The organism is Pseudomonas sp. FDAARGOS_761, assembly GCF_013343155.1.
Classification (GTDB): domain Bacteria; phylum Pseudomonadota; class Gammaproteobacteria; order Pseudomonadales; family Pseudomonadaceae; genus Pseudomonas; species Pseudomonas aeruginosa.
In genome coordinates this window covers 4,254,620-4,478,525 of the sequence record NZ_CP054572.1, presented here as the reverse complement: position 1 = coordinate 4,478,525, position 223,906 = coordinate 4,254,620, and the positions used below count along the sequence as shown (strand labels likewise).

At 66.8% G+C, this 223,906-nt stretch carries 209 protein-coding genes and 1 tRNA gene (2 of these 210 cut by a window edge); 121 read left to right on the top strand and 89 right to left on the bottom strand.

Annotated features, from left to right (window positions below; genetic code table 11):
* Positions 1-809 carry the end of a helix-turn-helix transcriptional regulator gene (locus FOC67_RS20815; RefSeq protein ID WP_009313401.1) on the top strand. The gene continues 1,912 nt to the left of window position 1, outside the view, so 809 of the gene's 2,721 nt are visible here — the last part of the coding sequence; its start codon lies off the left edge, out of view; the stop codon is at positions 807-809.
* 31 nt (positions 810-840) lie between these two features.
* Here the strand turns inward: FOC67_RS20815 and copA1 are convergent, their stop codons facing one another.
* Positions 841-3,219, bottom strand: coding sequence for a copper-translocating P-type ATPase CopA1 (gene copA1, locus FOC67_RS20810; RefSeq protein WP_009313402.1), 2,379 nt, complete (start codon positions 3,217-3,219; stop codon positions 841-843).
* 503 nt (positions 3,220-3,722) lie between these two features.
* On the opposite strand from copA1, the gene FOC67_RS20805 reads away from it, so the two are divergent.
* The gene (locus FOC67_RS20805) at positions 3,723-5,114 is read left to right on the top strand and encodes a PhoH family protein (protein WP_003093038.1); all 1,392 of its coding nucleotides are present in this window, start codon (positions 3,723-3,725) and stop codon (positions 5,112-5,114) included.
* A gap of 116 nt (positions 5,115-5,230) precedes the next feature.
* Positions 5,231-6,007: a CHAD domain-containing protein gene (locus tag FOC67_RS20800; protein WP_003110790.1), complete on the top strand. Its 777-nt coding sequence runs from the start codon at positions 5,231-5,233 to the stop codon at positions 6,005-6,007.
* A 9-nt stretch (positions 6,008-6,016) separates the two neighbouring features.
* Here FOC67_RS20800 and FOC67_RS20795 read toward each other — a convergent pair whose 3' ends face one another.
* Entirely contained in the window at positions 6,017-6,199 is a 183-nt protein-coding gene (locus tag FOC67_RS20795) for a hypothetical protein (RefSeq protein WP_003110789.1), read from the bottom strand.
* Between the two features lie 162 nt (positions 6,200-6,361).
* The gene (locus FOC67_RS20790; protein WP_003093032.1) at positions 6,362-6,790 is read right to left on the bottom strand and encodes an arsenate reductase ArsC; all 429 of its coding nucleotides are present in this window, start codon (positions 6,788-6,790) and stop codon (positions 6,362-6,364) included.
* A 217-nt stretch (positions 6,791-7,007) separates the two neighbouring features.
* Between FOC67_RS20790 and moaC the strand changes: the two genes are divergently transcribed.
* From moaC to FOC67_RS20740, 10 genes are all read left to right on the top strand, one after another.
* The gene (moaC, locus tag FOC67_RS20785) at positions 7,008-7,490 is read left to right on the top strand and encodes a cyclic pyranopterin monophosphate synthase MoaC (protein ID WP_003093030.1); all 483 of its coding nucleotides are present in this window, start codon (positions 7,008-7,010) and stop codon (positions 7,488-7,490) included.
* Positions 7,487-7,738, top strand: a complete 252-nt coding sequence (gene moaD, locus FOC67_RS20780; protein ID WP_003110788.1) for a molybdopterin converting factor subunit 1 — start codon at positions 7,487-7,489, stop codon at positions 7,736-7,738. The genes moaC and moaD overlap by 4 nt, the downstream gene beginning before the upstream one ends.
* Before the next feature lie 4 nt (positions 7,739-7,742).
* On the top strand, positions 7,743-8,195 hold the full coding sequence (gene moaE, locus FOC67_RS20775) for a molybdopterin synthase catalytic subunit MoaE (RefSeq protein WP_003093025.1): 453 nt from the start codon (positions 7,743-7,745) through the stop codon (positions 8,193-8,195).
* Positions 8,196-8,296: 101 nt separating this feature from the next.
* A complete protein-coding gene (gene moaB / locus FOC67_RS20770; RefSeq protein ID WP_009313403.1) occupies positions 8,297-8,854 on the top strand; it encodes a molybdenum cofactor biosynthesis protein B in 558 nt (185 codons plus the stop codon).
* Positions 8,851-10,074, top strand: coding sequence for a gephyrin-like molybdotransferase Glp (gene glp, locus FOC67_RS20765; RefSeq protein WP_003114306.1), 1,224 nt, complete (start codon positions 8,851-8,853; stop codon positions 10,072-10,074). The genes moaB and glp overlap by 4 nt, the downstream gene beginning before the upstream one ends.
* 114 nt (positions 10,075-10,188) lie before the next feature.
* Positions 10,189-11,184 carry a peptidase U32 family protein gene (locus FOC67_RS20760; protein WP_003093020.1) on the top strand — a complete coding sequence of 332 codons (996 nt, stop codon included), beginning with the start codon at positions 10,189-10,191 and terminating at the stop codon, positions 11,182-11,184.
* 11 nt (positions 11,185-11,195) lie between these two features.
* The gene (locus tag FOC67_RS20755) at positions 11,196-12,086 is read left to right on the top strand and encodes a U32 family peptidase (protein WP_003110916.1); all 891 of its coding nucleotides are present in this window, start codon (positions 11,196-11,198) and stop codon (positions 12,084-12,086) included.
* Positions 12,080-12,592 (top strand): phosphatidic acid-binding protein, encoded by a 513-nt coding sequence (locus tag FOC67_RS20750; protein ID WP_009313406.1) that lies wholly within the window; start codon positions 12,080-12,082, stop codon positions 12,590-12,592. The genes FOC67_RS20755 and FOC67_RS20750 overlap by 7 nt, the downstream gene beginning before the upstream one ends.
* 233 nt (positions 12,593-12,825) lie before the next feature.
* Positions 12,826-14,388, top strand: a complete 1,563-nt coding sequence (locus FOC67_RS20745) for an alkaline phosphatase (RefSeq protein ID WP_009313407.1) — start codon at positions 12,826-12,828, stop codon at positions 14,386-14,388.
* A gap of 36 nt (positions 14,389-14,424) precedes the next feature.
* Complete coding sequence (locus FOC67_RS20740) at positions 14,425-16,767, top strand: ExeM/NucH family extracellular endonuclease (RefSeq protein ID WP_009313408.1); 2,343 nt, start codon at positions 14,425-14,427, stop codon at positions 16,765-16,767.
* A gap of 321 nt (positions 16,768-17,088) precedes the next feature.
* Here the strand turns inward: FOC67_RS20740 and tsiT are convergent, their stop codons facing one another.
* From tsiT to FOC67_RS20710, 6 genes are all read right to left on the bottom strand, one after another.
* Positions 17,089-17,808, bottom strand: coding sequence for a type VI secretion system immunity protein TsiT (gene tsiT / locus FOC67_RS20735; RefSeq protein ID WP_009313409.1), 720 nt, complete (start codon positions 17,806-17,808; stop codon positions 17,089-17,091).
* Positions 17,805-18,590: a type VI secretion system effector protein TseT gene (tseT, locus tag FOC67_RS20730; protein WP_003104240.1), complete on the bottom strand. Its 786-nt coding sequence runs from the start codon at positions 18,588-18,590 to the stop codon at positions 17,805-17,807. The genes tsiT and tseT overlap by 4 nt, the downstream gene beginning before the upstream one ends.
* A complete protein-coding gene (locus FOC67_RS20725) occupies positions 18,587-18,970 on the bottom strand; it encodes a hypothetical protein (RefSeq protein ID WP_003132626.1) in 384 nt (127 codons plus the stop codon). The genes tseT and FOC67_RS20725 overlap by 4 nt, the downstream gene beginning before the upstream one ends.
* On the bottom strand, positions 18,963-19,490 hold the full coding sequence (locus FOC67_RS20720; RefSeq protein WP_003093008.1) for a DUF4123 domain-containing protein: 528 nt from the start codon (positions 19,488-19,490) through the stop codon (positions 18,963-18,965). Before FOC67_RS20720 ends, FOC67_RS20725 begins: the two co-directional genes overlap by 8 nt.
* On the bottom strand, positions 19,487-19,882 hold the full coding sequence (locus FOC67_RS20715) for a PAAR domain-containing protein (protein ID WP_003093006.1): 396 nt from the start codon (positions 19,880-19,882) through the stop codon (positions 19,487-19,489). Before FOC67_RS20715 ends, FOC67_RS20720 begins: the two co-directional genes overlap by 4 nt.
* A gap of 384 nt (positions 19,883-20,266) precedes the next feature.
* On the bottom strand, positions 20,267-21,850 hold the full coding sequence (locus tag FOC67_RS20710; RefSeq protein WP_003093004.1) for a peptide chain release factor 3: 1,584 nt from the start codon (positions 21,848-21,850) through the stop codon (positions 20,267-20,269).
* Positions 21,851-22,070: 220 nt separating this feature from the next.
* On the opposite strand from FOC67_RS20710, the gene ivy reads away from it, so the two are divergent.
* Positions 22,071-22,532: a lysozyme inhibitor Ivy gene (gene ivy / locus FOC67_RS20705; protein WP_003093002.1), complete on the top strand. Its 462-nt coding sequence runs from the start codon at positions 22,071-22,073 to the stop codon at positions 22,530-22,532.
* Between the two features lie 95 nt (positions 22,533-22,627).
* Here the strand turns inward: ivy and fecA are convergent, their stop codons facing one another.
* From fecA to mdrR1, 4 genes are all read right to left on the bottom strand, one after another.
* Positions 22,628-24,982, bottom strand: a complete 2,355-nt coding sequence (gene fecA, locus FOC67_RS20700) for a TonB-dependent Fe(3+) dicitrate receptor FecA (protein ID WP_009313410.1) — start codon at positions 24,980-24,982, stop codon at positions 22,628-22,630.
* Between the two features lie 94 nt (positions 24,983-25,076).
* Entirely contained in the window at positions 25,077-26,030 is a 954-nt protein-coding gene (locus FOC67_RS20695) for a FecR domain-containing protein (protein WP_009313412.1), read from the bottom strand.
* Complete coding sequence (locus FOC67_RS20690; RefSeq protein WP_003092999.1) at positions 26,027-26,536, bottom strand: sigma-70 family RNA polymerase sigma factor; 510 nt, start codon at positions 26,534-26,536, stop codon at positions 26,027-26,029. The genes FOC67_RS20695 and FOC67_RS20690 overlap by 4 nt, the downstream gene beginning before the upstream one ends.
* 100 nt (positions 26,537-26,636) lie before the next feature.
* Entirely contained in the window at positions 26,637-27,518 is an 882-nt protein-coding gene (gene mdrR1, locus FOC67_RS20685) for a transcriptional regulator MdrR1 (protein WP_003132628.1), read from the bottom strand.
* Between the two features lie 125 nt (positions 27,519-27,643).
* Here mdrR1 and FOC67_RS20680 point away from each other — a divergent pair, with 125 nt between their 5' ends.
* Complete coding sequence (locus tag FOC67_RS20680) at positions 27,644-28,546, top strand: DMT family transporter (RefSeq protein WP_003092997.1); 903 nt, start codon at positions 27,644-27,646, stop codon at positions 28,544-28,546.
* A 17-nt stretch (positions 28,547-28,563) separates the two neighbouring features.
* Here the strand turns inward: FOC67_RS20680 and FOC67_RS20675 are convergent, their stop codons facing one another.
* Complete coding sequence (locus FOC67_RS20675) at positions 28,564-29,541, bottom strand: D-glycerate dehydrogenase (RefSeq protein WP_003137762.1); 978 nt, start codon at positions 29,539-29,541, stop codon at positions 28,564-28,566.
* A gap of 94 nt (positions 29,542-29,635) precedes the next feature.
* On the bottom strand, positions 29,636-30,589 hold the full coding sequence (locus FOC67_RS20670) for a LysR family transcriptional regulator (protein ID WP_003092994.1): 954 nt from the start codon (positions 30,587-30,589) through the stop codon (positions 29,636-29,638).
* A 245-nt stretch (positions 30,590-30,834) separates the two neighbouring features.
* On the opposite strand from FOC67_RS20670, the gene FOC67_RS20665 reads away from it, so the two are divergent.
* Genes FOC67_RS20665 through FOC67_RS20650 form a run of 4 tightly spaced genes read left to right on the top strand, consistent with a single transcriptional unit; the run spans position 30,835 to position 35,652 of the window.
* Positions 30,835-32,325 (top strand): efflux transporter outer membrane subunit, encoded by a 1,491-nt coding sequence (locus FOC67_RS20665; RefSeq protein ID WP_031627515.1) that lies wholly within the window; start codon positions 30,835-30,837, stop codon positions 32,323-32,325.
* Complete coding sequence (locus tag FOC67_RS20660) at positions 32,322-34,517, top strand: FUSC family protein (protein ID WP_003092992.1); 2,196 nt, start codon at positions 32,322-32,324, stop codon at positions 34,515-34,517. The genes FOC67_RS20665 and FOC67_RS20660 overlap by 4 nt, the downstream gene beginning before the upstream one ends.
* Positions 34,507-34,707: a DUF1656 domain-containing protein gene (locus FOC67_RS20655; protein WP_003111589.1), complete on the top strand. Its 201-nt coding sequence runs from the start codon at positions 34,507-34,509 to the stop codon at positions 34,705-34,707. The genes FOC67_RS20660 and FOC67_RS20655 overlap by 11 nt, the downstream gene beginning before the upstream one ends.
* Before the next feature lie 36 nt (positions 34,708-34,743).
* Positions 34,744-35,652: an HlyD family secretion protein gene (locus tag FOC67_RS20650; RefSeq protein ID WP_009313419.1), complete on the top strand. Its 909-nt coding sequence runs from the start codon at positions 34,744-34,746 to the stop codon at positions 35,650-35,652.
* Between the two features lie 127 nt (positions 35,653-35,779).
* Here the strand turns inward: FOC67_RS20650 and FOC67_RS20645 are convergent, their stop codons facing one another.
* Genes FOC67_RS20645 through FOC67_RS20630 form a run of 4 tightly spaced genes read right to left on the bottom strand, consistent with a single transcriptional unit; the run spans position 35,780 to position 39,275 of the window.
* The gene (locus tag FOC67_RS20645; RefSeq protein ID WP_009313420.1) at positions 35,780-36,943 is read right to left on the bottom strand and encodes a betaine/proline/choline family ABC transporter ATP-binding protein; all 1,164 of its coding nucleotides are present in this window, start codon (positions 36,941-36,943) and stop codon (positions 35,780-35,782) included.
* Between the two features lie 12 nt (positions 36,944-36,955).
* Positions 36,956-37,618: an ABC transporter permease gene (locus tag FOC67_RS20640; RefSeq protein WP_009313421.1), complete on the bottom strand. Its 663-nt coding sequence runs from the start codon at positions 37,616-37,618 to the stop codon at positions 36,956-36,958.
* Complete coding sequence (locus FOC67_RS20635; protein ID WP_003092983.1) at positions 37,618-38,553, bottom strand: glycine betaine ABC transporter substrate-binding protein; 936 nt, start codon at positions 38,551-38,553, stop codon at positions 37,618-37,620. Before FOC67_RS20635 ends, FOC67_RS20640 begins: the two co-directional genes overlap by 1 nt.
* Entirely contained in the window at positions 38,553-39,275 is a 723-nt protein-coding gene (locus FOC67_RS20630; RefSeq protein WP_003092982.1) for an ABC transporter permease, read from the bottom strand. The genes FOC67_RS20635 and FOC67_RS20630 overlap by 1 nt, the downstream gene beginning before the upstream one ends.
* Positions 39,276-39,716: 441 nt before the next feature.
* On the opposite strand from FOC67_RS20630, the gene FOC67_RS20625 reads away from it, so the two are divergent.
* Positions 39,717-40,991, top strand: a complete 1,275-nt coding sequence (locus FOC67_RS20625; RefSeq protein WP_003092979.1) for a sodium:proton antiporter — start codon at positions 39,717-39,719, stop codon at positions 40,989-40,991.
* Positions 40,992-41,049: 58 nt separating this feature from the next.
* Here the strand turns inward: FOC67_RS20625 and FOC67_RS20620 are convergent, their stop codons facing one another.
* The 10 genes from FOC67_RS20620 to narX form a co-directional block, all read right to left on the bottom strand.
* Complete coding sequence (locus tag FOC67_RS20620; protein ID WP_009313422.1) at positions 41,050-41,295, bottom strand: YgjV family protein; 246 nt, start codon at positions 41,293-41,295, stop codon at positions 41,050-41,052.
* Between the two features lie 29 nt (positions 41,296-41,324).
* Positions 41,325-42,224, bottom strand: coding sequence for a TIGR01459 family HAD-type hydrolase (locus FOC67_RS20615; protein WP_134251047.1), 900 nt, complete (start codon positions 42,222-42,224; stop codon positions 41,325-41,327).
* Positions 42,225-42,328: 104 nt separating this feature from the next.
* Positions 42,329-42,985 (bottom strand): tyrosine phosphatase TpbA, encoded by a 657-nt coding sequence (gene tpbA, locus FOC67_RS20610; RefSeq protein ID WP_009313424.1) that lies wholly within the window; start codon positions 42,983-42,985, stop codon positions 42,329-42,331.
* A gap of 94 nt (positions 42,986-43,079) precedes the next feature.
* Positions 43,080-43,466, bottom strand: coding sequence for a hypothetical protein (locus FOC67_RS20605; RefSeq protein WP_009313425.1), 387 nt, complete (start codon positions 43,464-43,466; stop codon positions 43,080-43,082).
* Positions 43,467-43,486: 20 nt separating this feature from the next.
* The gene (locus tag FOC67_RS20600; protein WP_009313426.1) at positions 43,487-44,317 is read right to left on the bottom strand and encodes an SDR family oxidoreductase; all 831 of its coding nucleotides are present in this window, start codon (positions 44,315-44,317) and stop codon (positions 43,487-43,489) included.
* A gap of 87 nt (positions 44,318-44,404) precedes the next feature.
* Positions 44,405-45,154 carry a class I SAM-dependent methyltransferase gene (locus FOC67_RS20595; protein ID WP_003092974.1) on the bottom strand — a complete coding sequence of 250 codons (750 nt, stop codon included), beginning with the start codon at positions 45,152-45,154 and terminating at the stop codon, positions 44,405-44,407.
* A 15-nt stretch (positions 45,155-45,169) separates the two neighbouring features.
* On the bottom strand, positions 45,170-45,634 hold the full coding sequence (locus tag FOC67_RS20590; RefSeq protein WP_003092973.1) for a hypothetical protein: 465 nt from the start codon (positions 45,632-45,634) through the stop codon (positions 45,170-45,172).
* 160 nt (positions 45,635-45,794) lie between these two features.
* Positions 45,795-46,190, bottom strand: a complete 396-nt coding sequence (gene anvM, locus FOC67_RS20585) for an anaerobic/virulence modulator AnvM (protein WP_003092971.1) — start codon at positions 46,188-46,190, stop codon at positions 45,795-45,797.
* 84 nt (positions 46,191-46,274) lie between these two features.
* Positions 46,275-46,934, bottom strand: a complete 660-nt coding sequence (gene narL, locus FOC67_RS20580) for a two-component system response regulator NarL (protein WP_009313427.1) — start codon at positions 46,932-46,934, stop codon at positions 46,275-46,277.
* Positions 46,931-48,799, bottom strand: coding sequence for a two-component system sensor histidine kinase NarX (narX, locus tag FOC67_RS20575; RefSeq protein ID WP_003092966.1), 1,869 nt, complete (start codon positions 48,797-48,799; stop codon positions 46,931-46,933). Before narX ends, narL begins: the two co-directional genes overlap by 4 nt.
* Positions 48,800-48,973: 174 nt before the next feature.
* Between narX and FOC67_RS20570 the strand changes: the two genes are divergently transcribed.
* The 8 genes from FOC67_RS20570 to moaA all read left to right on the top strand — a co-directional run bounded on the left by FOC67_RS20570 (position 48,974) and on the right by moaA (position 60,453).
* Positions 48,974-50,269, top strand: a complete 1,296-nt coding sequence (locus FOC67_RS20570) for a NarK/NasA family nitrate transporter (RefSeq protein ID WP_003105298.1) — start codon at positions 48,974-48,976, stop codon at positions 50,267-50,269.
* 12 nt (positions 50,270-50,281) lie between these two features.
* The gene (gene narK2, locus FOC67_RS20565; RefSeq protein WP_009313428.1) at positions 50,282-51,688 is read left to right on the top strand and encodes a nitrate/nitrite transporter NarK2; all 1,407 of its coding nucleotides are present in this window, start codon (positions 50,282-50,284) and stop codon (positions 51,686-51,688) included.
* A 75-nt stretch (positions 51,689-51,763) separates the two neighbouring features.
* On the top strand, positions 51,764-55,549 hold the full coding sequence (locus FOC67_RS20560) for a nitrate reductase subunit alpha (protein WP_003092960.1): 3,786 nt from the start codon (positions 51,764-51,766) through the stop codon (positions 55,547-55,549).
* Positions 55,550-55,560: 11 nt separating this feature from the next.
* Positions 55,561-57,102, top strand: coding sequence for a nitrate reductase subunit beta (gene narH / locus FOC67_RS20555; protein ID WP_003092958.1), 1,542 nt, complete (start codon positions 55,561-55,563; stop codon positions 57,100-57,102).
* 5 nt (positions 57,103-57,107) lie between these two features.
* Positions 57,108-57,848: a nitrate reductase molybdenum cofactor assembly chaperone gene (gene narJ, locus FOC67_RS20550; RefSeq protein WP_003092956.1), complete on the top strand. Its 741-nt coding sequence runs from the start codon at positions 57,108-57,110 to the stop codon at positions 57,846-57,848.
* Between the two features lie 2 nt (positions 57,849-57,850).
* Positions 57,851-58,534, top strand: a complete 684-nt coding sequence (gene narI / locus FOC67_RS20545; RefSeq protein ID WP_003092953.1) for a respiratory nitrate reductase subunit gamma — start codon at positions 57,851-57,853, stop codon at positions 58,532-58,534.
* 54 nt (positions 58,535-58,588) lie between these two features.
* A complete protein-coding gene (locus FOC67_RS20540) occupies positions 58,589-59,407 on the top strand; it encodes a peptidylprolyl isomerase (protein WP_003159377.1) in 819 nt (272 codons plus the stop codon).
* A gap of 56 nt (positions 59,408-59,463) precedes the next feature.
* Complete coding sequence (moaA, locus tag FOC67_RS20535; protein WP_003092949.1) at positions 59,464-60,453, top strand: GTP 3',8-cyclase MoaA; 990 nt, start codon at positions 59,464-59,466, stop codon at positions 60,451-60,453.
* 6 nt (positions 60,454-60,459) lie between these two features.
* On the opposite strand, the gene FOC67_RS20530 is transcribed toward moaA, so the two are convergent.
* Both FOC67_RS20530 and FOC67_RS20525 read right to left on the bottom strand, forming a co-directional pair.
* On the bottom strand, positions 60,460-60,984 hold the full coding sequence (locus FOC67_RS20530; protein WP_003092946.1) for a molybdopterin-dependent oxidoreductase: 525 nt from the start codon (positions 60,982-60,984) through the stop codon (positions 60,460-60,462).
* The gene (locus FOC67_RS20525; protein ID WP_003129557.1) at positions 60,981-62,984 is read right to left on the bottom strand and encodes a TonB-dependent siderophore receptor; all 2,004 of its coding nucleotides are present in this window, start codon (positions 62,982-62,984) and stop codon (positions 60,981-60,983) included. Before FOC67_RS20525 ends, FOC67_RS20530 begins: the two co-directional genes overlap by 4 nt.
* 443 nt (positions 62,985-63,427) lie before the next feature.
* Between FOC67_RS20525 and FOC67_RS20520 the strand changes: the two genes are divergently transcribed.
* Positions 63,428-64,219 (top strand): ABC transporter substrate-binding protein, encoded by a 792-nt coding sequence (locus tag FOC67_RS20520; protein ID WP_003118292.1) that lies wholly within the window; start codon positions 63,428-63,430, stop codon positions 64,217-64,219.
* Positions 64,220-64,242: 23 nt separating this feature from the next.
* On the opposite strand, the gene dauR is transcribed toward FOC67_RS20520, so the two are convergent.
* The 4 genes from dauR to rhlB all read right to left on the bottom strand — a co-directional run bounded on the left by dauR (position 64,243) and on the right by rhlB (position 68,719).
* Positions 64,243-64,875 (bottom strand): transcriptional regulator DauR, encoded by a 633-nt coding sequence (gene dauR, locus FOC67_RS20515; RefSeq protein ID WP_009313430.1) that lies wholly within the window; start codon positions 64,873-64,875, stop codon positions 64,243-64,245.
* A 62-nt stretch (positions 64,876-64,937) separates the two neighbouring features.
* Positions 64,938-66,065 (bottom strand): FAD-dependent catabolic D-arginine dehydrogenase DauA, encoded by a 1,128-nt coding sequence (gene dauA / locus FOC67_RS20510; RefSeq protein ID WP_003122058.1) that lies wholly within the window; start codon positions 66,063-66,065, stop codon positions 64,938-64,940.
* 22 nt (positions 66,066-66,087) lie between these two features.
* Positions 66,088-67,035 (bottom strand): NAD(P)H-dependent anabolic L-arginine dehydrogenase DauB, encoded by a 948-nt coding sequence (gene dauB, locus FOC67_RS20505; RefSeq protein ID WP_009313431.1) that lies wholly within the window; start codon positions 67,033-67,035, stop codon positions 66,088-66,090.
* 160 nt (positions 67,036-67,195) lie between these two features.
* Positions 67,196-68,719, bottom strand: coding sequence for an ATP-dependent RNA helicase RhlB (gene rhlB, locus FOC67_RS20500; RefSeq protein ID WP_031627518.1), 1,524 nt, complete (start codon positions 68,717-68,719; stop codon positions 67,196-67,198).
* 283 nt (positions 68,720-69,002) lie between these two features.
* On the opposite strand from rhlB, the gene FOC67_RS20495 reads away from it, so the two are divergent.
* Positions 69,003-70,901 (top strand): acyl-CoA synthetase, encoded by a 1,899-nt coding sequence (locus FOC67_RS20495; RefSeq protein WP_003129568.1) that lies wholly within the window; start codon positions 69,003-69,005, stop codon positions 70,899-70,901.
* A gap of 15 nt (positions 70,902-70,916) precedes the next feature.
* On the opposite strand, the gene FOC67_RS20490 is transcribed toward FOC67_RS20495, so the two are convergent.
* Positions 70,917-71,564, bottom strand: a complete 648-nt coding sequence (locus tag FOC67_RS20490; protein WP_004355695.1) for an alpha/beta hydrolase — start codon at positions 71,562-71,564, stop codon at positions 70,917-70,919.
* Between the two features lie 296 nt (positions 71,565-71,860).
* Here FOC67_RS20490 and FOC67_RS20485 point away from each other — a divergent pair, with 296 nt between their 5' ends.
* From FOC67_RS20485 to FOC67_RS20445, 9 genes are all read left to right on the top strand, one after another.
* Positions 71,861-72,886, top strand: coding sequence for an amino acid ABC transporter substrate-binding protein (locus FOC67_RS20485; RefSeq protein WP_003092927.1), 1,026 nt, complete (start codon positions 71,861-71,863; stop codon positions 72,884-72,886).
* A gap of 113 nt (positions 72,887-72,999) precedes the next feature.
* Positions 73,000-73,716, top strand: coding sequence for a phosphatidylcholine synthase (pcsA, locus tag FOC67_RS20480; protein WP_003129573.1), 717 nt, complete (start codon positions 73,000-73,002; stop codon positions 73,714-73,716).
* A gap of 70 nt (positions 73,717-73,786) precedes the next feature.
* Positions 73,787-74,269 carry a nuclear transport factor 2 family protein gene (locus FOC67_RS20475; protein WP_003092923.1) on the top strand — a complete coding sequence of 161 codons (483 nt, stop codon included), beginning with the start codon at positions 73,787-73,789 and terminating at the stop codon, positions 74,267-74,269.
* A 66-nt stretch (positions 74,270-74,335) separates the two neighbouring features.
* Complete coding sequence (locus FOC67_RS20470; RefSeq protein WP_003092922.1) at positions 74,336-75,037, top strand: glutathione S-transferase C-terminal domain-containing protein; 702 nt, start codon at positions 74,336-74,338, stop codon at positions 75,035-75,037.
* Positions 75,030-75,344, top strand: a complete 315-nt coding sequence (locus FOC67_RS20465; protein ID WP_003119275.1) for a GIY-YIG nuclease family protein — start codon at positions 75,030-75,032, stop codon at positions 75,342-75,344. Before FOC67_RS20470 ends, FOC67_RS20465 begins: the two co-directional genes overlap by 8 nt.
* 28 nt (positions 75,345-75,372) lie before the next feature.
* Complete coding sequence (locus FOC67_RS20460) at positions 75,373-76,062, top strand: CatB-related O-acetyltransferase (RefSeq protein WP_003105028.1); 690 nt, start codon at positions 75,373-75,375, stop codon at positions 76,060-76,062.
* Positions 76,063-76,182: 120 nt separating this feature from the next.
* Positions 76,183-77,118: a glutathione S-transferase family protein gene (locus FOC67_RS20455; RefSeq protein ID WP_003092916.1), complete on the top strand. Its 936-nt coding sequence runs from the start codon at positions 76,183-76,185 to the stop codon at positions 77,116-77,118.
* 3 nt (positions 77,119-77,121) lie between these two features.
* Positions 77,122-77,874 carry a VIT1/CCC1 transporter family protein gene (locus FOC67_RS20450; RefSeq protein WP_003105033.1) on the top strand — a complete coding sequence of 251 codons (753 nt, stop codon included), beginning with the start codon at positions 77,122-77,124 and terminating at the stop codon, positions 77,872-77,874.
* Between the two features lie 88 nt (positions 77,875-77,962).
* Complete coding sequence (locus FOC67_RS20445) at positions 77,963-78,874, top strand: hypothetical protein (protein WP_009313433.1); 912 nt, start codon at positions 77,963-77,965, stop codon at positions 78,872-78,874.
* 42 nt (positions 78,875-78,916) lie between these two features.
* Here the strand turns inward: FOC67_RS20445 and yejK are convergent, their stop codons facing one another.
* From yejK to FOC67_RS20430, 3 genes are all read right to left on the bottom strand, one after another.
* Complete coding sequence (gene yejK / locus FOC67_RS20440; protein WP_003092908.1) at positions 78,917-79,921, bottom strand: nucleoid-associated protein YejK; 1,005 nt, start codon at positions 79,919-79,921, stop codon at positions 78,917-78,919.
* A gap of 92 nt (positions 79,922-80,013) precedes the next feature.
* A complete protein-coding gene (locus FOC67_RS20435) occupies positions 80,014-81,369 on the bottom strand; it encodes a TAXI family TRAP transporter solute-binding subunit (RefSeq protein ID WP_009313436.1) in 1,356 nt (451 codons plus the stop codon).
* A 73-nt stretch (positions 81,370-81,442) separates the two neighbouring features.
* A complete protein-coding gene (locus FOC67_RS20430) occupies positions 81,443-81,913 on the bottom strand; it encodes a hypothetical protein (protein WP_009313437.1) in 471 nt (156 codons plus the stop codon).
* Between the two features lie 103 nt (positions 81,914-82,016).
* Between FOC67_RS20430 and FOC67_RS20425 the strand changes: the two genes are divergently transcribed.
* Entirely contained in the window at positions 82,017-82,559 is a 543-nt protein-coding gene (locus tag FOC67_RS20425; RefSeq protein ID WP_009313438.1) for a hydrolase, read from the top strand.
* Here the strand turns inward: FOC67_RS20425 and FOC67_RS20420 are convergent.
* Entirely contained in the window at positions 82,549-83,445 is an 897-nt protein-coding gene (locus FOC67_RS20420; protein ID WP_003100573.1) for a LysR substrate-binding domain-containing protein, read from the bottom strand. The genes FOC67_RS20425 and FOC67_RS20420 overlap by 11 nt on opposite strands.
* 123 nt (positions 83,446-83,568) lie before the next feature.
* On the opposite strand from FOC67_RS20420, the gene FOC67_RS20415 reads away from it, so the two are divergent.
* A complete protein-coding gene (locus tag FOC67_RS20415) occupies positions 83,569-84,180 on the top strand; it encodes a glutathione S-transferase (protein ID WP_003118301.1) in 612 nt (203 codons plus the stop codon).
* A 152-nt stretch (positions 84,181-84,332) separates the two neighbouring features.
* Here the strand turns inward: FOC67_RS20415 and FOC67_RS20410 are convergent, their stop codons facing one another.
* Positions 84,333-85,325 carry a zinc-dependent alcohol dehydrogenase family protein gene (locus FOC67_RS20410; RefSeq protein ID WP_009313439.1) on the bottom strand — a complete coding sequence of 331 codons (993 nt, stop codon included), beginning with the start codon at positions 85,323-85,325 and terminating at the stop codon, positions 84,333-84,335.
* Between the two features lie 65 nt (positions 85,326-85,390).
* Positions 85,391-85,693 carry a helix-turn-helix transcriptional regulator gene (locus tag FOC67_RS20405; protein WP_003092893.1) on the bottom strand — a complete coding sequence of 101 codons (303 nt, stop codon included), beginning with the start codon at positions 85,691-85,693 and terminating at the stop codon, positions 85,391-85,393.
* 201 nt (positions 85,694-85,894) lie between these two features.
* Between FOC67_RS20405 and FOC67_RS20400 the strand changes: the two genes are divergently transcribed.
* Positions 85,895-86,380, top strand: coding sequence for a DUF2165 family protein (locus tag FOC67_RS20400; RefSeq protein ID WP_009313440.1), 486 nt, complete (start codon positions 85,895-85,897; stop codon positions 86,378-86,380).
* A gap of 291 nt (positions 86,381-86,671) precedes the next feature.
* On the opposite strand, the gene FOC67_RS20395 is transcribed toward FOC67_RS20400, so the two are convergent.
* The 6 genes from FOC67_RS20395 to FOC67_RS20370 form a co-directional block, all read right to left on the bottom strand.
* Complete coding sequence (locus tag FOC67_RS20395; protein WP_003111148.1) at positions 86,672-87,022, bottom strand: CesT family type III secretion system chaperone; 351 nt, start codon at positions 87,020-87,022, stop codon at positions 86,672-86,674.
* A 187-nt stretch (positions 87,023-87,209) separates the two neighbouring features.
* Positions 87,210-88,220 (bottom strand): 23S rRNA (adenine(1618)-N(6))-methyltransferase RlmF, encoded by a 1,011-nt coding sequence (gene rlmF / locus FOC67_RS20390; protein WP_009313441.1) that lies wholly within the window; start codon positions 88,218-88,220, stop codon positions 87,210-87,212.
* Positions 88,221-88,311: 91 nt separating this feature from the next.
* Positions 88,312-90,144: an SLC13 family permease gene (locus tag FOC67_RS20385; protein WP_003092885.1), complete on the bottom strand. Its 1,833-nt coding sequence runs from the start codon at positions 90,142-90,144 to the stop codon at positions 88,312-88,314.
* A gap of 118 nt (positions 90,145-90,262) precedes the next feature.
* Positions 90,263-91,057 (bottom strand): ABC transporter ATP-binding protein, encoded by a 795-nt coding sequence (locus FOC67_RS20380; protein ID WP_003159390.1) that lies wholly within the window; start codon positions 91,055-91,057, stop codon positions 90,263-90,265.
* A gap of 2 nt (positions 91,058-91,059) precedes the next feature.
* Complete coding sequence (locus tag FOC67_RS20375; protein ID WP_003092881.1) at positions 91,060-91,950, bottom strand: ABC transporter permease; 891 nt, start codon at positions 91,948-91,950, stop codon at positions 91,060-91,062.
* Between the two features lie 83 nt (positions 91,951-92,033).
* Complete coding sequence (locus tag FOC67_RS20370; RefSeq protein ID WP_003100588.1) at positions 92,034-93,011, bottom strand: ABC transporter substrate-binding protein; 978 nt, start codon at positions 93,009-93,011, stop codon at positions 92,034-92,036.
* Positions 93,012-93,416: 405 nt separating this feature from the next.
* Between FOC67_RS20370 and FOC67_RS20365 the strand changes: the two genes are divergently transcribed.
* Genes FOC67_RS20365 through FOC67_RS20355 form a run of 3 tightly spaced genes read left to right on the top strand, consistent with a single transcriptional unit; the run spans position 93,417 to position 100,726 of the window.
* Positions 93,417-100,034, top strand: a complete 6,618-nt coding sequence (locus tag FOC67_RS20365; protein WP_256679245.1) for an FG-GAP-like repeat-containing protein — start codon at positions 93,417-93,419, stop codon at positions 100,032-100,034.
* Positions 100,035-100,041: 7 nt separating this feature from the next.
* Positions 100,042-100,341 (top strand): hypothetical protein, encoded by a 300-nt coding sequence (locus FOC67_RS20360; protein WP_123794452.1) that lies wholly within the window; start codon positions 100,042-100,044, stop codon positions 100,339-100,341.
* Positions 100,342-100,375: 34 nt separating this feature from the next.
* Complete coding sequence (locus FOC67_RS20355) at positions 100,376-100,726, top strand: hypothetical protein (protein WP_003129589.1); 351 nt, start codon at positions 100,376-100,378, stop codon at positions 100,724-100,726.
* Positions 100,727-100,772: 46 nt separating this feature from the next.
* On the opposite strand, the gene FOC67_RS20350 is transcribed toward FOC67_RS20355, so the two are convergent.
* The 4 genes from FOC67_RS20350 to FOC67_RS20335 all read right to left on the bottom strand — a co-directional run bounded on the left by FOC67_RS20350 (position 100,773) and on the right by FOC67_RS20335 (position 106,038).
* Complete coding sequence (locus FOC67_RS20350) at positions 100,773-103,625, bottom strand: valine--tRNA ligase (protein ID WP_009313444.1); 2,853 nt, start codon at positions 103,623-103,625, stop codon at positions 100,773-100,775.
* A 120-nt stretch (positions 103,626-103,745) separates the two neighbouring features.
* Positions 103,746-104,114, bottom strand: coding sequence for a hypothetical protein (locus FOC67_RS20345; protein ID WP_009313445.1), 369 nt, complete (start codon positions 104,112-104,114; stop codon positions 103,746-103,748).
* Positions 104,115-104,125: 11 nt separating this feature from the next.
* Positions 104,126-104,554, bottom strand: a complete 429-nt coding sequence (holC, locus tag FOC67_RS20340) for a DNA polymerase III subunit chi (protein WP_009313446.1) — start codon at positions 104,552-104,554, stop codon at positions 104,126-104,128.
* A complete protein-coding gene (locus FOC67_RS20335) occupies positions 104,551-106,038 on the bottom strand; it encodes a leucyl aminopeptidase (protein ID WP_009313447.1) in 1,488 nt (495 codons plus the stop codon). Before FOC67_RS20335 ends, holC begins: the two co-directional genes overlap by 4 nt.
* Before the next feature lie 336 nt (positions 106,039-106,374).
* On the opposite strand from FOC67_RS20335, the gene FOC67_RS20330 reads away from it, so the two are divergent.
* From FOC67_RS20330 to lptG, 4 genes are all read left to right on the top strand, one after another.
* Positions 106,375-107,187 (top strand): helix-turn-helix domain-containing protein, encoded by an 813-nt coding sequence (locus FOC67_RS20330; protein ID WP_003129596.1) that lies wholly within the window; start codon positions 106,375-106,377, stop codon positions 107,185-107,187.
* A gap of 83 nt (positions 107,188-107,270) precedes the next feature.
* On the top strand, positions 107,271-108,194 hold the full coding sequence (locus FOC67_RS20325; RefSeq protein WP_003092865.1) for an alpha/beta hydrolase: 924 nt from the start codon (positions 107,271-107,273) through the stop codon (positions 108,192-108,194).
* A gap of 191 nt (positions 108,195-108,385) precedes the next feature.
* Positions 108,386-109,504 (top strand): LPS export ABC transporter permease LptF, encoded by a 1,119-nt coding sequence (lptF, locus tag FOC67_RS20320; RefSeq protein ID WP_003092864.1) that lies wholly within the window; start codon positions 108,386-108,388, stop codon positions 109,502-109,504.
* Positions 109,497-110,564 (top strand): LPS export ABC transporter permease LptG, encoded by a 1,068-nt coding sequence (lptG, locus tag FOC67_RS20315; protein WP_003092863.1) that lies wholly within the window; start codon positions 109,497-109,499, stop codon positions 110,562-110,564. The genes lptF and lptG overlap by 8 nt, the downstream gene beginning before the upstream one ends.
* Positions 110,565-110,695: 131 nt before the next feature.
* On the opposite strand, the gene FOC67_RS20310 is transcribed toward lptG, so the two are convergent.
* Positions 110,696-111,193, bottom strand: a complete 498-nt coding sequence (locus tag FOC67_RS20310) for an RDD family protein (RefSeq protein ID WP_003092862.1) — start codon at positions 111,191-111,193, stop codon at positions 110,696-110,698.
* A gap of 129 nt (positions 111,194-111,322) precedes the next feature.
* Here FOC67_RS20310 and FOC67_RS20305 point away from each other — a divergent pair, with 129 nt between their 5' ends.
* Positions 111,323-112,903 carry an EAL domain-containing protein gene (locus tag FOC67_RS20305; protein ID WP_003092861.1) on the top strand — a complete coding sequence of 527 codons (1,581 nt, stop codon included), beginning with the start codon at positions 111,323-111,325 and terminating at the stop codon, positions 112,901-112,903.
* A gap of 324 nt (positions 112,904-113,227) precedes the next feature.
* On the opposite strand, the gene FOC67_RS20300 is transcribed toward FOC67_RS20305, so the two are convergent.
* Positions 113,228-113,314, bottom strand: a tRNA-Leu gene (locus tag FOC67_RS20300).
* A 102-nt stretch (positions 113,315-113,416) separates the two neighbouring features.
* On the opposite strand from FOC67_RS20300, the gene queA reads away from it, so the two are divergent.
* From queA to FOC67_RS20270, 6 genes are all read left to right on the top strand, one after another.
* Positions 113,417-114,460 (top strand): tRNA preQ1(34) S-adenosylmethionine ribosyltransferase-isomerase QueA, encoded by a 1,044-nt coding sequence (queA, locus tag FOC67_RS20295; protein ID WP_003100606.1) that lies wholly within the window; start codon positions 113,417-113,419, stop codon positions 114,458-114,460.
* A gap of 12 nt (positions 114,461-114,472) precedes the next feature.
* A complete protein-coding gene (tgt, locus tag FOC67_RS20290) occupies positions 114,473-115,591 on the top strand; it encodes a tRNA guanosine(34) transglycosylase Tgt (protein WP_079391352.1) in 1,119 nt (372 codons plus the stop codon).
* Positions 115,592-115,634: 43 nt separating this feature from the next.
* A complete protein-coding gene (yajC, locus tag FOC67_RS20285; RefSeq protein WP_003092856.1) occupies positions 115,635-115,973 on the top strand; it encodes a preprotein translocase subunit YajC in 339 nt (112 codons plus the stop codon).
* Between the two features lie 59 nt (positions 115,974-116,032).
* The gene (secD, locus tag FOC67_RS20280; protein WP_009313449.1) at positions 116,033-117,895 is read left to right on the top strand and encodes a protein translocase subunit SecD; all 1,863 of its coding nucleotides are present in this window, start codon (positions 116,033-116,035) and stop codon (positions 117,893-117,895) included.
* 10 nt (positions 117,896-117,905) lie between these two features.
* A complete protein-coding gene (gene secF / locus FOC67_RS20275; protein ID WP_003092852.1) occupies positions 117,906-118,826 on the top strand; it encodes a protein translocase subunit SecF in 921 nt (306 codons plus the stop codon).
* Between the two features lie 183 nt (positions 118,827-119,009).
* Entirely contained in the window at positions 119,010-119,558 is a 549-nt protein-coding gene (locus FOC67_RS20270) for a glycine zipper 2TM domain-containing protein (RefSeq protein ID WP_003092848.1), read from the top strand.
* Positions 119,559-119,662: 104 nt separating this feature from the next.
* Here FOC67_RS20270 and suhB read toward each other — a convergent pair whose 3' ends face one another.
* Complete coding sequence (gene suhB / locus FOC67_RS20265; RefSeq protein ID WP_003092845.1) at positions 119,663-120,478, bottom strand: inositol-phosphate phosphatase; 816 nt, start codon at positions 120,476-120,478, stop codon at positions 119,663-119,665.
* Positions 120,479-120,629: 151 nt separating this feature from the next.
* Here suhB and trmJ point away from each other — a divergent pair, with 151 nt between their 5' ends.
* From trmJ to FOC67_RS20155, 22 genes are all read left to right on the top strand, one after another.
* Positions 120,630-121,403: a tRNA (cytosine(32)/uridine(32)-2'-O)-methyltransferase TrmJ gene (trmJ, locus tag FOC67_RS20260; RefSeq protein ID WP_003092842.1), complete on the top strand. Its 774-nt coding sequence runs from the start codon at positions 120,630-120,632 to the stop codon at positions 121,401-121,403.
* Positions 121,403-122,179, top strand: a complete 777-nt coding sequence (gene cysE, locus FOC67_RS20255) for a serine O-acetyltransferase (protein ID WP_009313450.1) — start codon at positions 121,403-121,405, stop codon at positions 122,177-122,179. Before trmJ ends, cysE begins: the two co-directional genes overlap by 1 nt.
* A 144-nt stretch (positions 122,180-122,323) precedes the next feature.
* Positions 122,324-122,815, top strand: a complete 492-nt coding sequence (gene iscR, locus FOC67_RS20250) for a Fe-S cluster assembly transcriptional regulator IscR (protein ID WP_003092836.1) — start codon at positions 122,324-122,326, stop codon at positions 122,813-122,815.
* 29 nt (positions 122,816-122,844) lie between these two features.
* Positions 122,845-124,059 carry an IscS subfamily cysteine desulfurase gene (locus tag FOC67_RS20245; RefSeq protein WP_003092832.1) on the top strand — a complete coding sequence of 405 codons (1,215 nt, stop codon included), beginning with the start codon at positions 122,845-122,847 and terminating at the stop codon, positions 124,057-124,059.
* Positions 124,060-124,094: 35 nt separating this feature from the next.
* A complete protein-coding gene (gene iscU / locus FOC67_RS20240) occupies positions 124,095-124,481 on the top strand; it encodes a Fe-S cluster assembly scaffold IscU (RefSeq protein ID WP_003092829.1) in 387 nt (128 codons plus the stop codon).
* 27 nt (positions 124,482-124,508) lie between these two features.
* Positions 124,509-124,832 (top strand): iron-sulfur cluster assembly protein IscA, encoded by a 324-nt coding sequence (gene iscA / locus FOC67_RS20235; protein ID WP_003100617.1) that lies wholly within the window; start codon positions 124,509-124,511, stop codon positions 124,830-124,832.
* Positions 124,833-124,839: 7 nt separating this feature from the next.
* Entirely contained in the window at positions 124,840-125,361 is a 522-nt protein-coding gene (hscB, locus tag FOC67_RS20230) for a co-chaperone HscB (RefSeq protein WP_003092824.1), read from the top strand.
* 42 nt (positions 125,362-125,403) lie between these two features.
* A complete protein-coding gene (gene hscA, locus FOC67_RS20225) occupies positions 125,404-127,263 on the top strand; it encodes a Fe-S protein assembly chaperone HscA (protein ID WP_003092822.1) in 1,860 nt (619 codons plus the stop codon).
* A 6-nt stretch (positions 127,264-127,269) separates the two neighbouring features.
* On the top strand, positions 127,270-127,608 hold the full coding sequence (gene fdx / locus FOC67_RS20220; RefSeq protein WP_003092818.1) for an ISC system 2Fe-2S type ferredoxin: 339 nt from the start codon (positions 127,270-127,272) through the stop codon (positions 127,606-127,608).
* A 25-nt stretch (positions 127,609-127,633) separates the two neighbouring features.
* Complete coding sequence (gene iscX, locus FOC67_RS20215) at positions 127,634-127,834, top strand: Fe-S cluster assembly protein IscX (RefSeq protein WP_003092814.1); 201 nt, start codon at positions 127,634-127,636, stop codon at positions 127,832-127,834.
* Positions 127,835-128,077: 243 nt separating this feature from the next.
* Positions 128,078-128,509 carry a nucleoside-diphosphate kinase gene (ndk, locus tag FOC67_RS20210; protein ID WP_003092811.1) on the top strand — a complete coding sequence of 144 codons (432 nt, stop codon included), beginning with the start codon at positions 128,078-128,080 and terminating at the stop codon, positions 128,507-128,509.
* 24 nt (positions 128,510-128,533) lie between these two features.
* On the top strand, positions 128,534-129,673 hold the full coding sequence (gene rlmN / locus FOC67_RS20205) for a 23S rRNA (adenine(2503)-C(2))-methyltransferase RlmN (RefSeq protein ID WP_003092809.1): 1,140 nt from the start codon (positions 128,534-128,536) through the stop codon (positions 129,671-129,673).
* A gap of 17 nt (positions 129,674-129,690) precedes the next feature.
* Positions 129,691-130,449, top strand: coding sequence for a type 4a pilus biogenesis protein PilF (gene pilF / locus FOC67_RS20200; RefSeq protein ID WP_003092804.1), 759 nt, complete (start codon positions 129,691-129,693; stop codon positions 130,447-130,449).
* Complete coding sequence (locus FOC67_RS20195) at positions 130,446-131,477, top strand: RodZ domain-containing protein (protein WP_009313453.1); 1,032 nt, start codon at positions 130,446-130,448, stop codon at positions 131,475-131,477. Before pilF ends, FOC67_RS20195 begins: the two co-directional genes overlap by 4 nt.
* Entirely contained in the window at positions 131,474-132,589 is a 1,116-nt protein-coding gene (gene ispG, locus FOC67_RS20190; RefSeq protein WP_003092800.1) for a flavodoxin-dependent (E)-4-hydroxy-3-methylbut-2-enyl-diphosphate synthase, read from the top strand. Before FOC67_RS20195 ends, ispG begins: the two co-directional genes overlap by 4 nt.
* Before the next feature lie 18 nt (positions 132,590-132,607).
* Positions 132,608-133,897 carry a histidine--tRNA ligase gene (gene hisS, locus FOC67_RS20185; protein ID WP_009313454.1) on the top strand — a complete coding sequence of 430 codons (1,290 nt, stop codon included), beginning with the start codon at positions 132,608-132,610 and terminating at the stop codon, positions 133,895-133,897.
* Positions 133,898-133,923: 26 nt separating this feature from the next.
* A complete protein-coding gene (locus FOC67_RS20180) occupies positions 133,924-134,568 on the top strand; it encodes a YfgM family protein (RefSeq protein WP_003137855.1) in 645 nt (214 codons plus the stop codon).
* A gap of 1 nt (position 134,569) precedes the next feature.
* On the top strand, positions 134,570-135,712 hold the full coding sequence (gene bamB, locus FOC67_RS20175) for an outer membrane protein assembly factor BamB (RefSeq protein WP_003092789.1): 1,143 nt from the start codon (positions 134,570-134,572) through the stop codon (positions 135,710-135,712).
* A gap of 77 nt (positions 135,713-135,789) precedes the next feature.
* Positions 135,790-137,271, top strand: coding sequence for a ribosome biogenesis GTPase Der (gene der, locus FOC67_RS20170; RefSeq protein ID WP_003092786.1), 1,482 nt, complete (start codon positions 135,790-135,792; stop codon positions 137,269-137,271).
* Between the two features lie 296 nt (positions 137,272-137,567).
* Positions 137,568-138,716 (top strand): pyridoxal phosphate-dependent aminotransferase, encoded by a 1,149-nt coding sequence (locus FOC67_RS20165; RefSeq protein ID WP_003092784.1) that lies wholly within the window; start codon positions 137,568-137,570, stop codon positions 138,714-138,716.
* Positions 138,704-139,498 carry an amidohydrolase gene (locus FOC67_RS20160; protein WP_009313455.1) on the top strand — a complete coding sequence of 265 codons (795 nt, stop codon included), beginning with the start codon at positions 138,704-138,706 and terminating at the stop codon, positions 139,496-139,498. Before FOC67_RS20165 ends, FOC67_RS20160 begins: the two co-directional genes overlap by 13 nt.
* A gap of 133 nt (positions 139,499-139,631) precedes the next feature.
* Positions 139,632-140,219, top strand: coding sequence for a YidB family protein (locus tag FOC67_RS20155; protein WP_009313456.1), 588 nt, complete (start codon positions 139,632-139,634; stop codon positions 140,217-140,219).
* An 87-nt stretch (positions 140,220-140,306) separates the two neighbouring features.
* On the opposite strand, the gene FOC67_RS20150 is transcribed toward FOC67_RS20155, so the two are convergent.
* Positions 140,307-141,257, bottom strand: a complete 951-nt coding sequence (locus FOC67_RS20150) for an aldo/keto reductase (protein WP_003107361.1) — start codon at positions 141,255-141,257, stop codon at positions 140,307-140,309.
* A gap of 180 nt (positions 141,258-141,437) precedes the next feature.
* Between FOC67_RS20150 and FOC67_RS20145 the strand changes: the two genes are divergently transcribed.
* Together FOC67_RS20145 and FOC67_RS20140 are read left to right on the top strand one after the other, a co-directional pair.
* On the top strand, positions 141,438-141,893 hold the full coding sequence (locus tag FOC67_RS20145) for a hypothetical protein (protein WP_003107363.1): 456 nt from the start codon (positions 141,438-141,440) through the stop codon (positions 141,891-141,893).
* 53 nt (positions 141,894-141,946) lie between these two features.
* Positions 141,947-142,279 (top strand): DUF5629 family protein, encoded by a 333-nt coding sequence (locus FOC67_RS20140; protein ID WP_003092770.1) that lies wholly within the window; start codon positions 141,947-141,949, stop codon positions 142,277-142,279.
* Positions 142,280-142,348: 69 nt separating this feature from the next.
* On the opposite strand, the gene leuA is transcribed toward FOC67_RS20140, so the two are convergent.
* Positions 142,349-144,019 (bottom strand): 2-isopropylmalate synthase, encoded by a 1,671-nt coding sequence (gene leuA, locus FOC67_RS20135; protein WP_003092766.1) that lies wholly within the window; start codon positions 144,017-144,019, stop codon positions 142,349-142,351.
* A 479-nt stretch (positions 144,020-144,498) separates the two neighbouring features.
* Here leuA and FOC67_RS20130 point away from each other — a divergent pair, with 479 nt between their 5' ends.
* From FOC67_RS20130 to FOC67_RS20120, 3 genes are all read left to right on the top strand, one after another.
* Positions 144,499-144,960, top strand: coding sequence for a DUF2946 domain-containing protein (locus FOC67_RS20130; RefSeq protein WP_003092760.1), 462 nt, complete (start codon positions 144,499-144,501; stop codon positions 144,958-144,960).
* Between the two features lie 120 nt (positions 144,961-145,080).
* The gene (locus FOC67_RS20125) at positions 145,081-147,252 is read left to right on the top strand and encodes a TonB-dependent copper receptor (RefSeq protein ID WP_083842281.1); all 2,172 of its coding nucleotides are present in this window, start codon (positions 145,081-145,083) and stop codon (positions 147,250-147,252) included.
* Positions 147,253-147,316: 64 nt separating this feature from the next.
* A complete protein-coding gene (locus FOC67_RS20120) occupies positions 147,317-148,732 on the top strand; it encodes a PepSY domain-containing protein (RefSeq protein ID WP_003092750.1) in 1,416 nt (471 codons plus the stop codon).
* 17 nt (positions 148,733-148,749) lie between these two features.
* Here the strand turns inward: FOC67_RS20120 and FOC67_RS20115 are convergent, their stop codons facing one another.
* Entirely contained in the window at positions 148,750-149,145 is a 396-nt protein-coding gene (locus FOC67_RS20115; RefSeq protein ID WP_003092748.1) for a DUF4345 domain-containing protein, read from the bottom strand.
* 85 nt (positions 149,146-149,230) lie between these two features.
* Positions 149,231-150,079, bottom strand: a complete 849-nt coding sequence (locus FOC67_RS20110) for a M23 family metallopeptidase (RefSeq protein WP_003092745.1) — start codon at positions 150,077-150,079, stop codon at positions 149,231-149,233.
* A gap of 171 nt (positions 150,080-150,250) precedes the next feature.
* Between FOC67_RS20110 and FOC67_RS20105 the strand changes: the two genes are divergently transcribed.
* From FOC67_RS20105 to FOC67_RS20095, 3 genes are all read left to right on the top strand, one after another.
* Positions 150,251-150,640: a DUF2946 family protein gene (locus tag FOC67_RS20105; protein ID WP_003119299.1), complete on the top strand. Its 390-nt coding sequence runs from the start codon at positions 150,251-150,253 to the stop codon at positions 150,638-150,640.
* 129 nt (positions 150,641-150,769) lie between these two features.
* On the top strand, positions 150,770-151,246 hold the full coding sequence (locus FOC67_RS20100) for a copper chaperone PCu(A)C (protein WP_003109794.1): 477 nt from the start codon (positions 150,770-150,772) through the stop codon (positions 151,244-151,246).
* 56 nt (positions 151,247-151,302) lie between these two features.
* Positions 151,303-151,875, top strand: coding sequence for a putative natural product biosynthesis protein (locus FOC67_RS20095; protein ID WP_003122107.1), 573 nt, complete (start codon positions 151,303-151,305; stop codon positions 151,873-151,875).
* Positions 151,876-151,909: 34 nt separating this feature from the next.
* On the opposite strand, the gene FOC67_RS20090 is transcribed toward FOC67_RS20095, so the two are convergent.
* Positions 151,910-152,539 carry a cysteine hydrolase family protein gene (locus FOC67_RS20090; protein ID WP_003119300.1) on the bottom strand — a complete coding sequence of 210 codons (630 nt, stop codon included), beginning with the start codon at positions 152,537-152,539 and terminating at the stop codon, positions 151,910-151,912.
* Positions 152,540-152,659: 120 nt separating this feature from the next.
* Here FOC67_RS20090 and FOC67_RS20085 point away from each other — a divergent pair, with 120 nt between their 5' ends.
* The gene (locus FOC67_RS20085; RefSeq protein ID WP_003137870.1) at positions 152,660-153,613 is read left to right on the top strand and encodes a GlxA family transcriptional regulator; all 954 of its coding nucleotides are present in this window, start codon (positions 152,660-152,662) and stop codon (positions 153,611-153,613) included.
* On the opposite strand, the gene FOC67_RS20080 is transcribed toward FOC67_RS20085, so the two are convergent.
* The 7 genes from FOC67_RS20080 to FOC67_RS20050 form a co-directional block, all read right to left on the bottom strand.
* Positions 153,610-154,371 carry a M15 family metallopeptidase gene (locus tag FOC67_RS20080; RefSeq protein WP_009313463.1) on the bottom strand — a complete coding sequence of 254 codons (762 nt, stop codon included), beginning with the start codon at positions 154,369-154,371 and terminating at the stop codon, positions 153,610-153,612. The two genes, FOC67_RS20085 and FOC67_RS20080, sit on opposite strands and share 4 nt — an antisense overlap.
* Before the next feature lie 4 nt (positions 154,372-154,375).
* A complete protein-coding gene (locus FOC67_RS20075) occupies positions 154,376-155,656 on the bottom strand; it encodes a TRAP transporter large permease (protein WP_003092733.1) in 1,281 nt (426 codons plus the stop codon).
* Positions 155,653-156,147, bottom strand: coding sequence for a TRAP transporter small permease (locus FOC67_RS20070; protein WP_003143145.1), 495 nt, complete (start codon positions 156,145-156,147; stop codon positions 155,653-155,655). Before FOC67_RS20070 ends, FOC67_RS20075 begins: the two co-directional genes overlap by 4 nt.
* Positions 156,148-156,220: 73 nt before the next feature.
* Positions 156,221-157,261, bottom strand: coding sequence for a TRAP transporter substrate-binding protein DctP (dctP, locus tag FOC67_RS20065; RefSeq protein ID WP_009313467.1), 1,041 nt, complete (start codon positions 157,259-157,261; stop codon positions 156,221-156,223).
* Positions 157,262-157,412: 151 nt separating this feature from the next.
* Positions 157,413-158,348: a LysR family transcriptional regulator gene (locus FOC67_RS20060; protein ID WP_003092728.1), complete on the bottom strand. Its 936-nt coding sequence runs from the start codon at positions 158,346-158,348 to the stop codon at positions 157,413-157,415.
* A gap of 6 nt (positions 158,349-158,354) precedes the next feature.
* Complete coding sequence (gene xseA, locus FOC67_RS20055; RefSeq protein WP_009313469.1) at positions 158,355-159,734, bottom strand: exodeoxyribonuclease VII large subunit; 1,380 nt, start codon at positions 159,732-159,734, stop codon at positions 158,355-158,357.
* Positions 159,735-159,770: 36 nt separating this feature from the next.
* On the bottom strand, positions 159,771-160,679 hold the full coding sequence (locus FOC67_RS20050) for a LysR family transcriptional regulator (protein ID WP_003137872.1): 909 nt from the start codon (positions 160,677-160,679) through the stop codon (positions 159,771-159,773).
* A 107-nt stretch (positions 160,680-160,786) separates the two neighbouring features.
* On the opposite strand from FOC67_RS20050, the gene FOC67_RS20045 reads away from it, so the two are divergent.
* The gene (locus FOC67_RS20045) at positions 160,787-161,569 is read left to right on the top strand and encodes a sulfite exporter TauE/SafE family protein (RefSeq protein WP_003105892.1); all 783 of its coding nucleotides are present in this window, start codon (positions 160,787-160,789) and stop codon (positions 161,567-161,569) included.
* On the opposite strand, the gene FOC67_RS20040 is transcribed toward FOC67_RS20045, so the two are convergent.
* From FOC67_RS20040 to FOC67_RS20025, 4 genes are all read right to left on the bottom strand, one after another.
* On the bottom strand, positions 161,554-162,696 hold the full coding sequence (locus FOC67_RS20040) for a class II histone deacetylase (RefSeq protein WP_009313474.1): 1,143 nt from the start codon (positions 162,694-162,696) through the stop codon (positions 161,554-161,556). The genes FOC67_RS20045 and FOC67_RS20040 overlap by 16 nt on opposite strands.
* A gap of 29 nt (positions 162,697-162,725) precedes the next feature.
* On the bottom strand, positions 162,726-163,883 hold the full coding sequence (locus tag FOC67_RS20035; protein ID WP_009313476.1) for an MFS transporter: 1,158 nt from the start codon (positions 163,881-163,883) through the stop codon (positions 162,726-162,728).
* Positions 163,884-163,895: 12 nt separating this feature from the next.
* Complete coding sequence (locus tag FOC67_RS20030) at positions 163,896-164,792, bottom strand: transporter (RefSeq protein WP_009313478.1); 897 nt, start codon at positions 164,790-164,792, stop codon at positions 163,896-163,898.
* 134 nt (positions 164,793-164,926) lie between these two features.
* The gene (locus tag FOC67_RS20025; RefSeq protein ID WP_009313480.1) at positions 164,927-165,904 is read right to left on the bottom strand and encodes a LuxR C-terminal-related transcriptional regulator; all 978 of its coding nucleotides are present in this window, start codon (positions 165,902-165,904) and stop codon (positions 164,927-164,929) included.
* A gap of 263 nt (positions 165,905-166,167) precedes the next feature.
* On the opposite strand from FOC67_RS20025, the gene guaB reads away from it, so the two are divergent.
* Entirely contained in the window at positions 166,168-167,637 is a 1,470-nt protein-coding gene (gene guaB, locus FOC67_RS20020) for an IMP dehydrogenase (protein WP_003092702.1), read from the top strand.
* Positions 167,638-167,716: 79 nt separating this feature from the next.
* Entirely contained in the window at positions 167,717-169,294 is a 1,578-nt protein-coding gene (gene guaA, locus FOC67_RS20015; protein ID WP_003105901.1) for a glutamine-hydrolyzing GMP synthase, read from the top strand.
* Between the two features lie 162 nt (positions 169,295-169,456).
* Here the strand turns inward: guaA and FOC67_RS20010 are convergent, their stop codons facing one another.
* Entirely contained in the window at positions 169,457-170,926 is a 1,470-nt protein-coding gene (locus tag FOC67_RS20010) for an AAA family ATPase (RefSeq protein WP_025982364.1), read from the bottom strand.
* Between the two features lie 770 nt (positions 170,927-171,696).
* Here FOC67_RS20010 and FOC67_RS20005 point away from each other — a divergent pair.
* Both FOC67_RS20005 and FOC67_RS20000 read left to right on the top strand, forming a co-directional pair.
* A complete protein-coding gene (locus tag FOC67_RS20005; protein ID WP_009313489.1) occupies positions 171,697-172,659 on the top strand; it encodes an SDR family NAD(P)-dependent oxidoreductase in 963 nt (320 codons plus the stop codon).
* Positions 172,660-172,729: 70 nt separating this feature from the next.
* Positions 172,730-173,878 carry an MFS transporter gene (locus tag FOC67_RS20000; RefSeq protein WP_009313491.1) on the top strand — a complete coding sequence of 383 codons (1,149 nt, stop codon included), beginning with the start codon at positions 172,730-172,732 and terminating at the stop codon, positions 173,876-173,878.
* 51 nt (positions 173,879-173,929) lie between these two features.
* Here FOC67_RS20000 and FOC67_RS19995 read toward each other — a convergent pair whose 3' ends face one another.
* Entirely contained in the window at positions 173,930-174,844 is a 915-nt protein-coding gene (locus tag FOC67_RS19995; protein ID WP_009313493.1) for an AraC family transcriptional regulator, read from the bottom strand.
* A 190-nt stretch (positions 174,845-175,034) separates the two neighbouring features.
* Here FOC67_RS19995 and FOC67_RS19990 point away from each other — a divergent pair, with 190 nt between their 5' ends.
* From FOC67_RS19990 to tadA, 3 genes are all read left to right on the top strand, one after another.
* Positions 175,035-176,030, top strand: a complete 996-nt coding sequence (locus FOC67_RS19990) for an NADP-dependent oxidoreductase (protein WP_003137908.1) — start codon at positions 175,035-175,037, stop codon at positions 176,028-176,030.
* A gap of 163 nt (positions 176,031-176,193) precedes the next feature.
* Positions 176,194-177,585 (top strand): multicopper oxidase family protein, encoded by a 1,392-nt coding sequence (locus FOC67_RS19985; protein WP_003137910.1) that lies wholly within the window; start codon positions 176,194-176,196, stop codon positions 177,583-177,585.
* Positions 177,576-178,124 (top strand): tRNA adenosine(34) deaminase TadA, encoded by a 549-nt coding sequence (gene tadA, locus FOC67_RS19980; protein WP_003092697.1) that lies wholly within the window; start codon positions 177,576-177,578, stop codon positions 178,122-178,124. Before FOC67_RS19985 ends, tadA begins: the two co-directional genes overlap by 10 nt.
* 86 nt (positions 178,125-178,210) lie before the next feature.
* Here tadA and FOC67_RS19975 read toward each other — a convergent pair whose 3' ends face one another.
* Entirely contained in the window at positions 178,211-178,450 is a 240-nt protein-coding gene (locus tag FOC67_RS19975; RefSeq protein WP_152934617.1) for a hypothetical protein, read from the bottom strand.
* Between the two features lie 62 nt (positions 178,451-178,512).
* On the opposite strand from FOC67_RS19975, the gene FOC67_RS19970 reads away from it, so the two are divergent.
* Together FOC67_RS19970 and FOC67_RS19965 are read left to right on the top strand one after the other, a co-directional pair.
* Positions 178,513-179,769 (top strand): amino acid permease, encoded by a 1,257-nt coding sequence (locus FOC67_RS19970; protein WP_003109809.1) that lies wholly within the window; start codon positions 178,513-178,515, stop codon positions 179,767-179,769.
* 125 nt (positions 179,770-179,894) lie between these two features.
* Positions 179,895-180,479, top strand: coding sequence for a DUF2239 family protein (locus tag FOC67_RS19965; protein WP_009877513.1), 585 nt, complete (start codon positions 179,895-179,897; stop codon positions 180,477-180,479).
* Positions 180,480-180,492: 13 nt separating this feature from the next.
* Here the strand turns inward: FOC67_RS19965 and mltF are convergent, their stop codons facing one another.
* Positions 180,493-181,965, bottom strand: a complete 1,473-nt coding sequence (mltF, locus tag FOC67_RS19960; protein WP_003104806.1) for a membrane-bound lytic murein transglycosylase MltF — start codon at positions 181,963-181,965, stop codon at positions 180,493-180,495.
* Between the two features lie 286 nt (positions 181,966-182,251).
* Between mltF and purL the strand changes: the two genes are divergently transcribed.
* The 3 genes from purL (at position 182,252) to FOC67_RS19945 (ending at position 186,930) form a co-directional block, all read left to right on the top strand.
* Entirely contained in the window at positions 182,252-186,148 is a 3,897-nt protein-coding gene (gene purL, locus FOC67_RS19955; protein ID WP_003137917.1) for a phosphoribosylformylglycinamidine synthase, read from the top strand.
* A 6-nt stretch (positions 186,149-186,154) separates the two neighbouring features.
* A complete protein-coding gene (locus FOC67_RS19950; RefSeq protein WP_003113822.1) occupies positions 186,155-186,433 on the top strand; it encodes a CDGSH iron-sulfur domain-containing protein in 279 nt (92 codons plus the stop codon).
* 179 nt (positions 186,434-186,612) lie between these two features.
* On the top strand, positions 186,613-186,930 hold the full coding sequence (locus FOC67_RS19945) for a YqfO family protein (protein ID WP_003092679.1): 318 nt from the start codon (positions 186,613-186,615) through the stop codon (positions 186,928-186,930).
* Positions 186,931-187,131: 201 nt separating this feature from the next.
* Here FOC67_RS19945 and nagE read toward each other — a convergent pair whose 3' ends face one another.
* From nagE to FOC67_RS19910, 7 genes are all read right to left on the bottom strand, one after another.
* Positions 187,132-188,844, bottom strand: a complete 1,713-nt coding sequence (gene nagE, locus FOC67_RS19940; RefSeq protein WP_003112082.1) for an N-acetylglucosamine-specific PTS transporter subunit IIBC — start codon at positions 188,842-188,844, stop codon at positions 187,132-187,134.
* 24 nt (positions 188,845-188,868) lie between these two features.
* On the bottom strand, positions 188,869-191,397 hold the full coding sequence (gene ptsP, locus FOC67_RS19935; protein ID WP_009313498.1) for a phosphoenolpyruvate--protein phosphotransferase: 2,529 nt from the start codon (positions 191,395-191,397) through the stop codon (positions 188,869-188,871).
* Between the two features lie 16 nt (positions 191,398-191,413).
* Positions 191,414-192,436: an SIS domain-containing protein gene (locus FOC67_RS19930; protein ID WP_003119309.1), complete on the bottom strand. Its 1,023-nt coding sequence runs from the start codon at positions 192,434-192,436 to the stop codon at positions 191,414-191,416.
* Positions 192,433-193,524 (bottom strand): N-acetylglucosamine-6-phosphate deacetylase, encoded by a 1,092-nt coding sequence (gene nagA, locus FOC67_RS19925; RefSeq protein WP_003104817.1) that lies wholly within the window; start codon positions 193,522-193,524, stop codon positions 192,433-192,435. Before nagA ends, FOC67_RS19930 begins: the two co-directional genes overlap by 4 nt.
* Before the next feature lie 16 nt (positions 193,525-193,540).
* Positions 193,541-194,284: a GntR family transcriptional regulator gene (locus FOC67_RS19920; protein ID WP_003092669.1), complete on the bottom strand. Its 744-nt coding sequence runs from the start codon at positions 194,282-194,284 to the stop codon at positions 193,541-193,543.
* A gap of 242 nt (positions 194,285-194,526) precedes the next feature.
* Positions 194,527-195,027 carry a murein L,D-transpeptidase family protein gene (locus tag FOC67_RS19915; RefSeq protein WP_003092667.1) on the bottom strand — a complete coding sequence of 167 codons (501 nt, stop codon included), beginning with the start codon at positions 195,025-195,027 and terminating at the stop codon, positions 194,527-194,529.
* Positions 195,028-195,089: 62 nt separating this feature from the next.
* Entirely contained in the window at positions 195,090-195,644 is a 555-nt protein-coding gene (locus FOC67_RS19910) for an NUDIX hydrolase (protein ID WP_003092665.1), read from the bottom strand.
* A gap of 140 nt (positions 195,645-195,784) precedes the next feature.
* On the opposite strand from FOC67_RS19910, the gene FOC67_RS19905 reads away from it, so the two are divergent.
* From FOC67_RS19905 to FOC67_RS19885, 5 genes are read left to right on the top strand one after another with little or no spacing between them, the layout of a single operon-like run.
* The gene (locus FOC67_RS19905) at positions 195,785-196,396 is read left to right on the top strand and encodes a CoA pyrophosphatase (protein ID WP_003092664.1); all 612 of its coding nucleotides are present in this window, start codon (positions 195,785-195,787) and stop codon (positions 196,394-196,396) included.
* A 37-nt stretch (positions 196,397-196,433) separates the two neighbouring features.
* Complete coding sequence (locus FOC67_RS19900) at positions 196,434-196,958, top strand: gamma carbonic anhydrase family protein (RefSeq protein ID WP_009313499.1); 525 nt, start codon at positions 196,434-196,436, stop codon at positions 196,956-196,958.
* Positions 196,955-197,149, top strand: coding sequence for a DUF1289 domain-containing protein (locus FOC67_RS19895; RefSeq protein ID WP_003092660.1), 195 nt, complete (start codon positions 196,955-196,957; stop codon positions 197,147-197,149). The genes FOC67_RS19900 and FOC67_RS19895 overlap by 4 nt, the downstream gene beginning before the upstream one ends.
* A 37-nt stretch (positions 197,150-197,186) precedes the next feature.
* Positions 197,187-198,368: a formate-dependent phosphoribosylglycinamide formyltransferase gene (purT, locus tag FOC67_RS19890; RefSeq protein WP_003092658.1), complete on the top strand. Its 1,182-nt coding sequence runs from the start codon at positions 197,187-197,189 to the stop codon at positions 198,366-198,368.
* Position 198,369: 1 nt separating this feature from the next.
* On the top strand, positions 198,370-199,119 hold the full coding sequence (locus tag FOC67_RS19885; protein WP_003137927.1) for an SGNH/GDSL hydrolase family protein: 750 nt from the start codon (positions 198,370-198,372) through the stop codon (positions 199,117-199,119).
* A gap of 7 nt (positions 199,120-199,126) precedes the next feature.
* On the opposite strand, the gene FOC67_RS19880 is transcribed toward FOC67_RS19885, so the two are convergent.
* From FOC67_RS19880 to FOC67_RS19870, 3 genes are all read right to left on the bottom strand, one after another.
* A complete protein-coding gene (locus tag FOC67_RS19880; RefSeq protein ID WP_003092654.1) occupies positions 199,127-200,440 on the bottom strand; it encodes an MFS transporter in 1,314 nt (437 codons plus the stop codon).
* 303 nt (positions 200,441-200,743) lie between these two features.
* The gene (locus FOC67_RS19875) at positions 200,744-202,036 is read right to left on the bottom strand and encodes an HlyC/CorC family transporter (RefSeq protein ID WP_003453700.1); all 1,293 of its coding nucleotides are present in this window, start codon (positions 202,034-202,036) and stop codon (positions 200,744-200,746) included.
* Between the two features lie 12 nt (positions 202,037-202,048).
* Entirely contained in the window at positions 202,049-202,849 is an 801-nt protein-coding gene (locus FOC67_RS19870; RefSeq protein ID WP_003092649.1) for an inner membrane protein YpjD, read from the bottom strand.
* A 300-nt stretch (positions 202,850-203,149) separates the two neighbouring features.
* Between FOC67_RS19870 and ffh the strand changes: the two genes are divergently transcribed.
* The 6 genes from ffh to FOC67_RS19840 all read left to right on the top strand — a co-directional run bounded on the left by ffh (position 203,150) and on the right by FOC67_RS19840 (position 207,261).
* Positions 203,150-204,523, top strand: coding sequence for a signal recognition particle protein (gene ffh / locus FOC67_RS19865; RefSeq protein ID WP_003092645.1), 1,374 nt, complete (start codon positions 203,150-203,152; stop codon positions 204,521-204,523).
* Positions 204,524-204,732: 209 nt separating this feature from the next.
* The gene (rpsP, locus tag FOC67_RS19860) at positions 204,733-204,984 is read left to right on the top strand and encodes a 30S ribosomal protein S16 (protein WP_003109644.1); all 252 of its coding nucleotides are present in this window, start codon (positions 204,733-204,735) and stop codon (positions 204,982-204,984) included.
* Between the two features lie 15 nt (positions 204,985-204,999).
* On the top strand, positions 205,000-205,527 hold the full coding sequence (rimM, locus tag FOC67_RS19855; protein WP_003092640.1) for a ribosome maturation factor RimM: 528 nt from the start codon (positions 205,000-205,002) through the stop codon (positions 205,525-205,527).
* A 6-nt stretch (positions 205,528-205,533) separates the two neighbouring features.
* Positions 205,534-206,292, top strand: a complete 759-nt coding sequence (trmD, locus tag FOC67_RS19850; protein ID WP_003119312.1) for a tRNA (guanosine(37)-N1)-methyltransferase TrmD — start codon at positions 205,534-205,536, stop codon at positions 206,290-206,292.
* A 41-nt stretch (positions 206,293-206,333) separates the two neighbouring features.
* On the top strand, positions 206,334-206,684 hold the full coding sequence (rplS, locus tag FOC67_RS19845; protein ID WP_003092637.1) for a 50S ribosomal protein L19: 351 nt from the start codon (positions 206,334-206,336) through the stop codon (positions 206,682-206,684).
* 151 nt (positions 206,685-206,835) lie between these two features.
* The gene (locus FOC67_RS19840; RefSeq protein WP_003092635.1) at positions 206,836-207,261 is read left to right on the top strand and encodes an acyl-CoA thioesterase; all 426 of its coding nucleotides are present in this window, start codon (positions 206,836-206,838) and stop codon (positions 207,259-207,261) included.
* Between the two features lie 69 nt (positions 207,262-207,330).
* On the opposite strand, the gene FOC67_RS19835 is transcribed toward FOC67_RS19840, so the two are convergent.
* Positions 207,331-208,017, bottom strand: coding sequence for a hypothetical protein (locus tag FOC67_RS19835; protein WP_003092633.1), 687 nt, complete (start codon positions 208,015-208,017; stop codon positions 207,331-207,333).
* 113 nt (positions 208,018-208,130) lie between these two features.
* Positions 208,131-209,966, bottom strand: coding sequence for a sodium:proton antiporter (locus FOC67_RS19830; protein ID WP_009313502.1), 1,836 nt, complete (start codon positions 209,964-209,966; stop codon positions 208,131-208,133).
* Positions 209,967-210,180: 214 nt separating this feature from the next.
* On the opposite strand from FOC67_RS19830, the gene xerD reads away from it, so the two are divergent.
* From xerD to thrC, 4 genes are all read left to right on the top strand, one after another.
* Positions 210,181-211,077, top strand: a complete 897-nt coding sequence (gene xerD / locus FOC67_RS19825) for a site-specific tyrosine recombinase XerD (protein WP_003092629.1) — start codon at positions 210,181-210,183, stop codon at positions 211,075-211,077.
* A 126-nt stretch (positions 211,078-211,203) separates the two neighbouring features.
* Positions 211,204-211,932 (top strand): bifunctional protein-disulfide isomerase/oxidoreductase DsbC, encoded by a 729-nt coding sequence (gene dsbC / locus FOC67_RS19820; RefSeq protein ID WP_003117459.1) that lies wholly within the window; start codon positions 211,204-211,206, stop codon positions 211,930-211,932.
* Positions 211,933-212,145: 213 nt separating this feature from the next.
* Positions 212,146-213,450: a homoserine dehydrogenase gene (locus tag FOC67_RS19815; protein ID WP_003109642.1), complete on the top strand. Its 1,305-nt coding sequence runs from the start codon at positions 212,146-212,148 to the stop codon at positions 213,448-213,450.
* 52 nt (positions 213,451-213,502) lie between these two features.
* Positions 213,503-214,912 (top strand): threonine synthase, encoded by a 1,410-nt coding sequence (gene thrC, locus FOC67_RS19810; protein WP_003092622.1) that lies wholly within the window; start codon positions 213,503-213,505, stop codon positions 214,910-214,912.
* Between the two features lie 53 nt (positions 214,913-214,965).
* Here thrC and FOC67_RS19805 read toward each other — a convergent pair whose 3' ends face one another.
* Positions 214,966-216,171 (bottom strand): alpha/beta hydrolase, encoded by a 1,206-nt coding sequence (locus tag FOC67_RS19805; RefSeq protein WP_003129865.1) that lies wholly within the window; start codon positions 216,169-216,171, stop codon positions 214,966-214,968.
* A 112-nt stretch (positions 216,172-216,283) separates the two neighbouring features.
* On the opposite strand from FOC67_RS19805, the gene FOC67_RS19800 reads away from it, so the two are divergent.
* Positions 216,284-216,568: a DUF3509 domain-containing protein gene (locus FOC67_RS19800; protein ID WP_003092618.1), complete on the top strand. Its 285-nt coding sequence runs from the start codon at positions 216,284-216,286 to the stop codon at positions 216,566-216,568.
* Between the two features lie 185 nt (positions 216,569-216,753).
* On the opposite strand, the gene FOC67_RS19795 is transcribed toward FOC67_RS19800, so the two are convergent.
* Complete coding sequence (locus tag FOC67_RS19795; RefSeq protein WP_003129868.1) at positions 216,754-217,983, bottom strand: CaiB/BaiF CoA-transferase family protein; 1,230 nt, start codon at positions 217,981-217,983, stop codon at positions 216,754-216,756.
* Between the two features lie 304 nt (positions 217,984-218,287).
* Here FOC67_RS19795 and FOC67_RS19790 point away from each other — a divergent pair, with 304 nt between their 5' ends.
* From FOC67_RS19790 to FOC67_RS19770, 5 genes are all read left to right on the top strand, one after another.
* Positions 218,288-218,908 carry a YjfI family protein gene (locus tag FOC67_RS19790; protein WP_003092612.1) on the top strand — a complete coding sequence of 207 codons (621 nt, stop codon included), beginning with the start codon at positions 218,288-218,290 and terminating at the stop codon, positions 218,906-218,908.
* 14 nt (positions 218,909-218,922) lie between these two features.
* Entirely contained in the window at positions 218,923-219,618 is a 696-nt protein-coding gene (locus tag FOC67_RS19785) for a PspA/IM30 family protein (RefSeq protein ID WP_003092609.1), read from the top strand.
* Between the two features lie 55 nt (positions 219,619-219,673).
* Complete coding sequence (locus FOC67_RS19780) at positions 219,674-220,315, top strand: OB-fold-containig protein (RefSeq protein ID WP_003092607.1); 642 nt, start codon at positions 219,674-219,676, stop codon at positions 220,313-220,315.
* 35 nt (positions 220,316-220,350) lie between these two features.
* Positions 220,351-222,417: a flotillin family protein gene (locus FOC67_RS19775; protein WP_003092604.1), complete on the top strand. Its 2,067-nt coding sequence runs from the start codon at positions 220,351-220,353 to the stop codon at positions 222,415-222,417.
* A 149-nt stretch (positions 222,418-222,566) separates the two neighbouring features.
* A protein-coding gene (locus tag FOC67_RS19770; RefSeq protein ID WP_009313507.1) for a DNA repair ATPase crosses the window boundary here: on the top strand, positions 222,567-223,906 show its 5' portion. It continues 3,898 nt past the right edge of the window; only the first 1,340 of its 5,238 coding nucleotides appear in the window; it begins with the start codon at positions 222,567-222,569; its stop codon lies off the right edge, out of view.

Here is a 223,906-nt window from a genome sequence, read left to right as displayed (position 1 = left end):
TCCTGGCCAGCCTGGAAGGGCGCCTGGGCAACTACGCGGCGGCGTTCGCCCGGCTTGGCGACGTCGAGCGGCTGATGCATGCCTGGGATATCCCGCCGATCTACTACCTGGCGGCGATCACCCTGATCAAGTGCGAACTCTGGCTGGCCCAGGGCCAGACCGAACTGGCCGGCGTCTGGCTACAGCGCCTGGGCGGCACCTACGGCGGGCAGGCGGCCACGCCGCCGGAATGCAGTCCGCTGCTGCCGCTGCATGTGGAGTTGCTCCAGGCCGGCCTGGAGCGCCGCGAAGGACGCCCGGAGGAGGCCGCCCGGCGTCTGGATCGGCTGGCCCGCTCGACGCGGGAGAACGGCGCATTGCTGCCGGCTCGCCTGGCCCTCGGCCAACTGGCCGCGCTGCACCTGGAGCAGGGCCGCGAGCGCGAGGCGCTGGCGACCCTGCAACAAGCCATGGAGGGCGCAGTCGGCGGAGCCTTGCTGCCGCTCCACGAATTGCTCGTGCAGCAGCCGGAATGGTTGCGCGAACAGTTGCAGCGCTTCCCTGCCTGTCCCGGCGCCCAGCGCATGCGCGCGCTGTTGCCGGAGCCGCCCGCCGAGCCCGCGGGCAGTGCGGGCGAGGTGCTCAGCGGGCGCGAACTGGCGGTGCTGGAGCTGATCGCCCAGGGGTTGTCCAACCAGGAGATCAGCGAGCGGCTGTTCATCTCGCTGCATACGGTGAAGAGCCACGCCCGCCATATCAACGACAAGCTCGGCGTCGAGCGCCGCACCCAGGCGGTGGCGCGGGCCAAGCACATGGGGTTGTTGCGCTAGGCGCGCCACCCCATGTGCCTGGCGTGCTGGCTCAGGGCTTCCAGCGTCGCAGGAGCAGGGCGTTGCCGACTACGCTGACGCTGGAGAAGGCCATCGCCGCGCCCGCCACCATCGGGTTGAGCAGGCCGAAGGCCGCCAGCGGGATGCCGATCACGTTGTAGATGAAGGCCCAGAACAGGTTCTGGCGGATCTTCGCGTAGGTCCGCCGCGAGATGTCCAGCGCCGCCGGCACCAGGCGCGGGTCGCCGCGCATCAGGGTGATGCCGGCGGCGTGCATGGCCACGTCGGTGCCGCCACCCATGGCGATGCCGACGTCTGCGGCGGCCAGCGCCGGGGCGTCGTTGATGCCGTCGCCGACCATCGCCACCACCCGGCCCCGGCCTTTCAGCTCGGCGACCGTGGCGGCCTTGTCCGCCGGCAGCACTTCCGCGTGTACGTCGTCGATGCCCAGGGCCTTGGCCACCACCGCCGCGCTGCCGCGGTTGTCGCCGGTGATCAGGTGGCTGTGGATATCCCGTTCGCGCAGGGCCTCCACCGCTTCGGCGGCGCCGTCCTTGAGGCTGTCGCCGAAGGCGAACAGGCCGAGCACGCGTTTCTCCGGAGCCAGTTCCAGCAGCCAGGACAGGGTGCGGCCCTCGGCCTCCCAGTCCGCGGCGGCACTCGCCAGCGCGCCGGGCTTGAGTTCCTGCTCGTCGAGCAGGCGGCGGTTGCCCAGGGCCAGCCGGCGACCCTCGACCTCGCCCTGGATGCCGCGACCGCTGAGGGCCTGGCTGGCGTTCACCGGCGGAACCTCCAGGTCGCGCTCGGCGCAGCGCTCGAGCACGGCCTTGGCCAGCGGGTGCTCGCTGCCGCGTTGCAGGGCGCCGGCGAGCCTGAGCAGCTGCTCCTGATCGTCGCCGCCGAGGTGGATGATCTGCGGTCGCCCGGAGGTCAGGGTGCCGGTCTTGTCGAAGGCCACGCTGGTGACCGCATGGGCGACTTCCAGGGACTCGGCGTCCTTGATCAGGATGCCGTGGCGTGCGGCCACGCCGGTGCCGGCCATGATCGCGGTCGGGGTAGCCAGGCCGAGGGCGCAGGGGCAGGCGATCACCAGCACCGCCACGGCGTTCACCAGGGCCTGCTCCAGGCCGACCCCGGCGACCAGCCAGGCGCCGAGGGTGACCAGCGCGATGAGGATCACCACCGGGACGAAGACCTGGCTGACCTTGTCCACCAGCTTCTGGATCGGCGCCTTGGCGGCCTGGGCGTCTTCCACCAGGCGGATGATCTTCGCCAGCACCGTTTCCCCGCCGAGCGCGGTGGTGCGCAGGAGCAGGCGGCCTTCGCCGTTGATCGCGCCGCCGGTGACCTTGTCGCCGGGAGTCTTGGGCACCGGCAGGCTCTCGCCGGTGATCAGCGCCTCGTCGGCGTGGCTGCTGCCGTCGAGCACCTCGCCGTCCACCGGGAAGCGTTCGCCGGGACGCACCACCACCTCGTCGCCGAGGCGCAACTCGGCGATCGCCACCTCTTCCTCGCGACCGTCGCGCAGGCGCACCGCGCGCTCCGGGCGCAACGCCTCGAGGGCGCGGATGGCGCTGGCGGTCTGGCGCTTGGCGCGGCTTTCCAGGTACTTGCCGAGGAGGATCAGGGCGATCACCACGGTCGAGGCTTCGAAGTAGAGGTGCGGCATGTGGCCGGGCGGTGCGGTCAGCCAGAGGTAGACGCTGAGGCCGTAGCCGGCGCTGGTGCCGAGGGCGACCAGCAGGTCCATGTTGCCGGCACCGGCTTTCACCGCGCGCCAGGCGGAGACATAGAAGCGCGCGCCGATGACGAACTGCACCGGGGTCGCCAGGAGGAACTGCGCCCACGGCGGCAGCATCCAGTGCAGGCCGGCCCATTCCACCAGCATCGGCAGCACCAGCGGCAACGCCAGCAACAGCGCGGCGATCACCCACCAGCGTTCGCGGCGCAGGCGGCGCTCGGCATCGTCCTGGCGTGGTTGCCCCGCGTCGAGCAGGCGGGCCTTGTAGCCGGCCTGTTCCACCGCCTGCAGCAAGGCCTGGCTGTCCACGGCGCCGAGCAGCTCGAGGTGGGCGCGCTCGCTGGCCAGGTTGACGCTGACCTCGCGTACGCCGGGCACCTTCTTCAGCGCCCGCTCGACCCGGCCGACGCAACTGGCGCAGGTCATGCCCTCGATGGACAGTTCCAGGCTGCGCGCCGGAACCTGGTAGCCGGCCTGCTCGACCGCCGCCACCAGGGCCGGCAGGCTGTCCGCCGGGGCCTGTACGCGGGCCTGCTCGCTGGCCAGGTTGACCGAGGCGGCCGCGACCCCGGGCACTTTCTTCAGGGCTCGTTCGACACGGCCGGCGCAGGACGCGCAAGTCATGCCGCTGACCGGCAGATCGAGCTCGGTTAGCGTGGCGCTGTTCATGAGTCCTCCTTGGAATGGACAGAAGTGGCACCGCAGGCGCCCTGGGAGGCGCCGGTGAGATCTGTCGCCAGGTTCAGCCTTGACATCGTGTCAAGGTCAAGCCCCGGATTCATACAGGAAGGCGGCGCAGGACGCAGTGGCGGCTTTATGTCGCAGGAGCAGGGGGGAGGGGGAATGGCGCTGGAAAACCGTTGCGGCACGGAAAAGCACAGGGTTTTCACAGGGGTGGGACCGATAACACTAGACCTCGCGAAGGGCTGCGCCAAGGTATTTCGTCGCTTGCGGAAAAAAAACCTGCTGATGACGAAAAGTACTTTTTACCGTCATATTTTTTGCGGTATTTGTGGAACCGTAGACCGCCGAACCCTGCAGCACAGGTGGCGGCCCCGGCCCTCACCTCTGCTGTCAGGCTCTCCCCACCGGAAGAGAGAAGGCGGCTCGCCCCCCGGCGGAGCGCCGACCCGGCATTCCGTCGCCAGGCCCTTAGCAGAAGGTGATCGCGTATGGATGACCACGGACGTTCCCGCCCCACCCAGCCCACCCTGTACGTCCTCGATACCAATGTCCTGATCCACGATCCGAATGCCCTGTTGAACTTCCAGGAACACCGCGTCGCGATCCCGATGACGGTGCTCGAAGAGCTGGACAAGCTGAAGACCGGAAAGCACACCATCGCCGCCGAGTGCCGCCAGGCCATCCGCCTGATCGACCAGGTACTCGGCGAGGCCACGCCCGAGCAGGTCGAGGGAGGGGTACCGATCCAGCGTGGCAAGAACGGCCCCAGCGGCAGCCTGTCGATCCTCATGAGCAAGCGTGCCGAGCCCATCACCTGGCTGCCGGAGCACCTCAACGACAACAAGATCATCAACCAGTTGGTCGAGCTGAAGAGCCGCCACAGCGGCGTGCGCGTGGTGCTGGTGACCAAGGACATCAACATGCGCCTGAAGGCGCGCGCCTGCGGGGTGGACGCGGAGGACTACCACACCGACCAGCTGATCGACGACGTGGCCCTGCTGTCGCGCGGCTACCATTCCCTCGCCGGCTCTTTCTGGGACCGCGTGAGCAAGGTCGAGACCCGCCAGGACCACGGCCGTACCTGGCATCGCGTGCAGCTCACCGACAACCTGCCGGCGGTGCACATCAACGAGTTCATCGTCGACGAACAGGGCTTCGTCGGCTGGATCAAGGGCATCCAGCAGGACGAGCTGACCATCCTCGACCTGCACCAGGAGCCGCTCCTGCACCAGGAAGCCTGGGGCCTGCGGCCACGCGACGTGTACCAGTCGCTGGCGCTGTACGCGCTGCTCGACCCGGACATCCACCTGGTCAACCTGTCCGGTGCCGCCGGTTCCGGCAAGACCATCCTGGCGCTCGCCGCGGCCATCGAGCAGACCATGGTCAGCAAGCGCTACCGGCGCATCATCGCCACCCGCAGCGTGCAGGGCCTGGACGAGGACATCGGTTTCCTGCCCGGCACCGAGGCGGAAAAGATGGAGCCCTGGCTCGGCGCCATCACCGACAACCTCGAAGCGCTGCACATGGACGACGAATGCACCCATGGCAGCGTCGACTACATCCTCAGCAAGGTGCCGTTGCAGTTCAAGTCGCTGAACTACATCCGCGGGCGCAGCTTCCAGCAGAGCCTGATCCTCATCGACGAATGCCAGAACCTCACGCCGCACCAGATGAAGACCATCATCACCCGCGCCGGCAGCGGTTCGAAGGTGATCTGCCTGGGCAACCTGGCGCAGATCGACACGCCCTACCTGTCCGCCACCAGCTCCGGCCTGACCTACCTCACCGAACGCTTCAAGGACTTCCCCCACGGCGTGCACGTGACCCTGCAAGGGGTGCCGCGCTCGGTGCTGGCGGAGTACGCCGAGGCGCATATGTAACCACGCGGCGTCGCAGGCGTTGCGCTGCGCCCGGCCTCGAGCCGGGCGCAGCGGCTGGCGTTCACGGATCTGCAACATGTCCTAGACTTCGGGCCCCAGTTCCGGGAGTCCGCCGTATGGCTTTCGCCGCATCCGTGATTCGCACCGTTTCCGGCCTCGAAGTCGAGGTCATGCATGCCTATGCCAGGATCGTCGAGGGCACCGACCCGGAAGCGCTGCACGATCTGCGCGTCGCCGCCAGGCGCCTGCGCAGCCTGTTGAAACCGTTGCGCCTGGGGGCTCTGGCCGAGGACCTGGATCGCGCGGCGAAAGCCCTCGGGCAGGCCACCAATCCGATCCGCGACATGGAAGTGATGGCGGCCGAGCTGGAGCGCCATGGCCTGCTGATTCCGGCTTCGCTGCGCAGGCAGGCGGTGCTCCGCTGGTATCGGCAGGCAGGGAGCAGTCCACAGATCAAGGATTTGCTGGACGCACTGGACGCCTGGCCGGACGGTGTCCGGCGGGCGATGACGGAAGGTCGCCTCGACGATCTCGAGGCGGAGGCGAGCAAGCGAATCAGGCACCAGTTGCGCAAGCTGCTGGCGGCGCTCGACGATCCCGGACACGATCTTCACGACATCCGCCTGTTGGTAAAGCGCGCACGTTATTCGCAGGAGGCCTACCCGGACCTCTGCCCTCTGCCGGGAAAGGTGCTCGACACGCTGAAAACGCTACAGACCATGCTGGGGGATTGGCACGACCACCAGCAATGGTGCCTCAGGGCCGAAGAGCAGGCCGACCTGCGCCCCCTGAGCGCGGAATGGCGCAGGTCCGAGGCCGCCGCCCTGGACCGGGCCGAGGAATCCGTTCGGCGCCTTGCCAGGTTGCTGGGGAAAGCCATCGGCCGCACCTGAGCGGGTCGGCTACCTGGCCTGGCGGATTATCCGGGGCTTGGGCGAACCGGGCAGCGCGTGGGGGGCTTCGATCCGCTCGCGCAGTTTGCGCAGATATTCCCGACCTTCCCGTTCGGTATGGAAGGGGATGCGATAGGCGCCGACCTGGACGATCCATCCGCCCTTGGTCGAAGGGTGCATTCGCAGTTGCATGGGGCACCTCCCTGTGGGCCCTGTCCAGCGCTCCCGGCGCGGTATAGGTATTGACCAACGCTAGTCGAGCTTTCTCGACGCCGTCATCAAACCTTCATCTACCTTTCAGGACTGGCAGGTCGCCGGGAGGCACGGCGACTGGGGCGTCGCTGGTGGCGCGGCTCAGGAGCGTTCCCCATGGGGGCGGTTCTTCACTGCCAGGAACAGCCGGACCCGGTCGTTCAGCTCCTGCAGGACATGGCTGAATCCTTCCAGGCCTTCCTGGAGGGTCGGGTCGCTGCAGCTCCAGGCGAGGGTCTGGGCGGAGTGCGGCAACTGTGCGAGTTCGTCGGTGTCTTTGTCGCAGAGGTCGATGAGATAGTCGAAGGACTCCCCGGCGAAGGTCTCCAGCGGCTTGCTACTCAACCCTTGGGTCGGGATGCCGGCGTGTTCGAGCACGCTCAGGGTGCGCGGGTCGACGCCAGCGGGGCGCACGCCGGCGCTGAACGCGGCGAAATGTTCGCCGTCGGTGTGCCGCAGGATGGCCTCGGCGATCAGGGAGCGGGCGTCATTGGCGATACAGACGAAGAGTACGCGCAGTCGGTCCGTCATCTTTCCGTTCTCCGGAGCGGGAAGCCTGTTGCGATCTTAGTCCGATCGTCACGGACCGGCAGGGCTGTCAGGAAAATTTCACCGGGTGGTCATTCGCCAACGAGGGCATACCTCTTTCTGTATACAATCATTCCCCTTCAGAATCCGGCCAAACCATCCCCGCTCGCGTCCCAGGGCTTACAATGACTGGCCAGTACCTTCCATCAGGAGCACCCACGTGCTGACCCATCTCGATTCCCAGGGCCGCGCCAACATGGTCGACGTCACGGAAAAGGCCGTGACCTCCCGTGAAGCCACGGCCGAGGCCGTGGTGCGCATGCGCCCGGAAACCCTGCAACTGATCCAGGACGGCGGCCATCCCAAGGGCGACGTCTTCGCCGTGGCGCGGATCGCCGGCATCCAGGCGGCCAAGCGCACCCACGAACTGATCCCGCTGTGCCATCCGCTGCTGCTCACCAGCGTCAAGCTCGAACTGCAGGCCGAGGCGCCGGACGCCGTGCGCATCCGCGCGCGTTGCCGGCTGGCCGGGCAGACCGGCGTGGAGATGGAGGCGCTCACCGCCGCCAGCGTCGCGGCCCTGACCATCTACGACATGTGCAAGGCGGTGGACCGCGGGATGGTCATCGAGCAGGTCCAGTTGCTGGAGAAGCTCGGCGGCAAGAGCGGCCACTACCGCAAAGAGGAGGAAGGGCAGGCATGATCCGCGTGCAGTATTTCGCCCGTTACCGAGAAGCCCTCGGCGTCGACGGCGAGCAGTTGAACTGGGACGCCGGGCTGGCGACCCTCGGCGCCTTGCGCCAGCTCCTGGTGGAGCGCGGCGGGGCCTGGGAGCGTACCCTCGGCGAGCAGAACCTGATGTGCGCGCGCAATCAGGAACTGTGCGGCCTCGACGAGCCGTTGCAGGACGGCGACGAAGTCGCCTTCTTCCCCACCGTCACCGGAGGTTGAACCCATGGCCATCCGCGTCCAGCAGGCCGCTTTCGATCCGGGGCAGGAGCTTAACGCCCTGCATGCGCAGAACGTCGGCATCGGCGCGGTGGTCGGCTTCGTCGGCTACGTGCGCGACTTCAACGACGGTCGCGAGGTCGGCGGGATGTTCCTCGAACATTATCCGGGCATGACCGAGAAGGCCCTCGGCAAGATCGCCGCCGAGGCCGGGCAGCGCTGGCCGCTGCTGCGCCTGGAGATCCTCCACCGCATCGGCCGCCTGGAGCCGGGCGAGCCGATCGTCTTCGTCGGTTGCGCCAGCGCCCACCGGCAGGCGGCGTTCGACGCCTGCAACTTCGTCATGGACTACCTGAAGACCCGCGCGCCGTTCTGGAAGAAGGAAGACACCGCCGAAGGCCCGCGCTGGGTCGAAGGCCGCTGCAGCGACCAGGCCGCCGCGCAGCGCTGGGAGGAGTGACGGCTACCTCCTCGCGCCGCCGGCTTACCTCTTCGGAGGAATAGCCAGCCGGGGGCCCGCGGTTCAGGCTGAGGCATCGCCCGTTCCGAGGACTCCCTTCCATGAGCCACCTGGCCACCTCCACCTTCCAGCCGCTGAACATCGCCATCCTCACCGTCAGCGACACCCGTACCCTGGAAACCGATACTTCCGGCCAGACCCTCGCCGACGCGCTGCTGGCCGCCGGTCATCGCCTGCACCAGCGGAGCCTGAAGACCGATGACATCTACCAGATCCGCGCGGTGGTCTCGGCCTGGATCGCCGACCCCGAGGTACAGGTCGGCCTGATCACCGGCGGCACCGGTTTCACCGCGCGGGACAACACCCCGCAGGCGGTCGGGCCGCTGTTCGAGCGCGATGTCGAGGGCTTCGGCGAACTGTTCCGCCAGGTCTCGCAGCGCGAGATCGGCACTTCCACCATCCAGTCGCGGGCGCTGGCCGGGCTCAGCAACGGTACCCTGGTGTGCTGCCTGCCCGGCTCGCCGGGTGCCTGTCGCACCGCCTGGAACGAGATTCTCCTGGCGCAACTGGACAGCCGCACCCGCCCGTGCAATTTCGTCCCGCACCTGAAGACCCCGCCAGCCTTGGCGCCGGTGGCCGGCTGCGGGTGCCGCTCGTGAGCGCTTGCGCCTGCGATGGCGGCCAACTGCGCCCGCTCGACGAGGCGCTGGCCGAACTGCTGGCGCGCGCGCCGCGCCCGCCAGCCTGCGAGAGCCTGGCCCTGGAGCGGGCGCTGGGACGAGTGCTCGGCGAGGACCTGCTGGCGCCGATGGACCTGCCGCATTGGGACAACAGTGCGATGGACGGCTACGCCTTGTGCTCCGCCGACCTGCCGCGCAGCGGCGGCAGCCTGACGGTCGGCGCGCGGATCGCCGCCGGCGACACCCGCGGCATGAGCCTGCCGCTGGGCCAGGCGGCGCGGATCTTCACCGGCGCGCCGCTGCCGACCGGCGCCGACTGCGTGGTGCCGCAGGAACTCTGCGTGGTCGACGGCGAGCGCGTGCAGTTGCCGCCGGTGAGCGCCGGCCAGCATGTGCGCCGGCGCGGCGAGGAGTTGCGCCGCGGCGCGCCGGTGCTGCGTGCCGGACAGCGCTTGCGCCCGCAGGAACTCGGCCTGCTGGCGAGTCTCGGCGTCGCCACGGTCTCGGTGCGTCGGCGCTTGCGCATCGGCCTGCTGAGCAGCGGCGACGAATTGCGCGAGCCCGGCCAGACACTGTTGGCCGGGCAGATCTACAACGCCAACCGTTACTGCATCGGCGCCTTGCTGCGCGGTCTCGGCTTCGAGGTGCACGACGAGGAAGTGCTCGCCGACGAACTGGTGGCCAGCCGCGATGCGCTCAGCCTGGCGGCCTCCGAATGGGACGCGCTGGTCACCAGCGGCGGGGTCTCGGTAGGCGAGGAAGACCACCTCAAGCGCGCCATCGCCGAGCTTGGCGAGGTCAACCTGTGGCGCCTGGCGATCCAGCCGGGCAAGCCGTTCGCCTTCGGCTCCGTGGCCGGCAAGCCCTGGCTGGGGCTGCCCGGCAACCCTGCGGCGGCGCTGGTCACTGCATTGCTGGTGGCGCGTCCGTTCCTGCTTCGCCAGCAGGGACTGTTCGACGTAGTGCCGCGGCCGCTGGCGCTGCCGGCGGCCTTCGACTGGCCGCAACCGCGGGCGCGTCGCCAGTACCTGCGGGCGCGGCTCGATGAACGGGGGCGGGTGGAAATCCACCCGCAGCAGGGCTCGGCGATGCTGCTTGCCGCCAGTTGGGCGGACGGGCTGGCGGTGATCGAGCGCGGCGCCACCCTGGGCGTGGGTGATGCGATCGACTTTCTGCCGTTCTCCGCACTGATGGCCTGAGGCCTTCTTGATCCCGGTCAAGCGCCGACCGGGAGCGTCTTTCTAGAGTGTGGCGCCTGTGCCCCGGGGTTGCCCACTGCCGCGGAGCGCGTTTTTCGCCAGAGGAGCAACCCCATGCAACTGGTCTGTCCGGCGGGCAGCCTGCCCGCCTTGAAGTCGGCCCTGCGACAGGGCGCCGATGCCATCTACGTCGGTTTCCGCGACGACACCAATGCCCGCCATTTCGCCGGCCTCAACCTTGACGAACGCCAGTTGCAGGAAGGCCTGCGGCGAGTCCACGAGGCCGGGCGGCAGCTCTACGTAGCGGTCAACACCTATTCCAGCGCTCAGGGCTGGGAGCGCTGGCAGCGCGCGGTGGACCAGGCCGCCGACCTCGGCGTCGATGCGTTGATCGCCGCCGACGTGGCGGTGCTCGGCTATGCCGCGAAGCGTCATCCGCGGCTCAACCTGCATCTGTCGGTGCAGGGCTCGGCAACCAATGCCGCGGCCCTGGCCCTCTATCACGAACGCTACGGCATCCGTCGCGCGGTCCTGCCCCGCGTGCTATCGCTGGCGCAGGTACGCCAGGTGGCGGCCGGCAGTCCGGTGCCGGTGGAGGTGTTCGCCTTCGGCAGCCTGTGCATCATGGCCGAGGGCCGCTGCCACCTGTCCTCCTACGTCACCGGCGAGTCGCCGAACCTCTGCGGCGTCTGTTCGCCGGCCAGGGCGGTGCGCTGGAGCGAGGAGCCGGAGGGATTGACCTCGCGCCTCAACGAAGTACTCATCGACCGCTACGCCGCCGGCGAGGCGGCCGGCTACCCGACCCTCTGCAAGGGCCGTTTCCTGGTCAATGGCCAGCGCTTCCATGCGCTGGAGGAACCGACCAGCCTGAACACCCTGGACCTGGTCCCGCAACTGGCGGAAATCGGCGTGGCGGCGGTGAAGATCGAAGGCCGCCAGCGCAGCCCGGCCTACGTCGAGCAGGTCACCCGGGTCTGGCGCCAGGCGCTGGACAGCTACGCCAGCGCGCCGGGCGCCTATAGCGTGCAGCCGCAATGGCAGCGCGCGCTGGCCGGACTTTCCGAAGGGCACCAGACCACCCTGGGCGCCTATCACCGTTCCTGGCAGTGAGGACCGCCGCGATGAAACTGAGCCTGGGACCGCTGCTGTTCTACTGGGACAAGCGGCAGATATTCGATTTCTACGCCGAGATGGCCGGCCAGCCGCTCGACGTCATCTACCTCGGCGAGACCGTCTGCGCCAAGCGCCGGGCGCTGTCCCTGAACGATTGGCAGGCGCTGGCCCGCGAGCTGGCGCAGGCGACCCGTGCCGAGCTGGTGCTCTCCGGGCTGGCGCTGATCGAGGCCGCTTCGGAGCTGTCCAGCCTGCGCCGGCTATGCGAGAACGGCGAACTCCGGGTCGAGGCCAACGACATGGCCGCCGTCTATTACCTCAGCCAGCGCGGCGTGCCCTTTGTCGGCGGTCCGGCGCTGAACCTCTACAACGGTCATGCCCTGGCCGAACTGTATTCCTGGGGCATGCGCCGCTGGATTCCGCCGGTGGAAGTCTCCGGCAAGCTGCTGCGCGGGGTGCTCGACCAGGCTGCGCAGCTGGGCCTGGAGCAATTGCAGACCGAGGTCTTCGCCTACGGTCACCTGCCGCTGGCCTACTCGGCGCGCTGCTTCACCGCGCGGGCGGAGAACCGGCCCAAGGACGACTGCCAGTTCTGCTGCCAGCAGTATCCCGAAGGTATCCCGCTGCTCAGCCAGGAGGGCGAGGCGCTGTTCACCCTCAACGGCATCCAGACCATGTCCGGCAAGGTCAGCAACCTGCTGGCCGACTACCGCTCGCTGGAACATAGCGGCGCCGACCTGCTACGCCTGAGCCCTCGGGCGCAGGGCATGGCCGAGGTGATCGCGGCCTTCGACCGGGTACGCAAGGGCGCCGCTCCGCCACTCGCGGTGGAAGGCTGCAACGGCTACTGGCACGGCCGGCCGGGGATGCTGCGGGCAGAGGAGGCGGGGCTATGCTGAACCGCCAACGCCTGCTCCTCGGCGTCGCCGGACGCCTGTTGCCGCTGGCGGCGAAGGTTCCGCGCGGGCTCCAGCACCTGGTCCTGCAACGGGTCGCCAACCGGCTGTTCGCCCAGCCGCTGGAGGAGGGCGCCTTCGACCTGCTGGAAGGTCGCTGGCTGCGCCTGGAAGTCAGGGACCTCGGCGTCGGCTGGTGCGTCACCCGGGTGCCCGGCGGCCTGCGCCTGGTCGAACGGCCACGGGCCAGCGTGACCATCCGTGGCGACTGGCGCGACTTCCTGCTGCTGGCCAGCCGGCATGAGGACCCGGATACCCTGTTCTTCCGCCGCCGCCTGGTGATCGAGGGTGACACCGAGCTGGGCCTGGCGGTCAAGAACCTCCTCGACAGCCTCGACCCGGAGCACCTGCCGCCCTGGTTGTGGAACGCCGTGGAACGGGCCGGGCGGGCCGTGCAGGAGGAGCGCGGCGAGGCGCCCCAGGCGGTCCAGGGTGCGCGGGGCGGCTGAGGTCGGTGGAAAGGGGCGTATAGCGACGCCAATGTCGCTGGGCGCGCCCCTCCGATTGGGTGTATTCCCTGAAGCCTGAAATTCACTGAGGCTCTTTTCAGCAAGGCAACGCCCGGAATACCCGTACCGGGCGTTCCCCCTGACCAAAACGGATAGCCTGTCTGTCCCCGTAACGCCCCTGTCAACTTGCCCCGGTAAACCGGACCTTCGTGAAGCCTGCGGAGAACTCCGGTATGAGTGGGATGGACCTCAAGCGCCGCCGCGTCGTGCAAGGCCTGGGCGCTGGACTGCTGTTGCCGGCGCTGGGCGCGCCGGCGGTGATCGCCTCGCCCAAGGCGCGGCCGAAGCTGACCGATGGCGTGCAATCCGGCGACGTGCAGGGCGACCGCGCGCTGGTCTGGAGCCGCACCGACCGCCCGGCGCGGATGATCGTCGAATGGGACACCCGTAGCGTCTTCAGCGAGCCGCGCCGGCTGGTCTCGCCGGTCACCGACGAGCGCCTCGACTACACCGCGCGTATCGACCTGCGTGGCCTGCCAGCCGACCAGTCGATCTTCTACCGGGTGCGCTTCGAGGATGCCCGCGACGGCAGCCTGAGCAAGCCCTGGTTCGGCCACCTGCGCAGTGCGCCGAGCGAGGCGCGCAATATCCGTTTCGTCTGGAGCGGCGACACCTGCGGGCAAGGTTTCGGGATCAATCCGGATATCGGCGGCATGCGTATCTACGAAGCCATGCGCCGGCGCCAGCCGGATTTCTTCCTGCACAGCGGCGATACCATCTATGCCGATGGGCCGATCCCCGAACGCATCGAGACCGAGAGCGGGCGCATCTGGCGCAACCGGGTGACCGAGGCCAAGAGCAAGGTCGCCGAGACCCTCGACGAGTTCCGCGGCAACTACCGCTACAACCTGCTCGACGACAACCTGCGCCGCTTCAACGCCGAGGTGCCGCAGATCTGGCAATGGGACGACCACGAGACCACCAACAACTGGTCCTCCAGCAAGCAGCTCGACGAGCGCTACCAGGTGAAGGACATCGACGTGCTGGCGGCCCGCGCGCGCCAGGCGTTCCTCGAATACGCGCCGCTGCGCTTCCAGCGCCAGGGGCGCGACGGGCGGATCTACCGCAAGGTCGCCTACGGCCCTTTGCTCGACGTGTTCGTCCTCGACATGCGCAGCTACCGCGGCGGCAACAGCGCCAACCTGCAGGCGCGGCGCAGCGCCGCCACCGATTTCCTCGGCCGTGAACAGTTGCAATGGCTCAAGCGTGAGTTGCGCGGTTCGCGCGCGCAGTGGAAGGTGATCGCCGCCGACATGCCGATCGGCCTCTGCGTGCCCGATGGTAAGGACGCCCAGGGTCGCGACCGCTGGGAGGCCATCGCCAACGGCAACGACGGTGCCGCCATCGGCCGCGAGCTGGAGATCGCCGACCTGCTGCGCTTCGTCCAGCGCGCCGGGGTGCGCAACACCGTCTGGCTGACCGCCGACGTGCATTACTGCGCAGCCCACCACTACAGCCCGGAGCGCGCCGCGTTCAAGGACTTCGCGCCGTTCTGGGAGTTCGTCGCCGGGCCTCTCAATGCCGGTAGTTTCGGACCCAACGCGCTGGATGGCACGTTCGGCCCGCAGGTGATGTTCCAGAAGGCCCCGCTGGTCCAGAACAGCTCCCCTTTCGCCGGCTACCAGTTCTTCGGCGAGGTGGAGATCGATGCGCAAAGCCGCGCGCTCACCGTCACCCTGCGCGACCTCGACGGCGAGCCGGTGTTTTCCCAGGAACTGCAGCCCGACGGCGCTTGAGCCGCGGCGACCCCATTCCGATAAAGGAGTATCCCGATGCACCCCTTGCGTAACGCCGCCCTGCTGGGCGGCCTGGCCCTGCTGGGCCTGCCGGTGGCCAACGCCGCCGAGCTGATCATCTCCGAGTATGTCGAAGGCAGCGGCAACAACAAGGCGCTGGAGTTCTACAACAGCGGCAGCCAGGTCCTCGACCTCTCCGCCTACCGCGTCGAGTTCTATTTCAACGGCGCCAGCGCGGCGGGCCGCAGCATCGACCTGAGCGGCAGCCTGGCGCCGGGCAAGACCTTCGTCCTCGCCAACGGCGTGGCCGACCCGGCGTTGCTGGCGCTGGCCAGCCAGCGGGTGGAAGGCAGCTGGTTCAATGGCAACGACGCGGTGCTGCTGCGCCGGCGCAGCGGCGAGATCCTCGACAGCCTCGGCCAGGTCGGCTTCAACCCCGGCACGACCTGGGGCAGCGGCGATGTGCAGACCCTCGACCGGAGCCTGGTGCGCAAGGCCGACATCCGCGACGGCGACAGCGATCCCAGCGACGCCTTCGACCCGGCGGCGCAATGGCTGGGCTACCCGCGCGACACCTTCGCCAACCTCGGCCAGCATGGCGCTGGTGAGCCCGGCGGCGGCGAGGAGGCCGGCCTGCGACCGATCCACGAGGTGCAGGGCGCCGGCGCTGAAAGTCCGCTGGTGAACCAGCGGGTCGCCATCGAGGGCGTGGTGGTCGGCGACTTCCAGAACGCCAGCGAGCTGAAGGGCTTCTACGTGCAGCAGGAAGATGCCACGGTGGACGGCGACCCGGCGACCTCCGAAGGCATCTTCGTCTACGACGGCGGCAACGGCAGCGACGTCAAGCTCGGCGACCGCGTCCGGGTGACCGGCCAGGTCCGCGAGTTCAACGGCCTCACCGAACTGGTCGGGCCGCTGCAGGTCAGCGTCCTGGCGAGCGGCGTGGCCTTGCCGACGCCGGCCGGCATCAGCCTGCCGCTGGCCAGCGCCGATGCGCTGGAGCGCTACGAAGGCATGCGCGTGCAGCTCCGCCAGACGCTGACCGTCAACGAGGTCTACAACCTCGGCCGCTACGGCGAGGTCCTGCTGTCCTCCGGCGGCCGCCAGATGACTCCGACCAACGTGGTGGCTCCCGGCGAACAGGCCAAGGCCATGCAGGCGCGCAACGACCTCGACCGGATTCTCCTCGACGACGGCCGCAGCGGGCAGAACCCCGACCCGATCCGCTACCCGGCGCCGGAACTGAGCGCCTACAACAGCCTGCGCGTCGGCGATCGCACCAGCGCCATCGACGGCGTGCTCGACTACTCGGCCGGCAGCTACCGTATCCAGCCGTTGCAGACGCCGACCTTCGAGGCGGCCAATCCGCGTCCGGCCCAGCCGGCGGTGGAAGGGCGCCTGCGGGTGGCCAGCTTCAACGTGCTCAACTACTTCAACGGCGATGGCAAGGGCGGCGGTTTCCCCACCTCGCGCGGAGCCAACACGGCCGAGGAGTTCCAGCGGCAGAAAGCGAAGATCGTCGCGGCGATCCTCGCCTCGAAGGCGGACATCGTCGGCCTGATGGAGATCGAGAACGACGGCTACGGCGAGTTCAGCGCCATCGCCGACCTGGTCAACGGCCTCAACGCCAGCCTGCCCCAGGGCCAGCGCTATGCCTTCGTCAACCCGAACCGGGCGAAGCTGGGCAGCGACGAAATTGCCGTGGGGCTGATCTATCGCGGCGACAAGGTCCGCACCTATCGATCCGCGGCGGTGCTCGACAGTTCGGTGAACCCGGAGTTCGACGATACCCGTAACCGTCCGACCCTGGCCCAGACCTTCCAGGAGATCAATGGCGGCGAACGCCTGACCATCGCGGTGAACCACCTGAAGTCGAAGGGCTCGGCCTGCGACGGCGACCCGGACACCGGCGACGGCCAGGGCAACTGCAACCTGACCCGGGCGCGCGCCGCCCAGGCCCTGGTGGACTGGCTGGCGGGCGATCCGACGGGCGCCAAGGAACCTGACCGCCTGATCATCGGCGACCTCAATTCCTATGCCAAGGAAGACCCGGTGAACGTCATCCGCGGCGCCGGCTACACCGACCTGGTGGCGCGTCAGGCGGGCGCAGGAAAGGGCTACTCCTACGTGTTCTCCGGGCAGTCCGGCTACCTCGACCACGCCCTCGCCAACGCCAGCCTGGCGCGCCAGGTACGCGGCGCGGTGGAGTGGCACATCAACGCCGACGAGCCCCGGGTGCTGGACTACAACGTCGAGTTCAAGACCCCTCGGCAGCAGGACAGCCTGTACAACGCCGAGCCGTACCGGGCCTCCGACCACGACCCGGTGGTGATCGGTATCGACCTGCGCCGGGTGGCGATGAAGAAGCACCGCAGGTAGGCAGCGGATAGCGCCCGTGGCGTTGGTCGCCATGCAGAAAGGCCACCCGAGGGTGGCCTTTCTGCATGGCACATGGGCCTGGTAGGGCGAATAACCGCTTGCGGTTATCCGCCGTTGTGGTGGGATCTCGGCGGATAACACCGGTGGCGTTATTCGCCCCACGGAACGGAGCCCCCTTCAGGGTGGCCTTCCAGTGTGGCACGTGGGCCTGTAGGGCGAATAACCGCTTGCGGTTATCCGCCGTTGCGGCGGGATACCGGCGGATAACGCCGGTGGCGTATTCGCCCCACGGAACGGAGGCCCCTCCAGGTTCGTACGTCGTCAGCCGCGCAGCGGCGGCAGGTAGCCCAGTTCCATCAGCTTGATGTCCGCTTCGCCGACGCGCTCGAAATGTTCGCGACGGGTTTCGTCCATCGGTTCGCGGCCGTTCAGCAGCAGGGTGCCACGGCCGGGAATGTCGACCAGCTCCGTAGCCGCCGGGAAGTCCGTGGCCCTTAGCGGATGCGGGCAGAAGCCGATCCAGCCGATGCTGCGGCGGTCCGGGAAGGTCCGCTGGTGTACGAAGTACGCATGCGGAGCGAGCATGCCCCAGGTCGCTTCGGGCCAGATTTCCAGCGCCGCGAGGAAGATCGCGACGAAGGAGGAAGCCGGTGCGTCGAACACCTGCAGCAGGCTGCCGGCATCTTCCAACTGGAGCCTGGACGAGACGGCCCTGCCGCTGGCCTCGTAGTCCAGCGACAACCCGCCCTTGAGCGGATCCTCCTCGCCGTTCCATAGCACCAGTTCCACCGCCCGGGTGCGCCGGTCACGCGACAGGGCCTTGGCGAGATCCTGGCGGTGCTCGGTGACGTTGTGGCTGAGGGCGTCGCGCAGGGAGTCGCCGCACAGGTACCAGTTCTCCAGCACCGGATGGAGGGGCGCGAGGGCATCGAGGAAGCGCTCTATCCGTTGCAGGTGCTGGTCGTCGTCCAGTTCGAGGAGCCGTGCCGGATCGAAGTACAGCTCGAATATGTAGCGCCTGAAAGCCTTGGCGTCCGTCATGCGCAATACCCCGGGTTCTCTTCGCAAAACCTTTTCATCTCTTCCTGTTCCTTCGCGCGGGTTTCCTGGTAGTCGTCGTGCTCGTCCGTTCCCGGCATCGGATTCCAGAATGCCTTCAGGTTGGCCAGTCCCATGCGCAGGTACTCTGCGGCGCAGTACTCGTAGACGATCCGCTGCAGGAAGTGCCATTCGACGAACACCGGCGGGGTCGGTCGGGCCTTGTCGCTGTGGACCTCGGCCTTCTGCAGCAGGTCCGACTTCACCTTGGCCCGCGCCCAGGGCCTGGGCACGCCGAGCAGCGGGACGAACAGGAAGGCGTAGTTGGCCTTCGCCTCCAGCAGGGTGCAGCGCGGCTCGTCGAAGCCGTCCCACCAGGTGCCGCTCCAGAACCATTCGTGGGGAAACGGGAAATTGGTCACCCACTGCTGGTAGCGCGCGGACAGGTCCGACATGCTGTGGCCCTTGCCGTTATTGGCGATGGCCATTTCGCCCCGGGACGGCGGGCACTCCACGCAGTCCTTGTCGCGGCCCTGGCTCTTGCTGCAATCGCGCTCGGCTTCCCGGGTCCGGTCGCGGCTCAGCGTGCCGGTCTCGGTCCTGGGCAGGGTCTGCGGCACCGGCATCGGACGCGGTACCGGCCTGGGCAGCGCGCCGGGGGCCGGTCGCGGCAGCGGGCGCGGCGCCGGCATCGGCAAGTGCGGCCGGGGCGGCGCGGGTAGTTCGAAGGGCAGCCGCGGACCCATGCGGGGCAGCGGTCGGAAAAGCGCGCCTATGCCGCTCATGCCGGTCTCCCCGAGGTTTCGTACGCGCGCCATTTCTGGCTGGCCAGGCGAAACTCGACGATCCGTTCGTAGTCCTGGAAGCGTTGTTCCGGGCTGTCAGCCAGCGGCCGGCGCATGTGCGCGAGAAACGCCGGCGTGTCCTGGAAGCCGGGGAAGGCCAGGCCGTGCAGGAGAAAGCGTTCGATCGTCCCGGGCTCTTCGATACCCAGTTCCAGCGCCGTCGCGCGCAGCTCGCCGAGTTGCCGGATGGCGGGCAGCAGGCCGCGTCGTTCGAGCCAGGCGGGAGCCTCCCGGCGTACCTCCAGCAGGACCCGCTCGATGACTTCGTCGTCGCGGACCCGTTGCAGGCGATCCAGTTGGCCGGCATCCAGTTCAAGCATCGGCGGTCCGCTCCGTTTCCCGGTCATAGACGAGATAGCCGCCCTGCAGGGGCTGCCAGACCTGCCAACGCTCCAGCGGCGCCATCACTTGCGTCCATTGCCGCGCGGTCATGACCTGCTCCAGCGCCCGGCGCACTTCCGGGCTGTAGTAGCGCAACAGCGCCCGGCGGCCGTCGGGCATGCGGGTGAAGAGCAGCCCGGCGAAGTGTTTCGCGAGGTTTTCGAAGGACGCCCGGCTCCACAGCCAGGAGGTCATGGGCGAGCGGCGGTCCCAGTCGCGCAGCCAGCCGAGGAATTCGCCCGATGACGAAAGCGAGGCGCTGTCCATGAATTCGATCAGGACCGGCCCGGCATGGGCGATTTCGTCCAGCTCGCTCCCGGCCAGCAGCCAGCGCGAGCGGATTTCCCCCGCGGCCTTTTCCAGGCGGGTGTCCAGGGTCAGGTAGCGGGCGCCGTCCGCCAGGGCGAACAGACGGCTGTCCGGCGTAGGCGCCGCGAGCGCCGGCTGGAGCCGGCTCACGGTGCGCCGCCGAGGCTTTCCAGGGGCACCAGGGCCTGGTTGCGGCGTGCCGCCAGCAGCAGGCATTGCAGGCACAGCTTCGGTGGGGCGAGGGCGAGAGCGGGTGCGCCGCCGCCGCTGTTGCCGATCAGCACCGTGCCCGCGCCGCCGACCACCAGGTTGCCGTGGGTGCCGACGCTACCTACCACGGTGGCGGGCTTGCCGTTGATCAGTACGTTGGCGATGACGTTGGCGCTGAGGGTGGCGCCGCAGGCGGTGGCGTCGCCCTGGCGGGCGGCGGACCGATGGTCGAAGAAGACGTCGGGCGAGCCGCCGACGATCGGGTTGCTGCCGTGGCCCGGCAGCGGACACGCGGTCGGATCGCCCAGGCGCGCAGCGGGTTTGCCGCTCATGCTCAAGTCCCTATGAGATAAACCCTGGCACTCTGCCGTGCCACTCGGGGGCGGACAACCTATCTGAACTGCTCAGGAGGCACCTTCGGAAACGGCTTGGGCAACCGCGTCCTTGCCTGGTTGCGCTTGAAGGGATTTCCTACCTGGAAGTCTCGTCACCCGCCTGCGAAAGGCGCAGGCGTACGGAGCGATGGCGCGATGGGGAGGGGAGCCTGGGAGGAGGGAAGGAGGCGTTTCGCGCAGCGTCGCGTTCGCTTTGCCTGCGCAGGGGCTGTCCGCCGATACCGCGCTGGAGCGACGGATAGCCGCGATAGGGTTATCCGCCCTGCGCCGAGACCGCCGGGGGAGGAGACAGGGAGGCTGTTCCTGGCTCCTCCCGTGCGATCAGTGATGCTCGCGCGTCGCGCGGAAGCGGATGTCCGGCCAGCGTTCTTCCATCAGGCTGAGGTTGACGCGGGTCGGCGCCAGGTAGGTGAGGTGCCCGCCGCCGTCCACGGAGAGGTTCTCGAAGGCCTTGTCCTTGAACTCCTTGAGCTTCTTCTCGTCGTCGCACTCGATCCAGCGTGCCGACCAGACGTTGATCGCCTCGTAGGCGCACTCGACCTTGTATTCCTCCTTCAGGCGGCTGGCGACCACGTCGAACTGCAGCACGCCCACCGCACCGAGGATGATGTCGTTGTTGCGCTCGGGGAAGAACACCTGGGTCGCACCTTCCTCGGCCAGTTCCTGCAGGCCCTGGCGCAACTGCTTGGACTTCAGCGGGTCTTTCAGGCGCACGCGGCGGAACAGTTCCGGGGCGAAGTGCGGGATGCCGGTGAAACCGAAGTTCTCGCCTTCGCTGAAGGTGTCGCCGATCTGGATGGTGCCGTGGTTGTGCAGGCCGATGATGTCGCCGGCATAGGCCTCTTCCAGTTGCTCGCGCTCGGAGGAGAAGAAGGTCAGCGCGTCGGCGATCTTCACGTCCTTGCCCAGGCGCACGTGGCGCATCTTCATGCCTTTCTCGTACTTGCCCGAGCAGATGCGCATGAAGGCGATGCGGTCGCGGTGCTTGGGATCCATGTTCGCCTGGATCTTGAACACGAAGCCGGAGAACTTCTCCTCGGTCGGCTCCACGCTGCGTTCGTGGGTGGCGCGCGACAGCGGCTGCGGCGCCCAGTCGACGATGCAGTCGAGGACCTGGTCGACGCCGAAGTTGCCCAGCGCGGTGCCGAAGAACACCGGGGTCATCTCGCCCTTGAGGAAGGCGTCCTTGTCGAATTCGTGGCAGGCGCCCTGCACCAGCTCCAGCTCTTCGACGAAATTGTCGTAGAGATCGCCGAGGTGGGCACGGGCTTCGTCGGAGTCGAGCTTTTCGATGACCTTGGTCTCGATGCGCTCGTGGCCGTGGCCCGGGACGTAGACGATGATCCTGTCGTCGGCCAGGTGGTAGACGCCCTTGAAGTCCTTGTAGCAGCCGATCGGCCAGGTGATCGGCGCGGCCTTGATCTTCAGCACCGCCTCGATCTCGTCGAGCAGCTCGATGGGGTCGCGGATGTCGCGGTCGAGCTTGTTGATGAAGCTGACGATGGGCGTGTCACGCAGCCGGCAGACTTCCATCAGGGCGATGGTCCGCGGTTCGACGCCCTTGCCGCCGTCGAGCACCATCAGCGCCGAGTCCACCGCGGTCAGGGTGCGGTAGGTGTCTTCGGAGAAGTCTTCGTGGCCGGGGGTGTCGAGCAGGTTGATCATGTGCTCGCGGTAGGGGAACTGCATCACCGAGGTGGTGATGGAGATGCCGCGCTGCTTTTCCATCTCCATCCAGTCGGACGTGGCGTGGCGGTCGGACTTGCGCGACTTCACGGTACCGGCGACGGCGATCGCCTTGCCCATCAGCAGGAGCTTCTCGGTGATGGTGGTCTTACCGGCGTCGGGGTGGGAAATGATCGCGAAGGTACGGCGCTTCGCGACTTCGGCGGCCTGAGTGGTCATGGATGCGTGCCTGCTGGAATCCGTTGGCGTGGGCGCGGGACGGCCCGGAAAAACGCGGGATTATAGCGGTAAAACGCGGCGCGTCGGGATGCCTGTCATCCGGCGATCGATGGAATTGCCGGTGGACAGCGAACTTGTCGCAGTCGTGCCGTTCCAAGCAGCCAGCGGCGGCCACCGCCGGATAGACTGCTTTCATTTCACCCGATCGAAGGAAATCACCATGAACGGAGTATCCAGACTGCTCTCCCTGGCGTTGCTGGGCGCGGCGCTGCACTGGGCGCCGGCGCAGGCCGAGGAGCAGCCGCGGCTGTTCGAACTGCTCGGCCAGCCCGGCTACAAGGCCACCTGGCATGCCATGTTCAAGGGCGAGAGCGACGTGCCGAAATGGGTTTCCGACGCCAGCGGCCCGAGTTCCCCGTCCACCAGCCTGAGCCTGGAGGGCCAGCCCTACGTCCTGGCCAACAGTTGCAAACCCCACGATTGCGGCAACAACCGCCTGCTGGTGGCGTTCCGTGGCGACAAGAGTGCCGCCTACGGGCTGCAGGTGAGCCTGCCGGACGAGCCCGCCGAAGTCATGCAGACGCCGAGCAAGTACGCCACCTATCGCTGGTACGGCGAACCCTCCAGGCAGGTCCGCGAGCTGCTGATGAAACAGTTGGAGAGCGATCCGAACTGGAAGTGACGCCGGGCCTGAGGGGGACCAGGCCCGGCGGCGGGAAGGGCGGATGATCGCTGGCGATCGTCCGCCGTTGCGCCATGCGCTCCCGCGGTCTTCCTTCAGAAACCGACCGAGGCCTGTACGTACAGGGTGCGCGGCTGGCCGACGTAGAGGCCCTTGTTGTTGTCGTCGAACGAGCGGGTGTAGTAGCGGCGATCGAACAGGTTCTTCACCCCCAGGCCGAGCTTGAGGTCGTTCAGTTGCGGGCCGAAGTCGTAGGTGCCGCGCGCGCTCCAGACCATCCAGCCGGCGATCCGCCCGGTGCTGCCGTCGGCGCTTTCGCTCTCGGTGTTGGCGTTGTCGGCGTACTGGCTGGTCTGGAAGCTGCCGTCGAGGTTGTAGCTCCAGGCACCGGTGCGGTAGTTGGCGCCAAGGGTGCCCTTGTGCTTCGAGGAGAACGGCACCTGGTTGCCCTTGTTCGGCCCGTCCTCGCGAATGCTCGCGTCGACGTAGGCGTAGCTGGCATAGACGTCGAAGCCGGAGAGCAGCGGGTCGAGATCGGCCAGGTCGTAGGCGATCGCCGCCTCGATGCCCTTGTGCCGGGTCTTGCCGCGGGCGGTCACGCTGTCGGTCTGCTGGTTGCTCTCGTACTGGTTGTCGAAGTTGATCAGGAAGGCGCCCAGTTCGGCGCGCAGGATGCCGTCGTCGTAGCGGCTGCCGAGTTCCCAGGTGCGGGCCTTCTCCGGCTCGATGTCGCCGCTCTGCACTGCCTTGCCCATCTGGCTGTACTGCACGGTGCCGAACGAGCCCTCGGTGTTGGCGTAGAGGTTCCAGCTCGGCGTGAGGTGGTAGATCACGTTGAGCGCCGGCAGCGAGGCGTTGTAGCGGCCGCTGTCCTTGCTGTTCTTCAGCAGGTTCTTCTGTTCGGAGTCGATCTTCTCGTAGCGGATGCCAGGGGTGATGGTCCAGTTGCCGATGTCGATGCGATCGTCGATGTAGAACGCGTTGGCTTCGGTGCTGCCGCGGGTGTCGCGGTCGTTGCGGCTGCCGGTGCTGGGTAGCTGGCCGCTGTCGGCGCGGGTCCAGTAGCGCAGCTCGTGGCTGGCTTCGTTGACGTAGCGGTGGCCGATGCCCACTTCGTGGCGACTTTCGCCCAGCTCGAAGCCCTGGCTGAAGCGGGTTTCCAGGCCTCGCACCCAGTATTCGCGCGGCGACAGGGTGAGGTTGCGGCCCTGGTCGAGGTAGCCGCTGCGCAGGGTCTTGGTGAAGAAGCCGGTGACGTTGAGCTTCTGGCTGGCGTTGGGGGTGTATTCGTAGCTGGCGCTGGCCAGGGTACGGCGGCCCCAGAACTTGTCGTAGGGACGGGTCGACTGGTACGGATCGTCGCGGTAGGCCGCGGTGCTGAGGCCGCCGGGCATGTCGGCCTCGCCGTCGTAGTACTGGGTCATCGCCGAAAACGCGTGTTCGTCGCTGGGCTGGAAGCGGCCCTTGAGAATCAGGTCGTCGATCCGCGTATCGCTGTGCTCGCGCCAATCGCCGCCGCGGGTGCCGGAGTAGAGCAGGGCGCCGCCGAGGCCGTTGGCGCCGGTGCCGCCGATCAGCACGTTGTGGGTGGTCTTCAGGCCGTCCTGGCTGGAGCTGGGGCTGAGTTCGCTGTGCACGTCGAGCTTGGTGGCGAAGTCCTCGGGGATCGCACGGGTCACGAAGTTGACGATGCCACCGACGTTCTGCGGCCCGTAGCGCACCGCGCCGCCGCCGCGGACCACGTCCACCGCGTCCATGTTGCCGATGGACACCGGCGCCAGCGACAACTGTGGCTGGCCGTAGGGAGCGAAGGGCACCGGGATGCCGTCCATCAGCACCGTCGAGCGCGACGCCAGGCGCGGGTTGAGGCCGCGAATGCCGAAGTTCAATGCCAGGTCGTGGCTGCCGGTGCCGTTGTTGAGCGGCGCGCTGACCCCGGGAATGCGCTCCAGCACTTCGCGGGTGCTGGCCGCGCCTTGGGCCTGGAACTGCTCGCGGCGGACCACGTCGCGCGCACCGGGATGCTCGAAGACGTCGGCGGCGCTGGCGTCGGCCAGCCAGTCGCCGACCACGGTGAGCGCCTGCAGGTTGGCCGGGTCTTCCACCGGCAGCGCCTCCAGGGTATAGGCGCCGTCGCCGCGGGCGCGCGCCTCCAGGCCGGAGCCGGCGAGCAGGGCGGCCAGGGCTTCCTCCAGGGTGTACTCGCCGTCCAGCGCCTGGCTGCGTCGCGCGGCGGTCTGTTCCGGGCTGAAGGCGATCAGCACGCCGGCCTGGCGGCCTAGGTGGTTCAGCGCCTGCTCCAGCGGCTCGGCAGGCAGGCGGTAGTACTGGCGGGCATCGGTGCGGATCTCGGCGGCGCAGGCGCTGCCGGCGGAAACCAGGACGGGACCGCCGAGGCAGGCGAGGAGCAGGGCGCGGCTGAGCGGCGACAGGGCGCGTGACGGGGACATGAGGGACACTCCAGTGGATCTTTCGAGGTTGGCTTTCCTCCTCTGTCACGCGAGGTGGGGAAAAAGGCTCAGGTACGCGGAAATATCTTTCCGCTCATTCGCGCGGGTGCACGCCGACCCAGTAGCGGGTGACGCGCCGTACCTCCACAGGCAGCACCGCCGGCAGGGTGGCGAGGATCCGCTCGCTATCGTCCAGCGGATAGCTGCCGGAAATCCGCAGGCCGCCGATGCGCGGGTCGCAGCCCAGCCGGCCGGGGCGGTAGCGCGCGACTTCGGCGAGGAATTCGTCCAGGCGCATGCCGGCGGCCACCAGCATGCCGTCGGTCCAGGCGCCGCTGCCGACCGGCAACGGCTGCGGAACGCCGAGTCGCTCGCGGTCGAAGTCCAGCTGCCGGCCGCTGGGCAGCAGCAGGCCTTGGCCGGCGTGGTTCTCCACCTGCACCGCGCCTTCGTGGACGGCGACGCGGGTGCGTCCGGCGAACTGGCGCACGTCGAACCGGGTGCCCACCGGTCGCAGCCGGCCTTCCGCGCTGTACACGTGCAGCGGGCGCGGGTCCTGGCCGGTGCTGAGCTGGATTTCCCCGCGCAGCAGGAGCAGGCGCCGTTCGCCGGCATCGAAGCGTACATCCACCGCCGTGTCGCTGTTCAGCTCGAGGCGACTGCCGTCGGCCAGGGCCAGGCGCCGGCGTTCGCCGACGCCGGTGGCATAGTCGGCGCTCCAGCGCTGCAGGCTGCCGCTCTCGCGCAGGCCCCAGGCGCTGCCGCCGGCGGCCAGGACCAGCAGCAGGGTCTTCAGCGCGCGCCGGCGTTGCGGCGAATGCGGTGCGTTGATGGCGGCCAGGGCCAGTGGCGTGCCTATCCCGGCCAGGCGCTGGTTGACCGCCTCGATGTGGCGCCAGGCCTGCTCGTGTTCCGGGGCCGCCTGGCGCCAGCGCTGCCAGGCCTGGCGCAGGCGTTCGTCGTCGGCGCCGCCCTGCAGCTCGACCAGCCAGCGCACGGCCTGTTCGGCCACCTGCGGCGGCACCTTGGGTGCGGCGGGCAGGCTCATGGCAGCTCGGCGAAGTAGCAGCGTTGCGCAGCCTTGAGCATGTAGCGCTTGACGCTGCTCAGGGAGATGCCCAGCTGCGTGGCGATCTCGGCGTAGCCCAGGCCGTCGAGCTGGGCCAGCAGGAAGGTCTCCTTGGCCAGCGGCGGCAGACCGTCGAGCAGGCGGTCCAGCTCGACCAGGGTCTCCAGGACGATGGCGCGGGTCTCTTCGCTGGGGACTTCCCGCTCGGGGAGGCTGGCCAGGGCTTCCAGGTAGGCGCGCTCGACGTCCTGGCGGCGGTAGTGGTTGCACAGCACGCGGCGGGCGATGGTGGTGAGGAAGGCGCGCGGTTCGTCGATGCGCGCGGCCTGGCGCGAAACCAGGACCTTGACGAAGGTGTCCTGGGCCAGGTCGGCGGCGTTCTGCGGGCAGCCGAGGCGGCGCCGCAGCCAGCCCGTGAGCCAGTGGTGGTGGTCGCTGTAGAGGGTATGCAACGCGGCCGCGTGGGCGAGGTCGGCGCTCGACACCTGGACATTCCCGGAGCAGAAGGATTAACGAATGATAATAGTTATCATTTTATGCTGCGGGAATGCCTGCCTACAACCGCAGGCTGTCGGCGCCTGGCTTTCAGGAGGCTTTCAGGGCGGCGCGGTACTGCCCCGGGGTGGCGCCATGGGCTTCGCGGAAGCGCCGGTTGAAATGGCTCGGACTGGCGAAGCCGCAGGCCAGCGAGACCTCCTGGAGCGACTGCGCGGAGTACGCCAGCAGGTCGCGGGCCCGCGCCAGGCGTCGTTCCAGCACGTAGCGGTGCGGCGGCAGGCCGAAGGAGACGCGGAACATGCGCGCGAAGTGGTACTCGGAGAGCGCCGCCAGCTCCGCCAGCGACCCCAGTTCCAGCGGCTGCTCCAGGTGGCTTTCGATGTAGTCGGCCAGGCGCCGCCGCACGTGCGCGGCCAGCCCGCCCTGCCAGCGTACGTCGGTACGCCTGCCGCACCCGGTGAGCAGCAGGTGGTCCACCGCCTGGTGGGCGAGGCTGGTGCATAGCAGGCGCTCGCCGGGTTCGTTCCAGTCCTGTCGTTCCAGGGTCCGGCACAGGGCGGCCAGCGGCTCGTCTTGGATGTAGGTGCGCTCCTCCAGTTGCAGGCTGCGTGGTTCGCAATCGAGGGTGCGTACCGCCGCGCCGGCCAGGCGTTCCGGGCTGATGTACAGGTGCATGAAGCCCAGGCCGCGTGTCACCGCCCAGTCGGAGTGGTGTTCGGCCGGCATCACGCAGAAGCGGTCGGGGCCGCCATAGAGCCCGGGACGATCGCGGCGGAAGGTCTGCCAGCCGCCCTGCAGGTAGAGCGACAGGGTGTGATGGCCGGGGTCGCTGTAGCCGAGGATCTCCGCTTCGTCGCGGTACCAATGGGCGAGCGCCAGGCCGTCGCTGAGCGTGCTGCTGCGCAGCAGGCGCGCATTGGAGGTCCGGTCGAGGGTGCGGAATACCTGGAAATCGCTGGGTTGGTGCATGCCGGCCATGCTACCCGCGCCCGGACGCTGCCGCGAGAGGCGGCGGATGAAAAGCGCAAGAATGGACAATGGTCGCGCCCGGCTTCGCCCGCAGACTGACGGCATCCTGTCGTTGCGGAGTCGCCATGAATCTTTCGCTGTACCTGCTCACCGTGCTCATCTGGGGCACCACCTGGATCGCCATCAAACTGCAGATGGGCCCGGTGGCGATCACCCTGTCGATCGCCTACCGCTTCGCCCTGGCGGCGCTGGTGCTGTTCGCCGTGCTGCTGCTCGGCCGCCGCCTGCAAAGGCTCGACGCACGGGGCCAACGCCTGTGCATGGCCCAGGGCGTATGCCTGTTCTGCCTGAATTTCATCTGCTTCTATACCGCCAGCCAGTGGATTCCCAGCGGCCTGGTGGCCGTGGTGTTCTCCACCGCCACCCTGTGGAATGCGCTGAACGCCCGCCTGTGGTTCGGCCAGCGCATCGCGTCGAACGTGATGGCCGGTGGCGGTCTCGGCCTGCTCGGCCTGGGGCTGCTGTTCTGGCCGGAACTGGTGGGTCACCAGGCCACCCCGGAAACCTTCTACGGCCTCGGCCTGGCCCTGCTCGGCACGCTGTGCTTCTCCACCGGCAACATGCTTTCCAGCCTGCAACAGAAGGCCGGCATCCGCCCGCTCACCGGCAATGCCTGGAGCATGCTCTACGGCACCCTGATCCTCCTGGCGCTGTGCCTGTTCCAGGGCGTGCCGCTGAATTTCGACTGGAGCGCGCGCTACGTCGGCTCGCTGCTGTACCTGGCGATCCCCGGCTCGGTGATCGGCTTCACCGCCTACCTGACCCTGGTCGGGCGCATGGGCCCGGATCGCGCCGCCTACTGCACCGTGCTGTTCCCGGTGGTGGCGCTGAACATCTCGGCCTTCGCCGAGGGCTACCGCTGGACCGCACCGGCGCTGGCCGGGCTGGTCCTGGTGATGCTCGGCAACGTCTTGGTGTTCCGCAAGCCGAAGGCGCCGGCGCTGGCCGGGCCGGCGCGCTCGACCTAGCGGAGAGGGAGGCGCGCTCAGCCGCGTCGCCACACCTGTGGATTGACCAGGTCCAGCGGCCGCTCGCCGCGCAGGGCCGCCTCGAAGTTCTGCAGCGCCCGCTCGGCCATGGCCCGGCGGGTCTCGTGGGTGGCCGAGCCGATGTGCGGCAGGGTCACCACGTTGTCCAGGGCGAACAGCGGCGATTCGGCCAGCGGTTCCTTCTCGTAGACATCCAGGCCGGCGCCGAGGATGCGTTTCTCCCGCAGGGCGGCGACCAGCGCGGCCTCGTCGACCACCTGGCCGCGGGCGACGTTGACCAGGATCGCCGAGGGCTTCATCAGGCCCAGTTCGCGCGCGCCGATCAACCGCCGGGTCTGCGCTCCCAGCGGCACCACCACGCAGACGAAGTCGGCCTCGCCGAGCAGTTCGTCGAAGCCGAGGAAGCGCGCGCCGAGTTCCTGTTCCAGTTCCGGCTTGCGGTTGTTGCCGTGGTAGAGCACCTGCATGCCGAAGCCGAAACGGCCGCGCCGGGCGATGGCCGCGCCGATCCGGCCGAGGCCGAGGATGCCGAGTTTCTTGCCATGCACATCGGTGCCGAACTGCGGGGCGTCGACGGTGCGCTTCCAGTTCCCGGCCTTGACCCAGGCGTCCAGCTCGGCGACCCGTCGCGCGGCGCTGATCAGCAGGGCGAAGCCGAGGTCGGCGGTGGTCTCGGTGAGGACGTCGGGCGTGTTGGTGAGAGCGATGCCGCGGCGGTTCAGGTAGTCCAGGTCATAGTTGTCGTAGCCGACCGAGACGCTGGAGATGACTTCCAGCTGCTTCGCCTGTTCCAGTTGCCTGGCGCCGAGCGGCCGGCCGACGCCGATCATGCCGTGGGTATCGGGCAGGGCGGCGGCGTACTGGGCGTCGATGTCGCCCTGTTTCGGTTCGAGCACGCGGACGTTGAACTGGCGTTGCAGGCGTTCGAGATGCTCGGGGGCGAGGCGACTGAAGACGAAGACGTTCTTTTTCATGACGGGACTCTGCAAGCGGGAGCGAAAGCGCCGACCATACCACCGCCATCGAAGCGGCGGGCAGGGGCCCGCCACTGGGCGGGCGATTATCGGCTCAGGAGGGTCTTCCGAGTTCCAGGCCCAGCTCCACCAGCGCCGCTTCGTCGCGCTGGAGCAGGCCGGGCAGGCTTTCCTTGAGGTATTCCACCCAGGTCTTGATCTTCGCGTCGAGATACTGCCGCGAAGGGTACAGCGCATAGACGTTGAGCTGTTGCAGGCGGTGTTGCGGCAGGACCCGCACCAGGGTGCCCTTGCCCAGGTCCTCGATGGCCGAATACACCGGCAGGATGCCGATGCCCAGCCCGGAGCGGATCGCCTCGGTCATGGCGTCGCCGACATTGACCTGGAACGGCGAGGCGCCGATGGAGACCATTTCCTGGCCGTTGGGACCGTCGAACAGCCAGCGATCCAGCGGCACCACGGGGCTGACCAGGCGCAGGCAGTCGTGGCTGGCCAGCTCCGAAGGCTCGCTCGGCGTGCCGTTCAGGCGCAGGTACTCCGGCGAGGCGCAAAGAATGCTGTAGGTCTCGCCGATGCGCTGGGAAATGAAGCCGGAATCGGGTAGCTCGGAGGCCACCACGATGGCCACGTCGAAGCCCTCGTCGAGCAGGTCCGGCACGCGGTTGGCCATGGTCAGGTCGAAGGTCACGTCGCGGTACTGCTGGCGGTAGCCGGCGATGGCGCGGATCACGTAGTGCTGGCCGATGCCGGTCATCGAATGCAGCTTCAGCTTGCCGGCGGGGCGGGCATGGGCGTCGCTGGCTTCGGCCTCGGCTTCCTCGACGTAGGCGAGGATCTGCTCGCAGCGCAGCAGGTAGCGCTGGCCGGCCTCGGTGAGGGCGATGCGACGAGTGGTACGGTTGAGCAGGCGGGTGCGCAGGTGCGTCTCGAGGTTGGCCACCGCCCGCGAGACATAGGCGGTGGTGGTGTTGAGCTGCTGGGACGCCGCGGTGAAGCTGCCGGTTTCCGCCACGCAGACGAAGGCTCGCATGTTTTGCAGGGTGTCCATCGACGGGGCCTCCTAGGCACGCGCAGAAGTGTGTCAGATTGTTGCGAGGGCGGATTATTTCACATTACGCAATAAACAATCGCACTTGAGCCAGCTTATCAGCAGCCGCCAGCCTCTTAAAATTCATCGGCCCCCGAGCGCACGAACGCTCGAGCGGGTTGAACGGCGCCCGTACCGTTCAAATTCCGTGCTTCGCCCCTCCAGGATCAGACAACGTGCCGCGTGCTCTCAGGAAGGAACTGACCTTGGTCGGCTCCTTCGTCGGTTTTCTCGTCGTTTTCTCCGCAATATCCGGTTGTGTCAGTACAGGCGATATCGCCCCCCAGGCCGCCACGCTCGACGCCAACGCCCTGGCCACCGACCATGCGATCCAGGCTGCCGCCCGCGAGGCCGGCTGGCCGCAGGCGCAGTGGTGGAAGGTGTATGCCGATCCGCAGCTGGACGCCTGGATCGAGAAGGCGCTGGACGGCAATCCAGGCCTGGCGGTAGCCCATGCGCGGGTACGCCAGGCGAAGTCCATGGCCGGGCTGGTGGAGTCCATCGAGTCGCCGCAGATCGAGGGCAAGGGCTCGCTGGTCCGCCACCGCTGGCCGGACGACTATTTCTACGGCCCCGGCGACCTGGCGCGGACCACTTCCTGGAACAACTCCACCGAGATCGGCCTGAACTACAAGCTCGATCTCTGGGGGCGCGACCGCAGCGACAGCGAGCGCGCCGTCGACCTGGCCCACATGGCCGCCGCCGAGGCGCGCCAGGCGCAGCTCGAGCTGGAGGGCAACATCGTGCGCGCCTACGTCCAGCTCTCGTTGCAGTACGCCGAGATGGACATCGCCAAGGCCATGCTGCAACAGCAGCGCGACATCCTCGCCCTGGCCCAGCGTCGCCTGCGCGGCGGCATCGGCACGCATTTCGAGGTCAGCCAGGCGGAAGTGCCGCTGCCCGAGTCCGAGCGCCGCATCGAGGTGATCGACGAAGAAATCCAGCTCACCCGCAACCTGCTCGCCGCCCTGGCCGGCAAGGGCCCGGGCGAGGGCCGCACGATCCGCCGGCCAAGCCTGAACCTGGCGGCGCAGCCGAGCCTGCCCAGCGCCTTGCCGGCCGAACTGCTCGGTCGCCGCCCGGATGTGGTCGCCCGCCGCTGGCAGGTCGCCGCCCTGGCCAAGGGCGTGGACGTGGCGCGCGCCGACTTCTACCCCAACGTCGACCTGATGGCCTCGGTCGGCTTCAGTGCCGTCGGCGGCGGCATGCTGGAGTTCTTCCGCAGCGCCAAGTACACCTACAGCGCCGGCCCGGCGGTGACCCTGCCGATCTTCGACGGCGGCCGCCTGCGTTCGCAGTTGGGCGAGGCGGCGGCCGGCTACGACGCGGCGGTGGAGCAATACAACCAGACCCTGGTGGATGCGCTGAAGAACATTTCCGACCAGTTGATCCGCCTGCATTCGGTGGACATCCAGAAGGACTTCGCCGCGCAATCGGTGGCTTCCGCGCAGAAGACCTACGATATCGCCACCCTGGCCTACCAGCGCGGCCTCACCGATTACCTCAACGTGCTCAACGCGCAGACCCGGCTGTTCCAGCAGCAACTGGTCCAGGAGCAGGTGCAGGCCGCCCGGCTGGCCGCCCACGCCAGCCTGCTCACCGCCCTCGGCGGCGGCGTCGGGGCCGGCGCCGATACGCCGGCGCAGCGGAAGCTGGCGCCGGAGAACGTCCCGGTCAGAGCGGTATCTTCGCGATGAGTGGCCGCTCCGCTGGTTTCGCCCTGCCCAGCCGCGACGAGTGGCGGCGCGCGCTGGCCGAGTGGGCGCGCAGCGACGGGGCGACCTGGATCTACGTGTTCAAGGTGCTCTGCGCGGCCTTCCTGACCCTCTGGCTGGCGATGCGCCTGGAGTTGCCGCAACCGAGCACGGCGACCATCACCGTGTTCATCGTCATGCAGCCGCAGAGCGGCCAGGTGTTCGCCAAGAGCTTCTACCGCATCCTCGGCACCCTGGTCGGCCTCAGCGTGATGGTCACCCTGATCGCCCTGTTCGCCCAGGAGCGGGTGCTGTTCCTGCTCAGCTCGGCGATCTGGATCGGCCTCTGCACCGCCGGGGCCGCCCGCTACCGTGACTTCCGCTCCTACGCCTGCGTGCTCGCCGGCTACACCGCGACGCTGATCGGCATCCCCGCCACCAGCCATCCGGAAGGCGCCTTCATGCAGGCGATCTGGCGGGTCCTGGAAATCAGCCTGGCGATTCTCTGCTCGGGCGTGGTCAGCGCGGTGATCATGCCGCAGACCACCAGCGCGGCGATGCGCAATGCGCTGTACGTGCGCTTCGGCCTGTTCGCCGCGTTCGTCCTCGACAGCCTGCGCGGGGTCGGCGGGCGCGAGCGCTTCGAAAGCAGCAACGTGGCCTTCGCCGCCCAGGCCGTGGGCCTGGAGACGATGCGCGCGGCGAGCGCCTTCGAGGATCCGCACATGCGCCTGCGCAATGGCCGGCTGATTCGCCTGAGCAGCGAGTTCATGGCCATGAATACCCGTTTCCACGCCCTCCACCAACTGCTCGAACGCCTGCGCGCGCAGGGCTCCACCCAGGTGCTGGAAGCGTTCGAACCGTGCCTGGAGGAAATCACCGGGCTGCTCGAGGAGATCCGTGGCCGCGCCGTCACCGACCATGACGCCGAGCGCTTCGCCCAGCGCCTCGCCGACTGCCGCGAACGCCTGATGGCGCGCATCCGCCAGGCGCGCGGAGAACTGCTGGCGCGGGAGCCGGGTGAAGAGGCGCGGCTGGACTTCAATACCGCCGCCGAGCTGCTCTACCGTTTCGCCGAGGAAATGCACGACTACGCCCTGACCCATGCCTCGCTGGCCGCCCACCGCCACGAGCGCGAGCAGTGGAAGGACGCCTTCACCGCCAAGGCCAACGCGGTGGCGGCGGCAGTGGCGGGGATGCGTACCGGGTTGATGATCCTGCTGTTCGGCTGTTTCTGGATCTACAGCACCTGGCCCAGCGGCGGCACCTTCGCCCTCAATGCGGTGGCGGTCTCGGCGTTGGCCTCGGCGGCGCCGAACCCGAAGAAGGTCGCCATGCAGATGGCCATCGGCACCATGGCGGCGGCGCTGCTCGGCTTCAGCGAGATGTTCTTCGTCTACCCGCACATCGACGGTTTCCCGCTGCTGTGCCTGGTGCTGGCGCCGGTGTTCGCCCTCGGCGCGTTCATCTCCTCGCGGCCGCAGTGGGCCGGCTACGGTCTCGGCCTGCTGGTGTTCTTCTGCTTCGGTTCGGTGCCGGCGAACCTGACCGTCTACGACCCGGCCCACGTGATCAACGAGTACATCGCCCTGATCCTCTCGATGCTGCTCTCGGCCGCGGCCGCCGCGGTCATTCTGCCGCCCAACAGCGCCTGGCTGTGGAAGCGCCTCGAGCGCGACCTGCGGATGCGCGTGGTGTTCGCCATCAGCGGCAGGAGCAGGGGGCTTGGCTCGGCCTTCGAAAGCGGCACCCGCGACCTGCTGAACCAGGCCTATGGCGTCGCTGCCGGGCGCCCGGACGTGCAGCGCGGCCTGCTGCGCTGGATGTTCCTGGTGCTCGAGGTCGGCCACGCGATCATCGAGCTGCGTCGCGAGCAGGAGCGCCTGCCGGACGAACCCTGCTACGCCGAGGCCATGCCCTGGCGCCAGGCGATCCGCGCCATGGGGCGGGCTCTGATCCGACTGTTCGTGCGCCCTGGCGCGGAGAACCTGGAGCGCGCCCTGGCGGCCGTCGACCAGGCCATCCACGCGGCCAGGCACACCGACGAACCCTGCGCGCCGCACTTCGACAGCTCGCCGCTACGGCGGGTGCGCAGCTACCTGCACTTCATCCGTTCTTCCCTGCTCGCGCCGACCTCGCCACTGACCGAACTGGCCGGCCGGACGAGCGGCCAAGGTACCGTCCATGCCTCGTGAAATCGCCATCCATGGGGTCTACATGCCGACCCTGACGCTGTTGTTCGTGATCGCCGCGGCGCTCACCTGGGGGCTCGACCGGATCTTCGCCTCGCTCGGCCTGTATCGCTTCACCTGGCACCCGGCGCTGTTCCGGGTCAGCCTGTTCGCCTGCCTGTACGGCGGCCTGTCCCTGACCATCTACCGCTGAGGCGGTAGCGCACCTCTTCGTTATCGTGAGCCAACCATGACCTTGAAATCCGTAATCAGCCTGCTGGCGACCCTGCTGATCCTGCTGGTCGCCGTATTCATCGGGCGGACCCTGTGGGTCAACTACATGGACACCCCCTGGACCCGCGACGGTCGCGTGCGCGCCGACGTGATCAATGTCGCCGCCGACGTTTCCGGGATCGTCGTCGACGTCCCGGTGCGCGACAACCAGTTGGTGAAGAAAGGCGACCTGCTGATGCAGATCGACCCCGACCACTACCGTATTGCGGTGAAGCAGGCCGAATCGCTGGTTGCCTCGCGCAAGGCGACCCTGGAGATGCGCCAGCTGAACGCCCGGCGGCGCGCGGAAATGGATGAGATGGTGGTCTCCCGAGAAAGCCGCGACGACGCCCACAACACCGCCGCCGCGGCGATGGCCGACTACGAGCAGGCCAAGGCCCAGCTCGACGCCGCGCGCCTGAACCTGGAGCGCACCCGGGTGGTGGCGCAGGTCGACGGCTACGTCACCAACCTCAACGTGCACCGTGGCGACTACGCGCGGGTCGGCGAGGCGAAGATGGCGGTGATCGACAAGAACTCCTACTGGGTCTACGGCTACTTCGAGGAAACCAAGCTGCCGTACATCCGCGAAGGCGACCCGGTGGACATGCAACTGATGAGCGGCGAACACCTCAAGGGCCACGTGGAAAGCATCGCCCGCGGCATCTACGACCGCGACAACCCGGAAAGCCGCGAGCTGACCGCCGACGTCAACCCCACTTTCAACTGGGTGCGCCTGGCCCAGCGCGTGCCGGTGCGGGTACACATCGACGAAGTGCCGGACGGCGTGCTGCTCTCGGCGGGGATCACCTGCACGGTGATCGTCAAGCCACAAGGGCGCGACGACCAGGCCTCGGCGGCGCACGCGCCGGGGCGGGCCGGTTGAGTGAAAGAGGCATGGAGAAGCCCGGCGGATGCCGGGCTTTTTCGTTTCGGCGGGGCGGAAGAGGGCGCCACTCGCCAGGAATACGCTGCGGTTGGCGGCTGCCGGCGGTGAATATCCACCCGGCGGCCTACGCTCCGACCTGTTCGGCCGGCGACACGATCAGGCCCTTGCCGCCGCGCGAGCGGCCGGAGCTGAGGTAGTCGGCGATGGATTCCTGGGTGACCTCGCCGAGGAACTGCTGGTCCGGGTCGAGCACCGGCAGCCAGGAGCTGTTGAACTCGTACATCCGCGACAACAGGATGCGCAGGTGCTCGTCGTGGCTGGCGGTGACCCGGAACGGGGTGATGAACGGCGCGCAGGTGCCCTCCTGGCGGCGCAGGTCCTTGCGTCGCACGTAGCCCAGGCCCTTGCCCTGGTCATCCACCACGATCAGGTAGCGCCGGTCGTTCTCGTCCATCAGTTCCAGCGCCTCGGCCACCGGGGTCTGCGGCCGGGCGGTGACCAGGCTGCTGTCGGCGGCGTCCTCGGCGCGCACCAGGAGCAGGCGCTTGAGCGTGCTGTCCTGGCCGGTGAAGGCGCTGACGAACTCGTCCGCCGGGTGCGCCAGCAGGGTATCCGGGTGGTCGTACTGGAGCAGCCGGCCGCTCTTGAATACCGCCACCTTGTCGCCCAGCTTGATGGCTTCGTCGATGTCGTGGCTGACCATGATCACGGTCATGCCGAGCTTGCGCTGCATCTCGAAGAACTCGTTCTGGATCGACTCGCGGTTGATCGGATCGACCGCGCCGAACGGCTCGTCCATCAGCAGCAGCGGCGCGTCCGCCGCCAGCGCGCGGATCACCCCGACGCGCTGCTGCTGGCCGCCGGAGAGTTCGCGCGGGTAGCGTTGCAGGTACTGCTTGGGCTCCAGCTTGACCATGCTCATCAGCTCGCGGGCCTTCTCCTTGCAGCGCGCCTTGTCCCAGCCGAGCAGGCGCGGCACGACCATGATGTTTTCCTCGATGGTCATGTTCGGGAACAGGCCGATCTGCTGGATCACGTAGCCGATGTGGCGGCGCAGGGTGACTTCGTCGAGGTCCGCGGTGTCCTGGCCGTCGATCAGCACGCGGCCGGAGGTCGGCGGGATGATCCGGTTGATCATCTTCAGGGTGGTGGTCTTGCCGCAGCCGGAGGGGCCGAGGAAGACGCAGATCTCGCCTTTCTCCACGGTCAGGCTGACGGAATCGACGGCGCGGAACTCCTTGCCGTTCTTCTGGGTGAAGGTCTTGCTGAGCTTGTCCAGTTCGATCATGTTCGGCTCCTGTCAGTGCGCGCTGGCGCGCAGTCCCTTGGGGGTGAGGATGCGTTGCAGCCATTGCAGCAGCAGGTCGGCGACGATGGCCAGGAGGCTGACCAGTACCGCGCCGACCACCAGCATCGGCATGTTGCTCTGGCTGATGGAAGTGAGGATCAGCACGCCCAGGCCGCCGGCGCCGATCACCGCGGCGATGGTCATCACGCCGATGTTCATCACCACGGCGGTGCGTACGCCGGCGAGGATCACCGGCACCGCGAGGGGAATGTCGACCATCCGCAGGCGTTGCCAGAAGGTCATGCCGATGCCCTTGCCGGCCTCGCGGATGCCCGCTTCGACGCCGGTCAGGGCGAGGTAGGTGTTGCGCAGGATCGGCAGCAGCGAATAGAGGAACACCGCGGTGATCGCCGGCAGCGGCCCGAGGCCCTGGCCGAATACCGAGTAGACCGGCATCAGCAGGCCGAACAGGGCGATCGAGGGGATGGTCAGCATCACCGTGGCGGCGCCCTGCAGCGGGCCGGCCAGCCACGTGAAGCGGGTCATCAGCACGCCCAGCGGCACGCCGACGAGGATCGCCAGGCCCACGGCGACCAGTACCAGCAGCAGGTGCTGGAGGGTGAGCTGGCCGATCTGGGACCAGTCGAGATGGGAAAGCACGCTGAAGAAGTCCATTACTGGCTACCTCCCTGGCCGGCCTGGCCGTCGTCGAGCAGGCGGTGTTCGCGGAGGAAGTCGGCGGCGACCTTCTGTGGCGTCTGCTGCTCGATATCGACCCGCGCGTTGAGCGCCTGCATGGTGGCGTCGTCGAGCCGCTCGATGATCGGATCGAACAGCGTGGCGAACTCCGGATGGCGCTGCATGACCTCCTTACGCACCACCGGGGCGGCGTTGTAGAAGGGGAAGTACTGCTTGTCGTCCTTCAGCACGCGCAGCTTGAAATCCTTCAGGCGGCCGTCGGTGGTGTAGACGAGGCCGAGGAACACCTGGCGGTTCTTCAGCGCGGTGTAGACCAGCCCGGCGTCCATCTGGCGGATGTCGTTGCGGGTGAAGTGCAGGCCGTACAGCTCGCTCATGGGGCCGAGGCCGTCGGGGCGGCCGGCGAACTCCGGGTCCATGGCGAACAGGTGGGTGCTCCCGGGCTCGGCCTCCTGCTGTTCGGCGAGCACCCGCGCGAGATCGCTGACGCTCTGGATGCCCAGGCGCTCGGCCTGTTCCTCGGGCATGGCCAGGGCATAGGTGTTGTTGAAGCGGGTCGGCTTCAGCCAGACCAGGCCCTGGGCTTCGTCGAGTTGCTTGACCCGGCGGTAGGAAGCCGCGGCGTCGAGCTTCTCGTCGATGTGGTTGTAGACGATCAGCGACGAGCCGGTGTACTCCCAGACGATATCCAACTGGCCGCTTTCCTGGGCGGCGCGGGCCAGGGTGCTGCCCAGGCCGGTGGTGACCGTCACGTCGTAGCCGCGCTTCTGCAGGAACTGCGCGGTGATGGCGGTGAGGATGCGCTGCTCGGTGAAGGTCTTGCCGCCGATGCGCAGGGTTTCCGCCTGCGCCAGGCCGGCGGCGAGCAGGCCGGCGCAGGCCAGGCAGAGTGAGCGGATCAGTCGGTTCATCAGGCCTCCTTGGCGGTCAGGCCGCGTTCCAGGAACATGCGGCTGAACAGCACCACCAGGGCGTCCAGCAGCAGGGCGAGGAGCGCCGTGCAGGCGGCGCCGAGCAGCAGTTGCTGGTGGTTGTTCAGGTAGATGCCGGGGAAGATCAGGCTGCCCAGGCTGTTGGCGCCGATCAGGAACGCCAGCGGCGCGGAGCCGACGTTCAGCGCCAGGGCCACGCGCACGCCGCCGACGATGATCGGCACCGCGTTCGGCAGTTCCACCCGCAGCAGCACCTGGTTGGGCGTCATGCCGATGCCGGTGGCGGCTTCCTTCAGCGCCGGCGAGACATTGCGCAGGCCCTCGTAGGTGTTGCGCACGATCGGCAGCAGCGAGGCGAGGAACAGGGCGAGGATCGCCGGGCCGTTGCCGATGCCGATGATCGCCAGGGCGATGGCCAGCACCGCCAGCGGCGGGATGGTGTTGCCGACGTTGAACACCTGCATCAGGCGTTCGGCCTGGGCCTGCATGCCGGGACGGCTGAGCAGGATGCCGGCCGGCACGCCGACCAGCAGGGCGGCCGCCATCGAACTGAAGACCAGCACCAGGTGGGCCTGCAAGTAGAACAGCAGGTCCTCGCGGTAGTGGAGGATGGTCGCGGGGGTGATCCAGTGGATCAGCAAGGCCAGTACGGCGGCTGCGGCGCAGAGGCCGAGCAGGGCCTTGCCACAGGTTTTCACCATGGTCGGGACTCCCTTCGGAATGAGCGTTGGCTACGCTGTCGGGCGCTTCGTCGAAGCGCGGAAACAGGCCGGAAATCAAAGGCTTCGGATGGGCACCGAATTGCCGACCCTGAAAGGGTTGACCGTTCGTCGTTCGCGGAGGTTCAACGAAACGGCCATGCTTGTGCCATGACCGGGCCTGGGCAAGCGGCCGCAGCCGCCGTCTCGCCTGGGCTGGCGGCGAACGAAGAAATTTTCCCGGGGGAGCGGGCGAGAAGGGCGTTGCCGCGTCGGCGGCGCGCCATGCACCGTATCGGTGCGCTCGACGCCCAGGGCTTTTCTGCGGTTATGATGCGGGTTCCGAAATTTTCTCGGGCTTTTCCAGACATTCGCACCCCACGGTTCACGGATCGGCCTTTTGGGGTAGGTGTTTTACCTTCTGCTAAGGGAGTACCCCGCGTCATGCTCGATCTCGTCGCGGCATTCATTGCCTTGACCACCTTGCTCACCTACGTCAACTACCGCTTCATCCGCCTGCCGCCGACCATCGGCGTGATGGCCACGGCGCTGGTGTTCTCGCTGATCGTCCAGGGTCTGTCGGAACTGGGCTATCCGATCCTCGAGGTGGAGATGCAGGAAATCATCCGCCGCATCGACTTCTCCGAAGTGCTGATGACCTGGTTCCTGCCCGCGCTGCTGTTCGCCGGCGCACTGCACGTCGACCTCTCCGACCTGCGCAGCTACAAGTGGCCGATCGGCCTGCTGGCCACCGCCGGGGTGCTGATCGCCACCTTCGTCATCGGTGGCCTGGCCTACTACACCTTCCCGCTGTTCGGCTGGCAGGTGGATTTCATCTACTGCCTGCTGTTCGGCGCGCTGATCTCGCCGACCGACCCCATCGCCGTGCTCGGCATCCTCAAGTCCGCCGGCGCGCCGAAACCGCTGGCGACCACCATCGTCGGCGAGTCGCTGTTCAACGACGGCACCGCGGTGGTGGTGTTCGCCATCATCCTCGGCATCCTCCAGCTCGGCGAGGCGCCCACGGTCAGCGCCACGGCGATCCTCTTCGTCCAGGAAGCCATCGGCGGCGTGCTTTTCGGCGCGGTGCTCGGCTACGGCGTGTTCGTGATGATGCGCGGCATCGACCAGTACCAGGTGGAGGTCATGCTGACCCTCGCCCTGGTCATCGGCGGCGCCGCGCTGGCCGCGCGCCTGCACGTATCGGCGCCGATCGCGATGGTGGTGGCCGGGCTGATCATCGGCAACCACGGACGCCACTACGCGATGTCGGACGAGACCCGGCGCTACGTGGACAAGTTCTGGGAGCTGATCGACGAGATCCTCAACGCCCTGCTGTTCGCCCTGATCGGCCTGGAGCTGCTGCTGTTGCCGTTCTCCTGGCTGCACGTGGCGGCGGCCTTCGCCCTCGGCGGCGCGGTGCTGGTCTCGCGCCTGCTCACGGTGGGTCCGGCGATCCTGGTCCTGCGCCGTTTCCGTGGCGCCAACCGGCAGGTACCGGCGGGCACCATCCGCATCCTGGTCTGGGGCGGGCTGCGCGGCGGCGTCTCGGTGGCGCTGGCGCTGTCCCTGCCGCTGGGGCCGGAGCGCGACCTGATCCTCAGCCTGACCTACATCGTGGTGCTGGTATCGATCCTGCTCCAGGGGCTTTCCATCGGCCCGCTGGTGCGTCGTATCTACGCCGGCCAGCCGCTGGAGAAAAGCGAGGGGGCGCACTGAGCGCAGCCTTCGCAAGGCGAGCGCCCGCCGTCATGGCGGGCGTTTTCGTTGGCGGCCATCAGGCGCTGTCCTGTGGCGCTTCGTTGCGATAGGTGCCGCGCAGGTTCATCGCCGCCAGGCAGACCTGCAGCAGGATCAGCGCATAGGCCTGGGCGTACAGGCCCCAGGCGATCCACAGCAGGTTGCTGGCGAGGAACACCCAGAAGCCGACCTTGCGTCGTCGCCGATGCGCCGACGCCACCAGCCAGGCGGCCACCACCGTGACCAGCATGGCGGGCCATTGCAGGTAGTCCAGCCAGTGCATGCGTGCATCCTTTTTCCGACCTTTGAGGGTCAGACCAGCCCTGGCGCGGCAAAGTGCGGTCGGATCGGATAGCCGTGCAGCAGCGACCTGACCCGCTCCTCGTCGAGCGCTCCGTTGAACTCGGCGCCCAGGGCTTCGCGGTGGATGCCGGTGGCGCCCAGCCAGAGCGTATCGATGCGCGCGGCGAGGGCGCCGGGGACGTCGGTCACCAGCGAGTCGCCGACGAACAGGATGTGCCGCGCGCCGCGCGCTTCCAGTTGCCGCTGGGCGATGCGGAAGGCCGCCGGGTCGGGCTTGCCGTACCAACTGACCTGGCCGCCTTCCTCGCTGAACAGCTCGGCGAGCATGCCCGCGCCGTATACCGTGCGGCCGCCGGAAACCACCACGCGGTCCGGGTTGGCGCAGAGGAACGGCAGGTCGGTGGCACCACGCAGGGGCGCGAAGCGCTGTTCCAGTTCATCCTGGGGAAAGCTGCCGACGCCGACGATCAGCGCCGCCTGGGCGATGTCGTCGACGAAGCGCTCGCGGATTTCCGCCGGCCAGCTCTGCTGGGCCAGGCCGACGCCGGCCAGGTAGATGCCGCCACGCCGGTATTCGGCGGTTTGCAGCAGGGCGTCGATGGTCAACTGGCCGGAGGTGGTGATGCCGGCGAACCAGTCGCGCTGGATGCCCAGGCGCTCGAGCCCGGCGCTCATTTCCACCACGCTGCTGGACGAGTTGCTGAGGAACCAGACCGGGCGGCCTTCGGCGTGCCGCCGGGCGAGCCAGGCGAGGGCGCCGGGGAACGCCTCGGCGCCGTCCATCACTACGCCCCAGAGATCGAGAAGGAAGCCGTCATAGTCGGCGCAGAGCGCTTCCAGTTGCGCATGGTCGAGCAGGCGGGTGCTGGTGGCGGCGCTGAAGCGCGGGGAGGTCGGGGCATCGCTCATGGGAGTCTCGTCGCGGCTGTCGAAGTGGGCCGCCGCGTGCGGCGGCGAGCCCCAAGGGTGCCAAACTTGCGTGACGGGACCAAGCCTTTCGGCCCTGCGCGTGTTTACGGCCGGTCGAGCGCCTGGGCCATCCACTCGCGCACATGGCAGACGGCGAAGCGCGACGGGCTGCATTCGCCGTTGGCCATCGCCAGGCGCAGGCCGTCGACGTCGGCGCCGCGCACATAGGCGCTGGCGTCGCGCATGTCGTCCTCGTCGCCGAACCCGCCGCGCTGCATTTCCTCCAGCGCGGCCTGCTTGTCCCAGCCCTGCACGACGATGCGGTACATGGCGGCGAACAGTCCGGTGCGGTTGTTGCCGTGCTTGCAGTGCATCAGTACCGGGCCTTCGCGCTCGGCGGCCTGCAACTGGCGGAGGACGCTGAGCACCTCGGCGTCGTCGACCCGGTCGGCGTGGGTCGGCAGGCTGAGCACCCGCACCGGAGCCTGGCCCAGCCAGGCGCGGTCGTCGTCCTTGATGAAGCTGACCACCGTCTTCACCTGCAGGCGTTGCAGCAGCGCGACGCTCTGTGCGTTGGGCAGCGCGCTGCGATAGAGGGTGGGGCTCATGCGGTAGAGGTTGATCGACGGGTCGACCGCTTGCGCCCAGGCTGGCGAACGCGTGGCGGCAGTCTCGGCGGCATGCAGCGGGCCGCCGAGCAGGAAGGCGCCGAGCACGGCGGCTAGGAGCAGGCGGAGCCAGGCGAGCGGTGAACGGTGCATGTCGGCCTCGTGCGGTGGGTGGCCAACACTAGGCGAGGGCGGGTCAAGCCGAGCTGAAGAGAATGTGAAGAATTCGTTGAGGCAGCCTCACCTGTCAGCGCAGGAAGAATCCATAGACCCTGCCGGAGAAGAACACCAGCAACAGCGCCGGATAGCACAGGTAGTGCAGCACCACGATGAGCAGTGCCGCCGGGCTGGGATCGCCTTTCAGCGAGGCGAGGCCGACCAGTAGCAGGTAAAGGATCCCGAGCACTCCGCCATACAGGGCGACCAGGCGCAAGCGCTCGCCCCAGGTCGGCCAGCGCCGCTGCGCGCGGGCGAACCACCAGGCCAGGCCGCCGGCGACCAGCGCGGCGATCAGCAGGCTGGCCGGCAGGCCGCCGAAGCGGACCACCCCGCGCAGCAGCACGTTGAGCAGGATCGCCGCGGCGATCCCGGCCAGGGCGTAGTAACGGATGGGTACGGCAAGGCGGTCGCCCATGGCGGTATCTCCTGGCGGTTTCAGAGGCGCGTGTCGAGGCCGAAGCGCTTCTTCAGCAGCCGCTCCAGCAGGCCGCGCGGTAGCCAGCGGGCCAGCGCCGGCAGGGCCCGGCTGCCATTGCCGATGCGCACCAACGGCGGGCGCGGACGGCGCTGCACGGCGGCGAGCAACTGGCGGGCGAAGTCTTCGGCGGGCGTGGGATTGTCTTGGGATGCCGCGGCGCGCGCCTGGATCTGCCGGCGCAACGGCCACCAGGGCGAGCGTTCGTCGACCACGCTGTCCATCTCGCGGCTGGCGCTGGCGCCGAAGTTCGAGGCGATGGCGCCCGGCTGCACTTCCAGCACCTCGACGCCGAACGGTGCCAGTTCCAGGCGCAGGGCATCGCTCAGCGCATGCACCGCGGCCTTGGAGGCGCAGTAGGCGCCGGCGAAGGGCGTGACCAGCACGCCGGAGACGCTGCCGACGTTCACCACCAGGCCGGACTTGCGCCTCAGTAGCGGGAACAGTGCGCGGGTCACGCCGACCACGGCGAACACGTTGGTCTCGAACTGCCGGCGCATGGCGTCGACGCCGCCGTCCAGCAGCGGACCCATGGCGCCGTAGCCGGCGTTGTTGACCAGGACGTCGAGGCCGGCGGCTTCGACTTCCAGCTCCTCGGCCAGACGGGCCAGCGCGGCGGCGTCGTTGACGTCCAGTTGCACCGCCTGGAAGCCGGCCTCGGCCAGGGCGCGCACGTCGTCTTCCTTGCGTGCGCTGGCCCAGACCCGGTAGCCGGCGCGCTGGAAGGCGTCGGCGAGGGCGCGGCCGATGCCGCTGGAGCAGCCGGTGACGAAGGCGACGGGTTGGCTCATGGGGCGGCGTTCCTTGGCTGGGAGTTGGAAGGAGGGCGGCCTACCGTACTGGATTCGCCGGCCGCGGAAAACCGCCCGAAGGCTCGGTCAGGCGTCCTTGCGCGCGATCCGCAGCGCCAGCGGCATGCGAACCCTGCGTGTCGAGGTCGGCTCGCCCCAGAGCGCGGCGACCCGTTGCAGGGCCTGGCGCACGAAAGCGTTGCCCTGCGCCTCGCGGCACAGGCGGCTGGCCGACCAGGTGGCCATGTAGTCGAACAACCGGGCCAGGCTCCATTGTTGCTCGATGACGAAGGCCGGCGCGGGGAGTTCGCCCAGCGGCAGCTCGACATCCCGGTAGGCGTTCCACAGCAGGCGGTTCTGTTGCGCCCAGTACGGGCCGATCGGGCGCAGGTATTCCTCGTCGATGGCGGCATCGATCTGCGCGTCGATGCTGAACCAGCCGTAGCCCCAGGCGGCGAACACGCCGCCGGGACGCAGCACGCGCAGCAGCTCGCGGTTGAAGCGCGAGTGGTCGAACCAGTGCCAGGCCTGGGCTACGCAGACCAGGTCGAAGGCGGCGTCGGGATAGTCGGTGGCTTCGGCGTCCTGCACGCTGTAGCGGATACCCGGATGGACAACGGCGTGTTCGATCTGCTGCGCGCTGGTGTCGCTGGCGAGGACTTCGCCGAAGTGCTGCGCCAGGCCGAGCGCGGCCTGGCCGGTACCGGTGGCGCAGTCCCAGGCGCGCCGGCGCTGGCCGCAGAGCCCGGCGAGATGGCGGTAGAGCGCATCGGGATAACGCGGGCGGGCGCTGGCGTAGGCAGCGGAGCCCTGGTCGAACAGACGGCGGGTTTCCATCGGGTCCTCCCTCGGTCAGTTGCCGAAACGCCCGTCCAGGCGTTCGGCGCGGAATTCCAGGGTGCTGGCGCGATAGCCCGGACGCAGCGGCGGCAGCGGCAGGCAGTCGTGCCAGCTGTCGCCGCCGAGCAGGGCGTTCGGCGCCCGGTAGCGCGGGCTGTCGAAGCTGGTGTCGGCCAGGTTGACGCTGTCGCCGGGGCGGTAGGCGGCGATCCTCCAGCGTAGCTCCAGCAACGGACGGTCGCTGCCGTTCTTCAGCTCGACCGCCAGCGGCCGGTCCACCGGACAGCGTTCCGGCGCATAGCTCAGGCGCAGTTCCTGGCGTTGCAGGTGGCGGCTTTCGTCGTTGTCCTGCCAGATCACCCAGGCCGCCACCAGGCCCAGCCCGGCGAGAGCCGCCAGGGACACCGGCAGGGCCTTGGCCGGGTATCGGACGAGGAGGATGACCCAGGTGAGAACCAGCAGCGCACCGATCAGCATTGAAATGTCCTTTCTTCGAAGCCGAGGGGACATCCTAGCGCACTGCTGCGTATCGCAGGCGGTACGGGCACGCTTACGCGGCGGAGGCGCCGCGATATGCGCGAGGGAGGCCGAAAGGCGGGCGGCAGGCTGGGGATAGCCGCCGCCCCCGGCCGCGCCGTCATTCGCAGCGGCGCTTGCCGCCCGGCGTCAGCAGACGCTCCAGCTCGACGAACAGGCGCTCGGCGTCCTGCGCCTCGCAGTCCTCGCCGTAGCGCTTCTTCAGGCCGTGTTCGCTGAGGGTCAGGTGCAGGGTCGGGACTACCTCGTGGCGCGCCAGGCAGCCTTTCACGCAATGCAGCGGGCAACCGTCGAGGGCCAGGATCGGTCGCCCGGAGCGGGCCCGGCGGACCAGCAGCGGGACGTCGCCGCCGACTCCGGCGATGCAGGACATCTCCGCCAGCCGGGCGCGATCCAGGCGCAGCGCGAGATCGTTGGCCAGTTGCGCCACGTTGGAGCAGCCGGAGCAGGCGTAGACCAGGGGAAGGGGATCGTCGGGGCTGCGTTCGAACATCATGACGGGCGCCTCGTGGAAGGAAGCCGCCAGTATCGACGCAGCGCCGCGGTGGATTTCTTGACCGGAATCAAGCCCGCGCGCGGCTTACACCAGGTCGTTCTCCACCGCCCACACCGCCGCCTCGACCCGCGAACGCATGCCGAGCTTGTGCAGCACCCGCTTGACATGGACCTTCACCGTGCCTTCGGTGATGTCCAGCTTTCGCGCGATCATCTTGTTGCTGTAGCCGTGGGCGATCTGGCGGAGGATCTGCCGTTCGCGCTCGGTCAGCTCGTCGAGGCTCTTCGAGCGGTCGTCGCCCCGCAGGGCCTGGGCGAGGATCTGGGTCAACTGCGGGCTCAGGGTCATCTGTCCGGTGGCGGCCTGGCGGATGTGCTCGAGCAGGCGCTCCGGCTCCATGTCCTTGAGCAGGTAGCCGTCGGCGCCGGCGCGCAGGACGTTGACCACGTCGCCCTTGTCGTCGGACACGGTGAACACCACGATGCGTGCGTCGACTCCGGCCTCGCGCAACGCGCGCAGGGTGTCCAGGCCGTTCATGCCCTTCATGTTCAGGTCCAGCAGGATCATGTCCGGGTCCAGCTCGGCGGCCAGGTGCAGGGCTTCCTCGCCGCTGCCGGCCTCGCCGACCACGCTGAGGTCGTCTTCCAGTTCGAGCAACTGGGCGACGCCCTTGCGCATCATCGGATGGTCGTCCACCAGCAGCAGGCGAACCGGTTCGTCGGCGGTGGCTGGCATGTCCGTCATGGGGTCGGCTCCTTGGCGGCGGAGGGTTGCAGGGCGGTCGGCACGAAGCTGAAGAGCACTCGCGTGCCGTGGGGCGCGCGCGCTTCGAAGCGCAACTGGCTGCCGAGGGTCTGGCCGCGCTCCTGCATGATGGTAAGCCCATAGTGGCCGCTGCGGTTCTGCTGCGGATCAAAGCCGACGCCATCGTCCTCGACGGCGATGCTCACCTGGCCGTCGGCCTGGCTGCTCAGGCGCACCCAGGCCCGTTGCGCCTGCGAATGGCGAACCACGTTGGAGAGCGCCTCGCGGACGATCTGCAGGACGTGGATTTCCTCGTTGGGGCTCAGCGGCACGTGTTGCAGGCGGTTGTCCAGTTCGATCGCCACCTCGCCGCGCTCGCCGAACTCGGCCACGGCGTTCCCCAGCGCGGCTTCCAGGCTCGGCTCGTCGAGGCTGAGGCGGAAGGTGGTGAGCAGTTCGCGCAGTTGCCGGTAGGCGCCGTTGAGGCCTTCGCGCAGTTCGTCGAGGGTGTCCTCGATCTTCTCCGCCGGCGCCTCGCGCTTGAGCAGGGTGCCCAGGCGGCTGACCTGGATCTTCAGGTAGGACAGCGACTGTGCCAGCGAGTCGTGCAGTTCACGGGCGATGGTGCCGCGCTCGGCGAACAGGGCCAGGCGGCTTTCCTGTTCCTGTTGCAGGGACAGGGCGAAGGTGCGGGCGATGTTGTCGCAGAAGGTCTCGATCAGTTGCTGCTGCCAGTTCTCCAGGCGGCCGCTGCGGCTTTCGATGAACAGTTCGCCGAAACGGTGGCCGGCGATGGACAGGGGCTGCATCAGCAATGGCTGGGCCAGGGACGAGGGTTGGTCGCAGGCGCTGGCCTGCTCGCGGCAGCTACCGCAGTCGCCCTGCAGGCAGAAGTCCGCCGGGCGCTCGGTGGTGGTCAGCGAACTGTAGGCGCGCTCGACCCCGTCCTTGTTCAGGCAGAGGGTCACGCGGCCGGCGTCTAGCACTTTCTCCAACTGGTTCAGCAGCGGTTGCAGGGTGCGGCTGTCGTAGGGGTTCTCGCCCAGCCGGCGGGCGCTGGCGTAGAGCAGTTCGAGGCGCTGGTGGCTCTGCGAGAGGGCGCGGGTCTTGTCCTCCACGCGCTCTTCCAGGTCGCCGTAGATGCTCTTCAGCTCGCCGGCCATCTGGTTGAAGCGCTCGCCCAGTTGCGCCAGTTCGTCCTCGCCGCTGTAGGTGACCCGCGCGTCCAGCTCGCCGCGGCCCAGGCGGCGGGCGGTGCTGGTGAGTTCGCGCAGCGGGCCGATGACGTGGTAGCTGAGGTCGTAGAGGGTGACGAACACCACCAGCAGGCTGAGGAACAGGCACAGGCCCTGCACCGTGCTGAGCAGTTGCGAGCGGCGCTCGGCCTTGGCCTGGAGGATGCCGACGAAACGGTCGATGTCGCCGACGTAGGCGTCCAGCACGGCGCGTCCGGGCAGCGCGCGCGGGTCCAGGCGCGCCAGGCCCTCGCGCAGCTCCTGGTGCAGCTGGCGGATCGGGTCGTCGGCGTCCTGGCGTTGCAGCAGGCGGCGGATGTCGCCGCTGTCGAGGCGTTCGCCGAGGGTCCCGAGCAGCGCCTGGCGGCCTTCCAGGCTGGGCTCCAGGGCGACCCGGTAGGTGAGCATGCGCAACGAGCCGGCGTGGTTGATCACCGCGGCGTCCTGGTGCGTGTAGTCGGCGAAGAGCAGGGCGCTGAACATCCCGATCAGCGCCAGCGATACCAGCAGGGTGAGGTAGCAGCCGAAGCGGACTACCAGGGAGCGGCGCAGGATCGGCTTTCCGGCCCTGTCACTACCTCCAAAGAATCTGTCCCGCTGGTCAGCGTCCGGCGCGGTCGCCTTGTTCATGTGAAAAGCCTTTTAAAACAGTGGGTTGCGCAATAATTCAGACCATACCTCTTTCGAGGTAGGGGCGCGCATCTAGGCACGGAACGGCCGGTATTTCATTGATTCCTATCAAATTTGCATAGGAACACCTTCCCTAGGCTCTCGCTGAACGCTGTCCGTGCAGAGAGTTTAGCCATGGCTTCCCTACGTCAGAAACAGTACTCCGTCCTCGGCATGAGTACCTTGTCCTTCGCGGTGAATTTCGCCGTGTGGACGATGTTTTCGATCATCGGCATCCGCATCAAGGACGAGCTTGGCCTGAGCGAATCCCAGTTCGGCCTGATGGTCGCCCTGCCGATCCTCACCGGCTCCCTGGTGCGCCTGCCGCTGGGCCTGATCACCGACCGCTTCGGCGGCCGCATCGTGTTCTTCATCCACATGCTGCTGGTGGCCATCCCGATCTACGGCCTGGCCTTCGCCAGCCAGTACTGGCACTACCTGGTGCTCGGCCTGTTCGTCGGCCTGGCCGGCGGCTCCTTCGCGGTCGGCATCGCCTACACCTCGGCCTGGTTCGAGAAGGAGCGCCAGGGCACCGCGATGGGCATCTTCGGCGCCGGCAACGCCGGCGCGGCGATCACCAACCTGGTGGCGCCGATGATCGTGGTCGCCTTCGGCTGGCGCATGGTGCCGCAGGTCTACTCGGTGGCCATGCTGGTCACCGCCGTGCTGTTCTGGCTGTTCACCTGGACCGATCCGGCGCACCTCAAGGGTGCCGCCGAGGCCAGCCAGCGGCCGACCCTGGCCAAGCAACTGGCGCCGCTCGCCGAGCTGCGCGTCTGGCGCTTCGGCCTGTACTACTTCTTCGTCTTCGGCGGCTTCGTCGCCCTGGCCCTGTGGCTGCCGAAGTACTACATCGCCGAATACGGCCTGGACCTGAAGACCGCATCCTTCATCACCATGCTGTTCACCTTGCCGTCCGGCCTGATCCGCGCCCTCGGCGGCTGGTTCAGCGACCACTACGGCGCGCGCTCGGTGAACTGGGGCGTGTTCTGGGTCTGCCTGGTGTGCCTGTTCTTCCTCTCCTACCCGCAGACCACCATGACCATCCACGGCATCCAGGGCGACCTCAGCCTGGGCATCGGCCTGAACGTCTGGCTGTTCACCTTCCTGGTGTTCGTCGTCGGCATCGCCCAGGGCTTCGGCAAGGCCAGCGTGTACCGGATCATCCACGACTACTACCCGAGCAACATGGGCACCGTCGGCGGCATGGTCGGGGTGATCGGCGGCCTCGGCGGCTTCTGCCTGCCGATCCTGTTCGGCTACGCCGCCGACCACATCGGCGTGCGCTCCTCCTGCTTCATGTTGCTGTTCGGCCTGACCGTGGTCTGCATGGTCTGGATGCACTACGCGATCAAGCAGCAACGCCGCATCGACGGCCAGGCCGCCTCGGCCGACGTCGACCTTCCTCCCACCCTTCCCACCCACTCCTGAGGTAATGCCGTCATGGGCATGATCGCCAATACCCAACTGAAAGCCGCACGGGGACCGCTGCTGCTCGACTGGCGCCCCGAGGACCCCGAGTTCTGGGCGCGCAACGGCAAGCGCATCGCCAGCCGCAACCTGTGGATCTCGATCCCCGCGCTGCTGCTCGCCTTCGCCGTGTGGATGATCTGGAGCACGGTGACCGTGCGCCTGAACAGCGCCGGCTTCGCCTTCAGCAACGACCAGTTGTTCCTGCTCGCGGCGCTGCCGTCGATCTCCGGCGCCACCCTGCGGGTGTTCTATTCGTTCATGGTGCCGATCTTCGGCGGTCGTCGCTGGACCGCCCTGAGCACCGCCTCGATGCTGATCCCGTGCATCTGGCTGGGCTTCGCCGTGCAGGACCCGAGCACCCCGTACTGGGTGTTCGCCCTGATCGCGCTGCTCTGCGGCTTCGGCGGCGGCAACTTCGCCTCGAGCATGTCCAACATCAGCTTCTTCTATCCGAAGAGCCAGCAGGGCACCGCCCTCGGCCTGAATGCCGGGCTCGGCAACCTCGGCGTCTCGGTGATGCAGTTCGCCGTGCCGCTGGCGGTGGCCGGCGGCCTGTTCGGCGCCTTCGGCGGCGAGCCGCAGCAGCTCGGCGACGGCGGTCGCCTGTGGCTGCAGAACGCCGGCTGGATCTGGGTGCCGTTCATCGCCGTGGTATCGGTCGCGGCCTGGTTCGGGATGAACGACATCGCCGACGCCAAGGCCTCGTTCCGCGACCAGGCGGTGATCTTCAAGCGCAAGCACAACTGGCTGATGTGCTGGCTGTACGTGGCCACCTTCGGCTCGTTCATAGGCTTCTCGGCCGGCTTCGCGATGCTCAGCAAGACCCAGTTCCCCGACATCAACCCGCTGCAATACGCCTTCCTCGGTCCGCTGGTGGGCGCCCTCAGCCGGCCCCTGGGCGGCTGGCTGGCGGACAAGTTCGGCGGCGCGCGGATCACCCTGTGGAACTACACACTGATGATCGGCGGGGTGTTCGCGGTGATCGCCTTCCTGCCGGGCGACGGCGGCCAGGGCAACTTCTTCGGTTTCCTTGGCGCCTTCATCCTGCTGTTCTTCTTCGCCGGCATCGGCAACGGTTCCACCTTCCGCATGATCCCGGTGATCTTCCGCAACGAGTGGGCCCGGCGGGTGCGCGACGGCCAGGCCGACGAAGCCGGCGCGGCGCGCAACGCGAGCATGGAGTCGGCCGCGGTGATCGGCTTCTCCGCCGCCATCGGCGCCTTCGGCGGGTTCTTCATCCCGAAGGCGTTCGGCACCTCGCTGCACATGACCGGCAGCGCCGAGGGCGCCCTCTACGTGTTCATCGCCTACTACCTGAGCTGCATCGTCGCCACCTGGTGGTGGTACGCGCGCAAGGGTGCGGAGAGTCCCTGTTGAGTCCGTCGGCAGCAGCCCGCGGCAACCCCTGATTAGCGTTGTAACGCCCGGCACAGACCGGGTGAGGAGATCAAGATGAGTCACCTGCTCGACCGCCTGCAGTTCTTCAAGAAGAAGCAGGGCGAATTCGCCGATGGCCACGGCGAGACCAGCAACGAGAGCCGCGCCTGGGAAGGTGCCTACCGGCAGCGCTGGCAGCACGACAAGATCGTGCGCTCCACCCACGGGGTGAACTGCACCGGCTCCTGCTCCTGGAAGATCTACGTGAAGAACGGCCTGATCACCTGGGAAACCCAGCAGACCGACTACCCACGCACCCGTCCGGACCTGCCCAACCACGAGCCGCGCGGCTGCCCGCGCGGGGCCAGCTATTCCTGGTACATCTACAGCGCCAACCGCCTGAAGTACCCGAAGGTGCGCAAGCCGTTGCTCAAGCTCTGGCGCGAGGCGCGGGCGCAGCACGGCGACCCGGTGAACGCCTGGGCCAGCATCGTCGAGGACGCCGCCAAGGCGAAGAGCTACAAGAGCCAGCGCGGCCTGGGCGGCTTCGTCCGTTCCAGCTGGGACGAGGTCACCGAGATCATCGCCGCGGCCAACGTCTACACCGCCAAGACCTACGGTCCGGACCGGGTGATCGGCTTCTCGCCGATCCCGGCCATGTCGATGGTCAGCTACGCCGCCGGCGCCCGCTACCTGTCGCTGATCGGCGGGGTCTGCCTGAGCTTCTACGACTGGTACTGCGACCTGCCGCCGGCCAGCCCGCAGATCTGGGGCGAGCAGACCGACGTGCCGGAGTCGGCCGACTGGTACAACTCCAGCTACATCATCGCCTGGGGCTCCAACGTGCCGCAGACGCGGACCCCGGACGCGCACTTCTTCACCGAGGTGCGCTACAAGGGCACCAAGACCGTCTCCATCACCCCGGACTATTCCGAGGTGGCCAAGCTCACCGACCTCTGGCTCAACCCCAAGCAGGGCACCGACGCCGCGCTGGGCATGGCCTTCGGTCACGTGATCCTGAAGGAATTCCACCTCGACCGGCCGAGCGCCTACTTCGTCGACTACTGCCGCCAGTACACCGACATGCCGATGCTGGTGTTGCTGGAAGAACACGCCGGCGGCGCGTTCAAGCCGACCCGCTACCTGCGCGCCGCCGACCTGGCGGACAACCTCGGCCAGGACAACAACCCCGAGTGGAAGACCATCGCCTACGACGAGCGCAGCGGCGGGCTGGTCTCGCCCACCGGCGCCATCGGCTATCGCTGGGGCGAGTCAGGCAAGTGGAACATCGCCGAGCTGGACGGCAGGAGCGGTGACCAGACGCGCCTGCAACTGTCGCTGCTCGATGGCCCGGAACATGCCTGCGAGGTGGCCTTCCCGTATTTCGCCGGGCAGGAGCACCCGCACTTCAAGGGCGTCGCTAACGACGAGGTACTGCTGCGCCGGGTGCCGTTCCGCGAGATCGTCGCGGCGGACGGCAAGCGCCTGCGGGTGGCCACCGTCTACGACCTGCAGATGGCCAACTACAGCATCGACCGCGGCCTGGGCGGCGACAACGTGGCGACCTCCTACGAGGACGCCGACACGCCCTATACCCCGGCCTGGCAGGAGCGCATCACCGGCGTTCCGGCGGCGCGCGCGACGCAGGTCGCCCGCGAGTTCGCCGACAGCGCCGACAAGACCCGCGGCAAGGCGATGGTGATCATCGGCGCGGCGATGAACCACTGGTACCACATGGACATGAACTACCGCGCGGTCATCAACATGCTGATGATGTGCGGCTGCATCGGCCAGAGCGGCGGCGGCTGGGCGCACTATGTCGGCCAGGAGAAGCTGCGCCCGCAGACCGGCTGGGCGCCGCTGGCCTTCGGCCTGGACTGGAGCCGGCCGCCGCGGCAGATGAACGGCACCAGCTTCTTCTACCTGCACAGCTCGCAATGGCGCCACGAGAAGCTGTCGATGCACGAGGTGCTGTCGCCGCTGGCCGACGCCAGCCGCTTCGCCGAACACGCCCTGGACTACAACATCCAGGCCGAACGCCTCGGCTGGCTGCCGTCGGCGCCGCAACTGAACCGCAACCCGCTGCGCATCGCCGCCGAGGCCGAGGCCGCCGGCCTGCCGGTCGCCGACTACGTGGTGCGCGAACTGAAGAGCGGCGGCCTGCGCTTCGCCAGCGAATCGCCGGACGATCCGCAGAACTTCCCGCGCAACATGTTCATCTGGCGCTCCAACCTGCTGGGCTCCTCCGGCAAGGGCCACGAGTACATGCTCAAGTACCTGCTCGGGGCGAAGAACGGGGTGATGAACGATGACCTCGGCAAGGCCGGCGGTCCGCGTCCCACCGAGGTCGACTGGGTCGACGACGGTGCCGAGGGCAAGCTCGACCTGGTCACCACCCTGGACTTCCGCATGTCCTCCACCTGCATGTACTCGGACATCGTCCTGCCGACCGCTACCTGGTACGAGAAGGACGACCTCAACACCTCCGACATGCACCCCTTCATCCATCCGCTGTCGGCGGCCACCGATCCGGCCTGGGAAGCCAAGAGCGACTGGGAGATCTACAAGGCCATCGCCAAGAAGTTCTCCGCCGTCGCCGAAGGCCACCTCGGCGTGGAGCAGGACCTGGTCACGGTGCCGCTGCTGCACGACACCCCCACCGAGCTGGCGCAGCCGTTCGGCGGCGACGGCCATGACTGGAAGAAGGGCGAGTGCGAGCCGATGCCGGGACGCAACCTGCCGACGCTGCACCTGGTCGAGCGCGACTACCCGAACGTCTACCGCAAGTTCACCTCGCTCGGTCCGCTGCTGGACAAGCTGGGCAACGGCGGCAAGGGCATCGGCTGGAACACCGAGAAGGAAGTGAAGCTGGTCGGCGACCTCAACCATCGCGTCGTCGAGAGCGGCGTCAGCCAGGGCCGGCCGCGCATCGACAGCGCCATCGACGCCGCCGAGGTGGTCCTCGCCCTGGCTCCGGAAACCAACGGCCAGGTCGCGGTCAAGGCCTGGGAAGCGCTGTCGAAGATCACCGGCCGCGAGCATGCCCACCTGGCGCTGCCCAAGGAAGACGAGAAGATCCGCTTCCGCGACATCCAGGTGCAGCCGCGCAAGATCATCTCCAGCCCGACCTGGTCCGGCCTCGAGGACGAGCACGTCAGCTACAACGCCGGCTACACCAACGTCCACGAGCTGATCCCGTGGCGCACCATCACCGGTCGCCAGCAGTTCTACCAGGACCACCCGTGGATGCAGGCGTTCGGCGAAGGCTTCGTCAGCTACCGGCCGCCGGTCAACACCCGGACCACCGAGAAGCTGTTGAACAGGAAGCCCAACGGCAACCCGGAGATCACCCTGAACTGGATCACCCCGCACCAGAAATGGGGCATCCACTCCACCTACAGCGACAACCTGCTGATGCTCACCCTGTCGCGCGGCGGTCCGATCATCTGGCTCAGCGAGCACGACGCGGCCAAGGCCGGGATCGTCGATAACGACTGGGTCGAGGTGTTCAACGCCAACGGCGCGGCGACCTGCCGCGCGGTGGTCAGCCAACGGGTCAAGGACGGCATGGTGATGATGTACCACGCCCAGGAACGCATCGTGAACGTACCCGGCAGCGAGACCACCGGCACCCGTGGCGGCCACCACAACTCGGTGACCCGCGTGGTGCTCAAGCCGACCCACATGATCGGCGGCTACGCCCAGCAGGCCTGGGGCTTCAACTACTACGGCACGGTCGGCTGCAACCGCGACGAGTTCGTCGTGGTGCGCAAGATGAGCAAGGTCGACTGGCTGGACGAACCCCGCCACGGCGGACTCGGCGGCGACGCCCTGCCGCAACCGCTGCCCCAGGACATTTGAGGAGAGACGCCATGAAAATTCGTTCGCAAGTCGGCATGGTGCTGAACCTCGACAAATGCATCGGTTGCCACACCTGCTCGATCACCTGCAAGAACGTCTGGACCAGCCGCGAAGGCATGGAGTACGCCTGGTTCAACAACGTCGAGACCAAGCCCGGGATCGGCTACCCGAAGGAATGGGAAAACCAGGAGAAGTGGAAGGGCGGCTGGGTGCGCGCGGCGGACGGTTCGATCCGCCCGCGCATCGGCGGCAAGTTCCGCGTGCTGGCGAACATCTTCGCCAACCCGGACCTGCCCGAGATCGACGACTACTACGAACCGTTCGACTTCGACTACCAGCACCTGCATACCGCGCCCAAGGCCGAACACCAGCCGGTGGCGCGCCCGCGCTCGCTGGTCTCCGGGCAGCGCATGGAGAAGATCGAGTGGGGCCCGAACTGGGAGGAGATCCTCGGCACCGAGTTCGCCAAGCGGCGCAAGGACAAGAACTTCGACCAGGTCCAGGCGGACATCTACGGTGAGTACGAGAACACCTTCATGATGTACCTGCCGCGCCTCTGCGAGCACTGCCTGAACCCGGCGTGCGTGGCGTCCTGCCCGAGCGGGGCGATCTACAAGCGCGAGGAGGACGGCATCGTCCTGATCGACCAGGACAAGTGCCGCGGCTGGCGGATGTGCATCTCCGGCTGCCCGTACAAGAAGATCTACTTCAACTGGAAGAGCGGCAAGTCCGAGAAGTGCATCTTCTGCTACCCGCGCATCGAGGCCGGCCAGCCCACCGTCTGCTCGGAGACCTGCGTCGGGCGCATCCGCTACCTCGGCGTGCTGCTCTACGACGCCGACCGCATCCACGAAGTGGCCAGTTGCGAGAACGAGCGCGAGCTGTACGAGAAGCAACTGGAGATCTTCCTCGATCCGTTCGACCCGGCGGTGATCGCCCAGGCGCGCAAGGACGGGGTGGCCGACAGCGTCATCGAGGCGGCGCAGAAGTCGCCGGTGTACAAGCTGGCGATGGACTGGAAGCTGGCCCTGCCGCTGCACCCGGAATACCGCACGCTGCCGATGGTCTGGTACGTGCCGCCGCTGTCGCCGATCCAGAACGCCGCCGCCGAGGGGCACATCGGCAGCGACGGGGTGATCCCGGACGTCGAGTCGCTGCGCATCCCCGTGCAGTACCTGGCCAACCTGCTCACCGCCGGCGACACCGCGCCGGTGCTGCTGGCGCTCAAGCGCCTGCTGGCGATGCGCGCCTACAAGCGCGCCGAGCACGTCGAAGGCCGCCAGGACCTGGAGGTACTGGCCAAGGTCGGGTTGAGCGTGGAGCAGGTGGAGGAGATGTACCGCTACCTGGCCATCGCCAACTACGAGGATCGCTTCGTGATCCCCAGCGCGCACCGCGAGGAAGCGCTTTCCGATGCCTTCGCCGAGCGTTCCGGCTGCGGCTTCAGCTTCGGCAACGGCTGTTCCGGCGGCAGCAACTCCGCCGTCAACCTGTTCGGCGGCAAGCCGACCAACCGCCGCGACGTGATCCAGGTCGTGCAGATCCAGGAGTGAGCGCCATGAACGATCACAGCCAACTGTTCCGCCTGCTCGCCCTGCTGCTCGACTATCCACGCGCCGAGCTGCGCGAGGAGAGCCTCGGCCTGCATGCGCTGATCCGCACCTGCGAACTGCCGGAAGCGCTGCGCGACGGCCTCGCGGCGCTGCTCAACGAGCTCTGCCAGGGCGACCTGCTGGACGTCCAGGCGCGCTACGACGGTCTCTTCGAGCGCGGCCGCTCGGTCTCGCTGCTGCTCTTCGAGCACGTCCACGGCGAGAGCCGCGACCGTGGCCAGGCGATGGTCGACCTGCTCGACCGCTATACCGGGGCTGGCCTGCAGATCGACGTACCGGAGCTGCCGGACTACCTGCCGCTGTACCTCGAATACCTGTCGCTGCTGCCGTTCGCGGCGGCCAGCGAAGGGCTCGCCGAAGTGGCGCACATCCTCGGCCTGCTGGCGCTGCGCTTGGAGGAACGTGGCAGCGCCTACGCGGCGATTTTCGAGGCGTTGCTGGAGCTCGGCGGCGAGCGCCCGGACCTCGGCGCGTTGCGTCGCGACCAGGCCCAGGAACAGCGCGACGACAGCCTGGAGGCCATCGACCGGGCCTGGGAGGAAACCCCGGTGAGCTTCACCGACCCTGCCGGCGGTTGCCCGTCGAGCAGCGGCCGCCGTCCGACGGCGTCCACCGAACAACCATTGCAATGGGTCGCCCAGCCGGTACCGCAGATGCAGTACCGCGCGGCCCGCGAAGGAGTCTGAGCATGTCGACCAATCTTCTGTTCTTCGGGATCTATCCCTATGTCGCGCTGCTGATCTGCCTGGTCGGCAGCTGGGCGCGCTTCGACCTCTCGCAGTACACCTGGAAGGCCGGTTCCAGCCAGATGCTCAGCAAGAAGGGCATGCGGGTATACAGCAACCTGTTCCACGTCGGCGTGCTGTTCATCCTCGCCGGCCACTTCGTCGGCCTGCTGACCCCGGCCTCGGTCTACCACCACCTGATCAGCACCGAGAACAAGCAACTGCTGGCGATGGTCTCCGGCGGCTTCTTCGGCGTGCTCTGCTTCATCGGCCTGAGCGGACTGATCCTGCGCCGCCTGACCGACGCGCGGGTGCGCGCCACCGGCAACGCCTCCGACCTGATGATCCTGCTGGTGCTCTACGCCCAGCTGATCCTCGGCCTCTCCACCATCGTCGCCTCGACCCATCACATGGATGGCTCGGTGATGGTGATGCTCGCCGACTGGGCCCAGGCCATCGTCACCCTGCGTCCGCTGGCGGCGGCCGAGGCCATCGCGCCGGTGGGCCTGGTCTACAAGCTGCACGTCGGCCTGGGCCTGACCCTGTTCGTGCTGTTCCCCTTCACCCGCCTGGTGCACATCGTCAGCGCGCCGGTGTGGTACCTGGGCCGGCGCTACCAGATCGTGCGTCAGAAACGTCCTGCCTGAACCCTGGGCGGCCGGCGCATCCGGCGCCGGCCCGCCGAACCGAGGTGATCGATCATGAGTTGCTCCCACTACGAAGAACGCGTCGAGAAGGTCGAACTGCCGCAACTGAAGGTCAACGGCGTGGCCATCGGCGAAGACCTGCTGGCCCGCGAGCTGCAATACCACCCGGCGGACAGCTACGCGCTGGCGCTGGAGGCCGCCTGCCGTGCGCTGATCGTCCGCCAGTTGCTCCTGCAACGGGCCGACGCGCTGGGCATCGAGGCCCGCTGCGAAGACGGCGAGACGCCGGAGGAAGCGCGCATCCGCCAATTGCTGGAGGAAGAGGTGCAGGTCCCGGAAGCCGACGAAGACGCCTGCCGGACCTGGTACGCGGCCAATCCGGGGCGCCTGCTCGGCCCCTGGCGCCTGCAATTGCGCCATGTGCTGCTGGCCTGCGCGCCGGACGACCTGGAAGGCCGCGAGACGGCGCGCAAGCAGGCCGCGGAGCTGCTCGACGAGTTGCGCGGGCATCCCGAGCGCTTCGTCGACCTGGCCCGGCGTTTCTCCGCCTGTCCGTCGAAGGAGGCGGGCGGCGACCTCGGCTGGATCGAGCCGGGGCAGACCGTCCCCGAATTCGAGAAGCGCCTGCTGCGCCGCGCGCCCGGGCTGCTCGAGCATCCGCTGGAAAGCCGCTATGGCCTGCATGTGGTGGAACTGCTGGGGCGCGAGGGCGGCGAGCCGCTCGACTTCGACGCGGCCCGCGCGCAAATCGCCGCGCACCTGCAAGCGCAAGTGTTGCAGCGGGCCGTGGGGCAGTACATCGGCGTGCTGGCGGGAGACGCCTGCATCGAGGGCTTCGCCTTCGAGGGCGCGGATGGGGCGCTGGTGCAATAGGTTTCGGCGCCGTTGTTTCCCTCTTCCTCCCGCACATCAATCGGAGTACCCAGGACATGACCGACTGGATCGATGGCCAAGGCCGACAGATCGACTACCTGCGCCTGTCGGTCACCGACCGTTGCGACTTCCGCTGTGTCTACTGCATGGCCGAGGACATGCGCTTCCTGCCGCGCCAGCAGGTGCTGACCCTGGAGGAGATCGAGCGGGTCGCCCGGCTGTTCGTCGCCGGCGGCGTGCGCAAGCTGCGCCTGACCGGCGGCGAGCCGCTGGTGCGGCCCGGCATCGTCGGCCTGTGCGAGCGCCTGGCGGCACTGCCGGGGCTGCGCGAACTGTGCATGACCAGCAATGGCTCGCAACTGGTGCGCTACGCCCGGCCGTTGTACGACGCCGGCCTGTCGCGTCTCAACATCAGCCTCGACACCCTCGATCCGCTGCGCTTCCGGGCGATCACCCGCAACGGCGAGCTGGACAAGGTGCTGGCCGGCATCGACGCCGCCCAGGCCGCCGGTTTCCGCCGGATCAAGCTGAACGCGGTGGTGATGAAGGGGCGCAACGCCGATGAGGTGCCGGCGCTGGTGGACTTCGCCATCGCCCGCGGCCTGGATATCAGCTTCATCGAGGAGATGCCGCTTGGCCAGGTCGGCCGCGAACGTGGCGAGAGCTTCTGCTCCAGCGACGAAGTACGCGCGCTGATCGCCCAGCGCCATGCCTTGCTCGACAGCGCCGAGCAGAGCGGCGGGCCGGCGCGCTACGTGCGCCTGGTCGAGCATCCGCAGACACGCATCGGCTTCATCTCGCCGCACTCGCACAACTTCTGCGCCACCTGCAACCGCCTGCGCCTGACCGTCGAGGGCCGCCTGCTGCTGTGCCTCGGCCACGAGCATTCGCTCGACCTGCGCGCGCTGCTGCGCCGCCACCCGCTGCACGACGGGCCGTTGCTGGAAGCGATCGGCGAGGCGCTCCAGCGCAAGCCGGCGCGCCATGAATTCAGCGCCGCCGGCGAGGTGCAGGTGCTGCGCTTCATGAACATGAGCGGCGGCTGAGGCGACTCAGGGCGTAGCCAGCGGGCCTCGTGGCAGGCGCACCACCTCGAGGCCGTCGAGCCACTTGACGTGGCGCGGGCCGCTGCGCAGATCGCCTGTCGAGACCAGCGCCAGCGGGCCTTCGCCAGGATCCAGGGCGAGGCCGTTCTTCTGGTAGGCCACCAGGATCTCGTCGCCGGCCTCGCTGTTGTACAGCTCGCCCCAGGAAAACACCACGGCATAACCGTCCCTGGAACTGCGTGCGACCACATAGCTGCGCCGCGCGTCCTGGTGGCCGGGCATGTCCAGCCCGGCCTGGTCCAGCACGTCGCTCAGGCGCACCCCCCGGTACTCGCGCTCGGCGCCGACCTGGGCGCCGGACTGGCAGACCATCGCCAGCTTGCCGCTGTCTTGCGCCGGTAGCTGGCGTAGCGCGGTGAGGTCGAGGCGCAGCTCGCGCTGCACCGCGCCGTACACGTGCAGCGAGGCGTCCGCGGCGACGCCGAGGGCGGGCAGGGCCGTGCACAGGGCGGCCAGTGCGAGGCGTTTCAATAGCGGTATTTCATGCCGAGCCATAGGGTGCGTCCTTCTTCGATGAATCCTTCGTTGTAGGCGTATCGGCGATCCGCCAGGTTGTTCAGCGCCAGGCTCAGGGCCAGTTCGCGGCTGGCCTGGTATTCGCCATGCAGGTTGAGCAGCGCGAAGCCGGCGGCGCGCCGGCTGCCGCCGGTATCGCTGTAGGTCCGGGAACGGGCTTCGCCGCTGAGCACCAGGTGCAGCGGCTCCAGGGCTTGCCAGTCGGCCCAGGCGAACAGTTTGTGGCGCGGCAGGCCGGTGACCACGCCGGCCTCGCTGCTGCGCCAGTCGCTGTCGATCCAGCTGTAGTTGGCGCCCAGCTCCAGGCGCTGCGCAGGCCTGCCGCGCAGGCCCAGGTCGAGGCCCTGGTAGACGATCTCGCCGACATTGCGGTTCTGCGCCAGGTTCGGCCCGAGGTCGGTGGCCTGGATGGCATCGCGCACCCGGTTGTGGAACAGCGCGAGGTCCAGCGTGGTGTCCTGGCCGAAGGCGCGGCGGTAGCGCAGTTCGACCAGGCGCGCGCGCTCCGGGTCGAGGTCGGGGTTGACCAGCACGGTCTGGCCGACGGCGGGGCGGAAGGTGGTGTAGCGGTCCTTGAGGGTGGCGAAGCGGCTACGGTCGGCCAGGTTCAGCTGGACTTCGCTGGCTTCGTCGAGCGGATGCACCAGGCTCCATTGCCAGTTGAACGCCTCGGCGTCGTTGTCCGGGTATTCCTTCTCGCTGGTCCGGCCCTGGCGGTCGGTCTTGTACTCCCGTGCCTCCAGGCTTTCCCGCCAGTCGTAGCTGACCCCGAAGATCATCCGCGTGGCCGCGTCGAGGGCCCACTGGTATTCGCTGGAGAGCGACCAGGTGCGGTCTTCGAAGCGCCCCCAGGGTCCGCGGTCCTGGCGTTCGCGGTGGACGTCCTGCTTCCAGTGCAGGGCGAAGGCCAGGCTGTCGTCCTCGCGCAGGCCCTGGCTGAGTTCCACCCCGGCGCCGTCGGACCAGTCGTCGTACTGGCTGCGACTGCCCTTGCGGGCCTCCAGGTCGGCGCGACTGTTGTACTGCTCCAGGGTGTTCTGGAAGGTGTCGCGGTAGAGGCGCGTACGCAGGCGCGTGCGTTCGCCGAGCTGGGTGCTGGAGTTGAAGTACAGGCCTTCCTTGTTCCAGTCCGGCCAGCGCCAGTAGCGGCTCTGGAACGACGGATCGCTGCCGGCGTAGGGTGGCGACTGCTTGTCGCCGTCCTGCTTGAAGTAGGTCAGCACGTATTCGTCGCTGGCATTGGGCGTCAGGCCCAGCTTCAGGGTGCCGCGGGCGTCGCGGCTGGCCGAGTTGGCGCGTTCGCCGTGGCTACCCAGGTCGTCGCTGTCGCGCAGGCCGCCGGGGAGGGCGCGGGCGTCGCGGTCGAGCCAGGCGCCGCTGGCCTGGAAGAAGCCCTGGCGGCCCTTGCCGCCGAGGGAGAAATCCGCCGCCCGGCCGACCCGCCCTGCGTCGCGCGCCCAGCCCTGGCTGAGGCCGAAGCCGGCCTCGAAGGGGCGGGTCGGGCGACGGGTCGCCAGGTTGATCGCCCCGCCGAGCATGTTCGGCCCCTGCAACAGCGAGGCGTAGCCCTTGGACACTTCGATGCCGGCCAGGTCCGAGGTGAGGAAGCGGCCGAGGTCGATGTTGCCGTCGTAGGGCACGTAGACCGGCACGCCGTCGATGAACAGCGGCACCTGGCGCGAGTCGAAGCCGCGTACGCTGACCTGGCGTTCGTTGCGGTTGCCGCCGCCTTGCAGGTAGACGCCGGGGAGGGTGTTCAGCGCCTCGCCGACGTCGCGGCGGTCGAAGCGCTGGAAGTCTTCGCGGGCGACGCTGTCCGGCGGGCTGAGGGAATTGCCCCAGGTGCTGACTTCCATGTCGGGAAGCGCGATCGGCGTCTCCGCCTGGGCAGTGGCAGCGCCCAGCAGGGACAGTGCCAGGCTGGGGACCAGCCGGTTGGAAAGAAGGTTTTGCATGGTAGCGGCGATCTCGTTATGTATTTTTTTACATAACGATCTATGAAATATTCATCAGGGTAAATACCCATTAAGAGCAATTCGGAATTATTTATCTATATAGCGAATTCGGAAGGGCGGCGGCGGGACGAAAAAATCCCCGCGGCATGAGCGTGACGCGGGGATCCAGGCGTAAATAGAGCCTTAACCGTGATAGCTGAAATGGAGCAAGGGGTGATGTCTGCGTAGCGGAACACCTCGCGGGTGGCTGTGTATGGCTCAAGACTAAGTCCCGCGGGCCGGCGGGCCTATTCCTCGAAGGAGGTAAGGAGGGGTAGCGGAGGAGGGACAGCGATTGACGATGTATACTTTTTGGTCCAGATTGGACGAAAAGTATAAAGGCGGATCACCGTCTGTTTCCCGCCCGGGCCGCGGGCGCACCTTCGTCACCCCTGGAGTCGTCCATGATCAAGTCGCTGAACACCAAGAACCTGCTGGGAGGCCTGCTGCTCGGCGTGCTCGCCAGCGGATCCGCCGTCGCCGCCGATGGCAACCTGCGAATCGGCATCGAGGCCGCCTACCCGCCGTTTTCCTTCAAGACCGCCGAAGGCGAACTGGCCGGCTTCGACTACGACATCGGCAACGCGCTGTGCGCGCAGATGCAGGTGAAGTGCCAGTGGATCGAGCAGGAGTACGACGGCCTGATTCCCTCGCTGAAAGTTCGCAAGATAGACGCCGCGCTGTCCTCCATCACCATCACCGAGGAACGGCGGCGCTCGGTGGACTTCACCCACAAGTACTACTTCACGCCGGGCCGCCTGGTGATGAAGGAAGGCGCCCAGCTCGACGACAGCTTCAGCCAGTTGGCCGGCAAGCGCATCGGCGTGCAGCGCGGCGCTACCGCCGACCGCTTCGCCAGTGCGGTGCTGGCCAAGGCCGGTGCCGAAGTGGTGCGCTACACCAGCCAGGACGAGATCTACCTGGACCTGGTGGCCGGCCGCCTCGACGCCACCTTCGCCGACTCCATCCCGTTGCAGACCGGCTTCCTCGATACCCCGCGCGGCAAGGGCTACGCCTTCGTCGGGCCGGAGTTCAAGGACCCGAAATACTTCGGCGAGGGCGCCGGGATCGCGGTGCGCAAGGGGGACGCCGAGCTGGTCGGCAAGCTCAACGCGGCGATCGACGCGATTCGTGCCGACGGGACCTACAAGCGCATCGAGGGCAAGTACTTCAAGAGCGACATCTACGGCGACTGACCGCTCGCCGGCGGCGGCTGCCGTCAGTCGCCGCCTTCCTTCAGCTCCTTGAGGTGCTTGTAGACCGTCGCCCGGCCCATGTTCAGCACGTTGGCCACATAGTTGGCGGCGCTCTTGCCCTTGAACGCGCCCTCGGCGTGCAGGGCCAGGACCAGTTCGCGCTTGTGCTCGCGGGTGAGCAGGTTCAAGCCGAGCTGGCGCTGCCGCAGCCAGCCGTGCAGGAAGGTGTTGATGCGCTCCTGCCAGTCGTCGCGGAACAGCGCGTCCGGTTGCGGGATCAGCTTGCTCGGCGAGAGGAACAGGTCGAGCGCCGCCTTGGCGCTCTCGAACAGGCTGATATTCAGGTTGATGCACAGCACCGCCAGCGGCTGGCCGGTGGCGTCGCGCAGCACGGTGCTGACCGAGCGGATCTTCTGCCCGTCCCAGTTGAGCTTCTCGTAGGGACCGATGTTGCGCTCGTCGCTATCGCCTTCGAGCATGTCTTCCAGCGCCGAGTCGTCGCCGACCTCGCGCTTGGACAGGTTGTTGGCGATGTAGTCGACCCGCTGGCTGCGCAGGTCGTGCAGGACCACTTCGGCGTGGGGGAAGAACAGGGTGGCGATGCCGTCGGCGATCGCCCGGTAGTTCTCCAGGCTGGGGTCTTGGCTCGGGCTCATGCGCAGGAACTCTCGTGGGACGGTGGGCGAGGCGAGTGTGCCGCAAACCCGCCGCCGGGTCATCAGGGAGACAGGCGGCGCGGCGACAGCATCGCCTCGTCCAGGCCGTGCTCGCGCAGGTGCGCCGGCAGCGGCTGGTGGCGGATCAGCGCGGCGCTGGCCTCGCCCATCGCCGCCGAGGTCTGGATACCGTAGCCGCCCTGGGCGGCGACCCAGAAGAAGCCTTCCGCATCGGCGGCGTAGCCGGCCACCAGGTCGCCGTCGGCAACGAACGAGCGCAGCCCTGCCCAGGTGTGTTCCGGGCGGCGAATGGTGAGGGTGGTGGCTTCTTCGATCAGGTACATGCCGGTGGCGATGTCCAGTTGCTCGGGCTGTACGTCGTGGGCCTCGACCGGATCGGCGTTGGCCGGCGAGCCGAGCAACATGCCGGCGTCCGGCTTCAGGTAGAAGGATTCGTCGAGGCTGACCAGCATCGGCCAGTCGTGGCAGTCGATGCCCGGCGGCGGGGCGAAGATGAAGGCCGAGCGGCGCTTGGGCTGCAGGCCCAGAGGGCGGACGCCGGCCAGCCCGGCGATGGCGTCGCACCAGGCGCCTGCGGCGTTGACCAGCACCGCGGCGCGGTAGCTGCCGGCGTCGCAGCGGACTTCCCAGGCGCCGTCGACCCGGCGGATCTCCAGCGCTTCGTGGTTGCACAGGACCTGCCCCTGGTTGCGGCGGATGCCGCGCAGGTAGCCCTGGTGCAGGGCGTCGGTATCGATGTCGGCGCCGGTGGGGTCGTAGGTGGCGCCGAAGACCTTGTCGCGACGCAGCACCGGCACGATCGAGCAGGCCTGTTCCGCGTCCAGCAGGCGCATCTGCGGCACCAGCGCCTTGCCGCTTTCGTATTGACGGCGGAGTTCTTCCGGATCGTCGCTGAAGTCGACCACCATTTCCGGACGCGGGCTGAGCAGCGGATGCTCGCAGAAGCCGGCCGGCGGGTTGTCGAAGAAGGCCCGGCTGGCGGCGGTGAGCGCGCGCACCTGGGGTGTGCCGTAGGCCACCGTGTAGTGCGCGGCGGAGCGGCCGGTGGAGTGGTAGCCGGGCTGCGCCTCGCGCTCCAGCACCACGACCCGGCCGTGGGCCGACAGCCAGTAGCCGGTGGATGCGCCGGCGATGCCGGCACCGATGACGAGGTAATCCGCTTCGATCATGCTGCTCTCCTGCATCGCGCGATCAGCCTGCCTGGCGCAGGCGGTAGAGGGCGTTGGCCAGGGCTACGTCTTCCAGGCCCAGGCCGATCGAGCGGAAGAACGCCGGGCGCCGGTATTCCGGACGTGGCGCCTGGCCGCCGAGCAGCTCGGCGAGGTCGCCGCGGATCGCCTCGGGGCTCCAGCCATGCTGTTCGGCGGCGATCAGCATCTCGCCGGCGGAGCCTGGGGTGGTGTGCCGGTAGTCGCAATAGACGTCCATGGCCGCCAGGCTTTCCGCCGGTACCTCATGGGCGCGGGGCGCGTTGGTGCTGATCGAGGTGACCAGCGCCGGGCGCTCGAGTTGGCGCGGGTCGATCACCGCTCGGGCCGAGGAAGTGCAGAGCAGGATCACATCGGCTTCGTCCAGCGCTTCCTCCAGACTGCCGGCGGCTTCGGCGCGCGGGTCGATGGCGCGCAGGCTTTGCAGGCGGCGCTCGTCCAGGCTCGGCGAATGGACTCGCACGCCCTGCCAGTCACGCAGGCCCTTCACGTATTGCAGGTGGGCATGGGCCACCGGTCCGCTGCCGATCAGAGCCAGGCGGCCGGCTTCGGCCGGAGCCAGGGCATCCACCGCCACCGCGGTGGTGGCGGCGGTGCGCGCGGTGGTCAGCCGGGCGGCATCGCAGAGCAGCAAGGGCTGGCCGGTCTGCATCGACATCAGCAGGGTCCAGGCGGTGACCAACGGGCCCTGTTCGCGGACGATGTAGGGCGAAGTCTTGACCCCGTAGACCTGTTCCTGGGCGAGCACGCCGAGGTAGTTGATGAAGTCGCCGCGACCGGCGGGGAACTCCACCAGTTGCTGGGCCGGCTGGAGCGCCTGGCCGGCGGCCAGGTCGAGGAACAACTGGCGCATGGCCTGGAGGACGTCGATACGGGCGAGCAGTTGCTCGGCTTCGGCCTGCTGGACGATCAGGGGAGTGGCGGCGCTCATGCGATCTCCGGAATGGATGTAAACAATTTGTCCATTCTGGACTTTAAGGTATTGCCGGGCAAGCGCCGACCCGTCTCGATGACCGACGGCGGCACCTGCGTGTCGCAGAAACGAAAAAGGCGAAGCCGGATGGCTTCGCCTTTTTTCTCCACGCCTGCGTTCAGTGCTTGCGCGGTACCGGCTTGAGCAGTTCGGCCGGCGGCATCTCGCAGGTGATCTTGCGGCCCAGCAGTTCTTCGATCGGCGGCAGGGCGAAGGCATCGTCCTCGCCAGCGAAGCTGATCGAGGTACCCGAGGCGCCGGCGCGGCCGGTACGACCGATACGGTGCACGTAGTCGTCCGGGTCTTCCGGCAGGGTGAAGTTGATCACATGGCTGATGCCGTCGATGTGGATGCCGCGGCCGGCCACGTCGGTTGCCACCAGGACGCGGATCTTGCCTTCGCGGAAGCCTTCCAGGGTGCGGATGCGCTTGTGCTGCGGCACGTCGCCGGACATCTGGGCGGCGCTGATGCCGTCCTTGGTCAGGCGTTCCTCGATGCGGCGGACTTCGTCCTTGCGGTTGGCGAAGACCATCACCCGTTCCCAGTTGTTCTGCGCCACCAGGTTGTACAGCAGCTTGTACTTGTCGCTGCCGGCCACGGCGTAGACATGCTGCTCGACGGTATCGCTGGCGACGTTCTCCGGCTCGATCTCGACGATCGCCGGATCGACGGTCCACTGCTTGGCGAGGTTCATCACGTCGTCGGTGAAGGTCGCCGAGAACAGCAGGGTCTGGCGTTCGCCCTTGTGCGGGGTCTGCCGGATGATCTGCCGGACCTGCGGGATGAAGCCCATGTCGAGCATGCGGTCGGCTTCGTCGAGGACCATCACCTCGACCATGTCCAGGTGCACCTCGCCGCGCTGGTTGAAGTCCAGCAGACGGCCGGGGGTGGCTACCAGGATGTCGCAGAAGCGCGCTTCCAGCTGCTTGAGTTGCTTGTCGAAGTCCATGCCGCCGACGAAGGTCATCACGTTCAGCCCGGTGTACTTGGTCAGCGCCGCGGCGTCCTTGGCGATCTGTACCACCAGTTCGCGGGTCGGGGCGATGATCAGCGCGCGCGGCTCGCCCATGTAGCGCTCTTTCGGCGGCGGGGTCTGCAGCAACTGGGTGATGATCGAGATGAGGAACGCGGCGGTCTTGCCGGTGCCGGTCTGTGCGCGGCCGATGGCGTCCTGGCCGCGCAGGGTGAAGCCCAGTACCTGCGCCTGGATCGGGGTGCAGTAGGGGAAGCCGAGGTCATGGATGGCGTGCATCAGGCTCGGGGCGAGGTTGAAGTCGTGGAAGCGGGTCTTGCCTTCCTGCGGTTCGACCACGAAGTCTTCCAGCTTCCAGTTGTCCACCGGCTTCGGCTTGCGTTCGCGGCGCGGCTTGTCGCTGCGCGGCTTGGCGTCCCGGCCTTCTTTGGCGGCGGGTTTGGCGGGCTTTTCGCCTTTCTCGGTCTTTTCAACGGCGCGCGGGGCGCCGGACTCGTTGTCGGCGCGCGGGGCGCGCGGTTTGCGTGGGCGTTTCTCGGTCGGCTTTTCGCCGGTGGGGGCGGTACCTTTCGCGGTAGCGCCGGCAGGGCCTTGCGGGACCGGGGAGGAACCGCTCTGCGGCTGGGTTCCGTCGGCCTTGCCGAAGATTTTCTTGAGTGCTTTGAGCACGGCGATCTCGTAGTGGTTAAGGAATGAACGGGCGCCAGTGTAAAGCATGTTGCCAGCGGGGAGAAATCCATGCTTGGCCGGCGCCTTCCAGGCCTGGCCGGACGGGGCCTGGAGGGGGCTGCGCGAAGCTCCCGGGGCAGCCTCCGGGAGGGCTCGTGCGCGCGACCGGCGGCGCGCTACAAAAAGACAACGGTAGGGCGGCGACGGGGGTGGCATCTTCGGGACGGTGCCGGAGCGATCCGGCGAGTGTCCGCCCACTCACCAACGGAAGAACAAGAAAACCATGAATCCGTCCCCATCGATCGCCGGGCTGAGCGATATCGAAGCCCTGGAACGCGTGCCGCTGGAACAGCGCGACCTGCCATCCAGCACCTACGAACTGTTGCAACGCTCGGCCCAGCGCCACGGCCAGCGTATCGCCCTGAGCTGCCTGCTGCATGGCAGCGCCGCCGAAGAACCGTTGCGGATCAGCTATGCCGAGCTGTTCGCCCGCGTCACCCAGACCGCCAACGCCTTGCACCGGCTGGGCCTGGAAAGCCACCAGGCGGTGTCCTTCCTGCTGCCCAACCTGCCGCAGACCCACTACGTGATCTGGGGCGGCGAGGCCGCCGGGATCGTCAATGCGATCAACCCGCTGCTGGAGCCGGAGCACATCGCCGAGCTGATCCGCGCCTCCAACACCCGGGTGCTGGTGACCCTGGCGCCGTTCCCCGGCACCGACCTGTGGCAGAAGGTCGCCGGCCTGCGCGCGCAGCTGCCGGAGCTGTACGCGATCGTCGTGGTCGATCCGGCCAACCTGTTGCCGGCGCCGCAGCGCGAGGCGCTCAAGGCCCAGCGCGGGCCGCTGCCGGAGGGCGTGCTGGACTTCGATACGCTGATCGCCGACTGCCCGGCAGACCGCCTGGAGAGCGGACGGGCGATCCATCCGGACGACGTCGCTTCCTATTTCCACACCGGCGGCACCACCGGCACGCCGAAGCTGGCGCCGCACAGCCACTTCAACGAGGTGGCGATGGCCGAGATCATGGGCCTGAACGCCGACTACGGGGTGGACGACGTGCTGCTCTGCGGCCTGCCGCTGTTCCACGTCAACGGCGTGATGGTTACCGGCCTGGCGCCCTTCCATCGCGGCGCCCAGGTGCTCCTGGCCGGGCCCCAGGGCTACCGCAATCCGACCCTGATCCAGGACTTCTGGAAGCTGGTGGAGCGCTACCGGGTCACCAGCTTCAGTGGCGTGCCGACCATCTACGCGGCGTTGCTGCAGGTCCCCAGCGATGGCCGCGACCTGTCCAGCCTGCGTTTCGCCCTGTGCGGCGCGGCGCCGATGCCGGTGGAGCTGATCCGCCAGTTCGAGGCGCGTACCGGGCTCAAGGTGATCGAAGGCTACGGCCTCACCGAAGGTACCTGCGGCACCAGTTGCAACCCGCGTGGCGGCGAGCGCCGGCCGGGTTCGATCGGCCTGCGCCTGCCGTACTGCCAGGTGAAGGTCGCGGTGCTCGACGGCGAGGGCAATTACCTGCGCGATGCCGCGCCGAACGAGGTGGGCAACCTCTGCCTGAAGGGCCCGACGGTGTTCAAGGGCTACCTGCAACAGGACCGGAACCGCGATATCTGGATCGGCGATGGCTGGTTCAATACCGGCGACCTCGGTCGTATCGACGAGGACGGCTACATCTGGCTCACCGGGCGCAGCAAGGACCTGATCATTCGCGGTGGCCACAACATCGACCCACAGATGATCGAAGAGGCGCTGCACCGGCATCCGGCCGTGGCCCTGGCGGCGGCGGTGGGCAAGCCGGACGCCAAGGCCGGCGAGCTGCCGGTGGCGTATATCCAGCTCAAGCCCGGCGCCAGCGCCAGCGAGGAAGAGCTGCTGGAACACGCCAGCCGCCACGTACCGGAGCGCGCGGCGGTGCCCAAGGATGTCTGGCTGATCGAGAGCATGCCGGTCACCGCGGTGGGCAAGACCTTCAAGCCAGCGCTGCGCCTGGACGCGATCCGCCGGGTGCTGGAGGAGGAAAGCCGGAGGATCGCCGAGGATATCCGCGTGGAGGTGGTCGCCGACGAGCGCCACGGCCAGCTCGCCCACCTGCACGTTCCCGCGCTCGACGAAAGACGCCGGGCGGCGCTGGAAGAGCTGCTCGGCGGCTACGCGCTGAACTACCGGCTGCACGCCGTCTGAGAGAAGCTGCGCGCGTCAGAGGCGCTTGCGCAGCCAGGCGCCGATGTCGTGGATTTCCTCCAGGGACACCTCGTGGCCCATCGGGTAGTCGTGCCAGTCCACCTCCACGCCCTGCGCCTGCAAGGCGTCATGGGCCGCGCGGCCGAGCGCCGGGTCGACCACGTCGTCCTGGCTGCCATGCAGGTGCAGGACCGGAATCCGCTTGTGGCGCTCGTCCAGCGCCAGGTCGTCGAAGGTCGGCGCGTAGGTGGATAGCGCCAGCACCCCGCCGAGCGGCTGGGCGTAGCGGCGGAAGGCGGTATGCAGGACCACCGCGCCGCCCTGGGAGAAACCGGCGAGGATGATCCGCTCGGCGGCGATGCCCTTGGCGCGCTGTTCATCGATGAGGGCGATGACCTGGTCGGCGGAGGCGTTCAACTGGTCTTCGTCGATCGCCCGCGCCGGACTGAAGGCAAGGATGTCGTACCAGCTCGGCATGACCCAACCGCCATTGACCGTCACCGCCTGGCTCGGCGCCTGGGGGAGGATGAAGCGGGTGCTCGGCAGGACCACCTGCAGGGCTTCGGCCACCGGCTTGAAGTCGGTACGGTCGGCGCCCAGGCCGTGCAGCCAGATGATGCAGGCGTCGGCATTCGGGGCATCGAGGATCAGGGGTTCGCTCATAACGGCTCCAGGCAGGGGGCATATGCGTTCGGAATGGGAGGACCATTCGACAACAGGCGCTTTCCCGCTCGCAAGTCGGCCAGATTGTCGCAGATCATGCATTCGCCAATTTCCCGCGGATGCGCTTTGCTAAGGGAAGTGCGCCGGGCACGCCGTTCGTCGCCCGCCGCCGTCGCACCGCCGGCTGCCCCTGCCGGTGCCGCGGCGCTTGCGGTTACAGTGCGGCGACCGGCCCGGGAAGCGACCGGCGCGGGGCCGGCGGTTCACCCAGGGGCGGCGAAGGGAGTGGCGAACAGATGACAATAATGAAAGGTACCTGGCTGCTGCTGGCCGCCGTCTGCCTCGGCGCCAGCGCCACGGCCGAGGCCGGTGCGACGCTGGATGCGGTGAAGCGCAAGGGCTACGTGCAGTGCGGCGTCAGCGACGGCCTGCCGGGGTTCTCCTACGCCGACGCCAAGGGCCGTTTCAAGGGGCTCGACGTCGACATCTGCCGGGCGCTGGCCGCCGCGCTGTTCGGCGACGCCGAGAAGGTGCGCTTCACCCCGCTGTCCGCCACCGAGCGGTTTTCGGCGTTGCAGTCCGGCACGGTCGACCTGCTGTCGCGCAACACCTCATGGACCAGCTCGCGGGATACCGCGCTGGGCATCCACTTCACCGGCGTCACCTATTTCGACGGCCAGGGCTTCCTGGTCAATCGCAAGCTCGGCGTGTCCAGCGCCCGCGAACTGAAGGACGCGACGGTGTGCATCCAGTCCGGCACCACCAACGAGCTGAACGTGGCGGACTACTTCCGGGCCCACGGCATCCGCTACAAGGCGGTGCTCGACGACAGCTACGAGAAGAGCGCCCGTGCCCTGGAGGCGGGGCAGTGCGACGTGCTCAGCTCCGACCAGTCGCAGCTCTACGCCCAGCGCCTGAAGCTGGCCAAGCCGGACCAGTACGTGGTGCTGCCGGAAGTGATCTCCAAGGAGCCGCTCGGCCCGGCCGTGCGGCAGGGCGACGAAGCCTGGTTCAACATCGTCCGCTGGACCCTGTACGGCCTGCTCAACGCGGAGGAGCTGGGGGTCACCTCGAGCAACGTCGAGCGCCAGGCCAGGGACAGCCGCAACCCGGACGTCGCCCGCCTGCTCGGCAGCGAGGGCGACGCCGGCAAGGACTTGCAACTGCCGCGCGACTGGGTGGTGCAGATGGTGCGCCAGGTCGGCAACTATGGCGAGATCTTCGCCCGCAACGTCGGCGACGGCAGCCCGCTGAAGATGCCGCGCGGCCTCAACGCGCAATGGAATCTCGGCGGCCTGCACTATGCGCCGCCGATCCGCTGACCGGCGGGGGGCTGGCTGAACTCTCGCCAGCACCGACAATCCGATAACAGACAGACGCACCGGTGCCGGTGCACTATAGAGCGACGCGTCATGCCGAACACCGAACAAGAGAATTGCCCGTGAACCTATCGATGACTCCCATCAACAAAGCCAAGGCCTGGGGCGTCCACGCCGTCACCGCCAGCGGCGTGATCCTGGCCTTGCTGGCCCTGCTCGCGCTGGTCGACAACAAACCCCAGGCCTGCCTGCTCTGGCTTGGCCTGGCCCTACTGGTGGACGGCCTCGACGGCACCCTGGCGCGCAAGTACGAAGTCAAGGAAATGCTGCCGCATTTCGACGGCTCGGTGCTCGACCTGGTGATCGACTACCTGACCTACGTGTTCATCCCGGCCATCTTCATCTACCGCTACATCCCCCTGCCGGAGCATTTCGAACTGCTGGCGGTGGGCGTGATTCTGGTTTCGTCGCTGTTCTGCTTCTGCAACGTCAACATGAAGAGCACCGACAACTACTTCGTTGGCTTCCCGGCCGCCTGGAACGTGGTGGCGGTGTACTTCTACGTGCTCGACCTGCACCCCTGGGTCAACCTCGTCACGGTGCTGGTGCTGGCCGCCCTGACCCTGACCCGGATGAAGTTCCTCCACCCGTTCCGCGTGCGCCAGTTCATGCCGTTGAACATCGCGGTGACCTTCGTCTGGCTGATCAGCAGCGGTCTGCTGATCGTCCAGCAGCCGGCCGATCTGCCGATCCTGCTCGGCCTGTGGTTCGCCGCCTCGGCCTATTTCGTCGGTATCTGCCTCTGGCGCAGCGCCCGCGAGTGGTTCGGCTGAAACGACCCGGCGCGACGGCGTTCCCGCCTGGGGACGCCTGGCAAGTCCCTCTCATCGCAAGGAACCCCGCATGGCCCACCCCAACGCCGAACTGATCGAGCGCTTCTACCAGGCCTTCCAGCGCCTCGACGGCGAGGCCATGGCGGCCTGCTACGCCCCCCAGGCGACCTTCCACGACCCGGCCTTCGGCGAACTGCGTGGGCGCGAGGTGGGCGACATGTGGCGCCTGCTGACCAGCCGGGCGCGGGACTTCCGCCTGGACTACGCGAACGTCCGCGCCGACCAGAACGAGGGGCGTGCGCAATGGGTGGCCCACTACCTGTTCACCCAGACCGGGCGCAGGGTGGAGAATCGCATCGAGGCCCGTTTCCGCTTCGCCGACGGTTTGATCGTCGAGCATCGCGACCAGTTCGACCTGTGGCGCTGGAGCCGCCAGGCGCTTGGCGCCAAGGGCCTGCTGCTGGGCTGGGCGCCGCCGGTGCAGCGGGCGATCCGCGGGCAGGCGCGCAAGGGCCTAGCCGCCTACCAGGCTGCCCATCCGGCGGCCGGCTGAGGCTGTCGGTGGCCGAAGCGCGGATAATCTCCTAAGCTCGCCGCGGACAACCCGCAGGACGCCGCGATGATCACGCTCTTCCAGTTCCCCGCCGCATTCAACGTACCCAATGCCAGTCCCTACTGCCTGAAACTGGAAACCTGGTTGCGCCTGGCCGGCCTGGAGTACCAGGTGAAGGTCGTCAGCGACCCGCGCAAGGCGCCCAAGGGCAAGCTGCCCTACGTGCGTATCGAGGGCGAGGCGATCGGTGACAGCGAGATCGTCATCCGTACCCTCGGCGAGCGCTACGGGGTCACTCTCGACGCAGGCCTGGATGCCCGGGGCAAGGGCTGGGCACGGGCGATCACGCGCCTGTGCGACGAACACCTGTACTACCTGATGCTGTATTTCCGCTGGTTCGACGAGGACAGCTGGCGCGTGCTCAAGCCGGTGTTCTTCGGCTCGCTGCCATTCGGCGTGCGCGACGCGGTGGCCTGGGCCATGCGCCGCAAGGTCCGCGCTACCCTCAGGGCGCAGGGACTCGGGGTCCACGGCAGGGACGAACTGCTGGCCTTCGCCCGCGACGACCTCGATGCCCTCGACGGCCTGCTCGGCCAGGTCCCGTACTACGGCGGCGAACATCCGTGCAGCGCCGATGCCGCCGCTTACGGTATCCTCGCCAACCTCATCGAGGCGACCCTGGATACCCCGCTCAGCCATGTGGCGCGAGGCTATCCGCGCCTGGTGGCGTATTGCGAGCGGATGCGGGAGCGGGTCTGGAGTGAGTGAGGCGACGGCCGCCACGGCGGCGATCGGGAAGTGTTGGTCGGTCTACCTGGTGAGGGCGGAAAACGGCGCGTTGTACTGCGGCATCAGCGACGATCCGCTGCGCCGCTTCGACACTCATTGCAGCGGCAAGGGCGCGCGGTTCTTCCATTCCAGCCCCGCCCGCGCGCTGGTCTACGTCGAGGCCTGCGCCAGCAAGGGCGACGCCCTGCGCCGCGAGCGGGCGATCAAGGCCCTGAGCAAGCGCGCCAAGGAGCGCCTGTTGGTCGGCGTACCGGTGTTGCGCGAGGTCGGCGAGCCGGCAATCTAGGACGTTCATCTGCGGTCATGGGGTATTCGTGGGTTACCTGAAGAATCATTGGTGGAAACGCTGGATCCGCCGCCGCGGCTGCAAGCTGGCCGGCGGCCCGGCCAGTGTCGGCAAGCGCACCACGCTGGTGCTCGAGGAGCGGGTCGAACTCGGCCACCTGCGCATCGTCCCGCCGAGGCTGGAGATCGGCGCCTACAGCTATGTGCGCAGCGGCACCGACCTGTCCCTGGTGGCGTCCATCGGGCGTTTCTGCTCGATCGGCTCGGACTGTTTCATCGGCCAGGAAAAGCACACCCATCCCAGCGACTGGGTGAGCAGCCACCCCTTCCAGCACACCGGCACCGCGCTGCGCTACGAGCCGGCGCTGAGCTACGCGGAAATCGGCCACGACGTCTGGATCGGGCACAGCGCGATGGTGATGGAAGGTGTCAAGGTCGGGACTGGGGCGATCATCGCCACGCGCGCCGTGGTCACTCGCGACGTGCCGCCCTATGCCATCGTCGCCGGGACTCCGGCGCAGGTGATCCGCTACCGGCATCCGCCGGAGATCATCGAGGGCCTGCTCGCCTCACGCTGGTGGGAGCTGGATAGCGCCTTCCTCACCGGCCTGCCGCTGGACCGACCCCGGGAGTTCCTCGCCGCCCTGGAGGCGCGCGAGGCGCCGCGTGCGGCGTACCGGCGGATGACCATCACCCGCCAGGGGTGCCGGCTGGATTGAGCGCGCCCATCGCCAGGCCCATCGGGCCAGGCGATGGGGCGCCCTTCATGTCCCGGATTGTCATAGGCGTGTTTTCTCAGCCGCGCTAAGCTGGTGCCTCACATCCGCCCGGAGGCGCCCATGTCAGAGCTGATCCTGCATCACTATCCCACTTCGCCCTTCGCCGAGAAGGCGCGCCTGCTGCTCGGTTTCAAGCAACTGTCCTGGCGTTCGGTGATGATTCCGCCGGTGATGCCCAAGCCGGACCTGGTGGCGCTGACCGGCGGCTATCGGAAGACCCCGGTGTTGCAGGTCGGCGCCGATGTGTATTGCGATACCGCGTTGATCGCCCGTCGCCTGGAGCAGGAAAAGGCGGTTCCGGCGCTGTTTCCCGAAGGCCAGGAGATGGTCGCCGCGAGCTTCGCCCAGTGGGCCGACGCGGTGCTGTTCCAGCACGCGGTAAGCCTGGCGTTCGCCCCGGAGTCCATCGCCGTGCGTTTCGGCAAGCTGCCGCCGGAATTCCTCAAGGCCTTCATGGCCGATCGCAGCCAGCTATTCAGCGGCGGCAGCGCCGGCCGCCTGCCGCTGGAACAGGCGCGCCACCAGTGGCCGGCATTCATGGCGCGACTGGAGCGCCAGTTGTCGCGCGAGGACGGCGATTTCCTGTTCGGCGAAGCGTCCGTCGCCGACTTCGCCGTGGCGCACTGCCTGTGGTTCCTCAAGGGCACGCCGGTCACCGCGCCGCTGGTCGACGATTACCCGCAGGTGCAGGCCTGGTTGGGACGGGTGCTCGGCTTCGGCCATGGCGCGCCAGCCGAGATGAGTGCGGAGGAAGCCCTGGAGGTGGCTCGCGGCAGCCAGCCCGCGGCATTGCCGGACGAATCCTTCAGCGACCCCAACGGTTTCCTGCCCGGCCAGGCGGTCGCCATCGCCGCCACCGACTACGGTGTCGACGCGGTACAGGGCGAACTGCTCTTCGCCGGCAGCGAGGAACTCATCCTGCGCCGCGAAGACCCGCGGGCGGGTACCGTGCATGTGCATTTCCCGCGCCTGGGCTTTCGCATCGAGGCGCGTTGAGGCATGCCGGCGGAGACCCCGCCGCTGCGGCCGGACGCCGATCCGCCGCAGTGCGCGTTGCCCGAGGCGAGGCCGGACCGCGACGCCGGCACCAAGCTGCGCGCCGCAGTGCTCGGTGCCAACGATGGCCTGGTGTCGAACCTGTGCCTGGTGATGGGCGTGGCGGGTGCGAGCATGGCGCATTCGTCCATCGTCCTCACCGGGATGGCCGGACTGGTGTCCGGGGCCTGTTCGATGGCCCTCGGCGAGTGGCTGTCGGTGACCAACGCCCGCGAGATGGCGAGCAAGCGCATCGCCGAGGAAGAACGCCTGCTCAGGCTCTGCCCGAACACCGAGACCCAGGAACTGATCGATATCTTCACTGCCAAGGGGCTGAGCGAGGTGTCCGCCCGGCGCGTGGCCCTGCAACTGATGAACGACGGTCGTGGCGCGTTGGACACCTTGTCCCGCGAGGCCCTCGGCATCGATCCGACGGAGTTGGGCGGCAACCCGTGGAACGCGGCGGGCACGTCGTTCCTGCTGTTTTCCCTTGGCGCCCTGGTGCCGGTGGCGCCGTTCCTGTTCCTCGACGGTGCCGCGGCGCTGGTCGCAAGCCTGCTGTCCAGCCTGCTTGCGCTGCTGTTCAGCGGCGCGGTCACCGCCCGTTTCACCGGGCGGCCGCTGGCGTTCTCGGCGTTGCGCCAGGTGCTGGTCGGTACCCTTGCCGCGGCCTTCACCTATGGGTTGGGCACCGCGCTCGGCGTGGGCCTGGGCTGAAAGTCCTTCGCCTGCGGGGGACTCCGTTTTACACTGCGACACCCGGCCGGCGTGGCCGGGAACAGGAAAAACCGACCAGGGAGTGGCCATGAACGCCTACGACATCGAAATCGTCAACGACGCCGCGCACGCCGGCGAAGCCAACCACGGCTGGTGCTTCGGCCTGCCGCCGGGCATCCGTCCGGAGCAGTGGCCGCTGGATCCGGACACCGGCTATCCGCTGATGCACGGCTTCACCCTGCTGCTGCCGGAGGACTACCGGATGCATGGCCCGGAGATCGTCGCGCTGAGCTTCTTCTCCCTCGCCCCGGACCAGAACGACGGTGGACCGACCAGCGTCGACGGCATTCGCGAGATGCTCATCGATCCGCCCGCGCAACCGCCGGCCGAAGCGGAACTGCGGCCGTTCTGGGAGGCCGGGCGCAATAGCCATCCGCGTCTGCACCGGATGGAGGACATCCTCGGCGGTGCCTATGCGTTGATCCTGCTCGACGCCGCTGAATTCAGCGGCGCGCCCTGCCAGCCGCCGGCGCTGCCGGCGGGCAACCCGCTGCTGGCGCAGACCGAGCCGCCGCAGTGGCTGGAGGCTGGTTCGGCGGCTAGCTTCGTGCCGGACTGGGCGGAGGACGACTACTACCTGCTGCGCGCCCTCGGTGGCCGCCCGGCGGCCGGCCACCAGCAGCGCTACCCGCTGCGCTGGACGGCGCGGGCGCAAGACCCCAACGCCGGGGTGGTGCCCAGCGAATACGGCGACGGCGGCTACCAGCTGCCGCACTACTGGCAGGACGGCAAGATCGAGCGCGACAACTACCGCGAGCATCCCTGGGTGGAAGGGCACCTGCCGAACCATATCGGCGGCACCATGCGTCCGGTGCAGGGTGTGCCGGAGATGAGTCCCTTCTACGTAGAGTTCGAGGAATACCTGGGCGGCTACAACTTCGGCGGCGGCAACGCCCAGCTCGATTTCCGCGACATGCGCTTCGACTGGGCCTGCGGCTGAGGAGGGAAAGGGAGCGCCGGCGGCGCTCCGGGGCGGCGCGGGTCAGTCCTTGCGCCGCTTGAGCTGGTCCTTCAACTGGGTCGGCAACTGGCGGATGATCAGCATGTCGCGCTCTTCGTCGTATTCCACCTTGGAGCCCAGCAGGTGCGCCTCGAAGCTGATCGACAGGCCTTCGGCGCGGCCGGTGAAGCGGCGGAACTGGTTGAGGGTGCGCTTGTCCGCCGGGATTTCCGGCGACAGGCCGTAGTCCTTGTTACGGATGTAGTCGTAGAACGCCCGCGGTTGCTGGTCGTCCATCAGTTCCGAAAGCGCGTCGAGGGTCATCGGCTCGCCGATGCGCGCCTGCGAGGTGGCGTAGTCGACCAGCGTCTCGGTCTTCTCGCGGGCCTGTTCCTCGGCCATGTCCTCGCTTTCCACGAAATCGCTGAAGGCTTTCAGCAGGGTGCGCGTCTCGCTCGGCGAATCCACCCCTTCCTGGCAGCCGATGAAGTCGCGGAAATAGTCGGAGACCTTCTTCCCGCCCTTGCCCTTGATGAACGAGATGTACTGCTTCGACTGCTTGTTGTTGCGCCATTCGGAAATGTTGATCCGCGCGGCCAGGTGCAACTGGCCGAGGTCCAGGTGGCGCGACGGGGTGACCTCCAGCGACTCGTTCACCGCCACGCCTTCGCTGTGGTGCAGCAGGGCGATCGCCAGGTAGTCGGTCATGCCTTGCTGGTAGTGGGCGAACAGGACGTGGCCGCCGGTGGAGAGATTGGACTCCTCCATCAGCTTTTGCAGGTGCTCGACCGCTTCGCGGCTGAAGCCGACGAAGTCGCGGTCGCCCTCCAGGTACTCGCCGAGCCAGCCGCTGAACGGGTAGGCCCCGGACTCGCCCTGGAAGAAGCCCCAGGCCTTGTTCTTGGCGTTGTAGCTTTCGTTGAGGTCGGCCAGCAGGTTCTCGATGGCCTGGGAGTCGCCCAGCTCGGCGTCGCGCGCGTGGAGCACGGCCGGGGTGCCGTCGGGCTTCTTCTCGATCAGGTGGACGATGGCGTGATGGATCGGCATGTCAGGTTCGACCTTTCAGGTAATCGGCGGCGCCGCGCAGGTTTCCGCGATGCTGCGGGACACGCCGCTGGCGCGCCCGCGGATCGGCCAGTTTACCCGAGGTTGCCGGCTTCTGCCTGCGTCGCCTGGCGTTCCTGCAGACCGTGCAGGCGCTTGATCACGAAGTTCAGGTGCAGGTGCAGCTCGTACAGCTCGTGGTAGTAGGAGAGCGGCACCTCCACGGTGTTCAGCTCGCTCTCCAGTTTCTCCAGCCGCTCGATCTCGCTTCTCAGTTGCTCGGCGTCGGTGCCGCTGTCGAGCTTGCGGTCGATGTCGCGGATGTAGCGGTACCAGCGGTAGATGCGCGCGCGGATGCGCCAGCGATACAGCGGGCCGATGGACTTCATCAGCGGGATGAGGATGGCGATGAACGGGATCAGCAGGATGATGTAGCGGTCCGCCAGGGAGGCGATGCGGAACGGCAGGTAGCGCTGCAGCAGCGGCAGGCCGCTCTTGTAGTAGCGCTCGGCGTCCTCGTGCAGGCGCAGGGTGCGCGGCTCGGCGCTGGGGAAGGCGCCGGGCTTGTCGAGCAGGCTGCCGTCCTTCATCACCTCGCGCGCGGCTTCCAGTACCAGCGGGATCAACGCCGGGTGGAAGCGCTCGTTGATCACCAGGGTGGCCACCGGCGACAGGGTGCTGATGTTTCGTTCCGGCACGTTGCGCGGCAGGTTGAGCAGGCCTTCGCCGACCTCGACCCGCTTGAGGAACGGCAGGCGCGCCTCGTAGGCGGCGCTGCGGCGGAAGTTGACCAGGCGAAGCTGGTCGTTGTCGGCCAATTTCTGGATCGCCGGGTTCTCCGCCGGCCCGACGATGAACGCCGCGTCCAGCTTGCCGGCCAGCAGGTCGTCGACCACCGCGTTGCCGCCGCGGGCTTCCCAGGTGATCGGATAGTGTCCCGGGGCGATGTCGTTGGCCTGCAGGATCGCCTCGGTGGCGGCGCGGGTGCCGCTGCCGTCGCTGCCGATGGCCAGGCGCAGGTGCAGCAGGTCGCTGAGCTGGTCGATGTGCACGTTGCTGCGGTGGAACAGCCAGAGCGGCTCCTGGTAGACCGCGCCGAGGGTCTGCAACTGGCGCGCCTGCCCGGCTTCGAGCTGGCGCTCCTGGCCGCTCTGGACCAGGGCGATGTCGACCTCGCCGGTGCCGAGCAGGCGCTCCAGGTTGTCGCGCGAGCCGGCGCTGGGCACCAGCTTCAGTTCGAAGCCCTGCTCCTTGAGGTTTTCCCGGAGCTTGCCGGCGAACACGGCGTAGCCGCCGCCCTCGGCGCCGGTGGCCATGGTCGCGCTCATCGGCGGCGGCGGGGCGACGAAATAGAACACCGCGGCGACCAGGGCGGCGATCACCGGGATCAGCCAGAGGTTGGCGCGGATCAGGATGGCGAGGTCCTTGAGCAGGTGCTTGATGCGATTCATGAGCGGTCCTTGTGCTGCTCTCCAGAAGGGTATGACGGATGCGGGCGGGCGCACTCCTCAGCGTAGCCGAGGGTCACCGGCGGTCCGTGCGGAACTGCCGGCAGAGCACCCGGTGGCGATGCCGGAAGATGCGGGTGAGGAACCAGCGTACCAGCCCGGCGGCGAATAGCGGGCGTACGGTCAACTGGTCGACCAGCAGGCATTCCCCGGCCTCGCCCGGTGCCGGCAGGATGCGTCGCTCGTGGCGCCAGAGCCGCATGCCGGTCATCGGCGACTGTTCGATGAAGCCGCGGCCGGGCGTCAGCTCCAGCAGGGTCAGTTGCGAAGTGCCCAGCGGCAGCAAGCCGAACAGGCGCATGTGGCTGCGGAACAGCGGGCGCCGGGGCACCACCTCCAGGTCTTCGAGGCTGTGGATACCGGGCGGTACGCTCATGCTCAGCAACGGGCGTATCTCGCGGAGTATCCCGTCCACCGAGGTGATCCACCGCCAGAGCTGTTCGGGGCTGGCCTGCAGGCGCGATTCGAAATGCAGGCTGATATTCATCGCAGGCTCCTGCTAGGGTTGTGGGAGGACGCGCTGTCCATGGCGCCCGTGCCGTGCAAGCCTAAGCCAGACGAACCGAGACGTCGAACCGAAGGAGGACGCCATGCTGATCCGCGCCGCAACCTCGACCCTGCTGGTGGTCGATATCCAGGAACGCCTGCTGCCGGCCATCGACGACGGCCCGGCGCTGGTCGAGTACAGCCAGTGGTTGTTGCGCGTGGCCCGCGCACTGGGCGTGCCGGTGCTGGCCAGCGAGCAGTACAGCAAGGGCCTGGGGCCGACGGTGGCGCCCCTGCGCGATGAGCTGGACGCCACGCAGATCCTCGAGAAGCTGGACTTCTCGGCCGCCGCCGACGGCGCCCTGCTGCGCGCGCCCGGCGGCGACCGCCGGCAGTTCGTGGTTTGCGGCAGCGAGGCGCACGTCTGCGTGCTGCAGACCGTGCTCGACCTGCTTGGCCGTGGTCGCGAAGTGTTCGTCGTGGAGGAGGCGATCGGCTCGCGGCGGCCGAGCGACAAGGCGCTGGCCGTGGAGCGGATGCGCCAGGCCGGGGCGATGATCGTGTCGCGGGAGATGGTCGCCTTCGAATGGATGGAACGCGCCGGCAGCGACCGCTTCCGCGAGATCAGCCGCAACTTCATTCGCTGAGCGGCGGTTGCTCGGCCTGGTAGCGCCGGGCCTCCTCGCGCAGCCAGTCGGCGAAGGCCTGGTGGCGGTCGCTCGGCGGCTCGCGCTGCGGCCAGACCAGCCAGTAGGGATAGGGGTAGGGCACGCGGATGTCGCCCAGTTGCACCAGGCGGCCCTCGGCGAGGGCGCCGGCGACCAGGCTGCGACGCTCCAGGGCGATGCCCTGGCCCAGGCGCACGGCTTCCAGCAGCAGGTTCGAGTCGTTGATCAGCAGTCCGTGCTGCGGTTCCGCCACGCCGGCACGCTGGCACCAGAGTGCCCAGGATTCGGTGGAGCGCAGGGTAGGGCAGGCGACGATCTCGCTCGGCGTGCGCGGCAGGCGGCCGCCGTTGAAGTCGGGCGCGGCGACCATCAGCAACTCGTCGTCGAACAGGCGTTCCCGACCGACCCCTTCCCAGTCGCCCTTGCCGATGCGTACGCCGAGGTCGGCCAGGCCCTGGCGCAGGTTCTGCACGTCGAGACTGGCCACCAGCCGCACGCGACAGTGCGGATGGCGCTCGCGAAAGCGCGGCAGGCGCGGCAGCAGCCAGTTCAGGCCGAAGGACGGCATCACCGTGACCACCAGCTCGCCCTCCCGCGGACGCGCCCGCACCACCCGCGTGGCGTCGGCGATCTCGCCCAGAGAGGCGCGTACCTGCAGGGCGTAGAACCGGCCGTTCTCACTCAGGCGCAGGCCGCGCCCCTCGCGGACGAACAGGGCCAGGCCGAGGAGGTTTTCCAGCAGCTTGATCTGCTGGCTGATCGCCGAGTGGGTGACGTGCAGCTCGCTGGCGGCCTGGCTGATGCTGCCGAGCCGGGCGACCGCTTCGAAGCTGCGCAGCGCGGTGAGGGGAGGGAGGTCGCTCATGTAAGTTTTTCTAAAGGGTTCGCTGAATTTATCTCGATATTTTTCGCGTTGTGCAACGACTAGAGTGATTTTCCCAGGCGTCGCCCTCTTAGCGGCGCTTAATCATCGACAAAGGATGCCGCGATGCAACTGATCGGTATGCTGGATTCGCCTTTTGTGCGCCGGGTCGCCATCGCTCTGCGCCTGCTGGACCTGCCCTACGAGCACCGGCCGCTGTCGGTGTTCCGCAATTTCGAGGCGTTCAGCCTGTTCAACCCGATGGTCAAGGCGCCCACGCTGGTGCTGGACGATGGCACCGTGCTGATGGACTCCAGCCTGATCCTCGATTACCTGGAGTGCCTGGCCGGCCGCGAACGCAGTCTGCTGCCGCAACGGCCGCAGGCCCGTGCACGGGCGCTGAGTCTGATCGGTGCGGCGCTGGTGGCCTGCGAGAAATCCGTGCAGATCTACTACGAACTGAACCTGCGTCCCGAGGAGCGCCGCCACGGCCCCTGGCTGGAGCGGGTGGAGGGGCAGTTGCTGGCGGCCTACGACTGGCTGGAGGCAGCGCTGCGCCAGGAGCCGCTGGCACGCGACGGCGGCATCGAGCTGGTCGGGGTGACCGTCGCGGTGGCCTGGCGCTTCAGCCAACTGGTGGTCGCGGAGCGGGTCGCCGCCAGCGAATACCCGGAACTGGCAAGCTATTCGGATTATGCGGAGGGGTTGCCGGTGTTCCTCGAGACGCCGCCGGTCTGAGCCCGCGAGGGGCCAGGCTGGCGCCCCTCGAACGGCTCGTTTCCGCCTGCGCCAGGCCCCGGTTCGTCGGCTGGCCGCCCCGACCTGGGCGCTGCCGGTACCGGGCACATGCCGGGGCGGGCCGCGATCGGGGCCCGTTCCGCGCCGTGGCGTCAGCGGGCGAACGCCTGTGCGGGATCGACCGACGGCTCGACCACGATCGCGATTTTTCCCCGGATGCCATTGTCGCGACTCTCCAGGCGGGCGTGGGCGAGGGGGATGTCGGCAAGCGAATAGACGGCGCCGACATGCGGGCGCAACCGGCCGCGCTCGACCAGGGCGCTCAACTCGTCGAGCTTGCCGCGGTTCTGCCGGGTGAAGACGAAGTGATAGCTCGCGTTCCGGCCCCAGGCCTGGAGGAGGTTCTGCGGCTGGGCGAGGTCGACGATGCTGACCACGCGGCCGAGCTGCGCGAGCACCTCGGGGCTGCGCGACAGGGTGTCGCCGCCGATGCTGTCGAACACCACGTCGACGCCGCGGCCTCCGGTTTCCCGCAGGATGGCCTCGACGTAGTCCTGCTTCTGGTAGTCGATGAGCACATCGGCGCCCATCTGGCGGGCGAACTCGAAGTTGACCTCGCGCACTGTGGTGAAGACCCGGGCTCCCATGGCCTTCGCCAACTGGATCGCGACATGCCCGACGCCGCCGGCGCCGCCGTGCACCAGGATGCTTTCGCCGACCCTCAGCGCCGCGCGTGCGACCAGCGCTTCCCAGGCCGTGCCGCCGACCAGGCTGAGGCTCGCCGCCTCCAGGTGGCTCAGCGCGGCGGGCTTCCTGCCGATGATGCCTTCCGCTGCCAGGTGGTACTCGGCATAGCTGCCCTGGCCTTCGAAGATCTGCGGGGTGTACCAGACCTCGTCTCCCGGTGCGACGGCGGTCACTCCCGGCCCTACCGCTTCGACGACGCCGGACACGTCATGCCCGGTGATGGCCGGAAGCGCTACCAGGTCGGGGTAGTCGCCGCGACGGACCTGGTAGTCCAGCGGATTGATCGAGGTCGCATGGACCCGCACCAATACCTGTCCCGCCTGCGGCACCGGTTTGGGCACCTCGCGCAGCTCGAAGGATTCCGGACCGCCAAACGCCTTGAGTATCAACGCTTTCATTGCATATCCTCGTTTCGGTAAAAAGGGATATCGGGAATTTTCGATATATTGTGGCGTAGAAAGAACTACAGTTCCGCGCCGATCAGCTCGACGAGGGCACGGATATTCGCTTCGTTGCGCTTGTAGTAGGTCCATTGGCCGATCCGCCTGACTTCGACCAGGCCCGCCCGTTGCAGGATCGCCAGGTAATCGGACACGGTCGACTGCGACAGGCCGACGCCCTCCTGGATACTGCTGACGCAGACGCCCACGGTGTCGACGTCGCCCTCGTCCTGCGGAGGAAAGTTCTTCGCCGGGTCCTTCAGGCCTTTCAGGATTTCCAGGCGTGTCCGGTTCGACAGGGCTTTGAATGTTTCGAGCAGGTCCATGGCGGCGAGGATATCGGGAATTTCCGATTTGTCAATCCGGGACGACGGAGACCTGCCGTCGCTGTTGACCTCAAGTTGGGTTCAGGTCCTAGAGTGCCATCCGGCGTTCCCGCCGTTCCTCCCGATCAGCGCAGGCCCTGCGCTCGTTGGCGCCGGAAGGGCGCCGAGCGACGACCGCCCGTACTCTGCAAAGGACCCGGAATGGACACCCAGACTTCATTGATGATCTTCCAGCTCACCTGCTGCCTCGGCTTCGCCCTGTGGCTGAGCCTCGCCCTGATCAACAACCTGCAGGCCTTCGCCAGCTCGGTGGGGGCGATCGGCGTGACCATGTCGATGGCTCCCCTGGCCCAGCCGCCCGCGATCGACATGCCCTTGCTGGCGCGGGCGGTGCGCTCGCCGCTCATGCACCGCCTGGCCTTGTCGATCATCGTCGCGCTGCAGGTCGCTGCCGTCGTCACGGCCTGGGCCGGCTGTTACGAACTGCTGTTCGGCGCCGGCCTGGAGACGGCCCGGCCCTGGCTCAACCTGGCCCTGAGCGCGGCCCTCGGCTTCCTCTTCGGCATGCTGCTGGGCGGGCTCTGGTTCGGCTACTGGATCCGCCAGGAGGGATTGCAACTGACCCACCTGCTGCTGGTGGTCTGGGTGCTGGCGAACTTCTTCGTGCTCAACGTCCGCTGGAGCTGACGGGGACTGCCGGTACGAGGGAGCAGGGCGCGAGGACGGCGACGGTGGAGCGAGCCGGACGCCCGTCGATGGCGCGAAGTCGCATCTCGCTCCTGCCACCCGCTCCCTCGGCTCCCCTCTGTTCGCACGCGCTGCATGGGCTGACGCAGCTGGAACTGCCCCCAGGCAGTGGCAGCCGGCTGCCTCGAGGGCAGGTGCTCCGGCTGGCTCGGCATGGTCACTGGAGTTCAGCCCCGAGGTTCTTCGAGGAAAGCAGAACCTGCGGCATCGGCTCCTTTCGCCCGACTGGGCTCAGCGCAGCTCTTCGGCGGCGGCGACCAGTTGTTCGAGTTGATGGTGGATCTGGGCCCTGTCCAGCAACTGCAAGGGCTGGCGGTTCCAGAGCAGCCGTTCGCCGCTTTCGGGGTCGCGGCCCAGGATCGGCTTGCAAGGGTCCTGGCTGAACAGGTTCTGCTCGCTGGCCGTAGCGTCTCCTTGTCCTTCCAGGCGGGTGAACATCAACAGGTGATCGGTCGGATGTTCTGCCAGATGGCAGAGATGCGGGCCCACCTGCAGGCTGAGTACGCTCTCCTCGTCATTGGGCGTCGGGAGATCGAGAGCGAGAAAGAGCTGGTGGATGGCGGCGCGGTAGAGTGGATTCATGGCGTGTTCCGAGTTACTGGAGGCAGCCATTAGAGCAGTGCCAGCCCGGAGAAACTGTTAATCGGGGTTCTCTTTTTTTAGGTTTTGCCGCTGCCGATTCCAGTGGAAAAACGGCGGCCGATCCTGATAGGCGATGGGGTGTCCGTTTTTGGGCTCGGCAGCGGAGCCGGGTGGAGAGGCGTGCCGGCTATTCGCCCAGTGGTTCCAGGAGGGCTGCTGTCCAGCGCTCCTTGCGCCAGGCCCGGCGCTGCTTCTTGTCGAGGTAGGTCCAGGCGACGAAGCGGCTCTGCTTCTGTCCCTGCGCCATGTCCACCACGCGGATATCGCTGGCGCCCAGCGTCTTCAGGCGCTCCTGGAGGTTCGGCAGGTTGCTCGCCTTGGACACCAGGGTGGTGAACCAGAACACCTGCGTGGCGAACGCCCGGCTTTCCTCGGCCATGCCGGCCAGGAAGGCCGCTTCGCCGCCCTCGCAGTACAGCTCGGCGCCCTGGCCGCCAAAGTTCAGTAGCGGCAGGGTACGGGTCGGGTCGAGCTTGCCGAGGTTCTTCCACTTGCGCCGGCTGCCGCGCGTGGCTTCGTCCAGCGAGGCGTGGAAGGGCGGGTTGCAGAGGGTCATGTCGAAGCGCTCGTCGACGCCGATCAGGCCCTGGAATATCTGCCTGCGATCAGGCTGCCGGCGCAACTCGATGGCAGCGGCGAAGCGTGGGTTGGCGGCGAGGATCGCAGCGGCCGAGGCCAGCGATTGCGGGTCGATGTCGGCGCCGACGAAGCGCCAGCCGTATTCGTGGTGGCCGAGCAGCGGGTAGATGCAGTTGGCTCCGGTTCCGACGTCCAGCGCACGCAGGCCGGGACCGCGTGGAATCAGGCCATCGTGGCTGGCGCCGAGCAGGTCGGCCAGGTAGTGCAGGTAGTCGGCGCGACCGGGGATGGGTGGGCACAGGTAGCCATCGGGGATATCCCACTCGCGTACGTCGTAGAACTGTTGCAGCAGCGCGCGGTTGAAGGCCTTCACCGCCGCCGGATCGGCGAAGTCGATGCTCTGCCTGCCGTACGGATTGAGGATGACGAAGCGCTCCAGTTCCGGGCTACCAGCGATCAGGCGCGGGAAGTCGTAGCGTCCCAGATGGCGATTGCGCGGGTGCAGCGGGCTGGCGCTCTTGCGCTCGGCGTCGGGACGCGGGCTGGTCGGGCGGGGCATGTTCTCGGTTTCCGTGACGGCGAGGCGGGCATTATTCACATCCGCCGGAGGCTGGCCAGTGTTTCTGCCGAGCGGCGCGCTCCTGGCCCGGTCACAATGGAAACAGCCACGGAATCACCAGCACGCAGACGAACATCACCAGCAGGGTAAATGGCACGCCGATCCGGACGAAGTCGCCGAAGCGGTATTGGCCAGGGCCCAGCACCAGGGTGTTCACCGGCGAGGAAATCGGCGTCATGAAGGCTGCCGAGGCCGCCACCGCCACCACCATGGCGAAGGGGTAGGGCGAGGCGCCGATCTGGTTGGCGGTGGCGATGGCGATCGGCGCCATCAGCACCGCGGTAGCGGTGTTGGAGATGAACAGGCCGATGGCCGCGGTGAGCAGGAACAGGCTGGCCAGCAGCACGCGCGGGCCGGCGTCGCCGAGGGCGTCGACCAGCAGCGAGACCACCAGGTCGATACCGCCGGTCTTCTGCAGGGCCAGGGCGAAGGGCAGCATGCCGACGATCAGGACCAGGCTTTGCCAATGGATGGCGCGGTAGGCGCCGTCCATGTCGATGCAACGGAACAGGCCCATCAACAGGCAGCCGACCAGCGCCGCGACCACGTTGGGCACCACCCCGCTGACCATCAGCGCCACCATCACGGCCAGGCTGAGCAGGGCGTGCGGCGCCTTGCTCAGGGCCGGCGCCACCTCGTCGATCTCCGCCGGCAGGCTGAGCACCAGGAAATCGCGGTTGCGTCCCTGCAACTGGCGGATCGCCTTCCAGGCGCCGATCACCAGCAGGGTATCGCCCAGGCGCAGCTTCTCTTCCAGCATGCCGTCGGTGAGCGCTTCGTGGTCGCGACGCAGGCCGACCACGTTGAGCCCGTACTGCGAACGGAAGCCCAGCTCCAGGACGCTCTTGCCGAGCAGGGTGGAGTCCGGCGGCAGAGTCACCTCGGCCATGCCGACCTCCCGCGACTGGTCGATGAAGTAGCTGGCGCGGAACGGCAGGCGCACCAGGTTCAGCTCGGCGCAGCGCCGGTCCATGTCCTCCGGAGGGGCGAAGACGTCCAGCAGCAACACGTCGCCCGCCTTCAGCTCGGTGCTGCCGCCGACCTTGACCACCTCGCTGTGGAACTTGCGTACCCGCTCCAGGCCGACCACGTTGGCGCCCAGGCGGGTGCGCAGTTGCAGTTCTTCCAGGGTGCTGCCGATCAACGGCGAGCCGAGCTGGACCTGCAGGCGCCGTTCGCGGCCGGCCAGGCGATAGTCGCGGATCAGGTCGCGCAGGGTCCGCCGTGCCTTCGGCGCGCCGACTTCCGCCGGGCTGGCGGCGTTCAGCCAGTTGCGCGTGAGCAGCATGTAGGCCACGCCGATGGCGAGCACCATGAGGCCTATCGGGGTGAAGGCGAAGAAGCCGAAGCCGGCATGACCCTCGCGCGCCAGCTCGCTGTTGACCACCATGTTCGGTGGCGTGGCGACCAGGGTCATCATGCCGCTGATCAGTCCGGCGAAGGCCAGCGGCATCATCAGCCGGCCCGGAGGGATCTTCAGCTTGGCGGCGATGCTCAGGACCACCGGGATGAAGATCGCCACCACCCCGGTGGAACTCATCACCGAGCCCAACCCGGCCACCGCCAGCATCAGCAGTACCAGCAGGCGCGCTTCGCTGCTGCCGGCGCGGGCGATCAGCCAGTCGCCGACCTGGTAGGCCACCCCGGTACGCACCAGGCCTTCGCCGATCACGAACAGCGCGGCGATCAGTATCACGCTGGGATCGCTGAAGCCGGCCAGGGCTTCGTTGAGGGTAAGGGTTCCGCTGACGCTGAAGGCCATGATCACCAGTAGGGCGATCACGTCCAGGCGCAGGCGGTTGTGGATGAAGAGGGCGACGGTGGTGGCGAGCAGGCCGACCACCCAGAGCAGTTCGAGGTTCATGCGGGCATCTGAGCGGGAGGATGCCTGCGAGTGTGGCAGACGGACGCGGATCGCGCCTTGATCTGCTGCAGGTCGACTGCGCCTCCCCGCTTCGCCGCGGAGAGGCGCAGCGGCCCTGTCAGCCGAGGAGGAGGGCGTCGTCGGCGAGCTTCTCGCCGCGCACCTTCTCGAACATCGCCAGCAGGTCCGGTACGTCGAGGCCCTTGCGTTGCTCGCCGGAGACGTCCAGCACTACCTGGCCCTGGTGCAGCATCACCGTGCGCTCGCCCACGTCCAGCGCCTGGCGCATGCTGTGGGTGACCATCATGGTGGTGAGTTTCTTCTCGGCGACGATCCGTGCGGTGAGATGCAGGACGAAGTCGGCGGTGCGCGGGTCGAGCGCCGCGGTGTGTTCGTCGAGCAACAGGATGCGCGACGGCTGCAGCGCCGCCATCAGCAGGCTGACGGCCTGGCGCTGGCCGCCGGAGAGCAGGCCGATGCGGTCGCCGAGGCGGTTCTCCAGGCCGAGGCCGAGGGTCGCCAGGCTTTCCCGGAAACCGTCGCGCATCGATGCCTGCACCGCCCTGCCGAGGCCGCGACCGGTACCGCGACGCTGCGCCAGGGCCATGTTCTCCTCGATGGTGAGGTCCTCGCAGGTACCCGCCATGGGGTCCTGGAACACTCGCGCGACGCGGTTGGCGCGGGCCCAGACCGGCTTGCGGGTGACGTCTTCGTCGTCGATCAGGATCTGTCCGCTGTCGATCGGCAGGTCGCCGGATACCGCGTTGAGGAAGGTCGACTTGCCGGCGCCGTTGGAGCCGATCACGGTGACGAACTGGCCGGCTGGGATGTCCAGCGACAGGCCACGCAGGGCGCGGGTCTCGATGGGGGTGCCGGGGTTGAAGGTGATCTTCAGGTTCTTCGCGCTGAGCATGGTCAGGCTCCCTTCTTGCCGAGCAGGCGTTTCTTCATCATCGGAATCACCAGGGCGACGGTGACCAGCACCGCGGTGACCAGGTTCAGGTCCTGGGCCTGCAGGCCGATGAAGTCGCTGTTCAGCGCCAGGGCGATGAAGAAGCGGTAGACGATGGCACCGAGGATCACCGCGAGGGTCGCCAGGATCAGCCGGCGCGAGGGCAGGATGCTCTCGCCGACGATCACCGCGGCCAGGCCGATGACGATGGTGCCGATACCCATGGAGATATCGGCGCCGCCCTGGGTCTGCGCGAACAGCGCGCCGGCCAGCGCCACCAGCGCGTTGGAGATGGCCATGCCGAGCAGGATCATGCCGCCGGTGTTGACCCCCTGGGCACGGGCCATCCGCGGGTTGGAGCCGGTGGCGCGGATCGCCAGGCCTTTCTGGGTGGTGAAGAACCAGTCCAGCAGCAGCTTCGCGGCGATCACGATGAACACCAGCAGCAGCGGGCGGAACACATAGTCGCTGAGCCATTCCGGCTGCAGCAGGGTGAACAATGTCGGCTCGGCGATCAGCGGTACGTTGGGCTTGCCCATGATGCGCAGGTTGATCGAGTAGAGCGCGATCATCATCAGGATGCTGGCGAGCAGGTCCATGATCTTCAGCTTGACGTTGAGCAGGCCGGTGGCCAGCCCGGCCAGTGCGCCGGCGGCGGTGGCCGCCAGGGTCGCGCTGTACGGGTCCCAGCCAAGGGCGATGAGGGTCGCGCAGACCGCGCCGCCGAGCGGGAAGCTGCCGTCCACCGTGAGGTCGGGGAAGCGCAGCAGGCGGAAGGAGATGAACACGCCGAGTGCCACGAGGCTGAAGATCAGGCCGATCTCCAGGGCACCGAACAGGGAAAACAGAGACATGACTTCGTAACCGAGTGCGTGAAGGCAGGATTATCGTGCCGTCCGGCCACGGGCGGGACGCCCGCGGCCGGCGGCCGCTTTTTTTACTTGATGACTTCCGCGGCCGACTTGAGCAGTTCGTCGGACAGGGTCACGCCCTGCTTCTGCGCGGCCCCGGGATTGACGAACAGCTGCAGGTTGTCGCTGGTCTCCGGCTTGATCTCGCCCGGCTTCTCGCCCTTGAGGATGCGCACCACCATGCGGCCGGTCTGCTTGCCCATCTCCTTGTAGTTGATGCCGAGGGCGGCGATGGCGCCGCGCTTGACGCTGTCGGTGTCGGAGGCGATCAGCGGGATCTTCGCGTCGTTGCCGACCTTGACCAGCGCCTCGTAGGCGGACACCACGTTGTTGTCGGTGTTGGTGTAGATCGCGTCGACCTTGCCGACCAGGCTGCGCGCCGCCGAGCTGACGTCCACCGAACGCGGGGCCGAGGCTTCGACCAGGCTCAGGCCCATCTTCGGCAGCAGCTCCTTCAGCTCCTTGACCACCACCACGGAGTTGGCTTCGCCCGGGTTGTAGACCATGCCGATGCGCTTGGCGCCCGGCACCACTTTCTTGATCAGCTCGATCTGCTTGTCCAGCGCGAGCATGTCGGAAACCCCGGTGACGTTGGTGCCGGAGGCTTCCCAGCTCGGCGTCAGGTGCGCGCCGACCGGGTCGGTGACGGTGCTGAAGACGATCGGGATGCTCTTGGTCGCGGCCACCAGTGCCTGGGCCGACGGAGTGGCGATGCCGACGATCACGTCGGGCTTGTCGCCGATGAACTTGCGGGCGATCTGCGCGGCGGTGCCGGTGTTGCCCTGGGCGCTCTGGTACTGCCACTTGAGGTTCTTGCCGTCTTCGTAGCCGGCCTCCTGGAGGGCCTCCTTGACCCCGTCGCGAGCGGCGTCCAGCGCCGGGTGCTCGACGATGGCGGTCACGGCCACCGACTTCTGCTCGTCGGCGTTGGCGCCGAAGGACAGGGCCATGCCAAGGGCCAGGGCACTGAGGGGCAACCATTTATTCTTATAGGCCTGCATCATGCGGCGATCTCCTGATTGTATTGGCGCGCTGTAGCGAATTGTTCTGATTGGGCGGTGCGGGTACAGCGTGGCCGAAACATCGCATTTTTCGCGCAAGTCGTCAGCAGGTTTGATGTTTTTTCTTGCGGCGGGATTACCGCTGGGGGGCGGGCAAGGGGGAGTGCCTGCCCTTTGCGAAAATTCGATGAGGCCCCGCGTGGCCTCCGAACAGAAGGTCATCGGTTTCGAGCCCAACCAAAGATATGTGGCCAATTGATGGCCTTGTGGTAAACGTCTCCCGAGTTGCAAGGACGCGTACCGCACCGCCTGCCTGGGAGCGGTGCTTTGCGCCCGGTCTGCGTGCCTGCCATGGGGGTGGGCTCTGGGGGATGCATGGTGGGGCGTTGGAGTGCGTGGATCGTCGCCGTGGCGATCTGTCTCATGGTCGGGGACGCGACCGCCGCTGGCTGGCGTTCGGCAAACTTCCGTGTCTATAGCGGCGACTACAACGGCGACGGTCAGCCGGACCTCTACCTGAAGGCGGTCACTTCGGTGGTCGTGGTGGGGGGCGAAGTGGCTACGCCGATTCCGCTCCTGCCACCGTTGAAGAATGTCGTCCTGCTGCGCAATGGTGCCAGCTACAGCGCCCTCTACGATCCACCGGCGGCGGATCTGAACGCCGTGGCCTGGACGGCGGCGCCCTACCAGAGCTTCATCGGCGACCTGAATCGCGATGGCATCCTCGACCTGGTCCTGCAGCCGAACGATTCCAGCGACTCGCTGCTGATCGTCAGCGGCAACCCTTCCGCGCACGGCGTACTGCAGGTAGCCAGCGGTACCGGGCTGGGCACCGAGATCGGCTACGACGCCGGCGCTCGTTTCGCCCTTGGCGATTGGCTGGGCAACGGCGGTACCAGCATTCGAGTCAGCCATCCGACCCAGGGGCAGAGCACGTTGTTCATCGATGCCGGTGGACAACTGGTGGCTCGCTACCTGAGCGTACCCACTCCGCTTCCCGGCGTGGTACTGGGCAAGGCAGCGGAAGCCTTCACCGCGTTGAACCTGCTGGCTCCCCAGGCAGGTGTGAGAGGCGACGGTGGGTTGGACTACCGTTATCCCCTCGAGCTGCCGCCAGGCATTGCTGGGCTGCAACCCGAGCTGGCACTGGTCCAGGGCGGTGGGGGCGGCGTGCTGGGCGAAGGTTGGAGCCTGGCTGGGCTGTCGTCGATCGAGCGTTGTCCGGCGAGCATCGCCCAGGATGGGCAGAACCGCCAGGTCGGCCTGTTGGAGTCGGATCGCCTATGCCTGGATGGCATGCGCCTGCAGTTGCTGTCCGGCGAGTACTTCAAGCCGGGCAGCGTCTATCGTACCGAGATCGACAGCTTCTCCCGAGTCCAGGCCACCGGCAGCGCCGCCTCGCTCGGTTTCGAAGTACGCACTCGGGACGGTCGGATTCTGACCTATGGCGGCGCGGCTGCGATTAAGGCGCAAGGAGCGGCGGTTCCCTATCAATGGGGCATCAGTTCGGCGACGGACCGCTTCGGTAATGCCATCGAATACCGCTACCTGGCCGCCAACAGTCTGGTCCCCGGCGAAATACTCTATGCCGGTAACCGGGTTTCCTTCGAGTACGCAGGCGCCTTGCGCAGCGTGCCGCGCTATTTCGCCGGTGGCTATACCAGTTCCACCCATGTACTGACCGCGATCACCGTGCGGGGACCTGCCGCGCAGCAGTTGTTTCGCACCGAACTTGCCTACGAGCGCACCCAGGGCGACGCCAGCAAGGTGCGTTTGAAGCAGGTGCAACGGTGCGCCTGGGGGAGCGCCGGCAAGGAGTGTCTGAGTCCGGTTGCCTTCGACTACCTGGCGGGCGTCTATGGTTATACCGGGACGGCTGAGTCCGCTGGCTTGGACAAGTTCGACTATGTGCTGATCAGCCAGGCCAGCTTCGTCACCGCCGATCTGAATGGCGACGGCCGCCACGCCCTGGTCAACGCCACCATGGGCAAGCTGAAGGCGGTGACCTACGACGGCGGCAGCCTGGTCGAGCGGCTATTGTACGACGCCGATAATACGCCGTTGTTTTCCCTGACGCGGATGGATTTCAACGGCGACGGCAAGGACGAGATCCTCTTCCTGCGCATGAGGAAGGACCCGAATTCCGCGAACGCCGACATGCAGTGGATGCTGTATACGGCCAATGGCGTGGTTGCCCTGGGCGATACCTGGACCGCCCCGCCGGCCGGCCCCAACGGCATCGTCTATTCCCTGGCCGGCGGTTCCACCGGCTTCGCCACCTACGCGCCGCTGGTGGCTGATCTGGACCAGAACGGCTCGCTTGACCTGTTCCTGCCCATCAATGGCAGTTGGGTGGCTTACCTCAATCGTTCCGGAGCCATCCCCTCCTTCGCTCGTAGTGCCCTGCTCAGCGGCTTCAAGACCATCGACTATGGCTGGTTCTCCTACTGGGGCAGTGATCCCGGCGGCGGCGTGCGCCTGGCCAGCGGCAAGGCCGGCAAGCTGTCTGCAGGTATCTGGCGCAGTGGCAGCGGCATGGCGCCGGCGGCGATGGTCGACCTTGGCATCGAGCTGGCGCGGGCGCTGACTGCCGATGTCAATGGCGATGGGCAGATGGACTACCTGGTACCCAACGCCTCCGGCAAGGTCGATCTGTTGCTGAATACCGGCGGCCCCCTGTCGGCGGGTTTGTTCCAGCGCCTGGGGACTTCGTTGTCGGCTGCCCAGTTGCTGCCAGAGTACAGGTTTCGCGCCTCGCTCCAGGACTACGCGGCCAAGGCCGTCGACTACGATGGAGACGGCCGCGAGGAAATCCTCTATCCCCGCGCTTCCGGCACTTTCGGTCTGCTCCGCTTTACCGGCAACGGCTTCGAGGAACTGGACTCCGGGGTTCCGCTGAGCCGCCGTTTGGCAACCTCGACGACGCAACTGGACAAGAGTTGCCAGGATGCCCTGGCGGTCTGGAAGCGGATCATGGACACCGCGCCGGATGCCGCCGGGCGCGAGTCGGCGAGTTGGCTGTACTACCAGACCGCCGCCAACTGCGGCTTCAGCCCGGAAGGCCTGCTGGTAGACCCCTACGAGATGTTCGTCGCGGACGTCAACGGCGACGGTTTCCAGGATGTGCTGGTCGGCGGCAGCCTGGTCGTCGAGCCGCTCAGGCGCAGCATCCGTTGGCGGGCGTTCCTGCACAACCGACGCTCGCCGGAACTGCTCAGTCGGATCGACGCCGGCAGCGGCAACAGCCTCGGCATCGAATACGCCCGGCTCAACGATCCCGCCGTGCATACGCCGCAGGTCAGCGCCTTCCCCCAGGTTTCGCTGAATATTCCCAGACCGGTGGTCAGCCGCCTGCGGGTCGCCGACGGTATCGGCGGCACGCGCGACTACCAGTATCTCTATCAGGGGGCGCGGCTGGACCTGCTCGGCCGCGGCTTCCTCGGTTTCCGCCAGATGGAGGTTCGCGACCTGGCACGCGGGCGCACCCAGGTGAGGATGTTGCGCCAGGACTTCCCCTTCGTTGGGCGCCTGGACAAAGAGGAAACCAGCCTCGCCGGAAAACTCCTGGCGCGTCAGCAGAACCAGTGGAAGTCCGCCGCGACCATCGCCGGCAAGTCTTTCTTCGTCTACCCGGACCAGTTCAACGAGGAACGCTTCGACCAGGGCGCGCCGGTCAGCGCCACGCGGCGCAAGGTGGTGATGGACGAGAGTTACGGCAATCCCACCCAGGTGACCGAGGAAATTGCCGCCAGCCTGACCGGCGGAACCTTGCACAGCCGGGTGGTGGAGCGCCAGTACAGCAACGACGGCGCCTCCTGGCTGGTTGGTTTCGTCACCCGCGAAACCGAAAGTACCAGTGGCGACAGCGACAGCAAGTCGCGGGTGCAATTGCGCAGCGCGCAGCCGGGGACTCTAGCGCCGGCCAGCGAAACATCTTTCAGTGGCTCGCCCGGTGCGGAGATCACCCGTCAATACAGCTACGATGGCAACGGCCGGATCGTCCGGATTACCACCAGCGGCGCCGGACTGGCGGCGCGCAGCGAACAGTTCGGCGCCTACCAGGGGCCCTGGCCGGGCACTCGGTCCAATGCCCTCGGCCATGTCGAGCGCTTCGCCTACGAGGCGGCCCGCGGCCAACCGACCAGCAAGGTCGACGCCAACGGCCTGGCCGAGAGTTATCTCTACGACGCTTTCGGCCGGGAAACCCTGCGCCGCTTCGCCGACGGTAGCCTGCTCGCCACCGACTATCTGGTTTGCGGCAGCCGGGCGATCTGTGCCAGCGGCGCCAAGGTAGCCGTGCGCACGCGTACCGTCAGGGGCAGCCAGCAGGGCGCGGCGGAGCGCTGGCAGTACCTGGATGGCTTCGGTCGGGTCCTGCGCGACCGTCGCCAGGCCTTCGACGGTCGTTGGATCAATGTCGACAACAGTTACGACGCGCTAGGCCGCCAGCGTTCGACTACCGAGCCTTACATCGAGGCGGCGACCGTCCTACAGACCACCTGGGACGCCCAGGACCGGCCGTTGGCCCGGCAGTTGCCCAGTGGGGCGCAACTGAGCTACAGCTACGGCGCGCGCGCTGCTGGTGGCAGTTGGAAGCAATATAGCCTCGGCTACGACGGAAGGAGCCTGACCGAGCGCCGCGAATACGATGCGCGTGGCAAGCTGGTGCTCAGTACCAATGCCCTGGGCAGCGCCGGCGAGGTGTCCGTTCGCTACCGCTACGACGCCGACGGCAACCTGGCCTGGACCCAGGTCGCTGGCGACAGCCGCAGCGAGATCCGCATGAGCTACGACGCGGCGGGCCGTCGCACCGGCCTTTTCGACCCGAACAGCGGCCAGGAAAGCGTGCAGTACGATGCCCTGGGCCAGGCCCTGGTGCGTACCGCCAGCGACGGCAGTCGCACCGAGCGCAAGTACGACCTGCTCGGCCGGGTGCTCGAGCAGACCGACCGCCTGGGCGGCCAGGCCAGCATTTCGCGCTGGCAGTACGACACGGGAACGAAAAGCCTGGGCAAGCTGGTCGGCGTGGCCGGGCCGGGCTATCGCCAGGCGCTGCTCTACGACGATCTCGCGCGGTTGAAGGCGAGAGGCTGGGATATCGAAGTCGACGGTGTCACCCGCAGCTACCAGGAGTCGTATGGCTACGACGGCTTCAGCCGCCTGGCGAGCACCACCCTGGCCAACGGCCAGGTGCTGCGCCATCTCTACAATGGATACGGCTTCGCCGCTGGGGAGCAGGACGGCGCCGGGACGACGCTGCGGCAGATCCAGGCTCGCGACGCCCGCGACCAGATCGTTCGCGAAAGCTACGGCAACGGTGTGCTAAGCCAGCGCGACTACCAGCCCGCCACCGGCTGGTTGACGCGCATCCAGGCGAGCAAGGGCGGCAGTGTCCTGCAGAGCCTGAGCTACCGCTACGATGGCCTCGGCAACCTGCTGGAGCGCAGCGACGCCCGCGGCTACAGCGAAGTGCTGAGCTACGATGACCTCAATCGACTGTTGCGCAGCGCGCGGACCCTGGATGGCACACAGGTGGTCCAGGACTTTACCTACGACGCCCTGGGCAACCTGACCGGCAAGAGCGGTGTCGGCGCCTATCGCTACGGCAGCTATTCGAGCGCCGAGCAGCAGCTCTGTGCTGGTCGCGGCGGGGTGGCCCAGCCCGGACCGCACGCCGTGCGCGGCACCAGCGCCGGGACGTATTGCTATGACGCTCGCGGCAACCAGCTCAGCGGGCCGGGGCGACAAGTCAAGTACGCATCGTTCGATAAACCCGTGGAAATTTCCGCAGGTTCCAGCCTCAGCCGCTTCTCCTACGATCCCGAGCGCAAGCGCTACCTGCAGACGGTGGATGGGCGCACCTCTGTCTACCTGGACGAGGGGCGTTTCGAGGAGGTCAACGACGGCGGGCGCAGTTGGCAGGACGCCTACGTCGGCGACTACCTGATCCTGCGCAAGGAAGGGGGCGCCGTCAAAAAGCTCTACCTGCTGCGCGATGCGCTCGGCTCGGTGGAAATCCTGCTCGACGCCAACGGTGCCGTCAGCGAACGCCAGTCTTTCGCCGCGTTCGGCGAACACCGTGGCGCTGACTGGAAGGACAACGGCAACCAATCCACCGCCACCTCCACCCGGCGTGGCTTCACCGGCCACGAGCACCTGGAGGAGTCCGGGCTCGTCCATATGAACGGGCGGGTCTATGACCCGGTGATCGGGCGGTTCCTCAGCGCCGATATCGTCTATCAGGATACGGCCAATGCGCAGGCCTACAACCGGTATTCTTATGGTTGGAACAATCCATTCGCCAGTGTAGACCCGACGGGGTATGCGTTGGAGGACATTTCAACGGGAGGATATTGGTACTCGCCAATTATAGATGATAGTTGGTTGTTGCTGGGTAATGCTTGGAAGCTAAATCTTCCTGAAAGTGGCTTTGATTTTGGCTTGGGAACTTTCAAGGGATTCATGTCAGCTGCCCAAGCGACATCATGGTTGAACCCTTTGGTTGGTGGTTTTCAGCACTATGCAAATAATACCCTGTCTCGGAAAATTTCTGGGGTTGGGTATGATGACCTTCTTGCATATAAAAGTCTGGATCAGCGAGCCGGTGCGGGGCTGTTTGATATAGGAAGTTTGATATTTTCCTCAGGTTTTTCTGCAGTCAAGAGCTTTAATCTTGCAGGTAGGGTGACGAAGGTTGTAGAGGTTGAGAGTGTATATTTATATAGAGCGGTTGGGCCTGAGGAGTTTTATAGCATAATGGACTCTGGAAAGTTCTCTCTTAGATATGAGGGGAACGAGATGAAGCAGTTTGGTATGAACCTAAATGAGGTTTTAACTTATGCGAATACTAACTTTGACTATTCGGCAGTGGTTAAGGCTGTTGTGGATAAGTCTGCTCTTAAAGGGTTTGAGGTAACTCATGGGCAGATTGATTCATTTATTTTCAAGAGCGGGGTAGTAACCGTTAAAGAGGGGGGTATGGAGTTGCTCAATAGAAGTGTAAGATCAATTCATCATGAGTTTTAGGTGCTTTATGAAGCGATACGATGTTTTGGCGTTGATCGAACTGTCTGTTGAAGTTCCTATGCCTAAGGTTAAAGGGGTTGTGAGTGGGTATTCTCCTCATCATAAATTTCATCAGGTGGAGTGTCTTGTTAGCGGGGTTCACACCTACCCTGATGATAAGGTTCTCTATCCTGGGATGACTGTTATGGCGAAAATAAAGTTTGCTAGTTGGGAGTTCTTCGGTAGCGAAATAAGGATTGGGGATGTTTTTGAGGTTAGGGAGTTGGACCGTGTTGTAGGAAAGGGGGTGGTTAAAGAAATATTTTGACTGTCTCTCGGGTGAGAATTTCTGGGGAGGTTATATGAGGCAGAAGGTAGCTATATTTCTGTTGCTGGTGCTCGTATCAGCTTCAGCCCACGCCATCGACAAGAAAGTCAACAACGTCACCATCATGCGCGTGGGCTTCATGGTAGACGCGAATTCTCCGGGTGGAGGCTGGGGCTTCATCGTCAGCAAGCCGGGAGCGGCGGATTGCGGCTTTGGCCTGATGCGCCTGCCGCCGATGAATACCGATGCCGGCAAGGCCATGCTGTCGCTGATGCTGAGCGCCCAGGCCACACAGAACAAACTGCCGGAGATCGCCTATTCGGCCAGCGCCACGGTGAACGCGGTATGCCAGATCACTTCGGCGCAGATAGACAGCGGCGCCTGAGGGGAGAAAGGTACGAGGCCGCAGCCCCGTACCTTGGCGAGAGTGCTTAGAGCGCGGCGATCTTCTGCCGTTGCTCGGCCAGCTTGGCCAGGGCCTGTTCGGCCTCGGCGAGCTTGGCGCGTTCCTTCTCGATCACGTCGGCCGGGGCCTTGGCGACGAAGCCTTCGTTGGACAGCTTGCCGCCGACGCGCTTGACCTCGCCTTCCAGGCGCTGGATCTCCTTGTCCAGGCGCCCCAGTTCGGCGCTCTTGTCGATCAGGCCGGCCATCGGCACCAATACTTCCATGTCGCCGACCAGGGCGGTGGCGGACATCGGCGCTTCCTCGCCGGCTTCCAGCACGCGGATGCTTTCCAGCTTGGCCAGTTTCATCAGCAGCGGCTCGTTGTCGGCCAGGCGGCGGTGGTCGCTGGGCGAGGCGTTCCTGAGGATGATGTCGATGCGCTTGGCCATGGAGATGTTCATCTCGCCGCGGATCTGCCGCACGCCGAGCATCAGCGCCTTGACCCACTCGATGTCGCCTTCGGCGGCGGCGTCGATCCTGCCTTCGTCGGCCACCGGCCAGGGTTGCAGCATCAGGGTCGGACCTTCCTTGCCGGCCTGGCCCTTGATGCGCTGCCAGATTTCCTCGGTGATGAACGGCATGAACGGGTGCGCCAGGCGCAGGGCCGTCTCCAGCACGCGGATCAGGGTGCGACGAGTGCCGCGCTGGCGCTCGATGGGGGCGTTCTCGTCCCACAGCACCGGCTTGACCAGCTCCAGGTACCAGGCGCAGTACTCGTCCCAGATGAACTCATAGAGGGCCTGGGCGGCCAGGTCGAAGCGGAAGGCGTCGAGCTGGCGGGTGACTTCCTGCTCGGTGCGCTGCAACTGGGAGATGATCCAGCGGTCGACCGAGGACAGCTCGACTGGCTCGCCGTTGACCCCGGTGTCCTGGCCATCGGTGTTCTCGATGACGAAGTTGGCGGCGTTCCAGATCTTGTTGCAGAAGTTGCGGAAGCCTTCGACGCGGCCCATGTCGAACTTGATGTCGCGGCCGGTGGAGGCCAGCGAGCAGAAGGTGAAGCGCAGGGCGTCGGTGCCGTAGCTGGCGATGCCTTCGGGGAATTCGGCGCGGGTCTGCTTGGCGATCTTCTCCGCCAGCTTCGGCTGCATCATGCCGCTGGTGCGCTTTTGCAGCAGGGTATCGAGGTCGATGCCGTCGACGATGTCCAGCGGGTCGAGTACGTTGCCCTTGGACTTGGACATCTTCTGGCCCTGGCCGTCGCGCACCAGGCCGTGGACATAGACGGTCTTGAACGGGATCTGCGGGGTGCCGTCGGGGTTCTTCACCAGGTGCATGGTGAGCATGATCATCCGCGCGACCCAGAAGAAGATGATGTCGAAGCCGGTGACCAGTACGTCGGTGGGGTGGAAGGTCTTGAGGAACTCGGTCTGCTGCGGCCAGCCGAGGGTGGAGAAGGTCCACAGGCCGGAGCTGAACCAGGTGTCGAGAACGTCTTCGTCCTGGCGCAACTCGACCTCGTTGCCGAGCTTGTGCTTGGTGCGCACCTCGACCTCGTCGCGGCCGACGTAGACGTTGCCGGCCTCGTCGTACCAGGCCGGGATGCGGTGGCCCCACCAGAGCTGGCGGCTGATGCACCAGTCCTGGATGTCGCGCATCCAGGAGAAGTACATGTTCTCGTACTGCTTGGGCACGAACTGGATACGGCCGTCTTCCACGGCGGCGATGGCGTCTTCGGCCAGCGGCTTGGTGCTGACGTACCACTGGTCGGTCAGCCAGGGCTCGATGACGGTGCCGGAGCGGTCGCCCTTCGGTACTTTCAGTGCGTGGTCGTCGACCTTCTCGAGCAGGCCCATGGCCTCGAACTCGGCGACGATGGCCTTGCGCGCGGCGAAGCGGTCCATGCCGGCGTAGCTCTGCGGCAGGCTGGGGTCGAGGTTCGGGTTGACGCTGCCGTCGAGGTGGAACACCTGGGCCTGGGCCAGCACCGCGGCGTTCTTGTCGAAGATGTTGATCAGCGGCAGGTCGTGGCGCTTGCCCACTTCGTAGTCGTTGAAGTCGTGGGCCGGGGTGATCTTCACGCAGCCGGTGCCGAATTCGCGGTCGACGTACTCGTCGGCGATGATCGGGATGTGCCGGCCGACGATCGGCAGTTCGGCGAACTGGCCGATCAGCTTGGCGTAGCGCTCGTCTTCCGGGTGCACCGCGACCGCGGCGTCGCCCAGCAGGGTTTCCGGACGGGTGGTGGCGACCACCAGGTAATCCAGGCCTTCGCTGGTCTTCGCGCCGTTCACCAGCGGGTAACGCAGGTGCCAGAGGTGGCCCTTCTCGTCGTGGTTTTCCACTTCCAGGTCGGAAATCGCGGTGTGCAGCTTGGTGTCCCAGTTCACCAGGCGTTTGCCGCGGTAGATCAGGCCGTCTTCATGCAGGCGCACGAAGGCTTCCTTGACCGCTTCGGAGAGGCCGTCGTCCATGGTGAAGCGCTCGCGCGACCAGTCCACCGAGGAGCCCAGGCGACGAATCTGCCGGGTGATGTTGCCGCCGGACTGTTCCTTCCATTCCCAGATCTTCTCCAGGAACTTCTCCCGGCCGAGGTCGTGGCGGCTCACGCCCTGGGCGCCGAGCTGGCGCTCGACCACCATCTGGGTGGCGATGCCGGCGTGATCGGTGCCCGGCTGCCACAGGGTGTTGCGGCCCTGCATGCGGCGGTAGCGGATCAGCGCGTCCATGATCGCGTTGTTGAAGCCATGTCCCATGTGCAGGCTGCCGGTCACGTTCGGCGGCGGGATCATGATGGTGTAGGGCTGGCCTTCGCCGCTCGGAGCGAAGTAGTCGTTGGACTCCCAGGTCTCGTACCAGGAAGTCTCGATGGCGTGCGGCTGGTAAGTCTTGTCCATGCGAAAGGGGACCAAAGCTGAATATGGCTGGGGAAAATGCGAAGAAAGTCCGGGAGTATAGCGGGGATGGCGGCCCGGGGGTAAGGCCGCGGGCCGCGGCGGGCGCCCGCCGCGTCCGGATCAGCCGTTGCGTTGGCCGAGCAGGCGACCCAGGCGGGCTTGCAGGCGGCGGCGCAGTTCGGCTTCGATCTGCGGGGCGAAGTCGTCGATGACTTCCTGCAGGATCAGTTCGGCGGACGCTCGCAACTCGTCGTCCAGGCGCTCCTGTTCGGTGGGCGCCAACCCTGCCGTGGTGGCTGCCGCGGCCTGCGGCTCTGGCGCGCGCGGTGCGGTACCGGGGGAGACGACGTCGGAAAGCAGGGGAATGTTGTCCGGCTCGAAGGATTCGGTCAGCAAGGGCGGCTCGTTCCGTTCGTAGAGCAGGTCGTGGATCGACTCCAGATCATCGAGCAACTGCTCCGGGGGTTGTGTCGGTTTGTGGCTGTCCATGGTCGTGCACTTCAGATACGCGGCAGGCGATGGTCCTGTAGAGGATAGCCCTGCTCCCGGTAGAAGCGGAATTTATCCCGTGCCGCCTGGCGGATCGCCGGCTCCTCGACCACCAGTTCGGCCACCCGCGAAAAGTTCGGGACGAAGCCGGGGGCCTCGAGGGCCAGGTTGATCAGCAGGTCGCGATGGTTCCCCGGGGGCTCGCTCAGGCCCAGGGCGACGGGCGCCTCGGCGTCTTCCTCGGCCAGGCTGTGAGGAATGAAGGCCTCGCCGCGGAAGCTCCACAGGCGGCCGTCCAACTCGCTGCGCTGCGCCTCGTCGGCGCAATGCAGGTAGACATGCATGCCCTGCCGCCAGGCCTTCTCGGCCAGGCGGCAGGCGACCTGCAGGCGCGCCGACGGATCGGCGCTGGGGATCACGTAGAAATCGACCCGGGTCACTTGGCCCGTTCCAGCAGGTACTGGGTCAACAACGGAACCGGGCGGCCGGTGGCGCCTTTGTCCTTGCCGCCGCTGATCCAGGCGGTGCCGGCGATGTCCAGGTGCGCCCAGTGGTATTTCTTGGCGAAGCGCGAGAGGAAGCAGCCGGCGGTGATGGTGCCGGCCTTCGGCCCGCCGATGTTGGCGATGTCGGCGAACGGGCTGTCCAGCTGTTCCTGGTATTCGTCGAACAGCGGCAATTGCCAGGCGCGGTCGTCGGCGAACTCGCCGGCCTTGAGCAGTTGCCTGACCAGCGCTTCGTTGTTGCCCATAAGGCCCGAGGTGTTGCTGCCCAGGGCGACGATGCAGGCGCCGGTGAGGGTGGCGATGTCGATCACCGACTGAGGCTTGAAGCGCTCGGCGTAGGTCAGTGCGTCGCACAGCACCAGGCGCCCTTCGGCGTCGGTGTTGAGGATCTCGACGGTCTGCCCGCTCATGGTGGTGACGATGTCGCCCGGACGGGTGGCTCCGCCGCTGGGCATGTTCTCGGCGCAGGCGAGCAGGCCGACCAGGTTGATCGGCAACTGCAGTTCGAGCACCGCGCGGAAGGTGCCGAAGACGCTGGCGGCGCCGCACATGTCGAACTTCATCTCGTCCATGCCCTGGCCCGGCTTGAGGCTGATGCCGCCGGTGTCGAAGGTGATGCCCTTGCCGACCAGCACGTGCGGGGCCTGGTCCTTCTTCGCGCCGTTGTATTGCAGGACGATCAGCCGCGGCGGCTGGTCGCTGCCCTGGGCGACGGCGAGGAACGAGCCCATGCCCAGCTCGCGCAGTTTCTTCTCGTCGAGGACCTCGACCTTCAGGCCCTTGAACTCCTTGGCCAGGCCCTTGGCCTGCTCGCCGAGGAACGTCGGATGGCAGACGTTCGGCGGCAGGTTGCCGAGATCACGGGTCAGGGCCATGCCATTGGCGATGGCCTGGGCTTCCTTGCTGCCTTGCTCGACGGCGGCGCTGTCGGCCTTGTCGGCGAGCAGGGTCAGCTTCTTCAGTTTCAGCGGCTCGGCTTTCTGGCTCTTGTAGCGATCGAACACGTACAGGCCATCGGCCAGGGTTTCCACCAGCAGACGCGCCTTCGCGTGGGCATCGCGGCCTTTCACCGCGAGATCGCCGAGGGCCAGCGCGGCATCGGCGCCGGCCAGGCCCTTGAGGGTCGACAGCACGGCGGAGGCCAGCTTGCGGTACTGGCGGTCGCCCAGTTCGCGCTCCTTGCCGGCGCCGACCAGCAGCACGCGCTCGGCCTTGAGATTGGGCAGGCTCTGCAGGAGCAGGGTCTGGCCGACCTTGCCGGCCAGGTCGCCACGCTTGAGCACTGCGCTGATGGCGCCGCCGGTGGCGTCGTCGACCGCCTTGGCGCTGGCGCCGAGCTTGCGGCCTTCGCCTACGGCGAGCACCAGGGTGGCGGTTTTCAGGGTTTCCGGGCGTACGCTTTTAACAAGGAATTCCATGGAAGAGGTCCCCAATACAGACAGTCGGGATGGCGCAAGGGGCGGCATCCGTTAGCGGTAAGCGATTGTTCCGAGCACGATTCGTCCCGAGGACTGACGGTCGCCGCCGGGGCGGTGACGCAGGCAGCGACAGCTTAGTCGTTGCGGCGGGGGTCGTTCCATGCCGAGGATGGCAACCGAGGTTCTACAGCGCCGGAGCCGGGTTGGCGGTGCCTCCCGGCCGTTGCCGCACATGGTCGCACAACTGCGGCGTGTCTGGCACGACTGTGTACGCACGGGAACCCGCGGCCATGCCGCGTCCCTATAATGAACGTTTCGTTCCGCAGGAATCGCACCGTGCCCGCCAGCAAACCAGTCGCGGATCCCGCCAGGAGTACCGATCCGCGCGATTACCAGCGAGTCGGCCGGCCGCTCGGGGTCATGGCCAAGACCTTCCCGGCGGGTTTCGTGGTCGCCGAGCATCGGCACGAGCGGGCGCAGTTGATCCATGCCCTGTCGGGCGTGATCGAACTGCATGTCGGTCGCACACTATGGCTGGTCCCGCCGCAGCGCGCGGTATGGATGCCGGCGGGGATGGCGCACGCGATGCTGGCGCGCGGCGAGGTCCGCTTGCACACCGTCTATGTCCGGCCGCAGTCCTGCCCGCCGGAATTCCCCCGGGTGCCGCGCGGAGTGATGGTCAGCCCATTGTTGCGCGAGTTGATCGTGCGCGCCGCCGGCCTGCCGTTGTTGTACGACGAGCGCGGCCGGGAGGGGCGGTTGATGGCGGTGCTGCTGGACGAACTGGAGTGGTCGCGGGAACAGCCCCTGGCCTTGCCCGACCCCGCGGACCGACGCCTGGGAAGAATCTGCCAGGCGCTGCTGGAGAACCCGGCCGACCCTCGCGGGCTGGAGGAGTGGGCGCGCTACGTGGGGGCGTCCTCGCGGACCCTGGCACGGCTGTTTCTCTCCGAGCTGGGAGTGACCTTCGTCCATTGGCGCCACCAGGTGCGCCTAGCCGCCGCCCTGCCACGCCTGGCGGCTGGCGAAGCGGTGGCGCGGATCGCCGTGGATCTCGGCTACCAGACGCCCAGCGCATTCAGTGCCATGTTCCGACGCCTGACCGGGAGCACGCCGAGCCGCTACTTCGCCTTGTCCGATTCGGCGTAGCCTTCGTCCGTTGGCGGGCGGCGCCGACGCGGCAGGATTCCTATGCTGGGCCCGTTTCCAGACGACTGACCCGGGAGGCAAGCATGCAACGACTGAACGTGGAATTCCGCTCCGAGGGTGTCGCCCTGCGCGGCTGGCTGTATTTGCCGGAGGCGCGTGCCGAGCGGCCGGCGATCGTCATGACGCACGGTTTTTCCGGGGTGAAGGAGCAGTACCTGGACCGTTACGCCGAGGTATTCGCCGCCGCCGGCTTCGTCGTGCTCCTCTACGATCATCCGAACTTCGGCGACAGCGACGGCGAACCGCGTCAGGAAATCGATCCGGTGATGCAGCGCCGTGGCTATCGCGACGCGATCACCTGGTTGGGCGCCCAGGCCCGGGTCGACGCCAGCCGCATCGGCATCTGGGGAACCAGCTACAGCGGCGGACATGTGCTGGAAGTGGCCGCACTGGATCGGCGGGTGAAATGCGTGGTGGCGCAGGTGCCGACCGTCAGCGGCCATGCCTCGGCGTTGCGCCGGACCCGCGCCGAGCAGTTGCCGGCATTGCTGGCAAGCTTCGACGCGGACCGCCAGCGGCGCTTCGAGGGCTTGCCGCCAGCGCTGTTGCCGGCGGTCGCCGCGGGCCCCGACGAGCCTTGCGCGATGGCCGGCGCGGACGCCCACCGGTTCTTCACCGACAGCGCGGCGCTGGCGCCGAGCTGGTGCAACCGGGTGACCCTGCGTAGCGCCGAGCTGGCGCGAGAGAACGAGCCGGGCATTCACATTGGGCGGATCAGCCCCACGCCGCTGCTGATGATCGTCGCCGACCGGGACCTGCTCACGCCCACGGACCTTTGCCTGGAGGCCTACCAGCGGGCATTGCCGCCCAAGCGGCTGCTGATGCTCGCCGGCGGCCATTTCACGCCGTACATCGAGCATTTCGACGCCACCAGCCAGGCCGCGGCAGACTGGTTCGTCCGTCATCTCGGAGAGGGCGGCGAGCAATCAGCGACGGTCGTCGAATAAATCGGCAAGCGCTGAACGAGCGTTCGCCTCGACGGTCTATCGGGCTCTTGGTTCGGCCTGCGCAGTGACAGGCCCGCCGAATCGCAGGATAATGCCGGCTATTTTCTCCGCGCCATGCCGCCATGGCCGGAAACGCGTGATGACGGGGCCGACGGGCCCCGTCAGAGCCTGGCAACCCAGGAGTGTCCGGATTGATCGTTTTCCGTTATTTGTCCCGTGAAGTGCTGGTCACCATGAGCGCCGTCAGCGCCGTGCTGCTGGTGATCATCATGAGTGGCCGTTTCATCAAGTACCTGGCGCAAGCGGCGCAGGGGTTGCTCGACCCCGGTTCGCTGTTCCTGATCATGGCGTTCCGGATTCCCGGCTTCCTGCAGCTGATTCTGCCGCTTGGCCTGTTCCTCGGCATCCTGCTGGCCTACGGGCGGCTCTATCTGGAAAGCGAGATGACCGTGCTCTCGGCGACCGGCATGAGCCAGAAGCGCCTGCTCGGCTACACCATGGCGCCGGCGCTGCTGGTGGCGATCCTGGTGGCCTGGCTGAGCCTGTTCCTGGCGCCCCAGGGCATCAACCAGTTCGCCCTGCTGTTGAACAAGCAGGATACCCTGACCGAGTTCGACACCCTGGTCCCGGGCCGTTTCCAGGCAATGCGCGACGGTACCCGGGTGACCTATACCGAGGAACTGTCGAAGGATCGCGGCGAACTGGCCGGCATCTTCATTTCGCAGAAGGACCTCAACAGCAGCAACCAGGAACGCGGCATCTCCATCCTGGTGGCGGAGAAGGGCACCCAGAACATCCAGGCGGATGGCAGCCGTTACCTGATCCTGCACAACGGCTACCGCTACGACGGCAATCCCGGGCAGGCCAACTACCGGGCGATCCAGTACGACACCTATGGCGTGATGCTGCCCAAGCCCGAGGCCAGCAGCGAGGTGAGCGAGCGCGACGCGGTGCCCACCGCCGATCTGTTCGGCAGCGACAACCCACGCTACCAGGCCGAATTGCAGTGGCGCCTGTCGACACCGCTGCTGGTATTCGTGGTGACCCTGCTGGCGGTGCCGCTGTCGCGGGTCAACCCTCGGCAGGGGCGCTTCCTCAAGCTGCTGCCGGCGATCCTCCTTTATATGGGCTACCTGGCTCTGCTGATCGCTGTCCGTGGCCAGTTGGACAAAGGCAAGATCCCCATGGCCATCGGCCTGTGGTGGGTCCACGGACTATTCCTGGCGATCGGTCTTCTTCTGTTCTATTGGGAACCCTTGCGCCTGAAGCTGGCGTCCTCCCGTGCCGGTCGCGAGGTGGCGCATGGTTAAGCTCGATCGTTACATCGGTGTCACCGTCTTCGTCGCGATCCTCGCGGTGCTCGGGGTGATCCTTGGCCTAGCGCTGCTGTTCGCCTTCATCGACGAACTCAACGACATCAGCGCCAGCTACGGCATCGGCGACGCCCTGCGCTTCATCTTCCTCACCGCGCCACGGCGCGCCTACGACATGCTGCCGATGGCGGCGCTGATCGGCTGCCTGGTCGGCCTCGGCACCCTGGCCAGCAACAGCGAACTGACCATCATGCGCGCGGCCGGGGTATCCCTGTCGCGGATCGTCTGGGCGGTGATGAAACCGATGCTGGTGCTGATGCTGGCCGGCATCCTGGTTGGCGAGTACGTCGCGCCCTGGACCGAGAACATCGCCCAGAGCGGCCGCGCCCTGGCCCAGGGCGGCGGCGATTCGCAAAGCTCCAAGCGCGGTCTGTGGCATCGCCAGGGGCGCGAGTACATCCACATCAACGCGGTGCAGCCCAATGGCGTGCTGTACGGCGTGACCCGCTACCGCTTCGACGAGCAGCGTGGCCTGGAATCGGCCAGTTTCGCCAAGCGCGCGCGCTTCGAGACCGATCACTGGCAACTGGAAGAGGTCACCACCACCTTGCTGCATCCGAGGGAAAAGCGTTCAGAGGTGGTCAAGCTACCGACCGAACGCTGGGATGCCCAGCTCAGCCCGCAACTGCTGAACACTGTGGTGATGGAGCCCGAGGCGCTGTCTATCAGCGGTCTCTGGCAGTACATCCACTATCTCGCCGACCAGGGCCTGAACAACAACCGCTACTGGCTGGCGTTCTGGACCAAGGTCCTGCAACCGCTGGTGACCGCCGCGCTGGTGCTGATGGCGATTTCCTTCATCTTCGGTCCGTTGCGCTCGGTGACCCTGGGCCAGCGGATCTTCACCGGCGTGCTGGTGGGCTTCGTCTTCCGCATCGCCCAGGACCTGCTCGGTCCCTCCAGCCTGGTGTTCGACTTCCCGCCGCTGCTGGCGGTGGTGATCCCCGCCTCGATCTGCGCACTGGCGGGTGTCTGGCTGCTACGCCGGGCGGGCTGACAGGCCCGGCAGGCCGGGTATGAAAAAAGGCCACCCACGGGTGGCCTTTGTGCTTCCTTGTCGCGTCGGGCTGGAGCCTGGCCGCCGGCGCGACAAAGGCCAAAACAGCGCGTTCTGCGGACCTGTTTCGCTCACTTCTTGTGAGTGTTCTTCGGCAGCCTGACCACCTGGCTCTCCGAATAGCGGTCGTGCCAGGTACGCTTGTCCTTGTCCCAGAGCATCCAGAGGAAGCCGAGGCCGAGGCACAGCCAGGAGGCGATGGCGATCATGAAGCGCAGCAGCGCCTGGAGCAGGCTGATGGCGCTGCCGTCGCGGTTCTGCACGCGCAGTCCCCAGACCTGCATGCCCAGGGTCTGGCCGTTGTGGGTCCAGAATTTGGCGAAGAAGCCGAACAGGGCGAACACCAGCAGGGTCGAGAGCAGCGGGTCGCCGATCAGCGCGCCGCGGTCGGCCAGTTCGCGCAGATGCTCGCTGCCGTAGATCAGTCGAAGGATGCCTTGCTGGTAAACCAGGGTGACCACCATCATCAGCGCCACGCAGAGCAGGAAGTCATAGAACATCGCCGCCAGGCGGCGGACCAGACCGGCAGGGGCATAGTCGCCCTGGGGAGAAAGCATGTGTTTCGGCATCGGCGTGTTCCGTGCGGGGCAAAGCCGGGGATTATACGTCCATCCGCAGCTTGCGCCGCCCACCCGGGCAACGCTTTTCCCCGGCTGTTCTAGTCTTTGCGCAGACCCCAATCATTACGAGTCTTTTCTATGCCGATTCCGGTGAAGCGAGCCAGGAGAAAGGCGCTCCGGCTGTCGTTGTCCGTGCTGGTCGGGGTGATGCCGATCGTCCTGGGGCTGCTCATCCTCTACTGGCAGGCCGAGCGAAGCCTCCAGGAGACGTCCGAGCAGGCAGCCGGGAATGCGGTGCGGCAGTTCGAACGGATGCTCGACAACGCTGCGCTGGCGGCGCGCAAGGTCATGCCGGTGGCGGGGCGCCCCTGTCCCGAGGCCGAACTGGCGCTGCGCGAGCAAGTGGCGATCATGCCGTTCGTACGCTCGGTCAATTTGACGCGCGACAATACGATCTATTGCACGTCGTTGTTCGGCGGCTTCGACGAGCCGGTGCGGATCGAGAACTATGTCGACGGACGCCTCTTGCTGATGCCCGGCAACCAGGTCACGCCGGACGCCGCGCTGCTGGTCCTGCGGGACTCCGACGGCAAGCGCGGGGTATTGGCGGCGATCGACGGGCGCTACTTGAGCTACGTGCTGGACCTCGTCGACCGACGTAGCCGACAGGTGCTGGTGGTCGGTCCCAATTGGCTGGATGCCGAGGGCCGCACCCACCGCGACGCGCCGCCCACCTATGAGGTCGCCGCCGTATCGCTCGCTTCGCAGCGTTATCCGTTGCGTGTGCTGTCGGGCTTCCCCGAGGGTGAGGAGTGGCGATCGATCCGCTCGCAGAACCCGGCGATGTTCGGCCTGCTACTGTTCTTCGGACTGCTGGCCGGCACTCTGTGCTACTGGCTATCCAGGCGGGTCGCCTCGCCCAGCAGCGAACTGCGCCGGGCCCTGGAGGCCAACGAGTTCATTCCCTACTACCAGCCGCTGAGTCCCGGCCAGGGCGGACGCTGGATAGGCGTCGAGGTGCTCATGCGCTGGCGTCATCCGCGCGAGGGACTGATCCGGCCCGACCTGTTCATACCTTTCGCCGAGCGCTCGGGACTGATCGTACCGATGACGCGCGCGCTGATGCGCCAGGTCGCGGAAGACCTGGGCGGGCATGCCGGGAAGCTGGAGCCAGGCTTCCACATCGGTTTCAACATCAGTGCCACCCATTGCCACGAACTGGCCTTGGTGGACGACTGTCGCGAGCTGTTGGCGGCGTTTCCGCCCGGGCACATCACCCTGGTCCTGGAACTGACCGAGCGCGAGCTGATCGAGTCGAGCGAAGTCACCGACCGCCTGTTCGACGAATTGCATGCCCTGGGAGTGAAGATCGCCATCGACGATTTCGGCACTGGACATTCCAGCCTGGCCTACCTGCGCAAGTTCCAGGTGGACTGCCTGAAGATCGACCAGAGCTTCGTCGCCCGCATCGGCATCGATACTCTTTCCGGGCATATTCTCGACAGCATCGTCGAGCTGTCCGCCAAGCTCGACCTGGATATCGTCGCCGAAGGCGTGGAGACTCCCGAGCAGCGTGACTACCTGGCCGCCCGCGGGGTGGATTACCTGCAGGGCTACCTGATCGGCCGGCCGATGCCGCTGGAGAGTCTGCTTTCCAGCCTGACTGTGCAGGAGGGGCAGGGGGCTTCCGTCGTCGCACTTCCGGCGGACCGAGGCTAGCGGCTGAAAGTCCCGCGCCAGGGGCGAGCTGCCAGCTTATTCGTCACGGATGAGCAAAAGACTCGCAGACCGAACAGGTGCAAACCGCCCCTGGCGCGACAAGAAGCCCGCATCCGCGGGGCTTCTTTTTGGCGTCGGCTGTGGTAGATTTTTTTCGCCGAGCTGGGAAGACAGCAGCTCGGGTAAAAGGCAGCGTCTCGACTCCAGCGCTGCCTTTTTTTATTTGCAGGCCGGATCAGCCAGATCGCGGACAACAAAAAACCGGCGCGAAGGCCGGTTTCTCTGCTGTCCTGGGCTCCCCTGGAAACGCTTGGGAAGTCAGGATGGTGCCTCGGGAGAGACTCGAACTCTCACTCTGTCGCCAGAAACGGATTTTGAATCCGCCGCGTCTACCGATTCCGCCACCGAGGCAATGGCGGCGCAGTATAGGGAGGCGCCTACCGTTGGTCAATCGGGTTCGTGGCGGGGAAAACACATTTCCGGTAAGCTACGCGGCCTTTCGAGAGTCTCCCCATGCGTGTCGCCGATTTTCATTTCGACTTGCCCGAGGCCCTGATCGCCCGTCATCCCCTGCCTGAACGCCGCGCAAGCCGCCTGTTGGCGCTGGATGGCCCGACGGGAACCCTCGCCCACAGACAATTCGCCGATCTCCTGGACTACCTGCGTCCGGGCGACCTGATGGTGTTCAACAATACCCGGGTGATCCCGGCGCGCCTGTTCGGCCAGAAGGAGTCCGGTGGCAAGCTGGAAGTCCTGGTCGAGCGCGTGCTCGACCAGCACCGGGTGCTTGCCCACATACGCGCCAGCAAGGCGCCCAAGCCCGGTACGCGGATCCTCGTCGAAGGCGGTGGCAGCGCGGAGATGCTGCAACGCCACGACGCCCTGTTCGAACTCGCTTTCGCCGAGCCTGTGCTGCCTTTGCTGGAGCGGGTCGGGCACATGCCGTTGCCTCCCTATATCGACCGACCGGACGATGCGGCCGACCGCGAGCGCTACCAGACCGTCTACGCCCAGCGCGCCGGTGCGGTGGCGGCCCCGACCGCCGGCCTGCACTTCGATGAGGCGCTGCTCGAGGCGATCCGCGCGAAGGGGGTGGATACCGCCTTCGTTACCCTGCATGTCGGCGCCGGTACCTTCCAGCCGGTGCGTGTCGAGCGTATCGAGGACCATGTGATGCACCGCGAATGGCTGGAGGTCGGCCAGGACGTGGTGGACGCGGTTTCCGCCTGCCGGGCCCGCGGCGGCCGGGTAGTCGCCGTCGGCACCACCAGCGTGCGCTCGCTGGAAAGCGCGGCACGCGACGGTGAGCTGAAGCCGTTCAGCGGCGACACCGACATCTTCATCTTCCCGGGCCGGCCGTTCCATGTGGTCGATGCCCTGGTCACCAACTTCCACCTGCCCGAATCCACCCTGCTGATGCTGGTCTCGGCCTTCGCCGGCTACCCGGAGACCATGGCTGCCTACGCCGCGGCGGTGGCGCAGGGCTATCGCTTCTTCAGTTACGGTGATGCCATGTTCATCACCCGCAATCCCGCGCCCCGCGGACCCGAGGACTGATCCATGAGCTTCATGAACTTCGAGCTGCTGGCGACCGACGGCAAGGCCCGTCGCGGCCGCCTGACCTTCCCCCGCGGCGTGGTCGAGACCCCGGCCTTCATGCCGGTGGGCACCTACGGCACGGTGAAGGGCATGTTGCCGCGCGACATCGAGGACATCGGCGCGCAGATCATCCTCGGCAACACCTTCCATCTCTGGTTGCGCCCGGGCACCGAGGTGATCCAGCGCCACGGCGACCTGCATGACTTCATGCAGTGGAAAGGCCCGATCCTCACCGATTCCGGCGGTTTCCAGGTGTTCAGCCTGGGAGCCATGCGCAAGATCAAGGAGGAGGGCGTGACCTTCGCCTCGCCGGTGGACGGCGCCAAGGTCTTCATGGGGCCGGAGGAGTCCATGGCGGTGCAACGCGCCCTGGGCTCGGACATCGTGATGATCTTCGACGAATGCACGCCGTACCCGGCCGACCATGAGGTCGCCAAGCGCTCCATGGAGCTGTCGCTGCGCTGGGCCAAGCGCTCGAAGATCGCCCATGGCGATAGCCCGTCGGCGCTGTTCGGCATCGTCCAGGGCGGTATGCACGAGGACCTGCGCCTGCGCTCGCTGGATGGCTTGCAGGAGATCGGCTTCGACGGCCTGGCCATCGGTGGTTTGTCGGTGGGCGAGCCGAAGGAAGAGATGATCCGCGTGCTCGATTTCCTGCCGCCGCAGATGCCGGCCGACAAGCCGCGCTACCTGATGGGCGTGGGCAAGCCGGAAGACCTGGTGGAAGGCGTGCGCCGCGGCGTGGACATGTTCGACTGCGTGATGCCGACGCGCAATGCGCGCAACGGCCACCTGTTCGTCGACAGCGGGGTGATCAAGATCCGCAACTCGGTACACAAGCACGACGACTCCACGCTCGACCCGACCTGCGACTGTTACACCTGCAAACATTTTTCCCGCGCCTATCTGCACCACTTGGACAAGTGCGGGGAAATGCTCGGTAGCATGCTCAATACCATCCACAACTTGCGGCATTATCAGCGGGTTATGGCTGGTTTGCGCGAGGCAATCCAACAGGGTACATTGGCCGCCTTTGTCGATGCCTTCTATGCCAAGCGCGGCCTTCCCACGCCGCCGCTGGATGCCTGACTTTCCTTTATCCAACTCTATTGCTTTGTGACAGGAGTGCTACATGAGCTTTCTAATTCCCGCTGCCTACGCCGACGCAGCCGCTCCGGCAGCCGCTGGCCCGGCCGGCACCGGTTTCGAGTGGGTCTTCCTGGTTGGTTTCCTGGTCATCTTCTACCTGATGATCTGGCGTCCCCAGGCCAAGCGCGCCAAGGAACACAAGAACCTGCTGGGCAACCTGCAAAAAGGTGACGAAGTCGTCACTTCCGGCGGTATCGCCGGCAAGGTGACCAAGGTCGCCGACGATTTCGTCGTCGTCGAGGTTTCCGACAACGTCGAGCTGAAGTTCCAGAAGGCCGCGATTGCCGCGACCCTGCCGAAAGGCACCCTGAAAGCGATCTGATTTTCACCTAAACACATGACGGGGCGCGCAAGGCGCCCCGCGTCATAACGGGCGGTGTCATGCTCAACAAGTATCCTCTGTGGAAATATCTGCTGATCCTGGCGGTCCTCGCCGTCGGGTTCATCTATTCCGCACCCAACCTCTACCCGGACGACCCGGCGGTGCAGATCAGCGGCGCCAGCACGGCGCTGCAGGTCACCCAGGCCGACGTCGACCGCGCTGCCAAGGCGCTGACCGACGCCGGTATCGCGGTGAAGGCCAACAGCCTGTCGAAGAAGGGCGGCCTGATCCGCCTGGTCAAGCAGGACGACCAGCTTCCCGCCAAGGAAGTGGTGCGCCGGACCCTGGGCGACGACTACGTGGTGGCGCTGAACCTGGCCCAGACCACTCCCGAGTGGCTGCGCAAGCTGGGCGGCAGCCCGATGAAGCTCGGCCTGGATCTGTCCGGCGGTGTGCACTTCCTGCTGGAAGTGGACATGGACAAGGCGGTCGATGCCCGCCTGAAGGTCTATGAAAGCGAAGTGAAGAGCCTGCTGCGCAAGGAGCGCGTGCGCTACCGCAGCCTGCCGATCCAGGATCGCGCGATCCAGCTCGGCTTCACCGACAGCGAATCCCTGGACAAGGCGCGCAGCCTGATCGCCAAGGACTTCCGCGATTTCGAGGTCGTGCCCGAAGAGCGCAACGGCCTGCAGGTCCTGCGCGTCGCCCTGACCCAGGCCAAACTGGCGGAAATCCGCGAATACTCCATCAAGCAGAACCTCACCACCGTCCGCAACCGGGTCAACGAGCTGGGCGTATCCGAGCCGCTGGTGCAGCGCCAGGGCGCCAATCGTATCGTGGTCGAGCTGCCGGGCGTGCAGGACACCGCGGAAGCCAAGCGAATCCTCGGCAAGACCGCCAACCTCGAATTCCGCCTGGCCGCCGAGCCGGACGCCCTGAAGTCCGCCACCGAGACCTTCGAGTTCCGCGAGCCGCGCCGTCCGCCGGTGCCGCTGGAGCGCGGGGTGATCATCACCGGCGACCAGGTCACCGACGCCAGCGCCAGTTTCGACGAGAACGGCCGCCCGCAGGTGAACATCCGCCTGGATGGCCACGGCGGCGAGCTGATGAACCGCGCCACCCGCAACAACGTCGGCCGCAGCATGGCGGTGGTGTTCATCGAGCAGAAGCCGGTGACCCGCTACACCAAGCAGATGGTCGATGGCGTCGAGAAGGAGGTCGCGGTTCCGGCGTTCAAGGAAGAGAAGCAGATCATCAGTCTGGCGACCATCCAGTCGCCGCTGGGCAACCAGTTCCGCATCACCGGCCTCGATGGCCCGGGCGAGTCCTCCGAACTGGCCCTGCTGCTGCGTGCCGGCGGCCTGGCTGCACCGATGTACTTCGCCGAAGAACGCACCATCGGCCCGAGCCTGGGGGCGGACAACATCGCCAAGGGTGTCGATGCGTCGCTCTGGGGCATGCTCTTCGTATCGCTGTTCATCATCGTCATCTACCGTTTCTTCGGCGTGATCGCCACCGTTGCGCTGGCCTTCAACATGGTCATGCTGGTGGCGCTGATGTCGGTCCTCGGCGCGACCCTGACCCTGCCGGGCATCGCCGGTATCGTGCTGACCATGGGTATGGCGGTGGACGCCAACGTGCTGATCTTCTCGCGGATACGCGAGGAGCTGGCCAACGGCATGTCGGTCCAGCGGGCGATCCACGAAGGCTTCAACCGTGCCTTCACCGCGATTCTCGACGCCAACCTGACCTCGCTGCTGGTCGGCGGCATCCTCTACGCCATGGGCACCGGCCCGGTGAAAGGATTTGCCGTGACCATGTCGCTCGGCATCATCACCTCGATGTTCACGGCCATCATGGTCACCCGCGCAATGGTCAACCTGATCTTCGGCGGGCGTGACTTCAAGAAGCTGTGGATCTAAGGGGACTGAGATGAATATCAAGATCGGTACCATCAACTTCATGGGCATCCGCAACATCGCGTTTGCCGTTACCCTGATCCTGACCGTCATCGCCCTGGGCAGCTGGTTCACCAAGGGCATCAACTTCGGCCTCGACTTCACCGGCGGTACGCTGATCGAGCTGACCTACGAACAACCGGCCGATCTCGGCAAGGTGCGCGGTCAACTGGTCGGCGCCGGCTACGAGGACGCCGTGGTGCAGAGCTTCGGCGACGCCCGCGACGTGCTGGTGCGGATGCCCAGCGAGGACCCGGAACTGGGCAAGAAGGTCGCTACCGCCTTGCAGCAGGCCGATACCGGCAACCCGGCGAACCTGAAGCGGGTCGAGTACGTCGGCCCGCAGGTGGGTGAAGAGCTGCGCGACCAGGGCGGCCTCGGCATGCTCCTGGCGCTGGGCGGCATCCTGCTGTACGTCGGCTTCCGCTTCCAGTGGAAGTTCGCCCTCGGTGCGATCCTCTCGCTGGTGCACGATGCGATCATCGTGATGGGCGTGCTGTCGTTCTTCCAGGTGACCTTCGACCTGACCGTCCTCGCCGCTGTGCTGGCGGTGGTCGGTTACTCGCTGAACGACACCATCGTGATCTTCGACCGGGTGCGCGAGAACTTCCGCGTGCTGCGCAAGGCCAGTCTGATCGAGAACCTGAACATCTCCACCAGCCAGACCCTGTTGCGCACCATCGCCACCTCGGTCTCCACGCTGCTGGCCATCGCCGCGCTGCTGTTCTTCGGCGGCGACAACCTGTTCGGTTTCTCCATCGCCCTGTTCGTCGGTGTAATGGCGGGTACCTACTCGTCGATCTACATCGCCAACGTGGTCTTGATCTGGCTGAACCTGACCAGCGAGGACCTGATCCCGCCGCAGGCCAAGGACACCGTCGACGATCGCCCCTGAGGCGCTCTGGTTCGGCACTCCGGCGCCTGCCGGTCACTCGAGGACTCCCGCTTTTGGCGGGAGTTTTCGTATCTGCGCCAACGAAACGTTTGTCGGGAGCCTGGAACTTGGTGGTTTTTGCCCAGTCCTAGGCAAGGCAAAGGGCGAACATAGCCCGCATTGGATGAAAGCCAGGAGGTACATGTGAACAAGTCGATGCTCGTCGGGGCCGTTCTGGGTGCCGTAGGCGTGACCGCAGGTGGCGCGGTAGCCACCTATAGCCTGGTGGATCGCGGTCCCGACTACGCCGAGGTCGTCGCTGTCCAGCCGGTCAAGGAAACCATCAAGACGCCGCGCCAGGTCTGCAAGGACGTGGCCGTGACCCGCCAGCGTCCGGTCAAGGACCAGCACCAGATCGCCGGTACCGCCATCGGTGCGGTGGTCGGCGGCTTGCTGGGCAACCAGATCGGCGGCGGTACCGGCAAGAAGATCGCCACCGTGGCCGGCGCCGTCGGCGGCGGCTACGCCGGCAACAAGGTGCAGGAAGGCATGCAGGAGCGTGACACCTACACCACAACCGAAACCCGCTGCAGCACCGTGCATGACAGCAGCGAGAAGGTCGTCGGCTATGACGTGAAGTACATGCTCGACGGCAAGGCCGGGCAGATCCGCATGGAGCGCGATCCGGGCAGCCAGATCCCGGTCGACAAGAATGGCCGGCTGATCCTCAGCCAGGGCGAAACGCTGCGCTGAGCCTGACTGTCGCAATGATGCACAAGGGCGCCCGCGGGCGCCCTTGTGCATTTTCATGGAGATGAAAAACCCGGCGCCAGGCCGGGTTCTTCGTCAGCGGCGGATCAGCGCTTCAGCGACGGCGGCAGGTGCGGCTGGATGGTGGTCAGCAGTGCCTTGAAGCATTTGGTGTTGCCGGCGACGATGTGGCCCTTCTCGAGGAATTCGTGGCTGCCGGTGAAGTCGCTCACCAGGCCGCCGGCTTCCTGTACCAGCAGGGCGCCGGCCGCCATGTCCCATTCGGACAGGCCGAATTCCCAGAAGGCGTCGTAGCGACCGGCGGCGACGTAGGCCAGGTCCAGGCTGGCGGCGCCGGCGCGGCGGATGCCGGCGGTCTGGCCGACCAGGCTGCGGAACATGTTCAGGTAGTTGTCGAGATTGTCGATCTGGTTGTCGCGGAACGGGAAGCCGGTGCCGAGCAGGGCGCCTTCCAGGCTCTTGCGGCCGCTGACGCGCAGGCGACGACCGTTGAGGGCGGCGCCGCGGCCGCGGCTGGCGGTGAATTCTTCCTGGCGCACCGGGTCGAGGACCACGGCGTGTTCCAGGCGGCCCTTGTACTTGCAGGCGATGCTCACGGCGAAGTGCGGTACGCCATGGATGAAGTTGGTGGTGCCGTCCAGCGGATCGATCACCCAGAGGTAATCGGCGCCCTCGCCGCTGCCTTCGATGAAGCCGCCTTCCTCGCCCATGATCGCGTGAGTCGGATAGGCCTTGCGCAGCGCGGCGACGATGGTCTGCTCGGCGGCGCGATCGACTTCGGTCACGTAGTCCTTGGCATCCTTCTCGTTGACCGAGATGACATCCAGGCGTTCGATGGAGCGGAAAATCAGTTCACCGGCGCTGCGAGCGGCGCGCAGGGCGATATTCAGCATAGGCTGCATGGAGAGGTCACCTGGGTCGTTAAAGAAAGCCGGCCATTCTAGCAGAAACCGATGGCGTTTGAAGGGCGACCTGTCGGCCGCATGGTATAAAGCTGACCTCTGCTGTAGGATTTCACACCCTTCAGTAACTTGGCGTTGGAGAGCATCGGCGTTGCTCGACCGTATTCGTGTGGTGTTGGTCAACACCAGTCATCCCGGCAACATCGGCGGGGCGGCTCGTGCCATGAAGAACATGGGCCTGTCGCAACTGGTGCTGGTGCAGCCGGAAAGCTTTCCCCACGGCGACGCGGTGGCGCGGGCTTCCGGCGCCACCGACATCCTCGACGCCGCAAGGGTGGTGGACACCCTGGAAGAGGCCCTGAGCGGCTGCAGCGTGGTGCTCGGCACCAGCGCCCGCGACCGGCGGATTCCCTGGCCGCTGCTGGATCCGCGCGAGTGCGCGACGACCTGCCTGGAGCACCTGGAGGCGAATGGCGAGGTGGCCCTGGTATTCGGGCGCGAATATGCGGGTTTGACCAACGAAGAATTGCAGCGCTGCCAGTTCCATGTGCATATCCCCTCCGATCCCGAGTTCGGTTCGCTGAACCTGGCGGCCGCGGTCCAGGTGCTCACCTACGAGGTGCGCATGGCGTGGCTGGCGGCCCAGGGCAAGCCGACCAAGATGGAAAAGTTCGAGTCCACCTCGATGCTCAACACCGAGCTGGTGACGGCCGACGAGCTGGAGCTCTATTACGCGCATCTGGAGAGGACGCTGATCGATATCGGCTTCCTCGATCCGGAGAAGCCGCGCCACCTGATGTCGCGGTTGCGGCGCCTGTATGGGCGCAGCGCGATCAGCAAGCTGGAAATGAATATCCTGCGCGGGATCCTGACCGAAACCCAGAAGGTGGCCCGAGGCCTGTCCTACAAGCGGAGTGACGACTGATGTTCGAACGTGTGCGTGAAGATATCCAAAGCGTATTCCACCGTGATCCGGCGGCTCGCAACGCACTCGAGGTCCTCACCTGTTATCCGGGCCTGCACGCCGTCTGGCTGCATCGGCTGGCCCACGGCTTGTGGACGTCCGGCTGGAAGTGGCTGGCGCGCCTGGTGTCCAATTTCGGCCGCTGGATGACCGGCATCGAGATCCACCCGGGGGCCAGGATCGGCCGGCGCTTCTTCATCGACCACGGCATGGGCATCGTCATCGGCGAAACCGCCGAGATCGGCGACGACGTCACCCTCTACCAGGGCGTCACCCTGGGCGGTACCACCTGGAACAAGGGCAAGCGCCACCCCACCCTCGGCAACAACGTGGTGGTCGGTGCCGGTGCCAAGGTGCTCGGCCCGTTCACCGTCGGCGAGGGCGCCAAGGTCGGCTCCAATGCCGTGGTGACCAAGGAAGTCCCGCCGGGTGCCACCGTGGTCGGCATTCCCGGGCGGATCATCATGCGCGAGGATACCGAGCAGCAGGCCAAGCGCCAGGCGATGGCGGAGAAACTCGGCTTCGATGCCTACGGAGTCGGCCAGGACATGCCGGACCCGGTGGCGCGTGCCATTGGTCAGTTGCTCGATCACCTGCAGGCCGTCGACGGCCGGCTCGAGGGCATGTGCCAGGCGCTCACCGCCCTGGGGAGCGACTACTGCGCGAAGGATCTGCCGGTATTGCGCGAGGAGGATTTCGCCGGGGTCAAGGACGAGGATGGCAATCCGGCCGCGTAATGCGCGGCCGGCGGCTTTCTGCTAGCATGTAGCGCCCTGAATTTGCCTAATCCTGAGTAATTTGATCGGTCTTATAGTTGACCTAATTACTCGGATAAGGGCATAATCCGCGTCAACCCCGAATGATCCCGATGGGAAAAGCCCATGCGTCTGACCACCAAAGGCCGCTACGCCGTAACCGCCATGCTCGACCTGGCGCTGCATGCTCAGCAAGGTCCGGTCTCGCTGGCCGATATCTCCGAACGCCAAGGCATTTCCCTGTCCTATCTCGAACAGCTGTTCGCCAAGTTGCGCCGTGGCAACCTGGTGACCAGCGTGCGCGGCCCGGGCGGCGGCTACCAGCTGTCCCGCCATATGTCGGGCATCCATGTGGCGCAGGTGATCGACGCGGTCAACGAATCCGTCGACGCGACCCGCTGCCAGGGGCAGGGCGATTGCCACTCCGGCGATACCTGTCTGACCCACCACCTGTGGTGCGACCTCAGTTTGCAGATCCATGAGTTCCTCAGCGGCATCAGCCTGGCCGATCTGGTCAGCCGCCAGGAGGTCCAGGAGGTCGCGCTGCGCCAGGACGAACGCCGTTGCTCAGGCAAGACGCCTCGTCTCGACAAGATTGAAGCGTCCGCCATCGACTGAGCAGGGCGCCAGCCTGTAGGAGTTACCTGATGAAATTGCCGATCTACCTCGATTACTCCGCGACCACTCCCGTCGATCCCCGCGTCGCCCAGAAAATGAGCGAATGCCTGCTGATGGACGGCAACTTCGGCAACCCGGCTTCGCGTTCCCACGTGTTCGGCTGGAAAGCCGAGGAGGCCGTGGAGAACGCCCGTCGCCAGGTGGCCGAACTGGTCAACGCCGATCCCCGCGAGATCGTCTGGACCTCCGGCGCCACCGAGTCCGACAACCTGGCGATCAAGGGCGTCGCGCACTTCTACTCGGGCAAGGGCAAGCACATCATCACCTCGAAGATCGAGCACAAGGCGGTCCTCGACACCTGCCGCCAGCTGGAGCGCGAAGGTTTCGAAGTGACCTACCTGGAGCCGGGCGAAGATGGCCTGATCACTCCGGCACTGGTCGAGGCGGCGCTGCGTGACGACACCATCCTGGTCTCGGTCATGCACGTGAACAACGAGATCGGCACCGTCAACGACATCGCCGCCATCGGCGAGCTGACCCGCTCCCGCGGCGTGCTGTTCCACGTCGACGCCGCACAGTCGACCGGCAAGGTCGAGATCGACCTGGACAAGCTCAAGGTCGACCTGATGTCCTTCTCCGCGCACAAGACCTACGGCCCGAAAGGCATTGGCGCGCTTTATGTCCGGCGCAAGCCGCGCGTCCGCATCGAGGGCCAGATGCACGGCGGCGGCCACGAGCGCGGCATGCGCTCCGGCACCCTGGCCACCCACCAGATCGTCGGCATGGGCGAGGCGTTCCGCATCGCCAAGGAAGAAATGGCCCAGGAGAACGCCCGCGTGCTGGCGCTCCGCGACCGCTTCTTCGCGCAGATCGATGGCCTGGAAGAGCTCTACATCAACGGCAGCATGACCTCCCGCGTCCCGCACAACCTCAACGTCAGCTTCAACTACGTCGAGGGCGAGTCGCTGATCATGGCGCTCAAGGACCTCGCGGTCTCCTCCGGTTCGGCCTGTACCTCGGCGTCCCTGGAACCGTCCTACGTATTGCGCGCCCTGGGCCGCAACGACGAACTGGCGCATAGCTCCATCCGCTTCACCTTCGGTCGCTTCACCACCGAGGAAGAGATCGACTATGCCGCGAAGAAGGTGGTCGAGGCCGTTTCCAAGCTGCGCGAACTGTCGCCGCTGTGGGATATGTACAAAGAGGGCGTCGACCTGTCCCAGGTCGAATGGCAGGCGCACTGAGCGCCTCGTGCCCCGGAAAAACGTGAGGATTAGCCATGGCATATAGCGAAAAGGTCATCGACCACTACGAAAACCCGCGCAACGTCGGCAAGCTCGACGCTGCCGATCCCAACGTCGGCACCGGCATGGTCGGCGCGCCGGCCTGCGGCGACGTGATGCGCCTGCAGATCAAGGTCAACGAGCAGGGCGTGATCGAAGACGCCAAGTTCAAGACCTACGGTTGCGGTTCCGCGATCGCCTCCAGCTCCCTCGCCACCGAGTGGATGAAGGGCAAGACCCTGGACGAGGCGGAAACCATCAAGAACACCACCATCGCCGAAGAGCTGGCCCTGCCGCCGGTGAAGATCCACTGCTCCGTTCTCGCCGAAGACGCCATCAAGGCCGCCGTTCGCGACTACAAGCAGAAGAAGGGTTTGCTCTAAGCCGCTCGTGACGAGTAAGGAGTTGCAATGGCCATCAGCATGACCGAAGCCGCCGCCAAACACGTGCAGCGCTCCCTCGAGGGGCGCGGCAAGGGCGAGGGTATCCGTCTTGGCGTGCGCACCACTGGCTGTTCCGGGCTTGCCTATGTCCTCGAATTCGTCGATGAACTGGCGGCCGAGGACCTGGTCTTCGAGAGCCATGGCGTGAAGGTCATCATCGACCCGAAAAGCCTGGTCTATCTCGATGGCACCGAGCTGGACTTCACTCGCGAAGGGCTCAACGAAGGCTTCAAGTTCAACAATCCCAACGTTCGTGGCGAATGCGGCTGCGGCGAAAGCTTCAACGTCTGAGGCCGGCGTGGGTAAACCCTGTCATTTCGCCCAGTTCGACCTGCAACCGGCTTTCCTGGTCGATCTCGACGAGCTCGGCCAGCGCTATCGCGAGTTGGTGCGCAGCGTCCATCCCGACCGTTTCGCCGACGCTCCCGAGCGCGAGCAGCGTCTCGCCCTGGAGCGCGCGGCGCAACTGAACGAGGCCTACCAGACCCTGAAGAGCGCTCCGCGCCGGGCCCTGTACCTGTTGACCCTGAGTGGTCACGAGTTGCCCTTGGAGGCTACGGTGCAGGATCCGGAGTTTCTCCTGCAGCAGATGCAGCTGCGCGAGGAACTGGAGGAGTTGCAGGACAGCGCCGACCTGGCCGGCGTGGCGACCTTCAAGCGTCGGCTCAAGGCCGCCCAGGCCGAGCTGGAGCGCGAGTTCGCCGCGTGCTGGGACGATGCGCAGCGCCGCGAAGAGGCCGAACGCCTGGTCCGTCGCATGCAGTTCCTCGACAAGCTCGCGCAGGAAGTGCGCCAGCTGGAAGAGCGACTCGACGATTAATCCCTGCGGCCCCCGGGTCGCACCCCATAGTTAAGACAGAGCATGGCCCTACTGCAGATCGCCGAGCCCGGTCAGAGTCCCAAGCCCCATGAGCGTCGCCTGGCGGTTGGGATCGACCTGGGTACCACCAATTCGCTGGTCGCCGCGGTGCGTAGCGGCGTCGCCGAGCCCTTGCCGGATGCGCAGGGGCGCCTGATCCTGCCTTCCGCGGTGCGTTATCACGCCGAGCGGGCGGAAGTGGGTGAGAGCGCCCGCGCGGCCGCCGCGAAGGATCCCTTCAATACCATCATTTCGGTCAAGCGTCTGATGGGGCGCGGCCTGGAGGACGTCAAGCAACTGGGCGAGCAATTGCCCTACCGCTTCCGCCAGGGCGAGTCGCACATGCCCTTCATCGAGACCGTACAGGGGCTGAAGAGTCCTGTGGAAGTCTCGGCGGACATCCTGCGTGAGCTGCGCCAGCGCGCCGAAACCACCCTCGGTGGCGAGCTGGTGGGTGCGGTGATCACCGTGCCGGCCTATTTCGACGACGCCCAGCGCCAGGCTACCAAGGATGCCGCGCGCCTGGCCGGACTGAACGTCCTGCGCCTGCTCAACGAGCCGACCGCCGCCGCCGTGGCCTACGGCCTGGACAAGGGCGCGGAAGGCCTGGTGGCCATCTATGACCTGGGTGGTGGAACCTTCGACATTTCTATCCTGCGCCTGACCCGCGGTGTCTTCGAAGTCCTGGCCACCGGCGGCGATACGGCCCTGGGCGGCGACGACTTCGACCATGCCATCGCTGGCTGGGTGATCGAGCAGGCTGGCCTTTCTGCCGATCTGGACCCGGGCAGCCAGCGGCAGTTGCTGCAAATCGCCTGTGCGGCCAAGGAGCGTCTTACCGACGAGGCGTCGGTCCGGGTCGCCTATGGCGACTGGAGCGGCGAGCTGAGCCGGGCGACGCTCGACGAGTTGATCGAGCCGTTCGTCGCTCGCAGCCTGAAGTCCTGCCGCCGAGCGGTGCGCGACTCCGGTGTCGATCTGGAAGAAATCCGCTCTGTGGTGATGGTCGGTGGCTCGACCCGCGTGCCCCGTGTGCGCACGGCGGTTGGCGAGTTGTTCGGCTGCGAGCCGCTGACCGATATCGATCCGGACCAGGTGGTCGCCATCGGCGCGGCCATCCAGGCCGATGCCCTGGCCGGCAACAAGCGCGGCGAGGAATTGCTGCTGCTGGACGTCATTCCGCTGTCGCTGGGCCTGGAAACCATGGGCGGGCTGATGGAGAAGGTGATTCCGCGTAATACCACCATCCCGGTGGCGCGCGCCCAGGAGTTCACCACCTACAAGGACGGCCAGACGGCCATGATGATCCACGTGCTGCAGGGCGAGCGCGAGCTGGTGAAGGATTGTCGTTCGCTGGCGCGCTTCGAGCTGCGCGGCATTCCGCCGATGGTGGCGGGCGCGGCGAAAATCCGGGTGACCTTCCAGGTCGACGCCGACGGCTTGCTCGGCGTGTCCGCACGCGAACTGAGTTCCGGCGTCGAGGCCAGCATCCAGGTCAAGCCGTCCTATGGGCTGACCGACGGCGAGATCGCGCGGATGCTCAAGGACTCCTTCGACTACGCCGGCGACGACAAGGCTGCCCGCGCCCTGCGCGAACAGCAGGTCGAGGCGCAGCGGCTGCTGGAGGCCGTGCAATCGGCGCTGGACGTCGACGGCGAGCGGCTCCTGGACGAAGAGGAGCGCCTGGCCATCGCGGCGCAGATGGACACCTTGCGTGAACTGGCCGGTGGTAGCGACACCGCGGCCATCGAGAACCAGATCAAGCGCCTGTCCCAGGTGACCGACGCTTTCGCCGCACGGCGGATGGACGCGACCGTCAAGGCCGCGCTCTCCGGCCGCCGGCTCAACGAAATCGAGGAATAAGCGAAGATGCCGCAGATCGTGATTCTGCCCCATGCCGACCACTGCCCCGAGGGGGCGGTATTCGAGGCGAAGCCCGGCGAAACCATCCTGGATGCCGCGTTGCGCAATGGCATCGAGATCGAGCATGCCTGTGAGAAATCCTGCGCCTGCACGACCTGCCACGTAATCGTCCGCGAAGGCCTCGATTCCATGGAGCCGTCCGACGAACTCGAAGACGACATGCTGGACAAGGCCTGGGGTCTGGAGCCCGATTCGCGGCTATCCTGCCAGGCAGTGGTGGCCGACGAAGACCTGGTGGTCGAGATTCCCAAGTACACCATCAACCAGGTGTCGGAAGGCCACTGAGCCCGGCGGTAGAGAGGAGCGTGCAATGAGCCTGAAATGGACCGATGTGCTGGAAATCGCCATCCAGCTCGACGAAAGCAAGCCGGAGGTCGATCCGCGATACGTCAACTTCGTCGATCTGCGGCGCTGGGTGGTGGAACTTCCAGAGTTCTCCGACGATCCTCAGCGTAGCGGGGAGAAAGTCCTGGAGGCCATCCAGGCCGCCTGGATCGAGGAGCGGGACTAGCCATAGGCCCGCCCTACGCATTTGCCGGGAACCCGCGTATAATTCGCGGGTTTTATTTTAGGTAAGGCCTGAAATCGCCCGCGGGCGCATTCCAGGCTAGGCGCGCCGGGCCCGATGCCAGGCGCAGCCACGCTGATTCCGGCCCTTTCGGGCCGTTTTCGTCAGCGTCCTGAACGAATCACGGCGTCCCGCCCCGCTGGCGGGGCCGCCCATGCTAGACAACCTTGTTTCGGAGTTTTACCAATGGCACTGCAACGCACCCTGTCCATCATCAAGCCGGACGCCGTTTCCAAGAACGTGATCGGCGAAATCCTGACCCGCTTCGAGAAAGCCGGCCTGCGCGTCGTCGCCGCTAAAATGGTTCAGCTGTCCGAGCGTGAAGCCGGCGGCTTCTATGCCGAGCACAAAGAGCGTCCGTTCTTCAAGGACCTGGTTTCCTTCATGACTTCCGGTCCGGTTGTAGTCCAGGTTCTGGAAGGCGAGGACGCCATCGCCAAGAACCGCGAGCTGATGGGCGCCACCGATCCGAAGAAAGCCGACGCCGGTACCATCCGCGCCGACTTCGCCGTCTCCATCGACGAGAACGCCGTCCACGGTTCCGATTCCGAAGCTTCCGCCGCTCGCGAGATCGCCTATTTCTTCGCGGCTACCGAAGTCTGCGAGCGCATTCGCTGATCGAGCGTGGGTGAGGGTGAAACCATGACAACGACCACCGCCGGCAAGGTGAACCTGCTGGGCCTGACCCAGCCGCAGCTGGAACAGTTCTTCGAGTCCATCGGCGAGAAGCGTTTCCGGGCCGGCCAGGTCATGAAGTGGATTCACCACTTTGGCGTCGACGATTTCGACGCCATGACCAACGTCGGCAAGGCCTTGCGCGAAAAGCTCAAGGCCTCAGCCGAGATACGCGGTCCCGAGATCGTCAGCCAGGATATTTCCGCCGACGGCACCCGCAAGTGGGTGGTCCGGGTGGCGTCCGGCAGTTGCGTCGAGACCGTGTACATCCCCCAGGGCGGACGCGGCACCCTGTGCGTGTCCTCCCAGGCGGGCTGCGCCCTGGATTGCAGTTTCTGCTCCACCGGCAAGCAGGGTTTCAACAGCGACCTCACCGCCGCCGAGGTGATCGGCCAGGTGTGGATCGCCAACAAGTCGTTCGGTACCGTTCCGGCCAAGATCGACCGCGCCATCACCAATGTCGTGATGATGGGCATGGGCGAGCCGCTGCTGAACTTCGACAACGTGGTCGCCGCCATGAACATCATGATGGACGACCTCGGCTACGGTATTTCCAAGCGCAAGGTGACCCTGTCCACCTCCGGCGTGGTGCCGATGATCGACAAGCTCGGCGAGGTGATCGACGTGTCCCTGGCCCTGTCGCTGCACGCACCGAACGACGAGTTGCGCAACAAGCTGGTGCCGATCAACAAGAAGTATCCGCTGGGCATGCTGCTGGATGCCTGCCGCCGGTATATTTCCCGGCTCGGCGAGAAGCGCGTGCTGACCGTCGAGTACACCCTGCTCAAGGATGTCAACGATCAGCCCGAGCATGCTGAGCAGATGATCGCATTGCTGAAAGACACGCCTTGCAAGATCAACCTGATTCCGTTTAATCCATTCCCGCACTCCGGCTACGAGCGCCCGAGCAACAATGCCATCCGGCGTTTCCAGGACATGTTGCACAAGGGCGGCTTCAACGTGACCGTGCGTACCACCCGCGGCGACGACATCGACGCAGCCTGTGGCCAGCTGGTCGGCCAGGTCATGGATCGTACCCGCCGGAGCGAACGTTATATTGCCGTGCGCCAACTGGCCGAGTCCGAGTCGGCGGCGAATCGAAATTGAGTGAGAGGAGGGTTCCGATGACTGTACGCGCCGCGCTGGTGTTCCTGTTGGCAGTTGGGCTGACAGGCTGCGTGACGAGCGGAGATCAGAATCCCCTGAAAACCGACAAGGGCCGTGACGAGGCGCGCGATGCCTATATCCAGCTCGGCCTCGGTTATCTCCAGCGGGGGAACACCGAGCAGGCCAAGGTGCCGCTGCGCAAGGCCCTCGAGATCGACCCTTCCAGCGCCGACGCGCATGCCGCGCTGGCGGTGGTGTTCCAGACCGAGATGGAGCCCAAGCTGGCCGACGAGGAGTACCGCAAGGCGCTCGCCAGCGATAGCCGCAATGCCCGGGTACTGAACAACTACGGCGGTTTCCTCTACGAGCAGAAGCGCTACGAGGAGGCCTATCAGCGTCTCCTGGAGGCCAGCCAGGACACCCTCTATCCCGAGCGCTCGCGGGTCTTCGAGAACCTCGGCCTGGTTTCGCTGCAAATGAAGAAACCGGCCCAGGCCAAGGAGTACTTCGAGAAATCCCTGCGTCTGAACCGTAACCAGCCCAGCGTCGCGCTGGAGATGGCCGACCTGCTCTACAAGGAGCGCGAGTACGTGCCGGCTCGCCAGTACTATGATCTCTTTGCCCAGGGCGGCGGGCAGAACGCCCGCAGCCTGTTGCTGGGCATTCGTCTCGCGAAGGTCTTCGAGGACCGCGACACGGCCGCCAGCTATGGCCTGCAGTTGAAACGCCTGTACCCAGGCTCTCCCGAATATCAGGAATTCCAGGCGGAAAAATGATGAAAGCGCCGCAGCCCGAAGTCGTAGCCACCGCTTCCCGTCAGAACCCCGGGGAAACCCTGCGCCAGGCGCGCGAGCAGAAGGGCTTGTCGTTGTCGCAGGTGGCCGGGCAACTGAACCTGACCGAGAATTCGCTGCGTCAGCTGGAAAACGGCGCGTTCGACAAGCTGCCGGGGCACACCTTCTCGCGCGGCTACATCCGCGCCTACGCCAAGCTCATGGGCCTCGACCAGGCCGAGCTGGTCAACAGCTTCGACCATTTCACCGGCACCAATGCCAGCGGCAGCACCGTACAGAGCCTGGGACGGGTCGCCGAGCCGGTGCGCCTGTCGCGCAACGTGCTGCGTATCGTCAGTCTGTTACTGCTCGCCCTGCTGATCGGCTTCGGCTACTTCTGGTGGCAGGAGCATTCCGCGCGCACGCCGGAAACCGCCGGTCTGAGCCTCGAGCATGTCGAAGTGGAAAGCGCCGACGGCACCACCGAGATCCATACCCTGGACGAGCCTGAAGACCAGGCGGTGATCGAAGCGCAGAAGGAAGGCGAGCAAGCGCCCGCCGAGGTTTCTCCGGAAGTCGCCGCCCAGGCCGAGGGTTCGCCGCCGGTGGCGAGCGAGGGCGCGCAGGTTCCCGCCGCTCCGGCCCAGGGCACCCCCTCCGCGCCCCAGCAGCCCGTTACCGCCGCGCCTGCCGGCACGGCTCCCGCTCCCGGTAATGCTCCAGCCGTTCCGGCGACGGCCCCGCCAACGCCGAGCGAACCTGCCGCCGCGCCCGTGGTGGCCGGCGAGGGCCAGGGGGTGGTCAAGGTACAGTTCGTCGCCGATTGCTGGACCCAGGTCACCGACGCCAACGGCAAGGTCCTGGTCAGCGCGCTGAAGCGCAAGGGCGACAGCCTGGAACTGGCCGGCAAGGCCCCGCTGGAGCTGCGCCTCGGTTTCGCTCGCGGCGCCCAGGTCAGCTACAACGGCCAGCCGGTGGACGTGACCCCCTTCGTCCGCGGCGAAACGGCCCGTCTGAAGGTAGGACAATGAGCATTCATAGCGCTTCTCCGATCATTCGCCGCAAGTCTCGGAAAATCTGGGTCGGCAACGTCCCGGTGGGCGGCGATGCGCCGATCGCCGTGCAGAGCATGACCAACACCGAGACCTGCGACGTCGCTGCCACCGTCGCGCAGATCCGCCGGCTGGAAGATGCCGGTGCGGACATCGTGCGGGTTTCCGTCCCCGACATGGACGCCGCCGAGGCGTTCGGCAAGATCAAGCAGCAGGTCAACGTGCCGCTGGTCGCCGACATCCACTTCGACTATCGCATCGCCCTGCGCGTCGCCGAGCTGGGAGTGGACTGCCTGCGCATCAATCCGGGCAACATCGGTCGCGAGGACCGGGTCAAGGCCGTGGTCGACGCCGCGCGCGAGCGCAACATCCCGATCCGTATCGGCGTCAATGCCGGTTCGCTGGAAAAGGACCTGCAGAAGAAATACGGCGAACCGACCCCGGAAGCCCTGCTCGAATCGGCCATGCGCCACGTCGATCATCTCGACAAGCTGGACTTCCAGAACTTCAAGGTCAGCGTCAAGGCCTCCGACGTCTTCATGGCCGTCGCCGCCTATCGCCTGCTGGCCAGGCAGATCGAGCAGCCCCTGCACCTGGGCATCACCGAGGCCGGCGGCCTGCGCTCCGGCACGGTGAAGTCGGCGGTGGGGCTGGGCATGCTCCTGGCCGAGGGAATCGGCGACACCATCCGGATTTCCCTGGCTGCCGATCCGGTCGAGGAGATCAAGGTCGGTTTCGACATCCTCAAGTCCCTGCACCTGCGCTCCCGTGGCATCAACTTCATCGCCTGCCCGAGCTGTTCGCGGCAGAACTTCGACGTGGTGAAGACCATGAACGAGCTGGAAGGGCGCCTGGAGGACCTGCTGGTACCGATGGACGTGGCCGTGATCGGTTGCGTCGTCAACGGTCCGGGCGAAGCCAAGGAGGCCCATGTCGGCCTCACCGGCGGCACTCCGAACCTGGTGTATATCGACGGCAAGCCGTCGCAGAAACTGACCAACGACAACCTGGTGGACGAGCTGGAACGGCTGATCCGCCAGAAGGCGGCCGAGAAGGCCGAAGCCGATGCGAGCCTGATCGCCCGCGGCTGACCCGTTTAAGGACCCTACGTGAGCAAGTCCCTGCAAGCCATTCGTGGCATGAACGACATCCTGCCGGAGCAGACTCCGGCCTGGCGCTATCTGGAACGCACCTTCGCCGGCCTGCTGGACGGCTACGGCTACAGCGAGATCCGCCTGCCCATCCTCGAGTTCACCGAACTCTTCGCCCGCGGCATCGGCGAAGGCACCGACGTGGTCGACAAGGAGATGTACACCTTCCTCGACCGCAACGGCGAATCCCTGACCATGCGTCCGGAAGGTACCGCCGGTTGCGTGCGCGCCGTGCTGGAGCACGGCCTGAGCGGCGGTGGCCAGGTGCAGAAGCTCTGGTACACCGGGCCGATGTTCCGTTACGAGAAACCGCAGAAAGGTCGCTACCGGCAGTTCCACCAGATCGGCGTGGAAGTCTTCAACCTGCCCGGTCCGGACATCGACGCCGAGTTGATCATCCTCACCTGGCGCCTGTGGCAGAAGCTCGGCATGGCCGACGCGGTGACCCTGCAGCTCAACACCCTCGGCTCCAGCGAGGCCCGCGCACGCTATCGCGAGGCCCTGGTGGCCTATCTGCACGAGCGCTTCGAGCAACTCGACGAAGACAGCCAGCGGCGCATGACCACCAATCCGCTGCGAATCCTCGACAGCAAGGTGGAGAGCACCCAGGCATTGCTGGTCGGCGCGCCGACCCTGCACGACTATCTCGACGAAGAATCGATCGCCCACTTCGAGGGTCTCAAGGCCCGCCTGGATGCTGTCGGACTGCGCTACGAAATCAACCAGAAGCTGGTGCGCGGCCTGGACTATTACTGCCGCACGGCTTTCGAGTGGGTCACCGACAAGCTTGGCGCCCAGGGCACCGTTTGCGGCGGTGGCCGCTACGACGGGCTGGTCAGCCAGTTCGGCGGCAAGCCGACCCCGGGCGTCGGTTTCGCCATGGGCGTGGAACGCCTGGTGCTGCTGCTGGAAACCTTGGGGGTGATCCCCGCCGAACTGAACCGTCCGGCCGACCTCTACGTCTGCGCCTTCGGTGAACCGGCCGAGCTGGCCGCCCTGACCCTGGCCGAACAGTTGCGCAGCGCCATTCCCGGCATACGCCTGCTGGTCAACGCCGGCGCCGGCAGCTTCAAGAGCCAGTTCAAGAAGGCCGACAAGAGCGGCGCGCGCTTTGCCCTGATCCTCGGGGAGGACGAGGTGGCCAATCGCGTGGTAGGTTTCAAGCCCCTGCGTGACGAGGGCGAGCAACAAAGCATTGCCTGGGATGCTCTGCCCGAGCACCTGGCAGCCTGTCTGGCACAGGCTTGAGAACATAAAGAATAGGAGTGATTGGGGTGACATCGCGTACCGAAGACGAAGACCTGGCGCAGATCAAGGACTGGTGGCAGCGCAACGGCAAGCCCCTGGTCACCGGCGGCATCCTCGCGCTGGCAGTGGTATTCGGCTGGCAGGCCTGGCAGAAGTACCAGACCAACCAGGCGCAGGGCGCCTCGATCGTCTACCAGCAACTGATCGAAACCGCGCTGAATCCGGCCGGCCAGCCGGATCCGGCGAAGGTGGCGGAGCTGGCCGGCAAGCTGAAGAGCGAGTTCGGCGGCACCCATTATGCCCAGTACGGCAGCCTGTTCGTGGCCAAGGTCGCGGTCGACAGCGGCAAGCTGGATGACGCCGTTGCCGAGCTGAAGGCGGTCATGGACAAGCCGGCCGACGCCACCCTCGGCGAACTGGCGCGGCAGCGCCTGGCCCGGGTCCTGGCGGCCCAGGGCAAGGTCGAGGAAGGCCTGAAGCTGCTCGATGGCGACGCCGACAAGGCCTACGTCTCTACCCGCGAGGAGCTCAAGGGCGACCTGCTGGTGCAGCTCAAGCGCACCGACGAGGCCCGCGCGGCCTACGAGAAAGCCAAGCAGTCGCTGCCCGAAGACGGTGCCGGCGATGCCCTGCAGATCAAGCTCGACGACCTGTCCAAGGGAGAGGCCTGAGATGGTGCAATGGAAACACGCGGCGCTGCTCGCCCTGGCCCTGGCGGTCGTGGGTTGCAGCAGCAACAGCAAGAAGGAACTCCCGCCCGCCGAACTGACCGACTTCAAAGAGGAAGTCGTGTTGAGCAAGCAGTGGAGCCGCTCGGTCGGTGATGGCCAGGGCGACCTGTACAACCTGCTCGAACCGGCCGTCGATGGTTCCACCATCTACGCCGCGTCCGCCGAAGGGCGGGTGATGGCGATCCAGCGCGAAACCGGCGACGTGCTCTGGAAGAAGGACCTCGAGCGTCCGGTTTCCGGCGGTGTCGGCGTTGGCTACGGCCTGGTGCTGGTGGGTACCCTGCGCGGTGACGTGATCGCCCTCGACGAAGCCACCGGCAAGAAGAAGTGGACCAAGCGAGTCAACAGCGAAGTGCTGTCGGCGCCGGCCACCAACGGCGACGTGGTGGTGGTGCAGACCCAGGACGACAAGCTGATCGGCCTCGATGCGGCCAGCGGCGACCAGCGCTGGATCTACGAAAGCACCGTGCCGGTGCTGACCCTGCGCGGCACCGGCGCGCCGCTGATCGCCGGCAACATGGCCCTGGCTGGCCTGGCCAGCGGCAAGGTGGTGGCGGTCGACGTACAGCGCGGCCTGCCGATCTGGGAGCAGCGGGTAGCGATTCCCCAGGGGCGTTCCGAACTGGATCGCGTGGTGGACATCGACGGCGGCCTCCTGCTGTCCGGCGACACCCTCTACGTGGTCAGCTACCAGGGCCGTGCCGCGGCGCTGGACGTGAACAGCGGCCGCCTGCTCTGGCAGCGCGAAGCGTCGAGCTACGTCGGCGTCGCCGAAGGCTTCGGCAATATCTACGTCAGCCAGGCCAGCGGTTCGGTGGAAGGCCTGGATTCGCGCGGCGCTTCTTCGCTGTGGAACAACGACGCCCTGGCGCGTCGCCAACTGTCGGCTCCGGCGGTGTTCTCCAGCAACGTGGTGGTCGGCGACCTGGAAGGCTACGTGCACCTGCTGAGCCAGGTGGACGGTCGCTTCGTTGGTCGCGAGCGGGTCGACAGCGATGGCGTGCGGGTTCGTCCGCTGGTGGTCGGGAGCTGGATGTACGTGTTCGGCAACGGTGGCAAGCTCGTCGCCTACACCATCCGCTAGACTGGGTTTCAAGTGTCCGGCCGCTGCCGTCCGACGTCAGCGGCCTTTGTGTTTTCTGAATTCTCGTGGAGAGCCGCATGGTTCCCGTTATTGCCCTGGTGGGTCGCCCGAACGTCGGCAAGTCCACTCTGTTCAACCGCCTGACCAAGTCGCGCGACGCCATCGTGGCGGAGTACGCAGGCCTGACCCGCGATCGCCAGTACGGCGAGGCGCGCTGGCAGGGCCGCACCTATATCGTCATCGATACCGGAGGCATCTCCGGCGATGAGGAAGGCATCGATGCGAAAATGGCCGAGCAATCGTTGCAGGCCATCGAGGAGGCGGATGCCGTCCTGTTCCTGGTCGATTCGCGCGCCGGCATGACCGCCGCCGACCAGATGATCGCCGAGCACCTGCGCAAGCGGAACAAGCGCAGCTTCCTGATCGCCAACAAGGTCGACACCATCGATCCCGATCTCGCTCGCGCCGAGTTCAGCCCGCTGGGCCTGGGCGATGCGCTGCCGATCGCCGCCGCCCACGGTCGCGGCATCAACCATATGCTGCAGGAAGCCCTGGGGATCTTCCCCAAGGACAACGCGGAGGAAGAAGGCGAGGGCGAGCCGGCGAGCGAAGAGGTCGCCGAAGGCGAGGAACCGACCCGGATTCCCGGTCCTAGCGAGAAGGACGGGATCAAGATCGCCATCATCGGCCGGCCCAACGTGGGCAAGTCGACCCTGGTCAACCGCATGCTCGGCGAAGAGCGGGTGATCGTCTACGACCAGGCCGGCACCACCCGCGACAGCATCTACATCCCGTTCGAGCGCAACGAGGAGAAGTACACCCTGATCGACACCGCTGGCGTGCGGCGTCGCGGCAAGATCTTCGAGGCGGTGGAAAAGTTCTCGGTGGTGAAGACCCTCCAGGCGATCCAGGACGCCAACGTGGTGATCTTCGTCATGGACGCCCGCGAAGGGGTGGTCGAGCACGACCTCAACCTGCTCGGCTTCGTCCTCGAGACCGGCCGTGCCCTGGTCATCGCCCTGAACAAGTGGGATGGCATGGAGGCGGCCGAGCGTGACTACGTGAAGACCGAACTGGAGCGGCGCCTGCTGTTCGTCGACTTCGCCGACATCCATTTCATTTCGGCCCTGCATGGCACCGGCGTCGGCCATCTCTACAAGTCGGTACAGGAGTCCTTCCGTTCGGCGGTGACCCGCTGGCCGACCAGCCGCCTGACCAGCATCCTCGAGGACGCCGTGCAGGTGCACCAGCCGCCGATGGTCAACGGTCGCCGGATCAAGCTGCGCTACGCCCACCTGGGCGGCGCCAACCCGCCGCTGATCGTGATCCACGGCAACCAGGTGGACGCGGTGCCGAAGGCCTATACCCGCTACCTGGAGAAGACCTACCGGCGGGTATTGAAGTTGGTCGGTACGCCGATCCGCATCGAGTACAAGGGCGGCGAGAATCCCTACGAGGGCAAGAAGAACTCGCTGACCGCGCGCCAGGTCAACAAGAAGCGCCGGCTGATGTCGCACCACAAGAAAGCCGAGAAGAAGAAGAAGGACAAGCGCCGCTGAGGGTGGCGTTTCCTTCGTCGAAAGGCCCGGCGGGTATCCCTGTCGGGCCTTTTTCATTGGCCGCGGCTGTAGAGCCAGGCCGCCGGCGTTGACCGCCGATTCCCTGTCGTGGCGACGAATGATCGCGAGGCGGTTGTTCGTCCTGCGCCATCGCCTGGCGCATATTCCCCTCTGACCTGAAGCGGCCACGGTTTTTTCTAAGGCGTGCCCCTGCAGCGTCGCTCCCGGATCGGCTATCCTGCCCTGCCACCCGTCTGGCCGGGCTGTTGTCCGGCGAGTCTCTGCAGGAAGTCCCGATGATTCAGAGCAAGCTGCCGAATGTCGGCACCACCATCTTCACCCGCATGTCGCAACTGGCCGCCGAGTGTGGCGCGATCAACCTCTCCCAGGGCTTTCCCGATTTCGACGGTCCGCCGGAGCTACGCGAGGCGGTAGGCCGGCATATCGCCGCCGGGCACAACCAGTACGCGCCGATGACCGGCTTGCCGGCCCTGCGCGAGCAGGTGGCGAAGAAGATCGAGCAGTTCTATGGACGCCGGGTGAGCGCCGACAGCGAGGTGACCATCACGCCGGGGGCGACCGAGGCGATCTTCAGCGCGATCCAGGCGCTGGTCCATCCGGGCGACGAAGTGGTGGTACTCGACCCGTCCTACGACAGCTACGAACCCTCCGTGCAACTCGCCGGCGGGCGTTGCGTGCACGTGCCGCTGGCGCTGCCGGACTTCTCCATCGACTGGCAGCGCATGGCCGAGGCCATCGGGCCGCGTACCCGGCTGGTCATCATCAATACCCCGCACAACCCCAGCGGCGCGCTGATCAACCGCGAGGAACTGGACCGCCTGGCCGCGCTGATTCGCGACCGGGATATCTACCTGATCAGCGACGAGGTCTACGAGCACCTGGTGTTCGACGGTGTCGCCCATACCAGCGTGCTGTCCCACGACGAGTTGTATCCGCGCTCCTTCGTGGTCAGCTCGTTCGGCAAGACCTACCACGTCACCGGCTGGAAGACCGGCTACGTGGTCGCGCCGCCGGCGCTCAGCGCGGAGCTGCGCAAGGTCCACCAGTACGTCAACTTCTGTGGCGTCACGCCGCTGCAATGGGCATTGGCGGACTACATGGCCGGCCATCCCGAACATTTGCGGCAATTGCCCGGTTTCTACCAGGCCAAGCGCGACCTGTTCTGCGACCTGCTGCTGGACTCTCGCTTCCGTTTCACCCGTGCGCCGGGCACCTACTTCCAGTGCGTGGACTATTCGGCCGTCCGTCCGGACCTGGACGACGTGGCCATGGCCGAGTGGCTGACCCGCGAACACGGAGTGGCGGCGATCCCGGTTTCGGTGTTTTATGAAAAGGCGCCGGACGCCATGCGGCTGGTCCGGTTCTGTTACGCCAAACGCGAGGAGACGCTGCGTCAGGCAGCGGAAAAGCTATGCGCGATCTGACGGTTCTGCCGGACCTGGACATCGCCCTGGTCCAATCCTCCCTGGCCTGGCACGACGCCCAGGCCAACCGCGAGCATTTCGCCGCCCTGCTGGAGAGCGCCGCCGGCGCCGACCTGGTGGTCCTCCCGGAGATGTTCACCACGGGGTTCAGCATGGCTTCGGCCGAGCAGTCCGAGCCCGAGCTGGGGCCGACCCATGCCTGGCTGCTGGAGCAGGCCCGGCGCCTTGGCGCGGTGGTCACCGGCAGCCTGATCGTCCAGCTCGCCGACGGCAGCCATCGCAACCGCCTGCTCTGGGCGCGTCCGGACGGCGAGATGCTGCACTACGACAAGCGCCATCTGTTCCGCATGGCCGGCGAACACGAGCACTACAGTCCCGGCGAACGCCAGGAACTGTTCGAACTCAAGGGCTGGCGGGTGCGCCCGTTGATCTGCTACGACCTGCGTTTCCCGGTGTGGAGCCGCGACCCGCACGACACCGACCTGTTGCTCTACACCGCCAACTGGCCTGCGCCTCGTCGACAGCACTGGAACCGCCTGCTGCCGGCGCGGGCGATCGAGAACCTTTGCTACGTGGTGGCGGTGAACCGTATCGGCGAAGACGGCAACGCCTTGCGCTACGCTGGGGATAGCCAGGTCCTGGACTTCCAGGGCGACAGCCTGTTCAACGCGGCGGACGCCGACGGCGTGTTCCGCGTCCGGCTGGACGCGGCGGCACTGGCGGCCTATCGCCAGCGTTTCCCGGCCTACATGGACGCGGATCGCTTCGAAATCCATCCTTGAGTGCCGGAACGTCCGCTTCCGGTCGATGTCCGAGGCCATGACCCGGCGCTGCGCATGATGGCGCAGTGCCGGGAATGGAGTTACCCGTATCCCGCGGCGCCGCGCCGTGGGCATCAGATCAGGAGGAAGACCAATGGGACTGCTCGATTCGATTCTCGGTTCGGCGCTGGGTGGCTCTGAAGGACAGGGAGGTGCTCGCGATCCGAAAGTGGCCCTGTTGATCGGGCTGGTGACCATGCTGATGTCGCGCCAGGGCGGTGCGGCACAGGGCGGTGGCGGTGGCGGTGGTCTGCTCGGTTCGCTGGGCGGCATCCTTGGTAGCGCCGGCGGTGGGGCTGCGAGCGGCGGGCTGGGTGGCGTCCTCGGCGATCTGCTCGGTGGCGCCGCGGGCGGTGCCGGGCAGGCGGCGCCGGGCGTGGAGGCCGGCTCACTGGGCGGACTCGGCGGGTTGTTCCAGATGCTCCAGAACGCAGGCCTGGGCGATGCCCTGAATTCCTGGATCGGCGCTGGGCCGAACCAGTCGGTGTCGGCGGCGGACATTTCCCGGGTCTTCGGCGACGGTCAATTGCAGCAACTGGCGGACTCCGCCGGAGTCAGCCAGGGCGAGGCGGCCGAACACCTGAGCAGCCTGCTGCCGGAACTGGTCAACAAGCTGACGCCGGACGGCCAGGCGCCGCAGGGCGACCTGGACATCGGTTCGCTGCTGGCGCGCTTCAGCTAAGGTTTTCCCGTCGATGCGGAACGGATAGCCGCGATACGGTTATCCGCTCCACTCAACGGGGCGAGGCCGCCCTCGACGGCAGGTCGGTCAATAGGCGCTGGCGCTGTCCAGGCGGTGGATCGCCTGTTCGTCGAGCTTCAGGTGGGTGGCGGCGATCAGGTCGTCGAGCTGTTCCAGGCTGGTGGCGCTGGCGATCGGCGCGGTCACCGTCGGGCGAGCGATGAGCCAGGCCAGGGCGACCTGGGTCGGGTTGGCGTTGTACTGCTCGGCCACTTCGTCGAGCGCCGCGAGGATGGCCACGCCGCGCTCGTTGAGATAACCCTTCACCTTCTCTCCCCGGGCTCGCCCGGCGGTGTCGGCCTGGTTGCGGTACTTGCCGCTGAGGAAGCCGCTGGCCAGCGAGTAGTAGCTGATCACCCCGATACCGAGTTCTTCCACCGTCGGCTCCAGGTTGGTCTCGTAGTCGGCGCGATCGTACAGGTTGTATTCGGGTTGCAGGCTCTGGTAGCTCGGCAGGTTAAGCCGGGCGCTGACCTGGCGCGCTTCGAGGAGGCGCCGGGCGTCGTAGTTGGAGGCGCCGATGACCCGTACCTTGCCTTTCTTGATCAGTTCGCCATAGGTGGAAAGGGTTTCCTCCAGGTCGGTGTGGGGATCGTCGGTGTGCGACTGGTAGAGGTCCAGGTAGTCGGTCTGCAGGCGTCGTAGCGAGCGCTCCAGGGCCTGCTCGATATAGGCGGCGGATAGGCCTTTGTGGCCATTGCCCATGTCCATCCCGACCTTGCTGGCGATCACCATGCGGTCGCGTTTGCCGGTGCGTTTCAGCCACTTGCCGATGAGGGTTTCCGACTCGCCGCCCTGGTGCCCGGGAACCCAGCGCGAATAGACGTCGGCGGTGTCGATGCAGTTCAGGCCGGCGTCGAGCAGGGCGTCCAGCAGCCTGAAGGAGGTGCTTTCGTCGGCAGTCCAGCCGAAGACGTTGCCGCCGAATACCAGTGCCGGTATCTCCAGGCCGGAGTTGCCGAGTTTGCGTGTGGTCATGCGTCATCCCTCCTGAGTGCGGTCCTGTGTGGGCGCTTTCGTTCGCACGTCTTGCTGTGACTCCCGGCGGGCGCGGAATGTTCAGCCGGCGCGCAGCGTCCTATAGACTCTGCCGGTTGCCGGGATTTTCCAATGCCGGCCCTGGTAAAGCTTCAGTAAATATCCGCAGGGAGCACACGCATGAACAGCGACACCGAGAATCCGTTCCGCCCACCGGAGGCCCGCCTGGACGAGCCTGACGCCACCCATGGCGAGCCGCTGTACAGGCTTTCCGCGATCGGTCTGGGTACCTTCATCGGCACGCCCCTGGCCGGTGCCTTCCTCGCGGCGGTGAATCTCCGTCGCCTGGGACGGGCGCAGGAAGTCGGGAAAACCTGGCTGGTCGGCCTCTGCCTGTTTGTCCTGCTGCCAGTTCTGGGCGCGATACTGCCGGAGAACATCCCCTCGATCGGCTTCACGGTGGCGCAGATATTCGGCATGGTCTACTACGCCAAATCAGCCTTCGGTCCGGCCCTGGACAGCCACAAGGCAGCGGGCGGAGCGTTCATTTCCAACTGGCGGGCGGCGGGGATCGGCCTGCTGTTCATGTTGGTGGTCCTGTCGGTAGCGATCCCGGTGGTGATGCTGGTGGTGTGAGGGGCAGCCCGCGCTTTGCCTTATCATGAGTTCTTTATCCGCGATGACTGGCCATGACTACACAACGCTACCTGCTCGATGAACTGGAAACCGCCGACATGCTCGAGATCGACGGTCTGCACGCCTGGCGCTTCGAACTCAACGAGAACCTGCTGGACCAGGCGGACCTGGCGGCGGAAGCCGACCAGCCGTTCGCCAGCGAAGACTGGGTGCTGGCGGTGGAAAGCCTGGATGGACGCACCCGTCGCGAGTGGCGTTTTTCCTACAACGCGGTGATGGAAGCCGAGCCCCAGGCCGATGGTGAGTCCTGGCGCCTGACCACAGGGGAGGGGGCGTACCAGCTCCGTTGCCTGGGAGCGGTCAGCGCCAGCGGCGAGGATGAGTGAAGCGACTCAGCTGAAAGATGCCCATGAAAAAAGGGAGCCGCCTGGCTCCCTTTTTTCCTTCCGTGCCGGTCAGGCCGCCTTGGCCTCGGCCTGGGTCACCGCGCGGTTCAGCGCGCTGAACAGAGCGCGGAAGCTGGCGGTGGTGATGTTCTCGTCGATGCCGATGCCGTGCAGCGGGCGCTGGCCCTCCAGGCGGATCTCGATATAGGCCGCGGCCTTGGCATTGGCGCCGGCGCCGATGGCGTGCTCATGGTAGTCCATGATTTCCGCCTTGACCGGCAGGGCGGCCACCAAGGCTTCCAGCGGTCCCTTGCCGATCCCGCGCCAGTGCTGCTTCTCGCCGTCGAAGGAGACTTCCAGGTCGACGGCGCTGGTGCCGTTCTCTTCCTGCAGGCGATGGCTGGCGAGGACGTAGGGCGAGGTCGCCTTGAGGTATTCGTTTTCCAGCAGCGAGTAGATCTGTTGTGCGGTCATTTCCAGGCCGAGACGGTCGGTCTCGCCTTGCACTACCTGGCTGAACTCGATCTGCATGCGCCGCGGCAGGCTGATGCCGTACTCCTGTTCGAGCAGGAAGGTGATGCCGCCCTTGCCGGACTGGCTGTTGACCCGGATCACCGCTTCGTAGTCGCGGCCGATGTCGGCCGGATCGATCGGCAGGTACGGCACTTCCCAGATCGCGTCTTCCTTCTGCTGGGCGAAGCCCTTGCGAATGGCATCCTGGTGCGAGCCGGAGAAAGCGGTATGGACCAGGTCGCCGACATATGGATGGCGCGGGTGGACCGGCAACTGGTTGCACTCTTCGACCACCTTGCGCACCGCGTCGATGTCGGAGAAGTCCAGTTGCGGATGCAGGCCCTGGGTGTACATGTTCAAGGCCAGGGTCACCAGGTCGACGTTGCCGGTGCGCTCGCCGTTGCCGAACAGGCAACCTTCGACGCGGTCGGCGCCGGCCATCAGGCCCAGCTCGGTGGCGGCCACGCCGGTGCCGCGATCGTTGTGGGTGTGCAGGCTGATGATCACGCTGTCACGCTTGTCGACGTGGCGGCCGAACCATTCGATCTGGTCGGCGTAGACGTTCGGCGTGGCGCACTCCACGGTGGCCGGCAGGTTGAGGATGATCTTGTTGTCCGGGGTCGGTTGCCAGACGTCGATCACCGCGTTGCAGACCTCCACCGAGAACTCCAGCTCGGTAGAGCTGAAGATTTCCGGCGAGTACTGGAACGACCACTGGGTATCCGGTTGCTCGGCGGCCAGCTTCTTGATCAGTTTCGCGGCGTTGGTGGCGATGTCCACGACGCCCTGCTTGTCCTGATTGAAGACGATGCGGCGGAACGACGGGGCGGTGGCGTTGTAGACGTGGACGATGGCCTTCTTCGCCCCGCGCAGGGATTCGAAGGTGCGGGTGATCAGGTCTTCGCGGGCCTGGGTCAGCACCTGGATGGTGACGTCGTCCGGGATGTGGTTGCCTTCGATCAACTCGCGGACGAAGTTGAAGTCGGTATCGGAAGCCGACGGGAAGGCCACTTCGATCTGCTTCAGGCCGACCTGCACCAGGGTCTTGAAGAACCGCATCTTCTTCGCCGCGTCCATCGGTTCGATCAGCGACTGGTTGCCGTCGCGCAGGTCGGAACTGCACCAGATCGGCACCTCGGTGATGGTCTTCGACGGCCAGGTGCGGTCGGGCAGATTGATGGCCGGGAATGGGCGGTATTTCTGCGAAGGGTCTTTCAACATGCTCATGGGGCTAATCCTTTGGAGTCGGTTCCTGGGCCGGCGGGGCCAGGCGAACGCAGTGACGAGATGAAGAGAAGCGTCGCTCAGCCACGCAGTCGCGGGCTGACCAGGCACAGGCAGGCGTGTTGGCGGAGCAGGATGAGGGTGTGTGGTGTTTTCATGCGTACCACACTAGTGAGACTGCATTTGAATGGCAAGCATTAAAGGAAAATTAGTAGAATTTCCCATTTGTGCGGCTTTTGTGGGTTTTTATTCTTTCTCGGCGGTGAAGGCTTGTCCTCGATTGCGCCGCCGGCACGCTCTCCGCAATGGAAAATTCTGCGGCCCCATGCCGCAGAAGAGCCAGCCGCCCTTGTGCGATCATTTCGTTCCCCGTGCCTGGGGCGTATAACGACAGGCGCATTCTTCTTTTCGGCATGACCCGGCGCGAGCGGCCATCCGGCCCGCTACGCGGTGGTCTTCATTCAAGACGGCGGGAGTCGCAGGTGGCGACCACTCTGAAACGACAAGGCATCGGTGCATGGCTGGCTCTGTTCGCCATGCTGATGATCTTCGTCGGGCCGTTGATCTCCCAGTCGATGCCGATGGACCACCCGATGCCGATGGGCGTGGGGATGGGCCACGAAGGCATGTCCCACGAGAACATGGACCATGGCGACATGGCCCATGCCGGCTGTTCCGATGCCCAGCGCTCCGTCGTCCATGCCGGCATGCCGGGGATGGGCGGCGAGGAAGGCAATCGCCTGGCCAGCGACGTGCTCTGGGAGAAGTGCGGTTATTGCAGCCTGTTGTTCCACAGCCCGCCGCTCACCGAAGACGCCTGCCTGGCGCTGTTCTCCGTTCCCTTCGCGACGGCGCCCGCCGTCGCTTTCCTGAACGAGGCGTTCGTCGCCTCGCCGGTGTTTCCCGGCGCCCGTACCCGTGCGCCGCCGTTCCTGATCGCCTGACATCTTTCAATCCGATAGCCGCCGCTTCCTGGGGGCACCGGCGCGTCTTCGCCGCGCCGGTGACGCGAGCCTGGCCGGGTGCCTGCTCGCCGTGGGGGCGGGGCGGAAGTCACATAGATCATGGAAAAACGTATGTCTACTCAACAACGAGCGGCCGGCAACGCCTGCCCGACCGCCGCTTTCAGCTTCGACCCTGCCCGTCTCGCACAACGCCGCCGCTGGGCGGGAGCCTTCGCCGCACTGTGCGGCCTGGCCCTGTCTCCGTCGGCGCTCCTGGCCGAGGAACACTCACAGCACCAGGATCACGCCGTGGAGCTGGCGCCGAGCGTGGTCACCGGAGTCGCCCAGAGTTTGCCGCTGACCATCGTCACCAATCCCAAGGAGCCGCGCCAACCGGTGCCGGCCAGCGATGGGGCCGACTACCTGAAGACCATTCCCGGCTTCGCGGTGATCCGCAACGGCGGCAGCAACGGCGACCCGGTGCTGCGCGGGATGTTCGGTTCGCGCCTGAACATCCTCACCAACGGCGGCATGATGCTCGGTGCCTGTCCGAACCGGATGGACGCGCCGACCTCCTACATCTCGCCGGAAACCTACGACAAGCTCACCGTGATCAAGGGCCCGCAGACGGTGCTCTGGGGGCCGGGCGCATCGGCCGGGACGATCCTCTTCGAGCGTGAGCCGGAGCGCTTCGGCGAACTCGGCTCGCGGGTCAACGCCAGCCTGCTGGCCGGCTCCAATGGCCGCTTCGACAAGGTGCTGGACGCCGCCGCCGGCAACCGGCTCGGCTACCTGCGCTTCACCGGCAACCACGCGCAGTCCGATGATTACGAGGACGGCGCCGGGAATACCGTGCCGTCGCGCTGGAAGAAGTGGAACGGCGACGTCGCGGTCGGCTGGACCCCCGACGAGGACACCCTGATCGAACTCACCGCCGGCAAGGGCGACGGCGAGGCACGCTACGCCGGGCGCGGCATGGACGGCTCGCAGTTCAAGCGCGAGAGCCTGGGCCTGCGCTTCGTCAAATCGAACGTCAGCGATGTGCTGGAGAAGGTCGAGGCACAGGTCTACTACAACTACGCCGACCACATCATGGACAACTTCCGCCTGCGCACTCCCGACCCGTCCAGCATGATGCCCATGCCGATGGCGTCCCAGGTGGACCGACGCACCCTCGGCGGTCGCCTGGCGGCCACCTGGCGCTGGGACGACTTCAAGCTGGTCACCGGGGTCGACGCCATGCGCAACGAGCACCGCGCGCGCGGCTCCAAGTACGACATGATGACCGACTACTACACCGACGCCGACCAGTTCCCCTGGAGCAAGGACGCGGTGTTCCACAACTACGGGGCCTTCGGCGAACTGACCTGGTTCGCCGCCGAGCGCGACCGGCTGATCGGCGGGTTGCGCCTGGACCGCGCCTCGGTCAAGGACTACCGGCAGACCCTGAAGTCCGGGCACATGGGCCACGCCATGGCCAACCCGACGGCCAACGACACCCGCGCCGATACCCTGCCCAGCGGCTTCGTGCGCTACGAGCACGACCTCGCCGACTCGCCGACCACCCTCTACGCCGGCCTCGGCCATGCCGAGCGCTTCCCCGACTACTGGGAGCTGTTCTCGCCCAAGCGCGGGCCGAACGGGTCGGTCAACGCCTTCGACAAGATCAAGCCGGAAAAGACCACCCAGTTCGACTTCGGCCTCCAGTACAACGGCGACAAGCTGCAGGCCTGGGCCTCCGGCTACGTCGGGGTGGTCCAGGACTTCATCCTGTTCAGTTATCGCGAGGGCATGATGGGCTCCTCGACCCAGGCGACCAACGTCGACGCGCGGATCATGGGCGGCGAGCTGGGCGCTTCCTACCAGCTCACCGGCAACTGGAAGACCGACGCCAGCCTGGCCTATGCCTGGGGCAAGAACAGCTCGGACGACCGCGCGCTGCCGCAGATCCCGCCGCTGGAAGCGCGCTTCGGCCTGACCTACGAGGAAGGTGACTGGAGTGCCGGCAGCCTGTGGCGGGTGGTCGCGCCGCAGAATCGCATCGCCAGGGACCAGGGCAACGTGGTCGGCAAGGACTTCGACAAGAGCGCCGGCTTCGGCGTCTTCTCGCTCAACGGCGCCTACCGGGTGACTCGCAACGTCAAGCTGAGCGCCGGTGTCGATAACCTGTTCGACAAGGATTACACCGAGCACCTGAACAAGGCCGGCGACGCCGGCTTCGGTTTCTCCGCCAACGAAACGGTTCCAGAGCCGGGCCGGACCTTCTGGACCAAGGTCGACTTCAGCTTCTGAACCTTCAACGAGGCCCCGTCCAGCGGGGCCCGCCTTGCCTACGTGCGCTCCGATGAGGTGATCCATGCAATCGAACGAAAAGAACGGCCGTGACTTCTACGCGCTGGCCTGGCGCTGGCATTTCTACGCCGGCCTGTTCGTCGCGCCCTTCATGATCCTGCTGGCGCTGACCGGAATCGTCTACCTGTTCAAGCCACAACTGGATGCGCTGCTCTATCCGCAACTGCTGCGGGTCGAGGCCGGTGCGCAGATGCGCAGCGCCGACCAGTTGCTCGCCGGGGTGCGCCAGGCGCACCCGCAGGCCGCCGTCAGCCAGTACCTGCCGCCGAGCGAGGCGGGGCGCAGCGCGCAATTCGTGATTGGCGAAGAGGGCAGGCAATGGAACCTCTTCGTCGATCCCTACAGCGGACGCGAACTCGGCCGCCAGGATGCGCAACTGAATCTCCAGGCGGTGGCCCGGGCACTGCATGGCGAGCTGATGGTCGGGACCGTCGGCGACCGGCTGATCGAGCTGGCCGCCGGCTGGGGCATCGTCCTGGTGGTCTCCGGTCTCTACCTGTGGTGGCCGCGCGGGCGGGCGGCGAGCGCGCTGTTCTGGCCGCGCCTGCACCTGCGCGGACGACCGCTGTGGCGCGATTTACATGTGGTCGCCGGTTTCTGGGGCAGCCTGCTGTTGCTGTTCATGCTGCTCAGCGGGATGACCTGGACCGGCTACTGGGGCAAGCAGTTCGCCGATGTCTGGAACCGCTTCCCGGCGGCGATGTGGAACGATGTGCCGACCTCCGACATGCAGGCCGGTAGCCTCAACAGCGCATCGCGCCAGCAGGTGCCCTGGCCGCTGGAGAACACTCCGCTGCCGCGCTCGCAGCCGCCGGCGGCCGACGCCCATGCCGAGCATCGCGGGCATTCCGCCCAGGCCGGGCACGCGATGCCGATGGACATGCCGATGCCGGCGGGCATCCCTCTGCAAAGGGTGGTGGATATCGCCCGCGAGCGCGGCGTGGCGGCGGGCTACGGGATCGCCCTGCCGAGCGGGATGGAGGGGGTCTACACGATTTCCGTGTTCCCCGACGATCCGCGCCACGACGCCACCCTGCACATCGACCAGTACAGCGGCAAGGTTCTCGCCGACGTGCGTTGGCAGGACTACAACGCGGTGGCGAGGAGCGTGCAGATGGGCGTCGTGTTGCACGAAGGCAAGCTCTTCGGCCTGGGCAACCAGTTGCTGATGCTCGCGGTCTGCCTGGCGATCCTGCTCAGCTCGGCGAGCGGCCTGTGGATCTGGTGGAAGCGCAAGCCGGCCGGACGCCTTGGCGTGCCGCCGCTGCGCCACGAGCTGCCGCGCTGGAAGACCGGCATCGCCATCATGCTGGCGCTGGGCGTGGCCTTCCCGTTGGTGGGGGCCTCGCTCCTGCTGGTCTGGGCGCTGGACTGGCTGGTGCTGTCGCGGCTGCCGGCGGTTCGCCGGGTCCTGGCTTGAGACCTGCTGCCCGGCGCTCAGTCGAGGTCGAGCTGGCGGGTCTTCCAGAGTGCCGCCAGCAACAGCACGCAGAGCAGCGCCTCGGCGCCGAGCCAGAGGAAGGTGGTTAGCGCCGGCGAGGCGTCGATCAGCACACCGTAGAGACGCGCCGCGCCGCCGCTGGCGATCACCGCCAGGGCGGCGAGCAGGCCGAGCACCAGGTAGCGGGGGCGCAGGGCGGCATAGCCGAGCAGCAGGCCGATGCCGAAGCTGGTGCCGCCGTAGCTGGCGCGCAGGTCGGTGAGGGCGGCGGGGGTGAGCGGTTCGCCGCTGGTGAGCAGGGAGGCGAGCGGGCCGGGGAAGAAGACGAAGCCCAGGCCGAGGACCACGAACAGTGCCGAGCACAGCCAGAGCAGGCGAAGCGGGTGAGTCATGCGGTGTCTCCCTTGGTCATGAAAGGGGCGCATTGACGCGCCCCCTGTTCCTTCTGACCTCAGCCGGCGCCGCGTTGCTCACTTCTCAGGGCTGGAAGGCACCGATGAAGATCGCCGGGTCGACCCGCGCGTCGTTCAGGCTGACGTTCCAGTGCATGTGCGGTCCGGTGGCCCTGCCGGTGGCGCCGACCTTGCCGAGTACGCCGCCGCGCGGCACCTGCTGGCCGAGCTTCACGTCGATCTTCGACAGGTGGCAGAACATGCTGATGAAGCCCTGGCCATGGTCGACGAACACCGTCTTGCCATTGAAGAAGTAGTCGCCGATGAGGATCACCTTGCCGGCCGCCGGCGCCTTGATCGGCGTACCGGCCGGTACCGCGAAGTCTAGACCGGAATGCGGGTTGCGCTCTTCGCCGTTGAAGAAGCGGCGCAGGCCGAAGGGGCTGGAGAGCGGACCGTCGACCGGCTTGTCGAGCATCAGGTTGCTGGGCAGGCCGGGACTGAAGCGGCGGTAGGCGGCGGTCTGCTCGGCGAGTTCGCGTTCGATGCGCTTGAGGTCTTCCGGCAGCGGATTGACCTGGCGCTTGTTCTTCAGGGTGATGCGCTGCTCGCGGTAGTGCTTGCTGCCGACGCTGAAGCGTTCCTCGTGGTTGCCGGTCGCCGCCCGCACTTCCAGCTTCTGCGGGCCGGGCTTGGTGCTCAGCGGGATGCCGACCACGGCGATCCAGCGGCGGCCTTCCTCGCGCACCACCAGCACCGGCTTGCCCTGGTAGAAGGCCCGCGGCGGCGGGCCTTCCTCGCCGAGGTCGACCACCGCCACCCCGCCGGGCACCGGCTTGTTCAGCAGGCGCATGATGAAGCTGTCGGCCTGGGCGGGCAGGGCGCAGAAAGCGGCGAGCAACAGCGTGGAAACGAAGGCTAGGGTGCGGGGCATCGGCTACTCGACTCGTCGGGCGTCAAAGCCGTCTATGCTGGCGGAAGAGCGCGGCGGGGGAAAGCCCGCAAGGGTTGCAAACGTTTTCACCTGCGGCACTCTGTCGCGCCCGGCGTTTTTACTTTTGCCCCGCGCTCAGGCATAAAGGGCCCATTCTCCGGAGAACCGACGATGCCCCTGTCACGGCGCCCCGTGGCCTGGCTCGCCAGCCTGGCCGTGCTGATGAACCTGTTCGTGGTGCCGCTTTCGCAGGCGCTGACGACGCAGGAGCGCGCCTCGTTGCTGCTCGGCGGCTTCTGCAGCACCTCGTCCGATTCGCTGCTGCGCCTGAAGCTGAGCGCCGCGTTCAAGGACATCGATCTTCCCGACGACCACGAAAGCCTGGCCCCGCACCTCTGCTGCTGCGCCGGCGCCGCCGGCACGCCCGGACTGGTCGCCTCCTGGCCGGCATTGCCGCTGGCGCCGCTGGCCAGCCCGGCCCGTAACGCCTTCTCCGCCACCGACCTGCCTCCCCTGCGCTACTGGCGCCTCGCCAATCCGCGCGCCTCTCCTGTCGCCTGACTCCTCCCCCGCGCCTTCGACAACCTGGACCTTCGGGTCGGGGCAGGTCGCGGCGCAATACCCTAGCTTCCCCCATGGAATCGCCGGTCCGACGGAAAAAGACCGGTCATACGCTACTGGAGAGTCACCATGCGCACATCCTTCTTCGCTGCCGCGGCCCTGCTGGCCGTTTCCGCTTTCGCCCAGGCCCACGAGTACAGCGCCGGCCAACTGCACATCGAGCATCCCTGGGCGCTGGCCCTGCCGCCGACCTCGCCGAACGGCGCGGCCTACTTCGTGGTGCAGAACCACGGCAAGGAAAACGACACCCTGCTTGGCGCCGACACGCCGCGCGCGGCTTCCGCCGAGGTGCACGAGCATGTGCACAAGAACGGCATGATGAGCATGCAGAAAGTCGACAGCGTCGACGTCGCACCAGGCAAGGACCTGCGCTTCGCTCCCGGCGGCTACCACCTGATGCTGATGGGCCTGAAGCAGCCACTGGTGGCCGGCGAGCGCTTCCCGCTGACGCTGCATTTCCGCAAGGCCGGCGACGTGCCGGTGGAAATCGTCGTCGAGTCCAAGGCGCCGGCCGAACAGGGCGGGCACGAGCAGCACGGCCACTGAGCGCCGTGTCGAGCAGGGGCGCCCGGCGCCCCGCCTTTGCGTGCGAGGTTCAGAGCATGAACAGCAACAGATATCCCTTGCCGGCGCAGACCGGCCTGGTGGTGGCTCCCAGCCTGCCGCCGAAGAACTCCACCCTGCGTCCGGACCAGCTCAACAAGCGCCTGAGCAGCGCCTGGCACCATCTCTACGACCTTTGCCCGGAACTGCTGAAGATCGATCCGCCGGATGGCCTGACCATCCTCCGCGGTTTCCTGCAATGGGCGGCCGAGCAGAAGGCCGCCTGGAACTGGGCGATGCACCTGCGCCTGTACTGCTGGCTGTTGCAGTCGCCGTTCGGCGCCAAGGTGACCGACGAGCACCTGGAGGTGCTGATGGACGCCTCCGCCGCGCGCTGGACGGTGGACGATACCAGCGCCAACCGCGGCATCCTCCTGGCCAGCCAGGGCGGTGCGCACATCACCCAGGACTGGAAAGCGCCGCAGGCCGGCGCCGGCACGCGCGTGCCGCTGGAGCGCCTGGACCTGCCGGCGCCGAACTGGACATTCGCCTATTGCGCGGTGCCCGACCCGCGGCTGCGCGAGTTCCCGGGCTGGAAGCCGTTGCCGGCGCGCGGCTCGCTGGTCGGTTGAGCGCTCGCCGCCCCGCGTACGGGGCGGCGTCGTTTCAGCGGTTGGCCAGGGCCCGCTGGTTGGAGTCGTAGATGTTGTCGCGTTCCGGAACGTGCCGGCCGGCGAGGCTTTCCAGCCATTCCTCGGTGCTGAGCACGGCGGCGAAGGAGGACTGCAGGACGATGCCGAAGATCCGGTGGATCTCTTCCGCGCTGGCCTGGCCGGCGCGGTTGCGGTAGGGCACCGAGCCGCTGGCGTCGTGCAGGTATTCCACCTGCCAGCCTTCGTGGATCGCCTGGCGGATGGTCGAGTCGTCGCAGTGCTGGGTCATGTAGCCGACCACGGCGAGGGTGTCGATGTCGCGCTCGCGCAGCCAGTCGGCCAGCCCGGTACCGACGAAGGAACTGGCCAGTTGCTTTTCCACCTTGTGCTGGTAGGGCCGCGAGGCGACCACCTCGTGCAGCTCGGCCTGCCGGCTGCCGCGCGCGAACAACGGCGAGTCCGCCGGCGCCAGGTGCTGCACCACGACGATCGGGATGCCCGCCGCGTAGGCGGCATCCATGGCGGCGCCGATACGTTCCAGCGACGATTGGATGGCGGGAAATTCGATACGCAGGTTGCCGCTGACGTATTCGTTCTGTACGTCGATGACCAGCAAGGCGCGTTTGGGTTGACGTGTGGACATGGCGTTTCCTCCTGAGTGGGTGAGGCGGATTCTGGTCCCGGTGCGGCGTAGCGAGTGAGTGGCCTGAGAGACAACTTTCGCTAGAATCGGGCCAACCCGCTCATACCCACCGAGGTGCGCATGTCCCGCCAGTCCGTGGCCGTGGTGGCCTTCGACCGCATCAGTCCGTTCCACCTGTCGGTGCCCTGCCTGGTGTTCGGCCAGGAGTGCTACGACCCCTGCGCGCAGGCCTTCGACCTGCGTGTCTGCGCCGCCGAGCCGGGCCGGCTGCGAACCACGGTGGGGTTCACCATCGAGGCCGAGGCCGGGCTGGAAGCGCTGGCCGAGGCGCAGACCGTGATCGTGCCGAGCTGGCGCGATCCACACGAGCGTCCGCCACAAGCGCTGCTGGATGCGTTGATCGCGGCCCGTGCACGCGGTGCGCAACTGGTGGGCTTGTGCCTGGGGGCCTTCGTGCTGGCCGAGGCTGGGTTGCTCGACGGTCGCCGCGCCACCACCCACTGGATGTGGGCGGAGGATTTCGCTGGGCGCTTCCCTGCGGTGCGGGTGGAGCCCGACGTGCTGTACATCGAGGACGACGGCCTGCTGACCTCGGCAGGCACCGTCGCCGGCATCGACTGCTGCCTGCACCTGGTCCGCCAGCGGCTCGGCGCGCAGACTACCAATCACCTGGCCCGGCGCCTGGTGGTGGCGCCGCATCGGCAGGGCGGCCAGGCCCAGTTCATCGAGCAGCCGCTGCCGGACAGCGCCCAGGACGGCCGTCTCGGCGAGCTGCTGGTGTGGCTGCGGCAGAACCTCGACCAGGCGCACAGCCTGGACAGCCTGGCACAGCGGGTGCTGATGAGCCGGCGGACCTTCACCCGGCATTTCCGCCAGCTCACCGGCACCACCGTCAGCCAGTGGCTGCAGGCCGAACGCCTGGCCCTGGCCCAGCGCCTGCTGGAAACCACCGAGCATTCGGTGCAGGCGATCGCCGGGCTGGCCGGCTTCGGTTCGGCGGTGTCGTTGCGCCAGCAGTTCTCCGCCGCGTTCGGCCTGCCGCCGCTGGGCTACCGGCGCGCCTTCGCCTCCTAGTCCGCCGGAGGGCGCTTCTGCAACTGCTGGCGCCAGAGCGCGTCCATCGCCTGCAACTGCACCGGGCCGAACAGCGCCTGCGTCGCACCGGTGTGCCAGGCCCAGAGCTGGTCGCCGAAATCGTAGTGCCACCATTCGCTGGGCAGGTTGCTGAAACCGGCGTCGAGCATCGCGTGATAGAGCAGGCGACGATGATCGCGGACGCGTCGCTGGCGCGCGTCGGGCTCCGCCAGGCGTTCGAAGTAGGCGGTGTAGGAGGCCGGCACGGCTTCGTCGAAGGCGCTGCCCATGTCCAGCCAGCGGCCCTGGGCGTCGCACAGGGTGACGTCCACCGCGCCGCCGGTGAGATGCGGGCTGGGCGCCTCGCGGCTGCTGCTCGGCGGCGAGACGAACTGGCGGGTGAGCCGTTCCAGCTCGGCTTCGCCGGCCCGTGGGTAGTGCGCGGCCAGGGCGCTGGACAGGCTGTCGTAGAGATACTGCTGCACGGCGAACGGCCGCCAGGCGTCCAGCACCACCAGGCGTACGCCGCCGGGGAGGGCGGCGGCGACCCGCAGGAGACGCTCGAAGACCTCGCCGCGAGCGTGGCACTCCGGGATCGCGTGAGGAATTCCGAGCTTGTGGTAGGCCGGCCAGACGCTGAACTCGCGGCTCAGCCCGAGCGCCTCCAGCGGCGTGCCGGCATCGACGATGGGGATGCCGGCCACGGCGTGCCAGTCGGGCTCCGGGAGAACGGGGATGGCTTGGGTGAAGTCGGTCATGGTGTCAATTGAGCAGGCGTGGCAGCCACAGGGTCAGGGAGGGGAACAGGATCAGCAGCGAGAGTACCCCCAGGGCCAGCAGGATGAACGGCCAGATACCTTTGAACATTTCCAGGATATCGAGGCGGCTGATGGTCGCCACGATGAACAGGCAGGCGCCCATTGGCGGGGTGATCAGGGCGATGGTGATGTTCAGGGTAAAGATCAGCCCCAGGTGCACCGGATCCACGCCGGCGGCCAGCGCCACCGGAGCGACTATCGGCGTCAGCAGCATCAGTACCGAGACTTCTTCCATGAGCATGCCGCAGACGAAGATCACCGCGCTAATGATGAACAGCATCAGGGTCGGCGAGTGGCCGAACGGCTCCAGCAACTGGGCGAACTCGCTGGCGACCTGGGCGTAGTTGAGCAACCAGTTGACCACCGAAGCGGCGGCGATGATCACGTAGATGCTGGCGGTCAGGCGTACCGTCTCGCGTAGCGAGTTCCACAGCCCGACCAGGCTCAGTTGGCGCTGGAGCAGGCCGACCAGCGCCACGTAGAGGGCGATCAGGGCGCCCGACTCGGTGGGCGTGACCAGTCCCAGGACGATTCCGGCGACGATGATCACCGGCGCGATCAGCGCGGTCAGGGCGCCGGACAGCGCCGCCAGGATCTCGCCCCAGGCCGGTGCCGCATGGCGCGCCTGCAGCCCGTTGCGGTAGGCGTACACCGCGTTCAGCAGCATGAAGGCGGCGGCCAGCAGCAGGCCGGGAATCACCCCGGCGAGGAACAGCTCGCCCACCGAGGTGTTGGTCAGCGAGGAGTAGAGGATCATGAAGATGCTCGGCGGGATGATCGGACCGATCAGCGAGCTGCCCGCGGTCAGCCCGGCGGCGAAGCGCCGCGAGTAGCCTTCCTTTTCCATGGCCGGCACCAGCAGGGTGCTGAGTGCCGAAGCGTCGGCCGCGGCGGACCCGTTGACCCCGGCGAAGAACACCCCGGCGACCACGTTGACGTGGCCGAGGCCGCCGCGGAAGTGGCCGACCAGGGCGTTGGCCAGGCGCATCAGACGCGGGGTCATGCCGGAATGGTTCATCAGGTTGCCGGCCAGCACGAACAGCGGGATCGCCATCAGCGAGAAGATGTCCATGCCGCCGAAGAAGCGCTGCGGCAGGGTGTTGGCGAACAGCGCCGGGTCGACGAAGAGGAACCCCACCAGCGCGGTGAGCAGCAGGCAGAGGAACAGCGGCAGGCCGAGCAGGAGGTTGACCACGAAGGCCGCGATCATGGCGATGGCCATCATGCCTGCGACCCTCCCTCGACGGTGGTGCTGGCCGGCTGCCGCGGCCAGGGGCCCTGGAGCAACAGCATGAGGGTCAGCAGGCCGAAGCCGAGCGGCAGGCTGAGCAACGGCCAGGTGCGGCTGACGCCCAGGCCGAGGCTGCGGAAGCGCCCGGCGTTCAGCGCGTAGCGGGTGCTGACCCAGGCGGCGAAGGCGAAGAAGGCCAGCGCCAGCAGCCACTGGTAGAGCCTGAGGACCTGCGCCAGGCGCGGCGGCAGGCGTTGTTCCAGCAGGTTGACGCGCATGTGCCCGCCTTCCATCCATACCGCGCCGAGCGCCAGCATTACTGCGCCGATGATGAGGTAGCGGGCCAGTTCGTCCATCCAGATCGGCGAGCTGCCGAGCAGGTAGCGGGCGAACACGCCGTAGATGAGCAGGACCAGGTCGAGCAGCAACAGCAGCGTGGCGAGGTTCAGCAACGCGGCGCGCATGCCCTTGAGCAATGACGGCATGGGAGGTACTCCGGAAAGTCGGACAGGCGCGCCCGGCCGACGGCAGCGGCCGTCGGGGGGCAACGCGCGAAGGTCAGGGGGCGGTGGCGAGACCGGCGTCGCGGAAGGCCATCTCGGTCCAGCGCGGCTCGATGTCCTGGGTCTTCAGCCAGGCCAGGTAGGACGGCTGGCCTTTCTCGCGGAAGGCGGCGAGGTCATCGGCGGACGGCTGGATGATCTGCATGCCCTTTTCCTTGAGGAACGCCAGGTCGCGCTCCTGCTGGGCGGCGACCGCCTCGCGGTTCAGCCGGGTGGCTTCGGCGGCGGCGTCGAGCAGGGCCTGGCGCGCCTTTGCCGGGAGGCTGGCGAGCAGATCGCCGTTGGCCACCAGGAACTGGTCGGAGTACTGGATGTTGGCCAGGGTCAGGTACTTCTGCACCTGGTAGAGGCTGCCGAGGATGATGTAGGAGGTCGGGTTCATCTGGCCGTCGGCGACGCCGGTGCGCAGGCCCATGTACAACTCGGTCCACGGGATCGGCGTGCCGGAGGCGCCGAAGGCTTCGTAGAGCGCCACCTGGCTGGGATCCATGGCGCGGAAGCGCAGGCCCTGGAAGTCCGCCGGGCCGTGGATCGGCTTCTTGCCGTTGGTGAAGTTGAGGAAGCCGCCTTCCTCGACCACCGCCAGCAGCTCGGTGCCGGTGCGCTCGCGGAAGGCCTCGCGGGCGGCCTTCCAGTAGCTGCCGCTATCGAAGAAGGCATGGGCCGCGGCGGCGTCCTTGAACATGAAGGGCGTGGCGCTGACGTAGATCTCCGGGAACAGCGGGGCGATCCCGGCGAACGAGGCGATGTTCAGGCCGGGGCCGGTCATCACCTGTTCCATGCGCTGCTCCTCTTCGCCGAGCATGCTGTTGGGGTAGAGCTTGAACTGCAGCTCGCCGCCGCTCTTTTCCTCGGCCAGGCGCTTGAGGTTGCTGGCGAACAGGTGCACCAGGTTCTTCTCGCTGTCGGCGGCGCCGTTATAGCTCAGGTTGAGGGTGGTGGCGGCCTGGGCGAGGCTGCCACCCAGGCCCAGGGCGGCGGCCAGCAGTCCGGCGGCGAAGCGGCGGGCGAGGCCGCGGCGCGGATTCGTGTGCATGTTGTTTTCCTTATGGCAGTCCGAACGGTCGAGGGATCGGCGGCACTTCTTGTCGGGGCGCGGGGCCGGGTGCTCGCACGAAAGCGAAGCAACGCTAGCCGTTGTCTCGTTGACTATTCAAGTCCGGACGTGATGCGAAAAAGGCAACGCCTCAGCGCTGCGAGAGCCCGGGCGCGTCGCCACTGAAGAAGCGCATGCCGCGGCGCAGGTGTTCCAGGCAGGCGATCGCCGCCACGGTCAGCTCGCGGCCCTTGTGGCTGACGATCCGCGCGCGGGCGTCGCGCAGCGCCGGGTGGGCCAGCGGCAGGCAACGGATATGCCCGGCCTCGATCTCGTGGCTGACCGTCAACTCCGGCATGAAGGCCACGCCGATGCCGGACTTGACGAAATTGGTCAGCACCGCCACCGAGTTGGTGCGCAGCTTCGGCCTTAGCTCGATGCGCTCCAGTTGGGCGGCGATCACCGCCAGTTGACCCATGCCGGTGCTGTTGTGGATCAACGCCAGCGACTCGTTGCGCAGCGCGCGCATCGGCACCGCGCCGCGGTGTCCGGCGAGGGCATGGTTGGCGGGGATGATCAGGTCGAGGGGCTGGCGGGTGTCGACGTGCACGTCCAGCTCGCCGTCCTCGACCGGGGCGTAGACCAGGGCCAGGTCGACGGCGTCTTCCTTGACCAGCGCCACGCCTTCGTTGGCCCCGGCCATGCGGACCTCCAGCTCGATGCCGGGGTAGCGCAGGATGAAACTCTGCAATGGCTGGGAGATCAGGTCGGCGATGAAGCCCTCGCCGACCGCCAGGCGCACCTTGCCCTGGCGCAGCCCCTGCAGGGCCGACAGACGCGACAGCACGCCCTCTTCGTTGGCCCGTTGCTGGCGGTAGTGCGCCACCAGCAGCTCGCCGGCCTCGGTAGGCGCCACGCCCTGCGGGGTGCGTTGCAGGAGGCGCACGCCGAGATGTTCCTCCAGGCTGGCGAGCTGCCGGCTGATGGCCGAGGGGTCGATGTTCAGGTGCTGGGCGGCGCGGCGAAGAGAACCGTGGTGGATCACCTCGTTGAGGTAGGCCAGGGCGCGCTGGCTGAGGCGGATCATCGCGGCTCAGTCCAGCAGCGACAGGGTCACCGGCGTCCGGTGGTTGTCCTCGACCCGCACCTCCAGTTCGCCTTCCGCGAGGCGCGCCTTCAGGCGCTGTCCCGGCTGGGTCTGGCCGGCATCGCGGATCGCCCGGCCACGCTCGTCGAGGAGGATGCTGTAGCCGCGGCCCAGGGTCGCCAGCGGGCTGACCACGTTGAGCGTCTGCGCCAGTCCTTCGAGGCGCTGACGACGATCCCTCAGTGCCTCGCGGGCGGCGCGCGGCAGGCGCGCGGCGAGGCTGTCGAGCTTCTGCCGGAGCAGCGCCAGGGTGCGGCCCGGATGCTGTGCGGCGAGACGCGTCTCCAGGCGGACCAGGCGTTCGTGGCGGACCGCCAGCTGGCGCTCGAAGGCACGGCGCAGGCGCATGTCCAGGTCGTCCAGGCGCTGTGCCTGCTGGCGCAGGCGTTCGCCGGGATGGCGCAGGCGGCGGGCGACGCCTTCCAGGCGCAGGCGTTCGCGCAGCAACTGGTCGCGCATGCGCAGCACCAGGCGCCGGCGCAGGCCGTCGAGACGCTGCTGCAGGTCGCCGGCGTTGGGCGCCAGCAGTTCGGCGGCGGCCGAAGGCGTCGGGGCGCGCACGTCGGCGACGAAGTCGCTGATCGATACGTCGGTCTCGTGGCCGACCGCGCTGACGATCGGCGTGGTGCAGGCCGCCACGGCGCGCGCCACCGCTTCTTCGTTGAAGCACCAGAGGTCTTCCAGGGAACCGCCGCCCCGGGCCAGGATCAGCGCGTCGAAGCCTTGCCGGTCGGCCAGTTGCAGCGCGCGGACGATCTGCGCGACGGCCTCGCGGCCCTGCACTGCGGTGGGCACCAGGGTCAGCTCGACCTGCGGTGCGCGGCGGCGAAACACGCTGATGATGTCGCGGATCACCGCCCCGCTGGGCGAACTGACGATACCGATGCGGCGCGGATGGGCGGGCAGCGGACGCTTGCGTTCGCTGGCGAACAGGCCTTCGCCGGCGAGTTTTTCCTTCAATGCCTCGAAGGCCAGGCGCAGGGCGCCGTCGCCGGCCGGCTCGACGGTATCGGCGATCAGCTGGTAGTCGCCGCGTCCCTCGAACAGCGAGATCTTTCCGCGCACCTTTACCGCCAGCCCGTCGCGCAAGGCCTGGCGTACGCGCAGGGCGTTCTGCCGGAACAGCGCGCAGCGGATCTGCGCGTTGCTGTCCTTGAGGGTGAAGTAGACATGACCGGAGGCCGGCCGGGCGAGGTTGGACAGCTCGCCCTCGACCCAGATCTGCGGGAACACGTCTTCCAGCAGCAGGCGGGCGCGCTGGTTCAGTTGGCTGACGGTCAGCACCTCGCGATCGAGGCCGAGCCGTTGGAAGGGATCGTTACGCATGGGCGGCATGATAAGGCGGCGCACCGGGATGTGCGATCAATCCTTGGCTTCGTTCGGCAGATTCTCCAGGAAATATTCGACGAAGCCTTCCACCAGGGGGCTATCGTCGCGTCGCCAGGCCAGCGCCACCTCGCTGTATGCCTCGGCCTCGGCCAGAGACATGAAGCGCACGGCGGGCGGTGCGATGGCGCGCATCGAGGCGGGCACCAGGGCGACGCCGAAGCCGGCCTCGATCAGTTGCAACTGGCTGGTCTTGCGCGACAGCGCGCGCGCCGGGCGTGGGTAGAAACCGGCGCCGAGGCAGAGTTCGGCGGCGCGATAGCTGAGGCCGCCGCGTTGCAGGTGGGGAATGGAGACGAAGGTTTCTCCGGCCAGGGCGGCCAGGGCCACGGGGGCTTCACGGCGGGCCAGCGGATGGTCGGCGGCGAGAGCCAGGAGCAACGGCTCGCGGTACAGGGCGCGCAGGTGCAGCCGGGGATGCTGGCGCAGCACCGGCAGGCGCAGCAGGCCAAGGTCCAGGCGTCCTTCGGCGAGATCGGCGAGTTGCTGCTCGGAGGATTGCTGGGTCAGTTCCAGGCGGACGCCGCTCTGCGCCGCGAGGTAGCCGCGCAGCGCCGCTTGCAGGCCGCCCACCAGCGGCACCGAGCTGGAGTGCCCCAGGCGCAGCAGGCCATGGCCGCCTTCACCGACCTCGCGAGCCAGGCGCCGGGCGGCCTCCAGGTCGCCGAGCAGGCGCTGCGCGCGTGGCAGGAAGGCGCGACCGGCCGGCGTCAGCTCGACCTGGCGCGGACCGCGGCGGAGCAGTGGGGTGCCGATGCTGTCCTCCAGTTCGCGCACCTGCCGGCTGAGCGCCGACTGGGCGACGAACAGGCGTTCGGCGGCACGGCTGAAGCCGCCGGACTCGACGATTTCGACGAAGTAATGGAGTTGCCGCAAAGAGATCATCGGAAGATTCCCCATGCCTTTTCGAGATGGCTACAGGGCTCGGATTGTATTGGCTGGCGCGCCGTTGCGCTCGCTAGAGTGCGCAGGTCGTCGTTCCGGGAGTCGCCATGTCCTCGCTCGATCCGTCAGTCCTGTTCGCCGCCCTGCCGTTCAGCCTATGGCAATGGCTGCTGGTCGAACTGGCCATCGTCCTCGCCTATGTGGTGTTCGGCATCGCCGGCTTCGGCACCGCGCTGGTCGCCGGCCCGTTGCTGGCCGGGGTGCTGCCGCTGTCGCAGATCATTCCGCTGCTGGTCCTGCTGGATTTCAGCGCGTCGTTCGGCAACTGGCTGCCGGCGCGGCGGCAGATCGCCATCACTGAGCTCAAGCGTCTGCTGCCCTGCATGTTGCTGGGCTGTGCGCTCGGGGCGTACGGACTTCTGGCGCTACGCGCGGAGCTGCTGATGCTGGCCCTCGGCGTGTTCGTCAGTTTCTATGCGCTCTACGCGCTGTTCCTCCAGCCACGCGGCCAGCCGCGCTGGCGGGCGACCTGGGCGTTGCCCTTCGGTGTCTTCGGCGGGCTGTTCGGCGCGTTGTTCGGCAGCGGCGGCTTCCTTTATTCGCTGTACCTGAACGGACGCCTGGCGAGCAAGGAGCAGATGCGCGCCACCCAGAGCGCGCTGATCGGTTGTAGCACCTTCGTCCGCCTGGGGCTGTTCCTGCTCGCCGGGCTGTATGCCGCGCGCGAGCCCTGGCTGCTCGCCGCCTGCCTGCTGCCGGGCATGGCGCTGGGCCTGTGGATCGGCCGTCGGGTGACCCTGCGTCTGTCGCGTGAAGCCTTCGTCCGCCTGGTCACCTGGCTGGTGCTGTGCAGCGGCCTGGCGCTGGTCGGGCGCTACCTGGCCGCTTGAAGCGGCTGCGCCGGGCACAGGCCGAACTGTGCGGCCAGCTCTTCGAGGCGCTGGCGCTGGAAGTCGCGGAACGCCGCGTTGGGCTGCTGCAACTCGATGAAGTCGCGCAGCGGGTCGCGCACCGCGCTGCGCACGCCGCTGAGTTCTTCGATCACAGCCAAGCCGCAGAACGGCACGTAGGCTTCCGAGTAGCCGCCTTCGTGGACCACCACCAGGCGTCCGCCGGCATGCCGCTCGGCCGCGTCGCGAACCATCGCGGTCATCGCCCGGAAGCTGTCGCTATGCAGTTGCATGCGTGCCAGCGGGTCCACCGCGTTGGCGTCGAAGCCACTGGCGACCACGATCAATTGCGGGCGGAAGCGCTCCAGCGCCGGCAACACGATGCGTTGCATGGCCTGCATGTAGGCGTCGTGACCGCCGCCGGGAAGCAGCGGCACGTTGAGGTTGAAGCCACGACCGCGATCCTCGCCGATGTCTTCGGCGCCGCTGTAGCCAGGCGGGAAGCAGCCGTCCTGATGCAGGGAAATGCTCAACACGTCGTCGCGCCGGTAGTAGATCGCCTGGGTGCCGTTACCGTGGTGCACGTCCCAGTCCAGCACCGCGACCCGCTCGACGCCGTGGCGCGCCTTGGCCGCCTCGATGGCCACGGCGATGTTGGCGAAGAAACAGAAGCCCATCGCCTGGTCCGGCAGGCAGTGATGACCTGGCGGCCGCGACAGCGAGTAGGCGTTGTCCGCCTCGCCGGCGAGCACCGCGTCCAGCGCGGCGATGGCCAGGCCGGCGGAGAGCCGGGCGATCTCGTAGCTGCCCGGGCCGATCGGCGCGTCCTGGCCGAGGCTGCCGCCGCCGGCGTCGCTCAACGCCTTGAAGCGTTCCAGATAGTGCGCCGGATGCACGCGCAGCAGGTCCTCGTCGCTCGCCGGCGGTGCGCTGCGCAGTTGCAGGTGGGCGGTCAGGCCGGACACGTCGAGCAGGCTTTTCAGCCGGCGCTTGGTTTCCGGTGATTCGGCGTGTCCGGCGGCGGCAGGCGGTTGCACCCAGCCGCCGACCGGCAGGGTCAGCGCGTGCGGGCCGGCGGCGTGCCAGAGGCAGAGTTCGTCGAAGAAGAAAGCGGTACGTCGGGTCATGGCGGGTATCCGTGGTTCGGGAAAGGGTTTCAGCGTGGCCGGCAGGCCAGGGCCAGTAGCAGCGAGAGGCCGGCCAGGCCGGCGGCGATCGGCAGCAGCGGGAGGAAACCGCCGCTGCTTTCGATGAGTCGTCCGGCCAGCGCCGGGCCGATGGCCAGCCCGCCGCCGATGACCAGGTTGGAGGCGTTCATCAGGCGGCCGGAGCGGTCCAGGTCGGCGAGGCAGGCGAGGATGAACGGCAGGGCGAAGGTCCAGGTGAACTTGAACAGCAGCGTGGCCAGGGCGAAGCGCGCCAGCGGCGGCTGGCCGATCAGCAGGAGGATCGCCGCGGCCATCGCCAGGTAGCCGCCGAGCAGCATCAGGTCGCGCGGCAGGCGGTTGCCGATGAAGGAGGCGCAGGCCGCCCCGGCGATGCCCATCAGGGTGGCGACGGCGAGTACCTCGCCGCTGGCGCCGGCACCGATCCCCGCGCCTTCGGCGATGGCGCCGATGAAGGTCCAGACGCCGCTGAGGCTGATATAGAAGGTGAGCACGGCGAGGATGCCCAGCCCGACCCGCAGTCGCGAGTGAACCGCGCCGGTACTGGCGCGGGCTTCCGCCGGCGGGCTGCCGCTGGGGAAGGCCCGCGACAACGGCAGGGCGAGGCCCATCAGGCCGGCCAGCAACAGGTAGCAGGCGGCCAGGCCGAAGCGTTCGAACAGCGCCGGCAGCAGTGCCAGGCCGACGGCGCCGACCACCAGTTGGCCCATCACCCAGAGCCCGTAGACCCGGCTCGGGGTGGCGGTGCTGGCGGCGCTGGACAGGCAGAGGATCATCAGCGAGCCGCCGGCGAGGGCGCTGCAGAAACGCAGGGCGAGCAGCAGCGGGTAGCTGCCGGCCAGCGCCGAGGCCAGGTTGGCGGCGATGAACAGCAGGCCGGCGAGCAGCGCCGCGTGGCGCCAATCGACGCGTTTCAGCCAATGGAAAGCCGGCAGCGTCGCCAGGCTCATGGCGCCTAGCTCCACCGAAAACAGGTCGCCGACCCGCGCCGGGCTCAGTTGCCACTGGGCCGCCAGTTGCGCGGCGACGGCGGGGGCGGTCATCAGGATGGTCGGGGTGATCGCGGCGAACACCACGATGGCCGCGAGCAGCGCGAGGTTGCCGGACGCCGGAGAGGCGCTGGCGAGAGTCTTGTCGGAAGCGTTCATGGCTGCGCCCCCTCAGAACACATGGACCAGGCGCAACAGGGCCTGGCTGCCATGGAACGCATTGTCGGTGGCGACGTTGCGCGAGAGACCGAACATCAGGCTGTTGCGCCGGTCCAGCCAGTGGCCTAGCTCGAAGCCGAGTTGGGTGTAGCGCTGGTGGGTGTCGTCGAGGGTATGGCCCTGCAGCTTCAGTTCGCCGCCATCGGCGTGCACCAGCTTGAGGGCGCCGTAGGTGCTCTGGCTGAAGTCGTAGGAGGCGAAGGCCTGCAGGCGATAGAGCGGTTTCTGTTCCAGGTCGCTGCCGAAGTAGTCGTCGTTCTTCGCGTAGAACTGCGCTTCCAGGTTGGCTTCCAGCACCCAGTCGCGGCCGATGCCCTGGGTGTAGTTGTAGACGAAGGTGGCGCCCCAGCGGTTGGCGCCGGGCGAGACATCGGGGTTCTTCGCGTGGTACTCGCCCAGCGGCAGGGTGATCAGGGTCAGCAGGCCGCTGTAGCGGCGCCGTTCCGGGTCGTTGATGAAGAACAGGGTGCCGCCGACCTGGGGATCGCCGAAACCGGTCTCGCCGGTATGCCCGGCGCTGCCGGGCAGGCGCGCATCGATGTCGACGAAGGGAATGATGAACTGCGGCGTGCAGAGAGTGCCGCAGATGTCGCTGAAGAACACCTGGCGGTAGGCCACCGCGTTGGTCTTGAGTTCGGCCTTGCCGTTGCGATCGGCCGGCCCGTGGAACTCATGGGCGCGGGTCGCCGGCAGGTAGAGCACGCCGAGCGTGGTGCCTGCTGGGGCGCCGAAGAAGTCGCGGGCGTTGAGGTCGGCGGCGCCGGCCTCGGCGCCCAGCAGGAGCTGGATGCCGAGCAGCGCGAGGGCGCTGGCGGTCGGTACGGCCATCGAGGCGGTGCGGTGGGTCATGTGACGGTCTCCCCGGTCGTTGTGTGCCCGGCGTTCGTCGCGCCGGTGGTGGTTGCGCCTTTTCGCAGGCGAAAGGGCGCCCATGCCGCCCTTGGCGGGGCGGTCGAAGCGGTGATGGCAGGGGTGGAGGGCTGTCAGCCAGGCGGGAACTGGTGCAGCAGGTGGGCGATGCTCGCCTTGTCGTTGACGCCGAGCTTGGAATAGATGGTGCGTATGTGATGGCGCACGGTGTTCGGCGCCAGGCCGAGGTCGCGGGCGATCTGCTTGTAGGTCTTGCCTTCGCTGAACAGCAGGGCGACGTCGCCTTCGCGATTGCTCAACTGTTCGATCGCGCTCGGTTGCCGCGCGGTGAGCAGGTAGAGGTCGCCGACCTGCCGCGAGTCGATCACCAGGCGCGCATCGCGATAGCCCTGCGGGCTGGTTTCCTCCGGCAACTGCGGACCGGTCCAGCCCGGCCAGGCGCCGAGCAGCAGGTCGACGAAGCCGCGTTCGGCGCAATGCAGCACGCCGTAGCGGTCGCATACCGCCATGGCCAGAGCCTGGCGTTCGAGGGATTCGCGCAGGGCCACCAGGGTACGGATCTGGTTGGCCGAGACGGCCGCGGCCAGGTGCGCCGAGAGTTGCCCGAGGAGCAGCTTCTCCTGTTCCGCGAAGGGCGGGCCGCCAGGCGTGCGATAGAGGGCGACATGGTCGCTGAGGCGGGTGATCGGGTCGACGTGGATCACGCAGAGCAACTCACCGATGTCGTGACGCGCGCCAAGCCAGCGCAGCCCGGCGGTGGCCTGCATGTTGACGGCCACGGCGGTGCCCGGGTGGGCGTGTACCAGGCCGACGGTGATGTCGTCGTGGCTGATCGATTTCCAGTCCTCGACATAGTGCTCTTCGAGGTTGAACAGATGTGCGCTGTGCTCCACCGGCACGCCGTCGATCAGCGCCGCGCGGCCCCACCAGGCACGCTGGAACGGCACCAGTTGCTGCAGACGTTCCAGCGCGGTGCGATGGAAACGCTCCAGGGTCTTGTCGCGCGCCAGCCGGTTGATGTCCAGCACGGCGGCGCCGAACGCCGCGAGCAAGGCTGCGGATGACGAATGCGGGTCAGTGCTCCCTTTCATTCTCTCCCCCGTCCCACTTTTATAGTTCTTGGAATCGGCGTCCCGCCGCCTGGGCGGTCGCTGGGTGACGTACGCAGTATCCGGCCATCCGCCGCCGCGCTGCCATCCTGCAAATGCGGGATAGGACAGGCGGAACGGGGCCTGGCGGGCGCCTTGCAAGATATTTGCCCATTCGCCGTTTTCGGCGATCAACTGCGTTGAGCGGAAGCGCGTGGCTGGGTATAATGTCGCGCTTCCATTTTTCCCGTCTGGGAGCGCCCGCCATGCTGCGAATCAGTCAAGAAGCCCTGACTTTCGACGACGTCCTTCTGATCCCCGGTTATTCCGAAGTCCTGCCCAAGGACGTGAGTTTGAAAACTCGCCTGACCCGCGGCATCGAACTGAACATCCCGCTGGTATCCGCCGCGATGGATACCGTGACCGAAGCCCGCCTGGCCATCGCCATGGCCCAGGAAGGCGGCATCGGCATCATCCACAAGAACATGGGCATCGAGCAGCAGGCCGCGGAAGTCCGCAAGGTCAAGAAGCACGAGACGGCCATCGTCCGCGACCCGGTCACCGTGACCCCTTCGACCAAGATCATCGAACTGCTGCAGATGGCCCGCGAGTACGGCTTCTCCGGCTTCCCGGTGGTGGAGCAGGGCGAACTGGTCGGTATCGTCACCGGTCGCGACCTGCGGGTGAAGCCGAACGCCGGCGATACCGTCGCCGCGATCATGACCCCGAAGGACAAGCTGGTCACCGCCCGCGAAGGCACCCCGCTGGAAGAGATGAAGGCCAAGCTCTACGAGAACCGCATCGAGAAGATGCTGGTAGTCGACGAGAACTTCTACCTGCGTGGCCTGGTGACCTTCCGTGACATCGAGAAGGCCAAGACCTACCCGCTGGCGTCCAAGGACGAGCAGGGCCGCCTGCGCGTCGGCGCCGCCGTCGGCACCGGCGCCGATACCGGCGAGCGCGTCGCCGCGCTGGTCGCCGCCGGGGTCGACGTGGTGGTGGTGGACACCGCCCACGGCCACTCCAAGGGCGTGATCGAGCGTGTGCGCTGGGTCAAGCAGACCTTCCCGGACGTCCAGGTGATCGGCGGCAACATCGCCACCGCCGAGGCCGCCAAGGCCCTCGCCGAGGCTGGCGCCGACGCGGTCAAGGTCGGCATCGGTCCGGGCTCGATCTGCACCACCCGCATCGTCGCCGGTGTCGGCGTGCCGCAGATCTCTGCCATCGCCAACGTCGCCGCCGCCCTCGAAGGCACCGGCGTACCGCTGATCGCCGACGGCGGCATCCGCTTCTCCGGCGACCTGGCCAAGGCCATGGTCGCCGGCGCCTACTGTGTGATGATGGGCTCGATGTTCGCCGGTACCGAGGAAGCGCCGGGCGAGATCGAGCTGTTCCAGGGCCGTTCCTACAAGTCCTACCGCGGCATGGGTTCGCTGGGCGCCATGTCCGGCTCCCAGGGCTCGTCCGACCGCTACTTCCAGGACGCCTCCGCCGGCGCCGAGAAGCTGGTGCCGGAAGGCATCGAGGGTCGCGTGCCGTACAAGGGTGCCCTGTCCGCCATCGTCCACCAGCTGATGGGCGGCCTGCGCGCCGCCATGGGCTACACCGGCAGCGCCGACATCCAGCAGATGCGCACGCAGCCGCAGTTCGTCCGGATCACCGGCGCGGGCATGGCCGAGTCCCATGTCCACGACGTCCAGATCACCAAGGAAGCCCCCAACTACCGGGTTGGTTGAGGCCTATTGAAATGAGTGCTGCACGGGGCTGTTCGATTCAGCCCCGTGTCGTTTTCGAATTCCGTAGCGAGAGATGGCCATGTCCCAAGACATTCACGCCCACCGTATCCTGATCCTCGATTTCGGCTCCCAGTACACCCAGCTGATCGCCCGCCGCGTGCGCGAGATCGGCGTGTATTGCGAAATCCATCCCTTCGACATGAGCAACGAGGCGATCATCGCCTTCGCGCCGCGCGGCATCATCCTCGCCGGCGGTCCCGAGTCGGTGCACGAAGCCGACAGCCCGCGCGCGCCGCAGGCGGTGTTCGACCTGAAGGTGCCGCTGTTCGGCATCTGCTACGGCATGCAGACCATGGCCGAGCAGATGGGCGGCAAGGTGCAGGGCTCCGACCTGCGCGAGTTCGGCTACGCCCGCGTCGACGTGGTCGGCAAGGCGCGCCTGCTGGACGGCATCGAGGACCACGTGGACGACGACGGCGTGCTCGGCCTCGACGTGTGGATGAGCCACGGCGACAAGGTCACCGAGATGCCGGCCGGCTTCCACATCCTGGCCAGCACCCCGAGCTGCCCGATCGCCGCCATGGCCGACGATGCCCGCGCCTACTACGGCGTGCAATTCCACCCGGAAGTCACCCACACCAAGCAGGGCCTGCGCATTCTCTCGCGCTTCGTCCTCGACATCTGTGGTTGCGCCGCGCTGTGGACCCCCTCGAACATCGTCGACGACGCCATCGCCACCGTGCGCGCCCAGGTCGGTTCCTCCAAGGTCCTGCTCGGCCTCTCCGGCGGCGTGGACTCCTCGGTGGTCGCCGCGCTGCTGCACAAGGCCATCGGCGACCAACTGACCTGCGTGTTCGTCGACAACGGCCTGCTGCGCCTGCACGAAGGCGACCAGGTGATGGCCATGTTCGCCGAGAACATGGGCGTGAAGGTGATCCGCGCCAACGCCGAGGACAAGTTCCTCGGCCGCCTGGCCGGCGTCGCCGATCCGGAAGAGAAGCGCAAGATCATCGGCCGCACCTTCATCGAAGTCTTCGACGAAGAAGCCACCAAGCTGCAGGACGTGAAGTTCCTCGCCCAGGGCACCATCTACCCCGACGTGATCGAGTCGGCCGGCGCCAAGACCGGCAAGGCCCACGTGATCAAGTCGCACCACAACGTCGGCGGCCTGCCGGAGGACATGCAGTTCGAACTGGTCGAGCCGCTGCGCGAACTGTTCAAGGACGAAGTGCGCAAGATCGGCCTGGAGCTGGGCCTGCCCTACGACATGGTCTACCGCCACCCGTTCCCCGGCCCGGGCCTGGGCGTGCGCATCCTCGGCGAGGTGAAGAAGGAGTACGCCGACCTGCTGCGCCAGGCCGACCACATCTTCATCGAGGAACTGCGCGCCTTCGACTGGTACCACAAGACCAGCCAGGCGTTCGTGGTGTTCCAGCCGGTGAAATCGGTCGGCGTGGTCGGCGACGGCCGTCGCTACGCCTGGGTCGTCGCCCTGCGCGCGGTGGAGACCATCGACTTCATGACCGCACGCTGGGCTCACCTGCCCTATGAACTGCTGGAGAAGGTCTCGAACCGCATCATCAACGAGATCGCCGGTATCTCCCGGGTCACCTACGACGTGTCGAGCAAGCCGCCGGCGACTATCGAGTGGGAGTGAGGTGGATTTATAAGTCGTTGATTAATCGGAAAATAATATTCTCAATAACTATGTCTCCCGCATTATCAATGGTGTTTTTCATGGCATGTTGAGGGGCGGGGCATAAAATAAATACTGATACCATGAGGGCGAGCCTAGTGCTGTCATGGTATCGGGCAACTCTCATGGATTTACCGCATCCCTGAAGATAACGTTGCTGACCATTTCCGCACCGAGGAAGTCGATTAGCATGTTTGGATTTGCAAGATCTTCTCTTGTCAGTGCTGCGATCGCTTGACCAACTACGATCTCCCAAGGCTTCTTGCAACCGGCGACGTCGCAGATGAGGTTACGGATTTTTTTTATCTTCTTGTGCCGTAGGCGGTCGCTCGATCCGGCGAGCTCCTCAATGAGAGCGGTGTCACGATGGTCTGGATTGTCCTTGATCCATTTCCTTGATGTGGCGATGAAGTCTTCCCAGGTCGTGTCCATTACGGCAAGACATGAGTCAGTCAATAGAGCATTCTCGATCGCGTAGCACTGGAGGCGGTAACGCTTGAGGGGGGGGCGGTGTTCGAGCGGCTGGTCCACCACACCGTCGCCGTCGCGAATCGAAAAGGCGACTGGGTTGTCGTAGAGTGTGTCTAGCAGTTGGATGCAGAAAGTCTCAAGAGCGCCCTGCTGATCGACGCTGGCGGCCAGCACTGGAAAGACTTTGATCCTGCCCTGTGACGTTCTTGCAGCTTGCTGCCAGACGCGCTCATCGTCTTCTCCTTCGAGGATCAGAGCTGCATCATCGCTAAGCGAAAGGGAGAGGGGATGTCCGAGGAACGGAGCAATCTTGCGAAGCTCGGCGCTGGCCGGTTTCAGTTCAACTATATCGACCGCGAAACTCTTTGTGCCGATCGACACATACGGCGAAGCTGCGAGAGAACAGACTAGCGGGGAGCTGTGTGTGGAGATGCATACGGCTATGCTGTCTGCGTGGTCTTTGAACTCATCAAGCATAGAGATGATTAGCTTGCCAAGCCGTGCCTGCAGATCTGGGTGAAGATGTACGTCCGGCTCGTCAAGGAGGAGTACGTTGAACTTCGCGGGATCAATCGTATCGAAAAAATAGAGAATCTCAGCGGCCAAGGCCACAGCTTCTGATTCGCCGCTGCTGATTTGTTGCGGAGCGATTGTTTCACCATTGAGGAGCGAGCGAAACTCGAAATCGGCATTACCCATCTCTAGAGAAATATTAGTGAGCAGTTGATTTACTTTGCTCAACCGGTCTGTCTCGAAATTGCGTGTCGGATCCAAGCGGATTTCTGGTGTGCGTGCGAGCCGGCGCAGATAAAGCGTTTCAGCCTCGCGAAAGAGCATCGCCGATGCAGCTTTGAAGTCGCTGGCCTGATTGACTGCACGCGTGTGCCGCAGCCATTCGGGGTCGTTGCTCATATTTGTGAGGACGTTGCCATCACGCTTGAACGACCCCGCTCGCTCTGGACTGACATACCGGACATAAAATAGTTGCGTACTGCGGCTGGCCATTTCGTCGATATCACGAAAGAAACGACTCTTTCCCGCGCCGTTGCGGCCTACAAGTATGTTGATGTTGTTCAAGCCGGAGAGGCGTGCGGTTTGGCCTGACAATTCACTTACTTTCAAGATCGTAACTCCATGTTTCATTGCCGACATATGATATCGAATACACCGACCGGATAGGCACGTCGGTGTCTCTCTTTGTTCTGACGTCTGCGTTGAGATGGTGATCAGATCCGCAGTTTGGTGTGACCGCCACTGACTCTCGTATGGGCGGATCGACGCAGTTGTTCGCCTGAGCTGCCTATAGGCGGCCCCCATTGGTCAGGTGTGGTATTTTTCGCGGTATCGGCTAAGTCTGCACTCGCAATGCCTTGATTTAGCGAAGTTTTATCCTCTTATTGATAGCTGAGTGGGAGTGATCCCGCAAGCCGCATGATCTCATGCGGCTTTCCCGCAGTGTCTATCCGTTCGTGACACTGGAAGTTGCCAAGGACGGGAAGCGGGGCGATGTCGTCCCGCTTTCTCCATTCAGCCCACGTATCGGCGACGCCATGCCTTTGCGTCCGTCGCCAGGTTCCTCGAGGGCTAGCGCCTGCCTCCCCGTTGCAGCGTCCCGCCGATCATCGTTCGCCCCCCCCGGTCCACGGGTGCCCCCTGCGCCGCCCGGCGAGTCTACCGTTGCGCTCCGCCACTGAGCGTCTTTCGCGCTGAAGCTCCGCCATCCCACGCTTTTCTTGCAGCGGAGATGAAACAGGTGCTTACGGGGTCGGACGATCTCGACAGGAAACTGGATTCTGCTGCATTCAGAATCCAGTTTTCCACTTCGATAATGACCCTCGTCCCAAGAGCCAGCGCTATCCGCCTGGCCGCTTCCGCATGCGAGGAGAATTCTCATGGCTATCAGGCAAACCCCCATCAATTCGGGATTCGGAGCGAAAACGCAGGCCAGCGAGGTGATGGCGGGGCGAGACCTCTCCGGAAAGACCGCCATCGTGACCGGCGGCTACTCCGGTCTTGGCCTGGAAACCACGAAGGCGCTGGCCTACGCGGGCGCGCGGGTCATCGTTACGGCGCGCAGACCGGATGTGGCAAGGGAGGCGCTGCTCGGGCTCGACGAAGTCGAGGTGCAGGCGCTCGACCTGGTCGAGTTGGCCTGCGTGCGTCGGTTTGCCGACGCCTTCTCCGCCTCGCGCCGTCGTGCCGATATCGTCATCAACAACGCCGGTGTGATGGCCTGTCCTGAGACCCGCGTAGGCCCGGGCTGGGAGGCGCAGTTCGCGACCAATCACCTTGGCCACTACGCCCTGGTGAACCTCTTGTGGCCGTCGCTCGCGGACGACGCGCGAGTGGTCGCCGTGTCCTCCGCCGGGCACCACTACTCGGCGATCCGCTGGGACGACGTGCAGTTCGAACGGGGCTACGACAAGTGGCTGGCTTATGCGCAGTCGAAGACTGCCAACGCCCTGTTCGCCATCCAGTTGGATGCCCTGGGTCGCGAGAGGGGTGTGCGTGCCTTCGCATTGCATCCGGGCAGCATCGCCACACCGTTGCAACGCCATGTTCCACGGGCGGAGATGATCGCCCTGGGCTGGATGGACGAAGCCGGCAACCCGGCCAGCCCCGACACGCTCAAGACCCCGCAGCAGGGTGCTGCCACCCAGCTATGGGCTGCGACCTCTCCGCTTTTGGCGGGGATGGGCGGGCTCTACTGCGAGGATTGCGACATCGCAGGCGTCGCGCCGGACGACTCGCGCACCCTGGCCGGCGTACGCGAGCATGCGATCGATCCGGAGCAGGCCCGCCGCCTCTGGAGGCTTTCGGCGACGCTCACCGGGATCGACGCATTCGCGTCCTAGTCGAGCACACGGAAGACGCCGCGGATACCGCGCTTTCGCTGTCCATCAAACAAGCACCGGGATCGATCGAATGACCTCCAGCAGCGTAGGGAAAGGTATTGCCATCTCCGGCATGTTCTTCATGCTCGGACTGTGTTTCGGGAGCCTCAGCTCCCGGATGGCCACGATAAAAGACGGACTCCAGCTTTCCGACGGGGTGTTCGGCAGTGCGCTTTTCGCCATGTCGGCCGGGGTGGTGCTTTCGTTGCCGGTATCCGGCTGGATGATCGCGAAGCTCGGCAGCAGAAACGTTGGATTAACGGCGATTCTCGCGAACGCCGTTCTGCTGTCCTTGGTTCCCTTGGCTTCTAGCGTCTACCAGCTTGCTGCCCTGTTGTTCGTATCGGGGTTCTCCTATAGCGCGGTCAATGTGTCGAACAATACCCAGGCAAGCCTGTCGGAGGCGCTCAGCGGAAAGACCGAGTTGCCGTTCTTCCACAGTATATGGGGGTTGGCGGGATTCGTCGGCGCCGGGTTCGGGGCGTTGATGATCGGGCAGGACTTTGCCTTGTCCACGCATTTCGGCGTGATATCGGTGATCGCCTTCCTGGCCGCCCTGGTCTGCTGGCGCTTTCTCCACGACCAGCCTGGCGCGGAGCGGGTCGGGCGGGCCTTCGCGATGCCGGACAGGAGGCTTTTCAACTACGGGCTGATCGTTTTTTTCTCGATGGCCTGCGAAGGCATCATGTACGACTGGAGCGTCGTCTATTTCCAGGACGTGGTATCGGCCGAGCGGCAACTGGTCGGAGTCGGCTTCATGGTATTCATGGGCGCCATGACTGTCGGCCGGCTTCTGCTGAACCGGGTCGCCGACCGTTTCGGTACGCGCAGCACCTTGCAGTGGAGCGGGGGGCTCGCCTTGATCGGCATGGTCACGACGATTGCCTATCCGAGCCTGCCGGCGTCGATCATTGGCTTCTGCCTTGTCGGTCTCGGCATCTGTACCGTCATTCCGCTGGTGGCGGGGGCCGCCGCCCGCTCCTCGAGCATGGCGCCGAGTTCGGCTATCGCAGCCGTTCTGACGATCGGATTCCTGGGCACGTTGATCGGCCCGCCGCTGATCGGCTTTCTCTCCGAAGCGTTCGGCCTGCGTTATGCCTTCGGCGCGTGCGTGGTCCTGGCCATCGGGATCATCCTTCGGGCGGGAAAGATACCGCGGCAAGCTCCGTCGGTCGTTTGACCATGCGCTCGACCGCTCGGGGAACCTGCCGCATGGGCGGTTCGCCGAGCGCTATGCCCTGCTGGCCTGCCGGCTGCGATAGTCTCTGGGCGAGCATTTCATGATGCGTTTGAAGGCGTTGCTGAAGGCGCTGTCCGAGCCGTAGCCCAGGGTTTGCGCGATCGAGGAAATCGTCGCTTTGCTGTCGCGCAGGGCGCGAGCGGCCAATTGCATACGCCAGTGCGATACATATTCCAGCGGCGCCAGTCCCGCGGTTTGCTTGAAACGCAGGGCCAGCGTGGAGCGCGAGGTACCCGCTACGTCGGCCAGGCGCTCGACCGTCCAGACTTTGGCCGGCTCGGCGTGGATCGCCCGGATCGCCGCGCCTATGCGCGGATCGGACAACGCCAGCAGCCAACTGGGCGTGTCGCTGCCCTCGCCGGCGAGATAGAGCCGCAGCACCTGCGCCAGCATGATGTGGCCCAGGTGGCGAGCGATCAGCGCGCTACCGGGTGACGGGCAGGAAAACTCATGGGCCAGTCGGTGCAGCGCCCAGCTCAGTACGGATGCCTGGTCCGAATCGCTTTTCACGACGGTCACCGGAGGCAGCCCGTCGAACAGCAGGTTGGCTTCTTCGCCAAAGGCGAAGCGACCGCCGATCAGGAAACAATCCTCGCTTTCCCCATAGTGCGCGACGCCGTCAGGGGCATCTCGGTAGAGCAGCGTGGCGTCGGCGGCGGGAAGGGATAGATCGCTGCCGACCAGCAGCGGACTGCGGCAGGACACCAGAAAGCAGTCGCCCGCTTCCAGTCGGATCGGCTCTTCCATGCCGTCGGTGGCCAGCAGGCAAGCGCCACGGACTACCACGTTGAACTTCACACCTTCCGGTGCCGGAAAGCGGAGTGCCCAATCGCCGCCGGTCTTCAGGGCGCCGAAGGAGGAGTCCTGGCTGTTGACCAGGGAAAGGACTTCGGAGAGAGGATCCATTGATGCTGGACGATCGCGATAGAAGATAGGAGTTTTTTGCATTCTAAGTCCGGAGATGTTCTCTCACAATGAGATTGCATCAGGTTGCCATCGACTCGGAGAACAGCATGCACGACAGACAGTTTCACATGCCTCCCGCTTTCGGCGGTGAGGCCAGCGACAGTGTCGCTCTCGCGGCGGGAGAGAAGCGATGATCAACCGTCAGATCGTTCTGAGTGAGCTTCCCCGGACTGCGCTCGCTGTCCGGCATTTTCAGGGGCGCGAGGTGCGTTGTCCGGTTCCGGCCGACGGTGAGCTGTTGCTTCGTGTCCTGTACATACCGCTGGACGCCGCCAGCCGGGCCTGGATGCAAGGCGCGACCTATCGCCCCGGCCTCGTGGCCGGGGAGGTGATGGCGGGGTTGGGGCTGGCCGAGGTGGTGGAATCGCGCTCGGCGTCGTTCCAGCCCGGCGACCTGGTCTGTGCCGAGACCGGCTGGCAGACTTTCGCGGTCGTGCCGGCGGCCGGGCTCATCAGGCTGCCGCGCCTGGAGCCCCTCACGCATCTGCTCAGCGTCTACGGCGTAGCAGGCCTGACGGCCTATTTCGGCCTTCTCGAATGCGCCAGGCCGGTGCAGGGCGAAACGCTGGCAGTGTCTGCCGCCGCCGGTGCCGTCGGCTCTATCGTCGGGCAGATCGCCAGGATCAGGGGCTGCCGTACCGTCGGCATTGCGGGAGGCGCCAGCAAATGCGCCTGGCTGGTTCGTGAACTGGGTTTCGACGCGGCACTCGACTACAAGACGGGGACGCTGGCCGATGACTTGCGGCGGACCTGTCCGGACGGGATCGACGCGTATTTCGACAACACTGGCGGTGCAATCCTCGATGCCTGCCTGCCGAACATGGCGGAGCATGGACGGGTCGCCTGTTGCGGCGCGATTTCGCAATACGACCTGGACCGACCCGCCGCCGGTCCTGCCGGGATCCCCGGGCTGCTCATCATCAAGCGCCTGACGTTGCGCGGATTCCTTCTTGGCGATTTTCTCGAGAGCAGAGAGCGGGCGCTCTCCGATCTCAAGGCATGGGTCGACTCCGGGCAGATCAAGGTATACGAGGATGTGCTCTACGGACTGGAAAGCCTGCCGGCGGCACTGGTCGGCCTGTTGAATGGCGAGAACTTCGGCAAGCGCATCGTGAAGGTAGCCTGAGCGCAGTCCGCGACCAGCGATCCGCCGCTGGCGCTGGGGAGCTCTTTTGCTTGCTGCAGGTCAGCGGGAGTGTATTTGTTCCGAGCGAGAACTCGCCTTGCGGGCGTGGAAATGAGAAAATCTATCATTTCCCAGCCGCAGTACCCGCGAAGGTGAAGGCTCCATGACATTTACCCGTAGACAAGTGCTCGGCGGCCTCGCCGGGCTGGCGGTAGTCGGCCTCGGCGCCGGCGGCGCGCGCCTCTGGCTGGCGCGTCCGCAGGTGGCGCAGGAGTACGACTACGAACTGATCGCCGCGCCGCTGGATCTGGAGATCGTCCCGGGCTTCAGCAGTCCGGCGCTGGCCTATGGCGGCCAGTGCCCCGGCGTGGAGTTGCGGGCGAAGCAGGGCGAGTGGCTGCGGGTGCGCTTCACCAACAGGCTGGACGAACCGACCACCATCCACTGGCACGGCATCCGCCTGCCGATCGAGATGGACGGCGTACCGTACATTTCCCAGCCGCCAGTGCAGCCGGGCGAGAGCTTCATCTACCAGTTCAAGACCCAGGACGCCGGCAGCTACTGGTACCACCCGCACCTGATGAGCAGCGAGCAGCTCGGCCGCGGGCTGGTCGGCCCGCTGATCATCGAGGAGCGCGAACCCACCGGGTTCCGCCACGAGAAGGTTCTCTGCCTGAAGACCTGGCACGTGGACGAGCAGGGCGCCTTCACCCCCTTCAGCGTGCCGCGCCAGGCAGCTCGCGAAGGCACCCGCGGGCGCTATTCGACGATCAACGGCAAGCATGTGCCGACCATCGACCTGCCGGCCGGGCAGATCGTCCGGGTGCGCCTGCTGAACGTCGACAACACCGTCACCTACCGTCTCAACCTGCCCAACGGCGAGGCGAGGATCTATGCCATCGATGGCCATCCGGTGGAACCACGCGGCTTCGAGGGGCAGTACTGGATCGGTCCCGGGATGCGCCTGGAGCTGGCGCTGAAGGTGCCGGAAGCGGGCACCGAGCTGTCCCTGCGCGACGGGCCGGTACGCCTGGCGACGATCCGCAGCGTGGCCAGCGCCGAGGCACCTGCCGGCGACTGGCCGAAGCCGTTGCCGGCGAATCCGGTGAGCGAACCGGACCTGGCCAATGCCGAGAAGATCGGTTTCCGTTTCGAGTGGGTCGGGGCGATGTCCGATACCAGCGGCAAGAATCCCTATCCGTCGTTCTGGCAGATCAACGGCAAGGCCTGGGAAGGCGGCGAGGAGCACAAGCACAACGCGCCGCCGCTGGCCAAGCTCAAGGAAGGCCAGAGCTACATCTTCGAGCTGCGCAACATGGCGCAGTACCAGCACCCGATCCACCTGCATGGGATGGCCTTCAAGGTACTGGATTCGGATCGCCGGGAAATCATCCCGTACTTCACCGACACCTACCTGCTGGGCAAGAACGAGACCGCCCGCGTCGCGCTGGTGGCGGACAATCCGGGCCTGTGGATGTTCCACTGCCACGTCATCGACCATATGGAGACCGGCCTGATGGGGACCATCGCGGTCGGCGAGGCCTGGTGCGGGTGACTAAGCTGATCAGCAACGGCAAGGGCTACCCGACGGTAAAAGGCGTGCGTCCGATCATCGATCGCAGCCGGGACCCGCATTTCATGCGCGAGGCCCTGGCAGAGGCGGAAAAGGCCGCGGCCCTCGGCGAAGTGCCGGTGGGCGCGGTCCTGGTGCGCGAGGGCGAGATCATCGGGCGGGGCTTCAACCGGCCGATCAGCAGCCACGATCCCAGTGCCCACGCCGAAATGCTGGCGATCCGCATGGCAGCGGCGGAGGCGGGCAACTACCGGCTGCCAGGCAGCACCCTGTATGTGACCCTGGAACCCTGCAGCATGTGTTCCGGACTGCTGGTGCACGCACGCATCCAGCGCCTGGTGTACGGCACGGTCGAGCCCAAGTCGGGCGCAGTGGAAAGCCGTGGGCGATTCTTCGAGCAGGAGCATCTCAACCATAGGGTCATGGTCGAGGGCGGCGTGCTGGCGGAAGAATGCAGCCAGGCGCTCTCGGCGTTCTTCCGCGCGCGGCGCGAAGCGGCGAAGAAGCCTCGCGAAGACTGACGGATGTTTCTCTTTTCGAACGCTCCGGCTGAAACGTTAAAGCACGCCATGGCGCCTTTCTCTCCTTCAAAAGCCATCTGCATCAATTATTTATCCGGATATTTCGGACGATCGGCATAGGCGTAAAGTCGTAGTCGCCGCGCGCTTCCTCCGTCGAATTGTGTGATATTTTGCACGGCCGCTTGAGCAAGCGGCCCGCAGGCAATGGCTTCAGGTGAGAGCGAGCCCGCCTGCGGATACCCCCGCCGGACCGCGCAGCCGAAAAGCGCGGCCGGTCCGGAGGCGTCCGCGATTCCCGGCCCTGCATTGTCCTCGAAGAAGGCCATCGGTACGGCGGTCCTGGCCGCCTCCCGCACAATGCCAATTCGAAATGCAGGGAGTTGTTGTCATGAGTGATACCCGGGTCCAGCAGTATCAGGATCACGCCGGGGCGGAAGCCGTCGATTCCTCGGGACTGGAGGTCAAGCGCCTGACGTTCCTCGAGGCGGTGGCGATGATCGTCGGAACCAACATCGGCGCAGGCGTGCTGTCCATGGCCTACGCCAGCCGCAAGGCCGGCTTCATGCCATTGCTGCTCTGGCTGGCGGTGGCCGGCCTGTTCACCACCATTTCCATGCTCTACGTCTCGGAAACCGCCCTGCGCACGCGCACCCACAACCAGTTGAGCGGCCTTGCCCAGCGCTATGTCGGCTCCTTCGGCGCCTGGGCGATCTTCCTGTCCGTGGCGGTCAACAGCATCGGCGCACTGATCGCCTACATGAGCGGCAGCGGCAAGATCCTCAGCGCCTTCTTCGGCATCAGCCCGGCCCTGGGCAGCGTGCTGTTCTTCATTCCGGCCGCCGGAGTGCTGTACCTGGGACTGAGCGCCATCGGCAAGGGCGAGAAGTTCATCAGCATCGGCATGGTCAGCATGATCCTGATCCTGGTGGCGGCCACCCTGCTCAACGACAATACCGAGTTCGCTCGCCTGCTCGAAGGCGACTGGATCTACATGGTCCCGGTATTCAACATCGCGGTGTTCTGCTTCTCCGCCCAGTACATCGTCCCGGAGATGGCCCGTGGTTTCAGCCACGCCCCGGAACGCCTGCCGAAGGCGGTGATCACCGGGATGCTGACCACCTTCGTCCTGCTCAGCATCGTGCCGCTCTCGGTGATCGCCCTGACCGGCCTGGAGAACCAGTCCGAAGTCGCCACCCTGGCCTGGGGCAAGGCGCTCGGCGAATGGGCCTTCTTCACCGCCAACACCTTCGCCCTGTGCGCCATGCTGACGTCCTACTGGGGCCTGGGCGGTAGCTTCCTGACCAACATCTTCGACAAGTTCCACAAGCTCGGTCCGGAGAACCGGCCTAAGACCCGCCTGCTGGTGCTGGCGATCGTCGCGCTGCCGCCGTTCGTCCTGGCTTACAGCGGGCTGGTCGGCTTCGTCAACGCGCTGTACTTCGCCGGGGCCTTCAGCGGAGTGATTCTCTCGATCATGCCGATCCTGATGCTGCGCTCGGCGCGCAGGAACGGCGACTTCGAGCCGGCCTGGAAATGCGGCTGGATCGCCCATCCGGCGATCCAGTCGGTGATCGTGACGATCTACCTGGCCAGCGCCGCCTACGCCATTTGCAGCGCCATGAACCTGCTGCCGGCCGGCTGGTAGGTCATCGCTGCCGGAAGAGGCCGCCATAGGGCGGCCTTTTTCATGGGATTTATTTTATCCGGATAATATTGTCGCTCTATTTATATCCGGGTATTATTCGGGCGTTCCATCCATGGGAGCCTGTCATGGCCAATGATCCATACATCCAGTCCTTCACCTGCTTCGACGGCACGCGCCGGCTGCTGACGGCGGCGCTGCCGGAGGTTGCGCTGGCCTTGAAGCAAGCGGTCGCCGGCGGTGCTGCCGGGCCGCTGCTGGTGTTCGACAATGCCACTGGGCGCTCCGTCGATCTCGATATCCGCGGTTCCCGCGAGGACCTGCTGGCGCGCCTGGTCGGCGCAGGCGAGCGGCAACCGGCGGAGGAGGCCGCGCCGCGCGGGCGCGGGCGGCCGAAGCTGGGCGTGGTGGCGCGCGAGGTGACCTTGCTGCCGCGCCACTGGGAATGGCTCGCCGCGCAGCCCGGGGGCGCCTCGGTGGCGCTGCGCAAGCTGGTCGAGGAGGCGCGCCGCAGCCAGTCCGGGCGTGCGCGGCAGGCGCAGGAGCGCGCCTACCATTTCATGAATGCGATGGCCGGCGACCTGCCGGGCTTCGAGGAGGCGACGCGGGCGCTGTTCGCCGGGGATCGCGAGGGCTTCGCCGAGCGGATCGCCGGCTGGCCGACCGATGTGCGCGAGCACGCCGCCTGGCTGGCAAGCGACGGAGAATCCTGAGGGGAGGGGGCGGCTAGAGTTTCTCGTCGCCGCTGTCTTCTTCCGGGCGCGTCTTGTTCACGCCGGGCAGGTGCAACCCGCTCTCGGCGATCTGGCTGCCTTCCATCTGCGGCTGGGTCACCCAGGTGAGGATGTCGTAGTAGCGCCGCACGTTCTGTACGAAGTGCACGGTCTCGCCGCCGCGCGCATAGCCGTAGCGGGTCTTGGCGTACCACTGCTTCTGCGCCAGGCGCGGCAGCATCTTCTTCACGTCCAGCCACTTGTTCGGGTTGAGGCCTTCCTTCTCGGCCATCTTGCGCGCGTCTTCCAGGTGCGCGCCGCCGATGTTGTAGGCGGCCAGGGCGAACCAGCTGCGGTCCGGTTCCTTGATGCTCTCGGGCAGTTCGCTGCGGATCTGCACGAAATACTTGCTGCCGCCCTGGATGCTCTGCTTCGGGTCGAGCCGGTTGGACACCCCCATCGCCTGGGCGGTGCGGTTGGTCAGCATCATCAGGCCGCGCACGCCGGTCTTGGAGGTGGCGCCGGGCTGCCACAGCGATTCCTGGTAGCCGATGGCGGCGAGCAGGCGCCAGTCGGTATCCAGCTGCTTGCCGCTCTGCTTGAAGTGGCTTTCGTAGCGCGGCAGGCGTTGCTGCAGGTGCTGGGCGAAGGTGTAGGCGCCGACGTAGCCGAGTACGTCGACATGCCCGTAGTAACGGTCCTTCAGGCGTTGCAGCAGGCCTTCCTTCTTGGCCTGGTCGAGGAACGCGTTGACCTCGTTCATCAGGCTGTCGTCGTCGCCCCCCGGCAAGGCCCAGGCCAGCCCGCGGGCTTCGCCGAAATCGAAGGCGACGCGGACGTTGGGGAAGTACACCTGGTTCATCGCCAGTTCGTTGGAGTCGACCAGGGTCAGGTCGATGTCGCCGACGTCGACCATGCGCAACAGGTCGACCACTTCGACAGCATCGGATTCTTCGTACTTCAGTTCGGGATACTGCTTCTTCAGCTCGGCGAGCTGCTCCGCGTGGCTGCTGCCCTTGAGCACCATGATGCGCTTGCCGACCAGGTCTTCCGGGCGGGTCGGGCGCTGCTGGCCGTTGCGGTAGATTATCTGCGGGGTGACGTCGAGGTAGGTGTGCGAGTAGCGCACGCTGGCGTCGTCTTCGCGTCCCGGGGTCAGGCCGGCCGCGGCGAGCGCCGGGCCGCCCTCGCGGGAAAGCTGGGCATAGAGGTCGTCGAGGTTGTCGGCGGTCTCGATCTTCAGCTCGACGCCGAGACGCTCGGCGAAGCGCTTGGCCAGTTCGTATTCGAAGCCGGTTTCGCCGTTGCGGTCCTGGAAGTAGGTGGCCGGGCTGTTGCGGGTGATCACGCGCAGTACGCCCTCCTTCTGCACGCGCTCCAGGGCGGTAGGGGCTTTCGCCTCGCTACAGCCCGCAAGCAGCAGAAAGATGCCGGTCGCCAACAGCCAGGCGGCGCAACGTAAGCGGTACGCGGTCAGGGCAAACATCGGCGCAGTATACGCAAAGGCGAGACGGCGCCATATCTCGACAGCCGGGACCTTCTCTGCTAGCGCCGGGATACCGTTCGTCCGCCGTTTCGCTTGCCCCGTCGCAGAGCGCTGCGGCGCCGTTCTCGAAGTGCTTCGAAGCGGGCCGCCGCGGATCCGATGGAGGGCTATGCGATAGCCATCGGCGCGGGTGCCGCCGGACGGTGCTTTACGGTAGAATGCACGGCCTCTGCGGGCCGGCCCGGCCGGCCCCCACACCTTCCCGTCTCCAGAGGCTGTTCCGACAATGCTGATCCTGCGCGGCGCTCCCGCCCTTTCCGCTTTCCGCCACGGCAAACTGCTCGAGCAACTGACCCAGCACGTACCTGCCGTTACCGGGCTGTACGCTGAGTTCGCGCATTTCGCCGACGTCACCGGCGCGCTCACCGCCGACGAGGAGCAGGTGCTGGCGCGGCTGCTGAAATACGGCCCGAGCGTGCCGGTGCAGGAGCCCAGCGGCCGGCTGTTCCTGGTGGTGCCGCGCTTCGGCACCATCTCGCCGTGGTCGAGCAAGGCCTCCGACATCGCCCGCAACTGCGGCCTGGCGAAGATCGACCGGCTGGAGCGCGGCATTGCCTACTATGTGCAGGGCGAACTGTCCGAGAGCGACGCCCAGCAGGTCGCCGCCCGCCTGCATGACCGCATGACCCAACTGGTGCTGGACCGCCTGGAAGGCGCCGCCGAGCTGTTCAGCCATGCGCAGCCCCGCCCGCTCACCGCCGTCGACGTGCTTGGCGGCGGTCGCGCCGCGCTGGAGAAGGCCAACGTCGAGCTGGGCCTGGCCCTGGCCGAGGACGAGATCGACTACCTGCTGAAGAGCTTCGGCGAACTGGGGCGCAACCCGCACGACGTCGAGCTGATGATGTTCGCCCAGGCCAACTCCGAGCATTGCCGGCACAAGATCTTCAATGCCAGTTGGGACATCGACGGGCAGGCCCAGGACAAGAGCCTGTTCGGCATGATCAAGAACACCTACGAGATGAACCGCGAAGGCGTGCTGTCCGCATACAAGGACAACGCCGCGGTCATCGTCGGCCATGTCGCCGGGCGTTTCTTCCCCGATCCGCAGACCCGCGAATACGCCGCCAGCCGCGAGCCGGTGCAGATCCTGATGAAGGTGGAGACCCACAACCACCCGACCGCCATCGCGCCGTTCCCCGGTGCCTCCACCGGTTCCGGCGGCGAGATCCGCGACGAGGGCGCCACCGGCCGCGGCGCCAAGCCGAAGGCCGGCCTGACCGGCTTCACCGTGTCCAACCTGCAGATCCCCGGTTTCGAGCAGCCCTGGGAAGTGCCCTACGGCAAGCCCGAGCGCATCGTCACCGCGCTGGACATCATGGTCGAGGGCCCGCTGGGCGGCGCCGCGTTCAACAACGAGTTCGGCCGTCCGGCGCTGACCGGCTACTTCCGTACCTTCGAGCAGAAGATCGCTACCCCTCACGGCGAGGAAGTGCGCGGCTACCACAAGCCGATCATGCTCGCCGGCGGCATGGGTAACATTCGCGACGAACACGTGCAGAAGGGCGAGATCAGCGTCGGCGCCAAGCTCATCGTCCTTGGCGGCCCGGCCATGCTGATCGGCCTGGGCGGCGGCGCCGCCTCTTCGATGGCCACCGGCGCCAGCTCCGCCGACCTCGACTTCGCCTCGGTGCAGCGCGACAACCCGGAAATGGAGCGGCGTTGCCAGGAAGTGATCGACCGCTGCTGGCAGCTCGGCGAGCGCAACCCGATCAGCTTCATCCATGACGTCGGTGCCGGCGGCCTGTCCAACGCCCTGCCGGAACTGATCAACGACGGCGGCCGCGGCGGTCGCTTCGAGCTGCGCGCGGTGCCCAACGACGAGCCGGGCATGAGCCCGCTGGAAATCTGGTGCAACGAGTCGCAGGAGCGCTACGTGCTGTCGGTGGACGCCGCCGACTTCGAGACCTTCAAGGCCATCTGCGAGCGCGAGCGCTGCCCGTTCGCGGTGGTCGGCGAGGCCATCGAGCAGCGCCAGCTGACCGTCGCCGACAGCCATTTCGACAACAAGCCGGTGGACATGCCGCTGGAAGTCCTGCTCGGCAAGGCGCCGCGCATGCACCGCGCGGTCACCCGCGAGGCCGAGCTGGGTGACGATTTCGACGCCGCCGGGCTGGAGCTGCAGGAAAGCGTCGAGCGCGTCCTGCGCCATCCCGCCGTGGCCAGCAAGAGCTTCCTGATCACCATCGGCGACCGCACCATCACCGGGCTGGTGGCCCGCGACCAGATGGTCGGGCCCTGGCAGGTGCCGGTGGCCGACTGCGCCGTCACCGCCACCAGCTTCGACGTCTACACCGGCGAGGCCATGGCGATGGGCGAGCGCACCCCGCTGGCGCTGCTGGACGCCCCGGCTTCCGGACGCATGGCCATCGGCGAGACGGTCACCAACCTGGCTGCCGCGCGTATCGGCAAGCTGTCCGACATCAAGCTTTCCGCCAACTGGATGGCCGCCGCCGGCCACCCCGGCGAGGACGCGCGCCTGTATGACACGGTCAAGGCCGTGGGCATGGAACTGTGTCCGGAACTGGGCATCACCATCCCGGTGGGCAAGGACTCGATGTCCATGAAGACCCGCTGGCAGGACAATGGCGAGGACAAGAGCGTCACTTCTCCGGTCTCGCTGATCGTCACCGGCTTCGCTCCGGTCGCCGACGTGCGCCAGAGCCTGACCCCGCAACTGCGCCTGGACAAGGGCGAGACCGACCTGATCCTGATCGATCTCGGCCGCGGCAAGAACCGTCTCGGCGGCTCGATCCTGGCCCAGGTCCACGGCAAGCTCGGCCGCGCCGTGCCGGACGTCGACGACGCCGAGGACCTGAAAGCCTTCTTCGCGGTGATCCAGGGGCTCAATGCCGACGGCCATATCCTCGCCTACCACGACCGTTCCGACGGCGGCCTGATCACCAGCGTGCTGGAGATGGCCTTCGCCGGTCACTGCGGCGTCGAGCTGAACCTCGATGCCCTGGCCGATAGCCGCGAAGAGCTGGCGGCCGTGTTGTTCAGCGAGGAACTGGGCGCGGTGATCCAGGTTCGCGAGGGCGCCACTCCGGAAGTCCTCGCGCAGTTCAGCGCCGCCGGTCTCGACGACTGCGTGGCGGTGATCGGCCAGCCGGTCAACGGCTACGAGATCAACCTGAACTACAACGGCGAGACCGTCTACAGCGCCCAGCGCCGCATCCTGCAACGCATCTGGAGCGAGACCAGCTACCAGATCCAGCGTCTGCGCGACAACGCCGACTGCGCCGAGCAGGAGTTCGACGCGTTGCTGGACGAAGACAACCCCGGGCTGTCGATCAAGCTCAGCTACGACGTCAACGACGACATCGCCGCGCCCTACATCAAGAAGGGCGTGCGGCCGAAAGTGGCGATCCTCCGCGAGCAGGGCGTCAACGGCCAGGTGGAGATGGCCGCGGCGTTCGACCGCGCCGGCTTCGCCGCGATCGACGTGCACATGAGCGACATCCTCGCCGGGCGGGTCGACCTGGACGCCTTCAAGGGCCTGGTGGCCTGCGGTGGCTTCTCCTACGGCGACGTGCTCGGCGCCGGCGAGGGCTGGGCCAAGTCGATCCTCTTCAACGCCCGCGCCCGCGACGGCTTCCAGGCCTTCTTCGCGCGCAAGGACAGCTTCGCCCTCGGCGTCTGCAACGGCTGCCAGATGATGTCCAACCTGCACGAGCTGATTCCCGGCACCGAGTTCTGGCCGCACTTCGTGCGCAACCGTTCCGAGCAGTTCGAGGCGCGGGTGGCGATGGTCCAGGTGCAGGAGTCGTCGTCGATCTTCCTGCAGGGCATGGCCGGTTCGCGCCTGCCGATCGCCATCGCCCATGGCGAAGGCCATGCGGAGTTCGAGTCGGAGGAAGCGTTGCTCGAGGCCGACCTTTCCGGCTGCGTGTCGCTGCGTTTCGTCGACAACCACGGCAAGGTCACCGAAGCCTACCCGGCCAACCCCAACGGGTCGCCGCGCGGCATCACCGGGCTGAGCAGCCGCGACGGCCGGGTCACCATCATGATGCCGCACCCCGAGCGGGTGTTCCGCGCCGTGCAGAATTCCTGGCGTCCGGACGACTGGCAGGAAGACGGCGGCTGGCTGCGCATGTTCCGCAACGCCCGGGTCTGGGTGGACTGATCCGGCATGGCGGGCGATGCGGACTCCAACTCGTCGCCCGACCTTCTTCCCGAGGTTCGCCGGGTCTCTCCCGGCGACACCTTGCGGCTCTGTACCTGCGGGGCTTCGGCTTCGCTTCCCGATTGTCCCGCCGACTGCCGCAACGGCCTGACGCTCCACGCGACCCGCGAGCGCCTGTTGCTGTTGTGCCGCTGCGGGCGCTCTGCCGACCTGCCGTATTGCGACGGTAGCCATGCGCCTTCCGCCTCCGGGCTGAAGGCCAGGTGGCGGCGTTTCCGCGGCTGAACGTAAATCTGTGAACGCCCGCACGAAGGTGTTGTGACGGGCGAACAAATGTTGCGCTTATCTGTCGTAAAGACAGCGTCAAATATTCATCATGTCAAGGCAAAGTGCCATTATTTGGCGTCGGCAGTCGCACAACCACCGACCGCCTCGTGCAGCATTCGATTCGTGCGGAGAAAACGATGTACAAGCTGTGTTTCTATGTGCCTGAGAGCCATCTGGATGTCGTCAAGCAAGCGGTGTTTGCCGCGGGTGGCGGGCGCATCGGGGCGTACGACAGTTGCTGCTGGCAGTCCCTTGGCCAGGGCCAGTTCCGGCCCCTGGACGGTAGCCAACCCTACCTGGGCCAGGTCGGCCAGGTCGAGCACGTGGCGGAGTGGAAAGTGGAGCTGGTGGTGGCCGACGAGCTCATCCACGCCAGCGTCAAGGCGCTGAAGGCGGCGCATCCCTATGAGACCCCGGCCTACGAGGTCTGGCGCCTGACCGACATGGTCTTCTGAGTTTTCCTCGGACAAGCAAGAAGGGCGGCCAGTGGCCGCCCTTTTCGTTATCCGCCTCATGGGGAGAGCCCGACCCGGGGCTGTGGCGTGGCGCGAACAACCGTCTCGCGATTATCGAACCCGAGCGTGGGAGCTGTGGCGTAGGGCGGATAACCGCTTGGCGGTTATCCGCCGATTGGCCGAGGTCCAGCCCTCCTGCCGTCAGCGCCGCAGCAGCGGTTGCAGGGCCTGGCTCAAGGCCGCGGCGCGGGGGCCCACCAGGATATGGCAGATGCCGCCGGCGAGGGAGCTGACGCCCTGTCCGCCGAGACGACGCAGTTGCTCGGTGGCCAGCTTGCGTTCGTCCGCCACGCTGACCCGCAGGCGGGTCAGTGCGACGTCCCGTACCTCGCGCAGGTTGCCGGCGCCGCCGAGGGCGCCGAGCCAGGCCTGGGCTTCGGCGGCGTCGACGGTGGCCTGCATCGACACCACCTCTTCGGCTGTGTTCGGACTGCCCAGCGGCGGTACGGCTTCGCCCGGTTGCGTATCGAAGGGCAGGGCGCGGCGGATCTCGTCGGCGATGCTGTCGGCCTGTGGGCCGACCACCACCTGCAGGCTGCCGGCCTTGCCCGGACGTACCACGGCCATCGCACCGAGGGCCTTGAGCTGGGCGTCCGAGGCCTTGTCGCGGTCGACCAGGCGCAGACGCAGACGCGTGGTGCAGGCGTCCACCACTTCGAGGTTGGCTGCGCCACCCAGGGCGCGGATGAATGCCGGGGCGCGCTCGGCTTCGGTGTTGTCGCCCGATTCGCTGCTCGCGTCGTCTTCGCGGCCCGGGGTCTTCAGGTTGAAGCGGCGGATGCAGAAGTCGAACACCAGGTAATAGATGCCGGCATAGAGCAGGCCCAGCGGCCAGAGCATCCAGCCGTGGGTGGAACGGCCCCAGCCCAGGGCGAGGTCGATGGCGCCACCGGAGAAGGTGAAGCCGAGGCGGATGTCGAGCAGGTCGGTGAGGGCCATGGACAGGCCGGTGAGCAGCGCATGCAGCAGGTAGAGCAGCGGCGCGAGGAACATGAAGGCGAACTCCACCGGCTCGGTGACGCCGGTGAGGAAGGCGGTCAAGGCCATCGACAGGAGCAGCCCGCCGATCAGCTTGCGCCGCTCCGGACGGGCGTTGCGGTACATCGCCAGGCAGGCGGCGGGCAGGCCGAACATCATCACCGGGAACATCCCGGCCATGAACTGGCCGCCCTTCGGGTCGCCGGCGAAATAGCGCGCCAGGTCGCCGGTGACGACGCGCCCGGTTTCCGGGTCGGTGAAGCTACCGAAGACGAACCACACCAGGTTGTTGAGGATGTGGTGCAACCCGGTGACGATCAGCAGGCGGTTCAGCACGCCGAAGGCGAAGGCGCCGAAGCTGCCGCTTTCCAGCATGAGTTGGCCGAGGCCGTTGATACCCTGTTGCAGCGGTGGCCAGATCACCCCGAACAGCAGGCCCAGGCAGACCGCGCTGATCCCGGTGGCGATCGGCACGAAGCGGCGGCCGCCGAAGAACGCCAGGTATTCCGGCAGCTTCACGTCCTTGAAGCGGTTATACAGGGCGCCAGCCACCAGGCCGCTGATGATGCCGGAGAGCACGCCCATGTCGATGCCCGGATCGATCACCTTGAGCACCGAGATCATCACCAGGTAGCCGATGGCGCCGGCCAGGCCGGCGGTGCCGTTGTTGTCGCGAGCGAAACCGACGGCGATGCCGATGGCGAAGATCAGCGCCAGGTTGGCGAAGATCGCCTTGCCGGCGTCGTGGACCAGCGGAATGTCGAGCAGGTCGACGTCGCCCAGGCGCAGCAGCAGGCCGGCGATCGGCAGGATCGCGATCGGCAGCATCAGGGCGCGGCCCAGGCGTTGCAGGCTTTCGATCAGGAACGGGGGCATGGCGGTGGTCTCCGATTGTTCTTGTCAGGCCAGCGGCCAGTGTTGCAGGCAGGCGTCGCGCACCGCCCGGGCGCTGCCCAGGTCCAGCAGCGCCTGGGCGTGGCGGCGGCATTCGGCGGCGTCGAGCTGGCGCACCCGGGTCTTGATCTCGCCGACCAGGTTCGGACCGACGGACAATTCCTCGACCCCGAGGCCGACCAGTACCGGTGTCGCCAGCGGGTCCGAGGCCAGTGCACCGCAGACGCCGACCCAGCGGCCGTGACGGGCTGCTCCGGCGCAGGTCTGGGCGATCAGCCGCAGCAGCGCCGGGTGCAGGGCGTCGATGCGGTCGGCCAGGCCGGCGTGGCAACGATCCATGGCCAGGGCGTACTGCGACAGGTCGTTGGTGCCGATGGAGAGGAAGTCGGCGTGTTCGGCCAGTTGATCGGCGAGCAGGGCGGCGGAGGGCACCTCGATCATCACCCCGAGTTCGGGCAGGCGCTCGATCCCCAATTGCGTGGCCAGCTCGCCGAGGCGGCCACGGATGGCGCGCAGTTCGTCGACCTCGCTGACCATCGGCAGCAGTATCCGGCAGCGTTCCAGCGGTTCGACCCTCAGCAGCGCGCGCAACTGCTGGTCGAGCAGTTCCGGGCGCGCCTGGCCGAGACGGATGCCGCGCAGGCCCAGCGCAGGGTTTTCTTCCACCGGCAGCGGCAGGTAGTCGAGGTGCTTGTCGCCGCCGACATCGATGGTGCGGATGATCACCTTGCGCTGGCCCATGGCGTCCAGGACCTCCTGGTAGGCGTTGCGCTGCTCCTCTTCGTCGGGCGCGGCGCGGCGCTCGAGAAAGAGAAACTCGGTGCGTAGCAGGCCGACCCCGTCGGCGCCGTTGGCGAAGGCTTCGGCGGCCTCGCGCGGCGAGGCGACGTTGGCGCCGATCTCGATGCGCCGGCCGTCGCGGGTGAGCGCCTCGCGCTGCGCATCGGCCTGCTGGCGGCGGCGTTGTTCCTCGCGCTGCGCCACTTGCAAGGCGACCTGCTCCAGGCGTCGAGCGTCTGGGCTGAGTTCCAGCCGGCCCTGGCCGGCGTCCAGCACCACCTGCCGGCCTTCCTCCAGCTCCAGCAGCCCGGCGCCGAGCGCCACCAGGCACGGCAGGCCCTTGCTGCGGGCGAGGATGGCCACGTGGGAGGTGGCGCCGCCTTCGGCCATGCACAGGCCAGCCGCGCCGGCATCCACCAGCGGCGCGAGGTCGGAGGGGGTGATCTCCCGGGCGGCGACGATGGCGCCAGCAGGCACCCGCAATGGCGCGGTGTCGCCGAGCAGTACCCGCAGCACGCGTTTTTCCAGGTCGCGCAGGTCGTTGGCGCGCTCGGCCAGCAGCAGGTTGCCCAGCGCCTGGAGAATCTCGCACTGGGCCTGGATCGCCCGGTGCCAGGCGTGGGCGGCGCCGACGCCCTGGTCGATCAGCATGTCGGCGGCGTCCAGCAGACCCGGGTCTTCCAGCAGCGCGAGATGCGCGGAAAAGATCGCCGCTTCGTTCTCGTCGCCGCCCAGCCTGGCCTGCTGCAGGCTCCCCTGTACGTCGTCGCGCACCCGTTGCAGGGCCTCGTCCAGGGCGAGGTGCTGTTCCTCGGGACGATGCCGGCCGTCGTCCGCCGGCAGGCTGATGGCGCCGAGCCGCGCCAGGGGACCGCTGGCCAGGCCGGGCGAAGCGCAGACGCCGGCCAGGGTACCGGCGACAGCCGCAGGTCGCGCCGGCTCGCCCGGGGCGATGGCGCGCGGGGCATCCTTCGGAGCCCCCGCGGTGGCGCTGGCGAGGGCCGCGAGCAGGGCGCCGAGGGCCGCCTCGCTGTCTTCGCCGCGACAGATCACCTCTACCTCGTCCTGTTCGGCGACCCCCAGGCCCATGATGCCGACCAGGCTGTCGACGCTGGCCACCTGCCCGGCGAAGTGCAGTTCGGCCTGGCTGGAAAAGCCCTGCGCGGTCTTGCGTAGCAGCGCTGCCGGGCGTGCGTGCAGACCGCCATGATGGGCGACCCGCGCCCGCCCGCGAACCTGGCGCTGCGCGGAGCCTTCGCCAGGCGCGGGATTGGCTGGACGTTGCTCGGCCTTCTCCGGACTCAGTTGCAGGAGCGGCGCGCCGACCTCCACCGGGTTGGTGGTCAGCGGGCGTACCTGGAAGCCGTCGCCGTTGGTCAGGATCATCACCGTGATCAGACTGCGGCTGCCGCGGGCGACGCGGTCCAGGTCGAAGCGCAGCAGCGGCTGGCCCTCGATCACCCGCGCACCTTCCTCGACCAGCGCCTCGAAGCCTTCGCCTTGCAGCTGTACGGTGTCGAGGCCGACGTGCAGCAGCAGCTCGGCACCGTTGTCGGCGCGCAGGCTGAGCGCGTGGCGGGTTCGCGCCAAGTGGCTGACCAGCCCGGCGCAGGGCGCGTGCAGGCAGTCGTTGAGCGGGTCGATGGCGATGCCTTCGCCCAGGGTGCCGCTGGAAAACACCGGGTCGGGTACTCGGTTGAGCGGCATCACGGGGCCGCTCAGGGGCGCTTTGAGGGCGAGATTCTTGTTGTTCATGGGCGCGCGCTCAGGCTCAGTGGGTTCGGGTGACTTTGCTCAGGTGCCGTGGCTGGTCCGGGTCCATGCCGCGGGCTTCGGCCAGGCCGGCGGCCATGACGTAGAAACTCTGGATCGCCAGGATCGGATCGAGCGCCGGATGCGCGGCGCGCTGCAGCGGCAGGTCGCGTTCGGCGATGTCGTCCGGGGCGGCGAGCAATACCTGCGCACCGCGTTGGCGCATATCCTCGGCGAGCGCCAGCAGGCCTTCCTGCTCCGGGCCGCGGGGAGCGAACACCAGCAGCGGATAGCGCTCCTCGACCAGCGCCATCGGTCCATGGCGGACCTCGGCGCTGCTGAAGGCCTCGGCCTGGATCGCCGAGGTTTCCTTGAATTTCAGCGCGGCCTCCTGGGCGATGGCGTAGCCGGCGCCGCGACCGATCACCATCAGCCGCTGGCAGTCGCGCAGGGCCTCGATGGCCGGCGACCAGTCGAGCCTGGCGGCCTGCTCCAGCCCGGCCGCCAGGCCCTGGCCGGCGGCCAGCAGGGCATTGTCGCGCTGCCAGTGGGCGAGCAGGCGGGCGCTGGCGCTGAGCGTGGCGATGAAGCTCTTGGTCGCTGCGACGCTGCGCTCGGTGCCGGCGCAGAGCGGCACGACGAATTCGCTGGCGGCTTCCAGCGGCGAATCTTCGGCATTCACCAGGGCGATGCCCAGGGCGCCGCGTTCGCGCAGGATGCGCAGGCTGTCCACGAGATCGGGGCTCTGCCCGGACTGCGAGAAAGCGAAGACGGCCTGCCCGGCGACCCGCAGCGGCGAGCGGTTCAGGGTCACCACCGACATGGGCAGCGAGGCCACCGGCAAGCCGGCGTGCTGCATGGCCAGGTAGGCGAAGTAGCTGGCGGCATGGTCGGAGCTGCCGCGCGCGACGGTCAGCGCCAGGTTCGGATCGACCTCCCGCAGGCGCTGGCCAAGCGCCGGCAGGCAAGCGTCGAGCACGGCCAGTTGACGGCTCGCCACCGCGGCGGCGGAGAGCGCTTCCTCGAGCATCAGCGAAGTCATTCGAGTTCTCCTTCCACCATCACGGCATCGAGTTCCAGGGAGCGATCCAGGCGCACCACATCGGCCCAGGCTGCGGGCGCCAGGCGGCCGCGCTCGGCGAGGCCGAGGTAATCGGCGGGGAATTGCGAAAGGCGTTGCGAGGCTTCGGCCAGGGGCAGGCCGATCTTCACCAGGTTGCGCAGCGCCTGGTCCATGGTCAGGGTGCTGCCGGCCAGGGTGCCGTCGGGCAGGCGCACGCCGCCCAGGCACTTGGTCACCGTGTGGCTGCCGAGCTTGTACTGGCCGTCGGGCATGCCGGCGGCGGCGGTGGAGTCGGTCACGCAGTACAGGCACGGGATCGAACGCAGGGCCACCCTGATGGCGCCGGGATGGACATGCAGCAGGTCGGGGATCAGCTCGGCGTAGCGTGCGTGGGCCAGGGCCGCGCCGACGATACCCGGTTCGCGGTGGTGCAGGCCGGTCATCGCGTTGTAGAGGTGGGTGAAGCTGCTGGCGCCGGCCTCCAGTGCGGCCACGCCATCCTCGTAGCTGCCCAGGGTATGGCCGATCTGCAGGCGTACGCCGCGCTCGGCGAGGGCGCGGATCAGCGGCCGGTGTCCGGCGATCTCGGGGGCGATGGTGATCACCCGGATCGGCGCGCGGCGCAGGTAGTCCTCGACTTCCTCGAGCACCGCGGCATGGGCGAAGTTGGGCTGCGCGCCGAGCTTGCCGGAGTTGATGTAGGGGCCTTCCAGGTGCACGCCGAGTATCCGTGAACCGCCCTCCAGCGAGCGGCGGCAGTAATCGCCGAGCTGGCTGAGGATGTCGGCGATCTCCTCGCGCGGTGCGGTCATGGTGGTGGCCAGCAGCGAGGTCGTGCCGAAGCGCCGGTGGGTGCGGGCGATGGTGGCGAAGGCGTCGCCGCCTTCCATGATGTCGCGGCCGCCGCCGCCGTGCACATGCAGGTCGATGAAGCCTGGCAGCAGGTACGGATCGGCGTTGCCGGCCGGATCGCAGGGCTCGCCTTCGATCCGCTGGATACGTCCGTCCTGGATGTGCAGGCGGCCGAGGACCCAGCCTTGCGGGGTGAGAATGTTGCCTTCGAGCATGGCGGCTCCGTGTCGGTCAGCGTCGCAGTTCGGCGACGAAGTCGTAGTAGTCGTTGCGGCAGTAGGTGTCGGTCAGCTCGATCGGGGTGTTGTCCTCGAGGTAGCCGATCCGGGTCATCAGCAGCATCGCGGTGCCCGGCGCGATGCCGACCAACGCGGCATCGGACGCGGACGCGTTGATCGCGCGCACGTGCTGGAGGGCGCGGACCACCGGGCGACCGATGCCGTCCAGGTATTCGTAGAGGGAATCGCCGACCGCCGTCGGATCCGGCAGCAGGCGTGCCGGCAGGGTGCTGTTCTCGATCGCCATCACCGTGCCGTCGGCCTTGCGCAGGCGCTTCATGCGCGCGACCTTTTCGGTCGGCGAGAGGCCGAGGCGGATCAGTTCGTCGTGGGTGGGCAGGGCGATGCCGCGCTCCAACCAGGTGGAGCCGGGGGTGAAGCCTTTCAGGCGGAGCATCTCGCTGAAGCTGGAGAGACGCGACAGCGGTTGTTCGAGACGCGGCGTAATGAAGGTGCCGGAGCCCTGGTTGCGGCGGATCAGCCCCTGCTCGAAGAGTACTTCGAGGGCCTTGCGCGCGGTGACGCGGGAAATGTTCAAGGTTTCGCTGAGGTTGCGTTCGGAGGGCAGCGCTTCCTCCGCTTTCCACTGGCCGGCATGGATCGCGCTCTCGAGATTGCGCGCCAGCTGCAGATAGAGGGGGGTGGGTTGCGCCTCGTCGGGACGCAGGGCCAGGAGCAGGTCGTGGGCTGTCTTCATGAGAGGTTCCGATGCGGATTGTGTTGTTGTCGCCCGGTAATGCTGGGAAAATTAATACCACTTGAATACCACGTCAATGCCAGTTGTGCGTCGCGCACGCGTCAGCCGGCCGTCCCGTCGATTGACTCGGCCTGAGTAAGGGATGCAAGGGTTTGACGGATAAAAGAAAACGCCGCCGGAAAATCTCGCGGCGGCGTTCCTGGCGTGGCTGACGGCTGACGAGTGGTATCAGCCTGGTTCTGTCAGGGGCGGATCTCGATCAGCGTGCCGTCTTTCACCACGCTCCAGACTTCGCGCATGTCGGTGTTGTTCATGGCGATACAGCCATTGGTCCAGTCCAGGGTGGAGAAGTACCACTCCGGGTATTCGTCATCCAGCGGGGTGCCGTGGATCATGATCATGCCACCGGCCGGCAGGCCCTTTTCCCGGGCCTTGGCCACGTCGCGGGCGTTGGGGTAGGAAATGTGCATGGAGAGGTTGTAGTTGTTGCTGGTCTTGCGCCAGTCGATCCAGTAGAAGCCTTCCGGGGTGCGGTTGTCGCCTTCGGCCAGCTTCGGGCCGGTCGGGCGCTTGCCCAGCGAGACACGGTAGCTTTTCAGGACGTTGCCTTTGTTGAGGAGCAGCAGTTTTCGCTCGGACTTGAGCACCAGGACCTTGTCCACCTTGCCTTCCAGGCTCGGCGCGGCATTGGCCTGGGTCAGACTGGCGAAGGTCAAGCACAGCAAAGCAAGCAACCAGCGCATGGAAGTGAAATCCCCGATGTTCCCTTGAGCCGCAACGGCGGCGGTGTTCGAGTGTTTGGCGTTCAGTCTTTCTTATAGGAAGCCAGCATAGGTGCAATGGCTTCGTTGCGCACCGGGAAGCAGCCTTCGCGGCGGTCGCTGAAGTAGCATTCTAAGGTACGGCCGATGGTCGGAAAAGCCAGCTCCGACCAGGGAATCTCCGCTTCGTCGAAAAGCCGCACCTCCAGGCTTTCATCGCCGGCGGAGAAATCCAGGTCGAGCAGCTCGGCGCGGAAGAACAGGTAGACCTGGCTGATGTGCGGCAGGTCGAAAAGGGTATAGAGCTGCAGGTCGCCGATCCGCGCGTTGGCTTCTTCCTCTGTCTCGCGGGCCGCCGCCTGGGCGAGGGTCTCGCCGTTCTCCATGAAGCCGGCCGGCAGCGTCCAGTAGCCCAGGCGCGGCGCAATGGCGCGACGGCAGAGCAGGACCTGGCCGTCCCACACCGGCAGGCTGCCGGCGACGATACGCGGGTTCTGGTAGTGCACGGTGTGGCAGGCGTCGCAGACGTAGCGCAGGCGGTTGTCGCCGTCCGGGATGCGCTGGACCACCGTGGCGCCGCACAGGCTGCAGAATTTCATGCCAGGTTCTTCTTCGGGGAAAGGCCTATCTTGCTCGGCTGGCCGGGAGGCGACAAGGCCCCGTGCGGGAGGGGTGGGCTGGCCGGGGCTTTCGTGCCATGATCTCGGGGAAACGACAAGACCTCGGAAACCCCGGCAGTATGAACTGCACGCTCGACGAGCTGCGCCAACGCATCGAGGCGCACCGCCCCCGCCAACTGGATACCGACCAGCGCTTCCCCCAAGCGGCCGTGCTGGTGCCCATCACCCGCAGCGACGATCCGGAGCTGGTGCTGACCCTGCGCGCCGCCGGTTTGTCCACCCATGGCGGCGAGGTCGCCTTCCCCGGCGGGCGGCGCGACCCGGAAGACGCCGACCTGGTGCGCACCGCCCTGCGCGAGGCGGAGGAGGAGATCGCCTTGCCGCCGGGCCTGGTGGAAGTGGTCGGGCCGCTGAGCACCCTGGTCTCGCGGCATGGTATCGAGGTCACTCCCTATGTCGCCTTCATTCCCGACTTCGTCGAGTACCAGCCCAACGACGGTGAGATCGCCGCGGTGTTCAACGTGCCGCTGAGTTTCTTTCGCGACGACCCGCGCGAGGTTACCCACCGTATCGACTACTTCGGCCGCAGCTGGTACGTGCCCAGCTATCGCTTCGGCGAGTTCAAGATCTGGGGCCTGACGGCCATCATGGTGGTGGAGCTGGTCAACCTGCTGTACGACGACCCCATCGACCTGCACACGCCGCCGGCTTCGTTCATCAAACTGAGTTGACCGACGGGGCGCAGACCCCGGCCATGAGGAGATCGCGATGAAATACCGCCTGGGCGATGCCCGCGTCGAAACCCATCCCGACAGCTGGATCGCGCCCAGCGCAGCGGTGATCGGCAAGGTTCGCCTGGATGCCGGCGCCAGCGTCTGGTTTGGCGCGGTGCTGCGCGGCGACAACGAGCTGATCCATATCGGCGAGCACAGCAACGTCCAGGACGGCTCGGTGATGCACACCGACATGGGCTATCCGCTGACCCTCGGCAAGGGCGTCACCGTCGGCCACAACGCCATGCTGCATGGTTGCAGCGTGGGCGACTACAGCCTGGTGGGGATCAACGCGGTGATCCTCAATGGGGCGAAGATCGGCAAGTACTGCATCATCGGCGCCAACGCGCTGATTCCCGAGGGCAGGGAGATTCCCGACGGCTCGCTGGTGATGGGCTCGCCGGGCAAGGTAGTGCGCGAGCTGAGCGAGCCGCAGAAGAAGATGCTCGAGGCCAGCGCCGCCCACTATGTGCACAATGCCCGCCGTTACGCCCGCGACCTCGTCGAGGACCCGGCGTGAACGAGCGACCGGTGGCTTCGCCCTGCGTGCATGTCTGCGCGCTGGACGAGCAGGACATCTGCATCGGCTGCCAGCGCACGGCGGCCGAGATCACCCGCTGGGGCCTGATGAGCAACGACGAGCGCCGCGAGGTGCTCGGTCGCTGTTTCGAGCGCGCCAAGGCGCAAGGGCTGGTCAGCGGTTCCGCCTGAAGCGGATTCCGTTTTCTTTCATTTCCGAGGTTCTTCCATGACCCGTATCGGTACCCCCCTGTCGCCGAGCGCGACCCGCGTCCTTCTCTGTGGCTCCGGCGAGCTGGGCAAGGAAGTCGCCATCGAGCTGCAACGCCTGGGTTGCGAAGTGATCGCCGTCGATCGCTATGGCAACGCGCCGGCCATGCAGGTGGCGCATCGCAGCCACGTGATCAGCATGCTCGACGGCGCCGCCCTGCGCGCGGTGATCGAGCAGGAGAAGCCGCACTACATCGTGCCCGAGATCGAGGCCATCGCCACCGCCACCCTGGTCGAGCTGGAGGCCGAAGGCTACACCGTGGTGCCCACCGCCCGCGCCGCGCAACTGACCATGAACCGCGAGGGTATCCGCCGGCTGGCTGCCGAGGAACTCGGCCTGCCGACCTCGCCCTATCACTTCGCCGATACCTTCGAGGACTACCGCCGTGGCGTCGAGCGCGTCGGCTACCCCTGCGTGGTGAAGCCGATCATGAGTTCGTCGGGCAAGGGCCAGAGCGTCCTGAAAGGCCCCGACGACCTCCAGGCGGCCTGGGACTATGCCCAGGAAGGCGGGCGCGCCGGCAAGGGCCGGGTGATCGTCGAGGGCTTCATCGATTTCGACTACGAGATCACTCTGCTCACCGTGCGCCACGTCGACGGCACCACTTTCTGCGCGCCGATCGGTCACCGCCAGGTCAAGGGCGACTACCACGAGTCCTGGCAGCCGCAGGCGATGAGCGCGCAGGCCCTGGCCGAGTCCGAGCGGGTCGCCCGGGCAGTGACCGAGGCCCTCGGCGGACGCGGGCTGTTCGGCGTCGAACTGTTCGTCAAGGGCGACCAGGTGTGGTTCAGCGAGGTGTCGCCGCGCCCGCACGATACCGGCCTGGTGACCCTGATTTCCCAGGATCTTTCCGAGTTCGCGCTGCACGCGCGGGCGATCCTCGGCCTGCCGATCCCGGTGATCCGCCAGCTCGGCCCGTCGGCCTCGGCGGTGATCCTGGTGGAAGGCAAGTCCCGGCAGGTCGCTTTCGCCAACCTCGGCGCCGCGCTGAGCGAGGCGGATACGGCGCTACGCCTGTTCGGCAAGCCGGAAGTGGATGGCCAGCGGCGGATGGGCGTGGCCCTGGCGCGCGACGAGTCGATCGACGCCGCTCGCGCCAAGGCGACCCGGGCCGCCCAGGCGGTTCGCGTCGAACTCTGAGATGCGCCGGCTGGCAACGCTGGCCTGGTGGGCGGCGGCTCTGCCGTTGCTGCCGCTGGCGGTGCCGCTGGCTATCCGCACCCGCCGCCGAGCCTTGCGCCTGGCGCCCGCGGCGGGACCTCGCGAAGGGCTGGTCGGTGGGTCCGGTGCCGAAGAGCCGCTGCGCTTGCTGTTGTTCGGTGAGTCGACAGTGGCCGGGGTCGGCGCCAGTTGCCTGGACTACGCCCTGGCCGGCCGCCTGGCCGCGGCGCTGGGCGAGCGTCTGCGCCGCCCGGTGGCCTGGCAGGCGCTGGGCGAGAACGGCATCACCAGCGGCGAGGCGCGCGAACGCCTGCTACCGCAGGTGGCGGGACGTTTCTTCGACCAGGTGATCCTGGTCTTCGGCGTCAATGACACCACCAGCCTGCGCTCCCTCGAACGCTGGCGTGCCGACTGCGCGGCCCTGATCGACGGCTTCCAGGCGGCCGGCGCGCAGGTGACTTGCACCGCGGTGCCGCCGCTGCGGCATTTTTCCGCCTTGCCCGGGTTGCTGCGGGCCCTGCTGGGATGGCGCGGGCGGCTGCTCGACGAGGCGCTGCGCGATCTCGCTGGCGCGACCGGCGCCGGCTACTGTCCGATCTCGCTGGACCTGCTTCCGGACTACCTGGCCATCGACGGCTTTCATCCGTCGCAGCTGGGCTACCAGGTCTGGGCCGGGGCCCTCGCCGACTGGTTGGCGGCGAGGGAGAAGGGCGGCGCCGCGGTAGCCTGAGCGAGACTCAGGACACTGCGCCGAGGTCGTTGTCGCGGGTTTCCTTCAGGCACAGCACCGCCAGCAGGCTGAGCAGCGCCGCTGCGGAGACGTAGCCGCCGACCCAGCCCAGGCCGCCGATGCCGACCAGCTTCTGGGCGATATAGGGCGCCACCGAGGCGCCGAGAATGCCGCCCAGGTTGTAGGCCGCCGACGCGCCGGTGTAGCGCACGTGGGTGGGGAATATTTCCGGCAGCAGCGCGCCCATCGGGGCGAAGGTGACCCCCATCAGGAACAGCTCGATGCAGAGGAACAGGGCGACGCTGAACGTCGAGCCCTGGCTGAGCAGCGGCTCCATGGCGAAGCCGGAGGCGATCGCCGCCAGGCTGCCGAGCAGCAGTACCGGCTTGCGTCCGAAGCGGTCGCTGAGCCAGGCCGACAGCGGCGTGGCGGCGGCCATGAAGAGCACCGCGAGGCACAGCAGACCAAGGAACTCCTCGCGGCTGAAGCCGAGGCTGGCCACCCCGTAGCTCAGCGAGAACACCGTGGAGATATAGAACAGCGCATAACACACCACCATCGCCAGGGCGCCGAGCAGGGTCGGCCGCCAGTGCTGGGCGAACAGCTCGGCGATCGGCAGGCGGACCCTCTCGTGCTTGGCCATGGCCTTGGCGAACACCGGGGTTTCCGCCAGCTTCAGGCGTACGTAGAGGCCGACCACGACCAGCGCCGCGCTGAGCAGGAACGGGATCCGCCAGCCCCAGTCACGGAACTGCTCCTCGCTGAGCAGCATCGCCAGGGCCAGGAACAGGCCGTTGGCGGCGAGGAAGCCGATCGACGGGCCGAGCTGGGGAAACATGCCGAACCAGGCGCGCTTGCCGGCCGGCGCGTTCTCCGTGGCCAGCAGCGCGGCGCCGCCCCACTCGCCGCCGAGGCCGAGGCCCTGGCCGAAGCGCAGCACGCAGAGCAGCAACGGCGCCCAGTAGCCGATGCTGTCGTAGCCGGGGAGGACGCCGATCAGGGTAGTGGATACCCCCATCAGCAGCAGCGAGGCGACCAGGGTCGACTTGCGCCCGATGCGGTCGCCGAAGTGGCCGAACAGCGCCGAGCCCAGCGGACGGGCGAGGAAGGCGATGCCGAAGGTGAGGAAGGCGCTGAGCATCTGCGCGGTGCCGGATGTCTGCGGGAAGAATACCGGACCGATCACCAGGGCGGCGGCAGTGGCATAGACGTAGAAATCGTAGAACTCGATGGCGGTGCCGATGAAGCTGGCGACTGCGACCCGGGTGGTCGAGTTGGCCGGTTCCGGAGCGGCGTCGGCGGCGAGGGTGGCGGCGGTCATGGTGGGAAGGTCCCTGGCAGTCGGGGCACGACGGAGTGCTTCCGTGCGGCCGGATGGTTATGGCCAGTGCGCCGATGCGGCGGCGCGGCGCCCGGGTGGGGCGGACGAGATCGGTCGCGCAGGGAGGATGGGGCTGCGCGCCGTGCGCCGGCTGGTACCGTCGGCATCGGGGCCGGGCGGGCAGGCGGGACTGGCGGGTGACTGGCCGGGGCTCGGGCTGCGGGTAGCGGCGGAACCGGCGGCAGGGCTGGATAAGCTGGGGTCGATTATAGAGCGCCGCAGGGCGGGTTCGGCAATCCCGGATTAGACGCTGGCGTCGCTTTCGACCAGCGGGGTCAGCGCGCGGGGATGCCAGGCGCGCACGCTTTTCACACGGTTTTCCGCCGACTGCTGGATTTCCAGGCAGTAGGGGCCGATGCGCAGGCACACCGCGCAATCGGGGATCTGCTCCAGGGCTTCGGTGACCAGGCCGTTGAGAGTCTTCGGGCCGTCGCAGGGCAATTGCCAGCCAAGCGACTTGTTCAGCTCGCGCAGGTTGGCGCTGCCGTCGATGACGAAGCTGCCGTCTTCCTGGGCCTGGATATCCGGGTTGTCGAGGCTGTCGAGGTCGTTGAAGTCGCCGACGATCTCTTCGAGGATGTCCTCCAGCGTGACGATGCCGATCACCTCGCCATATTCGTCGACCACCACGCCGATACGGCGCTTCTCCTTCTGGAAGTTCACCAGCTGGGTCGACAGCGGCGTGCTTTCCGGCACGAAATACGGCTCCATGCAGGCCTGGCGGAGATTCTCCTTGGTCAGGCGGCCCTGGGTCAGCAGGCGCGCGATCTGGCGCATGTGCACGACCCCTTCGATCTGGTTGACGTCGTCGCGGTAGACCGGCAGGCGGGTGTGGCTGGTGGTGCGCAACTGCTCGACGATGACCTCGAGTTCGTCGTCGAGGTCGATGCCTTCGATTTCGTTGCGCGGGATCATCAGGTCGTTGACCGTGACCTTCTCCAGGTCCAGCAGGCCGAGCAGCATGTCATGCCGGTTGACCTCGCTGGCCTGGGGATTGTCGGCCGGATGCAGGGCCTCTTCGTCGCGGCTGCGTCCGCTGTCGTCCTGTTCCGCCGCGGCGACGCCGAGCAGGCGCAGCAGCGCGTTGCTCAGCAGGGTCAGCAGCCACAGCAGGGGCCAGCACAGGCGCTGCAGGATCAGGAGCGGCAGGCTGAGCGGCAGGGCGACGCGTTCCGAGCGAAGGGCGCCGTAGCGGCGCGGCAGCAGGGCGCCGAACAGCAGCAGGAGCAGGGTCATGCCAGGGATGGCGACGGCCAGGCCGATGACGCCCCAGTGGTGCAGCGCGGCCCAACTGGCCAGGGCGGCGGCGCTGACGTTGACCAGGGTGCGGCCGAACAACAGGGTGCCGCGCAGGCGGTCGTCGTGCAGCAGCAGCCAACTGCTGCGCCGGGCCCCGCGCAGGCCTTGCTTGGCCTGTAGGCGCAGGCGGTAACGGTCGAGGTTGAGCAGGGCGGTCTCGACGCAGGAGAAGAACGCCGAGCAGGCGACCAGGAGAACCAGCAGGCCGACCAGGTACCCGGGGTGCAGTTCATCCATGAAGGAGGCCCATCAGATGTGCAGGATGAATTCCCGCACCAGCTTGCTGCCGAAGTACGCCAACATCAACAGGCAGAAACCGGCCAGGGTCCAGCGGATCGCCTTGTGGCCCCGCCAGCCGAGCTGGTGGCGACCCCAGAGGAGCACGGCGAAGACCACCCAGGCGAAGCAGGACAGGATGGTCTTGTGCGCCAGGTGCTGGGCGAACAGGTTGTCGACGAACAGCCATCCGGACAGCAGCGACAGCGAAAGCAGCGACCAGCCGCCCCAGAGGAAGCCGAACAGCAGGCTTTCCATGGTTTGCAGGGGCGGGAAGTTGCGGATCAGCCCGGACGGATGCTTGTGCTTGAGGCGGTAATCCTGGAGCAGTAGCAAGAGCGCCTGGAACACCGCGATGGTGAGCAGGCCGTAGGCCAGGATCGAGAGCAGGATGTGGGCCAGGATGCCTGGTTGTTCGTTGATCGGCTCGACGGTGCCGTGGGGGATGAGTACCGCCAGCAGGGTGGTGAGGGCGCCCAGCGGGAATAGAAGGAGGAGCAGGTTCTCCACCGGTATCCGCAAGGTCGCCAGCAGGGTCAGGAGGATTACCGCGGCGGCGATCAGGCTGGCGGCGTTGAAGAAGTCCAGCACCAGGCCGGCCGGGGTCAGCAATTGCTGGTAGAGGCTGAAGGCGTGGGCGACCAGTGCCAGGAGTCCGAACAGGAGCAGCAGGGGTTTGCCCGGCGCGGTGCGCTTGGACACACAGGCACCCTGGTAGGCGGCGGTGCCGAGATAGAGAACAGCAGCGATGAGGCTGGGCAGCAGGGGATGCATAAGTCCTTGTAATCGCGGGCCCGAAAGGAAGGGAGTTTGGCATAGATCGAGCGTCGCGAGAAAGCCGTTGCGAACAGTTCTCTCGTACCTGTGGCCGGGTTGGCGGGCCGCCTGCCGCGGGCGCCGTGACCTCCTGGCCCGGCAGTCGCTTCGGCAAAGACGGAACGCATCGGCAAATCAAGGACTTGAGGCTGGCCTCCGGTCGTCGCCGGACACACACTCCGTCTTTCATCGCGTGTCCCGCGACGCGCTCTTGGTTATAATCCGCCGCTTGCCGCAACCCCCGTGGAAGGATCGCGCATGTTCGAAAACCTTACAGACCGCCTCTCGCAGACGCTTCGCCATGTCACCGGCAAGGCCAAGCTGACCGAGGACAACATCAAGGACACTCTGCGCGAAGTGCGCATGGCCCTGCTCGAGGCCGACGTGGCCCTGCCGGTGGTCAAGGACTTCGTCAACAAGGTCAAGGAGCGCGCCGTCGGCACCGAGGTCTCGAAGAGCCTGACCCCGGGACAGGCGTTCGTGAAGATCGTCCGCGCCGAACTCGAGGAACTGATGGGGGCGGCCAACGAGGACCTGGCGCTGAGCGTCGCGCCGCCGGCGGTGATCCTGATGGCCGGCCTGCAGGGCGCGGGCAAGACCACCACCGCGGGCAAGCTGGCGCGCTTCCTTAAGGAACGCAAGAAGAAGTCGGTGATGGTGGTTTCCGCCGACGTCTACCGTCCCGCCGCGATCAAGCAGCTGGAAACCCTGGCGGGCGAGGTCGGCGTAACCTTCTTCCCTTCCGACGTCAGCCAGAAGCCGGTGGCCATCGCCGAGGCGGCGATCCGCGAGGCGAGGCTGAAGTTCATCGACGTGGTGATCGTCGATACCGCAGGCCGCCTGCACATCGATGCCGACATGATGGACGAGATCAAGCAGGTGCACGCGGCGATCAAGCCGGCGGAAACCCTGTTCGTGGTCGATGCCATGACCGGCCAGGACGCCGCCAACACCGCCAAGGCCTTCAATGACGCCTTGCCGCTGACCGGCGTGGTCCTGACCAAGGTCGACGGCGACGCGCGTGGCGGTGCCGCGCTCTCGGTGCGGGCGATCACCGGCAAGCCGATCAAGTTCCTCGGCATGGGCGAGAAGAGCGAAGCGCTCGATCCGTTCCATCCCGACCGCGTGGCCTCGCGCATCCTCGGCATGGGCGACGTGCTCAGCCTGATCGAACAGGCCGAGCAGAACCTCGACCGCGACAAGGCCGAGAAGCTGGCGAAGAAGATCAAGAAGGGCAAGGGCTTCGACCTGGAAGACTTCCGCGACCAGTTGCAACAGATGAAGAACATGGGCGGCCTCGGCGGGCTCATGGACAAGCTGCCGATGCTCGGCGGGGTCAACCTGGCGCAGATGGGCAATGCCCAGGGCGCTGCGGAGAAACAGTTCAAGCAGATGGAGGCGATCATCAACTCGATGACGCCCGGCGAACGGCGCGATCCGGAAATGATCAGCGGCTCGCGCAAGCGCCGCATCGCCCTTGGCTCCGGTACCCAGGTGCAGGACGTTGGCCGGCTGATCAAGCAGCACAAGCAGATGCAGAAGATGATGAAGAAGGTCACCGCCAAGGGCGGCATGGCCAAGATGATGCGAGGCATGGGCAGCATGTTCCCGGGGGGCATGCCCAAGCTTTGATCGGACGCGCGGCCGCTGGCCACGCCGGCGGTTCCGCGCCGTCGGCCGGCGGGCGGACCGCGCGCTTCTCGCGCTCTCCGCGCCGGCCGATGGGTGGCCGAAAAAGAGATTTGCAAATTCCCCGATAATCCTTAGAATATGCGGCCTTTCGGGCCGTGGGCCCAGCGTGCATTCATTTTGCAAGCACCGACTACAGGAACGAAGTTCACATGGTAACCATCCGTCTTGCTCGTGGCGGCTCCAAAAAGCGCCCCTTCTACCACCTGACCGTGACCAACAGCCGCAATGCGCGCGATGGTCGCTTCGTCGAGCGCATCGGTTTCTTCAACCCGGTTGCGACTGGTGGCGAAGTGCGTCTGTCCGTCGACCAGGAGCGTGCTACCTACTGGCTCGCCCAGGGTGCACAGCCGTCTGAGCGCGTTGCTCAGCTGCTCAAGGACGCTGCCAAGGCAAACGCCTAAGCCGTCATGAGTGAAATGCCGACACCCGCCGACGACCTGGTCGTGATCGGCAAGATCGTTTCGGTGTACGGCATCCGCGGTGAGGTGAAGGTGTATTCCTTTACCGACCCGTTGGACAACCTGCTGGACTATCGCCGCTGGACGCTCCGGCGCGACGGCGAGATTCGGCAGGCCGAGCTGGTCAGGGGGCGCCTGCATGGCAAGGTCCTGGCCGCCAAGCTCAAGGGGCTCGACGATCGCGAAGAGGCCCGCACCTTCACCGGTTACGAGATCTGCATCCCGCGTAGCGAGTTGCCCTCTCTCGAGGAAGGTGAGTACTACTGGCACCAGTTGGAAGGCCTGAAGGTGATCGACCAGGGCGGGCAGTTGCTCGGCGTGATCGACCATCTGCTGGAAACCGGTGCCAACGATGTCATGGTGGTCAAGCCCTGCGCGGGCAGCCTGGACGACCGCGAGCGCCTGTTGCCCTACACCGGGCAGTGCGTGCTGTCGATCGACCTGGCCGCTGGCGAGATGCGGGTGGACTGGGACGCGGACTTCTGATCATCCATGGACAAGCGTTTGTGGGTGGGCGTCGTCAGCATCTTTCCGGAGATGTTCCGCGCGATCAGTGACTATGGCATCACCAGCCGTGCGGTAAAGCAGGGGCTGCTCACGCTGACCTGCTGGAATCCACGGGACTACACCGAGGACCGCCACCAGACGGTGGACGACCGGCCCTTCGGCGGTGGCCCTGGCATGGTGATGAAGATCAAGCCTCTGGAGGGCGCGCTGGCGGATGCCAGGCAAGCCGCCGGGGGCAGGAAGGCGAAGGTGATCTACCTTTCGCCGCAAGGCCGCCAGCTGACGCAGGCGGGCGTACGCGAACTGGCCGAAGAGGAAGCGTTGATCCTCATCGCCGGGCGCTACGAAGGCATCGACGAGCGCTTCATCGAAGAGCACGTCGATGAAGAATGGTCGATCGGCGATTATGTCCTGTCCGGCGGTGAGTTGCCGGCCATGGTGCTGGTCGATGCAGTGACGCGGTTGCTGCCCGGTGCATTGGGTCATGCAGATTCCGCCGAGGAGGACTCCTTCACGGATGGCCTGCTCGACTGCCCGCACTACACCCGACCCGAGGTGTACGCGGACAAACGTGTTCCTGAAGTGTTGCTCAGTGGCAACCATGAACACATCCGGCGTTGGCGTTTGCAGCAGGCCCTTGGGCGGACCTGGGAACGACGCGCCGATCTTCTGGATAGCCGCTCGCTTTCTGGAGAAGAGCAGAAGCTGCTGGCGGAATACATCCGTCAGCGGGACGATAGTTAACGTATCGATGGCTGGCCGATTGCCGGTCTTAGGAGCACAGCATGACCAACAAGATCATTCAGCAGATCGAAGCTGAACAGATGAACAAAGAGATCCCGGCGTTCGCCCCCGGCGACACCGTGATCGTCCAGGTCAAGGTGAAGGAAGGCGACCGTCAGCGTCTGCAGGCCTTCGAAGGCGTCGTCATCGCCAAACGCAACCGTGGCCTGAACAGCGCCTTCACCGTGCGCAAGATCTCCAACGGCGTGGGCGTGGAACGTACCTTCCAGACCTACAGCCCGATCGTCGACAGCCTGAGCGTCAAGCGTCGCGGCGACGTGCGCAAGGCCAAGCTGTACTACCTCCGCGCCCTGTCCGGCAAGGCCGCGCGCATCAAGGAAAAACTGGTCTAATCCGGTTCTTCTCCGAGAAAAGCAGCCCGAGGGCTGCTTTTTTCATGTCTGGCGTTCGCCTTTCCGGCGGCGCTTCCTACTGCCCACGGCAGCGCATAACCAGTACAACATCCGCGGCACCCAGGCAGCCACTCCATCCGGTATTCGTGGCATGACCCCCAGAGAGCAAGAAATCCTGCGTCGCACCGAGCTTTCCGAAACCCGTGTGACCAAGGCGGTATTCCCGCCCACCACCAATCACCACAACACCCTGTTCGGCGGAACTGCGCTGGCCTGGATGGACGAGGTCTCGTTCATCACCGCGACCCGTTTCTGCCGCCTGCCGCTGGTGACCGTCTCCACCGATCGCATCGACTTCAACCACCCGATCCCGGCGGGCTCGATCGTCGAACTGGTCGGCCGGGTGGTCAAGGTCGGCAACACCAGCCTCAAGGTGGAGGTCGAGGTGTACCTGGAAAGCATGTACGCCGACGGTCGCGAGAAGGCCATACACGGCCTGTTCAGCTTCGTCGCCATCGACGACGAAAAGCGGCCGGTTCCGGTCCTGCCGGGGTTCCCGGCCAGCCAGGCGGCTTGAGCCAGGCGGAAAGAAGGCATCCACGGGTGCCTTTTCCATATCCCCGGACGATCCGGCCCTGGGTTGGGATCAGGGCCGCAGGCTGATCTTCAGGGAAGCCTGGGACAGGTCGATCTGTTGCAGGCTGACACTGCCGAACGTCTGCTCGCGCGGCGCGCCGGCAATGCGGATATTGTCGAAGCGCACCTCGCCGATACTGCTCGGCAGGCGCAGGTTGACCGAGCCGTCGGGGTTGAGCGTGCTTTGCGTCTTGCCGGTTTCGTAGCGAACGTCGCTCATCGAGGTTTCCGCCTCCAGGCTGTCGAGCACCGGCATCACCAGCTTCGCCAGTTGCTTCACCGCGGCCAGGCCGTCGCCGCCCTCGGCCTTCAGGAACAGGCCCTCGAGGCTTTCGTTGAGGCCCTGGGCGTTGACGTTGCTCATCTCGACGTCGGTCAGCGGACGCAGGTTCTTCGGCAACTCCTGGCGGCTCATGGCCGCTGGCGGCTGCATACGCTGGATGTCGGCGCTGGCCATCTGGAACGGACTGAGCAGGGCGGCGACCAGGGTCGCGGCCAGGCGCAGGTTGGTCTGCTTCTTCAGCGCCTTCTTCAGTTGCCGTTCGCTCAGCAGGCCCTGCTCGATCAGGGTTTCGCCCAGGCGCTTGTGGTTGCTCAACTGCGCCTGGATCGCGGCGTCCAGTTGGGCGGCGCTAATCAGCCCCTTGTTGATCAGGATCTGGCCCAGGCGGGAATGTTGTTGATTGGACATGGTCATGGCCTGATGAAAAAAAGAGGATGATGGCTAGATGCAATCATCCTCTTCGTGGGCTTCGTTTGTCACCCAACCTTGGATAGGGTGACGACGGTCTTTCGTCGGTTCGTTGAAGTCTAGTCGGCGATTTCCGTGGCCTGCGACTTGCTGACTGACGGTTCCGCCTCGATCAGCGACAGCAGCGTCCAGCCGGTGCCCGGCGCCAGCGTGGACTGTGGCGTGGCGACGTGCATCCTGCCGTTCGGATCGCGGGCGAACAGCAGGATCGCGGACTCGCCGTGCAGCGCCTGGTAGTCGTTCCAGCCGAAGGTGTCGGTGAGCAGGGTGGTGCGGATTTCGGCGCCGCGCGACAGCAGGCTGGCGAACTGCGCGTAGGTCAGCGGTCGCTGGCCAAGCGGGCGGCCACGGTGTTCGTCGCTGGAGCGGTGCTTGTCGGTACGCTTGGCTTCCTGGCTGGTCGGCAGGCCGAACAGCTGGCGATGGCCGAACTCGTGGCGGAAGCGCATGGCCGCCAGGGTGTTCAACTCGCCGGCCGGAGAAACCCCCAGCAAATGCCCGATGCCGACCAGGTCGAGGTGGGCTTCGGCGTGCTGCGAGGTGGGGTTGCCGAAATAGGTGGGCAGGTTGTCCATGCGGGCGGCGCGGATGTTTTCCCAGCTCGAATCAGTCAGCAGCACGCGGCTGCCGAGGCTCTTCAGGGTCTTGCCGATGGCGCGCCCGACCGGATTGGCGCCGACGATCAGGTAGCCGCTGGGCGAGGGCTCGGCGACCTTCAGCAGGCGCGCCAGGGGGCGGGCGGTGGCGCTTTGCAGGACCACCGTGCCGATGATCACCAGGAAGGTCAGCGGCACCAGCAGCGCCGCCTGGGCATGGCCTTCGGCGCCCAGGCGGATGGCGAAGATCGCCGAGACCGCCGCGGCGACGATCCCGCGCGGGGCGATCCAGCTGAGCAGGGCGCGCTCGCGCCAGCTCAGCGGCGAACCCCAGGTCGACAGCGCCACGTTCAGCGGACGGGCGACGAACTGGATCAGCAGCAACACCAGCAGCGCCGCCGGGCCCAGGCCGAGCAGGGCATTGATGTCCAGGCGTGCGGCCAGGAGGATGAACAGGCCGGAAATCAGCAGGACGCTGAGGTTTTCCTTGAAGTGCAGGATCTGCCGTACGTCGACGCCCTTCATGTTGGCCAGGCCCATGCCCATCAGGGTGACGGCGAGCAGTCCGGATTCGTGCATCACCCGGTTCGAGGCGATGAACACGCCCAGCACCGCGGCCAGCGTCGCCAGGTTGTGCAGGTAGTCCGGCAGCCAGTGGCGGCGCAGGACGATGCCCAGCGCCCAGCCGCCGAGGATGCCGAACAGGCTGCCGCAGAGGATCACCCCGCCGAAGGTCTGCAGGCTGTGCAGCCAGCCGTCGCCTTCGCCGCTGGAGATGATGAAGCTGTACACCACTACCGCCAGCAGGGCGCCGATGGGATCGATGACGATGCCTTCCCAGCGCAGGATGTTCGCCACCGCGGCCTTGGGCCGGACCACCCGCAGCATCGGGACGATCACCGTGGGCCCGGTGACCAGGGTCAGGGTGCCGAACAGCAGGGCCATTTCCCAGCTGAAGTCGAGCAGGTAGTGGGCGGCCAGGGCGATCACGCCCCAGGTCGAGAGCGCGCCGATGGTCACCATTCGGTGCACCACGGTGCCGATTTCCTTCCATTCGCTGAAATGCAGGGTCAGGCTGCCCTCGAAGAGGATCAGCGCCACTGCCAGGGATACCAGTGGGAACAGCAGGGGGCCGAACATCTCGTCCGGATCGAGCCAGCCGAGGAGGGGGCCGGCGACGATCCCGGACAGCAGCAGGAAAAGAATGGCTGGCAGGCGCAGGCGCCAGGCCAGCCATTGACTGAGCAGGGCGGCGGCACCGATGCCGCCGAGGGCGAGCAGGATAGCGTTCTGGTCCATCGAGGATTCCTTGTCAGCGTCGCTCCGCTCGTCCTGAGCCGGGGCGAACCATCGAGCCACATGGCTCCGCTTTTTCCCGCGGGCACGGGAAGCCGGCCGACCTCCTGTCGACCGGCCTGACTAACCATTACGTGGCGATGACGGCCAACGCTCGCGATAGCGCCCAGGCTATGAAAGACTAGTCGCGCTTTCATTTGGTTCGCAGCCTTCATCCATGAGTACCCTCGAACATCCCCTGATCGACCGTTTCCTCGATGCCCTGTGGCTGGAAAAAGGCCTTGCCGACAACACCCGCGAGGCTTATCGCAACGACCTCCAGCAGTTCAACGCCTGGCTCGATGGCCGCGGGCTGCGCCTGGAGGGCATCGGCCGCGACGCCATCCTCGATCACCTGGCCTGGCGCCTGGAACAGGGCTACAAGGCTCGCTCGACCGCGCGCTTCCTCTCCGGCCTGCGTGGCTTCTACCGCTATTGCCTGCGCGATGGCCTGATCGCCGAGGATCCCACCTTGCAGGTGGACCTGCCGCAACTGGGCAAGCCGTTGCCGAAATCCCTCTCCGAAGCGGACGTCGAGGCATTGCTGGCGGCGCCGGAAGTCGACGACCCGCTGGGCCTGCGCGATCGCACCATGCTCGAAGTGCTGTATGCCTGCGGCCTGCGGGTCAGCGAACTGGTCGGCCTGACCCTGGAGCAGGTCAACCTGCGCCAGGGCGTGGTCAAGGTCTTCGGCAAGGGCAGCAAGGAGCGCCTGGTGCCGCTCGGTGAGGAAGCCATCGGCTGGCTCGAACGCTACCTGCGCGAGGCCCGCGGCGACCTGCTCGGCGGGCGGCCCAGCGACGTGCTGTTCCCCAGCCTGCGCGGCGAACAGATGACCCGCCAGACCTTCTGGCATCGCATCAAGCATCACGCGCAGGTGGCGGCGATCGGCACGTCGATTTCGCCGCACACCCTGCGTCACGCCTTCGCCACCCACCTGCTCAACCATGGCGCCGACCTGCGGGTGGTGCAGATGCTGCTCGGCCACAGCGACCTGTCGACCACCCAGATCTATACCCATATCGCCCGGGCCCGCCTCCAGGATCTGCACGCACGCCACCACCCGCGAGGCTGACGCTTTGTCCGAAAAATCCGTACCTATCCGAAAAGAGGCGCTTTCGTAGCGTTCTGCGACAAGCGTCGGGCCCGTCGGGATAGCGGTCTATGGTAGGCTTCGCCGACCGCACGACAGGAGTGACACATGCGCGTGACCCGTTTTCTGGCTGCTGCCGCCCTCGGCCTGATGAGTACCCTGGCCCTGGCAGACAATGCCGATCAGAACATCCGCAAGACCCTGCAGGCCCTGCAACCGGACCTGCCCATCGACTCCATCGCCAGCAGCCCGCTGCAGGGGCTCTACCAGGTGCAGCTGAAGGGCGGCCGGGTGCTCTACGCCAGCGCCGACGGCCAGTTCGTCATGCAGGGCTACCTCTACCAGGTGAAGGACGGCAAGCCGGTCAACCTGACCGAGAAGGCCGAGAGCCAGGCGATCGCCAAGGCGATCAACGGCGTGCCCGCCAGCGAGATGGTGGTGTATCCGGCCAAGGGCCAGGCCAAGGCGCACATCACGGTGTTCACCGATACCACCTGCCCGTACTGCCAGAAGCTGCATGCCGAGGTGCCGGACCTGACCGAGCAGGGGATCGAGGTGCGCTACATGGCGTTCCCGCGCCAGGGGCCGCAGTCGGCGGGCGACAAGCAACTGCAGGCGGTCTGGTGTGCGAAGGAGCCGACCAAGGCGATGGACGCCATGATGAACGGCAAGGAGGTCAAGTCTTCCGAGTGCAAGAACCCGGTCGACAAGCAGTTCCAGATGGGCCAGATGGTCGGGGTGCAGGGAACGCCGGCGATCGTCCTCGCCAACGGCCAGTTGCTCCCCGGCTACCAGCCGGCCAAGCAGTTGGCCAAGCTGGCGCTGGAGGCCAAGTAGCGCCGGGCCTGCCGAACAATTGACTAATAAAGAGCCGCTTCGTAATGTGCGGCTCTTTTGTTTTCATCATTGGCGATTTCCGCCGCCCGCTGGCGGAATCCATCGCCAGGATGCGTCGTGGCCCGTACAGTGGTCGCGTCAACCTCGATTCGCTCGGGGAACCATAGCAGGCCGGCGCGTCCGGCCGTCGTAGGTGAGATGGGGAGTTCCAGCGTGAAACCGGTCAAAGTAGGCATCTGTGGGTTGGGGACCGTCGGTGGCGGTACCTTCAATGTACTCGAACGCAACGCCGAGGAGATTGCCCGCCGTGCCGGGCGCGGTATCGAGGTTGCGCAGATCGCCGCCCGCCGGCCGAACCCGAAGTGCGATACCGGTGCGACCCCCATCACCGCCGATATCTTCGACGTAGCGTGCAATCCCGAGATCGACGTGGTCGTCGAGCTGATCGGCGGCTACACCCTGGCCCATGAGCTGGTGCTCAAGGCCATCGAGAACGGCAAGCACGTGGTCACCGCGAACAAGGCGCTGATCGCCGTGCACGGCAACGAGATCTTCGCCAAGGCCCGCGAGAAGGGCGTGATCGTCGCCTTCGAGGCTGCTGTCGCCGGCGGCATCCCGGTGATCAAGGCGATCCGCGAGGGGCTGTCGGCCAACCGCATCAACTGGCTGGCCGGGATCATCAACGGTACCGGCAACTTCATCCTCAGCGAAATGCGCGAGAAGGGCCGTACCTTCCCCGACGTGCTCGCCGAGGCTCAGGCCCTGGGCTATGCCGAGGCCGACCCGACCTTCGACGTGGAAGGCATCGACGCCGCCCACAAGCTGACCATCCTCGCCTCGATCGCCTTCGGCATTCCGCTGCAGTTCGACAAGGCCTACACCGAAGGCATCTCGAAGCTGACCAGCGCCGACGTCAACTACGCCGACGCCCTCGGCTATCGCATCAAGCACCTGGGCGTGGCGCGTCGCACTGAGAGCGGCTTCGAGCTGCGCGTGCACCCGACCCTGATTCCCTCGGATCGCCTGATCGCCAACGTCAACGGCGTGATGAACGCGGTGATGGTCAACGGCGACGCCGTCGGCTCGACCCTCTACTACGGCGCCGGTGCCGGCATGGAGCCGACCGCTTCCTCGGTGGTGGCCGACCTCGTCGACGTGGTCCGTGCCATGACCTCCGATCCGGAGAACCGCGTACCGCACCTGGCATTCCAGCCGGACGCGCTTTCCGACCACCCGATCCTGCCGATCGAAGCCTGCGAAAGCGCCTACTACCTGCGCATCCAGGCCAAGGACCACCCGGGCGTACTGGCCCAGGTGGCCACCATCCTGTCCGAGCGCGGCATCAACATCGAATCGATCATGCAGAAGGAGGCCGAGGAACAGGACGGCCTGGTGCCGATGATCCTGGTTACCCACCGGGTCATCGAACAACGCATCAACGATGCCATCGCCGCCCTGGAAGCGCTGGAAGGCGTGTCCGGGCCGGTGGTCCGTATCCGTGTCGAACAACTGAATTGATCGAACGCCGGGCGCCGCTCGCGGGCCCGCGTCAACAGCGAAGGTTTTGAACATGCGTTACATCAGCACCCGCGGCCAAGCGCCCGCCCTGAACTTCGAAGATGTCCTCCTCGCCGGCCTGGCCAGCGACGGCGGCCTCTATGTCCCGGAAAACCTGCCACGCTTCACCCTCGAGGAGATCGCCTCCTGGGTCGGCCTGCCCTACCACGAGCTGGCCTTCCGGGTGATGCGCCCGTTCGTCGCCGGCAGCATCGCCGATGCCGACTTCAAGAAGATCCTCGAGGAAACCTACGGCGTCTTCGCCCATGACGCAGTGGCGCCGCTGCGCCAGTTGAACGGCAACGAATGGGTGCTGGAGCTGTTCCACGGCCCGACCCTGGCCTTCAAGGACTTCGCCCTGCAACTGCTCGGCCGCCTGCTCGACCATGTGCTGGCCAAGCGCGGCGAGCGCGTGGTGATCATGGGAGCCACCTCCGGCGATACCGGCTCCGCGGCCATCGAAGGCTGCCGCCGTTGCGACAACGTCGACATCTTCATCATGCACCCGCACAACCGCGTGTCCGAGGTGCAGCGCCGGCAGATGACCACCATCCTCGGCGACAACATCCACAACATCGCCATCGAAGGCAACTTCGATGACTGCCAGGAGATGGTCAAGGCCAGCTTCGCCGACCAGGGCTTCCTCAAGGGTACCCGCCTGGTAGCGGTGAACTCGATCAACTGGGCGCGGATCATGGCCCAGATCGTCTACTACTTCCATGCCGCGCTGCAGCTCGGCGCGCCGCATCGCTCGGTGGCGTTCTCGGTGCCGACCGGCAACTTCGGCGACATCTTCGCCGGCTACCTGGCGCGCAACATGGGTCTGCCGGTCAGCCAGCTGATCGTCGCGACCAACCGCAACGACATCCTGCACCGCTTCATGAGCGGTAATCGCTACGACAAGGACACCCTGCATCCCTCGCTGTCGCCGTCGATGGATATCATGGTCTCGTCCAACTTCGAACGCCTGCTGTTCGACCTGCACGGCCGCAACGGCAAGGCCGTCGCCGAACTGCTGGATGCCTTCAAGGCCAGCGGCAAGCTGTCGGTGGAAGACCAGCGCTGGACCGAGGCGCGCAAGCTGTTCGACTCCCTGGCGGTCAGCGACGAGCAGACCTGCGAGACCATCGCCGAGGTATACCGCTCCTGTGGCGAGTTGCTCGACCCGCACACCGCCATTGGCGTGCGTGCCGCCCGCGAATGCCGGCGCAGCCTGAGCGTGCCGATGGTGACCCTGGGCACTGCGCATCCGGTCAAGTTCCCCGAAGCGGTGGAGAAGGCCGGCATCGGCCAGGCGCCGGCGCTGCCTGCGCACCTCGCCGACCTGTTCGAGCGCGAGGAGCGCTGCACCGTATTGCCGAACGAGCTGGCCAAGGTACAGGCCTTCGTCAGCCAGCACGGCAATCGCGGCAAGCCGCTCTGAGCCTGTCATGAAAGGAAGAAGCCCGCCTTGATGGCGGGCTTTTTCATGTCTTCTCAAAGGGCAGCGGCGAGTTTGTTGCGCGAGGGGCGGAGCAGCCTCAGTGGATCGTTGAACTGGATGTCGCTGGCCAGCTTGTAGTAGCGCCCGACGAAATAGTCGCGGGCCTGGGCATCGTTCTTTCCCTGGTACAGCGCCCAGGCGACGCTGATGCCGGCGAACTCGTTGTACTCGATCTGTCGCAGCGGGCTGAAGTGGGTCGCCGTGGTGGCCGTGGCGCCCCAGGCGGGCACGTCGCGGATCAACGGGCCCTGCCAGAGGATCGGCCAACTGAGCGGCGGCACGACCACATCGGCCAGTCCGGTCAGCAGCAGGGTCGGGGTCTTTACCGTGGAACCGATGGCCAGGGGGCCTGGCTCGATCGGCAGGGCGCCGACCAGCTTCAACCGTGGCTCGATGAGTTGCAGGGCTTGTGCAGAGAGGCTGGCGCTCTGCAGTGTGGCCTGGCCGCCGGCGGAGTGCCCGGCGACCAGCGTCCGGGAAAAGTCGGCCCGGTCATGCAGGGCCGAGCCCGGGTCCCTGTCCAGTTTCGCGACCTCAAGGATGCCGAGGGCGTGCATCAGCGGGAAGGAATTGATGAAGTCGGAGGAGATCACCACGATGAAGCCGTGGCTGGCCCACAGTTTCATCAGTTCGTGATAGTTGCCGGCGTTGGAAAGTATGCCGCCGACGAAAGTGATGACCGGAAGCTTGACGTCGGACGCGGCGATGTCCGCCGGATAGTAGACGCTGGTACTGATCGGGCTGGCGAAGCCATAGGGAAAAGCCTCGTTGCAGCGGATCGAGCCGTCCAGCAGGACGATCCTGGCGATGGTCCCGACGAAGCCACGACAATTGGCGAGCACGGCGGTGCTGGCGATCTCGGTGTCGGCGACCGGACGCGCGTACTGGTCGTTGGCCAGGCCGACGGCGCCGAACAGCAGCGAGCCCTGTGCCGTGCCGGCGGCGAATGCCAGCGCGAGGATGAAGGCGCGCCAGGCGCCGCGGGGGGATGCGAAGGCAGTCATGAGATCCTCGCTGTTCGGTGCGCAGGGGAAAGTCTCGTTGTTACTGCCTGACGGACGCGCCGGATACTGCAATTTCAAGCAGGTGAAGGCGTTGCGCGAGGGTGGGATGGTTGGAGTTTTTCCCGGTGCTTCCCTTATAGCGGGCTGATCGTTGCGTTGGCCTGGCTCAGCTCGAATGGCTATTTGCGCCGGCACATGGCCTTTCGCCAGATGCTGCCGTTAGTCCGGTAAATGCTTGCATCGACGAACCCTATTCGCGTTTTTTCGGTCTTTGACGAGTCTTATTCGTCGAAACAGGAGACCTGATTTGGACAGCCTGAAGCAACGACTGGCCGATGCCTTCGCTCCCCATCCCTTCACCCTCAGCCAGCCCCGGCCCGATGGCGGACGGGTGGTCACGCTGGTCGATCCGCAGGGGGAAACCCTGTTGCAGCGGGTCATCGCCAAGGTGCAGTTGAACGACGAAAGCTATCTCGAGGATGCCGTGCAGACCATTCGCCGGGAATTGCAGGTGCTGGTCGGGCGGATGGAGGAAGACGTGCTGGCGACCTTCCGCGAGCGGGATCACGTGCTGCTGTATTCGTCGCGCTAGCACCGTCTCGTTCGAGGGCGCGTTGCGCATCGGGCGGTCAGGCCGAAGGCGCGCGCCGGTGCAGCGGCTCTTGCCGGATGGCGCCATGCTTGTGGAAGCGTGCGGATAACCCCCTCTCCCTGACTGGATAGGGGAGAGGGGGCTGCACTATCCGCGGAGCACCGATGAAGGGCTCCGCGTACCGTTCAGATGGCGCCTTCCCGGCGCAGGGCGGCGATGCCCTCGCTGTCGTAGCCCAGCTCGGCGAGCAGGGCATCGGTATGCTCGCCCAGTTCCGGGCCTACCCAATCCGCCGAGCCTGGCGTGGCGGACAGCTTGGGTACGATGCCAGGCATGCGGAATGGCTTGCCGTCCGGCAAGCGTGCCGAGAGGAACATCTCGCGGGCAAGGAATTGCGGATCGCGGAACATGTCTTCGGCGGAGTAGATGCGGCTGGCCGGGACTTCGGCTCGCGCCAGCACCGCCAGCACTTCCTCCAGGGGCTGCGAGGCGACCCAGCGGTCGATAACCCCATAGAGTTCGTCGCGGCGCGCATCGCGCCCGTCGTTGCTGGCCAGTCGCGGGTCGCTGGCCAGGTCGTCGCGGCCGATGGCCTGCATGAAGCGGCGGAAGATCGCGTCGCCGTTGGCGCCGATCTGTACGTGGCGGCCATCGGCGCTGGTGTGGATGGAGGAGGGGGTGATGCCCGGCATGATGTTGCCGGTGCGCTCGCGGATGAAACCGAACACGTCGAATTCCGGAACCATGCTTTCCATCATGGCGAAGATCGCCTCGTAGAGGGCGACGTCGACCATCTGTCCCTCGCCGCCGTTGACCTCGCGGTGTCGCAGCGCCATCAGCGCGCCGATCACGCCCCACAGGGCGGCGATCGAGTCGCCGATGGAAATCCCGGTGCGAACCGGCGGGCGGTCCTCGAAGCCGGTAATGTAGCGCAGTCCGCCCATCGACTCGCCGACCGCGCCGAAGCCCGGCTGGTCCTTGTAGGGGCCGGTCTGGCCGAAGCCCGACAGGCGCACCATCACCAGGCGCGGGTTCAGCGCGTGGAGGACATCCCAGCCCAGGCCGAGCTTTTCCAGTACGCCGGGGCGGAAGTTCTCGATCAGGATGTCGGCATCGCCGAGCAGGCGTTTCAGGATCGCCTGGCCCTCGGCGTGCTTGAGATTGAGGGTCAGGGATTTCTTGTTGCGTGCCTGAACGAACCACCACAGCGAGGTGCCTTCGTAGAGCTTGCGCCACTTGCGCAGTGGGTCGCCGCCGTCGGGCGACTCGATCTTGATCACTTCGGCGCCGAACTCGGCGCAGATCCGCGAGGCGAAAGGGCCGGCGATCAGGGTGCCGAGCTCGACCACCTTCAGGCCGGCCAGCGGTTTGGGCGAATGTTCCATGCGGTGTCCGTCAGGCTGCAGTGTGCGCATAGCCTAGAGCATTTGCCGGCGGTGCGGGCGGGTGCCGCGGTAGGGTGAGACGTTTCCCGTTTTTTCCCGATATGCCCGGCGGTCCTTCAATTCCTTTTGCATAGAGGGTTTAATGCGGGAGTCGATACAGGATGTAGCGCGCCAGACACCGAGCCAGGGAGGCCCCTCGTGCCATTTCTTTCTCTCTTTCCTCCCCGTGTTTCTTTTCCATGCTCCGGCCGGCCCGGCGTAGATATGCGCGTGCGTTGGATTTTATTACATGTGAGCTGTTGAAATCTTACATGTGATCTCGTAGTGTGAGTCCATGCAACGGAAATCATCAGCCCATTATCAGCGTGTCTTTCGCCAGCGCCTGCGCGAGCAGGGCCTGGTGAAGAAGGAAGTCTGGATCTTGCCGGAGAACGCCGCGGCGCTCGCCGGCATCGAGCGGATGCTGCGTCGCCCGGCTGCCGGAGCGGCTCATTTGGAGAAGGAGGAAGACATGACGGAAGCCCGGGTATGGAACGCTCGCTCGCTGGCCGAGGCCCTGAGCGGCACCGAGCTGTTCAGCAGCGGCGAGGCCCAGATCGAGCTGATCGAGGGGGCGGAAGCGAGTCTCTACGTGATCATGCGCGAATACGGCGACCTGCCGGTGTTCGTCGCGCCCCAGGGCGAGCAGATCATCGTCGAGGCGCTGCTCTGGCCGGAAAGCGACGTTACCGACGCGACCGCCTTCAACGAAGAGGTCCTGCTCAGCCGGCAACTGTTCCCGCTGTCGAGCATCGGCCTGCTCAACCTGCCGGGCGAGGAGCGCTGCTACAGCATGTTCGGCGCGTTGAGCACGACTTCGTCGCTGGCCAGCGTGCTGCACGAAATCGAAACCCTGGCCGGCAACGTGATCCGCGCCACGGAAGTCTACGCCGGCTACCTGAAAGCCCGGGCCTGAGGGAGGACACCATCATGACGGTATGGAGCAAGCTGCTGAGCGCCCTGCGCGGCGGAGCCAACGAGGTTGGCGAGGCGATCGTCGACAGCCAGGCGCTGCGCATCCTCGACCAGGAGATCCGCGACGCCGACGTCGAACTGCGCAAGTCGCGGGAAGCGCTGGCCTCGATCATGGCCCGCCACCGCCTGGCCCAGGAGCGCGTCGAGAAGGGCGCGGCCCAGGTCGCCGAGTACGAGCAATACGCGATCAAGGCACTGGAGGCCGGCAACGAGGAGCTGGCCCGGGAAGTCGCGGAGAAGATCGCGACCCTGGAGAACCAGCTTGAGGGCGAGCGTGCCCAGGTCGCGGAATTCGCCGCCAGCGTAGCCCAGTTGCGCAAGTCGGTGAGCCAGGCCGAAGGCAACATCCGCCAGCTCAAGCAACAGGTGGATACGGTCAAGGCCACCGAGAGCGTGCAGAAGGCGCAGATGGCCGTTGCCCAGCGCTACGGCAACTCGAAGAGCAAGCTGCAGACCGCGGTGGACTCCCTGGAGCGGATCAAGCAGCGCCAGGCCGAACGCGCGGCGACCATGGATGCCGCGGCCGAACTGGCCAGCGCGGCGGCGCCGGACGATGCGCTGGACGCCAAGCTGCGCGCGGCCGGGATCAAGGCCTCGGGCAACAGCGTGGATGGCGTGCTGGCGCGCCTGAAGGAAAAGGGCAAGGCCTGATAGGCCCGCGGCCCGGCGAAGGCGTCCGGGCCCGTTTTTCAGGGATAGAGCGACAATGGAAGGTTTCCTGCAGACGGCGCTGTCGTTTCCGACCGTGCTGTTCAGCTTTCTTCTGATCCTCGCGATCATCTACTGGGGCATCGTCGCCCTGGGCATGGTCGAGATCGATGTGCTCGATCTCGACGCCGAGTCGGTCGTCGATGGCGCCGGCCAGGCCGAAGGCCTCGCCGCGCTGCTGGCGAAGCTGAAACTCAACGGCGTACCGGTCACCCTGGTGCTGACCCTGCTGTCCTTCTTCGCCTGGTTCCTCTGTTACTTCGTCCAGTTGTGGCTGCTCAGCGCATTGTCGCTCGGCTGGCTGCGCTACCCGTTGGGCGCCGTGGTGGCGGTGGGCGCGCTGTTCCTGGCGGCGCCGCTGGCGGCCACGCTGTGCCGGCCGTTGCGGCCGCTGTTCCGCAAGCTGGAAAGCACCAGCAGCAAGTCGGTGCTGGGCCAGGTCGCGGTGGTGCGCAGCGGGCGGGTCACCCTGCAACATGGCGAGGCGTTGCTGGAAGACGGCGGCGCCGGGCTGATCCTGAAAGTTCGTGCGGAAGAAAACAAAGGCTTCAAGCGCGGCGATCGCGTCGTGCTGCTGGAGTACCTGGAGGCGGAGCACGCCTATCGGGTCGTTACCGAGGAAGAGTTCCGCGGTATCTGACCCGGGCTCGGTGAGAATCAAGGAGAACTGCTGCTATGGATATGACGTCGCTGATGCCCCTCCTGCTGGGAGTGGGCCTGGTCGTTCTGCTGGTCGTGGGCCTGCTGGCCCTGTTCAAGGCCTTCTACATCAAGGTCCCGCAAGGCACCGCGCTGATCGTCAACGACATGTCGTCGACGCCCAAGGTGCATTTCACCGGTGCGCTGGTCTATCCGGTGATCCACCTGAAGGAGTTCATGCGTATCTCGCTGATCACCCTGGAGGTCGACCGGCGCGGCAAGGACGGCCTGATCTGCCGCGACAACATGCGCGCGGACATCACCGTTGCCTTCTACCTGCGGGTCAACGAGACCCAGGACGACGTGCTCAAGGTGGCCAAGGCCATCGGCGTCGACCGTGCTTCCGACCGTTCGGCGGTGAACGAGCTGTTCAATGCCAAGTTCTCCGAGGCGCTGAAGACCGTCGGCAAGCAGTTCGACTTCGTCCAGCTGTTCGAGAATCGCCAGGACTTCCGTGACCGCATCATCGAGGTGATCGGCAACGACCTGAACGGCTACGTACTGGAAGACGTCGCCATCGACTACCTGGAGCAGACCGCGAAGAACTCGCTGGACCCGAGCAACATCCTCGATGCCGAGGGCATCCGCAAGATCACCGAGCTGACCGCCACCCAGAACGTTATCACCAACGAACTGGAGCGCAACGAAGAGCTGGCGATCAAGAAGAAGAACGTCGAGACCCGCGAGGCGGCCCTGGCCCTGGAGCGCCAGCAGGCTGACGCCGAGGCCCGGCAGAAGCGCGAGATCGAGACCATCCGTGCCCGCGAGGAAGCGGAAACCGCGCGGGTCAAGGAAGAGGAGCGGCTGAAGGCCGAGCAGGCGCGGATCCAGGCGCAGCAGGAAATCGACGTGCGCACCGAGAACCACCAGCGCGAGGTCGAGGTGGCGCAGCAGAACCGCCAGCGCGCGGTGGTCATCGAGGTGGAGAAGGTCACCCGCGCCAAGGACCTGGAGATCGTCGCCCGCGAGCGTGAGGTGGAGCTGCAGAAGATCGAGAAGGAAAAGGCGCTGGAAGAGCAGCGCAAGAACATCGCCAATGTGATTCGCGAGCGCGTCGCGGTGGAAAAGACCGTGGCCCAGGAGGAGGAGCGGATCAAGGAGGTGCGCGAGGTTTCCGAGGCCGAGCGGGTCAAGCAGGTGATCCTGCTGCAGGCCCAGGCGGAAGCCGAGCAGGAGCTGGTACGCCAGGTCAAGCAGGCGGAAGCCGACGAGGCCCGCTCCAAGCACAAGGCGGTGGAAATCAACACCATGGCGCAGGCCGAGCTGGAAGCGGCGTCGAAGCAGGCCGAGGCGAAGAAGCGTCTGGCCGAGGGCATCGAGGCCGAGCGCGCAGCGCCGGGCCTGGCCGATGCGCGGGTGCTGGAAGTCACCGCTGCGGCTAAGGAAAAGGATGGCTTGGCAGCGGCGCGGGTACGTGCCGAACAACTGATCGCCGAAGCCAGGGGCGACGAGGAGCGCGGCCTGGCCGACGCCCGGGTGCTCGAGGCGCAGGCCGCTGCCAAGGAGAAGGACGGCCTGGCCGAAGCCAAGGTGCTGGCCGAGAAGCTCGGCGCCCAGGCGCGCGGCGAGGAGCAGCTCGGCGCGGCCAAGGCCAAGGCCACCAAGGACCAGGGCAGCGCGGAAGCGGAAGTACTGCTGCAGCGCCTGAATGCCGAGGCCGAGGGGCTTGGCAAGAAGTTCGGCGCCCTGGATGCCCTCAGCGACAGCGCTCGCCAGCACGAAGAGTTCCGCATGCAGCTGGAGAAGAGCTTCGAGGAGGCCATGGCGGCCATCGCCGCGAACAAGGACATCGCCAAGGACCAGGCCGAGGTGCTCGCCACCGCGCTGGGCAAGGCGAACATCGAGATCGTCGGCGGCGAGGGCGACTTCTTCAACTCCTTCGCCAAGTCGCTGTCGGTGGGCAAGGCCATCGAAGGTGTGGTCGGCAAGAGCCCGGTGGTGCAGGACGTCCTCGCCCGCCTGCTCAACGGCCGTGGCGCAGCCGCTGCGGTAGTGCCGGAACGCAAGAGCGGCCACGAGAACGAGCCGGCGGCGGAAGTCTGAGTCGACCCGCAGCCTCCTCCGCCAACTGCGGAGGCGTTCCGCCCGCGCCCTGAGCGGCGCAGCCCCTGGCGTGGCCTGTTGGCTGCGCCCGGGGCAGGCCGCTCGGGCCGGTTTCCATCGATGACCGCCGTAGACCCAGGAAGACCAGGATGTCGGACACTCAAGCCGCAACTCCCGCGCAGGACGTATTGGACAAGGCCGTTGCCGAGGGCGGCGCCTACGAGGTGCTGCACAAGCGTCTGCTGGAGCAGGGCCAGCGCCTGCGGCAGACCGCCGAAAGGCTCAACGCCAGTCGCCTGGAGGAGTTCGGCGACAGCCAGATGGATGTGATCGGCCGGGTCCGCATCCGTACCGAGAACAACTGCATCGCCCGCGATATCGTCCAGGTCGGCGATTGCCTGCTGTTCGGCTATAACGTGTTCATCGGCCTGCGCAAGGAAACCGGCGTGGCCGACGTGTTCTCCCTCTACCGCCTGGTGGAGGGCAGCGAAGGCTACGAGGCGGAGCCTGTGCCACTGGGGGACAGCTTTCTCGCCGCGCCGGGCTTCGTCAACGACTTCAACGAGCTTTACACCTACTACAAGAACACCCGCCTGCTGCAATTGGCGATCCGCGACGGCAAGCTGCTGGCCAGCTTCCAGATCGGCGAGCGGATCACCGACATCCGCGTGTTCCGCTGGTCGATCTCCAGCGACGGCAGCGAAGTCCGCTACATCGACAACCGCGGCGAGCGCGACATCGCCTTGCCGGCACCGTTCGACTTCGAATGGCAGCGGGCTACCCGCGAGATGGTGGTGGAGGGCCGTTTCCCGCACCTGAACATCCTCGACACCCTGTTCGTCGAGACCATCGGTGGCGACCTGACCATCAAGGTCGAGAACAACACCGAGGTCGGCCTGGGCATCTATCGCGAAGAGGTGATGGACAAGACCCAGTCGCTGGACGACGCGCAGGTTGAATTCGCCCGCCTCGGCAGCCTGCTGCTGCTCAAGGTCCTGCCCTATCGCGAAGAGCAGTGGCGCTACCTGGTGTTCAACAGCCTGACCGGCAAGGTCGAGCGCATCGACGCCATCGGCCTGGCCTGCATCCAGTTGCCGGAGGACCACGGGATCATCTTCCCCGGCGGCTACTACCTGCAGAACGGCGAGTACCGCACCTTCGAGCAATCCATGGAAGGCATGCGCTTCAAGCGCTCGGTACGCTCGCCCAACGGCGAGGACGTGCAGTACGTTTTCTACCATCCCGAGCAGGGGCGGAACGTGCTGCTCACCTACAACCTGATCAACCGCCAGTTGCAGAATCCGCTGTTCGGCCACGGCTACGCGCGCCTGGAGGACGGACGCATGGTGATCTTCGCCGCCGAAGGCGAGGAACCGACCCGCATCCATCCGATGCAGGTCTGGCAGACGCCGTTCTGCACCGAGGAGTACGCGGCCCGCCAACCGGCGCGTAGCGGTTTCCTCGGGCGGATCGGCAATGCCGAGCTGGT

Excerpts from the sequence above, each read along its gene's own strand:
- copA1 (WP_009313402.1), bottom strand. The coding sequence starts at position 3,219 with ATGAACAGCGCCACGCTAACCGAGCTCGATCTGCCGGTCAGCGGCATG.
- FOC67_RS20805 (WP_003093038.1), top strand. The coding sequence starts at position 3,723 with ATGGATGACCACGGACGTTCCCGCCCCACCCAGCCCACCCTGTACGTC.
- FOC67_RS20800 (WP_003110790.1), top strand. The coding sequence starts at position 5,231 with ATGGCTTTCGCCGCATCCGTGATTCGCACCGTTTCCGGCCTCGAAGTC.
- FOC67_RS20795 (WP_003110789.1), bottom strand. The coding sequence starts at position 6,199 with ATGCAACTGCGAATGCACCCTTCGACCAAGGGCGGATGGATCGTCCAG.
- FOC67_RS20790 (WP_003093032.1), bottom strand. The coding sequence starts at position 6,790 with ATGACGGACCGACTGCGCGTACTCTTCGTCTGTATCGCCAATGACGCC.
- moaD (WP_003110788.1), top strand. The coding sequence starts at position 7,487 with ATGATCCGCGTGCAGTATTTCGCCCGTTACCGAGAAGCCCTCGGCGTC.
- moaE (WP_003093025.1), top strand. The coding sequence starts at position 7,743 with ATGGCCATCCGCGTCCAGCAGGCCGCTTTCGATCCGGGGCAGGAGCTT.
- moaB (WP_009313403.1), top strand. The coding sequence starts at position 8,297 with ATGAGCCACCTGGCCACCTCCACCTTCCAGCCGCTGAACATCGCCATC.
- FOC67_RS20760 (WP_003093020.1), top strand. The coding sequence starts at position 10,189 with ATGCAACTGGTCTGTCCGGCGGGCAGCCTGCCCGCCTTGAAGTCGGCC.
- FOC67_RS20755 (WP_003110916.1), top strand. The coding sequence starts at position 11,196 with ATGAAACTGAGCCTGGGACCGCTGCTGTTCTACTGGGACAAGCGGCAG.
- FOC67_RS20750 (WP_009313406.1), top strand. The coding sequence starts at position 12,080 with ATGCTGAACCGCCAACGCCTGCTCCTCGGCGTCGCCGGACGCCTGTTG.
- FOC67_RS20745 (WP_009313407.1), top strand. The coding sequence starts at position 12,826 with ATGAGTGGGATGGACCTCAAGCGCCGCCGCGTCGTGCAAGGCCTGGGC.
- FOC67_RS20740 (WP_009313408.1), top strand. The coding sequence starts at position 14,425 with ATGCACCCCTTGCGTAACGCCGCCCTGCTGGGCGGCCTGGCCCTGCTG.
- tsiT (WP_009313409.1), bottom strand. The coding sequence starts at position 17,808 with ATGACGGACGCCAAGGCTTTCAGGCGCTACATATTCGAGCTGTACTTC.
- tseT (WP_003104240.1), bottom strand. The coding sequence starts at position 18,590 with ATGAGCGGCATAGGCGCGCTTTTCCGACCGCTGCCCCGCATGGGTCCG.
- FOC67_RS20725 (WP_003132626.1), bottom strand. The coding sequence starts at position 18,970 with ATGCTTGAACTGGATGCCGGCCAACTGGATCGCCTGCAACGGGTCCGC.
- FOC67_RS20715 (WP_003093006.1), bottom strand. The coding sequence starts at position 19,882 with ATGAGCGGCAAACCCGCTGCGCGCCTGGGCGATCCGACCGCGTGTCCG.
- FOC67_RS20710 (WP_003093004.1), bottom strand. The coding sequence starts at position 21,850 with ATGACCACTCAGGCCGCCGAAGTCGCGAAGCGCCGTACCTTCGCGATC.
- ivy (WP_003093002.1), top strand. The coding sequence starts at position 22,071 with ATGAACGGAGTATCCAGACTGCTCTCCCTGGCGTTGCTGGGCGCGGCG.
- fecA (WP_009313410.1), bottom strand. The coding sequence starts at position 24,982 with ATGTCCCCGTCACGCGCCCTGTCGCCGCTCAGCCGCGCCCTGCTCCTC.
- FOC67_RS20695 (WP_009313412.1), bottom strand. The coding sequence starts at position 26,030 with ATGAGCCTGCCCGCCGCACCCAAGGTGCCGCCGCAGGTGGCCGAACAG.
- mdrR1 (WP_003132628.1), bottom strand. The coding sequence starts at position 27,518 with ATGCACCAACCCAGCGATTTCCAGGTATTCCGCACCCTCGACCGGACC.
- FOC67_RS20680 (WP_003092997.1), top strand. The coding sequence starts at position 27,644 with ATGAATCTTTCGCTGTACCTGCTCACCGTGCTCATCTGGGGCACCACC.
- FOC67_RS20675 (WP_003137762.1), bottom strand. The coding sequence starts at position 29,541 with ATGAAAAAGAACGTCTTCGTCTTCAGTCGCCTCGCCCCCGAGCATCTC.
- FOC67_RS20670 (WP_003092994.1), bottom strand. The coding sequence starts at position 30,589 with ATGGACACCCTGCAAAACATGCGAGCCTTCGTCTGCGTGGCGGAAACC.
- FOC67_RS20660 (WP_003092992.1), top strand. The coding sequence starts at position 32,322 with ATGAGTGGCCGCTCCGCTGGTTTCGCCCTGCCCAGCCGCGACGAGTGG.
- FOC67_RS20655 (WP_003111589.1), top strand. The coding sequence starts at position 34,507 with ATGCCTCGTGAAATCGCCATCCATGGGGTCTACATGCCGACCCTGACG.
- FOC67_RS20650 (WP_009313419.1), top strand. The coding sequence starts at position 34,744 with ATGACCTTGAAATCCGTAATCAGCCTGCTGGCGACCCTGCTGATCCTG.
- FOC67_RS20645 (WP_009313420.1), bottom strand. The coding sequence starts at position 36,943 with ATGATCGAACTGGACAAGCTCAGCAAGACCTTCACCCAGAAGAACGGC.
- FOC67_RS20640 (WP_009313421.1), bottom strand. The coding sequence starts at position 37,618 with ATGGACTTCTTCAGCGTGCTTTCCCATCTCGACTGGTCCCAGATCGGC.
- FOC67_RS20635 (WP_003092983.1), bottom strand. The coding sequence starts at position 38,553 with ATGAACCGACTGATCCGCTCACTCTGCCTGGCCTGCGCCGGCCTGCTC.
- FOC67_RS20630 (WP_003092982.1), bottom strand. The coding sequence starts at position 39,275 with ATGGTGAAAACCTGTGGCAAGGCCCTGCTCGGCCTCTGCGCCGCAGCC.
- FOC67_RS20625 (WP_003092979.1), top strand. The coding sequence starts at position 39,717 with ATGCTCGATCTCGTCGCGGCATTCATTGCCTTGACCACCTTGCTCACC.
- FOC67_RS20620 (WP_009313422.1), bottom strand. The coding sequence starts at position 41,295 with ATGCACTGGCTGGACTACCTGCAATGGCCCGCCATGCTGGTCACGGTG.
- FOC67_RS20615 (WP_134251047.1), bottom strand. The coding sequence starts at position 42,224 with ATGAGCGATGCCCCGACCTCCCCGCGCTTCAGCGCCGCCACCAGCACC.
- tpbA (WP_009313424.1), bottom strand. The coding sequence starts at position 42,985 with ATGCACCGTTCACCGCTCGCCTGGCTCCGCCTGCTCCTAGCCGCCGTG.
- FOC67_RS20605 (WP_009313425.1), bottom strand. The coding sequence starts at position 43,466 with ATGGGCGACCGCCTTGCCGTACCCATCCGTTACTACGCCCTGGCCGGG.
- FOC67_RS20600 (WP_009313426.1), bottom strand. The coding sequence starts at position 44,317 with ATGAGCCAACCCGTCGCCTTCGTCACCGGCTGCTCCAGCGGCATCGGC.
- FOC67_RS20595 (WP_003092974.1), bottom strand. The coding sequence starts at position 45,154 with ATGGAAACCCGCCGTCTGTTCGACCAGGGCTCCGCTGCCTACGCCAGC.
- FOC67_RS20590 (WP_003092973.1), bottom strand. The coding sequence starts at position 45,634 with ATGCTGATCGGTGCGCTGCTGGTTCTCACCTGGGTCATCCTCCTCGTC.
- anvM (WP_003092971.1), bottom strand. The coding sequence starts at position 46,190 with ATGATGTTCGAACGCAGCCCCGACGATCCCCTTCCCCTGGTCTACGCC.
- narL (WP_009313427.1), bottom strand. The coding sequence starts at position 46,934 with ATGACGGACATGCCAGCCACCGCCGACGAACCGGTTCGCCTGCTGCTG.
- narX (WP_003092966.1), bottom strand. The coding sequence starts at position 48,799 with ATGAACAAGGCGACCGCGCCGGACGCTGACCAGCGGGACAGATTCTTT.
- FOC67_RS20570 (WP_003105298.1), top strand. The coding sequence starts at position 48,974 with ATGGCTTCCCTACGTCAGAAACAGTACTCCGTCCTCGGCATGAGTACC.
- narK2 (WP_009313428.1), top strand. The coding sequence starts at position 50,282 with ATGGGCATGATCGCCAATACCCAACTGAAAGCCGCACGGGGACCGCTG.
- FOC67_RS20560 (WP_003092960.1), top strand. The coding sequence starts at position 51,764 with ATGAGTCACCTGCTCGACCGCCTGCAGTTCTTCAAGAAGAAGCAGGGC.
- narH (WP_003092958.1), top strand. The coding sequence starts at position 55,561 with ATGAAAATTCGTTCGCAAGTCGGCATGGTGCTGAACCTCGACAAATGC.
- narJ (WP_003092956.1), top strand. The coding sequence starts at position 57,108 with ATGAACGATCACAGCCAACTGTTCCGCCTGCTCGCCCTGCTGCTCGAC.
- narI (WP_003092953.1), top strand. The coding sequence starts at position 57,851 with ATGTCGACCAATCTTCTGTTCTTCGGGATCTATCCCTATGTCGCGCTG.
- FOC67_RS20540 (WP_003159377.1), top strand. The coding sequence starts at position 58,589 with ATGAGTTGCTCCCACTACGAAGAACGCGTCGAGAAGGTCGAACTGCCG.
- moaA (WP_003092949.1), top strand. The coding sequence starts at position 59,464 with ATGACCGACTGGATCGATGGCCAAGGCCGACAGATCGACTACCTGCGC.
- FOC67_RS20525 (WP_003129557.1), bottom strand. The coding sequence starts at position 62,984 with ATGCAAAACCTTCTTTCCAACCGGCTGGTCCCCAGCCTGGCACTGTCC.
- FOC67_RS20520 (WP_003118292.1), top strand. The coding sequence starts at position 63,428 with ATGATCAAGTCGCTGAACACCAAGAACCTGCTGGGAGGCCTGCTGCTC.
- dauR (WP_009313430.1), bottom strand. The coding sequence starts at position 64,875 with ATGAGCCCGAGCCAAGACCCCAGCCTGGAGAACTACCGGGCGATCGCC.
- dauA (WP_003122058.1), bottom strand. The coding sequence starts at position 66,065 with ATGATCGAAGCGGATTACCTCGTCATCGGTGCCGGCATCGCCGGCGCA.
- dauB (WP_009313431.1), bottom strand. The coding sequence starts at position 67,035 with ATGAGCGCCGCCACTCCCCTGATCGTCCAGCAGGCCGAAGCCGAGCAA.
- FOC67_RS20495 (WP_003129568.1), top strand. The coding sequence starts at position 69,003 with ATGAATCCGTCCCCATCGATCGCCGGGCTGAGCGATATCGAAGCCCTG.
- FOC67_RS20490 (WP_004355695.1), bottom strand. The coding sequence starts at position 71,564 with ATGAGCGAACCCCTGATCCTCGATGCCCCGAATGCCGACGCCTGCATC.
- FOC67_RS20485 (WP_003092927.1), top strand. The coding sequence starts at position 71,861 with ATGACAATAATGAAAGGTACCTGGCTGCTGCTGGCCGCCGTCTGCCTC.
- FOC67_RS20475 (WP_003092923.1), top strand. The coding sequence starts at position 73,787 with ATGGCCCACCCCAACGCCGAACTGATCGAGCGCTTCTACCAGGCCTTC.
- FOC67_RS20470 (WP_003092922.1), top strand. The coding sequence starts at position 74,336 with ATGATCACGCTCTTCCAGTTCCCCGCCGCATTCAACGTACCCAATGCC.
- FOC67_RS20455 (WP_003092916.1), top strand. The coding sequence starts at position 76,183 with ATGTCAGAGCTGATCCTGCATCACTATCCCACTTCGCCCTTCGCCGAG.
- FOC67_RS20450 (WP_003105033.1), top strand. The coding sequence starts at position 77,122 with ATGCCGGCGGAGACCCCGCCGCTGCGGCCGGACGCCGATCCGCCGCAG.
- FOC67_RS20445 (WP_009313433.1), top strand. The coding sequence starts at position 77,963 with ATGAACGCCTACGACATCGAAATCGTCAACGACGCCGCGCACGCCGGC.
- yejK (WP_003092908.1), bottom strand. The coding sequence starts at position 79,921 with ATGCCGATCCATCACGCCATCGTCCACCTGATCGAGAAGAAGCCCGAC.
- FOC67_RS20435 (WP_009313436.1), bottom strand. The coding sequence starts at position 81,369 with ATGAATCGCATCAAGCACCTGCTCAAGGACCTCGCCATCCTGATCCGC.
- FOC67_RS20430 (WP_009313437.1), bottom strand. The coding sequence starts at position 81,913 with ATGAATATCAGCCTGCATTTCGAATCGCGCCTGCAGGCCAGCCCCGAA.
- FOC67_RS20425 (WP_009313438.1), top strand. The coding sequence starts at position 82,017 with ATGCTGATCCGCGCCGCAACCTCGACCCTGCTGGTGGTCGATATCCAG.
- FOC67_RS20420 (WP_003100573.1), bottom strand. The coding sequence starts at position 83,445 with ATGAGCGACCTCCCTCCCCTCACCGCGCTGCGCAGCTTCGAAGCGGTC.
- FOC67_RS20415 (WP_003118301.1), top strand. The coding sequence starts at position 83,569 with ATGCAACTGATCGGTATGCTGGATTCGCCTTTTGTGCGCCGGGTCGCC.
- FOC67_RS20410 (WP_009313439.1), bottom strand. The coding sequence starts at position 85,325 with ATGAAAGCGTTGATACTCAAGGCGTTTGGCGGTCCGGAATCCTTCGAG.
- FOC67_RS20405 (WP_003092893.1), bottom strand. The coding sequence starts at position 85,693 with ATGGACCTGCTCGAAACATTCAAAGCCCTGTCGAACCGGACACGCCTG.
- FOC67_RS20400 (WP_009313440.1), top strand. The coding sequence starts at position 85,895 with ATGGACACCCAGACTTCATTGATGATCTTCCAGCTCACCTGCTGCCTC.
- FOC67_RS20395 (WP_003111148.1), bottom strand. The coding sequence starts at position 87,022 with ATGAATCCACTCTACCGCGCCGCCATCCACCAGCTCTTTCTCGCTCTC.
- rlmF (WP_009313441.1), bottom strand. The coding sequence starts at position 88,220 with ATGCCCCGCCCGACCAGCCCGCGTCCCGACGCCGAGCGCAAGAGCGCC.
- FOC67_RS20385 (WP_003092885.1), bottom strand. The coding sequence starts at position 90,144 with ATGAACCTCGAACTGCTCTGGGTGGTCGGCCTGCTCGCCACCACCGTC.
- FOC67_RS20380 (WP_003159390.1), bottom strand. The coding sequence starts at position 91,057 with ATGCTCAGCGCGAAGAACCTGAAGATCACCTTCAACCCCGGCACCCCC.
- FOC67_RS20375 (WP_003092881.1), bottom strand. The coding sequence starts at position 91,950 with ATGTCTCTGTTTTCCCTGTTCGGTGCCCTGGAGATCGGCCTGATCTTC.
- FOC67_RS20370 (WP_003100588.1), bottom strand. The coding sequence starts at position 93,011 with ATGATGCAGGCCTATAAGAATAAATGGTTGCCCCTCAGTGCCCTGGCC.
- FOC67_RS20360 (WP_123794452.1), top strand. The coding sequence starts at position 100,042 with ATGAAGCGATACGATGTTTTGGCGTTGATCGAACTGTCTGTTGAAGTT.
- FOC67_RS20355 (WP_003129589.1), top strand. The coding sequence starts at position 100,376 with ATGAGGCAGAAGGTAGCTATATTTCTGTTGCTGGTGCTCGTATCAGCT.
- FOC67_RS20350 (WP_009313444.1), bottom strand. The coding sequence starts at position 103,625 with ATGGACAAGACTTACCAGCCGCACGCCATCGAGACTTCCTGGTACGAG.
- FOC67_RS20345 (WP_009313445.1), bottom strand. The coding sequence starts at position 104,114 with ATGGACAGCCACAAACCGACACAACCCCCGGAGCAGTTGCTCGATGAT.
- FOC67_RS20335 (WP_009313447.1), bottom strand. The coding sequence starts at position 106,038 with ATGGAATTCCTTGTTAAAAGCGTACGCCCGGAAACCCTGAAAACCGCC.
- FOC67_RS20325 (WP_003092865.1), top strand. The coding sequence starts at position 107,271 with ATGCAACGACTGAACGTGGAATTCCGCTCCGAGGGTGTCGCCCTGCGC.
- lptG (WP_003092863.1), top strand. The coding sequence starts at position 109,497 with ATGGTTAAGCTCGATCGTTACATCGGTGTCACCGTCTTCGTCGCGATC.
- FOC67_RS20310 (WP_003092862.1), bottom strand. The coding sequence starts at position 111,193 with ATGCCGAAACACATGCTTTCTCCCCAGGGCGACTATGCCCCTGCCGGT.
- FOC67_RS20305 (WP_003092861.1), top strand. The coding sequence starts at position 111,323 with ATGCCGATTCCGGTGAAGCGAGCCAGGAGAAAGGCGCTCCGGCTGTCG.
- queA (WP_003100606.1), top strand. The coding sequence starts at position 113,417 with ATGCGTGTCGCCGATTTTCATTTCGACTTGCCCGAGGCCCTGATCGCC.
- tgt (WP_079391352.1), top strand. The coding sequence starts at position 114,473 with ATGAACTTCGAGCTGCTGGCGACCGACGGCAAGGCCCGTCGCGGCCGC.
- yajC (WP_003092856.1), top strand. The coding sequence starts at position 115,635 with ATGAGCTTTCTAATTCCCGCTGCCTACGCCGACGCAGCCGCTCCGGCA.
- secD (WP_009313449.1), top strand. The coding sequence starts at position 116,033 with ATGCTCAACAAGTATCCTCTGTGGAAATATCTGCTGATCCTGGCGGTC.
- secF (WP_003092852.1), top strand. The coding sequence starts at position 117,906 with ATGAATATCAAGATCGGTACCATCAACTTCATGGGCATCCGCAACATC.
- suhB (WP_003092845.1), bottom strand. The coding sequence starts at position 120,478 with ATGCAGCCTATGCTGAATATCGCCCTGCGCGCCGCTCGCAGCGCCGGT.
- cysE (WP_009313450.1), top strand. The coding sequence starts at position 121,403 with ATGTTCGAACGTGTGCGTGAAGATATCCAAAGCGTATTCCACCGTGAT.
- iscR (WP_003092836.1), top strand. The coding sequence starts at position 122,324 with ATGCGTCTGACCACCAAAGGCCGCTACGCCGTAACCGCCATGCTCGAC.
- FOC67_RS20245 (WP_003092832.1), top strand. The coding sequence starts at position 122,845 with ATGAAATTGCCGATCTACCTCGATTACTCCGCGACCACTCCCGTCGAT.
- iscU (WP_003092829.1), top strand. The coding sequence starts at position 124,095 with ATGGCATATAGCGAAAAGGTCATCGACCACTACGAAAACCCGCGCAAC.
- iscA (WP_003100617.1), top strand. The coding sequence starts at position 124,509 with ATGGCCATCAGCATGACCGAAGCCGCCGCCAAACACGTGCAGCGCTCC.
- hscA (WP_003092822.1), top strand. The coding sequence starts at position 125,404 with ATGGCCCTACTGCAGATCGCCGAGCCCGGTCAGAGTCCCAAGCCCCAT.
- fdx (WP_003092818.1), top strand. The coding sequence starts at position 127,270 with ATGCCGCAGATCGTGATTCTGCCCCATGCCGACCACTGCCCCGAGGGG.
- iscX (WP_003092814.1), top strand. The coding sequence starts at position 127,634 with ATGAGCCTGAAATGGACCGATGTGCTGGAAATCGCCATCCAGCTCGAC.
- ndk (WP_003092811.1), top strand. The coding sequence starts at position 128,078 with ATGGCACTGCAACGCACCCTGTCCATCATCAAGCCGGACGCCGTTTCC.
- rlmN (WP_003092809.1), top strand. The coding sequence starts at position 128,534 with ATGACAACGACCACCGCCGGCAAGGTGAACCTGCTGGGCCTGACCCAG.
- pilF (WP_003092804.1), top strand. The coding sequence starts at position 129,691 with ATGACTGTACGCGCCGCGCTGGTGTTCCTGTTGGCAGTTGGGCTGACA.
- FOC67_RS20195 (WP_009313453.1), top strand. The coding sequence starts at position 130,446 with ATGATGAAAGCGCCGCAGCCCGAAGTCGTAGCCACCGCTTCCCGTCAG.
- ispG (WP_003092800.1), top strand. The coding sequence starts at position 131,474 with ATGAGCATTCATAGCGCTTCTCCGATCATTCGCCGCAAGTCTCGGAAA.
- bamB (WP_003092789.1), top strand. The coding sequence starts at position 134,570 with ATGGTGCAATGGAAACACGCGGCGCTGCTCGCCCTGGCCCTGGCGGTC.
- der (WP_003092786.1), top strand. The coding sequence starts at position 135,790 with ATGGTTCCCGTTATTGCCCTGGTGGGTCGCCCGAACGTCGGCAAGTCC.
- FOC67_RS20165 (WP_003092784.1), top strand. The coding sequence starts at position 137,568 with ATGATTCAGAGCAAGCTGCCGAATGTCGGCACCACCATCTTCACCCGC.
- FOC67_RS20160 (WP_009313455.1), top strand. The coding sequence starts at position 138,704 with ATGCGCGATCTGACGGTTCTGCCGGACCTGGACATCGCCCTGGTCCAA.
- FOC67_RS20155 (WP_009313456.1), top strand. The coding sequence starts at position 139,632 with ATGGGACTGCTCGATTCGATTCTCGGTTCGGCGCTGGGTGGCTCTGAA.
- FOC67_RS20150 (WP_003107361.1), bottom strand. The coding sequence starts at position 141,257 with ATGACCACACGCAAACTCGGCAACTCCGGCCTGGAGATACCGGCACTG.
- FOC67_RS20145 (WP_003107363.1), top strand. The coding sequence starts at position 141,438 with ATGAACAGCGACACCGAGAATCCGTTCCGCCCACCGGAGGCCCGCCTG.
- FOC67_RS20140 (WP_003092770.1), top strand. The coding sequence starts at position 141,947 with ATGACTACACAACGCTACCTGCTCGATGAACTGGAAACCGCCGACATG.
- leuA (WP_003092766.1), bottom strand. The coding sequence starts at position 144,019 with ATGAGCATGTTGAAAGACCCTTCGCAGAAATACCGCCCATTCCCGGCC.
- FOC67_RS20125 (WP_083842281.1), top strand. The coding sequence starts at position 145,081 with ATGGAAAAACGTATGTCTACTCAACAACGAGCGGCCGGCAACGCCTGC.
- FOC67_RS20120 (WP_003092750.1), top strand. The coding sequence starts at position 147,317 with ATGCAATCGAACGAAAAGAACGGCCGTGACTTCTACGCGCTGGCCTGG.
- FOC67_RS20115 (WP_003092748.1), bottom strand. The coding sequence starts at position 149,145 with ATGACTCACCCGCTTCGCCTGCTCTGGCTGTGCTCGGCACTGTTCGTG.
- FOC67_RS20110 (WP_003092745.1), bottom strand. The coding sequence starts at position 150,079 with ATGCCCCGCACCCTAGCCTTCGTTTCCACGCTGTTGCTCGCCGCTTTC.
- FOC67_RS20105 (WP_003119299.1), top strand. The coding sequence starts at position 150,251 with ATGCCCCTGTCACGGCGCCCCGTGGCCTGGCTCGCCAGCCTGGCCGTG.
- FOC67_RS20100 (WP_003109794.1), top strand. The coding sequence starts at position 150,770 with ATGCGCACATCCTTCTTCGCTGCCGCGGCCCTGCTGGCCGTTTCCGCT.
- FOC67_RS20095 (WP_003122107.1), top strand. The coding sequence starts at position 151,303 with ATGAACAGCAACAGATATCCCTTGCCGGCGCAGACCGGCCTGGTGGTG.
- FOC67_RS20090 (WP_003119300.1), bottom strand. The coding sequence starts at position 152,539 with ATGTCCACACGTCAACCCAAACGCGCCTTGCTGGTCATCGACGTACAG.
- FOC67_RS20085 (WP_003137870.1), top strand. The coding sequence starts at position 152,660 with ATGTCCCGCCAGTCCGTGGCCGTGGTGGCCTTCGACCGCATCAGTCCG.
- FOC67_RS20080 (WP_009313463.1), bottom strand. The coding sequence starts at position 154,371 with ATGACCGACTTCACCCAAGCCATCCCCGTTCTCCCGGAGCCCGACTGG.
- FOC67_RS20075 (WP_003092733.1), bottom strand. The coding sequence starts at position 155,656 with ATGATGGCCATCGCCATGATCGCGGCCTTCGTGGTCAACCTCCTGCTC.
- FOC67_RS20070 (WP_003143145.1), bottom strand. The coding sequence starts at position 156,147 with ATGCCGTCATTGCTCAAGGGCATGCGCGCCGCGTTGCTGAACCTCGCC.
- dctP (WP_009313467.1), bottom strand. The coding sequence starts at position 157,261 with ATGCACACGAATCCGCGCCGCGGCCTCGCCCGCCGCTTCGCCGCCGGA.
- FOC67_RS20060 (WP_003092728.1), bottom strand. The coding sequence starts at position 158,348 with ATGATCCGCCTCAGCCAGCGCGCCCTGGCCTACCTCAACGAGGTGATC.
- xseA (WP_009313469.1), bottom strand. The coding sequence starts at position 159,734 with ATGCGTAACGATCCCTTCCAACGGCTCGGCCTCGATCGCGAGGTGCTG.
- FOC67_RS20050 (WP_003137872.1), bottom strand. The coding sequence starts at position 160,679 with ATGATCTCTTTGCGGCAACTCCATTACTTCGTCGAAATCGTCGAGTCC.
- FOC67_RS20045 (WP_003105892.1), top strand. The coding sequence starts at position 160,787 with ATGTCCTCGCTCGATCCGTCAGTCCTGTTCGCCGCCCTGCCGTTCAGC.
- FOC67_RS20040 (WP_009313474.1), bottom strand. The coding sequence starts at position 162,696 with ATGACCCGACGTACCGCTTTCTTCTTCGACGAACTCTGCCTCTGGCAC.
- FOC67_RS20035 (WP_009313476.1), bottom strand. The coding sequence starts at position 163,883 with ATGAACGCTTCCGACAAGACTCTCGCCAGCGCCTCTCCGGCGTCCGGC.
- FOC67_RS20030 (WP_009313478.1), bottom strand. The coding sequence starts at position 164,792 with ATGACCCACCGCACCGCCTCGATGGCCGTACCGACCGCCAGCGCCCTC.
- FOC67_RS20025 (WP_009313480.1), bottom strand. The coding sequence starts at position 165,904 with ATGAAAGGGAGCACTGACCCGCATTCGTCATCCGCAGCCTTGCTCGCG.
- guaB (WP_003092702.1), top strand. The coding sequence starts at position 166,168 with ATGCTGCGAATCAGTCAAGAAGCCCTGACTTTCGACGACGTCCTTCTG.
- guaA (WP_003105901.1), top strand. The coding sequence starts at position 167,717 with ATGTCCCAAGACATTCACGCCCACCGTATCCTGATCCTCGATTTCGGC.
- FOC67_RS20005 (WP_009313489.1), top strand. The coding sequence starts at position 171,697 with ATGGCTATCAGGCAAACCCCCATCAATTCGGGATTCGGAGCGAAAACG.
- FOC67_RS20000 (WP_009313491.1), top strand. The coding sequence starts at position 172,730 with ATGACCTCCAGCAGCGTAGGGAAAGGTATTGCCATCTCCGGCATGTTC.
- FOC67_RS19995 (WP_009313493.1), bottom strand. The coding sequence starts at position 174,844 with ATGGATCCTCTCTCCGAAGTCCTTTCCCTGGTCAACAGCCAGGACTCC.
- FOC67_RS19990 (WP_003137908.1), top strand. The coding sequence starts at position 175,035 with ATGATCAACCGTCAGATCGTTCTGAGTGAGCTTCCCCGGACTGCGCTC.
- FOC67_RS19985 (WP_003137910.1), top strand. The coding sequence starts at position 176,194 with ATGACATTTACCCGTAGACAAGTGCTCGGCGGCCTCGCCGGGCTGGCG.
- FOC67_RS19975 (WP_152934617.1), bottom strand. The coding sequence starts at position 178,450 with ATGGCCTTCTTCGAGGACAATGCAGGGCCGGGAATCGCGGACGCCTCC.
- FOC67_RS19970 (WP_003109809.1), top strand. The coding sequence starts at position 178,513 with ATGAGTGATACCCGGGTCCAGCAGTATCAGGATCACGCCGGGGCGGAA.
- FOC67_RS19965 (WP_009877513.1), top strand. The coding sequence starts at position 179,895 with ATGGCCAATGATCCATACATCCAGTCCTTCACCTGCTTCGACGGCACG.
- mltF (WP_003104806.1), bottom strand. The coding sequence starts at position 181,965 with ATGTTTGCCCTGACCGCGTACCGCTTACGTTGCGCCGCCTGGCTGTTG.
- purL (WP_003137917.1), top strand. The coding sequence starts at position 182,252 with ATGCTGATCCTGCGCGGCGCTCCCGCCCTTTCCGCTTTCCGCCACGGC.
- FOC67_RS19950 (WP_003113822.1), top strand. The coding sequence starts at position 186,155 with ATGGCGGGCGATGCGGACTCCAACTCGTCGCCCGACCTTCTTCCCGAG.
- FOC67_RS19945 (WP_003092679.1), top strand. The coding sequence starts at position 186,613 with ATGTACAAGCTGTGTTTCTATGTGCCTGAGAGCCATCTGGATGTCGTC.
- nagE (WP_003112082.1), bottom strand. The coding sequence starts at position 188,844 with ATGCCCCCGTTCCTGATCGAAAGCCTGCAACGCCTGGGCCGCGCCCTG.
- ptsP (WP_009313498.1), bottom strand. The coding sequence starts at position 191,397 with ATGAACAACAAGAATCTCGCCCTCAAAGCGCCCCTGAGCGGCCCCGTG.
- FOC67_RS19930 (WP_003119309.1), bottom strand. The coding sequence starts at position 192,436 with ATGACTTCGCTGATGCTCGAGGAAGCGCTCTCCGCCGCCGCGGTGGCG.
- nagA (WP_003104817.1), bottom strand. The coding sequence starts at position 193,524 with ATGCTCGAAGGCAACATTCTCACCCCGCAAGGCTGGGTCCTCGGCCGC.
- FOC67_RS19920 (WP_003092669.1), bottom strand. The coding sequence starts at position 194,284 with ATGAAGACAGCCCACGACCTGCTCCTGGCCCTGCGTCCCGACGAGGCG.
- FOC67_RS19915 (WP_003092667.1), bottom strand. The coding sequence starts at position 195,027 with ATGCGCTGGTTGCTTGCTTTGCTGTGCTTGACCTTCGCCAGTCTGACC.
- FOC67_RS19910 (WP_003092665.1), bottom strand. The coding sequence starts at position 195,644 with ATGAAATTCTGCAGCCTGTGCGGCGCCACGGTGGTCCAGCGCATCCCG.
- FOC67_RS19905 (WP_003092664.1), top strand. The coding sequence starts at position 195,785 with ATGAACTGCACGCTCGACGAGCTGCGCCAACGCATCGAGGCGCACCGC.
- FOC67_RS19900 (WP_009313499.1), top strand. The coding sequence starts at position 196,434 with ATGAAATACCGCCTGGGCGATGCCCGCGTCGAAACCCATCCCGACAGC.
- purT (WP_003092658.1), top strand. The coding sequence starts at position 197,187 with ATGACCCGTATCGGTACCCCCCTGTCGCCGAGCGCGACCCGCGTCCTT.
- FOC67_RS19885 (WP_003137927.1), top strand. The coding sequence starts at position 198,370 with ATGCGCCGGCTGGCAACGCTGGCCTGGTGGGCGGCGGCTCTGCCGTTG.
- FOC67_RS19880 (WP_003092654.1), bottom strand. The coding sequence starts at position 200,440 with ATGACCGCCGCCACCCTCGCCGCCGACGCCGCTCCGGAACCGGCCAAC.
- FOC67_RS19875 (WP_003453700.1), bottom strand. The coding sequence starts at position 202,036 with ATGGATGAACTGCACCCCGGGTACCTGGTCGGCCTGCTGGTTCTCCTG.
- FOC67_RS19870 (WP_003092649.1), bottom strand. The coding sequence starts at position 202,849 with ATGCATCCCCTGCTGCCCAGCCTCATCGCTGCTGTTCTCTATCTCGGC.
- ffh (WP_003092645.1), top strand. The coding sequence starts at position 203,150 with ATGTTCGAAAACCTTACAGACCGCCTCTCGCAGACGCTTCGCCATGTC.
- rpsP (WP_003109644.1), top strand. The coding sequence starts at position 204,733 with ATGGTAACCATCCGTCTTGCTCGTGGCGGCTCCAAAAAGCGCCCCTTC.
- rimM (WP_003092640.1), top strand. The coding sequence starts at position 205,000 with ATGCCGACACCCGCCGACGACCTGGTCGTGATCGGCAAGATCGTTTCG.
- trmD (WP_003119312.1), top strand. The coding sequence starts at position 205,534 with ATGGACAAGCGTTTGTGGGTGGGCGTCGTCAGCATCTTTCCGGAGATG.
- rplS (WP_003092637.1), top strand. The coding sequence starts at position 206,334 with ATGACCAACAAGATCATTCAGCAGATCGAAGCTGAACAGATGAACAAA.
- FOC67_RS19840 (WP_003092635.1), top strand. The coding sequence starts at position 206,836 with ATGACCCCCAGAGAGCAAGAAATCCTGCGTCGCACCGAGCTTTCCGAA.
- FOC67_RS19835 (WP_003092633.1), bottom strand. The coding sequence starts at position 208,017 with ATGACCATGTCCAATCAACAACATTCCCGCCTGGGCCAGATCCTGATC.
- FOC67_RS19830 (WP_009313502.1), bottom strand. The coding sequence starts at position 209,966 with ATGGACCAGAACGCTATCCTGCTCGCCCTCGGCGGCATCGGTGCCGCC.
- xerD (WP_003092629.1), top strand. The coding sequence starts at position 210,181 with ATGAGTACCCTCGAACATCCCCTGATCGACCGTTTCCTCGATGCCCTG.
- dsbC (WP_003117459.1), top strand. The coding sequence starts at position 211,204 with ATGCGCGTGACCCGTTTTCTGGCTGCTGCCGCCCTCGGCCTGATGAGT.
- thrC (WP_003092622.1), top strand. The coding sequence starts at position 213,503 with ATGCGTTACATCAGCACCCGCGGCCAAGCGCCCGCCCTGAACTTCGAA.
- FOC67_RS19795 (WP_003129868.1), bottom strand. The coding sequence starts at position 217,983 with ATGCGCACACTGCAGCCTGACGGACACCGCATGGAACATTCGCCCAAA.
- FOC67_RS19790 (WP_003092612.1), top strand. The coding sequence starts at position 218,288 with ATGCAACGGAAATCATCAGCCCATTATCAGCGTGTCTTTCGCCAGCGC.
- FOC67_RS19785 (WP_003092609.1), top strand. The coding sequence starts at position 218,923 with ATGACGGTATGGAGCAAGCTGCTGAGCGCCCTGCGCGGCGGAGCCAAC.
- FOC67_RS19780 (WP_003092607.1), top strand. The coding sequence starts at position 219,674 with ATGGAAGGTTTCCTGCAGACGGCGCTGTCGTTTCCGACCGTGCTGTTC.
- FOC67_RS19775 (WP_003092604.1), top strand. The coding sequence starts at position 220,351 with ATGGATATGACGTCGCTGATGCCCCTCCTGCTGGGAGTGGGCCTGGTC.